Here is a 230,686-nt window from a genome sequence, read left to right on the forward strand (position 1 = left end):
CAGAAGGCTGCGATAATCGTCGTAATAGGCGATGCCGTGCTTGCTGATAACTTCCGCAACCCTTCCGCGTTCAGGGTCGGCGATGCCGATAATCTCCACCTCCGGAATGGAGAGCAGGGAGTTTAGGTAGGAGAAGGCATGTCCGTGCGCAAAACTAATCATGCCGATTTTTAATGGATTCATTGGTTGCGTCCTCCTTGCATGTAAACGACTTTGCCAGTTCGAATGCTCTCCTTGGCGGCGAGCGCCACTTCAAGCGCTTTGAGAGCGTCATCGGCCGTTACGATCGGGTTGCCGCCGTCACTGATACAGGAGAGGAAGTGCTCCAGCTGCAGCTCGTAAGGGCTGCGGAATCCCGGGCTGCCCGGAATGACGACGGAAGCGCTTGGATCGTTGGACGATCCTTGCTTCGCGATCTGCAAAGAGCTGCTCTTTAAACTATTGGCTCTAATGATGCCCTTGCTTCCCGCAATCTCCGCTTTTGTATGGAATGGCCCCGGATATCCCCAATTCGACTCAACGTTCGCGATAGTACCGTTATCGAAATGCAGCGTGACGAGCGCGTAATCCAAAGTATCCTTCTTGGCGTTCAGCGCATATACGCTGCTGACTTCGCCAAAGCATGACCGGAGGAAATCAAGATCATGAATCATGAGATCCAATATAACGCCGCCGCTGCGGGAGTCATCCGCGAACCAGCCGCCGGGATGCCCTCCGATCCGGCTGGCATGCGCAACGCCTGGTCTACCCAGCTTCCCGCTTTCCAGCGCCGCTTTCATATTGGCATAGTCCGGGAAGAAGCGGACTACATGGCCGACAAACAAACGTACCCCGTTATCCTCGCATACTGCGATCATCTCTTTGGCGTCCTCGGCAGTCAACGCGATCGGCTTCTCGCAAATAATATGCTTTTTTGCTTTTGCCGCTTTGATCGCAAATTCTTTGTGCAAATAGGTAGGGAGCGCAATACTGATTACATCAAAATCGGCGTCCTCCAGCATCCGGTCAAAGGAGCTGTAAGCTGTTGCTCCGGTACGAGCGGCCAACTTTTCGGCCTGCTCAATTCGCACGTCGCAAACACCGGTCAGGCGGACATTTTCGAGCTTTGTGTAAACATCGGCATGAACGCCTCCCATGCCCCCGCTGCCCAATACTGCTACTTTCATCCCATATCGTCCCTTCTGTGCTTAATTGATGAATTGTCCTAATCATACATGGATTAAAGTGGGGCGTATATGCGATAATTTAGTTAAAATGTATCCAAATTCAACATTAGTATCAATTGCATTGTGAGGCGACGACATGGAGATCTTTAAGGAACCGATTCACTATCAAAATCCGCAGCTTTGTTTGAAGGTGTGGACATTTACGCAACAGAAAAGCGAGTGGAAGCAGGCGGAATCGGCCATTCCACGCTGGCATTACCATAAGGAAGTAGAATTCATATTGGTTCTTGAAGGCGTTCACGAAATGCATACGGTTGACGAATCGTTTAGTCTAAAGCCTGGCGAGGTTATGGTTGTTGGCTCCAATCAGCTTCATCGCGGCTATTCGCATGTGGGCATGAATGTCTCCTATATCGTGCTTCATGTTGATTTCGAGCCTTATTTCGATCCCGCGACCATGCATTTTTCCAGCTCCTTTATCGAAGTGCTGCATCCGCTCGACGCGCTGAACGGGATGTTCCGCCGCAACTTGACCGCTAGCAACGAAGTTGGGAATGCCATCAGGCAAATCCATGATGAGGTGATGCAGCGAAGGCATGGTTACGAAATAGCGGTTAGCATGCAAATCAAAGCGTTAATGCTGGCGCTGATTCGGCATGACGAAGAGGGCATTCTAACTTCGCATGACAAGACGGACGCTCAGGTTCTTAGACCCGTCATCGCCCACGTTGACGAGAAGCTGGGCGAACGGATCAGCATGACGGAGGTTAGCCGTATAGCAGGGATGAGCTACGTTTATTTTTCTAAATTTTTTAAGGACAGAATGGGACTTTCCTTTACGGAATACGTGAACCGAAAACGAATCGCCAAAGCGTCCCGCATGCTTGCGATGAGCGACAGGAAAGCAACGGATATTGCCGCAGCGGTCGGTCTTGAAAATATGGCGCATTTTTACGAGATGTTCCGGCGCTTTAACGGCTGTACCCCCAAACAATTTAAAAGCAGAATGCGAGGGAACGTTCGGACGCGGTCAACCTGACTATGGATCATGAGCCTGCGACTGAAATGGGAAGTAGGCGCAGCGTAGGAAGGTTTGACGGTTGCTCCTAACATAACCCGAATTGCTCGTCTAGATTGCTGCCTGGACGAATATACTTCAAAAAGTGAGAACTTGTCGCGGATTGAAGGAGGGGCAGCGCGAATGGATGCACAGGCAACAGAAACGATAATGAACACGGACTCGAACTTGAAGGAGAATAAGATTGAAGCCTTAATTCGACTTTTCAAGGAAACGAATGAACGGCTCCAGCATGAACAGGATTTGTCTCCCGACAATGCAAAAGTATCTGAGATCATCGGCCGTCTCATGAGCCGCTTGCGTTCCCGCTACTTGCCGGAGGAGATTACGGCAGTGCTTGGCGACGATTATATTAGAAGCAACCAGCGAAAGCTGCAAGATAAGCTATCCGAAGCAGAATTCCTTGCGGAATTAAATGATGCCCGGCAGCTTGCACATGGCGACGTTTCTCCACTGGTCAAGCTTGCTGCGATGCCGATATGGAGGGTCTATAACGCTCTGGTAGGCGAAGAGCTATCCTTCTTGAGCGTGCTGCTGGACAAGCATGGCAAGACGGAGCAAGCGCCAATCGTATTCGTCGGAAGCGGCCCATTGCCTCTAAGTCCCGTCATGCTTCATTTGTTCGGGAAAACGGAAGTTGTCGCTCTGGAGAAGGATCGCGGTGCCTTCGAGGTATCTCGTACCTTGCTTAAGCGAATGGGCTTGGAGTCGAAGGTAATCGTCAAGCTGATGGAAGGAGCGGACTTCAATTATAGTGCCTATGATGTAATCTTCGTGGCCAGTCTTGTTCGCAACAAGAGGGAGGTGCTGGAGCAGATAAGCCGTACCACTCCTCAGGCACTAGTGGCAGTCCGCACCGCAGAGGGCATTCGTCAAATTATGTACGAAGCCATCGACGAGTCGCTGCTCTATCGTTTAGGCTGGGATATTATAGGCAGAACTTCCCCGGACGGGAGGCAGGTGATTAATTCGACTTTGTTTTTGGGCCGGAATGAATAAGGGAGTCAGCCCCTGCTCGATTATTGGGCACAGCAAAGGAAGCAAGTGAGGTAGCGATTTGGGGAGGTACGCCTTTTTCTACGCCTTAAGATGCTAGCCATAGCGAGGCTTTAGATTTATGAAATTGATTCAATTGTCTTGAATTTGTTGGAACAAAATACATGGAGAGAGGAAAGGTCTATATCTAGAAGCTTATTCGAGAGCATCGGAGATTTGAGGCCTGCTGGCAAGTAGGCGGAGAGTCTCTTTTTTTCTGTTTAAATTTAGGATAAAGATGGGAATGAAGACTCCATATCGATTGAATGAATGGACAATAAAACAAATCATTCATCATTTAGCTGATAATGATATGAATGCGAATGCGTATTTAAGATTTTCTGGAAATACTGAACAATCGATTCTACCATTTACTACTTGAACTGGATCACGCTGCAATGACGGGACTTTAAACATCACGGGCTTCAAGTAAGCCTATTTGATGGCAGAATTCCACGGGCATCGGCATTATCCCTCATTGAAATATTGATTCATGTATTCGAGGAAAAGATGGCAGGCAGTGGAGCGCGTTCTGTCATGACGCTCGATCCACACGAACTGCCGTTGCAATGTCGGGTGGGTTGGGATAATCGTAAGTTCTTGACCGAGCTCCCTCTCGGTCTTTTTCCACATCTGATAAGCGTTAATGGGGACTAGCCCAACGCCGAGCTCAGCGCGGACGAGTTCTTTGATCACATCGTATTGATGGACGACCAAGCGAACCTCAGGTTGGATGGCCAATTGCTTGAAAAGGGGGAGAATAAAGCTTTCGTACCAGCGGTTTAAGGTAGAAAGAATCAGCGGTTGCTGGTGAAGGTCTTCAAATGGGATGAAGTTCCTACTGGCCCAAGGATGACTTGTATGCATAAGCAATCCGAATTCTTCAACGAGCAGTGGAATTTGCTTTAATTGCGGGTGGGAGACAGGGGCCGTCACGATACCTGCTTCCATATGATGTCCAATGACCCAATCCATAATGGTTTCATTTAGCCCTTGTTCAATTTCGAAGTCAATACTTGCATTACTCTGAACAAAACCCGGTAGAAATTGCGGTAGAATATACCACATGAATGTCGGGTACATGGCTAGTCTGACGTATCCCCGTCCGGATAATCCTAAATCCTTGATGCTTTGAGCAGCCATCTCCCAATCTGCAAGAATCCGCTCGCTGTGAAAGAGCAGCCTGCTGCCTGCTTCAGTAAGCTTGATCCCTCTCCCAGTACGTACGAACAGCTCCGCACCCATTTCATTTTCTAATCTAGCCATTTGTTTACTAAGCGCAGGCTGTGTGATATGAAGCTCTAATGCTGCTTTGGTAAAGTTGCCTTGCCTTGCTATGCATTGAAAGTAGTGTAATAACTGTAGGTGCATACTTTACCACCATTCTGATTTAATTATTTCAGAAAATACGATATTCCATTTTGGTTATATCTATGATGAAGATTATATATTGGATATTAAAGTGCGTCAACTATAGTATCAAGGTACAAACCTGATTAATTAGCAGGGTCATTAAATCCCGGCAAGGAGGCAATTCAATATGTCCAATAGTGATAAAAATCGACTCGATCCCATTATGTTAGAAATATTATGGACCCGGCTGATTGCTATTGCGGATGAAACGGCAACTACACTGAAGCGGACATCTTTCTCACCAACAGTGCGGGAATCCAATGATTATTCCTGTGTATTGTTTGACGAGAACGGTGATACGGTTGCCGAGAATACAATCGGTATTCCTTCGTTTAATGGCGTGATGTCACGTGCGTTGAAACGTATTTTGGAGTTGTACCCCCAGCAGGTATGGGGGCAAGGCGATGTTGTCATTACCAATGATCCATGGATCGCATCGGGTCACCTTCTCGATATCACTTGCGTTATTCCGATTTTTTATCAAGATCGGCTGGTTGGATTCTCAGGCAGCATCGCGCACATGGCTGATATGGGCGGTAGTGGTTGGGCTTCCGATGGAAGAGAGGTGTATGAAGAGGGAATTTGTATTCCGCCACTCTTTCTCTACAAGGAAGGAAAGCCGAACGAGGACCTGATAAAGATTCTACGCGGGAATGTCCGTGTGCCAGATGAAGTGCTTGGCGATGTTCATGCGCAGATTGCTGCAGGCCGTGCGGGAGCTACACTATTAGTCGAACTGCTGGAGGAGAATGAAATTGATAACATATCTCCCCTATCCCGCGAAATCCAGGATAAAGCGGAGCAGGCAATGCGCCGGGCTGTTGCAGCCATTCCTGATGGTGTATATCAGCATGAGCTTAAGACAGATGGCTATAATGGCGAACCGATTTTATTAAAGGTAGCCGTTACTGTAGACGCAGATTCAATGGTCATCGATTTTACCGGGTCCTCACCGCAGATCGCTCATGCAATTAATGTTCCCTATAATTATACGCATGCCTATACATGTTTTCCGGTTAAATGCGCGATTGATCCGGTGACGCCACGAAATGAGGGCTCCTATAGGCCATTTACCGTCATCGCCCCTGTCGGCAGTATTCTCAATCCGTCGTTTCCTGCACCTGTGAACGGAAGACATCTGGTGGGACATTTTCTCTCCTGTGTAGTTTACGGTGCGCTTGCCAAAGCCATTCCGAATCAAATCATTGCCGATTCGGGAAGCTCACCCCAGCAATATACCATATTAAACGGAAGCTGGCAGGGCAGGCCGTTCTCGACGGTGCTCACGATATGCGGTGGTATGGGGGCGAGGCCGACAGATGATGGTCTAAGCTGCACAAGCTTTCCCTCTAATGTCAGCGTCGGTTCCATGGAAATTACAGAGGCTGTATCTCCGATGATTATATGGAAGAAGGAGCTGCTGCAGGATTCCGGAGGAGCAGGAGAATTCCGAGGAGGATTGGGCCAGGTCATTGAGCTGGAAATACGCGGTGACGGACCTGTTCAGATGTCTTTAATGTTTGACCGTGTTGAACATCCGGCACTCGGAACGGCTGGGGGAGAAGCAGGAGGCTCAGCGCATGCTGCAGTTAACGGGCAAGTGGCAGCTTCATTAAAGGGCAGGAATCAAGTGAAGCCTGGAGATCGAATCCGCTTGCAGTATTCAGGGGGCGGAGGTTTTGGAAGTCCGCATCAACGGGATAAACAAGCGATTGAGCATGATTTGCGCGATGAATTCATTTCTAAGGAGGCTGCAGTCCATGTCTATAAATACAAAGGGTAGCACCCGGAAGTGGATGGTTGGATCGGATGTCGGTGGAACGTTCACCGATATAACAATGCTTGATCGAGAGAGTGGAACCGTCCTGACAGGTAAAATTTTGACGACTCCGGATGATCCAAGCCGTGCCATATTCAATGGCCTGGAGGCTATGGCCGTGCAATATGGATTAGAACTTCATGATGTAGATACGTTCATTCATGGTACAACTTTAATCACGAATACAATGATTGAGCGCAAAGGTGCAGCAACGGGGCTGATTACAACGGAAGGCTACCGCGATGTGATCGAGATTGGCAATGAAATGCGTTTTGACGTTTTTGATCTTTTCCTGAAAAAGATAGATCCGCTGGTTCCGCGCTATCTGCGCAGGGAAGTAAGTGAACGTATAGATAGTAAAGGTAATGTGCTGTTACCGTTCGATGGAGAGGATGTGCGTAAGGCGGCGGCCTTGTTTAAGGAGCAAGGCATTACTTCCGTAGCAGTAGCCTTTATTAATAGTTACCGGAATCCAGAGCATGAGAAGCAGGCCGAGCAAATTCTCTATGAAGAGATTCCTGGGGTTTCGGTAACCCTCTCTTCGGACGTGGCTCCCGAAATTCGCGAGCTGGAACGCTTCTCTACAACGATTGCCAACGCGTATGTGAAGCCGTTGCTGCGAACCTATATTGCCAAGTTAGAGCAAGGCTTAGCGGGATATGGCACCGATGCCTCGTTGAATATTGTCATGTCTAACGGAGGCTTAACAGATGCGGAGACAGCAGCTGCGTATCCGATCCAATTAATTGAATCCGGTCCTGCGGCCGGCGTGATTGCCGCAGCGTTCCATGGCAGAATGGCTGGAGAAAACCAAATCATTGCCTTCGATATGGGGGGGACAACAGCTAAGATGTGTCTTGTCCGCGATGGCAACCCGAATAGGATCTATGAATTCGAAGCAGCTCGCCAACAACGGTTCAAAAAGGGTAGCGGCGTTCTGTTGCGTATACCTGTCATGGAGATGATTGAGATTGGCGCAGGTGGTGGAAGTATTGCGCATTTGGACAATATGAGCATGCTGAAGGTTGGGCCGGAGAGCGCAGGCTCCATTCCCGGACCTGCGTGTTATGGGCAAGGCGGTGACGAACCCGTGGTTACAGATGCGGATTTGGTTCTCGGATATCTAGACCCGGATTATTTTCTCGGCGGGGATATGAAGCTGAATATTGATTTGGCAACACGGGCTATTGAACATAAAGTAGCTATACCACTCGGAATTAGTGTCATTGAAGCTGCGGCAGGCATTCATGAGATTGTGAACCATAATATGGTGTCGGCAGCAAGAATTCATATTGCCGAAAAAGGAACGGACCCGCGGAAGTTCAGCTTGGTGGCGACAGGCGGAGCCGGACCTGTCCATGCTTATGGGATAGCCCGTTTGCTAGGTTTGAAGCGGATTATATGTCCCCCAGCCACTGGGGTGGCTTCGGCTGCTGGCATGCTTGTTGCTCCCCCTATGATTGAGCTCGGCCGCAGCTATGTGAGCAACCTGGACACCTTGGATTGGAGTTACCTGCGCCGAATTTTTGCCGAGATGCGATCTAAAGCAATAAACGGATTGAAAATGGTAGGCATACAAGAAGCGGAAATCGGGATGATTCATACAGCGGAAATGCGTTTTGCAGGTCAGGGATATGAAATTGCAGTCACATTTCCCGAATCTATGCTGATTCATGAAGACGCGACTGTCTTGAAACAAGCGTTTCTGAAGGAATATGAAGCCGCATTCGGACATTGCCCACAGAGTGTTTCACTTGAATGTATTAATTTCCGACTAAGAGCTGTCGCTCCAGAACAGGTGGACAAGCTGAATTTCAACCGTTATGAACCAGATGCAGATAAAGCACTGAAAGGACAAAGGCAGGTCTATTTTCCTGAATTAAAAGCTTATACGACAACTGCGGTTTACGACAGATATCGTCTTGAGCCTGGCGCCATCGTAGAGGGACCTGCTGTCATTGAAGAAAGGGAATCGACGGTAGTTGCCGGACCCCGTACGAAAATTAGGGTGGACAGTCATCTTAATTTATTGATTGATCTCTATTAAATGAGGTTAGCATAGGGAGGCAGTGGTGTGGAGATGAGTAGTCTCTTTATTGATTTAAGCACTGACGCTAGAACGATGCCAACGAATAAGATGTGGAAAGCCATGCAAGGCATAGAGCTAAGTTCTGTTCCCTTCAGAGGTCGAGAAGTTGTTGAGGCGTTAATGAATAAAGCGTGCGATCTGACGGGTCAAGCAGCAGCGCTGCTGCTCCCGTCTTGCACGATGGCCAATCTCATTGCCATCATGGCGCATGCCGATCGTGGAGACCAGGTTATTCTGGAAGAGGGCTCCCATATTGCATGGTCAGAAGGCTGGGGAATGGCATCCATCGCGGGAGTTCATCCTAGGATGATTAAAGGGCAGCGCGGTGTGATCCCTAATATAGATATAATCCGTGCTATTGAAGACGAAAGATTCTCGCACAAACCACGTACCAAACTCTTGTGTTTGGAGAATACCCATAATGCCAGTGGGGGAACGGTATTGTCTCAAGCCTATGCAGCAGTAATCTGTGCAGCGATGAGGGAACGCGGGATTGCTGTGCATCTGGATGGAGCCCGCATCTTTAACGCAGCCGTTGCGCTCAAGCTGCCGGTTCGTTCCATAACCCAGATGTACGATTCGGTGGTCTTTAATCTAAATAAATGCTTGAGTGCTCCGGAAGGGGCTGTATTATGTGGCTCAGCAGCGTTTGTTAAGAAAGCGGAACGTCTTGCATCAGCACTTGGCGGAGCAAGTCAGCATAAGGGGGATATCATGGCTGCAGCTGGATTGATTGCCATCGATGAGATGGTAGATGGTATTTCAGACGATCATCGCAGAGCCAGGCAGTTCGCCCAAAGCATACAAGATATCCCGGGCATTAAGATAGACTTGAATACCGTGCAGACCAATATCGTCATGGCGGATATTTCAGAATCGGGTCTCGATGCGGCACAATTGCTCAGGCGCTTGAAGCAACAAGGTGTTGCTGCCTATTTGTATAACCAAAAAATTGTGCGTTTTGTGTTTCACCGGCATATTGGAGACGAGGATGCAGCAAAAGCAGCTGCCAGTTTGGAAAAAGTGATTTCACTTGCATAAGTATTTCGTTGTGTTCTATTAACTTATAATTTCTTCATGTTTAGGGGATAGAACAATGAAGTAACATCCATGACAAAACATTACTCTTTGAACTCTACTACCCGCTATCTATAATGAGAATCAGCTTAGCTACTTCATAGTTAAGTATGATCTGGGGGGATGGGTTTGCAAATGTGTGGGAAGACCAGCGGTAACCGAGAAAATGTTTATATACAGAAAATAAGATTCTTCAGTGTTGTTGTAATGTATGCAGATGAAGGAGGGAATCGACGATGACGAATTTCATGGAAGGTCTGAAAAACAACAATTTGACGCAATTATCGATTGAACTTGGGTGTGGCGCGGCAGATATTACACCGCCTGAAGGCACGTTTCTAATGGGCACTATTCATTGTAAGCGGTCGGCAGTACTATTTAAGGATCCCCTATATGCAAAAGCTATGATTATCCAATCCAATCAGCGCAAAGTATTAATTGTATCACTGGATGTAACCTTTATCATCGAAAAATATATTCACATAATCCGCAATTGGGCTGTTGAGCGCTTCGGATTCGATTGGGAGTCCGTGATGGTACATGCTACCCAGAATCATGGAGCCCCAGCCATTGGTTATACCAAATTCAGTGACACTTTTCCTTTTCCAGAGGAATTCGAATGGGTGAGGGGACAGCAAGCCAGTTATCATAACTATGCCATGGAACGTATATTTGAAGCAATTGAACAAGCTGCTTCTGATATTAAGCTCGTCCAATATGGCGTAGCTAGTGGAATTGAAGGCAGGGCATCTTTCAATAGGCGAATGGTAATGAGGGATGGCTCGATTGGAATGCCGCGAGGGATACTTGCGAACAGCCTTTATCTGGAAGGCCCTATTGATGCAGAAGTCGGGGTCATGTGCTTTAAGAATGCGCAATCGGAGGTGGTTGCGGCCATATTGAATTATACCTGTCATCCTGTTCATGAGCTGGGTGCAGTGGGAATTGTGACAGCGGACTGGCCAGGCAAATGGTCATTACAGCTGGCGGATAAATTAGGCTTTAATTGTTTTTCCCTTGTTTTGAATGGGGCTTGCGGAAACATTAACCCTTGGGGCAATTACGATCCGGATTATATCGAGGACTCTGCCCGCATGGCAAAGTTGCTGACAACCGAGACAGAGAAAGTGATTTCTCGCATGGACTTTACAAATAAGGTTACACTCGATTGGGCTTTTAAAGTTTTGAAAATCCCGATTAGAGAGCCCGACCCGGACAAACTGGCGGCAGCAGAAGCGCTTCTCGTAAAACAACCTGCTCCATTTTGGGTAGATACTGTTAACGAAATTATAGATCACGACTGGGTACTGGCTGCTCAGGTCGTGGATGTCAATAATCAACGAAAGCAGCAAGCTTATTATGAATATGAGCTTCAAGTTTTGCGGATCGGTAATGCCGTATATGTTGGTTTGCCTGGAGAGTTATTCGTAGAGGGCGGTTTAAAAATTAAACAGCACTCCAAAGCTGATTTTACTTATATCGTACATGCTACCGGAAATGCAGGATATATTCCATTCAAAGAGGCGTTTTCGCGTGGGGGACATGAACTGAATTACTCGAATTGGTCAAAGCTGGTGCCTGATGCTTTTGAAATAATCGTTGAAGAGGCAATTACACTAATTAATAAAATGTTCAATACCTAGTTATTACCTAATATAGATATAAAATACTCCTAAACTTTACTTGTCATAATCAAAGCGAAAGGAATGAGTTTAACAATGAAAATTACAGATGCGGGTGTCAGGAAAATTGGCGAAGCCCTTGATAAACTAATGACGGTGGATATTTCAGCCAGAGGAAGTATTGCAGTATTATATGAAGCGGCCCGAGCTCAACAGGAGGATTCTCTTAGCTATTCATCAATCCAGTTGCTGAAGAAATCCATCAAGCCGGGGGATTATGTATTCATAGTAACCGGGTGGGCGGATCAATATTGGAATGTGCCGCATTTCGGTGAATCAGACGGTCCTCCGGGAGCAGTAGCTTTGGCAAGAAGCCTAAGAATCGCATTCCAAGCACTACCTATCATTGTGACAGACGACTATTTGGTTGAAGGGATGAAGAAAATCGTTAATGGGTCTGGCATGCATTGTTCTCCTCCCGATAATTTAGCGGCTTCTATTGATAGCTCCAGAGGATTCGCTTGCGTACCAACTGCAGCGGTTATTCCCTTTCCCCAGGATGCCCAAACAGGCGAACTTGAAGCTGCAAGATTAATCGAATTCTATAAGCCAGCAATGTGTATTTCCATTGAAAGAGGCGGAATGAACGAACAGGGCAGAATTCATGGTATGGGGGGATTTGATTATACCGATTCACAAGGCAAATTGGACTATCTCTTTCTCGAAGCAACCCGCAGGGGCATAACGACAATGGGCATTGGTGATGGAGGCAATGAAATTGGAATGGCCAATATTGCGGAAACCATCCGGGAGAAGGTAAACCATGGTGTAAAAATTGTACCTTCGACGAAGGTAGATCTGTTAGTGCCTGCAACGATTTCGAATTGGGGAGGTTATGCGATTTCTTGTCTACTGGCAGCAAGCACAGGCGAGCTTGATGCAATGGTAGCTGAGGATATTGAAGACAGAGTGCTTAAAGCATGTGCAGATGCTGATTTTCATGACACAATTGGAGCCACTAATATGCCAAGTGTAGATGGCTGCCGAGCTCCAATTCATCTTGCCTTGATTAAATTAATGAGAGAAAGTGTCATGCAGGGATTGAGAAGGCACAGTGTCGATTCGTGAGGCAGGATGAAAGAGGGGAGACAAAATGGAAATCAATCAATTAGCTCGTCCGACTTGGGTAGAAATTGATCTTGATGCTGTAACAAATAATGTACGCGAATATACACAAATGCTAGAGGGACGCGCAATCATCATTGGTGCAATTAAAGCTCACGGGTACGGACATGGTCTTGTGCCGTTAGCCCATCATTTAGTTAGTAATGGAATTCCAATTTTGGCTGTAGGAAGTGTAAAAGACGGCAGGAAGCTTAGAAAGAGTGGCATAACAGCTCCAATTCAAGTGTTTGGAAATTCATTTCCACAATCAGCACATCTCTATGCGGAGCATAATTTAATGCCTACCTTTTATAACGCAAATGACCCTCAATTGTACCAGGCTTATTTAAGAGAAGACGTTCCATTAAAGATTTGGATTAAGGTTGAAACCGGCTTGGGCAGGCTTGGTGTGCCGTTGGAAGAGGTGGAGACAATGGTTGCATTTATAAATAACCATACCCCCTACATTATTGATGGAATATATACTCATATTGGAGCGAGAGCAGCTCTAGGAGACCCGAGTGACCGGGCATTCGTAGACCAACAGTGGGAGAGGTTTGAAGGACTGGCAACGCGTTTGAAACAATCCGGATGTAATATTCCCTATTTTCAAGCCGCAAGCAGTCCTGCTGCTATTTCAATGCCGCAGACCTGGATGAACTGTATTTCCATAGGCGGGGGACTGTTTAGCGATCCAGAGCCTATGATTCGTAAAATAGACCTTCACCTACAGAATGCTTTTAAGGCGCTTCGATCCAAACTTATATCCGTGAAAAACTATAAAAAAGGCGAGCAGATTGGTGTTTACACTTTGACAAGGGATAGTGTGTTCGGAGTGGCGCCTATAGGCTTAGGAGATGGGCTGTCCGCTAAAAATAAAGATAATACCGTACTTGTTCGCGGACAAAGATGTTCGATAAGAGGTTCAGTAAGTCTTGAGCATATTCGCATTGATGTTACGGATGTGCCTGGGGTTTCGGTTGGCGATGAAGTAACTCTAATCGGTAAGCAGGGAGGAGAAGAAATCACGGTGAACGAAATATGCCAGCGATTAGACATTTCATCCGCACAATTGTGGACTTCTATCAATCCTTCTTCTGTGCCCTATATATTCTGGAGAGATGGGGAAATTTGGGAAATTGAGGAAAGCGAATAAAGGAAGATGCAGGAAGCTAAGGCCAACATATTAAATTCCAATATGATTGGAGGAAGAGAATGTGAATATGAATGAGGAAAACAAGCAGAAAACGGAAGCTTCGGGACACGAGGCGGCAAACGTGAAACCGGCGGGAATAAGCAGGCGAAAGATGATCGGGGCTCTTGGCGTTGCGACGGCGGCATTCTTGATATCGGGAAAATCGACTTTTGCCGCAACGACTTTAACAGACAACCTAAAGCTTAAACGGACGACTCCGATCGACGTGACTGACGTGAACGAAAATTTTACGCGGATCGATTCGGAATTTGGCAGCCGTGCCGTTTCGCCGGACTATTACAAAGTTGGGACCGGCTTCGATGATACCGACTGCGTTCAAGCCGCTTTTGACTCGGGAAGACCTGTCATATTCACGAGAAACTACAATGTTAAGTCAGTCAAAATGACGGGTAGCGATCAAAATATAGATTTTAACGGTTATTGGCTTTTCGGAATTTCTGAAAGCACGGATACGGAAGAGATGAGAGATTGCGTGCTGGCGATTTCCGGCTTGTATTTGAACCTGTACAACATCAGGGTCGGTGCGGGCTTTAAGCCTTACAAATGCGGCATACACTGGGTATCGATAAGTGCGTCGAGGCCTGCGGAGCATATTAAAGTTTATGGGCTGCAGGTCAACCGCTGCCTGGTAGGTATCCAGTATGGCGCATACCTGGACGATCCCAATCCGCTTGACGCTCCGCAGAGCGAGAATTTTATATACGGCATTCATTTCCGAGCTGTGCAGAACTGCCTCATTCTCAATCAGCCAAACGGCATACTGAAAATTATAGGCGGGTTGTTCGACTGTGGCCCAAGCGAATGGGATACCGTCCCCTCCAGTCCCTATTCGGCGGTGAATGCTTATTGCTTCTATGCGAAAGATAGTGCGTTATCCATTGATTCGTGCGAAATTCTTAAAGTTTCCAGCACGGAAGGTTACGGTTTCAAAGGCAATAACTTTATTCTCACCAATTGCTCGATCGAAATTGGGAGCACATGGGGATATATCGATGGCAAAGCCACAATAACGCAAGACGATGCGGGATATCAGGGCGGCATTAACAAAAATTTATTTGAAATCGCTCCCGGGGCCGAGGGCAGGTTAAACCTCAATACTTTTTTTGCCAAACGGGCCGCCGGTTTCGATTCTCCTGCCTATATTATAAATGGTTTGGCGGCAGCGCCCAAATTCCGCGTGAATATCGACAAGTCCTATTTCAGTGAATGGACCGCCAATAAAGTGACAAGTGCGCGCAGGGAAAATGTATATGTGCAAAACACGCGTTTTACGAAAGTCGTATCCGGAGTTACTTACGAATCCAATATTAACGATCAGGACCGCAATCTAAATATTGCTGCAAGCGTAGACACGACAGGTGAAAATATGTCTACGGCATCCGATACGGATCAGAAGTCAGACTGGAATATGTATGTCTATACGGGAACTGGAACAGTCTATTTTCGCAAAAATACGACAGACGTGCCGGCGGGCTTCCGCTCGTGCATTGAGGTAAAGGTAACCTCGGGAATATCCTACATCTATTCCTCCAAATTTCCGGTGTTCGGAGGCGCTTCGCTTGTGTTCAGCGGCTGGGCAAAATACACGACGGGGAATTTGGAACAGAAAGTATCTGTCGTATGGGTCGATGCAGCAAATAATGTTGTGGCGGAAGACTTGATCGTGCTCGCGGACCTCTCGACCACAGAGTGGAGACGCATCGTAAAATCGGTTACTGCTCCGGTATCGGCCGTACGAGCTAGTTTTCAAATCGTAGGAAGCGGGGGGTCCATACTGGTAACAGGACTAGGGTTGACCGCGGAAGGCGACACCGTTGAACGTGCGTCGTTTATTAATCAGATAAATGCGGCACTTGACGCACCGGGAGAAGGGTTCATTCTGAAATCTCCCAATAATACAAGCTATAAAATAACGGTAAGCGATGCAGGGATATTAACGGCAACGGCTTATCCTTGATCGTCGGCATGCGGAGGTAAGAGATGCAAATTGGAGCAATCATTGATAAGGGGCCAATGGATTGGCAAATTGTTCAGCAAACGAATGGATCGGCTAATATTAGCCTCTCAGGAAGCTGGACGGCCAAAGAAGACAATGCAATTGAGCCCAAGGTATTCGTCAGAATCGTCAACGAGGAAACCGGGGAAGTTATCATTCCCTGGAAGGGAAGCGCAAATCTTGGTAAAGCACAATGGGAAATTACGATTGCAGATGTTCCGGCTGGTGGACTATACCGGCTGGAAACGTGTCTCAGCTTGAATGCCGATCATTATAAAGCGATGGAGTGGGCCGTAAGGGGGGATATGATTCATCACATAGGGGTAGGAGATGTATTCGTCATAGCCGGCCAGAGCAATGCGGCTGGCTATGGCAAAGATCCAATCTATGATCCACCCGAGCTTGGACTGCATCTGCTGAGAAATAATGGCCATTGGGCGCTGGCTGCGCACCCGATGAATGAATCCACAGGCATTATTCATGAAGCGAACCGTGAAGTTTCGAATCCCGGCCACTCCCCTTATCTAAGCTTTGCTAGAAAGCTTAAGCGAGAGCTTGGTTATCCAATCGGCTTAATCCAGACGGCCTGTGGCAGTTCTCCGCTTAGTGCGTGGAACCCGGAAGAGGATGGATACTTATACCGCAATATGATGGATATCCTGCAATCACAGGGAGTCGGAACAATTAAAGGGGTACTGTGGTATCAGGGCTGTTCGGATACCGCGGTGGATGAATCTGCCACCTACCTTGATAGGTTCAAGCGTATAGTTGCCCGCCTCCGGGAAGACAGGAACGATGCTGAGCTTCCACTCCTAACCGTCCAATTAAATCGGTGGGTCCACCCTGTTCATGAGACTTCCAATCAGAACTGGGGACGGCTCAGAGAAGCCCAGAGGCAGGCCGCGAGGCAGATTGCCGGTGTCTATGTCGTGCCTGCGATTGACTGTAGCCTTTCGGATTCCGCTCATATCAGCGCCAGCTCCAATCTTGTCCTTGGAGAAAGATTAGCCCGTACCGCTCTTAAATATTTGTACGGTAAGCCCTTTATTTGCGATGCTCCAGATATAGAGGAAGCCATCAGAATAGGACCGGCGCAAATCAGGCTCACGTTTAAGCACATTTCAGATCGACTTTTCGTCTACGATGAGGGGGCGGATGGGCTGCCCTTCGTGGCTGAGGATGAGGAAGGATTTCTCCATGCCGTCGGCTATGAGCTTGAAGACCCGCATTCCATCGCCATTACGCTGGGCCGGGAGTGGATCGGGGAGTGTTGGGTGCATGGCGCGTCCGAACAAAATCCCAAGTCTTTTGTTCCGGTTGATTTCGCCTCCCATCTCCCTATGCTTTCTTTCTATGGGGTTAGGGTGACTGAACAGAAACCGGGAGGCGCTACACTATGACAACCGCTAATACACACATCAAGCAGCAGAGCATGGAGACGATTGTACTGGTGCAAGAGGAAGGCCATAAACTGCGGTACTCAGGCATTCTACCTGGTGTTTATGTCAGAAGCCATGCTTGTTCAACCGATGATGGCAATAGGGTTTACATGGAAAATGAGGACTACGTGGTCGATTACAAGGCTGGTGTGATTAGCAGAACGAGGCAGAGCCGGATTCCGGATTGGCGTGATCATCCCGTGTATGGCATGAAGGAATTTGATCATAGGGATTACCCGGATTATAGCAATCGCGGATATATGATCTATATAGATTACCATTATGAATCGGAACAAAGAATTGACGGTATGCCCCTGCATGCTCCAACGAACACATTAGAGCGCTTGATACGGAAGCTGGAAGGCAAGCAAGCTGTGCGCTACGTCGTATTCGGCGACAGCATTAGTACTGGCGGGGACGCCAGCAGAGACGAATTCGCTTACTATAGCTTGTTCGCCGAGGCTGTGAGAGCGCGTTATCCCGAAGCTGAATTAGAAGTCGTTAACAAAGCGCTGGGAGGCGAAGGAAGTACGGCCGCGCTAGAGAGATTGGAGCAGGACGTGATCGCGCTTAAGCCGGATTTGGTAAGCATCGGGTACGGTATGAACGATCAATGCACGATGGGACCGAATATCCGCAACGGCATTCCGCCGGGATTGTTCGAGGAAAATATAAGAGAAATGGTGCAGCAGATTGAGCAGAAGACAGATGCGGAAATCATCCTGATTACGCCTTGCATTTCGAATCCGCTCTGGAAGCACTCCAGCGGCGATCTGGCTATCTATGCGGACATTTTATTGCGGTTAAGCAGAGAGCTTGGGACTTGCGTTGCCGATGTGCACGCGCTATGGGTGCAGGAGCTTCAAGCGGGTAAATCCCATGAGAGCTTGCTTCTCAACAACGTCAATCATCCGAGCGATTATGGGCATGCGATTTATTTCAAAGCGTTCGGCAACTTAATTCCATAATAGCGGCGTGAATGCGTTGCGTGAAGATTCAGGGGCAAGCCAAAGTTATTTATTTGGCTGCCCCTTTTGAAAATATAGGAAAACATTCATTTGGTTATACCTTCTCTATATTTCTCCGGAATGTAACGCGCTGCGCCACCAGAGGACGTCGATAAACCGTTTCACCTTGCGATATGATAGGATATGAATGAGAGAGATGAGGGAAAAGGGGACGGATATATGAAACTATCGACATTTTTTCCATTCAGATATGGGATTTTACTGAAGCTGTTCACGGTTTTTCTCATTGTACTCATTCCGATCTACATTATCGTCTCATTAATGAGCAAGTCGGGCGTTAACATGATCAGACAGCAAATTTTAACGTTGATGGAACAGAAGTCGGATTATTTTATATCTGCGACAGACTCGGAATTGGAGCGCATAGCGAAGCTGCAGAAGGATCTGTCGGATGATCCGGATCTGCAAAGCATCAGCATCCGACCGGATACGCTGAGGGATTATGAACGAGCGAAGGCGATTAACGATCTGCAGTCCAAATTGCATACGCTCTCGGAATCAAGCAGATACATCAAGGAAGCGTTCGTTATGATTCCGAGCATTGAACGACGAATATCCTCGCTCACTGGCATGAAGGACATTAATCAAGATGAATTAAACCGGTTTCTTAACAATAAGGCATCAGCCTCGGGATTAACATCGATTGATCAACGTATTTTTTTCGTGCTGGGCGTTCCTTATATAACTAAGATTAATTATCTAATGGTCGTTGAGTTATCGCTTCCTAAAATCGGCGTCGATCTCGGCAGTTTGAATTCGAACGGTAACGGCACGGTTTTCATCTGGAGCAATGAAATGGACAAGCCCTCGATCATTCCGGCGGTTGGCGCAACGGACGAAATCATGCAGTTCAACCTGCACAGCGCGGCGCATGAAGGAACGGCTTTCCAAATTGGCAATAAAAACTATCTCCGCTTTACCAAAGCGTTCGAATTCCCCGATTGGTCGCTTGTAACGGTCGTCGAAGAGGATAAAATTCTGCTTCCCGTTCATTCCTTTAAGGAATGGCTGATGGTCTTGTCAGTCATTTCCATCATTGTGTTCATTATTGCGTCTTTCCTGCTGTATCGCTTTATTCATAAGCCGCTTCGGAAGATGATGCAAGCGTTCAAAAAGGTGGAGGTCGGCCAATTCGACACACATCTGGCTCATACGAACAAAGATGAATTTTTTTACCTGTTCCAGCAATTCAATCAGATGACCAGTCAACTTAAGATACTCGTTCAACAAATTTACGAACAAAAAATTCACAGCCAAAGATCAGAGCTTAAGCATTTGCAATCGCAGGTTAATCCGCACTTTATGTATAACAGTTTGTACACCGTTGCGCTGATGGCCAAAGAGGAAGATTACGAGGGGGTGACCACAATGTCCCAGCATTTGGGCGACTACTTCAAATTCATTACACAAAATAAAGCCGATCTCATCCCGCTCGAGAAGGAAGTGCAGCACGCGATAGTGTACACCTCTATACAGGAAGTCAGATTCGGCAGTCGGATACGGTTCGAATTTCAAGAAACGGGCGAAATGGCGATGTGGGAGGTTCCCCGTCTGATTATTCAGCCTATTTTGGAAAATGCGATCATGCACGGCTTGGAAGATGTGCGTCAAGGCGGACGGCTTTGCGTACGCGTTATCGCTAAACCGTTGAGCCTGATTATCGAAATCGAAGACAACGGCAAAGGGATGCCGCTGGATAAGCTCAAAAAGTGGCAGGAAGCGAGTATTAGTTCCCATGAATGGGAAGACCATGCGCTGTGGAACGTGCATCGCCGCTTGCGGCTGCGTTACGGGGACAAGAGCGGTATCAAGCTGCAGAATAACGTTGACGGCGGATTGACGGTTGCTTTGCTCATTCATTTGGAAGGGGACGAATAGGATGAATAACGTACTGGTAATCGACGACGAACCTATTATTCTGGAAGCGCTTTACAATACACTCCTGAGAATGGAGGAGCATGATCTTATCATTTGGAAAGCTTCTTCAGCCATTGAGGGCATAGAAATTATGAGAAGCAACCGCATCGATATTCTAATGACAGATGTTCGTATGCCGGGCATGTCCGGTCTGGAGTTGGTCGGACTCGTTCGCAAGCAATGGGAACGCTGCAAAATCATTATTCTGTCCGGGTATTCCGATTATGAATATTTGCAAAATGCCCTTCAACAACAAGTGTTCGACTATTTGTTGAAGCCGATTAACGAGGAGGTTATTGTCGAGACGATAAGCCGGGGCATAACGGAAATCGAGACGAATATGCAAGTGCAGGATCTCATGATCAAAGCGGAAAACCAGCTTCAGAAGGCGCAGTCATTGCTGCATAAAGATTTCTCGGAAAAATTGTTCTCTGGTGACCTGCTGACCCCGGAAATAATCGCTGAATCGGTCGAGATGCTGCAAATACCGGTTCGTTGCGATCAGGACGTTATTGTTGTCGTGGGCAGGACCGATCGTTGGCCACAAGGGTACTTGCTGAAGGAGAAGCTATTGATGCACTACGCAATCGACAATATCGTGAAGGAGTATCTGGGCAACACATGCAGAATTGTTCCCTTTCTCGAGAGTGGATACATGATTTGGTTAATTCAAGCTGCCAAGAGCGATGATGCTAACCCAGAAGATCAGGATCTGAATAAGCTGCACTGGTATATCGGCGAGGTTCTTGACAAAATACAGCAATCGATACGGCAATATCTTAGACTGTCTGTCTCCTTATTGTTATCCAAGCCTAATATCGCTTGGCTGTCGATCGCGCATACGTATAAGGAAATGTGCGCATGGCTGCAAAGGGGGATCGGACTTGAAGAGGAAATCATCTTCATAGAGCAAATCGATAACATGAACCCGAGCTATGAAGGCAGGGAGCAATCGCATCTCGATATCAAGAGGAGCATGAATCAGCTGCTCATTTTTCTTGAATCAGGCAATCTAGCCTCTTTTCAAAAAGAGCTCACCGAGTTTTTTCGTTCGATGCAAGGGGTCGTATTTTTGGAATATTCAATTCAACTGGAAATATATTCCTATTTATCAGGGATGTTCCTGTCCTACATCAATAACCGTAAAATCTCGCCGTTCATTGACGAAGAGCTGGAGATGCGGTATTTGTCCAATTACAGTCTGTTTGCTCAATGGTCCGATATGGAAGCCTACTTTCAACGGTTGGCTGCTCAATTGTTCTCACTGGCGCAGGGCGAGAATAGAAGCCAGAAAAAAGAAATCGTCGACAAGATCGATGTCTACATCGTCGAATCCTTCTCGTCCGAATACTTCTCGCTCACTCATCTAGCCAAGACGTTTAATCTCAGCACTTCTTATTTGTCCCGCTTATATCATTCGGAGAAAGGGATCTCTCTCACTGAACGAATGAAGCAGCTGCGAATGATGCGGGCCAAGGAGCTGCTGCTTGTCGAGTGCAAAAAAATCCAGGAAGTCGCGCTTGAACTCGGTTTCTACAACGTTCCCTATTTCTCTAAATTTTTCAAAAAGAACATCGGCATAACGCCTCAGGAATACAAGCAAAATCACGGGATTGCCACGGGGGAAGCCCGGCCGGGCATGGACAAAAAATGACGGGTGACATCAAGACATTACTCTTGTTGGCCATTGCCTCCTCCTTTACTATTAAATTAACAAACCGGTGAGTAACTCAATTAAAAGGGGGAATTTATTTGAACAAACGATTAGGCATACGAGGTATGGCCGGGCTTCTAGCGATGATCTTTATTCTATTGACTGCATGCAGCAACGGCAACGGAAATAGTGCGCCAGCCTCATCCGAATCACCAGCAAGCTCCAGCACGCCTACTGCAGAACCGACTTTGGCGGATGGACCTTTAACGAAGTTCGATCCCGCGATTGAAGTCAGAATTGGCAGAACCGGAGACGGATTAAAGTTCGAGCCCGGACAAGATATCGACAAAAACCTTGTTTCAGACTTTTATGAAAGCGAGCTTGGCGTAAAGATCATCAATGATTGGGTTGTGAACTGGGATCAATACGACAGTAAAGTGAATGTCTCGATTTCTTCCGGCAGCATTCCGGACTTGATCCAGGTAACCGGCAGTCAGTTGAAAACGCTCGTTGAAGCGGATATGATCGAGGACTTGACAGATGTATTTGCCAAGTATGTAAGTGAAGAAACGAAAAAAGTAATGACGGAAGACGGCGGATTTGCGATTAATGCCGCGACGATTGACGGCAAAATGTACGGGATTCCCAATACGATACCGGGATACGGCAAATCGTCGATGATATGGGTTCGCCAGGACTGGCTCGACCAGTTGGGGTTGCAGCCGCCCAAAACCGTGGAGGATGTCGTTAAGATCGCTGCCGCATTTAAGGAAAATAATCTTGGTGGCAATCAAGGCACTTACGGTCTAGGACTGAGCAAGGATTTAATGAAGGGGCAGCACCTGTTCGGATTTTTCAACAGCTATCATGCCTATCCGGGACAATGGTATCTGGATGCTAGCGGGAAGACGGTTTACGGCAGCATTCAACCCGAAATGAGAGAACCGCTGTTGAAGCTTGCCGAATTGTACAAGGCGGGACTGATAGACAAGGAGTTTGCGGTTAAAGATGATGCCAAAATGCAGGAGTCCATTATTGCCGGGAAGCTGGGCTTGTTCTATGGTGAATTCGCGATGGCATGGTACTTAAGAGACTTTATCGTCAACAATCCGGAAGCGGTATTAAACGCTTATCCGCTGCCATCCGCTGACGAAGCGCCCGCCAAAGCTTTCCTGGGGCCAACTGCCAATACGTTCTGGGTCGTCAAAAAAGGATTCAAGCATCCTGAAGTCGTCGTGAAGCTGGCCAATTTCTGGCAGGAGCATTGGTTTACGAATCCGAAGATTGAATATTCCACAAACCAAGAAACAGGTATAGCGTATTATCCATACGCAATAGTTACTTTTAGCTCCGTTATGGGAGCGATCGTAGAGAGTAACAATGTAAGAGCTTCAATTGAAGCTAATATTCAGCCGGACGATAAAACGATGACGGCCAACGAGTTCGGATACCTTCGGGGAATATACAAGTATAAAGCGGATCCGTTGAACACGAAAGATCCGGAAATCGCTACGGGTTGGATTTACCATACGACGGTAGGAACGCCGAACAGCGGTGCTGAAATATTAAGCCACTACCTTGAAAACGATTTGACCATCGGTACCGGATTAAAAGCATCCTCCACGCCGACAATGGCAGAGAAATGGGCAACCCTTACGAAAATGGAAGAAGTCATGATCACGAAGATCGTCATGGGAGAAGCAGGAATTGATGAGTTCGACAAGTTTGTGCAGGATTGGAACAAACAAGGTGGAGAGAAAATTACGCAGGAAGTTAATGAATAAAGAATTGTAGTAAGAGCGCGGGGTTGGGTTATTCGGACAACCCCTTCTTTAGTGATGGCTTTTTGCAGGTGAGGAGGTTGCTGACAGGATGAAGAAAAAATACGCCGTGAACTTGCCGCTTCATATCATGATGATTCCGGCCCTTGTTTTTTCGATTATGTTTGCCTACGTACCGATGACAGGCATTGTCATCGCATTCCAGAAGTTTATTCCGAATCGGGGGTTCTTCAATTCAATATGGGTAGGTTGGGACAATTTCGCTTTCATGCTGAACATGCCCGATTTCTCCCAGGTTATTTATAATACAATCTTCATCGCGGTTATGAAAATAATTGCCGGTATTATCGTACCGGTAGTGGTTGCTTTGTTGTTGAACGAAGCCAGAAGTAAATATTTCGCAAGATCAATCCAGACGATGATTTATCTTCCGCACTTTCTATCATGGGTTATTTTAGGCGGTATCTTAATCGATATTCTTTCCGTCGAGGGCGGAATCGTCAACAGGATTATTTCCGGAGTAGGATTTGAGCCCGTGTTTTTCCTAGGCAAAAATGAGTGGTTTCCCTTTACCCTCATATTGTCCGACGTGTGGAAGGAATTTGGATTCGCAACAATCGTCTACATGGCCGCTCTTACGTCAATCGATCCCACCTTATATGAAGCAGCGTACATCGATGGAGCGAACCGCTGGAAGCAAACTTTGCACGTAACGATTCCGGGCATGGTACCGATTATCGTTCTGCTGTCTGTTCTGAGTTTAAGTAACGTGCTCAACGCCGGATTCGAACAGGTTTTCATTTTATACAGTCCGTCCGTCTATCAATCCGGCGACATTATCGATACATTATTGTATCGGGTCGGATTCGTGGAAGCGCAATATGGCGTCTCGACAGCCGTTAGCTTGTTCAAATCGTTGATCGGCATGATTCTGATAGCGACGTCTTATGGGCTTGCTTACCGTTATGCCAATTACCGTATTTTCTAATTGAGGGTGATCACGTTTTGGTAAAGTCAAAAAACGTATGGGCTAGAGTAGTTTATGTCGCCATTCACTTGTTTTTGATCATGCTGGGGGTACTTTGTTTGTTGCCGTTCGTTCACGTGCTGGCTTTTTCCTTAAGCAATCCTGGTAAAGCAGGGGCTGGTTTAGTTACATTATGGCCGGTCGGCTTTAATCTCGATGCTTACACTTACATTTTGCGCGAGCCTAAATTTATAACTGCATTATGGATTTCGGTGCAGCGGGTTGTGCTGGGAACGAGTATCGGACTGTTGTTTACGGTGATTACAGCTTATCCGCTTTCGAAAGAATCGCAAAAATTTCGCATGAGGACATTTTACGTATGGTTTCTTGTTGTGACGATGCTTTTCAGCGGAGGACTCATTCCAACGTTTATCGTCGTCAAAAGCTACGGGCTGATCGATTCGCTGTGGGCGCTTGTGCTGCCGTCAGCGGTGAATGTATTTCTGATCACACTGATGCTTAACTTTTTTCGCAACCTGCCTAAAGAACTAGAGGAATCGGCATTCGTGGATGGCGCAGGCCATTGGGTCATACTATTCCGCATTTATTTACCGCTTTCCATGCCTTCCCTCGCTACCATCGCCTTATTTACGATGGTCAACCACTGGAACGCTTGGTTCGACGGCTTGATATATATGAACAAAACCGATCACTATCCGTTACAAACGTATTTGCAATCAATCGTGACGAAGCCCGACATGAGTAGAGTAGCCAATCTGAACGAACTGCTCAATGTTTCATCGCGAACTGTGAAGACAGCCCAGTTGTTTCTCGGGATGCTGCCTATTATTATCGTGTATCCCTTCTTGCAGCGGTTTTTCGTGAAAGGAATCGTGCTGGGAAGTGTAAAGGGATGAGTTAGTTTTGTGAGGGAAAGCGGCACAGAATAATGCAAAAGGAAGGGCGGCTATGCAATTCATGATGTCCAATATAGCAGTCATCGGTTACGGCTCCCAAGTTAAAAGGCTGATAGACATCTTGCTGGAACAGGATAAGAGCTGCCAGATCGCGGCTATCGCCGATCCGAAGCATGAAGAGATTAAGCGGCAGATGCAAGCCGAAGGCGCCGATACGAGCGGTATCCAATACTATGAAAGCGCTGACGAACTACTGGGGCAAAATAAGTATGATGGCGTATTGATCGGAACGAGATGTTCCTTGCATACGCCGATGGCGATTAAAGTGCTGAATAAAGGTTTTCCCCTTTATTTGGAGAAGCCCGTTTCGACATCGATGACCGATTTGATCGCGCTTCGGGAAGCATACAGAAGCTCCGTCAGTCCTGTAGTCGTCTCTTTCCCGTTGCGGGTGACCCACCATGTTAAGCTGGTGAAGGAAATTATCGATTCCGGCAAAATCGGCACGGTGGAGCATGTGCAGGCAGTCAACAACGTGGCATACGGCAGTGTCTATTATCATAATTGGTACCGCAACGAAGAAGAGACGCAAGGGCTGTTCCTGCAGAAGGCGACTCACGATTTTGATTATATTACCCATATACTGGGAATCAAGCCTGTCCGGGTATGCGCAATGACTTCGAAGCAAATTTTCAAAGGGACGAAACGGGCCGGCCTGACATGCGGCGAATGTTCAGAGCAGGAGAGTTGCCCGGAAAGTCCGCAAAATCTTCGCAAATCGGGCGAGCAGCCATTTGGAGACCATTGCTGCTTCGCGGAAGACACGGGTAATGAGGATTCCGGAAGTGCGCTAGTGGAATATGAAAGCGGCATGCATGTAAGCTATTCGCAAAACTTTTTCGTCAAGAAAAAAGCGGGGACAAGAGGCGCGCGATTTATGGGGTACAAGGGCACGGTCGAGTTCGATTGGGCGACCGATCAAGTGAAGGTGTTCATGCACCACACGCCGCGCGTGGAAACGTATCAGATTGATTCATCGGCAACAGCCGTGGGCCATGGAGGCGGAGACCACATATTGATGGACAACTTTGCTCAAATGATGAAGGATCATGGCACGAAATCGATTTCTCCGCTGGAAGCCGGCCTTGAGAGTGCGCTGTTATGTCTCAAAGCCAAAGCTTCCGCCCAGACGGGAAGTTTTCAGAAGATCGAATGGCCTGATGAAGAAGCGACATTGGAAAGAAGTGGCGAATAGAATGAAATCCTCTTACAGCATCTATGGTTTGCGTGTAAACGAGTTGGAGACGCCTTTAGGAATAGATGACGACAAGTTTTTCTTTTCTTGGAAAATCGACGATGCCGATCGCGGGGAGAAGCAATTGTTCTACAGAATTGTTGTTGCCTCCAGCGCTGAGTTGCTAACGGAGGGTATCGCGGACCAATGGGACAGCGGCAAGCAGGAGGGCGATCCACTGCGGGTTGCTTATGAAGGCGGAGCTTTGGGGGGAGGCTGCCGCTATTGGTGGAAGGTCGAAAGCTGGAATAAGCAGGGGAGCCTGTCGGCGTCTTCATTTGCCTATTTTGACACGGGACTTCGGCAACGCGATTGGAAAGCGTCATGGATATGGAAAGCAGCCGAAGCCCAACTAAACGATTTCGCTTATTTCCGCAAAGAAACGGAGCTGCATAAGCCGGTAACCCGCGCTAAAATCTTCGTATCCGCCCATAACAGCTATCAATTATTCGTGAACGGAACGAGAATCGGCGGTTGCGGCAGTCCGGCTCCTTCCCATCCACGGAAACGCAAATATTATCTTGCCTATGATGTTAGCGGGCTGCTGGTCGAAGGGCCCAACTGTCTGACTGCGATTGTTCACTATTTGGGCGGGGACGGACAAAACTATGTGAATGGTTTGCCCGGCTTTCTGCTGCAAATGGAGATTCTTTATGCAGATGGTACACGCGATTGTGAGGTAACGGATCCGTCATGGGAGACGCTGGATGTTATTCCCCATGCCATCGGCACGCCTTTCCAGCAATTTCGCAGGTTGTCTGCTATTGAAGACTACGATGCGACTAAATTGCCTGAACACTGGATGGATGCGGGATTTCCGCGCGGGTTCACATCCGGAGCGGTCATTGCGCCTGAACTGCAATCGCAGGCATGGCTATTAAAGTGGCAGCAGATACCCGAAGGGATTGAAGAAAGGTTGATCGTCCCTGTGGCGACAGGCATTCAGGAGGTTGGCTGCCAAGTTTTCGATGCCGGTCTAATCGTATCGGGATGGCCGCGTATCAGTCTGAGTGGTATCGCTGGTGTTTCCGTCCAATTGCGATATTCCGAGGACTTGGATGAAGCGGGGCACGTGAAGCACAACGTTACGAACGAGCCGTCGGAATTTTACTATGACCGCTATACAATGCGTGGAGCCGAGTTGGAAACGTGGGCGCCGGATTTCTCCTACAAGGCGTTCAGGTATGTGGAAATCACGGGTTATCCCGAGCGGTTGTCGGCAGACCAGTTGGTTATCGTTTCTGCTCATACAGCGATTGTTCATGAGGGCAGCTTCAACAGCTCCGATGAATTGCTTAACCGAATATACGATGCGTGCATTCAAACGCAGAAAAACAATACGTTAGGCCTATTGGCGGATTGTCCACATAGGGAACAGGCTCAGTTTCTGGCCGATGCCGATCTGCAGGCTGAGACCCTGCTTTATCAATTCGGCCAATCGTATCCGGTGTTAGAGAAGGTATTAAGCGATTTTTCCGACGGTCAACGGGAGAACGGAACGTTTCCCTGGGTATTCCCTTCGAGCTTTGACTATCCCGGCTTCAGCGGATGGATTCCGGAATGGGATTTGCACTATTGTTCGCTGCTGTGGAAGGTATATGAATGGAGTCATCATCTTCAATTGCTGCAAACGTATTATGTGCCTGCCAAGCGGATGCTCGATTTTTATCTGAATCTTGCAGATGCTGAATTAGGGCTTATTCCGAAGTCATCGCAAGCTTCGGACTGGCATATTAGCGATCATCCGTATCAGAACATCGACCAGAACGGCGATTTCCTGACCGTGCAGAATATTAAAATCAAGCATATCATCGATCTGGTAGGAAATATGGCGTTAGCGCTTGGCTACGAGAACGATGCCTCGTATATGAGAAGGCGTTCGCAGCAGTTGCAGGAAGCGATCCTAAAGCATTTATATCGTTCCGAACAAAAGCAGTTCGCGGATTGCTATATGTCACAACACAGCCATCAAGGCACGAATGTCGTTGCTTATCAATACGGTATTGTTCCCCCGGAGCATAGGGAGGAAGTGCTTGAATCAATCATAAGCGGAGGGCTTGATTGCCGTACTCTGCTTGCATTGAACTTGCTGAGGGTATTGTTCGATAACGGAGCTGAAGCGGAGGCGTATCGGCTAATCCATAAAACGGATCAGCCAGGCTGGGGCTACATGATCGAGCAAGGCTCGCGTACGATATGGGAAGGCTTTAACGATATGGAGTCCCATTGCCATGCCTGGAACGCCTATCCCGCAAGGCTGCTGGTCGAGTATTTGGTTGGCATTCAGATGGCGGCTCCCGGTTGGAACAGCATTCTGATTAAGCCCTTTATGCCCGAGGGGATCACGTTTATGGAAGGCTCCGTCGTCACAAGCAGAGGGCGCGTAACGGTCAGATGGGAGACATCCCCCGGAAGCTTGCTGCTGGATATTGATATTCCTCCTGGATCTACGGCTGATGTGGTATTGCCGCTGCGATCTGCCGGGAGCGAATGGGTTCTGACGGAATCCGGGCAGAACATTGGCTCAGATAGTGGTGTTGCGCATAATGGCGCAACGTTGATTGCAGTCGAGATTAATGAGGACTGCATTGTGATCGGGCTTGAATCGGGTAGCTATTGGTTTGAGATGCACTGGAAATAAACGTATTGGGAGGTGAATGAAACCATGGAAGCAAAAGCGGTTGTTTTTACGGATAAAATGAAGGTCGCTTTTCAAACCGTACAGGTGCCGGAGCTCGGCAGCGGACAGGTTGTCGTGGATGTAACGCATTCCTGGATCAGCATAGGCACTGAATCCTCATTTCTGCGTCAGGAGCGGGCGACTGGTGAAGCCATATACAAAGAAGGGGATCCTTCGCCTTTCCCGCATGTTCCCGGCTATCAGAAGGTTGGCATCGTAAGCGCGATAAGCCCGGATGTGGATAACTTATCGATCGGCGATGTTGTATTTGCGTCGGTAAGCGAAGTGTCGGGCATGCACTTCTCCTTCGCTGGGCATGTCAGTCCGGCCATAACATCCGCGGATCAAGTATGGAAGCTTCCGAAAGATGTTCATCCGCTCGCTTGCTCTGGGCTCGTGCTCGTCCAGGTCGGTTATAACTGCGGAATGAGAGCGCCGGTTAAACCGGGGGATGTAGCTGTTGTAATTGGTGACGGGCTGGTTGGGCAATGGGCAGCCCAGACGCTGCTGTATCGTGGGGCCGAGGTCGTTGTGCTGGGACGCCATCATGAGAGGCTGGAGCTTCTCACTCCCGGTATTCGAGGCATCAATGCAAAGGAGATTAGCATATCGGAGGCGCTGCAGCAATATGAAGGCGTCAATATCGTAGTCGATACCGTAGGCGCTATGGATACTTTTGCCGAACTGCAACCCTATATGAAGCATAACAGTCATCTTGTTTCTGCCGGATTTCTCGGCACCTCAGGCGTCGTGGATATTCAAACGTTGCGCGCCCAGGAAATTACCCTGCATTGCCCATCCGGCTGGAGCAAGGAAAGAATGGATGCTGCCTTAAAAGGGATTGAAGAGGGATGGTTGTCTACCGAGCCGTTAATTACTCATCAATATCCGGCCGATCAGGCGGAAGCGGCTTGGCAATTAATTATGGACAAAAGGCAGCCTTGTTTGGGCGTTGTCTTAAACTGGACATTGTTATGACTTGTATGACGAAGAAAAGAAGGAGGAACGATACGTGTCGGGTACAATGAGAGCCATGCAATTTAGCGGCGTGCAACAAGCGGAGATAATAACGGTGCCCATTCCTGAGCCAAGTCGGGGACAAGTACTGGTGAAAGTAAAGGCGGTAGCGACTTGTCCTCAATGGGATATGCATATTTATTACGGCAAACCGATGGTAGATAATCAGCCGCCTGTTCCTTATCCCTATACGCCCGGTCAGCCCGGCCATGAAATGACCGGTGTCATTATGCGGACCGGCGAAGGCTGTCATCTGCCTGTAGGCCAGACGGTCAGCGCCTGGCGGGATCAAGGGCACCATCGCTACGGCTGTTATGCGGAGTATGTGATCATGGACGAAGAGAATGTGCTCCCCGTTCCAGTAGATATGCCGTATGCGAAGGTCGTTTCCTTGGAACTCGCAATGTGCGTTGCCGCAAGTATTCTCAGGTTGAAGAATACAGTTGGCATTGCAGGCAAGAAATGCGGTGTGAATGGACTTGGACCTGCGGGATTGATCGCTGTACAAATGATGCTTGCGGAAGGCGCGGCGGAAGTCGTCGGCATCGATCCTAACGGTGAAAGAAGGGAAATGGCCGTATTGCTAGGCGCTTCTGCTGCTTTCGAGCCTGACGATGAGCGAGTTTTCCTTAGAGGTGAGCCAGGCTCCATTCAGGTATCGATCGACTGTGCGGGCTTCCCCCAAGCTGTCGCTTCGCTCATGGACCGCACCGATGAAGCCATTGTTCTGTTCGCGGTGAAAAAAGCAGATTATATTTTACGCCACTACACATTGACAGTCATCGGGTATCCCGGCCATTCAAGGGAAGCAGCGGAATACGCGATGCGATTGATTGAAGATCACAAGCTGGATATGAGTCCGTTGATCAGCCGTGAGCTGCCCTTTGAACGATATGAGGAAGCCGTCGGGCTTTTGCGCAGTCAAGCCGCGATAAAAATCTGCTTCTTGCCGGAGTTGGAGGAATAACGAGTGCCGAAATTAAATGCACTAATGCTTGGAAAAAGCCGTGTCGATATTACGCCTGACAAGGATACGATATTAGGTGGAGCCACGATCAGCGGTAAAATCCGCGTCGATTATATTAAAGACCCGCTCTTCGCCAATACGATCGTCGTTTGTCAAGCGGATCGCAAATTGGCCGTGATCACCCTGGATTTGCTCATGATTACGCGCAAATACGTTGAACTTATACGGAATGAGCTGCAAAAACGTTGGGGCTTCGATCCGGATGCCGTCATGATTCATGCCACGCAAAATCACAAGGCACCTTCGCTCGGTCATTTTAAAATCAGCGAAGATTACAGGGGCATACCGGAGGAACTGAGTTGGCTGAAAGGAGGAGATGAGCGGTATCATCCTTATGCGGTGGAGCGGATTATAACCTCGGTCGAAGCTGCCCTGAATTCGTTGGAGAAGGTAAGGATTGGCTACGGAAGCGGTGTTGAAGGACGGCTGGCGTTTAATCGTCGCATGGTCATGAAGGATGGCTCGATCAGCATGCCCAATTCCGCGGGGCCTGCAGATAAGATGAGCCGTTATGTCGAAGGACCTATGGACCCTGATCTCGGCGTTGTTGCTTTCCAAAGCGAGACGTCGCCGATTGCCGCGCTGCTGCTCCACTATACTTGTCATCCCGTTCATCAGCTTGGACAGTTTTTTATATCCTCCGATTGGCCCGGTGCATTGGCGAACGAAATGAAGAGAAGTCATGGGGAAGCTTGCGTTTCCGTCGTGCTCAATGGCGCTTGCGGCAATATTAACCCGTGGGATCCCTATGCTGACAAGCCTCAGGACGACGCAGTCGTAATGGGGAATCGTCTGGCCGTTTCGGTTAACAACGTCATTGAAGCGATAAGCTTCATGGACCAAGCGGAGCTGGATTGGAAAATCGTCCATATCGATATTCCGCTCCGTAAAGTGAATGAAGTGGATCTGGCGGCGGCCCGGCGTTACCTTGCGGATCATCCGAATCCCCGCTGGTTGAATGACGTCGTGCTTGACGATAAGTGGGTGTATGCCTCGGGAATGTTGGATTTGCATGAGCAATACGAGAGGAACCCACTGTATCGCTATGAAATTCAGGTGCTGCGCATCGGGAATGCTGCGCTCGTTGGTTTGCCAGGTGAGCCATTTTCCGAAGGGGGTCTGGCCATCAAGCTGGGATCCTCATCACCCTATACGTTGATTGCACATAATACGCAATTCGCAGGGTATATTCCAACGAAGGAAGCGTTTCTCCGTGGCGGGTACGAGACAACGACATCCAACTGGTCGAAATTCGTCCCCGATGCGCTGGACCAGATCGTGACGGCTTCGCTGAATACCTTAAAGGCGGTTTTTGAGCATTCATAATACAGGTTGATACTAGACTGTAATAATAAGGAGAGAATCCATATGGCCGGAATAGGTACTACAGGCATTATTCTATTGGTTCTTGTCGCTCTATTGTTGTTCGGCCCGAATAAACTTCCTGAACTCGGAAGAGCATTCGGCCGAACGTTACGCGAATTTAAGAGAGGTACAAACGATTTAATGGATGATTCCAAGGACAAACAACATTCGGAAGATCGTATGGGGAGCGCGTCCATAGCGTCCCATCAGGAAACAACTCGACAAGTGAAAGAATAATTCCTGTCATTTTTGGAGGAGGTCACCGAAATTGAAGGCAAATAACGGGTTGGAAGAAGATCACCAGCGGCAACCGTTGCTGGAGCATCTTCAAGAGCTGCGTAAACGAATCATTTGGTCCGTGATTGTCATCGCGGTCGGGTTAATTGGCAGTTTTTTTAGCGTTACTCCGTTGTTTCAATATCTCGTCTCGGTGGCCCCTGTAGAAAACCTTGAATTGAACGCACTGTCGCCTTTTGATGCTATCGGATTGTACATGAAGTTCGCATTGGTGATCTCGCTGGTTCTTGCACTGCCATTCATGCTTTTCCAGATATGGGCGTTTTTGAAACCTGCACTAACGCCGCTTGAACAACGAGAGACGCTACGGTGTGTGCCGGGTGTATTGATCATGTTTCTACTCGGAGTGGCTTTTGCTTATTATATCGTCTTTCCGATGGCTTTTTTATTTACGGAACGCGTTACGACAAGCATGGGTCTTAAGGAAACATACGGAGTCATACAATACTTCACTTTCCTTTTTAATATCGTTATGCCGGTTTCGTTGCTGTTCGAATTACCGCTGGTCATCCTGTTCTTGACCAAACTCGGCATCCTCAACCCGAGCATGTTGACGAAGATGCGAAAAGTGGCGTGGTTCGCCATGATTGTCATCGCAACGTTGGTTACTCCGCCTGATTTTATATCGGACATCCTCGTTTCGGTGCCGCTTATCGTACTTTATGAGTTTAGTGTTATGCTGTCCAGGCTTACTTACCGCAAAAATCTTGCAGCCTACGAGCTGAGAATGACGATGCAGGAATGAGTGGATCGAAATCCATTCCTCCAATATTATGCGCTTTATGGCGAGCGGGGATCCGGCTGAGGTCTATGCCACGGGGGGCAATTATTATGACCTGCGAGTGGCGGCTCCTGAAAAGCTTAATTCTCACTCTGTCAGCCAGGTTCAAAATGTAATAATGCATTCATTTTCATCCTTTCTAGCTCGGTTTGGCCTCCACAATGCAAAAATACATGTTCAAACCTCGGAATCCCCATTCTTCTTCCAATTACCGCCCTCTAGCCTGCACTTTTCAGTATGATCGCCTTCTAACTTGCTCACCGGTGACATTCTCCACTTCAAATCTCAAAAAAATCCTCAGTCCGACCAATCTTAACTAGCGATTCAACCAAGTCTTTCCTCACCCCCTCCCAGCGCGCGGGGAAGTGATTCCGAACGCGCATTTGCAGCGTCAGAAAGGCTCCTTTATCTGCTTTTCGATGTTCTGATAGAAACGAAGTGTTTGCGGTGAAAGGTTTTTGGCCTTGCAATCGAGAATAAAAGAATGAGTCTTTTTTATATAAAAGTTGAGCAAAGGACTTTTTGAAGACGGTAGGTGAAAGATCCCATAGTTGCAGTTCCAAAGCATTAAGATGCTGCTGGGGTTTTTCCAAGCCTTTGCGGTAACGGCGAATGCTCTCTTTACAGAAGTTCCTGATTTTGCAATCTAGAAGAAATAACTGTACAGCATCGATTTATCTGAGACATCTATTGATTTTGATCCTTATATATCCATCAAATGTACTGAATTTGATGAAGTATGGACTAAAGTAAACGATCCTTTCATGAATGATTACAAAGCAATAAGATCAAAATCAATTTAACTAAGAGGTGTATGCATGTTAGACTCATTCACAAAAAAGAGACTTGAAAAGTTAATGACAGATTATATAGAACAGAAAATCCCAAAGCACATTAGAAATCAAATCAGACTTAATTACAAAATCAGAGGAAATAACATTACTCTTATCGAAGAACGACCCGCTTTTATGAGTGATGAATGGGTGGAATTAGATGTAGCACAATTTCGATTAGATCAAAATAAATGGAAAGTATATTGGAGAGATAGTAAGAATAAGTGGCATTTTGTTGATGACATCGTCCCAGATGAAGATTTTGAAAAACAATTGAAAATCGTAGATACAGATAACAGAGGATTATTTTGGGGCTAATTCGACGACGCATCGGGTGAGTCATTTAAAATACACATTGCAATAAGGGTGGTGTCCATGAGTACAATCTTAAACAGGATTTTGAACCAAATAGGCGACCCGGAAATAGTAGATAAACTCCTCTCTCTGTCAAAGGCAGACTTAAACTCGCTGCTTTTAGAGCTGTTTAAAAAACAAACGGATGGGATTACCCCGGCGGATGTCCTTAAGACGTATCAATCCAACCGTTTCCCTATCCCAAGCGATGCTGACCCAGCTAAATTTCACGCTTTAGAAACACAGCTATTAACCGCTGCACAGAACATGGAGATCAAAACTGTACTGCTTTCACCATCCGCGCCTCTTGGCAGTTGCAGCGCTTTTGGATGCGTGGACCAATACAATGTAGTTAGCGCATTGCGTGGGACCGAAACTCTTTCTGACCCCTCTAATATGCTCGCTATTATTATCGCTGACAAATTAAAGAGCAGAACTGAGAGCAATATTATCCCCTTGCACTACGCTGCAACTGCAAGAGTTGTCCGGGCGCAGGCGTTTTCCGGAAAAGGCTTTTTCGCTCATTTCGGCCTTTATTGTATGGTATCTTCGGGCAAAGATAGTGGTTCGTATGCCTGTGAAAAAGATCTGTTGGAAAAGCATTTGATTTTTTATAAAGAGTTATTCCAAGAACAATACAACGCAAAACTATCTATCGTTCTGCGAAAAAGAGGCGGCTATACAGACGGCGACGGTTTTTTTGACAGAATGACCGAAGTTATACAAACTACGCTTCCCCATACGCCGCTTTCATTTGACTATGACGATGTGGATAACAAGTATTACCAAGGAGTCAATTTCAAGTTATATATGGAACGAAATGGCGAAAAAATAGAGTTTGGTGATGGCGGTTTTGTTGACTGGATCAATCAAATGCTCGGAAACAAAAAGGAACGATGTTTGATAAGCGGCATCGGACTAGATCGGTTTCTTCTACTGTAGCCTTGCTAAGCAGGGCTATTTTCTTTGTATATTTTCTAGTGGAAAACGGGTACGATTGTTCGTCTGAAAACGGAATCAGACTTATGGCGCGATCTATTAGTACTACTTATTGCGAAAATAGTATAGAAATATCATGAAATAGTGATTCTATCACTGGGATTTGATAGAATAGAATCAGAAAATAGTTCCACAGCAGGATAAAAAATCAATATGCTATTGGAGCGACCCTTAACCAGCCATCATGCTTTACGGGCATTGTTTTTGGGTAGCTTTGCAGTAGCGAAAAAAATGAAAAGCAGGTGGCTTTGTGTTGATTCGGAAATGGATTGCGGCATTAACAATGGCAGCGATGATTGGCGGTCTTATGCCAGGCATCGTTCAGGCAGAGGCGATCTCGTATCAAATCTCCCCCCAGTATGACTCCGGTTCGCCTTTTGTGGAAGGAATGGCATCAGTTAAAAAGGATGGCAAATCAGGGTATATTGATAGCGAAGGGAATCCGATTACGGCATTCAAATATGATTTTGCCCATAATTTCAAGGATGGGCTGGCTGTCGTAGGCGTGAAAAGCGGTTCGACCGCCAAATTCGGCATTATTAATCGCCAGGGCAAGGAATTAACCGAATTGATCTACGATGATGCGATTGCGGTCGGCAACGGGTACGGCGTCGTTCGGGTGCTGGGCAAGTCCGATAATGTATGGGTGGATGGCAAGGCCGGGCTTGTCGGTCCGAAAGGGATTATTGCCCCGCCCATCTACGAAGAAATCAATCCCCCCAGTGACGGTACCATCCTGGTCAAAAAGGATGGCAAATACGGCTATCTCGATGCCGCAGGCAAGAAACTGACCGATCTGATTTATAATCATGCCTACGTATTTTCGGACGGTTACGGCCTGGTATATACGGACAAGGAAATTGGATTTGTCGACACACAGGGTAAACTGGTGTATGCTCGCCCATCGGGAACTTCCTCGTATAGCGATTTTTCGGAAGGGCTGGCCAAAGTATCAGTCGATGGAAAATACGGTTATATAGATACATATGGGACGATGGTCATTGCCCCCAAATACGATGAAGCCTGGTTTTTCAATCAAGGCTTGTCCTATGTCACGCTTAACGGCAAATCCGGCTATATTGACCGTGCAGGGAAAGAGGTCGTGCCGCTGAAGTATGATGAAGTGAGTACCAGCTTCAGAAACGGACTTGCTCTTGTGGCAAACGGCGAAGATTATATCCCCCAATCCTCGGAAGGCGAATATTTCGGGAATGAAGGGAATAAGGATTATGTCGTGCTTTCGAATAAGAAGTTCGGCTTTGTCAATGGAGCGGGCAAAGAGGTAGTTTCCTTGCAGTATGACTATGCAGAGGAATTCGTCCGCGGCTACGCACGCGTGTCCAAAGGGGGCACCGGCGCGGGAAGCTATTATCACGGAGGGAAATTTGGCTACATTGATACTGCCGGCCGAGAGGTTGTTCCGTTACGGTATGATTATGTCGGTGGCGATATGTTCGATAGCTTCAGAGGCTTTACGGAAGGACTCTCGCCTGTGTCGAACGGCGGGACGGGGACCGTATTTGATTATAGTGGCGGCCTCTGGGGATATGTAAATGCGCAGGGCGTGGAAGTTACGCCGCTGAAATATACGTACGTCTGGTCGTTCAACGAAGGCATGGGGCGCGTGGAGCAGAACGGGAAGTATGGTTTTGTAAACGCTAGCGGCCAAGAAATAATTCCGCCGATTTATGATGATGCCGGCGATTTCTATAATGGGTTTGCCGAAGTATCCAAAGGCGGGAAGCGGGGATACGTGGATGTGCAGGGGAATGAAGTGACGGGGATGATATATTCAGATAGCAGGCGTTTCCTCGAAGGGACGGCGCTTGTCCAGGAAAGCTCATCCCGAAAACTGGGTTTTCTGCGTAATCCATTGCCTCAGGTTGAGCCCGTCGTTATCCGGGTTGCATCCCAGGGAGCCGGGAAGCCTTCCACCGTAACCTTGTCGAGCGGCACAGCGAATGCAGTCATCTATTATACGCTGAATGGCGGCGACCCGCTGTCCAACTTGTCCAATTCGGAAACCCAAGAATACACTGCGCCGTTTGCCGTAGGCAAATCCGTTAAGATACAAGCGATTGCTGTTGCCAAGGGCATGCAGATGAGCCCGCTCGCGGCGATGGACTATAAGCAAACCTATGTCAAGGGCAATGCTGCTGTTGCACCGGCCCCGGGTTCAGGTGGCAATGGCGAGTCACAATCGGGCGGAAATGGCAGCACGCCTTCGAATACGGGAGCCGGATTTACCGATACTCAGACACATTGGGCGAAACTGACGATTCAATGGGCAGTGGATCAAAAAATAGTCAGCGGCTACCCGGATGCAACCTTCCGCCCCAACAAGAGCGTAAGCGAGCCGGAATTTCTTAAAATGCTGCTCGGCGCATTTCCGGATATTAAAATTGAAGCAGCACAGAACGGAGCCGCTTGGCATACACCGTATTTTAAGGCGGCAGCCCAATACAACTGGCCTCTGCTGCAAGAAGCGGACGCAAAGGGCTTTAATCGAGGACAGGTTGCCCGCCTGCTTGCTGGGACACAAGGTTTCAGCTTTGAGCAGACGAAAGATGCCGTACAGTATGTACTGGACTTAAGCATTGCGGGCGGAAAAACGTCCCGAACAGTCGAGGGTTTCGCCGTCAACGACCCGCTTACCCGCGCGGAGGCGATCACGCTGATCCAGAATATGAAGGAACGCGCCTTCAAGCTGTCCAAAGCTGATAATGCTGTCAAGGCGGCTGCGGCCGAATTCCAGGTACGGGGACTCATTATTGGCGATACGGAACAGACGCTGTTGGCGAAGCTGGGGCAACCTGCGCGAAAGGACGTCAGCGAATATGGATTCCAGTGGTATATTTACAATCAGGATTACGCCAATTATGTGCAGGTTGGCATCCAGTCCGGCCGAATTGTCGGCTTCTACACCACGTCGGACAACTGGTCGTCGGCAAGAGGAATCAAGCTCGGCTCCGGACAGGAGGATGTGGCGAAGCGGTATGGCACAGGTACTAGCAGCATTTATAAGGAAGAGTATGGTTTGAGCGTGAATCTTGCCAAAATATACGAGCAAGACGAAAGCTACGTGACGCTGTTTATGGACAAGTTTAACAACAATAGGGTGACCTCGCTTCAAATTATCGCCAAGCCTGTAGAGGACGGAATGAAAGAATTGTATGCCCCTGAGACGGCGGCGCTCAAAAAGGCTTTTGCGCTGCAATCGCTCGATCTCGTCAATGCGACACGTACCCGGTACGGCCTGCCGGTCTTGCAATGGGACGAAGCAGCCGCCCGGGTTGCGGAGAAACATAGTGAGGATATGAGGGAGCAGAAGTATTTTGCACATATCAGTCCGCAGGGCCAGGAGCCGGATGGTCGATTTGATGACGCAGGTATAGCCTACGGTACCGTGGGTGAAAATATTGCCGCCGATCAACGCAGCATCATCTATGCCCATGAGGGCTGGATGAATTCCGAAGGCCACCGCAGAGCGATTCTCGGCCCTTGGGAGCGATTAGGCGTCGGAATTGCCTTTAACGCCGGAAATGCCATGCATCCTATGGATAAGGCGATGAATATGTATTATACGCAAAACTTCTACAGCCGGAAGGGCGTTGTCATTACCGATCAATATGAGGAGCTTCTGCAGAAGGATAAGGCCAGCCAAGCGGCAAAGGAGCTGGAAAAGCAGTATCCTTTTCATGATCAAATGTTCGAGTTGTACGTTCTCCGCAAAAGCCTGGATTCAAACGGGCAAAACGTAAACTATTACGGTGTAAGGAATATTGAGGCGTTTACTTTGCCTCCATACAGTGCCATCTATATAACAGCAGGCACGTCTATGGTCCGTTTCGAAGATGACTACTATAATTATCATTTTGGCGGAAAGCTGGTCGTTGCGAACCATTCCAGCCAGCCCCGGAAAATAAAGGCGGGAGAGCTCGACTATACGAATTTGGACCAAATCTACAGAAGCAGCATGGGAACCGTTACTGGAGCGGATGGCACCAGTACCACGCTGACGCCGACAGGTCCGTATGTTCGGTTGATCCAGTTCAGCGGCGACTTCGATGAAACAATCGATTACAAAACGTATGTGGAGCAAAAAGAAATCGTTTCGATCCGTCCGTGGGTAACCGTAAAGGGAAAATAAGCAGGTGAATAGAACAACCAATGAAACAAGATGCAGGCTATTAGCTTCCGGCATCTTGTTTTTTCGTCTGAGCGCATATGAGATGGAATAAAGTGATGGCTTGCAAAATTAATAAAATTATTACATAAAGAACATTTGAATTTTACAATGATGTCTCATTATTAAAGAAAACGAGTAGGGAGAAGTGAAAATGAAAAACAGGAAAAAAGTAATGAGTATGTTAAACATGTTTATTATTGGATCCATGGTAATATCTCCAATGCGGTATGTTGAGGCATCAGAAATAGAAAATACAGTTTTTATTAATGAAATTGAATCTAATGATACAGGGACAGATATCGATTGGATAGAAATAATGAATACTGGCAATGAAGATATAGATATCAGCGGATGGTTTGTTACAGATGACAAAGGTTTAGAACGTTTGGAAATAAACGAAGAAAATGGAAAAAGTGAAGAGTGGCGTATTGCGGGTGGGACTGTATTACAAGCTGGCGAAATTCTTGTTATTGAACAAGGTAATGATAATCTGGGGTTGGGAAAAGAAGATACAGTATCTTTGTATGATAGTAACAATACGTTGTTGGATTCGTATACTTATTCAGGTCATGCAGGTGGCACATATTCAAGGGTGCCAGACGGAACGGGAGAATTTGTTGATCTGAAACCAACCAAAGGCGAGTTAAATATTGTAGAAGAAGAAGAGTTGCCTAAACATAAATTACTAATAAATGAGATTAATTCTGCGCCGGATGATTGGGTAGAGTTTATTAATATAGGAACAGAAGAGATGGATCTTTCCGGCTATGAAATTCGAGACAATTCTAATGACCATCGTTGGAAATTTCCAGAAGGAACAAAGCTGCAAGCAGATGGATTGTTTGTAGTTGAGGCAAGTACGGTTGGTCAGGTATACGATGATCAGACAGGTGCTTATGGTGCAGGTGAATTCCAAGCAGCAATTGGTATCGGTTCAGGGGATTCTATTCGTTTATATGACGTAGAAGGGAATTTACTGGACGAATATTCATGGACCGTGCACGCTAGTTATGAAAATAACGATGCATTGGCGTCTTACGGAAGATATCCGGATGGGACGGGTTCGTTTGGATTAATGAAAGAAACAAAGGGACTAAACAACGAATGGTATAAACCTCAGATAGTAATCAATGAAGTAGAGTCCGACGGTGATGCTACGGATTGGGTTGAAATTTATAATGTAGGAACAACAGCCGTAGATCTATCCGGTTGGCATTTATACGATGATGATCCGGTAGGACATGCTGCAGATATAACACCCGTAGTAGAGGGAACCGTTCTTAATCCAGGCGGATTTTATGTTTTTGATCAAAATAAGGATTTTACATTTGGTTTAGGAAAGGCTGATAAAGTTACTATTTTTAATAAAGATGGTGTGTCCATTGCAGAATATTCGTGGGCATTACATGCAAATGGCGTATACGCACGCATTCCGGATGGAACAGGAGAATTAATAGAGTTTCCCACTTCGACTAAAGGAAAAGCAAATGTTGTAACAAATCCTGTTGCATTAAATGAAGTGCAGTCAAATGACTCGAATGGGGGACCTGATTGGATAGAACTTGCTAATCCAACAGGAGAAGTTATAGATATTTCGGGAATCGTCATTAAAGACAATGATGATACACATCAATATGTAATCCCTGAAGGCACAACCATTCCGGCATCTGGATTTTTGGTATTGTCGGAAGAAACATTTGGTTTTGGACTTGGAAAAAATGATTCTGTACGTTTGTTTGAAAATGAAAGGTTAATAGCCAGCACAACATGGGCAGATCATACAAATCCTACTTGGGGATTATATCCGGATGTTACCGGACGCGAGTATAGAAGTACAAAAGAAGCAACGCCTGGTGAAGCAAATAAATTTGAAGGTATCCCTGAAATGATTGCATGGCCAGGTAATAATGAAGTTGTCATTTTTGACACTAAAGAAACATTTTTAGAAGATTCATCAGGGTTGGATTTCTTTAATGGCCAATTATATGCTGTTGATAACGGTACAGGCAAGTTCTGGATTTTAGACGTTTCAAAAGACGGAAAGTTGAGTTTTGCAAAAGGTTTTGAAAACGGCAAACGTGTTCGATTCCAAAAGGATGCAGACAATGCAGGCGCAGCAGGTCCGGATGCAGAAGGAATTACAGTAGATAAAGATGGTTTTGTTTATATTGCTTCTGAACGTGATAATCATGTTAAAGGAGTTAACTTTAATATGATTTTGAAAGTTGATCCACGTAAAGAAGACAATGATTTGGTTGCATTACAGCAGTGGGATTTAACTGCTTCATTGCCACAGGTTTCTGCCAATATGGGTATTGAAGCTGTAGAATGGGTATCAAACGCAAATGTTGATGATAAGCTTTATGACCAAAATACGAATACCGTTTTTGATGCAACGAATTATCCAGATGCAATTTCAAACGGTGTGTTCTTTGTGGCATTAGAAGATAACGGTCATGTATACGCATATGTTTTAAATGAAGATGGGAGCTCTGTTCAAATTGCTGATATGGACGGAAAGATTGGCGGAGCAATGGCTCTTGACTACGATACTTATGAACATGTATTGTGGGTCGTTGCGGATGATGGATATGGTAACCGTGCAGCAAAAATAACACTCAATGGAGAGAGCAATCCAGAGGTTGTTCACATCATGCCTGCAAGTGGTGTCGACATTAGTGCCAATAATGAAGGATTTGCAATTGCAGAGGCAAGTTACACCAAAGATGGTCAAAGACCGGTGTATCGATTTAAAGATGGAGATAAATTGGGCTCTTTATCTATAGGTTCTATTGCATCTGATTATAAAGAAAGCGATGGAAGTACTGGCGGCCCAGGAGGCGGCAACAATGGAGCAGTAATCCCAACACCAGACGCGCCAACAGTGGAACAGAACAGAATCAGCGTTACTTCCAAATTAACGCAAACTGCTGAAGGCAGCATAGCTACAGCGGCTCTAACAGAACAAGCAATAGCAGATGCAATTGCTTCCGCGGAATCTGAGAACGGTACAGAAACCACTGTTGAAATCAATGTAGAAGCTGTTGCAAATGCCAAGACAGTAGAACTGATGATTCCAAACAAATCTATTGGAGCAATAGCCGAAGCCCAGGTAGAAGCACTTGTCATTGCATCGCCGATTGCAACCATCACTTTTGACGATGTAGCTCTAAAAAGAATTGCCGAAGCGGCTAAGGCAGATGTAAAGATATCAGCTAGTGTTGTTGATTCGAGCACACTTTCGGTGTCCGCAGTTACTAAAGAGCGGATTGCGAACAGACCGGTATTCGATTTTACTGTAAAAAGCGGTGATGAGGAGATAGCTGATTTCAATGGCGGTTTAGTGAGCGTATCCGTTCCGTACACTTTACAACAAGGCGAAAATCCAAACGCCATTGTCGTATATTATCTGGACAAGAACGGAAAGCTTGAACATGTCATGGGAATATATGATGTCGAGGCTGGTACGGTAAAGATGAGGGTTAACCACTTCTCCAGCTATGTGATTGGCTACAATAAAGTGGAGTTTGCAGATGTCTTAAGCACACAATGGTATGCAGACGCAGTAAACTTTGTAGCCGCTCGCCAGTTCTTTAATGGGGTAAGCGAGAATGAGTTTGCGCCGAATAAAGAAATGACAAGGGCTATGTTTGCAAAGGTTATTGCGAATATTGAGGGAGCAGACCTTTCTGGCTACAACACAACAGTATTTGTGGATGTAGATAAGGATGCTTGGTATGGCGCTGCAATTGCCTGGGCATCTGATAAAAAGATTGTGTCAGGTGTAGGGAATGAAAGATTTAATCCAGGTGCACCGATCACTCGCGAGCAAATGGCAGTGATGCTTCATAACTATATGGAGTTCAAGGGCATTAAATTAACAGGCACAAACAAGCCGGCCTTTGCAGATGCAAACGCAGTGAGCGATTGGGCGAAGGATGCAGTGACAACTATTCAAAGTTATGGCATTATAAGCGGAATTGGCGGAAACACCTTCGCGCCAAAGGCAACTGCAGACAGAGCGGCAGTGGCCACCGTATTCAAAAATTTAGTGACAGAGTTTATGAAGTAAATGAAATGGACAATCTCCCTTTGGAATTAACCGAAGGGAGATTTTTTGTGATGCGCCCAGAATGGATCAGGCTCAGTGCTTCAAGCCTTTCATTATTCTTTCATAAGGGTTTGTTAAGATGGTTCTATACAATCGTAAATGGAAAGGTGGAGGAAGATGTTACAGGAAGAAGGTAACAAATGGAGAGGTTATATTCGTAAAGCCGGGATGATTGGACTCATGCTGTTGCTCATTTTGCCGCATATGCTAATGAACCCAGTATCGGAAGTTTTTGCGGATGAGGCGGATTACGATATTTTGGATGTTGGTGGAACGATAACGATCGTAAAGTATTTGGGAACGGATACGGATGTGAATATTCCGGAACAGATTCAGGGAAAAGATGTTACAGCGATTGCAGATCAGGCATTTATGGGATTAAAGTTGGATAAAGTAACGATTCCCGGGACTGTCACGACCATAGGAATGGGGGCATTTATGGGATGTGAATTGGACGCTGTTATTTTAAATGAAGGGTTAATAGAAATAGGTTTGATGGCATTTGCAGGAAATGAAATGGAGAATGTTGATATCCCTGGTACAGTGACTACAATTGCTGAAGGAGCGTTTAGCCAGGGAAGTCTGAAGACGGTAACATTAAGAGAAGGTTTGAAAACAATAAAAGATAAAGCATTTTGGGATAATGAAATACGATCAGTACATATTCCGGAAGGCGTGGAGGTAATTGGCGAGGAGGCGTTTATTGATAACAAGCTGGAGGAAGCGACGCTGCCTGGTACAATTATTTCTATTGGAAAGAAGGCATTTATAGGTGAAGATGGTAAAAATAATATTCGCACGTTAACCTTGCAAGCAGGATTAAGCTCAATAGGAGAAAGTGCCTTTAAAGATAACTTGCTGGAGTCGGTTCGCATTCCTGGCAGCGTGTCTGTAATTGAAAAAGAAGCGTTCATGGGAAATGTGCTGGAAGCGGTTATCTTAGACGAAGGCGTGGAGGAAATTGGCGAGCACGCTTTTGCACAGAATAAACTGGAAGAAGTAGTGATCCCTAGTACTGTGAACCTTATCGCGACGAGTGCATTTTTTCAGAACGAGATTACTACATTAACGTTGCCCAATAGTGTGAGAACGATTGGCGATGCTTCATTTGCTTTTAATCCCTTAATAGAAATAAGGGTTTATAATGACGAACTGGTATTTGGGATGTTTCCTTTTTTTCAAGCTCCGCCTGCGACACCAGGGGATATAACGCTATTTGGTCATAGTGGATCGACAACAGAGCAATACGCGATAGCAATCGGCTACACGTTTCAAATATTGGAGGATAGTGGTTCAACGGATTGTGGGGAAAATACAGATTTTTCATGTGTAATTAATGAAAACGATACAATAACGATCACAGGTTATACTGGTTCGGACACGGATGTGCTCATTCCGGATACGATAGATGGTAAAGCTGTGACTATAATCGGGGAAGATGCCTTTACGGGGAAGCAATTAATAGCGGTTGAAATCCCATATGGTGTCACTAGCATTGAAAAACAAGCATTTTCAGCAAATGATTTAACTTCTGTAACGATCATAAGTTATAATGCCAGCATTGAAGGAAGCGCGTTTGAAGGAAATCAAACAAATCCAGCAGATCTAACGCTCTATGGTTGTTTCGGATCTGCTGCTGAAACACATGCCAACGATAAAGGTTATTCGTTCCAGGAATCATCCAAGGCAGAGTGTTTAGAGATGATCTTGACGCCAAGTGAAACAAATCCTACAAATCAAGATATTACGATTTCTGTAAGTGTGAATAAGCTGCAAGAAAGCATCCGGGAATTGAAGTGGGCAGAAGGAAGTAAAGACCTTGTCGATTTCCAGGCTGGAGACGGTGACGGTGTGACCGACAATCGATTTACTGTTTCGGAAAATGGAACATACACCGTATATGTAAAAGATAAGAAGGGGAATGAAAAAATCGAGAGGATAGGGATCAACAATATTGATAAATCCCTTTTAATCATTCAGGTGCAAATAGGAGATGGGGAGACAATTACCCTTCACGCATATGGCAGCGACTCTATTCAGCAGCTGAAACAAAAAATTCATGATACTGCGGGGATTGCAACGGAAAAGCAAAAAATATCTTTTGGAGGCAATGTGTTAGAGGATGGTCGCACTTTAGCAGACTATAATATTCTTAATCAAACTACACTGCAACTGGTCGTTTTATCAACTGATGCTAGTCCAGACCCGGTATGGGGAGTTTATATTCCTTCCAGTGACATAAGTTTGGACAGATTCGAGGCAATTGTTGATGGGGAAAATAGATTGCCTTTTGATCGGGCCCAATTTGAATATGATTTGGGCGATACGGAAGCAGAAACCGTAGAAATTATCGTGAAGACGCATCATCCCATGGCGAAAATCGCATTAGACGGCGAAGCGTTTGCAGATAAGAAAACATGGCATTTAAACGAAGGTAAAAACATGATCGATATCGTTATTTTCGCTGAAAACGGGGATGAAAAAACCTATTCCATCACAGTGAATCGATTGGCAAAGGTCCCATTCACCGATATTGCAGGTCATTGGGCAGAAAGCTATATCAAGAAGACCTATTGGGAGAGATTGTTTTATGGTTATTCAGATCAATCATTCCGACCGGATGAGCCGATAAGCCGTATGGAAGTAACAAGTCTGTTTGTACGATTATTGGAATTGGATGAACAAAAGCAGGTGCCATTTTCAGATGTTCAATCGATCGGGAAAGATTCAATGGAGGAACTTGAGAAGGCATATGCAATTGGTATGGTTAAAGGTTATCCAGACCAGACATTCAACCCCTTTGCCGATGTGTCACGTGCTCACCTTGCTTTAATTTTTTACCGTACCTATGACAAGGTAAACGGAACACCATACGAACCGAGACAGTTGGCATATTTCTCGGATACCGCAGGATATGATCAAGAAACACAAAACGCCATTGCGATGCTTGTTGAAATAAAAATTGCAGAGGGGTCCGACGGAAACTTTAGGCCTGACGATCAAGCAACAAGGGCGCAGGCAGCAAAAATGTTTGTAAAATTTAAAGAGGTGTTAGGCCGTCTGGAAAATAAGTAGTTGCTGAATTAATCGCCAGACTCAAGTTCGAGGTTGCACTGAGTATCGTAAAAGAAAGAGCCCAAACCATTGCGGTTTTGGCTCTTTTTGGCTCTCCAACTGCCCAATGATTTTTTACCGCTCTACACAAGTTCTTCAAAAGTGTGGGGTATATAAATTTAACTAGGGACTAGGAGAAAGTTGAATCAAGAGGGGATTTGAAAAGTGCATATGTTTCAATCGAGAGATAAGTTTGTTAAACGCAAGCGGTCGTTCTTCGTCGTACTTATTGCCATTTTTTTAACCGGATGTTCCATGCAAGGGAAGGAGAGCGATCCTGTTATACTGACTCACATTCACGGTTTAGGCTACACCTCCGACGGACAAAACATTTATATTCCGGCTCATGACGGATTAAGAAAGTTTTCTCAGGGAAAATGGGGTGAAGTTTCCGGATACAAACATGATTACATGGGTTTCTCGATGGTCGATGGCGGATTTTACAGCAGCGGGCATCCGTCCCTGGATTCGGATTTAAAAAATCCGCTTGGTATCGTTAAGAGTGCAGACAGTGGGAAAAGCTTGGAGCATCTAGATTTATACGGACAGATTGACTTCCATTTGTTAAGCGCTTCGTATACGGGCCAAACGATTTATGCATTCAACCCGGAACCGAATGCAAAGCTGAAAACGGTCGGTTTATATTATACACTGGATGAGACAAAAAATTGGCAGCAAAGTGAAATGATTGGCATAACGGAGGAAGTGGTTGCCATGTCCGCCCATCCGTATGAGGATGCGATTGTGGCGGTGGGGACGGAGAAGGCGTTATATGTGTCCACAGATTATGGCAACCGTTTTGAAAAATTAGCGAATATCCCAGTGACAGCCGTCGCGTATAGTTTGGAAGGCCAATTGTACGTCGGAGGTTATCAAGACAAAGGCGTTATGTTCAAGATGGGGGCTGAAAATACGCCTAATCAATTAACGCTTCCGGAATTAATCGACGATGCACCATCCTATATCGCCATCAATCCCGTTGATGAACGGGAGCTGGTGTTTACGACTGTTAATAAAGATGTTTACCTCTCCGACGATCAAGGGGTTACATGGATAAAGATAGCCAATCAAGGTGAAGCTTTAGATCGTTAAAAAGAGCAGTTGGACAACATCCAGCTGCTCTTTGCATTAATGATTATGATGAGCATGCGCATCGGGCAGACTTGCTTTAATGGTGCATAAAAGGTTGTCCTCATGCGTGTGATTTTCCGATTCCACTTGCAAGGTTACGTGGCGAATGTCTTTATGCTCCAGCATATGTTCGACTTTGTGCAATAAGGCTTCCGTTTCGTACACCGTCTTATTCCCATCCACTACAATATGGGCAGTCAGAGCATGCATATTGCTCGTAATCGACCAAATATGCAAATCATGTACACCTTTGACGCCGTCGACCTCCCTAATGGCTTGCGCGATGTCTTCTACCTTCATATTGCGCGGAGTTCCTTCCATTAATACATGCAAGGAAGACTTGCTCACGATATAGCCGCTGCGGAGTACGAGTACGGCGACGATGACGCTGGCCAACGGGTCGGCCCAGCCCCAGCCAAAGAACATCATGAGCAGAGCGGCCGCAATGGCGCCTACCGAACCCAGCATGTCGCTGATCACGTGCAAGAAAGCGCCGCGCATGTTCAAATTATGCTCCGTATCGCCGCCGCGCATCATAATCCAGGCAACCAGGATGTTAATCAGCAGCCCGATGGTACTGATGATAAGCATGCCAACCGTAGCGACTTCCGGCGGATTGGCAAAACGTTCGATCGCTTCATAAAAGATGTAAAGGGACACACCGATCAGAGTCAGTCCATTGAGCGTGGCAGCCAGTATTTCGAAACGTCTGTATCCGTATGTTTTTCCCGTACTGACCGCTTTTTCGCCGAATTTGAAGGCGAGTAAGGCAATCGCCAATGCCAAAGAGTCCGAAAGCATATGGCCCGCATCCGATAATAATGCCAAGCTGTTGGTCATAAATCCGCCCACTGCTTCGATGACCATATACGCCGTAATGATAATAAATGAAATCAATAAAATCTTTTTGTTGTTGTTGGTTTGCCCATGGTCATGGCCATGATCGTGGTGATGTCCCGCCATTAAAATCCCTCCACCATTAATATATGAACACTTGCTCATATGTTGTGTTGGTATTATTATAAGTGTATCAAAAATTACATGTCAAGAAAAATGTTAACTGAAAAACGTTAAATTGCTATTGTCAAGAATAAGCTCGTCAATCAAGGGGAATGTAAAAGAGACAAAAAAAGAGTTGACGTTTATAGGGTACGGGGGTATACTAAGTTTACGAAAGCGACAGTTTCCTATTTGAAAATAACCACTATCAATACTTGAAGGGACGGATGAAAATATGAAAAACATAACATTGAATGTACAAGGGATGAGCTGCCAGCATTGCGTGAACTCCATTGAAGGCGCGCTGAAAGAAATCGGCGCAAGCGGAAAAGTGAATTTAAAGGGCGAGTCGGTCGATGTGTCGTTCGACGAACAGAAGGTTTCTCTGGATCGGATCAAGGAAGTTATTGAAGAACAGGGCTATGACGTGGTCTGAGCTAAACGAAAAAGGAGTGAAACATAGTGGAAACGACAGCAACGAAGGCGAAACAGTCGTCATTTCAAATAACGGGCATGACCTGCGCCGCCTGCGCCAACAGGATTGAAAAAGGGCTTAATAAATTAGATGGCGTGGCCAATGCAAATGTCAACTTTGCACTGGAAAAAGCAAATGTCACCTACGATCCGGATAAAGTGGACGTAAAAAACCTGGAAGATACGATCAAGAAGCTCGGATACGGAACGGTGACGGAAGTGGCCCAGTTTAATCTGGAAGGCATGACCTGCGCCGCCTGCGCCAACAAAATTGAAAAAGGGCTTGGCAAACTGCCGGGCGTAACCAGCGCAACCGTAAACTTTGCAATGGAAACGGCCCGCGTCGAATATTCGGCTGGTGAAATCACGATCGAGGACATGCAGGAAAAAGTCAAAAAGCTGGGCTACAAAGCACTCGTCAAACAGGAAAATCAAAACGCGGCCGACCATCGCGTCCGCGAGATTCGCCAGCAGAAGCTGAAATTGCTCATCTCGGCCATTCTCTCTTTTCCGTTGTTGTGGACGATGGTGGGTCACTTCTCCTTTACGTCATGGATCTACATGCCCGATTTCCTGATGAATCCTTGGGTTCAGCTCTTGTTGGCTACACCGGTACAGTTTTATATCGGGAAGCAGTTTTATGTCGGCGCGTATAAGGCGCTGCGAAATCGCAGCGCAAACATGGATGTTCTAATTGCGCTTGGAACATCGGCCGCGTATTTTTACAGCCTGTATCTTACGATTGACTGGTTCGCCGCCGGGGATCAGATGCATCATGGCCCTGCGCTTTATTACGAAACCAGCGCGGTGCTGATCACACTGGTTATTATGGGTAAATTGTTCGAGTCGCTGGCAAAGGGACGCACTTCGGAAGCAATCAAGTCGCTGATGGGACTGCAAGCCAAAACGGCGTTGGTCATTCGGGATGGCCAGGAAATAACGATCCCGGTGGAAGACGTTATCGTAGGGGATGTCGTACTTGTTCGCCCTGGCGATAAAGTGCCGGTGGACGGCCAAGTGCTGGAAGGCGTGTCATCGGTGGATGAATCCATGCTGACAGGCGAAAGCCTGCCAGTCGAAAAGAAAGCTGGCGATTCCGTTATCGGGGCTACCATCAACAAAAACGGCATCCTGCGCATCAAAGCGACCAAAGTCGGCAAAGAAACGGCTCTTGCGCAAATCATTAAAGTCGTAGAAGAAGCGCAAGGCTCCAAAGCGCAGATTCAGCGGGTAGCCGATGTCATCTCTGGCATATTTGTTCCGATTGTCGTAGGGATTGCCATTGTAATGTTCCTGGTATGGTACTTTTTCATTACGCCAGGCGATTTTGCCCACGCACTTGAAATTGCCATTGCGATTCTCGTTATTGCTTGCCCTTGTGCTCTCGGTTTGGCAACGCCGACTTCGATTATGGCCGGTTCCGGCCGCTCGGCTGAGATGGGCATTCTGTTTAAGGGCGGCGAGCATCTGGAGCAGACTCACAAGATCAATGCGATCATTCTGGACAAAACCGGCACCGTTACAAAAGGCAAGCCGGAGCTGACCGATGTGATCACGCAAGACAACGAAGCGGAGTTTCTTCGACTTGTCGGCGCGGCCGAAAAAAATTCGGAGCATCCGCTGGCAGAAGCAATAGTGGCCGGTATTGTGGCCAAACAAATCGAGCTGCCGGGAACCGAATCGTTCGAAGCTATTCCAGGCTATGGCATCAAAGCCGTGGTAGACGGCCGGGAGCTGCTTGTCGGCACACGTCGCTTAATGGAGAAATACGATGTGGACGCTAAAGCTGCCTATGAGCCGATGTCCCGTCTGGAGGAAGCAGGCAAAACGGCCATGCTGGTCGCCATCGACAATCGTTACGCCGGTATGGTCGCGGTAGCCGATACGATCAAGGAAACGTCGAAAGCGGCGGTGAGCCGTCTTAAGCAAATGGGCATCGAGGTCATCATGATTACAGGCGACAACGAACGGACCGCCAAAGCGATTGCAGCTCAAGTCGGCATTGATCAAGTCCGGGCCGAGGTACTTCCAGAAGGCAAGGCCGAGGAAGTTAAGAAATTGCAGGCCCAAGGCAAAAAAGTGGCAATGGTTGGCGATGGCATTAATGATGCGCCAGCGCTGGCGACAGCGGACATCGGCATGGCCATTGGCACCGGGACGGATGTGGCGATGGAAGCAGCGGATGTGACGCTGATGCGCGGCGATCTGTCGAGCATTCCCGATGCGATCTATTTGAGCCGCAAGACAATGGCCAATATCAAACAAAACCTGTTCTGGGCGCTGGGCTATAACACGCTCGGCATCCCGATTGCCGCGATTGGCTTACTGGCTCCATGGGTGGCAGGCGCGGCAATGGCGTTAAGTTCGGTATCGGTTGTCCTTAATGCGCTTCGCTTGCAGCGTGTGAAAGTACGCCACTAATCAGGAAGTCAGAATGGAGAAGAGCCTAAAATGAAAAAAAGAATGATGCTCATTTTATCCGGAGTGTTGACTATTGGAATGTTGACCGCTTGCGGTACGCCAAAGGAGAGTGCCGATGGGCACGGCGGCTCCCATCAAAACGGAGCCGCAAACCCAGCCATAAACAGTAACGACTCTGGGTCACACGATGGTCACGATACAGATGAACATTCGGCAGACAACTATAAAGCTTCCTTTTCGTTTGCATCAGGAACGGCTAATGCATCCGAGAACACAAAGCTGAACGTTCAGGTGACCGACAGCAACGACCAGACCGTCCAGGACTTTGAATTGAACCATGAAAAACTGATGCACATCATCATCGTAAATAAGGATCTTTCTTACTTCAACCATATTCATCCCGAGTGGGACGGAAAGGGGACGTTTACGGTAGATACCTCATTTCCGAACGGAGGAGAATACAAAGTTTTTGCGGATTTTGTTCCAAAGGGCGGATCCGGCACAACGCTTAGCGAGTGGGTAACGGTAGACGGAGAAACCAAACCGCAGGAAAGCATCACAGCGGATGCGGAGCTGGTAAAAGTTGTTGATGGAAAAGAAGTCACACTGGCTCTTGGCAGCACAAAAGCAAAAGCTGAAGCCAAGCTGTCGTTTACCGTTAAGGACGATAAAACGAAAGAAGGCATCAGCAATCTGGAGCAATACCTCGGCGCTGTCGGACACGTCGTCATTCTTTCGGAGGATGCGGAGCAATACCTCCATGTACACCCTGTTGACGAAAAAGCATCCGGGCCGGAAGCGGAATTTATGACGGCTTTCCCGAATCCCGGCACGTATAAAATTTGGGGACAATTCCAGCATGAAGGCAACGTATTTACGGTCCCTTATGTCGTGGAAATTCAATAAAGCAAGGGGCGAATGGAAATGGGAGAGATCGTAAAAATTGCAATCAGCCCCGCTCTGCAGCTTGGCGGCAGCCTGTTTACATCCAAACAGCTCGGCATCATCGGTGATCTGATAGGACCGGATGCCAAACTGGAAATGACGCCCTTTAAACAGTTGTATGCGGATGTGGCGGTAGAGAAGCGCGATAGGATCCAGGCTGAGCTGGAGCAAAGCGGACTGGAAGTCAACCCGGCTGGTTTTGTCACCAAAAGCCTTATCGCCTGCAATTTTTGCAAGGGCGCGGAAGAAGCCGGGCTTGCGGTAGCCCAAACCTTAAACGGAGCGATTGCCGGCATTCCGACACCGATGCCGCTTAAAATCGGGTATGCCGGCTGTGCGTTAGGGACAAGCGAGCCGCTCATTAAAGACATTAGCGTGATTAAAATGCGAGATACGTTCGACCTATACGTGGGCGGCGAATCCAAAGGGCTAAAAACAACGTTTGCCAAGAAGCTGCATTCCGGATTAAAAGAAGAACGATTGATTCCGGCGGTTATGGCCATCATTGACTTCTATAAGGAACATGCCAAAAGCAAAGAGAAATTCAGCAAGTTTGTGGACCGAGTGACGTTAGAGCAGCTGCAAAAAATTACGGCATCCACGTAATATGGCGCCGTCGAAGACCACCCATTAAGGAGGAACGCAGATGGACGAAACAGTAAAAATCTATACGATTCCTACATGCAGCGATTGCAACTTTGCCAAACGCTATTTTAAGGAAAACGACATCCCGTATACCGATTACAACTGCGAAGAAGACCCAAAATATCCGGAAGAAGTTTGGAATCTTACGGGGAAGCAGGTCGTGCCGACGATTGTTATTGGCGACAAGGTGTTTGTCGGCTTTGCGGAAAACCTGAATGAAATAAGCGGCTTGCTGCAAAAATCGTAATGCTGTTCCAAAGCAGCCCGCCAAAAAGGGCTGCTTTGTTATTCCACTCGCCTTTTAGTGCCATGGGGTAGCTTTACTTTGGATGGGGGAGCATGATAAGGTAAGAATAATAAGGAGGGGATACACATCGATCACCATGTACAAGAGGATGCCTCGTGCAGCCATCAATCGTCTACCGAGCGAAAAAGCCATCATTCCGATAAAACGAAACAAAATTTAATTAGCCGACTCAACCGGATCGAAGGGCAGGTCCGCGGAGTCAAAGGGATGATCGAAAGGGATGTGTATTGCGATGATATCCTTCATCAAATCTCCTCGATTCAATCCGCCCTTAATGGAGTTGGCAAGCAGTTGTTGGAAGACCATCTAAAGAGCTGCGTGGTGGAGCGCATCGAAGAAGGCGATCGCGACGTATTGGATGAGTTGTTGACCACCGTCGCCAAATTAATGAAATAAAAAATGGGGAGAGGCGATCGTGGCCCTCCCGATTTCTGATAATCATCGCACCTTGTCGCTGGCAAGGTGCTTTTTACATTGGATGGTCCAATTAACCGTCAATTGGCTGGTTACATCTCAGCCAATCCCGCTTACGATAGATTCACAAGACATCAAACTCAATCAACTAAGGGGGAATCGTTCCATGTTAGTAACGAGCAGCTTTATTATTCTCAGTGCCGCATTCGTGGGGGCACCGTTGGTTCTATATTTCGCAGGTGTCCATATTATCCGAGAAGATGACCGGCAAGTTGCGGCAGCGATCGGCAAGGAGGAGGTCCAGTCATGAATGTTCCTACGAGCATTTGGATTGCTTCGGCGATTATTATAATCGTGTTGTCCTGGATGACCTTTTGGATTACGAACAAAGCCTACTCCAGAAGATGGGACGAGATCGAAGTTGACAAAAAGGATGAACTGCAATAGTCGCGACCCACGGCACAGCAGACATCCAATGTCCGGCTTAGATCAAGCTTCGTAGAGCCTGGGCGAAACCGGCAACGCCCGGAGCAATTTCTTCTTCCTTTGGCCTGGCGAATGTAAATCGCGCATAACCTTTGTCTGAACCGTAGACGCTGCCTGGGACGAACACGGTTCCGGCGGCGATGGACTCTTCCAGCAGCTTGCCTTCCGGGACCTCGGGAAGCAGCCTGCACCAGAGATGCAAGCCCCCGCTCGGAGCTTCGAATTCTACCAGGCCGCGCAGTTCTTTGTCCATGGCTTCGATGAGCAGATCTCTTTTAAATTGCAGCGATGTCCGAAGTCGGTCCAGATGGGGGGCGAAATGCTCCGAGCGCAAGAACTGCCCCGCCACCAGCTGAGGCAGAATGCTTAGGCCGAAATCCATCTGCTGTCTGGCGTCCGCCAGACGTTCGACGATGGTATGGGGGGCGACCATCCATCCGACTCGCAAGCCGGAAGCAGCGATCTTGGAAAAAGAGCCGATATAGAGGACGGTGCCCGCCTGGTCTATGGACTTAAGCGGACTCGGCGGCAGATCGCCGTATGAGGTCAGGCTAAACGGATCGTCCTCGATAATGGGGAGTCCAAGTTCGCCAGCCACCTCCAGCACCCGCTTTCGTCGTTCGTCGCTCAGTACCGTGCCCGTAGGATTCTGGTAATTGGGATTTAGAAATACAGCCTTAATCCGATGTTTCCGGTATAACTCCAGTATATCTTGGGGATTGACGCCGCCCTCGTCCACCGGCAGTCGAAATAGCCGGAGCCCCGCCGATTGGAACAAAGGCAGCGAATAACAATAGGACGGATCTTCTATCGCAACGGCTTCGCCCGGAGACAACAGACATTGCGTGATGAGATATAGGGATTGCTGCGAACCCGACGTTATCAGAATCGAAGATTCCGTTGTCCTAATGCCGCGGTGCCGCAACAAATATTCCGCTACGGCCTGACGAAGCGGGAGCGAACCTTGCGGGTTATCGTAGCCCAGATAGGCTGTATAATCGTGTTCCTTCAATAAAGCCGCGATCTCCTCGGTCGGGGCAAGATCTCCGGCCAACTCGCCGCTAGCCATATCGATCAGCCCCGGCCGTTCGGCTAATGCTTCCCGAATGCGTCTCATGAAAGGCAGATTCGGCAAAAATTGGCCTCCCTCGGCGTAACGGCTCCAGTTAGGCGTATGCCGCGGGGCAGCGCCCCATTTCATCATGCTGACCCGTGTGCCCCTCCCAACGTGGCTCTCGACGATTCCCATCGCGCGAAGCTCCCCGAATGCTGCAATGACGGTGCTTCGGTTGACCTGAAGCTGTACCGCCAACTTCCGTTCGGAAGGAAGAACGCTGCCTGGAGGGAAATCGCCGTAAGCGATTCTCTGCTCCAGATAATCGGCAATTTGTACGTAGAGCGGGCGGGCGTCATCTCGATCGGGCTTCCACACATCAGAGCCTCCTTAGAATCTATTATGCCCGGATAATCCGGTAGTAGGACCTGTCTGAGTATTATCATATCATGATCGGGCATCTTTAATCGGACCGACAATCGTAATCTTGGAATAATTTTGTGAACGCGGACGGTGTTAATTATGGCAAGGATAAAAGGAGGAACGGCGACAAGGGCGCAATGGCTGTTGACCGGCTGCGTGTCCGCTCTGCTGGCATGTACCGGAGGCGCCATCATGATCGTGCAAGCCGCAGGGGCGGCAGGACTCGGCAAGGCCGAGCTTATATCCTGGTTCACCTCGGCCTACGTTGCAGGCGGATTCTTGAACATTTTGTTAACCTTGCGTTACAAAATACCATTTGCCGGAGCGCATTCCATTACGGCTACTGCCTTCCTGGGAACGGCGGCTGTCGGCATGTCCTATCCGCAGCTGGCAGGCGCGTTTGTAATGTCAGGACTGCTTCTGATGCTTCTCGGTGTCACAGGCTGGTTTGGAAAGTTTTTGTCGCTGCTTCCCAAGCCATTAATTGATGCATTGTTAGCCGGGCTTTTGTTAACGTACGTCGTTGCAATGGTGCCGGCGACCGTGGAGTTGCGGATTGCCGGTTTGTTAGCGGGAGCCGGCTACTTTTTTGGACCTCGTTTGATCAAGTCGCTGCCACCCGCTTTGTGGGCCTTGTTGCTTGGGGGAGTGGGAGTTTGGCTGCAAAACGGTCTGCCGGACCTGCCTTCATCGACCTACATCGCTCCATTTATGGTCGTGCCGGTTTTTACATGGGAGGGACTGTTGTCGCTTGCTTTTCCGCTTGCCTTGTTGATCTTGACCAATGATATAGCGGTAGCGAGCACCTCGCTCCGAAGCCATGATTTTCGGCCTCCGGTCAATCGTATGATTACAGGATCGGGAGTCGCCAGCGTCGTCGCGGGTATGTTTGGCGGAAGCTCGGCGAATGTAGGGGGCTTGATGAGCGCTCTCTGCAGCAGCCCGGAGTCCGGAGCGCATGGCGAGCGGTATAAGGCGGCGCTAGTCTCTAGTCTGATCGTTGTTGGATTCGGCGCCGCAGCTTGGAAGGTTGTTGATGTCATCGGTGTCTTGCCCGAAGCGTTTGTCGTTATTTTGACGGGCTTTTCTTTGCTGGGGTTGTTTATAAGAGGCGTAAAGAACGCTTTTGTGGACAAAGAGCTGCGGATTCCGGCCTTCGTCACCTTTGTGATTGCCGTGCTCCATGTCCATGTTTTGGGGATTGCTACGCCGGTCTGGGCATTGCTAGGCGGGTTGGCCGCGATGTGGGTGATTAAGAAAATGAGGACCAGGGCACATATCCATATGAAATGACGTAGGAGCGCGAATCACTTATTCGCGCTCCTTAAACGTTATGGGTATCGTGATATATTCCGCGCCTATCACGTCGTATCCATTTTTGTTATAGCCGCCAATGCTGATGCCGATAGGGAAGGAATCGGGAATCGGCATATCGGGAACCGATACCATCTCGATCAGCACGGAGCCTTTGCCGCCGCGGGTGGAGTGATGACCGCGATCTCTTCCTATTTCGATAAACGTTTTGTACTTCTGCTCGTTATCTGTGGAAATCCAGGTTGCCGGCCAGCCGGCAATATCATCAAGCGTTCCATCCTCAGGGTAGCTGCTGGTCAATTGTTTGACGGTAAGATGACCCGGCATGCTAAAGGAAACGCCGCCCCAGTCCTCGGGATCGATCTCGAGCTGCGATACAATTCGGATAATGCAGCTGCCATCATCGGCAGCTTCTACGAAGACCGTGCCCGAGGCAAATGAATGCAAACCGACAGATTCAGCTGCGACTGCAAAAGGATGAATTTCGATGATTCCCTGATTTGCTATGGCGTGAGAGACGGTGCTTGTTCCTTTAAAAAGGTTGGAGTAGAAAAAGTAGTATGCCGCTACAGCCAGAAGAATCATAGCAACTAACATTAATCTTTTTCGTCTATTCATACAAATACCGGTTGATCTCGTCGACAATGATGTCGGGATCGGTGAAGTTGATCATATGACCGGAATGCAGAGCCTCAACCCAGCGACCATTATCCAGGGACTGAACGGTACGCTGATGGGCTGCAATAATGGCCGGCCTCATCTTGCGCTCGGCACGTGCGATAAAGGTTCCGGAGATCACGCTGACCGGCAGCGGTCCGAGCGTCGGCGGTTCCGTTCGCATTCGTGCTAAATCGTCGATAAAGGTAAGCGATTCCGCGTTGGACGCGCGCGCGGCATGCACCGTAAAGTCTTCGCGAAGATGATCCTCCACGACGTCGGCAGGCTGCACTTGGCCGACCTTGCCGCCCATCAGCTTGTATAATCCGATGCGGGCCATAAAAGGCAAAATGGCCCGCATGACGGCGAACGACTTTGCCGTGGACGGAGCGAAATAACTGCCGCAATTCTCGTCGGACGGATCGACAAGAACCAGCGCCCGGATACGCGAAGGGTCGCTTGAGGCAACGGTACGAATGACGGGGCCGCCCCAGCTGTGGCCGACGAGTATGAAGGGGCCTGGTCCGAGATGATCCAGCAAACTGCCAAGATCGCCCGCCAGCCGTGCTAATGTTCTCGGCTCGCGATCTTGCTGGCTCCTTCCCGCGCCCGCTCGGTCGTAGACGACCGCTCGGGTCTGTTCGCCGATTAAGGGCTGCACGAGACCCCATTGCGAGCGCGAGCAACCCATACCGGATTCGAAAACGACGGTGGGGGAGCCTGTTCCTTTTATCATGTAATGGAGCTTGCGGCCGTCTTGTAATGTTACGTATGAGCTAGTGCCGTAAGAATGGGACTGCGACATCATGTATTAATCCTCCAGTCATGGGATGATAACGGTTATCGCAGGGTTAGTGTAGCAGATGCGCCAAATTCGGGCAAGAGAGGAGGCGACTTTTAAAGCTGGGAAAGTATCTTTCTTAGAGAAGCCTATAACGAAGAAAAAACGTCAAAGCCGTATTGAGCGGCTTGACGTTTGTATCCTGCTTGGTGATAACAGCGGCAGAGATCCTATGGAAGGTGAAGTCTGTTAGTGACGCAACAATTCAAGCTTATCTATCCAACTCCGGGAAACACCAGGCGTAGGACTGAAAGTAGCCGCTGCTGGCATTGATGTGACTCGCGACGGGGCGATGCGGAGCAACGAATCTCTCGTAGGCGGGATCCCCGTATAGATGTGTTAAGCCCTCGTACATGTCAAGCGGCCAAGTATGGGCTGAGAGCGGCTTCGGCACATTCTGATCCATCTCGAAAGGCCACTCATCCGCGCGGCCGTCTATGTAATAGAGCAAAGTATCGAGCGCTTTTTTTAGACTTTTGCCAGAGGGGGAAACCCAGCGGAATAAATCCTCGCCTGTTTCTTCCAGCACGATTTTGGCGGCCGCCGTCAGCGGGGCAAGAGAGAAGTAATGATACCACATGCCGTTAATTCCTCGTACCGTCTCCTCCGGGATAAAACCCGACAAGTCCAGCGATTCATCGATATGCGCCTTGAGGTGGATGGCTTCCGAATGAATAGCATCGCTGTCATTGATAAAACGATAAGTGCATAACTGGGCGTACAAGCTCCAGCTCCACCAATTATTGCGTCCGGGGATCCCGTCCCAGGCGGGCAGACAGACGGTTGTTATCCATTGGTTGAAACGTCCTCTATGCTCTGCGCTCCAGCCCTCGTAATGTCGGATTCGTTGGGCTGCCAAAATGAGGCCGGTGCCAAGATAAGCCGATACGAGCGGGCCGTCGTTGTCGGCAAAACCTACATTGACGGATGACCAGCCGTCGATAAGCTCGGCTGCTTTGTCCGCGTAGACGGTTTCTCCGGTCAATCGGTAAGCCGTTGCCGTCGCAAAGGCGGCTTGAGCATCCGCTTCCATGAGCCGCTTGGCGGCTTGATGGCCTTCCTTGTCGTAGTAGAAACCTGGAATATGCCAGATTGCCACGGCGTGGCTGGATACGGATAGACTTTCGTTCGCAAGCTCGATCAGCCTTTCTGCCGCGGTAGAATTAGCCTTCATCGCAATGTCATCCTTTCGGAGAGCCCCCAAGGGATCGTCTTTATGTAAATCATAACGACTTTATTATAGTTCGAAGCGCTAATCTCCGGTTGCGATAAACTATCGCTGCATTGCGGTTATAGAAGCGGATGTATTCCGTTTTAACGATGATCGCGGTACGTATTCGGCTTCGTCGCCGATCGCAGCGCTTTTAGCTCCGCATCGTTTAATGGTTGGCAGGCCGCCGCGGTTACATTGAGGCGAAGCTGGTGGGCGCTGCTGGCGCCTGTCAGTGCGACAGCGACAGAGGGATCGGAGAGCGCATAACGAATCGCCGTTTGCCCCAGCGTTCTTTCTTCGTTGGTCAGTCCGAGCAGCGTTTCGCGAACCCCGGCCAATTCCTCCGGCGAATAGTCCAGATAGCCGCGCTCCGCCTTCGTGCTGCCATTGTCCGTGAGAATGCCGCTTGCAAGCGGGCCGCGCGCGATCAAGCTGATTCCTCTGTCCGCGAGCAGCGGCAGCGTCGTTTCCTCCGGACGTCGATCCAGCAGGCTATACTGGCTCATCAAGCTGACAATGCCGGAGCGCGAGGCATATTCTCTTATGACGTTAGGTCGTATGGATGAGATGCCATAATGGCGAATAAGGCCCGCTTGCTTCAACTCCTCGAACGCTTCGATCGTTTCGCCGATGGGATCGTCGATGGTCCCGCCATGAAGCTGATACAGATCGATATAGTCTGTGCCAAGTCTACGTAGACTGTCTTTGACCGCCGTGAGGATGTAGGCTTTGGAAGCATCCCAGGTCCAGCCGTCCTTGCCGGGCTCCCGGCGATTGCCGACTTTTGTTCCCACAATGACTTCCGAACGGCGGTTCTTGATCGCCTTTCCGACAATCTCTTCGTTTCTTCCGGAATCGTAGAGGTCGGCCGTGTCCAGGAAGTTGATGCCGAGCTCGATCGCCTCGTCTATAATAGCCGTTGCCTGCTTCTCGTCCGTTCCGAGAGACATGCAGCCAAGTCCGATCTCGCTGACCAACAGGTCCGATGACCCGAGTCGATTCTGTTTCATTGTTATCGTCCTCCTTGAGAGTTAGTTTTCACATGAAATACCTCGGTCGACATCGTCATCAGTTCCACGATCTGCTCCGCCATGTAGACCGGAGAGGAAGGGAAGTCGTCTTCGATCCACCGAATGATCAACCCCGCAATGCCATGAGCGCGATAGACGTATAGCCACTTGATGTCGACCCGGGTATCTTCGTCCAACTCATATTCGTATTCTTCAATAAACAATCGTTCGATCGCCTGAGCCATCCGATAGCGGAAATCCACCTGAATATGGTCGCTCAAGAGCAGCTTGTACAAGTCGGCATTGTCCTTCAAATAATTAAACAGCGTGATGTCGCCGGTGGGAAGCAACTTCATGTTGACTTTCTCGCTGGATTTATAGGGATGACGGATTTGAGAGATCATTTCGTCCAGCGTTTCCCGCAGCATCTCGTTCAGCAGATTTTCTTTGGTTTCGAAATTGGCATAGAAGGTTCCTCTATTGTAGCGGGCTTCCCTGACGAGCTCCGTAACCGCGATTTGATGGAAAGGCTTCTGCCGGAGCAACTGCAGAAACGTTTCCTTGAGCGCCTCCTTGGATCTAACGATCCGTTTGTCGATGGTGTCGGACACTTTGTATCACCTCTCCTACTAAGTATCGTAGAACGAAGAGGGCAATGCAACATCCGGTATACAAGTTCGTCCGATCTGTACATTAACGTACAACTCGCAGAATCTGCGGATTGAAGATGAATGGCTTTGTTAATAAAGTTGAATGATAAGCACATACATCTTAGACCTTGGAGGTTATGTATATGACATTTCCGGTATTGGAAGGCAAAGTAGCGATCGTAACAGGCGCGGCCATGGGGATGGGAGAAGCGACGGCGAGACTGTTCGCGGAAGCGAAAGCCAAAGTTGTCATCGCGGACTTTAATGAAGAGAAGGGACGCGCGGTTGCCGATTCAATCAAGTCATCTGGCGGGGAAGCTGCTTTCGTGAAGGTCGATATATCGAAAGGCGATCAAGTGAAAGCGATGGTGGCATTTGCGGTCGAAACTTACGGCAAGCTGGACGTTGCGGTGAACAATGCCGCGCTAACGCCTGACGACAAGCCGGCTGCGGAATTCGACGAAGCGTATTGGGATCGTCTCATCGCGGTCGATCTGACGGGAACGGCGCTTTGCATGAAATACGAGCTTCAGCAAATGTTAAAACAAGGAAACGGTGGCTCCATTATTAATATTTCGTCCGTCAGCGGCTTCCGCCCGCAGCCGAACAACATCGCTTATGTCGCGGCGAAGCACGGAGTCGTCGGCATGACGAAGGTAGCCGCGATGGAGAACGGCAAGTACAACATCCGCGTCAACAACGTCGCCCCGGGAGCTATTGACACGCCGATGCTGCGCGGGGCGCTGGAGCAATTCGGCTTCACCGAGGAAGAGTACGCGCCGCAGCTAAGCCTGCTGAACCGCTTCGGTCAGCCGACCGAGATCGCCCAAGCTAGCCTGTGGCTGGCTTCGGACGCTTCGTCGTACGTGACGGGCACCACGATTCACGCGGACGCGGGATATACTTCGCGCTAACTAGCGATTTTTACGCAAGCAGGCAAAAGCCTCCGGTTGGAGTTTCTCCAACTGGGGGCTTTTTCGCGTTTTTGAGGGGATTGAGACATAGGAGGAGTGGCGGATTATAGTGCTGCAACTGTAAGGAAGGGGCTTGTGCTGTGTTCTGTTGTGTTCTGTTGTACACTGTTGCGCTACGTTGTGCTCTGCTGTGTTCTGTTGTGCTGTGTGCCTAACGTAACGGACATCAGCGACGTTATTTGATCGTTTCGTTGATTTTCCGAACTCTAACGGACATCAGAGCCTCTAATTTGCCAAAAGGTCAGGGGAAACTGCTCCAGCGCTGCAAATAAAGTCGCTCATGTCCTTTAAAATACAAAAACGTTTAAAATTCTATAAATAGTGCTCCTGATGTCCGTTACAACTTCAGCGTTTGATTAGGCGGGTCAAGAAGAGATACCGACACATGCGAAAGCTCGTGCTTTTTTGTATGCATGGGAGGAATGGGGTGATATATTCATTTTAGAGATGATTGTTATTTGATCGGCGATAGGCGATTTATTAAAGGGCTTAAAAGGAGGCATTTTATTTTGATTCCAGCCACGCAAACACTCATCGATTTATTTGAAACGGTGAATCCAGATTCGAGTATTGTTTCTGCACACACCAACGTAATTTGTAAATATGGCGGACTAGCGGATGCCGTTAACCTTTTTGATTTATTTATGGAGGACCCCTTGGATTACAATAGAGTGTTGCTTTTACAACCGATCATGAAGCATGGGGATCAGCGTTTAGCACAACGTATATTTGATGACTGCTTTTATCAGGGGGAATTATTAGAAGACATGCCCAACGAGATTTTGCATGTTCTAGGATATCTCGGATACGAGAGCGTTACGGAGTCTCTGGTTTTGTATATGCATTCGGATAATTGGCATATAGCTAAGGACGCCTGTTTGGGATTGTTGCATTTGCCTTGTAATGATCACGAAACACAGACCAAGATCAAAGACCTAATCGAAAGTTCCTACAGTAAAAACCTGTTTCAGGAGTTCGTGCCGGCATTGAGTTTTAAAGTTTCAAGCAGCAGCATTGTTCGGAGTTTATTCGAATGGGGCAACACAAGCGCTTCAACTGACTGTAATGCTGGAATTATTTTAGGCATTGCATTGTTCGGCTCGGATCAGAAAGACATAATCAAAGACATTTTGTGGAATCCAAATTGGGAAGCGCACGGAACGGGAACGGGGACGCTCAAGTGGTCTTATGTTGCTATGCAACATGTTGAATTAACGTTCAGGGAACTTATTCAAGACGTCAAAATGAAACAAAGTGAAGTTTTTTCGAGAGATGAACTCAGATACCGTTTAGAAGTTTTAGCCGAATTGTTGGCATGCAAGCTGTCCAATCATCATCAGCAACAACCCATACGTTTTTCGATAAACAATAATGAAAAAACTGCTGACATTTATTTGGACCTATTCGGCTGGAGCAAGGACGATCATGACGACTCCGTAATAGGACTTATTTCGAATAACTTAGAGGATGAGGATGAATTGTTGAATCGATATTATCACTTAAAGGATCGGTTTGAAATGAAAATAGAACATCAAATCGAGTTAGATCATTTTACAAGGCAAACAGGGGAGTCTTGATTACATGAAGTATACTATTCAAATGTATATTGAGGGCGAGCATGTCCTTCTTAAAAGCGGTTTTCACCAGGAGAGATACGAAGCATCGCAATGGCACGGATTTGTTATGGGAGGAAGTCAAAAATGATTTTGATTTCTTTTATCCGCTAGAAACTACGCAATGGAATTCTGAATATGCCAAGACACTGCTCGCACTTTTTGTGCAGAAATTTTGTGTAGAGAGGCTTGGAATGAAGAATAGGAATATAATCTTCAAAAATCTTTTCCCATTTGTAGACAAAGTATACTGCGAAGTAGAGTTTGCAAATTCCAATCAAATCATGGTTAATGAAATGCGTAGATTTAAGCGGTTTTTCAGGATGAACGGCATAAAAATGGTGTCGATTACTGGACTACATCATACATCAGATTAAAGGAGGTAAAATATTGGGAGAACTTCTACCCATTCTGATTCTGGTGGCGATCATCATAATTGCCGGCCTGCTACTGGCCCGATTCGGAAATAGCAGGCATTATGAAATCGAACTGACCTTTAAACAGCTAATGGATTACTACTTGAAGAAACATTACTGCAAGTCATGCAACAATAGATTAAAAAGAATAGCAAAAGACGAGTATAAAGGCGAAGGATGGTCCAGCATCATGAATACTTCTACCCACGCCAAAAAATATAAAAGAACCTATGAAATGCATTGTTCAAATTGCGGCAGATCGTATCAATCCGAGCAACTGAATCAGTAATAAACGTTTGGTTCCCACATAAAAAGTACATAATACCGACCTCGCCAAATCAGTTTCAATTTATAGTGGAGAAATCCCCCATAAAGTCCCCCGCACAAGTCTGGAGCGATAATTATAGTGGAGAAATCCTCCATAAATTCCCTCCACAAGTCTGGAGCGATAATTATAGTAGAGAAATCCCCCATAAAGTCCCCGCGCAAGTCTGGAACGACAATTATAGCGGAGAAATCCACTATAATATGCCGCTCTAGATCATGATCCGCACAATTTATATCACTCGTCATCCAAATGTGCTTGCGGGACAAGCCCAGTATGTCTCAACCGAATACGGCGGACTATGTCGCACTATTTCCCCTTCGTTCCGACGCCTTCTCGTCTGCATCCCACGCTCGGAACGTTTAGAAATCGTCCCTTAGCCGCCCTCCGACCCCATATTGCAATTCAAGAGCCCGTTTGTCCCCCCTAACGCCCGTTACGCAACTCAAGACAACGATCGCAACTGATGACAATCGGGCGCGAAACCGCGCCAATTCAGCCTTTCTGACCCATTCGATCAATCCAGGACTATCGACTGCAACATGAATCCCCGCTTATGCTGGACTTGCGAATCCATCCCTGACGCCGACTCGAGGCAAGAAGGGAACGAAAGGAAGATCAAGTCATGCAGATCAAAATGGAACAGCATTCTCCCACCGCGAGCAGATCATGGGCTTCTGGCGCGAAGGGCAGGCTGCTGCGGAACCGGTGGCTCTATATGATGGTTCTCCCCGGGTTATTGTATTTTCTTATATTCAAGTATTGGCCCATGTACGGCATCTTCATTTCGTTTAAAGATTATCAACCGTTTCTGGGCTTCTGGGACAGTCCGTTCGTAGGTTTTAAGCACTTCGAGCGGCTGTTCGGCGATCCCAACTTTCTAGTGTTATTCCGCAATACGTTAATACTGGCGACGTACAACATCCTTTTTTTCTTTCCTCTGCCCATCATTATTGCGCTCATGCTCAACGAGCTCAAGCAAGAATTCGTGAAACGGACCGTGCAGACGCTCGTGTACATTCCCCACTTTATGTCCTGGGTCGTCGTCGTCGGCATCGCCTACATGTTCTTCACGACGGAAGGAGGAATCGTCAACGAGCTTATCGCCAGGTTCGGAGGAGAGAAGATCAACTTCCTGATCAGCAACGATTGGTTCCGTTTTATGGTGACAGCCGAGGTCATGTGGAAGGAAACGGGCTGGGGCACGATTATTTTTCTGGCCGCGCTGTCCGGCGTCGATCCTCAACTGTATGAAGCGGCGCGCATGGACGGAGCTAACCGTCTTCGCCAGATGTGGCATATTACGCTTCCGGCCATTCGCAGCACCATCGTCATTTTGCTCATTCTCCGTCTTGGACATTTTCTCGATACGGGCTTCGAGCAGATTTTCCTTATGCTGAATGCGATGAACCGGGAAGTGGGGGAAGTTTTCGATACCTATGTTTATTCCGTCGGAATCAGCCAAGGTCAGTACAGCTACAGTACCGCTGTCGGTCTGTTCAAGTCGATCGTAGGTTTGTTCCTGGTCGTCGCCGCCAATCGTCTTGCCAAAAAATTTGGAGAAGAAGGCATTTACTAAAAAAGGAGGAGCACATGCCATGCCGCTCAAACAAAGCTGGGGAAGCCGGCTTTTCGATGGAGTTAACGCCACGCTATTGCTGGGTTTTGCGTTAATTACCGTGCTGCCGTTCATTTACGTCCTTGCAGGATCGTTTGCGACGCAGAAGGAACTGCTGCTCAGAGGTTTTATTCTGTTCCCGACGGAATTCAGCCTGGATGCGTACAAATATATTTTTTCGACCCAGACCCTTGTCAGAAGTCTGTTCGTCACCGTGTTCATTACCGTCACAGGCACGTTGATCAATCTCCTGTTTACCTGCTTGATGGCCTATCCGTTAGCTCGTAAAGACATGGATTTTCGCAAGCCGATCCTGATGATGGTCGTGTTCACGATGCTGTTCAGCGGCGGGATGATTCCGACCTTCCTCGTTGTCAGAGATCTGGGCATGATCGACACGTACTGGTCGCTTTTGATTCCCGGCGCGATCAGCGCCTTTAACCTGATCATCATTCGTAATTTTTTTCAGCAGTTGCCTGACGGTCTGGAGGAATCCGCCAAAATTGACGGCTGCAACGATCTGGGCATTTTCCTGAGAATCGTGCTGCCGCTGTCGATGCCCGCTATTGCGACGTTTTCGCTTTTTTATGCGGTGGGGCATTGGAATACGTTTTTTAATGCCGTTCTCTACATTAACGACAATACAAAATGGCCGATTCAAGTGTTGTTAAGGCAGATCGTCATTTTGGCTTCCGGAGGCATCGGAGACTCTTCTGCCATGGAAGCCGATTATGTTGCTCCGCCGGACCAAGCTGTCAAGATGGCCGTCATCGTTGTCTCTACTCTGCCGATCCTGCTTGTTTACCCGTTTCTGCAAAAGCATTTCGCCAAAGGGGTACTATTGGGTTCGGTCAAGGGTTGAAGATATAATAAACGTATGGAAAAGGGAGGATTTCACATGAAGTTCAAAAAAACAAACTGGATTAAAGCGGGAGCGCTACTAACGGTCGTTGCTTTGATGGCGACTGCCTGCGCGGAGAAAGAAAGCAATGCGCCTCAGGGAGGTTCCGGCCAGGAAGCTAGCAAAGAACCGTTTCAGCTATCCATGATGCTGCCGACATACAATGCGGAGCAGATGCCCGCCGACAGCTCTGTCCTTAAGAAGCTGGAGGAGCTGACGGGCACGAAGCTGTCGGTTTCCTGGGTGCCGTCCTCAACGTACACGGATAAACTCAGCGCGACCGTCGCATCCGGCGAATTGCCTAAAACATTCGTCGCGCTGGAGCCTAAGGCATCTTTTATCGTCAATGCCGCGCGATCGGGCATGTTTTGGGAGCTGGGACCATATTTGAAGGACTACCCGAATTTAAGCAAAATGTCGGAGCTCGTACTCAACAATATTTCGATCGACGGCAAAGTTTACGGACTGTTCCGCGAACGGGATTTGGCTCGTTTCGGCCTTATGATCCGCAAAGATTGGCTCTCGAATGTGGGGAAAGAAGCTCCTAAGAGCTTAGATGAGCTGTATGCCGTTCTGAAAGCCTTTGCAACCGAAGATCCGGACAAAAACGGCAAAGCCGACACGATCGGTCTTGCGGTAGGCATGCAAGGAAATAATATCGCCGGCTTCAAGGACATTTTGACCTACATGGGCGGTCCTAACGAATGGGAGCTCCGGGACGGCAAGCTGGTACCTGCACATATGACGGAAGCTTATATGGAGACGATGAAGTTCTACAAGAAGCTGTACGACGAGAAGCTGATCAATCAGGATTTCGCCATCGTGCAAGACGGTCGGGCGGTCATGTATAAAGGGCAAGCGGGTCTGTGGATCGACAATATGCTGGACGGCAAGGGCATCGAGGATAATATTAAAAAGGTTGTACCGGGAGCGGAAATCGATTTGATCAATCGAATCGCTGGTCCGGAGGGAGAACGTACACGCGCCGGAGTAGGCTACCTGGGGATGTACATGATTCCGAAGACGAGCGTTAAGACGGAAGGGGAGCTTGCGCGAATTTTAACTTACTTCGACCGTGTATCCGAGGGAGATATCCAGAACATGATGAAATACGGCATCGAAGGCAAGCAGTTTACGATAGAAAACGAGTCCTACAAGGCGATCGAGGATCCTAAGGCCAGAGCGGAAATTACCGACGGCAACCAATTCATGATTTTGCAGGATCAAGTCGTTAACTACGGCTCCGAGCTGGAGCAGCTCAGCACGAAGCTGTTCCAGGACAACGCCACGATCGCCGTGCCGAACCCGGCCGCGCCGTTTATCTCCGATACGGAAGTGGAAAAGGGCAAGGAAATCTCGAAAATCATTGCCGATGCCACCGTTAAATTTATTATGGGCTCCTTCGGCGAGAGCGAATGGAACGCTGCCGTAGAGCAATGGTCGAAGAGCGGCGGCGCCAAGGTCATTGAGGAGATAAATGATCAATATGCGAAGCTGAACGGGTAAACAAGAGCGATTTGCCCTCCAAAGCATGGCGATATGTGCGGTTATCAGGTACACTTGAAGGACTTTGAGGGAACGTCGAACGGGAGGCACTATGAAGTTACGGTCATCATCATTCTTACTGAGGCTCTTGCTGCTAACCATCTTCATCGGCACGTTGCCTGTCATCTCGTTGGGCATTTTTGCTTACTACAATGCCTCGCAGACCGTGCAGGACAAGGTGAACGAAGGCAACAAGCAACTGTTGCAGCAAATGCAGATGCGGGCGGAGCAGACGCTTAAGACGATCGATAATTCGGCGACCCAACTGCTGCAGTCTTCCGTCGTTACCCGAGCCTTCGATAACGAGATCACGAACGCGGATTTTGAGTTGGTGCATGAATTGTATCAAGGCATCTCGCGCATACAGACTTACGAGCTGGGCATTCAAGACGTGTATCTGTACAGCTTGAAAAAGAAGTGGATCGTATCCAGCGACGGAGTTGGCGAATACAGCGTACCGGAGTTCAAGCCTCAACTGGAGGCTTTCTCCCAATACGAAGGGGGTTCCTTCTGGAGCAGGCAAACAGACGAGTCGCTAAGCGGTACGCGCGATGCGGTTTATTTCGTGAAAAAGTATCCCTTCAACTCCGTCAATCCCACCGGGATCATCTGCGTGGTGCTATCTACGGACACGATGAAGGATATGTTTTTGACGAGCCAGCACGGAGCTGCGTTCATCCTGGATCGAGAAGGCGCATCCATCGTGCATCGCGCAGACGATCCGGAGGAAGAGGGCATGCCAACCCGTTCTTACCTGGCAACATTCGCCGAATCGGAAGCGTTATCGGGACAGTACCCTGACAAGCGGAACGGCGAAGCCGTCACGGTTACCTTCCGCAGATCATCGTACAATGGCTGGAGCTACGTTTCCGTATCCTCGAATGAGGAGGCGAGTCGGCAGAACGCGATTATCGGCTGGATTACGTTGCTTGTAAGCTTGGGCATTCTACTGCTTACGCTGATCGTGGCCTGGTTTGGATCACGAAGAATGTACGGTCCGATCCGCAATCTGTATTCCGCGCTGACAAGTTTCCCTTCGCCTGACGTTAGTGCATCGCGAAGCGGCGAACTGCAAGTTATTGGAGAACGGGTAGATTATTTGATTCGCAATCAATCCTTGATTATGAATGAGCTTAAAGGGCAGCAATCTCAGTTGAAGGAATTTTTTGCGCAGAAGCTGTTCTCCGGTACAATCCATGCATCGGACTTCGAGGAGAAATTAAGCCTGTACGGACTCGAGAAGCCATGGCCTTCCATGTGCGTGTTCGCGATTCATATCGATACGTTGACGAATACAAGATATGAGGAGGGCAACCGCGATCTGCTGATGTTCGCGATCAACAATATCGTCGGCGAGCTTGTATTGGCGGAGCAGAGGCTGGAACCTCTTGTGCAAGGCGATTATCAAGTAACGCTATTGGGAGCCTGGCAGGAAGGCGCGGCATTTAAGGAGTGGGTGTTCAGTCTGTGCGACGAAATTCAGAAGGCGATCTCTCAATATCTGGATATTAAGGCGAGCATCGGCATCAGCCGCTCATTTGGAAGTTTTCGCGAAACTCCGCAGGCTCTTCACGATGCGATGGCTGCCTTAAAGTACAGGGTAGGACTCGGGGAAGAATCCATTCTGTTTATCGAGGACGTGCAGCCGCAGAAGAGCAGTCCGCATCTGTTCCCAAGCGCAGGCGAGATGGCGCTGCTGGATGCCATTCGTTCCGGTAACGAAGAACAGTCGCGGGCGGCGCTGATTATGTTTCTGGAGGAGCTTTTCCAGCCGCAATCCCAGCATAGAGACTATCAGCTCTCCTTGCTCAGGCTGCTCATCGATTTGCTGAAATTCGGACAGGAGCTCTCGATTCCGCCGGATCGAATCACGGAGAACGAAGCCTCCTTGATTCAGTCGTTGTTCAAGCTGCGGAACGTGGGGGAGATGGAGCAATGGTTCTGGTCGCTTTTCGTCTTTCCTTATCTGCAAGAGCTTAGCGAACGAAGGGATCATCAATTCAAGATGATCTCCGAAGCCGTCATCGACATGATCAAGCTGGAATATGATTCCGTTCTGACGTTGGAGGAATGCGCTTCGCGCATCAACTACCATCCGCACTACGTTAGCCGCGTGTTCCGGCAGGAGACAGGCATTAATTTCAGCGACTATCTTGCCCAGCACCGGATGGACATGGCACGGAAGTGGCTGAAGGAATCCGACATGAAGATCGCCGAGATCGCAGAGAGGCTGCAATACAACAACTCGGCCAACTTTATACGCTCCTTCCGGAAGTATGCGGGGATGACGCCGGGACAATACCGGGAGGAAGGCTAGCGCTGTATTCGTACCAATGCTGTCTAAGCTCATGCATTCGAATTTACCAATCACCAGCAGAAGTGATTGCGTTTATGTAAAACGAAAGAAGACATCGATCCGAAAATTCGAGGATCGATGTCTTCTTGGTAAAACTGCGGCAACAAACCGTCAATGCTTAATAAGGTGATTCAAAATCGCGCGAAGCTCGCCGTCGTGCGCGACGTCCTCGTGCTCTTGACCTTTGAGCTCAATCTTCGTTATGTCCAGCTTATACGGCTTGTCGCCGCCCAGCGAATGGAAGATCAATTCACGTTCGTTCTCCAGTTCAACCGTATAGCCGAGCTGCTTGAACGAGTGTATGAAGTCGGAGATGTCCGGCGTCTTGCCGTCGGGAACCATCGCGACGGTACGGTATTCTTTGGTTTGCCCATCCTGAATGAACTTAAAGTAAAACAAACATTCGCGCATGCGAAACCATCCTTTCCATCCTGTCCTGTTATCTAAGTATATATCTACTCTAGACCACTATAACACAAATTGCTGTGACGCATATCACAGGAGAATGAAATCCGCTTTAATTGGTCTCATCGTTGCCGCCGGCAAGCCGTTTGTCCGTCGAGTGTCGCTGGCGGTATTGCCCGGGCGTCAGTCCCGTTCGCGTTTTGAATATTTTGTTGAAATAGCTGACATTGGCATATCCGATCTCTCCGCAAATCTCTTCGATGGAGTGCTGTTGGCTCTCCAATAGCTCCGTAGCTCGTTTAATCCGAAGCTGGATCAGATAATCCCCGACGGTCATCCCCGTCGCTTCCTTAAAGACGCGGCTGAGATAGGAGGAGCTTCGCTGCACGTGTTCGGCCACAGTATCCACGGATATATTATTGTTATAATTGGCATCCATATATTTGGTGGCAAGCTGAAGCGTGACGTCCGACATGCGGGAGCGCTTCTCCTTATGATAGTCGATAATGCGCTGACACATATCAAGCAGGCAGGCTTCCATATCCGGGAGCGTCTCCGCGCGGGCGAGCGCATCCGCATATGCGGGCCGCTCTCCAAATACGGCCGCCATATCGCCCCGCGTCTGGATCAACGTCTTGACAAGCTCGCCGCTCATTTGAAAATATAATTGCTGAATGTTCGCCTTGCTCAGCTTTTTGTCGATCGCGGTGCGGGTAATCTGGCGAATCGCCTCGAAGCTGGCTGCTTTGTCCGTCTGAAGCAGTGACTGCTGCAGCTTCGCCTCCAACTCGTAAGGATAATAGTAGATTTCGTCCTTCGTCTTCCAATCCCCGACAATACTGTAAGGCAACACTTCGCCCTTGCCGATGTACATCTTTAGATGCAGCGCCTCCAATGTTTCCTCGTACGCGACTCGAGCCTCGGATTCGCCGGAGTATACCCGGCTGACGCCGATGGATACCGTTACGCCGAAGCTTTCTTGCAACGAACTCTTTAGTTTGTTCGCTTGTTCCACCGGATAAGTATCTCCGTCAGACGGAACGGACAGCAGAATGACCGTGCGCTTATCGTCTCTTGCAAATATTTCGCCGTCGATACTTGCGGCAAGCTCTTCCATCATGCCATAACGGAACAGGTGGAACTGGAAGAGGGCGTCAGGTCCGCTCAAATGAGGCGTTTCTTCCAACTCCAGCGTCAATACGGCGAAACGTCGCCAGTCCAGCCGGAGCCCTAGCAGCGCTGCAGCCTCGTCCGCCCCTCCTCCTTGAAGCAAATCGTTTAAATATTTCTCCTTAATAGCGGTCCGATTGTCCGTGAGCAGCGTATCGACTTGACGCTTCTCCGTCATGAGCGTCTCCCAGCTCCGAACAATCTGGTCGAACCGATGGCGGATGAAGCCGGCTTCATCGCGAGTATTTTGCTGACCGAAGCTCGCAAGCTGCTTCGAATCGGGCTCCGCGCTTCCAATATAGGAGATGACGCTTTGCAGAGGACGGTACAGACGTCGCGACATGTAGTAGGAAAGGGCGATTGCGGCCGTCAGGTAGACGATGGAGACAAAAAAGACGATGATTTTAATTCGATTCATGCCATGCAGCAGGGCCGACCGCTCGGTCATATCGACAAAGCGCCAGCCGGTCAGCTCCGAAGTTGTATACGAGACGATTCGGTCCGATTCTTTGTCGATATAGGAGTCGCTGCCTCTTGTTAACTGAGTCAGGTCGATACTGCGAAGCAGAGATTCCCCCGTATCGCCATCCGCATCGGAATACAATAGCTCGGAGTTCGGTCCCAGGACGAGCGTCGTGCCTTTTTTGTTATGGTAATGGCTCAAATAGTCGTCGAATAGCAGATCCAGCTTCAGATTGACGACGATCGCCCCGTTTACAGGGCCGATTAGCGGCATCTTCTGCAGCAAGCTGGAAGCGGGACTCTCGGCGTTAAAGCCGTTTTCGCGGCCCGACAGCCAAAGCGTTCGGTTTGCCGTAGGCTGCTTCCAAGCATCCAGCCAGGAACGATCCGCAAACGTGTCGATCGGCGATGTTTTGATCTCGTTACGCGAAGTAAGGACCAAGCTGATCGGATCGTAATAAAGATAAACGGAATCTACGTAAGGACTCATCGATTTCTGCTGTACGACAAAGCTGGACAGATCGATTAGCGATCCGACCGTCAGTTGATTATTCGTCTTTGTCTGGTACAGATAGGACTGGGTTGCGATCATCCCGGCTGCAGCGTATTTGATGGCGGTCAATTCCTTATGAATCAACTGCTGCTGCTGCGCCAGGATGGAGCTGTTGTAAGAGATGGCATTCTGCACGTTGTTGTCGACGGATATATGGTAGGTCACCGTGGAGATGAGCACGACAGTGACGACCGCTATGGCGGTCAAGGACAGCAGCAGCTTGACGAACATCGTATTATGTCTGAGAGAAACGTTCTTAAGCATCTTGAATGGCCCCCTTATCTATATGTTTGCGCTTACAAATTTAATTTGGCACCATGATATACTTAGTGATCAAAAGCGTACCCTATGGACAACCTTTAACGTTTTAAGGCAAGAATTCTCCCGCCTCTAAGCGAACGTACTCGCGATAGTGAGCGATTAGGCAGTGAGATGAATGGCCTGTCTTATACGAATGTAGTTCCCACCACTTTCTTTTTATGCGAACATATGTGTGGTAAAATGGAGTTGCGAGTAAATAGATAAGTTCGATGGAGGTGGTGCAATGATACTAGCTCAAATCGTACATTTTCAGGCATCCAAAAGGAATATGGACCGATTATTTGCATGCAACCGGGAATCGGCGCGAGTGTGGAACGAATGCTTGCAATTATCTAAGGAACATTACACGACACATGGGAAATGGATCACACGATCAGAACTCCAAAAGCAAACCAAGGGTAGATTTCACTTGCATAGTCAGTCGATCCAGTCGGTTTGCCATAAATACCTGTTTGCCCGGGATTCCGCTAATCAATCGGTACAGCGAGGAGTGAAAACGGCACGGTATCCGTATAAGAACAAGAAACATTACAATACAAAATGGGCGAAAGATGGATTCAAGGTAACCGAAAACGGAACCCTCTTCCTTTCTATGGGAAATCACCATGGAAAGAGAGAGGAGCCTATCGTGATCCATACGGCCGGGCTTCCTTATGGACAGATCAAAGAAATTGAGCTTTGTTATGACAACGAGTTATATCTGGCAGTTTCCTATGAAGACGGGTTCGAGAGCAAACATTACGAGAAGAAACAGATGGCCGGGGTTGATCCGGGTGAAATTCACACACTATCCGCTTTCTGCGAGGATGGGGAAAGCTTAATGATCACAGGACGCAAGGTGCGCTCTATTCATCGTTTACGCAACAAAAAGTTGGCGGACATTCAGCGGCTGCAGTCTAAATGCAAAAAGGGCTCACGGCAGTGGAGAAAGTACCAGAAAGCCAAACGATATATCCTCAGCAAGTCCGAAAAACAGCTGAGAGATGCCTTGCACAAGACCACGAAGCTATTTGTAGATTGGTGTGTCCAGCAGTCGGTCTCCGATGTCCATATGGGAAATGTCGAAGGCGTCCAGCGAAATACGCGCAAGAAAAACCGTGTCAACCGTAAACAAGCACAGCGATTGTCGAACTGGTCTTTCGGTAAAGTGAAACAGTATTTGACCTACAAGCTGGAGCAGCAAGGAATCCAGCTCCACAGCATAGACGAATCCTATACGAGTCAGACTTGTCCAGTCTGTACGAAGAGAAACAAAGTTTCTTCGAGAAATTACCGATGTGCCTGCGGGTACAAGGAGCATCGGGATATTCATGGAGCGAGGAATATTCTCAGTAAAGCTCTATATGACAAGATGGTCCATTTCGATGTGGACGCACAAGTCAAGTATCTACGGATTGCGTAAGCAAGAAGTAGTAGATGGGCTGTTCCGCCCCATGTGCAAAGAGCACATGTTGCTTACTTAGACCACTTTCGATGACACCCATACAAATGCTAGAAGGTATGGAGTAGGAGTGGTAAACCCGCTTCTACAGCGTTGTATCGAAGTTGTTGATGGTAAGAAGCCCCCACTTCAACCTGTAAGCGTATGTGGGGGAGGTTCATTAGAGGGATTATATCACAGAGGCGAGACGGGGCAAGGCATATAGCGAAAAACATACAAAAAATCGAATAACATAAACGGGCAAAATGAGGGCAAAAAGCCAAAAACATAAAAAGAATCGAAAGAGAGGATTGTGTCTTTTGCCGGAGAAGTCTATCGTAATTGTTGTAACCGCTCCCATAACCCGGCCGGGTGCCACAAGCAGGATGCGGGTCCACAACCGACATATGAAGGGGAGAATCTTCATGCTCATGAAACATAAGAAAGCAACCGCTGCCATTCTGGCGGCGACCGTGGCGGCTGGCTTGCTTGCCGGTTGCAGCGCTAATTCGAACAATACGAATACAAAAGCAAGCGAGAAACCGAACGCTAATGCAAGCGCAACTCCCAGCGAAACAGAGAAACCGGCGGAACCGATCGAGATTACATGGGGCATTCACTTCCAGGCGGCAGGCGTAGTTGAGAATACGAAGGTCGAGAAGTGGCTGGAAGAGAAATATAACGTCAAGATCAAGCCGGTCAAGGTGACCGACGCCAGCATCGCTTCCGGAGAAGTGCCTGACATCTTTATGTTGGGAGATCCCGCTAACGTGTCGGCCTACCAGAATCAAGGCGTGCTGTCGAGCATCGATCCTGCCATGCTTAAGGAGAAAATGCCGGAGTATTCGGCGGATATCGAAAAAAACGCCAAGCTGTTCCAGACGGTAACATTCGATGAGCAATTATGGGCCATTCCCATGTTCATTGATCTCAAGCCTTATGATCTGGCGATGTTATGGCGCAAAGATTGGCTGGACAAAGTCGGCATCACAAAGACGCCGGAGACGCTCGAGGAATTCGAGAAAGCCGTATACGCTTTTGCGCAAGACGATCCGGACGGCAACAACAAAAAGGATACGTATGGTCTGACAGGTACGGCAACATCCACCTGGTCATCCGGCTTCTATTCCCTCTTTGGCGCATTCGGCGTAGAACCGACGATGTGGCATGAGAAAAATGGCGAGATTATCAACGGCTCCGTTGCGCCCGAGACAAAGGAAGCGCTCGCGAAGCTGCGTCAATGGTTCGCGGACGGCGTTATCGACCCTGAATTTATTACCGATACGCAGGACTCTTATCGCAAGAAGCTTTATAACGGCCGAATCGGCGTCATCGAAGAACAGATTGCCAAAGGCGCGTTGCCGGAATCCGGCACGGTGACGGAGATGAAATCCCTGAATCCGGACTCGGAGCTTGTATTCGCCAAGAATCCCGTCGGTCCTGGCGGACACGGCTCCTGGGATTGGGGCGTAAAAAGTAACTTCATCGTCTTCGGCAACAAGGTGCAAGAGCAGCCGGAGAAGCTGGAGAAGCTGTTCGAAATTCTTCGCGACCAAAGCAGCGACGAAGAAACGATCAATATGACGACGCTCGGAGAAAAGGGCGTTCACTGGGACTTCGCGGCAGCCGGCGCGACCTCGGGAGCGACCAAATTTCTGACAGGCTTCGAGAAGCAGGAAGCGCGCGACCAAGACGGCGTCCGCCTGTTCTCGATGGGCAATATTACGACGCAGGCGTATCGCGAGAAGTATTCCAACCCGGCGCTTAACGAAGCTATTAAAACGTATTCCTCCGCGCCGAATCTGACGGATGCTCTGCTTTTCTCCGCGCTGCCGTCGGATGGTAAATATAAGGCCGATCTTACGTCACTTATGCAGAAGTATTTCGCCCAAATCATCAGCGGCGAAATTCCGCTGGAGGACTTTGACAAGTTCGTGGCGGAGTGGAAGGCGAGAGGCGGCGATGAGCTGACCAAAGAAGCAAACGAGATGTACAAGGCGCAATTCCAAAAATAAACCTGGATTTACGGCTCCGCAGCGAAAGCGCTTAAACAACCTCTATAGGTAAGTTCTGCGGAGCCGAAGGTCCGGCCATCAAGGAAGTGGAGCATGAAAACCATACGTAAACACGGCGAGCTGTTCGCGTTGTTTCTGTTCGCCTTCGCATTTTTTTTCGTATTCAAGTACGGCCCGCTCTACGGCGTGTTGATCGCTTTCAAGGATTTCCGCGTTGTGGAAGGCATATGGGGGAGCCCATGGGTAGGGTTTCATCACTTCGCCGAGCTGTTTCAGAACAGCGACTTCTATCGTCTGCTCAAAAATACGCTGCTGCTCAATTTGTATCTGCTTCTCTTTGCGTTTCCGGCGCCGATCGTGCTGGCGCTGATGTTAAACGAGGTGAGATCGCGCTACTTTCAGCGGTTCATCCAGACGACGATGTATTTGCCCCACTTCGTGTCGTGGGTCATTATGTCGGGGCTCGTCATTTATTTCTTGTCGCCGACCTCGGGCGTCGTTGCCGAGATCGCAAGCTGGTTCGGTCAAGAACCCGTCTTCTATATGGGCAAGAAGGAATATTTCCGCCCTATAGTCGTCGTTTCCGCCATCCTGAAGGATCTGGGCTGGGGCTCCATTATTTATTTCGCGGCGCTCGCGGGCATTAATCCCGAGCTGCAGGAGTCGGCCGTCATCGACGGCGCGAACCGCTGGCAGCGGATATGGAAGATCAACATTCCGTCCATCATGCCAACGATCGCGATTATGTTCATTTTAAGCCTCGGCGGCTTTCTGAGCGCGAACTTCGAGCAGATCATTAACTTGCTGAATCCTGTTGTGGTCGATACGGGCGACGTCATCGATACGTATGTCTATCGGGTCGGACTACAGCAATTCCAGTACAGCTATACGGCGGCAATCGGCTTGTTCAAGTCGCTGGTTGGATTGCTGCTTATTCTCGGCGCAAATCTGACTATTCGAAAGCTGAGCAAGGGGGAGAACGGATTATGGTAGAAGCGGGAGGTGCAGCATCATGATTTCATCCAAATGGCAGGACCGCATCGGTCCCATTCTCATCTATGCCGCGTTGTCCGCGCTTGCGCTGGTCGTCGTGTATCCCTTTATTCACGTGATCGCGGTATCCTTTAGCGGACGGGGCGAAGCGCTGCGCAGCGGCTTTCACTTCTATCCGCGCGACTTCGAATGGCGGGCTTACAAGGAATTGCTGGATTATCCCTTTATCTGGTCGGGCTACGGCAATACGTTGTTCCGGATGGCGGTTGGCACGTTACTGACGCTGCTCGTTACGATTTGCGCCGCCTATCCGCTGTCCCGTCCCGACTTTCCGATGAAGCGAATGCTCGTGTTGCTGCTGCTCTTTACGATGATTTTTGACGGCGGCATTGTGCCTAATTATCTGTTAATGAAAGAATTGCATCTATTGAATTCATTGTGGGTGTACGTACTGCCGTCGGCGGCCAGCGCCTTCCAGGTGCTCGTCATGCTGAGCTTCTTCCGCTCCATCCCGGATGCGCTGATCGAAGCGGCGAAGATCGACGGAGCGCGGGATATGCGTATTCTGTTCCGCATCGTGCTGCCGTTGTCCGCTCCCGTCATGGTGACGATCGGACTCTGGTCGCTCGTGCATCATATTAACGCGTTCATGGATAATCTGCTGTATGTCACCGATCAGACCAAGTTCGTGCTGCAGCAGGTCGTCAGGCAAATTTTGATCGAGAACAAGCTGGATCCGTTCACTACGGCAACGAATTTGACGCCGCCAGCTCCGGAAAGTTTAAAGATGGCGTCCGTTATCGTATGCTCCTTGCCGGTGCTCGTCCTTTATCCGTTCCTGTTGAAATACTTCGAAAAGGGGACGATGATCGGATCGGTAAAAGGCTAGAAACCGAGAGCGGGAGCCCCTGCGGTTCCCCTCGGATACGATTGATAGGGAGGCGTAATTAATGAGAAGAAAAACGATGCTGATTTTGCTGGCTATCTTTGTTATGGCGAGTTGTTTCCCGATGATGGCTGCCACGGCCAATGAGCTGGAAGAAACGGGAGCCGCCTTTTATGTATCGACAGATGGAAGCGATTTCAATGCGGGGACGGAGGCGGAGCCGTTCCTCACGTTGGAGAAGGCGAGGGACGCGATTCGGGCATTGAAGCAAGGCTCTGGACTGCCGGATGGCGGCGTGACCGTGTATTTGCGCGGAGGGAGCTACAATCGGACGGGCACGTTTCTGCTTGAGCAAGCAGATTCGGGGACTGCGGACAAACCGATTACGTACAAAGCTTACCCCGGGGAGTCGGTGCGCCTGACCGGTGGCAGTTCTTTGCAAAAGAGCTGGTTCACGCCGGTAACGAACGAAGAGGTGTTGGGACGCATCATCAGCACTGAAGCCAGGAGCAAGGTGCTGCAGGTGGATCTGTCGGCGCACGGCATTACGGACTACGGCCTAATGAGCCGGCACGGCTATTATCTGGCCAATGACGTTTGACGCCTCCCATGGAGCTGTACGTAGAAGGGGAGGGCATGACGCTGGCGAGATGGCCAAATGCCGGTACGGTGCAGATGGGCAATATCATTGATCCCGGACCGATGCGCCGCGACCCCGATCTCCAGACGAGAGGCGGCACGTTCCAATATACATACGAGCGGCCGGATCTGTGGACAGGGGCGGACGATATTTGGCTGGACGGCATCTTCGGCTATAGCTGGGAGTGGTCGTACAACCGAATTGCATCCATCGACGCGACAAACACAACGATTACGCTTGCTTACGGCGAGATGAGCGGTTTGTTCAAGAACTGGTACCCGGACTTCCACTTTGCTCAAAACCTGCTGGAAGAGATCGATATGCCCGGCGAATATTATATCGACCGAAGCACGGGCATTTTGTATTTTATGCCGACGGCGGCTTTCCAGGCCAAGACTTCGCCAGAGCTTACGGTAACGATGCTGAAAACGCCGATGATCAATACGGTTAACGCGTCGTACATCAACTTCGAGGATCTCATTTTGGAGAATGGCCGGGATTCCGCAGCGGTCATTATGGGCGGCAGCAACGTCCGGATCATCCATTGCGAGATTCGCAACTTTACCGAAGGCGGCGTCCGCATCAATACGCAAAGCCGCTGGCTGTACAACGACTTCGCGACAGCGACAGGCAAAAATCATGCCGTCGTGAATACGCACATCCGCCACGTCGGCGGCACGGGCGTCATATTAAACGGCGGCGACCGACTCACCCTGGAGCCAGGCAACAATGTCGTCGAAAACAGCCACATCCATGACTTCGCCTACTACCACAAAGCATACAACCCCGCGGTCATTCTGACCGGCGCCGGTAACCGCGTCTCCCACAGCGAGATCCACGACGCTCCTCATCCGGGCATTCTCATCTTCGGCAACGACCATACCGTGGAATACAACAATATATACGACGTGTGCAAAACGTTTTCCGATCTCGGGGCGATCTATATGAACCTGGGAGCCGCGCCGCAGGAGAGGGGGTCCGTCATTAGGCGGAATTACTTCCACCACATCGGGGAGGGCAAAGCCGGCGTGCAAGGCGTCTACCCGGACAACTTTACGATGGGCATTACGATCGAGGAAAATATTTTTTACCGGATGGGCAACTCCGCTATTCTTAACAACGGCGGCGCCCACATCAAGACGCAGAACAATCTCTTTATCGACGCCAAAGTGCCTTACGAATATGCCGATTTGTATCTCGGCGACGCGCCGGAGAAACAAATTCCGAAGAACTACATGGGGCCGTGGAACGCGTTGTTCGACCGGTACAACAACTTCGTCGACATGCCGCATTTGGCCAAATACCCCGAGCTTGCGGATTTCTTTACGGAGAATCGTTATTATCCCGACACGAATACATTCCAGAGCAACGTCATCTACAATCCGACGAAGACGAGGAGCAGCTTAACGAACGCGAACGGCGCGCACGACAACCTGAATCTCGTCCAATACGATAACAATTGGGTGACGACGCAGGATCCGGGCTTCGTCAATCTTGCCGGAGGAGATCTGAATCTGAAGGCAGACGCGGCCGTGTTCAGTCAGCTCCCGGGATTCCCGAACATTCCATTCGGGGAGATGGGCATCGTTGGCAAAGCCGGAACGTATCTGTCGCCTGACGATATACCGGTCGAGGATGTCGTACTGTACGACGACAGCGTGACGATCGGGATCGGCAAGTCGCATTCGTTGTATGGAGCCGTGCTTCCATGGAACGCTACCAATAGCGGGCTGATCTACGAATCCAGCGATCCGACCGTCGTAAAGGTGGATGCAGCCGGCAAGCTGAAGGGCGTCAATCTGGGCACCGCGACCGTGACGGCAACTTCGGCCGACAACCCGCTGCTGCTGGATACCGTTGTCGTTACGGTAGAAGTCGGCGATGGCATTATGGACTTCACGACCTTCGAGAACGGCAGGAACAGCTGGCCGAGCGATCCCAACAGGAGCATCGTGGAGACGGACGGCGGCAATCATATGTATAAGCTGCTGAAAGGCGCGACGGCGTTAAATGAAAACGACTACGGCAATTACGAGCTGACCTTCAAGCTCCAGACGCCGCCGGTCATTCCCGGGCTTGCCACCTTCTACGTGTTCGACCGGCTAAACAAAAGCGGCAGCGGCGGCCGGATCGGCTACCGGAAGTTCGCCGACGGGACATCCTCGTGGATCCTATATAACGGGGCATGGGGGACGGTGAAGCAGAACGTGCTTCCGACCGCCGATTTGCAGCCGAACACCGTCTACGAGATCAAGATTATCGTCAAAGGCGGGGAAATCAGCGTCTATCGGGACGGCGCGCTAAAGCTCAAAGCGACTGATGCGACCTTCAATGCTTCCGGCCAAGTGGGCTTCTACGCGGGGGGCTTCGATTATCTGTTGTTCGATGATATCAAGTTCAAGGTTGCGACGACGGACGTGGCCGGTATCCTTTTCGATCGAAGCAGCCTTAATATGGTTGTTGACGAAGAGTTGACGCTGCCTGTTGTGTTCGATCCTTCCGATGCGGCCGAACGCGGTCTGACATGGCAATCGTCGAACCCGGCCATTGCGGCAGTGGATGAAAATGGCAAGATAACTGCTTTGGCAAAGGGGGAGACGACCATTATCGCGACGTCAGTCGCCAACCCGGCGGCTTCGGCATCCATTCTGGTTATGGTATCGGACATTTTGCACTTCACGGATTTCGATTCCGGAGCGAATGGCTGGCCGGTTGACCCCAACCGAAGCGTTGTCACGGTGGATGGCAACAAAAAGTATCGTATTGTAAAAGGCGCGAACGCGCTCCATCCGAAGCTCTTCACATCCTACGATTTGACTTTCAAGCTTAAGATGCCGGTTTCGACGCCATCGAATGGAACATTTTATATTTATGATCGCTCCGCTTCCGGCACGTCCGGCAAAGTAGGATATCGCAAGCTAGCGGACGGCACGTCGCAATGGATACTGTACGATCCCGCCTGGAAGGTGCTTGGGACCAGCGATGTGCCGCATGAGGATCTGGAGCCAGGAAAGACGTATCAGGTTCGTATGATTGTTGACGGAGCCAGCATACGAGTATATGTCGACGGCGAGCTGAAGCTGAGCGGCAGCGATCCGAACCATCATCCGTCGGGAGTGGTAGGCTTCTACGTAGGCGGCTTCGACGAAATGTGGTTCGACGACGTAACGTTTACGCTGATCGACCGGATCGCTCCGGAAACATCGGCCGCATTGACGCCGGCCCAGCCTGATGGGGCGGAAGGCTGGTACAAGACGCCGGTGACGCTTGCGCTTCAAGCTGCCGATGCAAGCGCAGGGGTTGCGGCCACGGAATACAGTCTGGACGGCGGCACGACCTGGCAGCCTTATCAAGGCATGTTGACCTTCGATCAAGACGGGATATATTCTATCCTCTATCGGTCTATAGATGGGATGGGAAATCAAGAAGAAGCGGGAACCGTAACGTTTAAAGTAGATACTACGGCACCGTCTATTGCGGTAACGGGAGTAACCGGGCAGTCATACGGGAATGCGGGGACGCTTACGATATCCTGGTCTGCGGAAGATGCGGCGTCCGGCGTCGCGTTAGCAAATCTGTCTGCGTCGCTGAACGGCGAGCGGCTTCAGCAGAACGTATCAATTCCGCTCTACACGCTTCCGCTTGGGAGCCATACGCTTGTCGTGTCGGGAATCGACTTTGCCGGTCACGCGGCAGAGAGCATGATCACCTTCTCGACGACTACGGACCTGGAGCAGCTGGGATTGCTAGTCTCCTTGTTCCGCAGCATGGGGTGGGTCGATAATCACGGCATAGCGAACGCGTTATCTAAGAAGCTGGAGCATGGGCAACTGCAAGCTTTTATCAATCAAGTCGAAGCCCAGAGCGGCAATCACATCACGCCGGAAGCAGCCGCGTATCTGCTGCGGGATGCCAATGCAATTCTGCAGGAAATGCATTAGGCGCATAGAAGAGAGTGGATTAATCGAAGCAAATAGAAAAAAGAACCCCGCCGAATCCGGCGGGGTTTTTGCATTAATCGATGGTTAGAATGCGGGGCGACGTATCCCGGATGACTTTGGACGAAGCCCATGAGCCGAAAAAAGCCGCCGCGATGCTGATCATAGCTGCTCCGGCAATACTGCCTCCATTAAGAATGACCGGCAAACTCACGATGCCGTAGCCGGACAGTACCATCTCCAAGAGAACAGGGAGGACGAAGATGCCGAGTACGATGCCGGGGATCGTGCCGATGAACGCCAAAGCGACGATGCCAAGCGCGATCGCTCCGCGAATCCGACCGGAAGTCATGCCAATCGATTTGTAGATGCCGTAGGTTTTGCTGGCCAACCGAATGTTGATGCGGCAGGTGCTGTATATAATGAGGAAAGTCGCGAGCAGGAACAGCAGACCCATGAGACTCATGGGATAGACCAGTATGGCGGAAGCTTGATTGTATACGGAATCCAGCAGCGTACCTTGCGTGACGATGGAAGCCGTCTCCTTAAAGCGGCCGTTCAGATCGCTGACGACAGCATTTGCTTCCTTCGGATTAAAGACATTAATAAATGCGACGTCACGATTATTGAAGTCGGGATAAACCGCAAGCGCGCCTTCCATCGTTATACGCGCCGAGTTGGACATATTCGCAATGGCTTGATAGATGCCGGTTACGATCATCGTTACCCTTTGGCCGGCAATATACACGTCGATGGTGTCGCCCGGCTGCTTGTTCAGATTTCTTGCCACTTGAACGCCGATGGAGATCTCGTTCCGCAAAACAGGGTGATCCCCCTCCAGATTCGCGAAGCCCAGCTCCTCATAGCTGCCATCCAGAATACTGAGAGAGATGCTTGAAGCAGGGGCGGAAGCCGAGTTTTGTTGATCGCTCGCAAGGCTTCCGGACTGGGCGATTGCCGTCATGTTGCCTTGCCAGCCGAACCCCGAGATACGGGAGTCCGATGCGAGCGATTGCTCGAATTCGTCGAAAGGAAAAGAGGATTTGTTCACGACCATGGCGGCTGCGTCAGCCGAATCATATCCCCACTGCGCGGCCGTGCCCTGAATGCCGCCAATGCTGCTCAACACCACGGAACCTAACGTCAGTACGGAGGAGGCCAGCATCATCAGAATGAGCATAATAACGGTGCCCTTCCGGTTAATCAATAGGTTCCTAAGCCCGATGGCGGCGCTGACGGGAAGATGGCCGAACCTGATTCCGGTAGAGCCCGCCGCATTCGATCTGCTTAACAGACGTTTGCTGTCGCCCTCCGACATCCCGTAACGAATGGCCTGGGCCGGCATGACGGCACGCGCCCGCCTCGCATAGACGACGACGAAGAGCAGCACAAGCGCGAAAACCAAGATGGCCACGATGACCGCAGCTCCTATACCTTGAATGGCTGACCCGGAGCCAGGCGTACGCAGCGACGACGCGCTCAGATCGATGATCATCTTGGCAAGCACGGTACTTAACGCGAAAGCAGGCAGGATAGCTGCGGCCGATAATAAGCCGTATTGCATGAGATAAGGCAGGATCGTCGCGCGGGAAGTCATCCCGAGTGACTTATAGACGCCAATCGTCCTGTAGTTGGCCAAAATGCCATCGGAGATCGTAAAGCCAATCGTCAGTAAGGCAATGATAAGCATGACGGCGCCCAAAAAAATCATAATGAAACCAACGATCTGATTAATGATGAGATAGAAGGCGGATATTTCTTCGAACTCCATCTTGCTTTCCAGGAAAGGCGTGCCCATGGCGCTCGAGAAGGAATGCCAATAAGCAAGATTATCTTCGTAGTTGTCGAATCGAAGGCCCAGCAAATAGTTGCTGCCTCCGTCCAAGCCATCTATTCGGGTCTCATAGTCCTCGTGGTTCATCCAGACGCGGGCCGTGTTCGAGAAAGGAGCGCCGTACGGAACATCGACAACGATAGCGGATACCTGGAGCTCTAGCTTGGTCCCGTCTACGGGAATAGAGATTTCGTCTCCCAAAGAAATGCCGACCGGATAAGCCATCGAGGTGGGAATCCATATGGTGCCGGGCGCAGGCTCCACTCCCGTGTTTCCTTCGGTAACGATGAGTTGATCGACGGACGGGGAGCTCTTTGGTGTTTCCATCATAAACATATAGAGATTGGGAATATCTTTGCCTTTATGAACGATGCCGGACAGTGTATGGTATCGCATGAGATCCGAAGTTTGAACGCCTTGCTGAGATTGCCACCAATGTTGTACGGCCTCTGGATCGTGCAGCTTCTTCTCAAAAGTCAGAATTTGATGGGAACCGTTAGTACGCATGTGCATTTCGTCGAAGCGGTCGCCGGTATTGGATACGATAATGGTCGCAGTACATACAAGCAAAGCGGATAACAGAACGAGCAGGGCGACGAAAGCGTTTTGTACTTTGTTCTTAACGAGATACGATTTGCCAAGCTTCCAGATGGCCGTTATCATACTTTCACCTTCTGGGACACGAATGAGAAAATCAAAGCCTCCCGATCATGCGTATTCATGTCTCCTTGCATGCCGAATTCGAGAATGCCTCCGATCTTGCCGTCTCGGATGTAGATAAGCCGGTCGGCTCTGCATGCCGCTTTGATGTCATGGGTGACCATAACGACGGTCTGGCCGTCCTTATTCATCCGACTGAGCAAATCCAGCACGGCTACGCCTTGGTCGTAATTCAGGCTGCCGGTCGGTTCGTCCGCAAATAGGACGTCCGGCGAGTTAATAAGAGCTCTGGCGATGGCGGCTCGCTGCTGCTGTCCGCCGGATGTTTGCGATGGCAGACGGCCCAGTTGGCCTTCAATGCCCATCGTATGAGCGAGCTCTCGCGCTCGGGTGGCTATGGTTTCCTTCTTTTGTCCAGCGATGTAGCCTGGCAGCGTAATATTGTCCCATATCGTCAGATCGGGTACCAGATTAATGCTCTGATAGATGTAACCGATATTTTTTGCGCGGAAGTCCGAAAGTTCTCGCTCGCCAAATTGATCGATGCGCCGATCGCGAAAGTAAACCTCGCCGGCCGTTACATTATCCAGTCCGCTAAGCAGATAGAGCAAGCTGGACTTGCCGGAGCCCGAGTTGCCCATGATGACGGTAAATTCGCCTTCGTGGATGTCCAGGTCCACGTTTCGAACGGCATGATATTGTTCGTTGCCGGCGCTGTAGGTTTTGCAGAGGTTTCTTGCGGCTATAATTGCTTGTCTTTCCAACATGATCACTCCCTGTATCTATTATGTAAGCAACAGTATAGGGGCTCGATCTTGCAATCCGCTTATCAAATTATAAATAAATCCTTACAGGGATGTTCAAAAAGTCCGCTTTCCATAACGATGCATATCAGGAAGTGTACTCGACGTCGAAGCTTGAATTCAGCCGAAAACTTCCGGTGCTCACGTAGCTCTGCTACGCTCCGCTCCTCAGTTTCTAGCTTCATCCAATCTTCTCGGTTCTGAAAACCGAACTTTTTGAACTTTGATATTACAGGGATGTTCAAAAAGTCCGGTTTCCATAACGAAGGTTCAACAGAGAGGCAGAGTAAAATAAAACTCCGTTCCCTGGCCCTCCCGGCTCTTGAAGGAAATGACGCCGCCATGGGTTTCGACGATGTTTTTGCAGATGGATAAACCTAAGCCGTTGCCCTCGGTCGCAATAGCTTGGCCAGGCACGCTGGATTGTCCGCGATAATAGCGTTCGAACAGGAACGGCATATCCTGCGGCCGAATGCCTCTGCCCGTATCCGCAACCGTAAAAACAAGATGATTCTCTTCCAGATCAGCGGATATATGGATCGTATCGCCTGGCGACGTATGCTTAAGCGCGTTCGTTACGAGATTCGTCAGCACCTGCTCGATTCGCGCGGCATCGACAGGGAGCAGGACGTTCGGCATGTTCAACGATTCGCGATAAGCAATGCCTTGCGTTCGTGCATAATGACCTAAAGTGGACAAAATCGGAGGGAACACTTCCATGCTATAACGTTCCTTTGGCTCCACCGATATTTGACCGAGCTCTTCCATGGCGTGGAGGAACAGATCTTCCACCTGTCTGGACATCTTGTCCGTATGATTGCGCATAATGCCGACATACTCCAGCATCGTCTCGCGGTCGGAGCACACGCCTTCGAGTATGGCTTCCATATAGGCTTTGACGGTTGTAATCGGCGTTCGAATCTCATGCGAAATGTTGGTGATGAGCTCCTTCTGCGCTTTCTCCTGTCTGGCCCGCCGCTTGCGCTGCTCCTTTAGCTCCAGGGTAATCTGATCCATCATGGCATAAAGGCCGCCGAGCTCATCCAGGCGAGCATATTGTGTCCGGATGTGGGACGGTGGTTCATAGTTTCCTCTAAGAATGGCTTCGGCAAGACCTTGTAACGTCCGGATAGGGGAGAGAATACGGGAATGAAAACTTATTCGCATAACCACCAGCAGCCCGACGGATCCCAGGAAAAGAAGGCACGACACGATCATCATCGCTAGCGGAAATGCAGATGAGGAGTCGCTCCCGAGCCTCTCCTTGGCGACATGGAAAATCGCGTTAGCGACATGCGAGTCTGTAGCAGCATCCAGAACGGGAAAGGTAATACGATAACTTCCGTCGTTCTGCGTTGCTTCGTGCAAATCATAGTGAAGAGAGGACCGCAGATTGAGGCGATCCCCTTGCTTGTAAGGAGAAGTCGAGAATAAGAGTTCTCCGCTCAGCCCGGCGTAGGTAAGCGCCACGTTCTGCTTCTCCGTCAATGCTCGAAGCGTTGCTTGCACATGCTGGTCGCGGATGTTTTCGTAATGCTGCTCCATAAAGAGCAGGAGTGGATTTACCGCCAGTCGGACTTCGTTAATGACGTAATCCGACTCATGATTCCGTTCTTGGTTCGTCACGTAAAGGAACCAGCAGCCGCCTATTGCCGTCATCAGGAAAAAAAGCGCCATAAAGGCGCCGATCCAGCTTTTTAGCCAAACGTTCATATGGATCCGCCAACTCCGCTTCTCTGTTTAGTCCAAGTTGAATTTATAACCCACGCCCCATACCGTTTTGAGACAAACGGGCTTGGAAGGATCGACTTCGAGCTTTTCCCGCAGTCTGCGTATGTAGACCGTGACGGTATTCTCGTCGCCATAAGCGGCGTAGCCCCATACCGCATCGAGGAGTTGGGCTTTGGAGAACACCTGGTTCTTGTTTCTGGCCAGATAGTGGAGAAGCTCGAACTCCTTGGCGGAGAGGGAGACCTCCAAGCCGTTAGCCAAAACCTTGTGGCCCTTCTTGTCTATGACGAGATGTCCCAGGTTAAGCATGCCCTCGTTCTCCGGAATCTGTTTCCTGGCCGCATTCATGCCGTCGTATCGACGGAAGTGGGCGTTGATTCGGGCGAGCAGCTCCGTCAAGGAGAAAGGTTTTGTCATATAGTCGTCCGCGCCGAAGCCCAGTCCGACCACTTTGTCCGTATCGCTGCCTCGGGCGCTTAGAATCAGGATGGGAACGTCGCTGCTCTCGCGAATGGATCCGCAAAGCTGGATGCCGTCCATATCGGGCAGCGTGAGATCCAGCATGACAAAGTCGGGTTTCAGCAGTTCCATCATGCGCAAGGCGTCTTTTCCTGTGGAAGCGATAGCGGCTTCGTATCCGTTTTTGATCAAATAATCCCGCAGTACGCGGGCGATATCATATTCGTCTTCAATAATGAGTATCTTCTTTTGTAAGTTCATCTCGCGCTCACCATTCCGTGTCCCAATTTCCTTTAATTCTACTTCATCTTCCAATGGATTGATAGGTTTGGCATGCTGTGCGAGTTGGATGGAGGATTATAAATATCCCAAAAAGAGGGATGTGCGCAACGTTTGTCGAAATGGGGGGTTATGCGGTTAATCCCGCATGTTTAGGAGGGGACGAATTTTGAAAAGAAAACGAAGCCGTTTGGAGTGGTTGACGATAGGAGTCGTCGTTATCGTAAGCGTTATGTACGCGACGGTACCGTCCAGGGAAAGATTCGATACATTTATTGCAAAGAGGCATGGAATCGAATGTAAACCCGACTTTGAGTTAGGTCAAGTATGTTACGTAGATGAAAAAGTCATTCTTTCGAAATCCGGTCATTCCCAGAGATCATTTTTACATGCCTCCTCCGAAAGAGACTATAAATTTGAAAATGGCGAAATTATAACGACGCGAACGCTTGGTTTGTTTGGCCTATTATTTGAGATGCGCGACGGGTTCTGGTGGGAGCACGTTTTTAATTGATGCTCGAATACGGAGTTTCAGCAAAATAAGGGCTATGGTGTCCGATAGCGTCCCTTTGACCTAGCAATGCGATCTTGAGAAAAAAAGAGGTGATGATTTTGAAGCTGAGATTAGGATTTTTATTGCATGGATTATTCCTTACGTTTTTCTGGTTTGCTATAATATAGGTTTTTTTACGTTCATCATAACGAATGCCAAAGGACTCAATGAGATTAATAGAATAGGGATATTTGTATTCATGTGGTTTGTTTTCAGTCTCGTGCTGGTTTTCGGGGCCATTCGAATTATTCAGTGGTATAAACAAGGAAAGTTTCATACCTCGCATCCATCGCCAAATCGGGATACTGAATCTGCAGAGCCGAAAGATTCGGATAAAAGCTTGAGCCCTGTGCCTGAAGCCCCGTCTTGCTTAGGCTGCCGCCTTGCCAACGGATTGGAGGAAGCGCATGTCGTATTCGAAAACGATTATGTGACTTGCCTGCTGGATATCGACCCGCTTAATGAAGGACATACCTTGATTCTGCCCAAGCGGCATTTTGTAGAATTGTCGGACACGGATATAAGCGCCAGACATGCCATTATGAACGCTTCCGTACGAATCTCCAATGCCCTTAAAATGATTTATAAACCTGATGGAATATCCATTATGCAGAATGGCGGAAGCTTTAACGATTTGGGACATTACCACATGCATGTGTTCCCGAGATACAACAACGATGGTTTCGGCTGGAAGGAGCCGGCCGTTAAATCACGGCATTCTTTAGACCTGGTGAAACAACGGATAGCGGAGCAGCTAAAAGACGGTATGCCCCAATTGTGACCCTGACGTCAGGGAGATGAGCTTTTCTTCCTCTCCCGAATGGGGTACGATCAATAGCAGAATGGCTAGATTATTAAATATGGCAGCTTGCCATCGCGAAGGGAGAGGTCAACTTGGAAAACTTTGCATGCCTTTACGTCATACGAGGCGAACCATTTCCCTCAGGCACCTGCGTAAATTTGAACGAGGAAGAGACGATAGTGGGACGAGCATCCCATCAAGCGACGCCGGACGTGGCGTTTACGAACGCATTTGTATCCCGCCAGCATTTCTCCATTCGTCGGGAGCGGAATCAGGCGGTGTTGTATGATCTGGGCAGTCTTCACGGAACCGAAGTTAACGGAGAGCGGGTCAAGCCCAATCAGCCGTATGTTCTGAACAACTTCGATATCATCAAGCTGGCCAAAGGGATGACGGTGCTTCACTTTTCTTATCTGTCAGCGGATCAGACGCTGGATATTGAGCCGCTTAGCATAACCAAACGGCTGCAGGCCGTGCATCTGTCCTTAACCATCCATTGGGAGAAACGAGAATGCGTGGTGGACGGTAAAAGAATTCCGATGTCCGAGAAGGAATATTCCCTCATTCGACTGCTTCACGATAATGCGAACCGACTGGTGCCGCTGGATGTCATTAAGACCACGGTTTGGCCGGAACGCACGGTAGAAGGAGATGGCATACCCGACGTGTCTCTGGATGAGCTCAACACGCTTGTCTACCGGCTTCGGAAAAAATTCGGCAAAGACACGTTTATGATCAGCTCCGTGCGGGGCAGCGGCTACGTATTGGAATCCGAAGTGAAATCGTATTAACGAAAGGCGGAATTTCGCCATGAAAGTGATCCAAACGGAATATTCGGGGCCGTTGTACGGCTCTGTTCATATACCGGGGGCGAAAAACAGCGCCCTCGCCATTCTTGCGGCTGCTTGCTTGGCAGACGATATTGTAACGCTGGAGGGCATTCCTCCAATCGATGATGTGCGCGTCATTGCGACGATCGGCCGGGACATTGGCCTTAACCTCAAGCGGGTAGACGGCCGCATCGTTATCGATCCGCGCTGGATCCATAAAGCCGAGATCGATCCCGGCAAAGCTTCCAGCTATCGAGCCTCCTATTATTTTGCAGGCGCGCTGCTGGCCAAATTCGGCAAAGTGACGATCGGTTATCCAGGGGGCGACGATTTTGTATCCCGGCCGATCGACCAACATATCAAGATGTTCCGGGCGCTTGGAGCACAGGTAAATCTGCAGGACGATCATTACGTCGTGGAAGCTGCGGAATTAAAGGGAGCCCCCATTTATTTTGACACGATCACTTCGGGAGCTACAATAAACGCGATGCTTGCCGCCGTGCGGGCCCGTGGCCGGACATGGCTGCATAATGCGGCGAAGGATCCGGAGGTTGTGGATACGGCGGCTTTTCTTAACAGGCTTGGCGCCAGAATCTACGGAGCAGGCACGGAGCATATTCGAATCGAAGGGGTTCCTTATTTAAATGGAGGGAGCTATACGATCATTCCGGATCGGCTGCTTGCCGGCGCGTTTCTGATGTCGGCTGGACTTCGCGGTGGACAAGTGACGGTGCGAGACGTCATTCCCGAGCACCTGGGCGCTTGCCTGGCGAAGCTGGAGGAGATTGGCTTGCAGATCGAATGCGGAGACAATGAAATCACCGCGTATGGTACGGGAGCGCTTCGGGCGACACGCGTGCGTACCGGCATGTATCCCGGCTTCGCGACGGATCTGCAGCAGCCCATGACCGCGTTACTGCTTCAGGCGAGGGGCAAAAGCATCGTAACGGACCGCGTTTATCCGAAACGATTCGCTCATGTGCCACAGCTTCGCAGACTCGGCGCGGAGATTGAGCTCCGCAAGGAGAGTGCTTACATACGCGGAGGGGTCCAACTGCAAGGGGGTTGGGTTCACGCTACGGATGTTCGCGCCGGCACAAGTCTGATTCTGGCGGGACTTACGGCCGAAGGCAGCACCTACATTACGGGAGTCGAACATCTGGAACGCGGCTACGAAGATGTCATCGGCAGCTTCCGATCCATCGGAGCGAAGCTGGATATGCGTGAGATAGAGGCCGGCGAAGCCTCGGGACAATGGATGTTGCCGGGATAATGGAAGAAGGCTGCCTGGATTCGTTGAAGACGGGTGGTCGACGGCCGTATTTCGCAAAGCGTTCGAAACATCCCTTGGAGTTACGATCTTGTTGATCCTATTATATCCCGTTTTACTTGCTATGGAGACGAAGCGGAAGAAAACAACCAAACATGTCATTAGACATGTTAGATCGGAGAAGATTCATTGAGATTTTACATGCCGCCGACAGGTGAAGCTTACAAGCAGGTAATCGATTTGGCGATCCGAAATTCGGATTGTTTCGTGCTTAAACAAGCCTTGGAAATTCACCCCGTTTGGGATACAACCGGATATATGCTTGCATTGGAGGCGCTGCAGCGATACCTGATCCATACGCGTACGATTCCGGCGGGCAATTTGGAGGATGTCATCGAGGCGCGCGAAAGTTATAGAAGCAGCGCTTTTTATACGGCTGGCATCTACCGCTTCTATCGTTGCTGCGAGGAAAGCGGCAAGGTGCTGAAGGAGCTGGCTGTTGGTTTGTCCGATTGGAAATTTCCCAACCTTCCCGAGGATTTGTGTTTCTTGATGGAAGGGGGCGGCGATTATTTGTATTCCATCGTACACGAGAACATGTATGGTCTGGAGGTATCCGATGAAGAGGCGACCATGTTGATGGATCAAAATCCGGGTTTGTTTCTGGAGCTCGAGGACCATAACAATTTGGATCGTCTGCTGGAGGATGCCATCAAGCAAAAGGGAACCCGTCTCTCGATCAGCGGGCATGGATTGAAGTCGTTGCCCGATGACATTCGTTATTGCACGGAGCTGGTCGAACTGGATATATTCGAGCAGGATCTCTATGAGCTGCCCGAAGTTTTGTTCGAGCTGAGCAAGCTGGAGATTTTATCGATTATGACGGCCGATCTGGCTTGTATTCCTTCTTCCATTGGCAAACTTAAACATTTGCGGGAGCTGCGTATCGTATGCGCCAGTTCGGACCGGCCCGCACCAGGCTGGACTCCCAAGCCCCTCCATAAGATAAGCTTGAACCGCATACCGCCGGAAATCGGCGAGCTGCAGCGGCTAGAGGTGCTTGCGATTCAATATTCTTCCATAGACGATCTCCCCCAAGAGATAGAGAAGTTGAAGAATCTCCGTCATTTGATGATTGCTCCAAGCATGCTTCGCGCTAAACCCGACTTTCTCTCCCGCATGAAGGATCTGAGCTTTATCTACAATTAGAAATTGGAACAGCGACAGCCAAGGACAAGATAAAGTCCTGGGCCGTCGCTGTTTTTTTTGCTAACGATCTCCGTTGTCTAATTGGTCTATAAATTAATGATTTAAACCACCAATCAAAATCTTGAAGTCCATCGTGACTTGTTTCAGATTCATCTGCAGCACTTTTTCTATACGCTCGTTAGAAGCACCCCAGGATAATGGCGTCATGCCGAGCAAGGGTTCGATTAAGGATTCACCCAGGTTTACTTGATATCGAATGTTTTGAACATCCACTAACTTGATCTGCTCGTTAAAGTGGCTGGTGGTAAGGAAATTCGAATAAGCCTGTTTATCTGAACCGCTGTAAAAGATTTCTCTTAATTCCATCAGATAATCCTGATTAGGGACGACTTTTATGACCAAACCATGATCACTAATCAATCTCTGGAATTCCGAATAATTTGCCGGGGAAAGAATATTTAAAATGAATTTGAATTGCCGATTTGCAAATGGACAGTTTGCAATGTCCGCGACGCACCAGATCGCATCGGAATATTCGGATGCAGCCATACGAATGCCCTCTTTTGAAATATCGATTCCTACAGCCAATGTAGCGCTATTTTTATTCTGACTTATTTCTAATCGTATGTTATTTAAGTGAGACCCTTCTCCGCATCCCGCGTCCAGTATGCTTATAAGATCATTACTCGAGTGCTGATTCATTATAATTTGACTTACGGCGACATGTAAGGGATTAAACAAACCGCCTTTGCCGATTAATCTTCTGTGCTCGAATACCTGTTTATCATATTTAGTAAGATTACCTCGAGACAGTAGGTTTATATATCCATGTTTTGCTATATCAAAGCAGTGCCGATTGCTGCAAATCAAACTCTGCAAGTGGACCCCTCGCATCGATTTCTTGCATAACGGACATCTAAATAGCTCTTGATTCTTTTCGATTTTTTCAGCACTAATCCACTTTTTACTTTTTTGGAACACAAAAAAGCACCCTTTCATTCGTAGTAGGTGAATGAAAAAGGCACAGTCAAATAAACCCTGGCATTTCTGTTCAAAATGCGGGTTAAGTGATCTGCACCTTACATTACCTTAAACGAATGAATTTGATGATCATGAATGAGCTCTCCCTTTTGTAATACAGGATACAGGATTAAACACTCTTATATTAGCATGTTTCGCTTATAGGAGGAAATATCGCTCGACCGCATGCGGCCTTCGCATATACTACGCCCGTCCCTGCCTGGCGGAACGATATTGTCCCGGGGTTATGCCGGTTTCCTTGCGGAACAGCCGGATAAAATAGTTCGCGTTATCGATGCCGACTCTCTCGCCGACCTCTGCAACGGATAGGTCGGCATTTGCCAGCAGCGAACGCGCCTCCGATATTTGCAGGCCGTGTTTAAATTGCAGCGGGCTCTTGCCCGTGTACAATTTGAGACATCTAGCAATGTAGTCGAACCGGTAATGCAAGGCTTTCTCCATATGGTCGGCGCTGAACGGATCCGTTGCAGTGCGCTGCAAATATGCAATGGCGAGATCGCACAGCTTACGCGAACGGGGAGCATAACGCCTTTGCGCGGCTTCTTGCAGCTTCACCAACAAGGAGGCCAGTTCGGCTTGAAGCAACAGCGAGCCGGAGGCCGTCGCGCGATGATGCAGCTCCAACATGCGGTTCAAAACCGGCAGGAGATCAGGACCGTTGAAGTCGGCGAACTTGGGAAGGTACATCGTCTGTCTGTGAGGAGCCAGGTCGAGATCCGTGCCTTTGGCATAAGGGAATGACCAAGGAATACTGGCGCTGTCAAGCGTCCGGACAGGCGCATCGTGGACAAAATGAACCCAGTAGATCTCCGTTGCTTCGGAGCTTGCTTGATGGCCGATATGATGTTTGCCTGGCTCCAGCACTAGCATATTGCCTTCGGTAATTTCATAAGACTTATTGTCTTCGGTCATATATAGGACGCCATTGTTAACAAAGAGCATGTCATATACGTCGAAAACGCGGGAGAGATGCTTGATCCCGGGCGGCCAGACAGCATGTCCGATCGTGACCAGCTGAGGCAACGGGGGGATCGTAAGCTCGAGACAAATCATGGCGGGCCATCTCCTTTGCAAGAAGTACTGGTTGCCATTCATTGTAGCATGCTTCGTCATCGAAAGGTAGAAATCGTGCTATTACAAGTCGTTTCCGAATCTGTCCAATCCGCCCCGTGCTTCCTATACTTAAGTCATATGAACAGGAAGGGAAGAGTGAATCATGCGATTTCGTCAGGTCCATCTAGATTTCCACACTTCCGAGGCCATCACGCCTATCGGAGAAAAATTCGACAAAGGGCAATTTCAAGAGATGCTTCAATTAGGCAGCGTGGATTCCATTACGGTATTTTCCAAATGTCATCACGGCTGGGCTTACCATCCGTCCGAAGCCAACGAGATTCATCCCGGACTAAGCTTTGATCTGCTCGGCGCTCAAATCGAAGCCGCGCATGAAATCGGCGTCAAGACGCCGGTTTATTTGTCGGCGGGGCTCGACGAGAAACTGGCAATACGGCATCCCGAGTGGCTGATCCGCGACAGGGAAGATGCGACAAACTGGGTCAAAGGTTTTATGGATCCGGGCTATCATGTTATCTGCTTTAACACGCCGTATCTGGACATTTTGCTGTCGCAGATCGCGGAGACGTTGTCCCGCTACGATGCGGACGGGCTGTTCCTCGACATCGTCGGCGTCAAATCCTGTTATTGCCACAGCTGCGTGGCAACGGCTAGACGGGAAGGGATCGATCCCCGGAATGCCGAAGACATGCAGCCGCTATGGGAGAGAACCTATGCGAATTATACGGCCAAGGTCAAAGAGACCGTGGAGTCCGTAAAGCCGGGACTTCCGATCTTTCATAACGGCGGCCATATCAAGCGCGGGCGCCGGGACCTGGCATGGATGAACACGCATCTGGAGCTGGAATCGCTGCCTACTGGCGGCTGGGGCTACGACCACTTCCCATTATCGGCACGATATGCTCAGACCCTTGGCATGGAGTTTCTTGGCATGACTGGCAAGTTCCATACGACGTGGGGAGAATTCGGCGGCTATAAGCATCCCAATGCGCTCCGTTACGAAGCAGCGCTCAGCATTGCGAACGGGGCCAAATGCTCAATTGGCGATCAGTTGCCTCCGAACGGCCAAATGGACAAAGCGACCTATGCCTTGATCGGGGCTGCATATCGGGAGGTTGAGAGCAAGGAAGCGTGGTGTACGGGGACGACGAATGTTGCGGATGTCGCGATTCTGTCTCTGGAGGCGACGGGCGTACATCCAAAGGTTAAAGAGGAAGGCGTAAAGTCGGAATCCGATGTCGGCGCGATCCGCATGCTGCTGGAGGGCAATATCTTGTTCGACGTCATCGATTCGGAGCAGGATTTCTCGGCGTACCGAGTCTTGATTCTGCCGGATTACGTAGCAGTGGAGGGCTCCCTGCAAGAGAAGCTGGAGGCTTATCTGGAACAAGGCGGCAAGCTGCTTGCGACGGGCTGGTCCGGACTGGACGCCGAAGCGGAGAGCTTCGTCATCGACTTTGGCGCTAGATTGATTGGGCGCAATCCGTATCGTCCGGATTATTGCCGTCCGTTGTTTAAGCCGGGAAGCCTGGAGAAAGCGGCGTTTATTTTCTACTCGCAAGGGCAGAAGATCGAGCTGCAGGGCGGAACGGAGCTAGGACGTCGCGAGGATCCTTACTTTAATCGGGATGTTTACACATTCTGCTCCCATCAGCATACGCCTAACAGCGAGACCTACGGAGGGCCGGGCATCGTTAAGAACGAGAATGGCATTTATATAGCCTGGAACGTGTTCGACGAATATGCCGAAAAGGGCAGCCTGATCCTGAAGGAAACGGTCGTGCACGCGCTGAAGCAGCTTATTCCCGATATCACGCTCGATACCACTCTCCCGGCGCAAGGCGTCGTTACGCTGCAGGAACAGAAGGCCGAGAAACGTCTCGTTAACCATCTTTTGTACGCAACGCCGATCCGTCGCGGTAAAAGCATCGAGGTTATTGAGGACATCATCCCGCTTCATAACGTTGAGGTGTCCGTACGGACTGACGCTGACGTTAAGGGCGTATATCTGGCGCCTCAGCTCACTCCGCTTCCATATCATTTCGATAATGGCGTCGTTTCGTATACGGTACCCGAATTGGATTGCCACCAGATGGTCGTTATCGATTATAATGAATAGGTTGATAGATTAACGACTATTTTATAGTGAGAGAACAACCTCCTATAGCGAAAGGATGGCGAACCATGGACTTCAAACCATTAGCCTTATTCCTCGACCGTATTACCGCTTGGCGCATTCCGTGGGCGGAGGTGTTGGTCATGCATCGCAACGAGACCGTATTCCGCTATCGGAGCGGAATGCTGGATCTGGAGGCGGGAACGCCGATTGACGAAGACCGGATTATAAATATTTATTCCATGACGAAGATCATGACCTGCGTCGCGGCATTGCAGCTTGTCGAGCGGGGAGCGATGTTGCTTAATGACCCAATCTCCCTGTATTTGCCGGAATACGCGGAGATGAGCGTGAAGCAGCGGGGAGAAGACGGGGAAGTGACGCTGGCAAAGGCGGAGCGTCCTATTACGGTGCGGGATCTGTTTACGATGACGGCCGGCTTCTCGTACGATCTGTCCGTGCAGTCTATTCGCGAGGTGATCGAGACCACGGCAGGCAAGGTGCCTACCAGAGCGTTCGCAGAAGCGTTGGCGAAGGAACCGCTCCAGTTTGAACCCGGCACGCATTGGAATTACAGCCTCTGTCATGATGTGCTGGCCGCGCTGGTGGAAGTCGTAGACGGACGTCGCTTCGGCGTATACATCCAAGAGGAAATTACGGGCCCTCTGGGGATGAGCGATACCGGCTTCGACTTGTCGGCCGAACAGATCGGAAGAATGGCTCCGCAATATTTTTACGATGATGCGCTGGGCAGGGCAATAAGACAAGACCATAACGGCTTCCGGATTGGTACGGAATACGAAAGCGGCGGCGCCGGTCTCTTATCGACCGTTAGCGATTATGCATTGTTTCTTAACGCGCTAACGAACCGGGGAACGAGCCCGGCTGGCGTGCGAATTTTAGCTCCGGCAACGGTAGAGCTGATGCTTGCGGATCATCTCACTTCGGCTACGCGTCCCGATTTTAATTGGGAGCATATGAAGGGCTACGGCTACGGACTTGGCGTCAGAACCCATATTTCCAAGGCAGAGAGCGGTTCGTTAAGCCCCGTCGGCGAGTTCGGATGGGCAGGCGCAGCGGGCTGCATGGCCATTATCGACCCTGTGAACGAGCTTACGGTCATGTATGGCCAGCATTTGCTGAACAACCAAGAGCCATACGTGCATACACGTCTGAGAAATATCGTCTACGCTTGTATCTAAGCAGTCGGCGAATAACAAGAAAGAGCCGTCCCCGGCATGTACCGGGAACGGCTCTTGTTCTTGCGGCAACCAATTGCGTTTCTACAAGACTGGCTTTATCTGACCCGGAATACCGCGATCGCCTGTTGCAGCTCTTGGGCGAGCACGGCCAGGGACTGCGCCGTGGCGGCGGATTCTTCGCTCGCGGCCGCGGCTTCCTGCGTCGTGGCGGAGATGCTCTCTACCGCGGTCAATACCGTCGTCGTCTGGGCTGCCTGCTCCTCGCTGGCCGCCGCGATTTCAGACACCTTCATGCCCGCGTTGTTGACGAAGGACACAATGTGCTGGAACGATTCCGACGTCTTGTTGGACATGGCGACGCTTTGATGGACGGCCGTCGAGCTTTGTCTCGTATTTTCTTGCATGCCTTTAATAATGCCCGTAATTTGTTTCGTCGCTTCGCTGCTTCGTTCCGCCAATCGGCGAACCTCGTCGGCGACGACGGCGAATCCTCTGCCTTGTTCGCCGGCACGGGCGGCCTCGATCGCGGCATTTAAAGCAAGCAGGTTCGTCTGATCGGCAATATCTTCGATGACTTCGATAATATCGCCGATTCTGGAGGAATCCTCTTCGAGGCGCGACATGGAGCTCTGCAGAGAATGCATGCTTTCCATGGAAGATTGAACGACCTCGTTGCCTTGACCCGCCATCTCCATCGTTTTGTCCGACAGCTCGGACGCGATTTCCGTGTTTTCCGCGACGGAATGAATGGCGGACGAGAGCTCCTTGAACAGCTCGCTGATCATCTGAGCCGCTTCGGCCTGATTGGCATTGCCTCCGGCAAGCTCCTCGCTGCTGGCGGACAGCTGCTCGGCGGATGCGGCCACGTTTTGCGAATGCTCGGAGATCCGGCCAACAACAACTCTAAGCTTGTCGATCATGGCATTGATGCCGTCCCCGAGCTTGCCGATTTCATCGCGCGTACCGATCTCGACCTTCTCGCGCAAATCGCCATCCGCTACCTTTGCCAGCAAGGTCACAACCCTGTTCAAAGGTCCTGCGATAATGCGTGAGATAAAGTACCCGAATGCAATGCTTGCGATTACGGCAACGATCACCACGGCAATCGTAATATTGCGCGAGGATTTATACAAGGCAGCGCCATCGTCTCTGGCAACATCGGCTTCGTTCATATTAATGGCAATCAAGTCGTCTAGAGGAGCCGTCAGCTCATTGACCAGGCCAACATATTCTCCGTCAATAAAGGAAAGCAGCTCCTCAAGGTTGTTGCTGTCTTTGTATGTAACGGCACGGGCTACCGCTTCCTTGTACTTGGGCAATTGGGTATGAAATCGACTAAGCGCCGCTTCGGATTCCGCCGACAGCTGCGTCTGGCCGAAGGCTTGGACAGCGGTTTCCACTGCTTCCAACTGGGCATCCAATCTTGTTTTAGTCTCGTTGATCAAAGTCGAGGTTTGGGACATATACAATTTGCGGACAAGTATACGCATTTCGCCTAGTGCGATCTTGGTATTTTGCACCTCAACCAACGCCGTCAATTGATTATCGTACATATCGTCCAAGCTGCTGTTGATTTTGCCCAGATTGCTCAGGCCGTATACACCTATGAAAGTCATAATGATCGAGATAAGAAGGAACGCGGCAATCAGCTTAACCATCGTTTTGAGATTATAGAACCATTTCATGTTAGGTAACTCTCCTTGTCGCGTATGTAAGATTATCCGCAGGGCGGGGCTATTCGTTATTGCATAAGCACTTCTTTGAGCTTAAGAATACCAGTCAAATCGCCATCGGTAATGCCTATTCCGGCAAGCAGCGAGGAGGAGATACCGCCGAATCGATCAGGCGGAAGCTGAATATCCTTGAAGCGGAGCACCTTGTTCACTTTATCGACAATAATGCCGGCCGTCGTATCCCGATTGCGAACGACAATAATGCGAGTGGATTTGGATACAGTCTCCTCCGACATGCCGAGCAGAAGTCTAAGACTGAAGACGGGGACGATTTTTCCTCTCAGATTTACGACGCCTTTTACATACATGGGCGTATCCGGCATCCCCGTAATTTCGAGCATTTGAATAATTTCGTGTACTTCAGAAATAATGACGGCATATTTGTCCGTACCGATGTTGAATTCAACAAATTGCTCGGATAAATTGGGTTCCATGGTAATTTTCCTCCTGGGCTGGTGTAAAGCGCGGCATGGCGATAGGGTGCTCCTTGCTAACTGTCATTGGGGGCCATGGCGTTTGGCCAACCATACATGTACAGTGCGCCAGGCTTGCGAACCATTTTAATGAACGACTCCACGAGTCCAGGATCCAGTCGGTTGCCCGCCAATCGTCTCAATTCCTTTACGCCTCCTGCTATGGTTCTGTGGGAATAATGGCCTCCAGGCATTACCCAACCATCAAAAATATCGAGAATCGCACAGATTCTTGCATATTGCGGAATATGTTCCCCTATAAGCCCGTCTGGTGTGCCACCGCCATCCCAACGCTCATTTTGATGACGAACCGCGGCAAGAACGCGGGAATTCATGACCGGTTCCAGTAATCGGACTCCGATAGCCGGATGCCTCTCCAGTGCGCCCGGACGCGATCCGAAATACTTCCTCTCATGATCAAGAATCGAGTTGTCGATCAACAGCTTGCCAATGTCATGCATGAGACAGCTTTGAACTAACTCTCTCGATTCCCTTTTGTCCAATTCAAGTCCTGCCGCGAACTTCTCGGCTAACAATGAGGTTCGAATGCAATGATAGTACGTGTCGGGGTGCTTGCGCCGAAGCGCCTCCATGGCATCGTACAACGGATAGCCGCCGCCGTGTCCTTTTTCCGATAATGCGATCACTCTCACCGTCGCCCACCTCTTTTCGCAAGCTGCTTCTCCGGATAGTCAATTTGGTGCGGCAACTTGAGCCAAATTCGATAACGCTGTAATTCGACAACATTTCCTATGACGATTTAACTAGTTGAAGCGTTGTTCGAACGTAGTATAGTATGTTTATACTGTTTTTACAACCTTCATTTAAGTCCAAAGTCCCTAATGAAATATAAGAATAAAATGGAAAGAAATTAATAATAATAAATGTGCACTAAACAAAAAGCTGTTAATATGTGAGATAATAAGTGAAATAAATAATCGTAAGACTGAATTGATGAAATATTCATTAGATTCAAACGAATTTATTGAAAATAAATTCGAAACAAAATTTAAAATCAATTTATTTCCTTATGATAAAAATTTAATATTTTTAATAAGAATTTGTAGTTTTAAAATACATATTATTACTTATTTGAACTATTGTTTTTCCAAAATAGCTTAGGGGAATCTGTATGTTTTTGTCGAATGAGAGAGATAGGGCAACAGGTGAAACGGGAAGCTTGGAGTCGGTCGAACACGCCATGAAGCGAGTCAAGGATCGACGAATGTATGAACGGTACCAGGCGCTGTATTTGCACCTGAAAGGATATTCGCCGGAACACATTTCCGATATCCAGAACCGTCACGTCAAAACGATAAAGTCGCATATCAAAGCTTTTGAGGAAGGTGGGCTTGATGCCTTGAAGATGGATTTTTCGCCTGGCGCGCCGCCTAGATTGACGGAAGGCCAGCTGGAAACGCTGGTGCAAATTATTAACAACAGATCTCCGAAGCGCGGCGGGTATTCCAGTGGTGGGAAGTGGACGTTGCAGGCTATTGCGACCTGTATTGAACGGGAATTTGGATACCGATACTCTCTTAGAGGTGTATCGAAGCTCGTGGAACGGCATGCTATTCTTAAAGACTCCAGATCAAGCCGGAAAACGAAGTATTAGTCTGCTTTTTGAACAACCTCTAAAAGGAAAAACATTAGTTCAAGTACGGGTTTGTGTAGTTCGGGAGCATCAAATTAGGAAAAAGGAGGAAATCGCGATTGCCATTTATCCGAAATTGGAAAATTTTTCAGCCTACATTCATTCTTTGTCCGGCGAGAGACTGACTCGGGAGCAGTTGATTGTACCTGAGCTCCTGATGGCTGAAGAGCAAAGGATAAAAATGTATTATGTGCCCTACGATTACATAAATGTTGATGCAAAGCTGATGCTCGTAGGTATTACGCCAGGTTTTACCCAAATGGAAATAGCTATTCGGACAGCCCGAGATGCGTTGCACAGCAAGGTTCCGTTGCAAGACATCCACCGACGGGCAAAACTCGCCGCAAGCTTTGCCGGCACGATGAGAACGAATCTGATCGCCATGTTGGACGTAATAGGCATCCCGGCCCTTCTTGGCATAGCGGGAAGCGGAGAATTGTTTGGCGTTCGGCGCGAGCTCATTCATACGACCTCGGCTGTTCGTTATCCCGCATTCGTCGAAGGGCGCAATTATACAGGACACGCTCCTTCTATTATGCAGTCGCCTATGTTGTCCTCCTATGCTAGGTCGATCTTGCTGGAGGAGCTGGAGCAGGCTGGCAATGCTTTAGTTATTCCGCTTGGGAAAGCGGTGGCGGACGTGCTTCGTTTTTTTGTTCAGGAGGGGCAGCTGCGGGCGGAACGATGCCTGTTCGACTTCCCTCATCCTTCCGGCGCGAATGGCCATCGGTGGAAGCAGCTCGAGATGCATCGGGAGAAGCTGTCGGCGCAGGTTGCCAATTGGTTGAGTCGCGGGTAAACTGGACTCAAAGAGGCGGTATGCGTGGGAGACATAAAGATTACTAACTATCTCCCACTGTCTGTCTAGTCCGCAAGAAAGAGGTAGCTAACTTGACAGTTCCTCATCTCATTGTTATCAATGGTTTGCCTGGATCAGGCAAAACGACGTTATTCCGGCGTTTAGTTCAGGGATTGCAGATACCGGGCTTCGCAAGAGACGGAATTTATGAAACGCTGTTTGATGCCATGGATTGCGCTGAGAGCGGCAGTCCGCTAATGCTGGGTCATGGCGCATTCGGCATGATGTATTATTCGGCAGGCCAGTTGTTGTCAGTGGGACAACCAGTCATTCTGGAAGCGTTCTTCGGGCGGCCGGAGCTCCGAAGTGCCGAATTTCGCCAACTGCAGACACGGTATCCTTTTGAACCCATCCAACTGCTTTGCAAAGCCGATGGGAATGTGTTAGTGGAACGTTTCCTCGGGCGAATGACTTCGGAAGGACGGCATCTTGGACATCAAGATCAGGCATGGATAGAGGAAAATAGGAGGCGATTATTACAAGGGAAGCTAGAGCCGCTATCGATCGGTGGTACGCTCATCGAGGTCGATACGACCGCTTCAAAGCAGAAAGTCTACGATGAGTTAATCGTGCAAATTCTTTCTCTTCTGAATGTAAGAAAACCTGAAGGGAATAAGTGAAAACGAAAATTTCGATAAAAAAAGGAGGGTTCATTGTACTATGAGTCATGGGCAACGTATCGACAAAGCCTCTATTATGATCTCTGCTACGCAGCTTGAGGTATACGAGGCGTTCATTCATCCAAAGGCCTACGAGTCGTGGCTGCCGCCACAGGATATGACGGGGCAATTGCTGGAGTTCGACCCCCAACCGGGGGGCGCTTTCCGCATGAAGTTAACGTATAATGACCAGGGTTACGCACATGCAGGCAAGACGACCGAGGAAGCCGATATCGCGAAGGGATACTTTCGGGAGTTGAAGCCCCATGAACTTATTGTGCAGGCTATCACATTCGAATCCGACGATCAGCGGTTTGCGGGCGAGATGACGATGACATGGAAAATTTATCCCAATAACGGAGGCACTATGGTTTCCGTCGAATGCATAGGTGTTCCTGAAGGCATTGGCCAAGAGGATCATGAGATGGGTCTGAACGCCAGCCTTCGGAATTTGGAACTTTATTGCGAGATGCAAACAGGCCGAAGGGCTTAATACCGCAAAAATCGCCGATTCAATCCGGCTGCAAATCTTCTCGTGTATCAGATTCCGGCAGCCAAGGAACTGGACGGCGGCGATTCTATAATGGATATTGTCCGCTCGTTTATCACATGTTTAATATGGATCCCGTACTTCTTGAAGTCGGAACGGGTCAAAAATACGTTTATACGATAGTGCGGGAGTATTTCCGCTTATAGTGATAGAACATTTTCATGCATTCCCCCCGCCACAATCCCACAAAATGATGCATTTCGACACGAGCCGCTTCCCTAAAAACAAATGATGTTATAATGATAGCACTATAGATAAAGGGGGAGTGCGCCCATGCGTAAGCGGCTCGGAATGCTCGTTCCCCATAAGCTCAAATACCGGCTCTTTACCTTGTTCGTGCTTGTCATTCTGTTGCCGTTTGGCGCGCTGAATATCTACAATTACCAGCGAATCGAGACGTTGGTGCAGAACAAAATCAGCGAGCAGAGCCACGAGCAGCTCGATAATCTGCATCGTTCTTTGGAGGATCAGCTCAGCATCGCGTTTAAGACGCTGATTTTCCTGGAGAAGGATGCCGACGTGCGGGATATTTTGCAGCATCCGGATAAACGCAATATACTTGAAAACGCAAAGTTAATGGAAAGCAAGTTCAAAAATTTAAACAACAGCTTTTTCCTATATAACCCTTCGGTGTATTTCACTTTGCTGGACGATGATGGACACTTCTACACCTCATACTCGCCTCGCTACACGTTAAAATACGAGGATTTCGCCGACAATTCGTCCATTGTCGAGATGAGGGAAACGGGCGCTTCGTACTTTTGGGTGTCCGATGACCAAAATTACGTGTCGCCGGACATATCCAAGAGCCCGACGTTGTTATCTCTGTACGCCAGTCTCAAGGATAATCGAAACCGCGTATACGGCTGGGCCCGCATCAGCATCGACTTCTCCTTTTGGTTCCAATCGGTGCTGCAGAGATCGGAGAGCAATCAAGCTTATTTTATCGTCTCGCGGAAAGGCGAGATCATTTCCCGGTCGGCGCCGGAGTCCCTGCTCTCTGAAAAAGCCATTACGCAAGTGACTGCCCAGCCAGTCAACGGCTATTGGAAGGACGGGAAAAACAGCGCGCTTGTCAATTACAGCTATCTGCCTTCGCTGGATTGGTATTTGGTAAATCAAATTCCGCTAAGCGTCCTGTTCCAGGAGATCGAAAGCTTGAAAAAACAGTGTTTTGTTTCTTTCTTCATTATAACGGCCGCATTTATCGCGGTAGCTTTCATGATCGCGTATGCGTTTACAAGACCGTTATCCCATATGCAGGCCAAAATGAAGGATGCCGTACGCAAAGATCTCCGTATTCGGCTCCCCGAAAATAATTATAAGGGCGAGGTATTGGAACTGACGCGCACGTTCAATGAAATGATGGTGGACATGAACGCACTTATTCACCGTCTAAAGGCGGAGGAGCGGCAGCGGGACGCCGTTCACTTCCAAATGCTGCTTGCCCAGGTTAACCCTCATTTTTTGCTTAATACGCTTAACACGATGAAGTGGATCGGACTGAGAAGCCGCAATGAAGAGATTGTGGAGATTTGCCTGTCGCTCGGCAAGCTGCTGGAAACCAGCCTCAACTCCGACGTCGATCTTATTCATTTGCGGGAGGAAATCGAGCTTACGAAAGCGTTTATCTATATCCAGCAGGTTCGGTACAGCAACAGCTTCGAGGTGGAGTTCAGCTACGAGGAGGAGATTCAGTACGCGCTTGTACCCAAGCTGAGCCTGCAGCCGCTCGTGGACAACGCGATCAAACACGGGATTGCGAGCCTTGCGGGAGGCGGCAAAATCTATATCCGCATGGGTTTGTCAGAGAACGACGCGTCGAAGCTTGTCCTGGAAGTGGAGGACAACGGCATCGGCATGGAGAGGGCGCGGCTTAATCAGGAAGCGGGACGGAAGCGTCCCGGCATCGGCCTCGACAACGTGCGAGAACGGCTGCGCTTGTTATTTAAGGATAGCGCAACGCTTGCGCAGGTGCCGATTACGCAAGGCACAATGTTCCGGCTTATCGTGCCCTTCCTGTTGTCCGAGCCTTACGAGCTGCAGATGATCGCGCCGAATGACGGAGAAGAAAGGTAGGGATGGTCCATGTGGAAGGTAATGCTTGTAGAGGACGAAACGTTCGTGCGCGAATCCGTCAAGGAAATTATTAGATGGGAGGACATGGGCTTTACGCTGACCGGAGAGGCAAGCAACGGGGAGGAAGCTATGGAAATGATCCGCAAAGAGCCGCCCGACCTTGTTTTATGCGATATCGTGATGCCCAAGATGGACGGGCTTGCGCTGCTTAAGGAAACGAGACGAGCGGGCATCCCCTCCAAATTCGTCATGTTGACATGTATGGGCGACTTCGAATCCATGCGTCAAGCGATGGAGTATGGCGCGTCCAACTATATACTTAAGCTGTCGATGAGCGTCAAGGATCTTAGGGAGACGCTGGCGAAGATCAGCGCGGAGCTGTCTTCGTCCAGACCGTCGGGCGAGCATGCGAACACGGACGGAACGCCCGAATCGATGAGAAGAGGGCCGAAGCCCGCGAATCCCCTGGAAAAAATCACGCATCCCGAAGTCAAGAAGATCATTCAATTCATTGACAGACATTATGCGGAGGAAATTTCGCTGGCCTCGTTGTCCAAGTACGTCATGATGGGAGAGAACTACGTCAGCGCCTTGTTCAAAAAGAAGACGGGAGAGACGTTGATTCATTACCTGCATCGGATCCGCATCGAAAAAGCGATTGAGCTGCTGAGGACGACAGAACTCCCCGTTAACCAGATCGGGCAAAATGTAGGTTTCATGAATGACAACTATTTCATCAAAATTTTCAAACGAATGACCGGAACGACGCCAAGTCAATACCGACAGTTCCAATAGAACGATTTGGTTCGCAGGCTCAAAGAGAACGATTGCAAAGTACAAAGTTATGTTCCATCGGATTCGTGATTTTGTTACTTATAACGTTCCCTGCCGTCTTGCTATCCTTGATGTGCATCACCCAATACAAGACATTCAAGGAGGTCGAAAGCTTGTGACTAAAAAAACATGGTTCGCCGGCATGGCATCGCTCGTCATCGCTTCGGGCGTTCTGGCAGGTTGTTCGAGTAACGGAAACACCGTTAATACAAATACGGATACGGGGGTTTCTCCATCGGCGAGCATGCCTGCTGCAAACGGCGAGAAGGTCAAGCTGAAGATGTGGGGAGGCGTGCCGCCGGAATCGGGACCGCAAGCCGTGGTTGATGCCTGGAACAAAGAAAATCCGAATATACAGGTGGAATACGTGCGGTACGTAAACGACGACGAAGGCAACCTGAAGCTGGATACGGCAATGATGACGGGCCAAGATGTCGACTTGTTTGTCAACTATACGCTCTCTAACACCGCGAAACGCGTGGAGTCGGGCCTGGCGTTGGATTTGAGCGGCTTTACCGACTACAATATTGAAGAGAAGATGGGTCCGGATTCCGAGGGCTGGAAGATCGATGGGAAGTTCTACGGCGTGCCGACAACGAAAAGCGCGTTTTTTGTCGCCTTGAACAAGGACGCGTTGGATGCGGCCGGACTTGAAGTGCCGAAGGACTGGACTTGGAACGAGCTGCGCGAATATGCGACGAAGCTGAAGTCCGGCGATGGTTATGGCTTTATTCAGCATACGGAGCCATATGTCGACCCCATTGACTCCGTTCTGTCGCAAGACGGCTACACGAAGGCGGATGGCACCTCCAACCTGGATCATCCGCTTGTAAAGACTTGGCTGGAGACACTAAACGGCATGATGACGGCCGACGGGTCCACGCCTCCGCTCGGTGAACAGTTGACGTCCAAAATGCCTGTAGAGCAAGAATTTCTGAGCGGCAGCGTACCGATGCTTAACATTGGCGCATGGCTGCTTCGCAGCTCCAACAACTTTACAGACTTCCCGCGCGACTTCCAAATCGCATTTGCCCCGGTTCCGCGATTGACCGAGCAAGCGTCGGATTATACGACGCGCGGCGGATTGGGAGATTACATCTCCATTAATGCCAAGTCCAAAAATCAAGCCGCAGCTTGGGAATTTCTGAAGTGGTATGCAGATGGCGGAATGGCGCCGATGACTTCCGGAGGCAGACTCCCGGCTTCCAAGGATGCCGATCAAGCTGTGGCACTCGACAACCTGCTTGGCGACAAAGCCGACACCTACGATTTGGACTCGCTGATGTATGTGATGTTCGAGAACGAGGCGCCGACCTATGTCAGAAGCTTGCCGAAGGAAGTGATGGATATGCGGGCTCAGGAATACGAGAAATATTTCCTTGGCGCGCAATCGATTGACGACACTCTCGCCAAGATGGTAGAGCGTCATAACGAATACTTGAAACAAAACAAATAGAACAATTTGATGAACAGCGCAATCAAAGCCGCCCTCCAGGGCGGTTTTTTTGTATGAAATCGTGGGATCAATCCGGTAGATATGTTCATTACCGACAGGGTGAACGGTTGATAAACTTGACGTATTCCATGATGAAACGAGGATCAGACGCATGACTAATAACTGGATGAAAAAACAACGGATGCTCGGCTACCTTTTTATCGGGCCCAACATGCTCGGCGTGTTGCTGTTTTTCCTGATTCCGGCGGTGTTTTCGTTCGGACTCATGTTCACGAACTATAAGTTCATGAATCCGAAAGTCGATTTCGTGGGCTTCGATAATATTGCCAGACTAATGAAGGACCCCATGTTCTACCTGTCGCTTAAAAATACGGTTATCTTCCTGGCAGCCGTGCCGGTCTCCATCGGGCTTGGCTTCATCGTTGCGGTGGCGCTCAATCAAAAGATCTACTTGAAGAAGCTTCTGCGGGGCATGTACTTCATGCCGTACATTACGAGCGGCGTCGCCGTCGCGTTTGTCTGGATGCTGCTTTTCCATCCCAAGCAAGGTCCGATCAACGGCCTTCTTCGCAGCATCGGCATCGACAATCCGCCGGGCTGGCTGTCGACGACGACCTCCTCCATGTTTGCGATCGATATCATTTGGATTTGGTTCATGCTCGGCTACAACATGATCATCTATCTGGCTGCGCTCCAAGAGGTTTCGCAGGAGCTGCTGGAAGCCGCCAAGATCGACGGGGCGAAGCGGGGACAGATTGTGTGGAGGATCATATGGCCGCTCGTCAGTCCGACGACGTTCCTGCTGCTCATCACCGGTCTCATTATGACGATCAAGACATTCGGTATTATCCAGGCGATCACGCAGGGCGGTCCCGGCAACAGTACGACGATTCTCTCATTGTACGTGTATCAAAATGCCTTTCGTTACTACGATATGGGCTATGCTTCGACGCTCTCCTGGGCTTTGTTCGTTGTCATCTTGCTCATCACGCTCATCCAATGGATCGGGCAAAAGAGATGGGTTCACTACTAACTTCATTAGGGGGAGACAACATAGATGGAAACGTCCAAAAACTACCTGTCGTCCAGTGTGGTCAAACGCTGGGGCCTGACTGTCATTATGCTGTTCCTGGCCATCATTATGATCGTCCCGTTCCTATGGATGATCAGCACGTCGCTCAAGACGCCGGCTCAAGTATTCGAATATCCCATCAAGTGGATTCCTGCCGATCCTACCTGGGAACATCACGTCAAGGTATGGACGGGCGCCAAAAGCTTCGGCACCTATTACTGGAACTCGCTCAAAATCTCCATCATCGGCATGTTCGGCGCGACGTTCCTGTCCGCTTTCGCCGCTTATGGCTTCGCCCGGATCCAATTCAAAGGACGTGATCCGCTGTTTATGGTGTACCTGTCCATGATGATGGTGCCGCCTCAAGTGCTGTTCGTGCCCAAGTTCATCATGTTCGAATGGGCGGGCATTTATAACACGCATCTGGCGCTTATTCTGCCAGGGTTTTTCACGATTTTCGGGGTGTTTATGCTCCGCCAGTTTTTCCTCTCGATACCGAACGAAATTACGGAGTCCGCGTTCATCGACGGGGCAGGGCATCTCCGGATCTTCTTCCAGCTCATCCTGCCGCTTGCGAAGCCCGCGCTTGCGACGCTTGCCGTTATCGATTTCTCCTGGCATTGGAACGACTACGAGAACGCTCTCGTGTTCTTGATCGACGAAAGCTTGTATACGGTGCCGCTTGGACTCCAGAACTTCATTTTGGAAAACACGGTCGACTACAACGGCATGATGGCCGCCGCGTCGGCAGGCATTTTGCCCATGATCGCGGTATTCGTTATCGGTCAACGTTACATTATCCAAGGTTTAACCAATTCTGCGGTCAAAGGATGAAAGAAGATGCGTAACAAACTGCGGGGATAACGTTCAATAGCGGATTGGCGGAAGTGCCTTCTCTCCTTCAAATGTTCACCGAATGTTCACTTATGCGGAGGGGGATGCCCTCGCTATAATGACAAAGGTAAAGGGAGAGGATGAGGGAACGTGCCTGAAACAAAAAGAGAAGAACTGTATTTTGGACTCATGATGTGTACTGGAATGGTCGTGTTTATGACGTTCTACAATCTGGCGACGCACGGCTTGCTTGGTTCGGTGTCCGCGCTCGAAATTATCGTACAATTAGCTGCGGCGTTCGTCGTGGCCATACTGCTGGAAATGTTTGTCGTGGGTCCTTTGGCTCACAAAGCGCTTAGGGTTTTGCCGATTAACAAGTCAAAAAAAGCGGCTGTTATGATCTCGCTTGCTTGCATGATGGTGACCGGCATGGTCCTGTTGATGTCGCTGTTCGGCTGGCTGATGTCGCACGGAGCGGATCTCGCCGCAAGTCCGCCGTTTCTACCCGGTTACTTCCAGCTTGTGCTGCGCAACTTCGTATTCGCGCTTCCGCTTCAACTGCTCGTCGTAGGGCCGCTGGTGCGATATTTGTTCGGGACGATCAAAAGAAAGAGCTCATGAGCAAGGGAACCTGTGCGGTTGCCGTTTAATACATCTTCGGACGGCATTGTCCGTCATACGAATTAAAAAGGAATGGGAGAACGGATCAAACGTTCTTCCGTTCCTTTTTTCGTTACTACTTAGGTACCTGGCAAAATGGGAGTTCCGTGAAAGGCTTGGGATAGCGAAGAAAGAACGGGAAGGCGTTGCTTGATCAAAGTGGAGACCACGCCCCGCAAGCGAGCAAAGACCTTCGCCCCCTGCTCTGTGCGAAACGATCCCGACACCTTCTGCTTGAACTTGACCATACGCAAATCGCGTTCGGCCTGGTTGTTGTAAAACGGAATGCAGGGACGCCAAAGAAACGAGAGAATTGCCTCTTTGTGAAGCGACAGACGTTCTCCCAGATTGCTAGCTTTGCTTTTAATCGCACGCCCCTTGGTGCATGTCTCGGTTCGCACTTTGTCCTGCGTCCATTCGCGTTCACCGTCTTCGAGGATTGTACCGTAGCGCGTTCGCAGGGAGTTAATGACTTCCGGATCAAGTGGCATCTGCCTGTTACGGGAGGCGACCGCGAGCTGCCAACACTCTTTTAGCAGGTCGGCCATCTGCTGGGCCCACTTATGGCCATCATACTCCGCGTTTCCGATGCACTCCCGATGCATATGCGCGTTGCACAGAGCATGCTTAAAGGGATACCTTTCATTGAAGTACCCGCTCATACAGTCATGGACGACTGTCCCGGTATAACGGGGCAGGATGCCGATGGCATCGATGGCGACGCCTCCGCGTTTGGCATGCACATGGAGCCGCGTATACGCTTCATCGGAAATGACATGCATCCACTTTGTTGTTCCCTCTACGCGGCAGCCCGTCTCATCCACATGCACCTTGACTTGTTTCAGTAAACGTTCCTCGATCGTTTGCTCGACAGGGGCCAGCACATCGAAAGCGGTCTCTAAAAAGGAAAGCAAGGTTCCCTCTGGGACGGTACGTCGTCAGATCTTTCACGAGTTGGGCGATCCGATCCAGCGGCAGCATGTGATACGCATGCAAATAGACGGTCCACGCGGCAAGGCCGCTACCGTATTGCACCGGCGCCGTGACGCGTGCGGGGAACGCGGCGCGCTGCATTCGTTGGCAGTGGGCACAGTAGCGTTTTTCCGCGCGAAACTCCGTCGTTTCCATGCGGGGAAACGGAAGGTCGAACACTTGACGTTTCTCCATCCCTGCACTCACAACGCCCGCCAACGAACCTGAACAGTCGGGACATAACGTCTACTCGCAAACAATGATATGATCGGGATCTGCTACGAGATGCAGCGTCGTGCCTGGATGTCCTTTTGGCGCTCCTTTTTTCCCACCTGGCGTTCGCAGGCTCGTCGGCTTACGCAGACCATCGCTGGAGGGAGGATTGCTGCTGTTATGACTCTGCAGAGCGACTTGACGCTCCAACTCATGAACACGAGTCTCCAACTGTTGGATGCGTTCCGCTTGTTTTTCGTTCATATCTAGGAGCGATTGGACGAATGCCGCGATTTCCGGATCGCCTTTACAAATCGTGAGCACTTGTTCGGGCGATAGTTTCATTTAACCTTTTTTCTCGTACGGAACCGCAATAGAACGTTATTTTTCACACAAGAGAGAAGGACATTACAGCTATTTATTCGGATAAGATGATAGGGGAAGCGTCAATGAACCATATCGATGAACTGTTGTGCGGAGCGGGACAACGGCATATTGCGCATGGTCATTAGACCGACATGGGTCGGCGGGAGCTGCACGTCGAGCTTGATCTCGAAGAGGGATCCTTCCTGCAGCTCATTGGCGACAAATTCCTTGGTGACATAAGAGATGCCAAGCCCCTTGCGAGCGAACTCGATAAGCAGGTCAACGCTGCCGACCTCGATTTCGGGTTTAATGGTATAGCCATAATGCTGGAACAACTCGTTAATCGTCATCCGGGCCCGGCTGTTGCGCGAAAACAGAATGATGGGATGCTGAAGCAGCTGCTCCAGCGACATCACTTGATCCTTCAGCTCCGAATAACCGGCGCCTGCTACGAAGCAATCCTGAAGCCTGATGCTCTCGCGCACCTCCAGCTGAGAGTCGCCGATCGGCATGCGCACGACGCCAAGATCGATGCGGCCTTCCTTCAGGAACGTGATAACCTCGGGCGTCGTGCCATGGTTGAGATGGAGCTTGATCCCGGGATAGCGACGATGGAAGTCCTCCAGATACGGCAGCAAATAATGTTTGAACAACGAATCGCTGCCGCCTACGCGGAGCTCGCCGCTGTCGAGATTTTTGAGCGCGGCCATTTTCTCTTCGGCCAAAGTGATCAGAATTTGGGATTGCTCGATGTACGAATATAGGATGGAGCCTTCCTGGGTTAGCGTTACGCCCTTGGAGGTCCGGTAGAACAAGGCCATGCCGAACCGATCCTCCAGCTGCTTTACCGCATGGCTGACGCTGGGCTGGGTCAAATATAATGCGGCTGCGGCCTTCGACAGGCTGCCGGTTTTCGCTGCCCAGTAGAATACTTTATACAACTCGTGGTTGTTCGATATAGACATGGACGATGGCTCCCGTGACTTGTATTCACCATATTTATAAAGGTTACTAGCATTATATCGGAATGGTTCATGCGATTCAATTGCAGATTAACAGGAAGCTGAGGGATTAAAATATGCGCATGACATTCCGCTGGTTCGGAGAGGGCAATGATACGGTCCCTCTTCGTTATATTAAACAAATACCAGGCACGGACGGCGTCGTCTGGTCGCTTCATGATCTGGCGGCGGGGGAAGAATGGCCGATGGACCGCATTCTGGAGATGAAGTCGCTCGCGGAGAAGGAAGGGCTGCACATCGACGTGGTCGAGAGCGTAAATGTTCATGAGGATATCAAGCGGGGACTGCCTTCGCGCGATATCTACATCGAACGGTATATCAACACCGTTCGTAAGCTGGGACAGGTTGGCGTAAAGGTGATCTGCTATAATTTCATGCCGGTCTTTGACTGGCTGAGGACGGATCTGCACTGGCGAATGGAGGACGGCTCGACGGCGATGTTTTACGGGAAGTCCGTGATTGAAGGAGTTGATCCGCGGCAGCTGGCGGCCACGATCAACGCCAATCCGGCGTTTACCATGCCGGGCTGGGAGCCGGAGCGTTTGCTCCATATGGAGGGATTGATTCGGTCTTATCAAGACGTCTCGGAAGAACGGCTATGGGGGAATTTGGCTTACTTCCTGGAGGCGGTTGTTCCTATTGCGGCGGAGAATGGCATCCGGATGGCCATTCATCCCGATGATCCGCCATGGCCCGTCTTCGGGCTGCCGAGGCTGATGACCTCGCAGGCCAATTTGCGCAAACTGCTGAAGCTGTACGATCATCCCTCCAACGGCATTACGCTGTGCAGCGGATCGCTTGGCGCCAATCCCGACAACGATATCATCTCCATGATTCATGAATTCAGAGATCGAATTCCGTTCGCGCATATTCGCAACGTTCGCCGTTTCGGCAATGGCGACTTCGTCGAGAGCTCGCATCGGACCTCGGACGGATCCGTCGATATCGCGGGCATCGTCAAGGCGTATCATGATATCGGATACACGGGATACGTCCGTCCCGATCATGGGCGTCAAATCTGGGACGAATCATGCAGGCCGGGGTACGGCTTGTATGACAGGGCATTGGGCATTATGCATCTATTAGGGTTATGGGACGGCTACCAATATGCGAAGAGCACGGGGGGAGACAGAGGACATGACGATTAAATTGCAGCCCATTCACGAATCGTTACACGGCAAAGTTGCAGTTGTTACGGGAAGCGCGGGCGTTTTGTGCAGAGCGATGGCGATCGAGCTTGCCAGGCAAGGAGCTAAAGTTGCCATCTTTGGCCGGACGGCGGAGAAAAACGAAGCTGTCGTAAATGAGATTGCCGTTAACGGCGGAATCGCAATCGGCGTCGTTTGCGACGTGACGGATATCGACAGCGTGCGGGAAGCAGGACGGGTCGTCCTGGAAAAGCTGGGTCCCTGCGACATTCTCATTAATGGCGCGGGAGGCAATCATCACAGCGCGAATACGACAAACGAGACTTATGCGCCGGAGGATCGTACGGCCGAAGGCGTAACGAGCTTCTTCGATCTTAGCATTCCGGCCTTCAGGAACGTGCTCGATCTCAATTTCGTGGGCACGCTGATCCCGTCCCAGGTGTTCGCGGAGCAGATGCTGGACCGTCCAAGTCCGGTTATTATCAATATTTCGTCCATGAGCGCGCCGTCTCCGATGACGAAGGTGCCGGCCTACAGCGCGGCCAAAGCGGCTGTCGACAATTTTACGCAATGGCTGGCCGTCCATATGGCGGAAGCGGGCATTCGCGTCAATGCGATCGCGCCCGGTTTTTTCCTGACAGAGCAAAATCGCAAGCTGCTCGTGCAGGAGGACGGCTCCTTGACGCCTCGCTCCGGCAAGATCATTGCCCATACCCCGATGCGCCGCTTCGGCAAGCCGGAGGATCTGCTTGGCGTGCTGCTATGGCTCGTCGACGATACGACATCGGGCTTCGTTACCGGAACGACCATACCGGTAGACGGGGGATTTATGGCGTATTCAGGCGTATAGCCGATTTTGTTCGAATAACCTCTGCACGCGTTTATTCGCGGCAGGGGTATTTGGCGAGAACGGAAACCGGATATGAAGCTTTCATTTAGCTATAGATCATATGTATGGCTACTGTGAAATATATCAATTACTTGTATGGCGAGGAAACGTATTATAGTGGAATTACGAAATCGATTGGCAAGATTTATTTAAAGCGAGGGAACAGCCTCTCAAGGAAAGGAAGTACGAACAAAATATGACGATAACAAAAACGATTGAACAACTGGCAATCGACACGATCCGTACGCTGTCCATCGACGCGATCAACGCGGCGAATTCCGGACACCCGGGCCTGCCGATGGGAGCGGCGCCGATGGCGTACGCGCTGTGGGCTCAGAAGCTTAAGCATAATCCGGGCCACTCGAAGTGGTTCAACCGCGACCGCTTCGTGTTGTCCGCCGGCCACGGATCGGCGCTGTTGTACAGCTTGTTGCATCTGACCGGTTACGGGGTATCGCTCGACGACGTGAAAGGCTTCCGCAAGCTGAACAGCTTGACGCCGGGCCATCCCGAATTCGGCCATACGGACGGCGTTGACGCTACGACGGGGCCGCTGGGACAAGGCGTCGCGATGGCGGTAGGCATGGCGATGGCGGAAGCGCATCTGGCTGCCAAGTTCAACAAGGATGGTTTCCCGGTCGTTGAACACTATACGTATGCGCTTGTCGGCGACGGCTGCCTGATGGAGGGAATCTCCTACGAGGCGATGTCGATGGCTGGCCACATGAAGCTGGACAAATTAATCGTGTTGTATGATTCGAATGATATCTCGCTTGACGGAGAGCTGGCGCTTTCCTTCGGGGAAGGCATTCAGAAACGCGCGGAATCCGCTCACTGGCATTACATCCGGGTCGAAGACGGCAATGATATCGAAGCCATCGCCGGCGCGATCGAATCGGCCAAGAGCGCGGGCAAACCATCGTTGATCGAGGTTCGCACGGTAATCGGGTACGGCAGCAAAGTCGCCGGCACGAACAAGGCGCACGGCAACCCGCTCGGCATGGAAGAAGCGAAAGCAACCAAGAAGGTATATGGCTGGGAGTATGAGGAAGACTTCTATGTACCGGAGGAAGTGAAGGCGCATTTCGCGGCATTGAAGGAGCAAGGCGCAGCGGCGGAAGCGGAATGGAACGAGCTTGTCTCTAGTTACGGCAGCCAATATCCGGAGCTGGGTCAAGAGCTGGCGCTAGCCATCGAAGGCAAGGCGCTGATCGATGCTTCCGACATTCTGACGTTCGATACATCCAAGTCGATCTCGACTCGCGTGGCAAGCGGCGAAGCGATCAACCACTACGTGAAGCTGGTTCCTTCCATCTTCGGAGGAAGCGCCGACCTGTCCCACTCGACGATGACGGACATTAAAGGCGAAGGCAAATTCGCGGTTGATTCTTACGCGGGACGAAACGTCTACTTCGGCGTTCGGGAGCACGCGATGGGCGCTGCCGGCAACGGCATGGCGCTGCATGGCGGCGTGAAACCGTTCGTCAGCACGTTTTTCGTTTTCAGCGATTACCTGCGTCCTTCCATTCGTCTGGCGGCGCTGCAGAAGCTGCCTGTGACGTACGTATTCACGCATGATTCCATCGCCGTAGGCGAAGACGGCCCGACTCACGAGCCTGTCGAGCATCTGGCGGCACTGCGCACCATTCCTGGTCTGACGGTCATTCGTCCATCCGATGCGAACGAAACGGCTAGCGCTTGGGCATACTCACTAGTGCAGAATGACGGTCCTGTCGCGCTTATTCTGAGCCGTCAAAACCTGCCTATCTTCGAAGAGACGAAAGGCAACATCGAAAACGTGGCGAAAGGCGGCTATGTGCTGTCTCAAACCAACGATCAGCCGGACATCATTTTGATTGCCACGGGCTCCGAAGTATCCCTTGCGGCAAGCGCCAAGGCGGCTCTCGAGCAGGAAAATGTATCCGTCCGCGTCGTGGCGATGCCAAGCCGCGAGTTGTTCGACCGCGCGCCGCAGGAGTATAAGGAAAGCGTGCTTCCAAGCTCGGTGACCAAGCGCGTGGCGATCGAAGCCGGCATATCGCTTGGCTGGGACCGCTTTACGGGTCCGGCGGGCAAGGTCGTCTCCATCGATACGTTTGGCGCTTCCGGCCCTGGCGGCGAAGTGCTTGCCTATTTCGGGTTCTCGACCGATAACGTCGTGCGCGTGGCCAAAGAGCTTTTGTAGAAGTTGTTAAACACGAAGTTATAGTATACGCTACTATTGACATAACTAACCAAAAAACCATTTAGGGGAGGCAACAACAATGAAATTTTTTATCGATACGGCTAATGTGGAGCAAATCAAAAAAGCGTACAAAGTCGGCGTTTTGTCCGGCGTAACGACAAACCCTTCGCTCGTGGCGAAAGAAGGCGTAAAGTTCGAGGACCGCATCGCGGAAATTTTGCGCGAGGTGCCGGGCGTAGAATCCGTATCCGCTGAAGTAACGCCGGACGCCGAGACGGCGGAAGAGATGATTGCGCAAGCGAACGAGCTGATCAAGATCAACGACAACGATCCTAACATTACGATCAAACTCCCGATGACGCTTGCCGGCCTCGAAGCATGCCGCTATCTGGCGGACAAAGGCGTTAAAACAAACGTTACGCTGATCTTTACCGTTAACCAGGCTTTGCTGGCAGCTCGCGCTGGCGCAACCTACGTGTCGCCGTTCCTGGGACGTCTCGACGATATTTCCGAAGATGGCGTGCAATTGATCGTAAAGGTAGCCGAGCTGTTCCGCATTCACAACCTGGATGCTCAAATCATCGCGGCCTCCGTCCGTCATCCCGATCATGTGACGCGCGTTGCCATGGCAGGCGCTCATATCGCGACGATTCCGTTCTCCGTTATCGAGCAAATCTCCAAGCATCCGCTTACGGACCAAGGACTCGCGAAGTTTGCGGCTGACTGGAAGACTGTACTCGCATAAGAAAACCTCTATCGAGGCCTCTCGACGATGAGCGACCGCGTTTAAAGGTAGGTTTTATCGCCAATAAAAAAGCCGTTTTCGAAGACCGAAAACTTATACTTTCTTATGTGGTAAGAAACGCAGCTTTCTTTATAGAGAAGACGATTGGTATAGGAGGGAATAGACAATATGGCTATACGTTTTGATTATTCCAGCGCGCTATCGTTCATTGGCCAGCATGAGGTCGATTATTTCGCGCCGTTCGTGGGAGCCGCCCATGATATGCTGCACAAGGGTCAAGGACCCGGCTCCGATTATCTGGGCTGGGTGGATCTCCCGAACAGCTACGACCTTCAAGAATTCGCCCGGATCAAGGCTGCCGCGGAGCGCATCCGCGGAAATTCCCAAGCGCTTGTCGTCATCGGCATCGGCGGCTCATACTTGGGTGCCAGATCCGCAATCGAGTCGCTGTCCCATACGTTTCACAATCAGATGGCGGGGAATACGCAGGTTTATTTTGCCGGTCAAAATATCAGCTCCACTTACATGTCCCACTTGTTGGAGCTGCTAGAGGGCAAGGATGTCTCCGTCAACGTTATCTCCAAGTCGGGCACGACAACGGAGCCGGCAATCGCGTTCCGGATTTTGCGCGATTATCTGGAGAAGAAATACGGCAAGGAAGAGGCGCGGAGCCGCATATTCGCGACGACCGACGCTTCCAAGGGAGCGCTTAAGAAGCTGGCCGACGAAGAAGGCTACGAGACGTTCGTCATTCCGGACGATGTCGGCGGACGTTATTCCGTGCTGACTGCCGTAGGACTGCTGCCGATCGCCGTCGCCGGCCTCGACATCGACAAGATGATGGAAGGCGCCGCTGCGGCCGCGAAGAAATACGGCAATCCGAACCTGGCGGAGAACGAGGCCTACCAGTATGCCGCCGTGCGCAATGCTTTGTACCGCAAAGGCAAAAGCATTGAGCTGCTGGCAAACTTCGAGCCGTCGTTGCATTACGTGGCGGAATGGTGGAAGCAGCTGTTCGGCGAAAGCGAAGGCAAGGACGGGAAGGGCTTATATCCGGCTTCCGTCGACTTCACGACCGATCTGCATTCCATGGGCCAATACGTGCAGGAGGGCCGCCGCGATCTGATCGAGACGGTGCTGTCCGTTAAGAAGCCGCGAGTGGAATGGACGATTGAAGCGGATTCCGGCAATCTCGACGGACTCAACTTCCTCGCCGGCATGACCATGGACGAGGTCAACCGGAAAGCAGCCGACGGAACCCGGCTTGCGCATGTGGACGGCGGTGTGCCGAACCTCGTCGTGGAGCTGGACGAGCTGAACGAATACACATACGGCGAGATGGTCTACTTCTTCGAGAAGGCTTGCGGCATCAGCGGCCACTTGCTGGGCGTTAATCCATTCGACCAGCCGGGCGTAGAAGCTTACAAGACGAACATGTTCGCGCTTCTTGGCAAACCAGGCTTCGAGGCGCAAAAAGCCGAGCTGGAAGCTCGACTTGCCACAGAAAAAGATCGCGTTCACGCGTAATTCCGCTCAAAACGATAAAAAAGTCCAATGAACCGCCAAATGGCGGCTCATTGGGCTTTTTTCGTTGAATTTAAATGCAAAATAATAACGTTATTGATACGAGGCTGCCGTGGTCCCAGCTACAAAATATGCAAAGTGTTCAACGGAGACAAAAATAAGTGGAAATAGTCGATTTAATTTTATGCCATTCGTTGTTTCTTTATCTTTAGTGGGAAATGCCCATTAATTATCGATGAATTTGCGGGTATTGCCGAAATTTCATGAATTAGTGGGTGGATTCCCCTTTATTTTGCTGAAACGGACCAAGTTCATTGGATTAGAGGGAGGTTTCCTCTTAGATCATCCGAAATGTGATTCCGCTTGATGATTAGCGTACATGCAAGGCACGACCGCTGCTCTTCGTGTACAGGAACGAGCAGAGTATAGCGAGAAGAACGATCGTGGACAGTCCCCAATAGATGTTGCTGTAAGCATGAGTAAGCGAGAGCTGCTCTTGCCAGGATAATGCTGCAGCCGACATAGCTACCCCGAAGGCGCCGCTGAAAAACTGCAGCAACTGGTACAAGCCGAGACCGGACCCGATCTGTGCAGGTTCCAGAATACGCGATAGCTCGTTGGAAACGCTGCTCTGCAAGATCGTAAAGCTTATGCTTAGCAAGATGTAGATGAACAGCAGCGCCCAGAAGGAGATGCCTTCAAACAATGCGAACAGCACGACGGAAGCCAGCAGGAACAACGGAACGTATCGAATGATAGAGCTGTTGCCTTTCGTGTCAATGTATTGACCGACGCGTCTGGAGACGAGCATCGCCAGAATCGAGCCGGGGAAAATAATCAGACCGGCTTCGATAGCGCTGAGCTCGTATTGTTTCACTAATATTTGCGGCATAAGGAATAAGGTAGAAAAGCTGCATAAGTATCCGGCAATGCCAACCGCGCCTAAGATGAGGTAGGGGCGGTTGCGGAAGAGCGAAGGAAGGACAAACGGCTCCCTCGCCGTCCGGATGCGTATGGTGAACAATACCAGCGACAACACGCCGGCAGCCAATGCGAACCACGAGCCGCCCGTCAGGAACAGCAGCAATCCGGTCGTTCCGACGCCGATCAGCAGCGCTCCTAGCCCGTCGAATGAGCCCTCCTTCATGTTTTCTTTGGGCAAGTAGAGCGAGAATAAGGGAAGGAGCAGAACGGTTAACGCCGTCAGCGCGAAGAGGAAATGCCAGCCCATAAATTCCACTACCGCGCCGCCAACAACGGGGCCAAGTCCAAGTCCAAGCGACACGGAGGACATAATAAGCGCCATCGCTTTGCCGCGGCGCTCGACAGGAATGTATCTCGAGATGAATACGAGCGATAAGGAAGGGATCGCTCCCGCTCCGGAAGCTTGCACGATGCGAACGGCAAGCAGCATCAGGAAGCTGTTGCTGAACATTCCCGCGATAGCGGCGAAGCTGAGCGAGATTATGCCAATCACAAATAATCTGCGGATCGGAACGAAATCGGCCAGCCTGCTGTAAGTTATGGACGATATCGCGAATACGATGGAATACCCCGTGACGATCCAGGATGTCGAGGAGGGGGATAACGCGTACGCTTCGGCAACGTCGGGCAAAGCCAGGTTGAACATCATCGTATTCATGATGACAAGAACGATCGTTATGCCAAGCAAGCCGATGACGAGTCCTTCTTTTACGGCGGGAGTTTCCGCAAGGGGTTTATTCGTAGTAATGGATGATGCTTTGTTCAAGGGGATCCCCACCTTAAGTTCGTTATTTCGAATATTATCGAACAATAGGATAATAGCATATCATATGATATACTGCAATCATCAATCCTAGTCGATATGAAGGAGGATACCCAAGTGAAGGTGTTATTCCACCCTGATCGTGAAGATATAGATTTGTCATCCGTTTTATATGCGTTAAGCGATCCTCTGAGACTTGCGGTCGTATCTCAGCTTCATTGTACAGATGAAAGAAGCTGCGGCGAATTCGATGTGCCCATCGCCAAATCGACTTTGTCGCATCATGTACGCACGTTGAGGGAAGCGGGAGTTGTCAGAGTCAGAAGCGTGAGCACGCAACGACTTATTTCCTTGCGGTCGGAGGATTTGGAACAGCGGTTTCCTGGGGTGCTTGAGTCTGTGCTGAAGGCATATGAAGCTTCGGGGGAGAAGAAGGCAAGGGGAGCCGCGGACCCTGCCCATTAACAATGGGGGAGGGTTCGCGGAGGTGAAACAGCAGGGATCGCGTGGTGTACGAAACACGTTGCCTTCCACTATTTATGTCGGCGCTTACGTCATGCGGGCAACGACGTTCTTCCGATCGTATCCAGTCGCCGCTTCGCTTCGTCATACACGTCGGCCGGAAGCGGGCCCATCGCTGCATACCTTACGTTGTCGGCTAGATGGTCGACGTTCTTCGTGCCGACGATCGTCGTCGTCATGGAAGGATGGGACAAAGTAAATCGCAGCAGGAAGCCCGTTCGCTGTTCGCCATGTTCCAGAAGCTCGTCCAGCTTGGCTTCCTCCCAAGCGCTCCAGCGCTCCGAGGAACCGCGTCCGACGCCGGGTTCTCCTTGTCCTACGCCTCCGCGAACGATAATGCCGGCTCCGGTCTCCGCAGCCCGGTCTATCCAGTTCTCGTGCTCGCGCTCCAGCGCGGAGTAGGGGAGCTGGATCGAATCGAACGAACCCCATTCGACGAAAGCGGGGAGATGGGGCAAGTAGGACGATACGCCGATGTGCCTGACTTTGCCGCTAGCTTGTATCTCATTAAGTACTTCTACCAGCATGCCGTCTTCCGCTTGCTTAACGGTTGGGCCATGCAATTGCAAAATATCAATGTAGTCTGTACGTAATCTGGATAAGCTGGTGTCGATGTTTCGCATCAGATTATCTCTTGTCCACTCGTGCGAAACTTCATCGTGGTCGCCGCAATCGACGACTCTGCAGCCGCATTTGGTCGCTAATACGAATTCATGGCGGCGGTGGCCGAGGTATCTTCCAATCAGCTCTTCGCTTCGTCCATAATCAAAGGAGGTGTCGATCAGGTTGATGCCGGAATCGAGCACGGCCTCCAGCACGCGGGCCGCTTCCGAGTCTTCAATCGGCCGCCCGCTCCAGACGCGGGGACCGCGAATTTCCATTGCTCCATAGCTAAGCTTCGTCACTTCAATCCCCGTACGACCCAATATCGCCTTGTCCATTATTAGCAGCTCCTCTCCGGTACCGCCGCTTGATCCATCGTCAGCGGTTCGTATCTATTGTAACCGGATTCGGCCTGGGCAGGAATACTTTTACAGCGGTTAACCCGATTTATCTCGCGACGGGTTCGTCGATTTCCCCGCGCAGGAGACTAATTTCATGTTTGTACGGCGGATTGACATATTTCCGCTCGCCGATGGAAGGTGTCTCCAGCAGCTTCGGGATAGCTGCTAATTGAGGGTGGTTAACCACGTATCGCAGCGCCTCCAGTCCAATGCACCCATGACCGATATTCTCGTGGCGATCCTTGCGCGAGCCCCTGACATTTTTGGAATCGTTGATATGGATAACCTTAAGCCGTTCGATTCCGATTATGCGATGAAATTGCTCCAGCACCCCGTCGAAGTCGTGCCGGACATCGTATCCCGCATCATGTATATGGCAGGTGTCCATGCAGACGGACAGACGATCGTTGCGGTGCACGCCTTCCATAATGGAGGCTAGCTCTTCGAACGAGGAGCCGCATTCGCTTCCTTTGCCCGCCATGGTCTCAAGCGACACTTGCACGCGTCCATCCTCCGACAAAACCTCGTTAAGTCCCTCGATAATGCGGCGGATGCCTGCTTCCTTGCCTGCCCCCACATGAGAACCGGGATGAAGCACGATTTGCAAAGAGCCGAGCGCTTCCGTCCTTTTGATCTCAGACCTTAGAAACTCCGTGCCGTGCCCGAATACTTTAGAAGATATCGTGTTGCCGAGATTTATAATGAAAGGAGCGTGAACGACGATGTTCGAGATGCCATGCTCCTTCATATGCTCATGTCCTTCCCTTATCCGGAGCGACTCGATCGGCTTGCGAAGCGTGTTGTGCGGAGCGCCGGTATAAATCAAGAAGGTGTTCGCGCCGTAAGAGGCGGCTTCCCTGCTGGCACGCAAGAGCATATCCTTGCCGGACATGGATACATGAGATCCGATTAACGGCTCCATCCACGACCAGCCTCCCATTCGAGCTTGTATGCCTGCCGCTGGCAAGCTTAGCAATAGTGTTTCAATAATTACCGGTTATAATCGCCGGCATCGGAATAAATATAGCGATAAGAACGACAATCCGAGCGGGTTCGCAGATTGGAGTGGTCAGCATGAAGCTTGATCTTGGATGCGGGGAGCGCAAGCAGCCAGGCTTCCTTGGCCTCGATATTTCTCCGCTCGCGGGAGTGGATGTCGTGGTCGATATGAACGAAGGATTGCCGTTCCCCGACGACTCCGCCGAATATGTCATAGCCTCCCGGTCGCTTCCGTTCGTCCGGGATCTATTCGCCGTTCTCTCCGAAATTCATAGAGTGTGCATGCACAAGGCGGTCGTCTGCATTCTCGCCCCGTATGCCCATAGCTATCATCACAACTCCAATCCGCATTTACTTCATCGATTCGACGAGCATACTCCCCGATATTGGACATCGGCCTTCTTCCAGCCCCAGCTAGGTCCGGTCAGCCCGGAAGTATCGCATTATGCCGGCCCCAAACCTCCTTTTGACTTCCGGCTGCTTCGCATGGAGCATTTCTATCTGCCGCCGTATCGGTCTCCTATCTTCGAACAGGAGGAACTGGAAATTTTACAGCAGCTTCAGCTTAATGTCGTGGACGAAATTATGTACCATCTATTGGTCGTGAAAGAGGATATTGAAACGGAAGAACTCGACCGGCTGAGCCGGATGGCATACGAGGAGCCGGCGTGCGTGCAGGAACTGAGGTTGAGAGACCAAGGGGACATGGAAGAGGGATAGACAAGTAACCAAATTATTCGCATTCGCTGGAGTCGGGGACATGCATAATGAATAATGTCCACCATATAGATAGGTTGGGCGTGCCTGAAAGGAGGTGGAATGATATTCCGCTTATCGTAAGAGCTGCTTTTAACGCTACGGGTGCGATTACGTTCACGGGCAATACGCTGGGTCTCAGCCGTTCCGATGTATCCGGAGTGCCTGGCACGCAGGACAGCATCGGCGCGTTCACGACAACAAATACGGCAATCCGATATGGCTCTTATCCGTTCGGAACCACAGACAACTACTTGCTAAACTCCTCCGCAGCCCAGCTTGCGCTTCCGGCGGGAAGCACCGTGCTGTACGCCGAGCTTATTTGGGGCGGCAGTTATATTAACGGAACGGTCAATCTATCATCCGTTATTAACAATGCTGTCACCTTCGCGACGCCTACTGGTTCTTTTACGGTGTCGCCCGACGCGGCGACCAGCAACGACATCGATCTGGGCAACGGCATTCGCGCGTACGTGCGTTCGTCCAATGTAACCTCCCTTGTTCAAACGGGGGGAGCCGGCACTTACACGACTGGACGCGTTCCCGGGACCATCACGATCAACAACGATCCGACAGGCAATCATGCAGGCTGGACCCTTGGCGTGATCTATCAAAATGCTTCGCTGCCCTTCCGTAATATGTCGCTGCGCGCGGGCGCCGTCCTGATTCAGGCAGATTCTTCTGCCGTAACCACGACATTGACTGGTTTTTCTACTCCGGTGTCAGGCGTGTTGGGAGGACGAGCGCTGTTTAGCGCTCAGGAAGGAGATGCGAACCGTACAGGCGATCAGGCTTTGTTTGGACCCGCTGCGTCCAATCTCGTCGCGTTGTCCGGAACCAACAACTTCGCGAACAACTTTTTTGCCTCGCAGATCAACAACGACTCCGGGGCGCTTGACACGACGGGAACGTTCGGCACGCGTAACCAGACGAACGGGTCGCCTGGCTCGAACATTAGCGGAGGGCGGCAAGGCTGGGATATAACCAATGTTGACATCTCGCCAAGACTCGTGAACAACCAGACGACGGCCGTGCTTCGATTGACGACTTCCGGCGATGCTTATGTCCTGAACGCAAATGCGATTCAAGTCAACATCAACGCCCCTCTCGTCAGCGTGTCCAAGACGGCCAACGTCACGGGAGCGCTTGTCGGCGATACGATCCGGTATACCGTCACGGCGACCAATACGGGCACGGCGGATGCGACGAGCGCGATTCTGACCGACACGCTTCCGGCGGGCTTGGCGTTCGTCGCGGGAAGCGTGTCGGTCGGCGGCATCCCGAGGCCGACCAACGATATTGCCGCAGGCGTGCCGCTGGGGACGATCGCGCCGGGCGCATCCGTCGTCGTCGCCTACAGCGCGCGGGTCGTCTCCATGCCATCGGGACAACAGCTCGTTAACGTCGCCAATCTGTCTTTCTCCTTCCAGAGCGTAGCGGGCGGACCGATCACGAACGCGGTTATCCCTTCTAACGGCGTCACGATTCCCGTGTACTCCCCGCTATTAACGCTAACCAAGAGCGCCAACACGGCGAATGCGCTGGTGGGCACTATGGTCACCTATACGCTGTTGGCCGCGAACAACGGCAATATCGCAACTGCGGTAACCGTGTCGGATCCTATTCCGGCCGGATCGACCTTCGTGCCGAACAGCGTGACGGTGAACGGGACGACCGTCCCGGGCGGCAATATCGCCACCGGCATATCCGCAGGGACGATTCCCATAGGCGGGAGTTCCACGATCACGTTCCAAGTGCTTGTGCAGAGCGTGCCTTCGCCGCCGCAGTTGACTAATCAGGGCAGCGCCGTAGCAACGTTCCAAGTGCCCGACGGACGAACCTCCTCACAGTCCGTCGTCAGCAATCAGGTGCAAGTGCCCGTCGCGCTGCCCAATGTAACGGCTGCAAAGAGCGGCAGCTTGCCGGACGCAACCGTCGGCGACACCATTACGTATTCTGTCGTCGTCACCAACAGCAGCGCCGGTTCCGTAACCGATGTCGTCGTTCAAGACGCCTTGCCGGCCGGATCCCAATTCGTATCCGGCAGCGTGATCGTCCGCGGAACGCCGGTTCCAGCAGCCAATCCCGCAAGCGGCATCCCGGTCGGCACGCTTGCCGCCGGTACCGGCGCTACCGTAACATTTAACGTTATCGTCACTTCCGTTCCTTCGTCGGGCCGTCTCGCCAACCAATCCAACGTCGCGTTCCGCTCGGGCGCCTTCAACAGCATCGTGCTGACGAACATCGTCACTATTCCGGTCTATCAGCCTGTCATTAGCACGGCGAAAGCCGTGAATGCGACGATCGCGACCGTGGGCAGTACGCTAACCTATTCGATATCCGTCACGAATTCGGGCAATATCGCCGCGCAAGGCACGCTCACAGATCCCTTGCCGTCGGATGTTTCGTTTGTACCGGGCAGCGTATTCGTCAATACGGTCAATTTCCCCGGAGCTTCTCCGATTGCTGGCATCCCTCTCGGAATGATCGCGCCGGGCAGCACTGTGCCGGTATCGTTCCAGGTCGTGGTCAACGCCGTTCCTGCTTCATCCAGACTGGTAAACCGTTCTACGACGGGATATTCCTATCAGTTGCCAAGCGGCAGGTCCTTTACTGGACTGGTCTCCTTGTCCAATACAGTGGATATTCCGGTAACGGCTCCCCAAGTGTCGGTGACCAAAAGCGTGAACACGCCGGTCGCTATCTTGAATGATGTGCTTACATACACCTCAGTCGTAGCAAACAATGGCGTACAAGGCATTACAGGCGTCGTTTTCTCGGATGTCATCCCTTCCGGACTTGCTTTTGTTAACGGCAGCGTAACGATTAACGGCGCGTCCGCTCCCATTGCCAATCCGGCGACGGGCATATCGCTCGGCAGCATTGCCTCCGGAGCATCGGCAACGGTCGTGTTCCAGGCGCGCGTCGATTCGGTGCCGCTGACCATACCGGCGATTGTCTCCAACCGATCGAACGCAAGCTTTACTTCGGGAGCGTTCAACGGGACCGCATCGTCGCCACTGGTCAATACGCAGATTCTGCAGCCCGTCATCGGGATCGCGAAAGTCAGCAGCATACAGTCGATTACAGTGGGCGGAACGTTCAGTTATACGCTCACGGTTAACAATGCGGGCAACTACCCGGCAGACGTCACGCTGTTCGATATCATTCCGCCATCCATGTCGTTCGTACCGAACAGTGTCGTCATTAACGGATTCCCGAATCCGGGCGTCGACCCCTCGACGGGCATTCCTCTGGACACGGTCTCCGCCGGGGAATCCAACGTCGTCAGCTTCTCGGTGACGGTCGTCTCTCTGCCATCGCCGCAGCAGACCGAGAATCAGGCGCAAGCGGCATACCAATCCACGCTCCCTAACGGACGTGTGCTTACGGGCTCCGTGCTCTCAAATACGACGCAAGTGTCCGTGTTTGCGCCGGACGTGGAAGTCGTTAAGAGCGCAAGCGTGCCGACTGCCGTGAGGGGAGACAGTTTTGTCTATACGGTGTTCGTCACCAACGAAGGGACAGAAACGATCAACGGGGTCGTCTTGCTCGATTCGCTTCAGGCGGGATTGATGTTCGTTCCCGGCACCGCAAAGGTAAATGGCGCTTCTCGGCCTAACGCCAACCCGGCTGCCGGCATTCCAATCGGTTCGATAGCGTCAGGCGCATCGGTAACCGTAACATTTGAGGTGATGGTCAACATGGCGGATCCGACGCCGATTATTAACCAGTCGACGGTAAGCTTTACGTCGGGCGCGTTCGCGTCCTCGTCCTGGTCCAACGTGGTGGTGACGCCGGTCACTCAGCCCGTCATCACGCTCGCGAAGTCGGCGAGCACGAGCAATGCAACGTTAGGCGATTCCGTCGTATATTCCATCGTCGTATCCAACACGGGCAATGTAGCGGCTACCTTGACGCTGACTGACCCCATACCCGCGGGGACGGTCTTTACGCCGAACAGCGTTGTCGTAGGCGGCATTCCGCTGCCTGGCGCTGACCCGTCAGCGGGCATTGCGATAGGCAGCGTCGCTCCTGATTCATCGGTGACCGTGACGTTCGGCGTCGTGGTGGATTCGCTGCCTACTCCGCAGCAACTCACGAACCAAGCAACGGCTGCGTATTCCTTTGTTCCGCCGGACGGGAGGACGCTTAACGGAAGCGCCGAGTCCAATACGCTGGTCATCCCGGTATCCGCGCCGAACGTCTCGCTCGTCAAGAGCTCTACTACAACGAATACGACGATAGGAGACACGATTCCGTTCTCGGTAGTCGTGACGAACTCAGGCATCGAGGCCGTCAACAATGTCATTTTTGTAGATTCCGCACCTGCCGGAACGTCCTTTGTCACGGGATCCGTCGCCATTAACGATATACCTGCTCCGACTGCGGTTCCGTCTAACGGCATCAATCTAAGCAGCATTCCGGCCGGAGGTTCCGTAACGGTAACCTTCAACGTAACGGTAACGTCGGTGCCGAACGGCGGTTCTATTGCAAACCAGGCCTCCGCTAACTTCACATCGGGCGCGTTCTCCGGCATCTCCTTCTCCAATACGCTCGCGATTCTCGTGAATCAGCCGAACGTAACGGGCGTCAAGTCCTCGTCGGTGACTAGCGCGACCGTAGGCGATACGATCAACTATACGGTAGTCGCCGCCAATACGGGCAACTACCCGGGCACGGCGACCTTGTCGGATATCGTTCCCGCTGGAGCTTCGTTCGTCGAGAACAGCGTCGTTATCGGCGGCGTGCCGTTACCGGGCGCATCGCCGGTAACGGGCATTCCTCTCGGCTTAATACAGCCAGGCGCTTCGGTCACGACATCGTTCTCCGTTCTGATCGAATCGCTGCCGACGCCGCCGCAGCTGTCGAACCAAGCGACTCTCAGTACGTCCTACACGCTGCCTGACGGCCGGACATTCTCGAATCAGACGCTTACGAACACGGTCGTGGTGGCCGTACGCGCCCCGAACGTCACCGTCGGCAAGTCGACGACGACTACGGCAACCACGATCGGCGATACGATCGAATACAGGGTCACGGTTACGAACGACGGGATTACGTCCATTACGAATACGATTCTTACGGACCCGATTCCTGCGGGAACGACCTTTGTGCCGGGAAGCGTGACGGTCGGCGGAACGCCGGTATCTGGAGCCAATCCGGCCACGGGCGTAGCGCTTGAATCCATTGCGCCGGGCACGACCGTTCCGGTGACCTTCCAGGTTACGGTGGGCAGCGTGCCGAGCGGGCAACTGGTTAGCAACCAAGCGTTCGTCAGTTTCACGTCAGGCTCCCTGTCCGCTACTTCGTTTTCGCCGATTATTACGACACCTGTATACGTACCTGGCGTTGCGCTGGTCAAGTCTGCCAATACGCCTGGCGCCATCGTCGGCGATACAGTCGTCTATTCGACGGTTATCACGAATACGGGCAATATCGGAGCGAATACTACGTTCTCGGACGCCATCCCTGCGGGAGCCGTGCTCGTCCCGAACAGTGTTATCTTCAACGGAAGCTCGCTTGCGGGGGCCGATCCCGCAGCAGGCATTCCGCTCGGCGTTCTGGCGCCCGGCTCCTCCAACACGCTTACGTTCTCGATCGTCATTACTTCTCAACCGCCGACGAACCAGCTGAGCAACCAGTCGAACGCGTCTTTCGCCTATACGCTTCCGGACGGCCGTGCGTTCAACGGCAGCGCCGCGTCCAACGTCGTAGTTACGCCGGTCTCTTCGCCGGACGTCTCACTGGTCAAAAGCACAACGTTCACCGCTGCGACGGTCGGCGATGTGGTTCCTTACACCGTCGTCATCACGAACAGCGGCGCAGGCAGCGTCACGAACGTAACGTTCTTCGATCCGGTGCCGTCCTATACAACGTTCGTATCGGGCAGCGTCACCGTTAACGATACGGCGGTGCCAGGCGCGAATCCTGCTCTTGGCGTGGTGATCGGCACGATCGCTTCGGGCGCATCGGCTACCGTAACGTTTAACGTGACGGTCAATTCCTTGCCGCCGTCTGGCCAAATCGTCAACCAAAGCTCCGCAGCCTATACATCGGGGGCATTTACGGCTACTTCGTTCTCCAACCAGCTTTCGCTGCCGGCGTATCAAGCCCTCATCAACATCGTCAAAAGCGCGAACGTTACCGTGGCGACAGTTGGCGACACGATCACGTATTTGCTTAACGTTACCAATACGGGCGATATCGACGCGCTGGTCACGCTTAGCGATCCGATCCCGGATGGAGCGGAGTTCGTGCCTAACAGCGTCATTATCAACGGCGCGCCGCAGCCGGGCGTCAATCCGGAGACGGGTATTCCGCTCGGCGTCGTGCCGGCGGGAGGAATGTTGACCGTTGCGGTAACGCTGCAAGTGACGGTGGAAGCTCTGCCTTCGCCGCAACAGCTCTCGAATAAGGCGACGGCAAGCTACTCCTATACGCTTCCTGATGGCCGCACGATTACCGGCTCCGTCAATTCCAACACGTTGGTCATACCGGTGTCCGCACCGAACGTAACGGTCGTAAAGAGCACTCCGGCGATCGATGCCGTCTCGGGAGACATTATCGAATATACGGTCGTAGTGACGAACAGCGGCATTACGACGGTCAACAACGTAGTGCTGGTTGACCCAATACCGCCAGGCAGCACTTTTGTTGCGGGCAGCGTTACGCTTGACGACAATTCGCTGCCGCTTGCAAATCCCGCAAACGGCATAACGATCGGCAGCATAGCTGCCGGCGCCGACGCCACCGTAACGTTCAAGGTACAGGTCCTATGAGTTCGGAAGGCGACAAACCATCCAGGCTGGAGAATACGTCGCATATTTTGTACGATTCCGGCTCAAGCAGCTACACGACATATTCCAATACGGTCCGTATTCCTATCGTAGGTCCGTATATCGAGCTGGAAAAGAAGACGGATGCATGCGAGGCAGTGCCGGGCAAGCCGATCCAATACAGGGTCATCCTGCGAAACAAAGGGAATTACGCCGCAAAGGTCGTGTTATACGACGAACTGCCGAACGGCATGGCTTTCGTGCCGGGCAGTATTGTTAAAGACGGCGTCCCTTTGCCGGGAGTCGATCTCGACGAAGGTTTAAAGCTTGGAGCGGTTGATCCCGGCGAAAAGGTGAAAGTAGCCTTCCAGCTTGTGCTTAAGTTAGGCAGCGAAGAGTATTGCGGCAAAAAAGTTTGCAATCGGATGAAAGCGAGCGTTTCGTTCTATAGCTCAAACGGCAGGAAAGTGAAGGAAAACGTCTTTTCCAATACGATATGTCTCCCGGTGGCCAAGGCCGACAAAGCCGTTCCTTTTGCAAAGCTGACCGTAGATCCGGCCAAAGCGGCGCCGGGAGATCGACTTAGCTACAAGCTGATTGTCGGCAATCAGGGGCATGCGGCAGCCATGGTTACTCTGTTGTCTTTTTTGCCCAAAGGATTGCTGTACGCGCCTAATAGTTTGACCATCAATGGCAAATGGATAAGCGGAGGGGTTCCGGGCAATGCCGGGATCCCGCTGGGTCTCATCGAACCGGGGGAGAGCGTCACTGTGGCGTGGGAGGTCGTCGTTCCGGGCGTCACTATCGTATCGCCGGGCCAATGGATTGACAATCGAGCTATTCTGAGAGCTTCCTACCGTGACCCGGGTTGCGATGAACGAGTGTCGGAGGAATTTCATTCGAACAAAACGGTTGTCGAACTCTGTTTCCCTGTCATTACAGCGAAACTTAAGGCGAAGCCGGAAGTTTCTTTTCCGGATGGCCGCGTCAACTTCACGTTGCAGCTAGCCAATGCCGGCAATCGAGCCGCGATCTGCGGGTCCGACAAACTTTTGAGGGGACCCATATGCCTGGTTCCGGAAAGCATGACGGTTGACGGCGAAGGGAAGCAGGTAACAATCTCGGACAATCGGATCGTATTCGGCGAGCTGGCGCCATCTGGCGTTATGAGGATTCTATTTCAAGGGATCATCAGTCCGCTGGTCACCACGCGAACCTTACGCGGGCATATCGACGTGCAATATGAATATTTGCTGCATGACCAAGTGCATAAGGAAGCGGTATCCACCAATCCCTATACAATCGCGATTATGCACGATGATGAATAGCGGAGCATTTATACCAATTAAGACTTATTGAGATAGGACCATGCCGCGGGAGCGGAATGGTCCGTTTCTTTTTATAATTAACTATTTAGTTAACTTAATTGGGTTCAATTAACTTATGATTGACAAATAAGTTGACCTTCTTCATAATGAAACTGAATTTATTTAAATGATTTAATTAAACATTAATCATTTAGTTAATCTAAAGGAGGTCTTTTATTTATGTCAACGATATACCGATCCGAGCACCCGAGACCACAATTCATGAGGGACAGCTGGCTTAATTTGAACGGAGAATGGGAATTTGCGTTTGATGATGAAAATACGGGCACTACGGAAGGATGGCATAAGGGAGATCAGCCTTTGCCGCTTCGCATTCAAGTGCCGTTCGCTTTCCAAAGCAAACTTAGCGGCATTGCCGATCCAGCCGTTCACGATACGGTATGGTATCGTCGTCCGCTGGACATTCCTGCCGAATTTGCAGGCAAAAAAACGATTCTCCACTTCGGAGCTGTCGATTATTTAGCTTCGGTATGGGTAAACGGCGTGTTGGTAGCTACGCATGAAGGCGGACATACACCTTTCCAGGCGGATATTACGGAAGCGCTGCGCGAAGCCGATAATTGGCTCGTTGTAAAGGCGGTCGACTTTAGCCGGGACACAACGCTGCCGCGGGGCAAACAATTTTGGCTGGACGATTCCGCTTCTATCTTCTATACAAGAACGACGGGGATCTGGCAGACGGTATGGGTGGAAGCTGTCGCGACGGCATCTATCGACCGCGTGCGGATGATTCCGGACATTGACCGTAATGCAATTGAGCTGCATGCCTATTTCCGCGGGACAGCGGGACGCTCTCTCCAGCTGAAGATCGAAGTTACCTTCGAAGGCGAACCGGTGGTTGAAGAGACATACGGCATTACCGATGACCGGCTTAATCGAACGATCGGGCTCCGGGATTTATACGATCGCGGTGCATCCAGACATTGGAGCCCGAACCATCCTCGTTTATACGACATCGTGTTCTCTGTGATTGAAGGCGACGCGGTCATTGACCAGGCGACCTCTTATTTCGGCATGAGGAAGGTATCCATCGAGGGTGGCAAGCTTTGCCTGAACAATCGCCCATTCTTTAGCAAAATGGTGCTCGATCAAGGTTATTTCCCGGACGGCAATCTTACGCCGCCGAGCGACGAGGCGATTCGCAAGGACGTCGAGCTGACCAAAGAGATGGGCTTCAACGGAGCGCGCAAGCATCAGAAGCTGGAGGATCCGCGCTACTTGTACTGGTGCGACAAGCTGGGCCTTGTTGTCTGGAGCGAAGCGGCCAACGCTTATCAATTTACAGAAGAGTACGTGCGGAAGTTTACAAAGGAATGGATGGAATCCGTCGAACGGGACGCCAATCACCCTAGTATTATCGCCTGGGTTCCGCTCAATGAGAGCTGGGGCGTGCCGAATATCCAGGTCGACAAGCAGCAGCAGGATCATGCCATGGCGATGTATTATTTAACCAAGTCGCTGGATCCTACCAGACCGGTCATTTCCAATGACGGATGGGAGCTGGTCAAGACGGACCTGTTCAACATTCATGATTACGAATGGAGACGCGAAGTGCTGGAAGAGCGGTACAGCACAGTAGAGAACGCCATAGAAGCGATGCCGGCGAACCGGAGATTGGCGGTAGAAGGTTACCCTTATGCAGGCCAACCGATCCTGCTGACGGAATTCGGCGGTATCTCTTACAAGAAAAGCGATTGGGAGGGCTGGGGGTATTCCGGCGCGGACAATGACGAGGATTTCGAACAGCGCCTCCGCGCCGTCATCCAGCCGTTCCATGGGGCAGGCAGCGTCGTTCAAGGTTATTGTTATACGCAGCTTACGGACGTGGAGCAGGAGATCAACGGTCTGCTGACCTACGATCGCATCCCCAAAATTCCGCTGGAGCTGATCCGCGCGATCAACGAAGGCAAATAAGTTAGTCTTGCAGCGGAATATCGGTAAAATATAGCGGGGCAGCCCAAGTCAAAAAATATTGACTTGCGGCTGCCCCGTTTGTTGTTGGCGAGTACCATTTTCTAAATCCGTATCGCCCTAACAACTGATCGTCACCACGATGTCCTGATCGTAATTGCCAAAGCGTTTGCCGAATAGACTTACGCCTCCGGGGTGGACGGCATCCTCGGGCGATTCGATGCGGAACAGGATCTCTTCGCCTGCGCTCAGCGGCAGATCGCCCACGGTGACGTCCGACAGCTTGACTCCGTCCATGTAAGTCCCTTCCTGCGTAACATGAAGCGTCTTGAGCAAGCCGTGCTGAGTACTGTATTCTTCCCACCAATGCGGCGTGAGCTTGCCTGCAGACTTGCCGAAGTCGCCTGGCGACGTCCAACGGCATACCGGGATGCCGCCAATCGCAAACGTGATATCGGACAGCCAATTCTCATCATAACCTGGCGCCTCCGAGCAGATTTCCAGCGAGATGCGCAGGTTGCTGACGGGCTTGCGGCCGGTCAAATAATTCGGAATGCGGTATTCGACGAAACCGCTGGCGAACCAGAGATGCTGCGCCAGCACATGTTCGGGCTCGGCAAAATATCTGGGATCATCGCGCATGCCGATCAGCTTCGTATCCGAAGCCAGACCGCAGGTGGGCTTAACATGGTATGCGGAATATTGACCGATCGGGATGGAGCTCGTGTAATGGTTATAAGGCTGTTCCGTGTTTTCCTCGGGCGCTGGACCTTCCCTGAATAGAAGTGTTGCTTTGTCGAGCTTCAGCTTGCATATTTTTTGGGTGCCGCGTTTGCCGGCGGCTACTTCGGTCTCCAAAATGCCGGCTTCCTCCAACTGGCTGACATGTTTCGTCACGATCGCGGAGGAGATGCCGAGGCGAGCCGCGATTTCCTTCATATTTAATTGCTCTTGCTTAAGCAATTCTATCATTTGTATGCGTGTTTTTGATGCCAGCGCTTCGAATAGTGGCAAATTGCGTTGATTGACTTCCAGATTCATGGCGGACTCCTTCGAGCAGACGAGCTGCTGCCAGTTAATCGATTTTATACGATTATATAACTGTTTCATTAATGTAACAAGTAATCGGTTAACTTATAGTGTAATTCTCTATCGAGGTCTTCGTCGTAGTAAAATATGGCAGTCCCCCTCATATCTCGTTTCGTATACGAACCGTATAACGAAGAGGTGATTGCGATGTTGACTAAAAAACATTGTGTGTTCTGTACGGAGCTTGTTGGAATGGAACGCGACGGTGAATACGAACGATATTTCGGATGCATGTGCGCCCCGCAAGGGCATTACAAGGTAAAGAGCGATGCGATTGCCGCGTTGCAGTCGTTTCCTTACGAAAAGAAGCGGCGTGTTCTGCCCCTCCTATCGGCATATATTCGGGAGCTGGACGAGCATGGCGAACGGGCATCTCTGACGCTGGAGCAAGCAGAGGCTATTGTGTCATCTCCGGAAGTAGCTATAACAATGGAGCAGAAGGGCCGCCGGCTGCTGAGATACTTATATCGGAATTCGAATTCTGCAGGCGATTCCGTCAATCTGCACCCGCTGGCTCGTGCTTATAATGTCGCTTATGCTTCTAATTTGCAAGAACTGGTCTACTTGATCGAAAAAGCACGCGACACGGGATGGATTGATCGCGAAGGTGCCGTGCTTAAGCTGACGGAATCCGGCTGGGCTGAAGCGATGGCCGAATCCGGCGTTGGACGCCGCAAGGAGTGCTGCGTACTCGCAGGCAGCGAGCAGATCTATACGCAATGGTCCGCCATCCTTCCGAACGGCCTTGAACAATGCGGATATGGCGTTCGTATGTTCCATCCGAATAAGATCCGGGAAATCGCGCGCGAAGCGCTGCAAGAAGCTGCCGCCACAGGATCGGACGGACGAAGCGAAATGGTGGAGCGTCTGACATCATGCAAGCTGATCATTGTCGACGTGACGGAAGCCGATCCGGAAACGTATTTTGCCGCGGGGTTTGCCGCCCGTGCCGGCGTGCCGATTCTCTGGACCATCAAGCGGGAAGCGAGCGGCGATGCAGCCGGGCAGCCATCATGGCTGCGTCCGTTGCCATGGGACATGCCCGAACAATTAATTGAATTGCTGCAAGAGAGGGTCTAACGACGGCAAATGAGGGTTTTCTCATGATGATTTTTGTTTCAATCTGATTCCCGGCAGGTTAAGGAAGGGTAGGCGCAACAGTCGCACACCTTAAAAATAACTGAAACCGAGAGGAAGATGATTATGAAGAGAGAGTCTAATAATCCCGTTCGCAAAACAACCCGTACCAAGCTGCTGCTGACCGCCACGATGTGCGCGGTGCTGTTGCTGGGGGCTTCGGCCTGCAACAACGGCAACAATGTCAATACGAACTCCAATGGCATTAACGATGATGCCAACAATATGCCGACCGTCACGGATGAAACGGTTGTTCCAACCGCGACGGATGCGCCGGCAGCAGAATAAGCGAGAAATTCCGGCGACTCTGCCGTAAGTATAGGATGCCGATCGGCATCCTGAAACCTCCCGCCCCGTGGTCCCGATTTGGGAATCTGGGCGGGAGGTTTGTTTTGTAGAGTACCAACGGCAACGGTTCCGTCGCAATGGACCGCCTGCGCTCTTGCCAACAAGGCTGCCCCGAATCTCCGATTATCGGAACATTCGGGGCAGCCTTGTTGGCGTACAATCGATTCATTCGCATTAGAACATAGGGAACACATAACGGACAAGGAAGTATAGAAGTCCAAAGAAGATGAGGAGATAAGCCGCGTATTTAATCAAAGTAGCGAAAACGCGGCTGGAATCCGATCTGTGTTCGACATGTCTTTCTTCAATCTCGATATTTCGATTTGGCGGGTTCATGGCCATCGCCCCTTTCACTGGTTTGTAATTATTAAGTACCCGCCTGTCCGCTCTTCGAATCAAAAAGAAGAAGGGACCTCTTTACAATGTCTGAGTTGTAGTGTACTATTTAACTATAACACCTATACACAGGAGGAGCGGACGCTTAATGGTTGACATGAATAAAAGAAATTCTGCTGCTGAGGCCCGGTCGGATCGCAATGAAACGGTGCTTCAGTTGGATAACGTCTCGAAGATCATCGGAGGGAAAAAGCTGGTCAACGGACTCAGCTTCGAAGTAAAGAGCGGCGAGATCGTCGGTCTGCTTGGACCTAACGGCGCCGGCAAGACGACGACGATCCGGATGATCGTGGGACTCATCGGGATGTCGGAGGGCGATGTCCGGATTGGCGGGAGCAGCGTAAGCAAGAGCTTTGAAGCGGCAATAAGGCATATTGGCGCCATTATCGAGAATCCGGAATTTTACCCCTATATGACGGGATTAGATAATTTGAAGCAGTTCCAGCGTATGACCGAGGGCGTGTCAGAAGAACGGATACGCGAAGTAACAGCGCTTGTTGGCTTGCAGGATGCCATGAACAAAAAGGTAAAGGCATATTCGCTTGGTATGCGGCAACGTCTCGGCATCGCACAGGCATTGCTTCACAAGCCGAAGGTGCTCATACTGGACGAACCGACGAACGGGCTTGATCCTGCAGGCATTCGGGAGATGCGCGATTATCTCAAGCTGATTGCAGACAAGGAGAGGATCGGCATTCTCGTATCCAGCCACATGCTCAGCGAGATGGAGCTGATGTGCAGCCGCGTCGTCGTTATTCAAGAGGGTAAGCTAATTGCGGTCCGCTCAATCAAGCATACCGGGAGCGAAGAGAAAAGTTCCATGTCCCTCAGCCTGGAAGTAACCGACGTCGAGCTGGCATCCAGGACCCTGGCAGCATTAAATAAGGCGGAGCTGCTAAGCAAGGATGCAGACAGAGGCATGCTGGCCGTCAAGCTGAAGCACGAGGATATTCCGTCGCTGGTAAAGGCGCTGACGGAGACGGGAGTGGGACTCTACCGGTTAGAAGAGATTAAATCTTCGTTGGAAGATGAATTTATGAAATGGACGGGGGCGAATCGCAGTGCGTAGTTTTAGTAGGTTGGTGCTCAATGAATGGTTAAAGCTTTTTAAGCGAAGCTCGATCTTGGTCCCGTACGTTATTCTTGCGGCGTATGCCGCGATCTTCGGCTATGCGGTATTCAAGATGGGGAGTGAGTTCGGTTCCGGGGCGGAATTTGCCGCGCTGGCGATCGGCATGAGTTCTGCTGGACAGGTGCTTCCTCTGCTTGCTATCATTACGATGGCTGGCATGGTGTCCAAGGAATATCGGATGGGCACCATCAAGCTTCTGCTCATCCGTGCACACAGCCGCAACAAAATATTAGCTTCCAAATATACGGCATCGCTCCTGTTCATCATCTCTCTTATTTTGTTCACGGCCGCTGCCGTTCTCGTAACGGGCACCATCGTTTACGGATGGGGCGGAGAAGCGCCGCACTGGAACGAGATCGGCCGCTCGATGCTGTACATGTTTATTTATACGACCGTCTACGTAACGCTTACCTTCATGATTGACATCCTGACCAAGTCGAGCGGCGTTACCGTCGGCATTGCCTTGTTCTGCGTCATGATGGGAGGACTGGCGACCCTTCTTTTGTCGAAGTACTCTTTTGCCAAATTTATTTTGTTCGCAAACACGGATCTATCGCAATTTAACGAGGGCAACGAGCCCATGATTCCGGGCATGACGCTGCCGTTCTCCGTATCGGTGCTTATTGTGTATGTAGCGCTGTTCCTGCTTGCAAGCTTTGTCACGTTTAGAAAACGCGATGTCTCATAAGTCGGCCTGGAGCGGACTGGCATCGAGAAGGAGCATAGCCCACTGTGACGATAGAATTCGATAATAACATGCCGATCTATATCCAAATCATGACGCATGTAAAAAAGATGGTTATTACCGGCAAGCTCGGTCCCGGCGACAAAATTGATTCCGTGAGAGAGCTGGCCGCCGAGCTGCAGATTAACCCGAATACGATCCAACGTACGTTCCAAGAGCTGGAGCGCGAAGGAATCGTCGAGACGCGCCGCGGCATGGGGCGTTATGTGACTAGCGAGGAGTCGACCATTATGCGATTAAAGAAAGAGATGGCTGGAGATATGCTGGAACGGTTCGTGCTCGGCATGAAGGAGCTGGGCTTCGACGACAGCGACATATTGGCGCTGGTAAAGGATACGGTTCATCATCATTCCGAACGGGAAAGGGAGAGCTGATCGTCGATGGAGCCCATTCTTCAGTTAAAAGATGTAGTCAAACGCTACGGCACGAAGCCGGCGCTCTCCGGCGTGTCGTTCGAAGTGGGGCCGGGCAAAATTATCGGTCTGCTCGGGAGCAACGGAAGCGGTAAAACGACGATCATGAAGCTGGCGGCGGGACTTATGCAGCCGACATCGGGAAGCGTCGCCGTTTGCGGACTGCCAACGGGCAAGTACTCCAAAGCCTGCACGGCATTTATGCCCGATAAGCCGCTGACGGAGAGCTGGATGAAGGTGCGCGATGCCATCGCGTTTAGCCGAGACTTTTATCCAGACTTCGATGATGCCAAGGCGCGCGACATGCTGTCGTTTATGCAGCTCAACCCGGACGACAAAACAACGTCATTGTCCAAGGGGATGAACGAGAGGCTGCAGCTTACGCTCACTATATCGCGAAATGCGAAGCTTTACCTGCTGGACGAACCGATCGGCGGCGTCGATCCCGTGGCGCGCGATAAAATTTTGGATGCGATCGTTCAGTATTACAACGAAGAGAGCAGTCTGATCATATCCACGCATCTGGTCCGTGATATCGAGCGGATTTTCGACGAGGTCCTGTTTATCAAAGAAGGCAAGGTAGCGCTGCACGAGGCTGTCGACGACTTGCGAATGAAATACGGGAAAGGCGTGGATGAAATGTTCAAAGAGGTGTACGCGCAATGATCAAGCTGCTTAAATATGATTGGAAGCGCAATTCGAACAGTATCTTCGCTGCGACGGTTATTTTTATCCTTGCTCAGACTATATTGACGGTTGTAGGAGAGATCAAGGACTGGGCGCCGCTTACGACCTACATTGTTTCAATCGTCCTCTATGTGTTTGCAGGTTTTTTGGCCTTCTTAATGGTGTGTCAGACGTACAACGCCAACTTGAAGGCATACAGCCGTCGATTGCTTCCGTTACCTTCGCTTTACACGGTCGCATCGCCAATTCTGTTATTGCTCGTCAGCATGGCTTTCCTGCTCGTTCTATTCTTGCTTCATGAATTTACGTTCGTGACATTGCTCGGATTGGATGAGACGATTTTGTCGCCTATAAGGGAACAGTTGGAGCTGAAGCTCATATTGTCGTTTTTGATCGGATTTGTTTGGCTGACGGTTTCGGCTACCGTCTTCGTTTTTTTCTGCATCACCTTCGCCAGAACCTTCGAGGGCAAGATCGGCACATGGCTTGGCATTCTCATGTTTATCGGCTTGGCGGCGGTGCTAGGTTGGCTGGATGAGCTTGTGCATTCAAACTCCTCGAGCGGCAATGTGCCGTTTGGAATTACGGGATTCAGCATGGCGGACACGCCAAGCGGCGATGGCTTGACGGTGACCGTAACGGGGATCCAAGGCATCTCGATAATCTCCTTCCTGATCGAGATTGCAACCTGCGTTACTCTGCTCTTTGGCATTCGTTATATGATGAATCGCAAAATCAAGTTGTAATCTCCTTATCCGTCCGGCCAGCGAAGCTTTCCGCTTTGCTGGCCGGACGTTTTTCTTTGCGGTTATCCTCTCCCCATTTGGTCCAAGGTAGTCTATAATAGACAAATAACGACAATCAGTCAGGACAGAATGGAGGTGTAAGCGTTATGTCGGATAAGGAAGAGTTGGTACGATTCGGCGTATCGTTCCCTTCACAGCTGATTGGACAGTTCGACGCATTTATCGAAGAGCAAGGCTACAAAAACCGATCGGAAGCGATTCGCGATTTGGCGAGGAAGGTATTGCTGGAGCCTACGCGACTCGGAAGCGATGAGTTCGTGGCCGGAACGATAGTTGTCGTCTACGACCATCAAGTTCGAGAGCTGCCGATCGTCTTAATGGACATCCAACACGATTATCATCATGATATTGTCTCCAATATGCACGTGCATTTAAATCACGATCAATGCCTGGAGGTCATCGTCGTACGCGGCCAAATGGGTACGCTGAGGGAGCTGCATGAGCGCATTCAGATCCAGAAGGGCGTTTCGTACGCGGAGCTGTCCGTCACATTCGCCGAACCTCAAGGGACAGAAGCACATGCTCATGGCCATGGTCACAATCATGGTCACGGTCATCATCACGGTCATAGACATAGTCACAGTCGTCAGGCAGATGAACGATAGGATTAACATTGACATGAAGCTGTTTCTTTAAATGACGATTCATACATAGGGCGGAAAGGAGATAGAATAGATATGGCGCAAGGCCAAATGGCGGACAAAACAACCGGCGGAGCGCAGGCAGGGAAAGCCTCCTCGTCCTCCGGACTTAAAACATCAGCTTCAAACGCCTTCCCTCAGCGCGGCCAAGAAGCGGACAAGCTCAGATGGATGCAAGCATCCGTCGGCAATCAGGCGACGATGCAGATGATGGCGAGGCGCGGGGCGATTGCTCCGATTCAGAGACAGACCGGGGCGCCCCAGCAACAAGGACAGCCGACAAATACGCCGCCACCGTCCAAGCTCGGATTAATGCGGCTTAAGGTTGGTGAAGCCAAAACGGCAGGTAGTTTCGGACAAGCAGAGGCTTTTAGTGCTGAAAGCGGTGCTGTTGACAACATAGGCGACACGACCGAAATAACAGGTACGGGAGTCGGCGGTCAAACGGATGTATATTCGGACGCTTCTGACGAGTTGAAGAAGGCGATTAAGAAAGGCGAGACAAATGAACAGGACGTCTCCTCAGAAAAGGCTGAAAAGGCTAAGATCGACCGAGAGAATCAAAAGCTCGGCGTAGCATCTGGCTTGCTGGATGTAGGTTCGGGTTTTATCGGGCTTATTAACATGAAAAAGGCCATCTCGGAGTCGACAAAAAAGTCGGAAACGGCAGGCGCCCTTTATGGCGGTTTGGAAAGCGGTCAAAAAGCGTTTGCAGGCGTCGCTAAAGTCGTGGACAACGCCGCAAAGCTGGAGGGCAACGAAAACGGCGTCGGCTCTTCTGAAGCGGTTGCAGGTTACAGCGGCAGTGTGGGAGATGCTTTATCTGCGATCAAGAGTGCATTCTTTATGGTCAAGTCGATTTATGAATTGTTCAAGGAAGGCTTCTCTGCCGAAGGCGTGACCAAAAAAGAAGTCATTAAGGGCGGTCTGGAAGCCGTACAAAATGGTTTGGAGGCGGCTCAATCGGCCGTCAAGACCGTTAAGTCGATTCTGGAAATTCTGGAACAGGGCGTTGGCAAGCTGACAGAAGCAATACCTGGCATTGGCATCGCCATCAGCGGCATCAAGATCACAATTAAAGTTTTCAATATGATGCAATGGCATAGCTCCAAGCAGAAGATGACGACGATCAAGCGGGACTTCAAAACCAAGTACGCTACCAGCAGCATGGTTAAGACCAAAAATCGCACGATTTTCGGAAAGACGATCTATTCGTCAACGGGAACCGATAAGACGGCTCTCACAAATCGCCACGCAGAATTGATGAGAATTATCGATCCCGCGAATGCAACGGCGACGGCCGATGAAAAGAAGGAAGCGCAGATCGAACTCGACGATATCGAAAACTATGAGCTGGCTAAAGAGATGAAAAACATTAACAATAAGAAGTTGGTTCGCGGGGGTATCGAATCCGGGCTGGAGATGGCGAGCATCGCGGGGGACATTGCGACGCTCAGCGGAGCGGGTGCTGCGGTCGGAGTCAGTCTGAAGGCCGCGGCTAGCGGTACGAAGGTGGGCATGGGCTTATTCCGCCGGGTCAAGCAATATGGTCATAACAAAGCCGCGGAGAAAGGTCCTAACAGCGCGTGGTCGACTGTGTTCAACGCGGAGAAGTCATCCGACAAAAAACATGAAAAACGGGCTAAGGACGCCGACCTGATTCTTAATATGGTGGGCAAGCTTCCAGAAGACGAAACTTCGGCCGATGGACTCAAGCAATACCAGCGCGTACTGACTTTTATTGAAGCGACGGGCTGCAGCACGAAGGCATTGTTTAGATTAAACGGAAATATCGACAAGCAGCGTAAGCTGTTAATGGAATCTATGAAACAAAGGGACTAATGAATTCAAACATGTATGGGGACAGGAGGTTGGCCTATTATGGTATCTGAGATGGAACACGCAAAGCAACTGGCCGAACTTGGCGGCTTGCAAATCGCGTTTGAGAAGGAAGGGTTCCAGACCCAGCTTCTTGAGCGATCCGAGAGTATTCCCTTGCATGTCCTTGTGATGATGCTTGGCGAGGATGACCAAGGCAGAGATCGAATGATGAATTTGAATTTCCAGCCCTTGCCGGAGTCTGACATCGCGTGGATTCGCTTGCTTCAACTCCATACGGTCTTGCCTTTCCGGGTGGCGCCGGCGCAGAGAAGCGCTGTAGAGAGTATGCTGCTTGGGGCAAACGGGATGGTACCGCTGGGCGGGTTCGGCCTAAACGAAGATGGCGAAGTTTACGCCCGCTATGTTTACACCGTTTCGTCCTCGCAGACCGTTTCGCCCGACGAGCTGCTAGAGGTAATCTCGATCTTTCATTACATGTTAGTCCTGTTCGAGGAACGAATCGAGCAGGTAGCAGCGGGAGAGCTAACGCCAGAGGAAGCGCTGCGAGTACAGGAATAGGCTAGGCGAGGCTACTAGGCGAAAGGCATAACAACATACGGAAGTCGGCCAAAATATTTGGCCGGCTTTTTCCACATTCTAAAAAATTAAAATCATAAGTTTCCAACGTTGTAAAAAAGGGATGTCAAATTTTCTCACTCGTGTTACAATGTACTGAGATCGTGACACGATGTAGGGGAGAGAATGAGAAATGAAGAATGGGATTGAAATGAGATTCAATACTAGGTCTATAATGATGACGAGCGTGCTTCTGCTCCTTGTCATCTCATTGATAGCGGCCTGCTCGTCTCCGAAGACGACGGAGAGACAGTCGCCGGAACGTTCGGACAAGTTGGTCGTGGCGATTGGTTCCGAGCCTGAGGATGGTTTTGATCCGACGCTAGGGTGGGGCCGCTATGGCTCGCCGCTTTTCCAAAGCACGCTGCTCAAGAGAGATGACAAGCTCAATGTGACGAACGACTTGGCGGAGAGCTATGAGATTAGCGGAGATGGTCTGACATGGACGGTCAAGCTTCGCGAAGATATTCAATTCTCTGATGGTCAGCCGCTCACGCCAGACGACGTCAAATATACGTTCGAAACGACGGCGAACAGCGGATCCGCGATCGATTTGACCAATCTAAAGGCGGTTGAGCTGGACGGGAATAACATTCACTTTAAATTGGGCAAACCTCAATCGACGTTTCTAAACGAATTGACTACGCTTGGCATCGTTCCCAGTCACGCGCACGGCGCTGATTATGCCAGCAATCCTATTGGCTCCGGACCCTTCAAATTCGTGCAATGGGATCGCGGTCAGCAATTGCTGGTGGAGAGCAATCCGAGCTATTACGGCGACAAGCCGTCGTTCCATCATATCACGTTCCTGTTCCTTAACGAGGATGCGGCTTTAGCTGCAGCTAAAGCGGGCACAGTGGATATGGCATATATCCCTTCTTCTTTCAGCAAACAAGAAGTGGCGGGCATGCGTCTGGAGGCGCTGCAAACGGTAGATAATCGCGGCATAACATTCCCTTATGCAGAGCCAGGCGGCAAGACGGAAGAAGGTTATCCCATCGGCAATGCCGTAACTGCCGATCTTGCGATCCGGCAAGCCATTAACATGGCGATGGATCGGGACAAGCTCGTTGAAGGCATTCTGGAGGGCTACGGCACGCCGGCTTATACATCCGTTGACGGACTCCCATGGTGGAATGAAGCTACGGTCATTGCGGATGGGGACATCGAAGGGGCTAAAAAATTGTTGGCCGAAGCGGGTTGGAGCGATAGCGATGGAGACGGCGTACTCGAGAAAAATGGATTAATCGCGGAATTTCCGCTCATCTATCCATCCGGCGATACATTAAGACAATCGCTGGCGCTTGCCGCATCGGAGATGATGAAGGAGATCGGAATCCGTATGACTGCAGCGGGCAAGAGCTGGGAAGAGATCGAAAGGGAGATGCATGCCAGCGCGGTGTTGTTAGGGTGGGGCAGCCATGATCCTTCGGAGCTGTATGCCCTTTATGCATCCAAGTATGCCGGCGTCGATTATTACAATACCGGCTACTACAGCAACCAACAGGTAGACGGCTATATGGAAAAAGCAATGGCGGCGCTCACGTTAGAGGAGGCGATGGCCAATTGGAAGCAATCTCAGTGGGACGGGACGACGGGTTCAAGCGCCAAAGGCGATGCGCCATGGGCATGGCTCGTCAATATTAAGCACTTGTATCTGGTAGACGATGCCCTTGACATCGGCACGCCACGCATACAGCCGCATCGCCACGGCTGGCCGGTGACCGACAATATCGCAAGCTGGAAGTGGAAGGAGTAGCTGGGTTGGCGGGTTCGGTCAGTTTTCTGGAATGTCATCGGGGACGGGAGTTGGCACTATGTCGAATCTGCACGAGACGGTAACAGCGCAGGTCCAGGGGCAGTGGCGTGGCTGGATACGACTTGCGGGCGGACGGGTGCTGAGGCTGCTTTTGCTGCTTGCATTCGTATGTTTTGTTACGTTTCTCCTTGCCGAATTGTCGCCGATCGACCCGATCCAGGCATACATAGGAGCCGATATGATGCGCGTAGGACCGGAGCAGCGCGCCGAGATTGGAGCCTATTGGGGACTTGATCAACCGTTCGCGGAGCGCTTGTTGCGCTGGGCGGGAAACTTGCTGCAAGGCGACATGGGAACCTCGATGATCTATCGTGAGCCGGTCTCGGAAGTCATCGCGGATCGCTTTGCAAGCTCTGCCGCTTTGATGGCGACGGCTTGGCTGCTCTCGGGGATCATTGGATTTGCCCTCGGATCAATCGCGGCGATTCGTCGAGGAGGAATAACTGATCGTATTATTCAATCGGTCAGCTACACGATAGCTTCAACGCCGGCATTCTGGATAGCGCTGCTTGCGATGACGATTTTCGCCGTCTGGCTGGGATGGTTTCCGGTTGGACTCGGCGTTCCAGCGGGAGTGCTCGCCGGCGATGTGACGCTGCTTGACCGGCTGTATCATATGGCGCTTCCCGCGCTTACGTTGTCCGTAGCGGGTATCGCGCCTGTCGCACTGCATACAAGAGCGAAGTTAATTGAGGTGTACGACAGCGATTACGTCCTGTTCGCAAGAGCCAGGGGCGAGCGCGGGTGGAAGCTGTTCCTCAGGCATGGACTTCGTAATGCGGCATTGCCTGCCTTAATGCTGCAGTTCGCTTCCTTCAGCGAGTTGTTCGGCGGCGCCGTTCTTGCCGAACAGGTATTCTCGTATCCCGGGTTGGGGCAAGCGACGGTTGAGGCCGGACTTCGCGGCGATGTTCCGCTCTTGTTGGGACTTGTTATATGCAGCTCTTTGTTCGTGTTCACGGGCAATCTCCTTGCAGATTCGGTCCACTGGGCAATCGATCCGAAGAGAAGGCTCCTTCCGGAGGTGAAATCATGAGAGCAGCGCGAAGCCTGACAATTGAGGGCGGACGACGCTTGACCGGCAGAACGAGACTCCTGATTTCCGCGGCGACGACAGGACTGCTCTTGGTTGGAATCATACTGTGCTCTTTGTTCATCGGAGAGCAGGGATCAAGCGTCAAGCTGGAGCTTCGTGACTTGCCGCCGTCCTTGCAGCATCTATTCGGAACGGACTGGCTTGGACGTGACATGTTCTCGCGCACGGTGCAAGGTCTAACCTTAAGCGTCGCAGTTGGCCTTGCCGGGGCTGCCGGGAGTGCCGTTATCGCTATGATGATGGGGCTGGCGGCTGCATTTCTGGGCCGGACGGTTGACCGGGTCGTCACTTGGTTGATCGATGCGACGCTCAGCGTTCCGCATTTGGTCATGCTCATTTTGATTGCTTTTGTTAGCGGTGGCGGCATTCAAGGGATCATGATCGGCATTGTCTTTACTCACTGGCCCAGTTTGGCCCGCGTCATTCGCGCTGAAGCACTCAGTGTGGTAACCGCCGATTATGTAGCGGTAAGCCGAGGCTTCGGAAGAACCCGCTGGTGGATAATGAGACATCATCTGGTGCCGCATCTCCTTTCGCAGCTGTTTATCGGTTTCCTGCTCTTATTTCCTCATGCCGTGTTGCACGAAGCGGCTATTACGTTCCTGGGGCTGGGCTTTTCGCCCCATCAGCCGGCTATTGGCATTATTTTGTCCGAGTCGATGCGATACTTGTCTTCGGGCATGTGGTGGCTTGCTGTATTTCCCGGGCTTGCGCTGCTCGTGACGGTTCGGGCATTCGATATGCTAGGCCATTCGCTGCAGCGTTTGATCGATCCCAAGCATTCGCGGACTTGAGGGAGGCAGAAGAAGATATGAATATCCTGGATATCGAAGCTTTGTCGGTGTCGTTTCAGAGATATGGTCGGGGAACGGATAGAACAACTACCAAGGTCATTCATGGTCTTAATATGTCGATTGGCCGCGGCGAGATCGTCGCAGTCGTTGGGGCCAGCGGTTCTGGCAAAAGCCTGTTAGCGCATGCGATTATGGGTATTTTGCCACGAAACGCGGTGCGCACGGGCGAGATCAGGATGAACGGAAGGCTTCTCGATGAGAAGGAACTGCTTAAAGCGAGAGGGCGCACGTTAGCCTTGCTGCCGCAATCCGTCGGTTATCTAAACCCGCTGCTCTCCGTCGGCCGGCAATTGCAAGGACCATTTGATAATAAAAAGAGTATGGAAGCCAGGCGAGGTTTGTTGGCGCGTCTTGGTCTTGGTGAGAAAATAAATCGATTATTCCCATTCCAGTTATCTGGAGGTATGGCGCGCAAGCTGCTGCTCGCCATGTCGGCTCAACCGGAGACGGGCTTGATTATAGCCGATGAACCAACACCGGGAATGGGCTCGGAAGACGTGGCGGAGACGTTGCATTATTTCCGCGAGCTGGCGGCAGGGGGGACTGGCATCCTTATGATTACGCATGACCTGGAAGCTGCTGCAGGAACGGCGAACAGAGTGGTTGTGATGAGGGAAGGCGAAGTGGTGGAGATTGCTCAGGCTGGCAGTTTTGCGGGCGATGGCAGCCTCCTGCAGCACCCCTATAGCCGGGAGCTATGGCAGGCATTGCCCGGCAACGGATTTAGGCGGCCTGTTGCCAGGGAGGTTGAAACAATTGGACAGAGCTAGTTTGCAAGGATCACGATTAGGCTGGCGGTATGGCAGCAACGAATGGTTATTCCGGGAGTATTCCGTCGAGATCACGCCGGGTGAGGTGGTTGGTTTAATGGGGCCAAGCGGAACGGGCAAGTCGACACTAGGAAAGCTCCTGGCTGGTTATATGGTGCCAACGGAAGGAAAAGTGCTACTCGGCGACAGAAATCTGCCCGGTTCCGGTTACAGCCCTGTTCAATTGATTCACCAGCATCCCGAGCTGGCTGTCAATCCGCGTTGGACGATCGGGAAGATGCTTGCGGAAGGCTGGCAGCCGGATACAAGCATACTGAAGGCCTTCGGTATACAGGAAGCATGGCTGGAACGTTACCCGAACGAATTGTCAGGAGGGCAGCTTCAGCGATGTTGCATGGTGAGAGCGTTGGGGTCTCAGACGAAGTTTATTGTCGCAGACGAGATGTCCGCCATGCTGGATGCCGTAACCCAGGCTGAAATCTGGCATGCTTTGCTCGCGATCGCAAATGAGCGATCCATAGGCATATTGGCTATCAGTCATGATGCGGCATTGCTGGATGTAGTTGCAGATCGACTCATTGGTTTGACAAGCTCCGCATTTGTCATACCCTGCATAGAATGAATATATACGGGTAATGAAGATGCGGAAGGGGTGCAAAGGCATGAGCAGGCGCACGATCAGAATCGTCTCTCTCGTCTTGTATGTCATATTCGTAATCGTACTGACGTTCAGCTCAATTCAACATTGGAAGGGCTGAGCAATTCCCGGACAGGAGTGTCCACGAACAAAGGGCAATTCCACGGTCGCAACGGACGACATCGCGGAATTGCCCTGATTGTTGTGCCATCATACTCTCAAGTGCTTACTTGCGTTTTCGATATTCCTTGGGCACAACGCCCTTCGTTTCGCGGAAGACGCGCGAGAACGTATTGTAGGACCCGTACCCGACCTCCAGCGCAATTTCGGATACGCTCATCTCCGTCGATACGAGCAAGCTGCAGGCATGACGGATGCGAAGATCATGCAGGAAATAAAGAAAGTTTTGTCCGGTTGTTTCTTTTATGACTTCGCTGATTCGGGACAGACTCATATTAAAACGCGCAGCAAGATCGCCAAGAGTAAGATCGTCCTGATAATGCTGATGAATATAATGAATGATCGGCCAGACAGAAGAATGCCTTCCATATGCGCGCCGGTCCGATTGGATTCTGGCTTCGCTCTGACTATTCGCTGTCAGCAATCGGCGATGACGATCGAAACGGATAAGCAGCTCCTTAAGCCGAATTTGAAGCATGGTCTGCCGCCAAGGCTCGTTGCTCATATATTCGCTGTACATTCCCTCAATAAGCGATCCGATTCTTTCGCGATCTTCACCCTCCAACTGAGCGAATGGCGGTGCGCCAACAGCGTCGATTAATCCCAGAAGTCTTTCATTGGGAGAGGACTCCATAAGCAAATCCATACTAAACATACAATTGTAAAGGACAAGTCTGCTTCCCGGGTCCGTATAGATCTGATGCACTTGGTACGGGAGGACGAAGGTGAAGGTGCCTGGTTTCATGGGATGCAGCACCTCGTTGATGGATTCGGATCCGGAACCGTCCACTACATAAGAAAATTCCAGAAAGTCATGACGATGAGCGCGGAATCCCGAATGAAGCGTATTCAAGCTAATATGCAGAGGGCTGGAAGTATTCATATTTGGATAGTTTTTGAGATAATCCGGGAAGTAAGTCATGTCGGAATCGCAGCCTCCGAAGAAATGAGATATTTATCGAAATTCAGGGACGAAATTACCCTCTTGCTATCTTATCATAAAAGTCGTAGAGTTCGGTAAGCGTTTGCTGCTGGAATTACTGGAACGATGTGACGATCAGGAGGAATTATAGAGATGGCTAACGGTAAAATCAGAATCGGCATTATTGGCGCAGGCAACATTGGCGGCGTGCATGCCAGAGTATTTTCGGCTTTAACAGAGCAATGCGAAATTACAGCGATTACGGATGCTTATTTGCCGCTGGCGCAGGAGAAGGCTTCCGTGTATGGAATTCCTAATGTGGTAGAATCTCCGGAAGCCTTGATCGGTCTCAGCGATGTCGATGCTGTTATCGTCGGCGTGCCGAACCAGCATCACGCGCCGCTTGCCATTCGGGCTATCGAAGCCGGCAAACACGTTTTGCTCGAGAAGCCGATGGCAATCAACAGCGAGGAAGCCCGCCGCATTTATGATGCTAGCCGCAAGTCCAATGTTATCGTAATGATGGCCCATCAAATGCGTTTCGAAGCTGTGCCTATGCAGATCAAGGAGCAGGTGGAGCGCGGCGAGCTGGGACGTATTTACACGGCGAAGACGGGCTGGTTCAGACGCAAGGGCATTCCGGGCTGGGGCACCTGGTTTACGCGCATGGACCAATCCGGAGGGGGTCCGCTAATCGATATCGGCGTGCATATGCTGGATCTCGCCCTTTATCTTATGGGCAATCCGAAGCCAGTGTCTGTGTACGGGGCAACTTACGCAGAGTTTGGTCCCAACCGCAAAGGAATCGGTACTTGGGGCAAACCGAATTGGGATGGCATCTATGATGTGGAGGACCTTGCAACCGCGCTGATCAAAATGGAAGACGGCAGCACCTTGTCGCTCGAAGTCAGCTGGGCCGTTCATATGGATACGGACAATACGCCGTTTATCCATCTTATGGGCTCCGAAGGCGGCGCCAGCTACAAAGGCAGCTCCGGCAAGCTGCTGACGGAGAAGTTCGATCGTCCGATCGAAACGCCGCTTAGCAAGCCGGAGTCCGATGAAGGCGAGCGTACGCGCCTCAGCCGCCACTTCCTGGAGTGTATCCGCGAAGGCAAGCAGCCGATTACATCTGCGTTGTCCGGCTACACCAACAATCTGATTCTTGATGCGATCTACGAATCGTCCAGAACGGGCAATGAAGTGAAATTGAATTGGGATTAGGATATTATACGAATCCGGAGGAATGGACATGTTGAGAGGATTAACCGGCGCCGGACTTGGCGCTTTGGACAATCAGCGACAACTGATTGAACTGGCGGGACGTTACGGCTTCCAGGCAGTCGATACCGATGCTTTATCGCTTGTCAAAGAATATGGCGTCGATGGCGCCCGTGCGCTTCTCGCCGACAATGGCGTAGTTATTAGCTCCATCGGATTGCCGGTGGATTGGCGCGGTTCGGAAGAATCCTTCCTAAAGGATCTGGAAGGACTGGCCGCAGTTGTAGCCGCTGCCAAGACGCTTGGCTGTACGCGTTGCTGCACATACATCTTGCCGTCCACCGACGAAAAGGCAGCTCCGTTCATGGCTGCGGCGACACGTAGACTGCGACTTTGCGCGCAAGTGTTAGGCGCCTTCGGCATTTCGCTGGGCTTGGAGTTTGTCGGTCCGCATCATTTGCGCACTCGTTGGGCGAATCCGTTCATCTGGACGCTCCAGGAGACGCTGGATTGGATCGACGCGATTGGCGAGCCGAACGTAGGTCTTTTATTCGACGCCTACCATTGGTATACGAACGATTTGACGGTCGCCGATATCAAAGCTCTCCGCCCGGAGCAGATCGTTCATGTTCACATCAATGACGCGAAGGATGTGCCAGTAGAGGAAGTGCTGGACAACGACCGCGTCTACCCTGGCGAAGGCGTCATCGACCTTACTGGTTTCTTGCAAGGTTTGCAGGCAATCGGTTACACAGGAACTGTCTCGCAAGAAATACTGTCCGTCGAGCCGCCGACAGGCACGCCAGAAGAGCTCGCAGCTCGCTCCCAAGCTGCCTTCAACAAGGTTTTCGCCGCTGCAGGCTTGTAGATTCCCCTATGCACCACAACAGACTAGCATAACAGATTAGCTGGTTAATGATTCAGCCTTTAGGCTCCTGCCGTTCAAAACGGGGGAGCCTTTTTGCATTTACCGACAACATCAGTGAGTGATCATGCACTTGAGTCCAAGAAAGCAAAGTCAAAGAAAGTAAAATCAAAGAGAGCAAAATCAAAGAAAGCAACTAAAAGCAGAGACTATTTATTACTATCCCTTAAGCTCAGTGAACTACTTCATGACTTACAACTTTAGGCAATCATTGCCTTATGCTCATTCCCGCATGTATGAAGTTAGGACAAGCTCCACACATTGCTCGATATCCCCAACCTTCAGTTAATCGCGAGCGAAGTTAAGGGGGATATTCGTGTTGTGATTTAGTAATAGGAAGTATCGATGTGAATATCCCCAGCGTTCAGTTAATAGCGATCGAAGTTTAGGGGGGGATTTGTGTTGTGATTTAGTAATAGGAAGTATCGATGTGAATATTACCAACGTTCAGTTAATAGCGAGCGAAGTTTAGGGGATATTCGTGATGTGATTGAGTAATTGGATCTATCGAGGCGAATGTCACCAACGTTCAGTTAATAGCGATCGAAGTTTTAGGGAAGATATTCGTGTTGTGATTAAGTAATTGGAACTATCGAGGCGAATGTCACCAACGTTCAGTTAATAGCGAGCGAAGTTTAGGGGGGATATTCGTGTTGTGATTAAGTAAATGGGAATATCGAGGCGAATTCCAAATTGGGAAATGATATAAATTATTAGAATTACATGGAATTTCATGGTAATACCTAAATGAATCAAAGACTGTCCCTTGCATCAATATCCCTTTGGATCAGTTTAGCGATTTATTCGAGCTTTATAAAATTGATGCACTTGTGCAAATATAGGAAAGCGATTATCTCATACGTTCACGCAATTTTTCGGGATGAAGCACGCCGAGCCCCTGAAGGATGATAATGGCCGTGCACTGTGCTGCTTCTTAATTCATGGTTTTCACGTAGATGAGTCATTACCTTCCGAAGTGTGGGATGCGGAAATGTAATTTGAAATTACTGGAAGATAGTTTATGATCCGGTCATGGATGAGTTGGAAAAACCATTGACGCTCATCCGTTCCTGAGCGGCGGGGATGGCGATGAATAACTCATGTCGCTAGAGTAATTTTTAATCGCTGCTGCGGTAGTAACAATCCTCGAAACCACACATGCCCGTAATAGTTCGATAATAATTTATTTTTTTTGGTGGATTGTAAATCGGATACAGAAGTGGTAAAATAAAAACAGAACATACGTTCCTTTTTGAGAGGTGATTAATCTTGATAGACAAGGAAATTATCGATGGTTTTACAAAACAATTTCCCGATGAGGCGGATTGTATTGCGCTTGTTGAGAAACTGCGATGGCCAGGGGGCTATCGTTGTCCTTCTTGCGATCATAATGAGGCATACCGGATACAGACTCGGAAGTTGCCGCTTTTTGAATGCCGACAATGCGGTCAACAGACGTCTCTAACGGTGGGAACGTTCATGCATGGAAGCAAGACTCCGATTAGCAAATGGCTTCTTACCATATATTTAGTCGCAACACAAGCTAGAGGCATCAATGCAGTAAAACTTTCCGAAATTCTAGGTGTGACTTATAAAACAGCTTGGTTGATGCTTCATTTAATTAGACGTACTATAACCATGACGGATGGCCAGGAGCCATTGTCCGGACATGTCGAGGCTAAACATGAATTGTTTTTAGCTGATTTTTGGTTGGTTGAATCCCGTATGTCCAAGGAGAAATCGATGATTATTTCTCGCGAGATCGGGAAGCAACAATCACCCCGTTACAAGATTAAATTGATTGCGGAATCGAAAACAGCCAGAGAGCCTTTAACGGAAAAACATGCTATGGAGTTTGCTGCTCAGCAATGCGATGGCGGTCTTCGTTCGTTTGCAATAAATCCAAGGCATCAATTTAGCCGATACAAGACGGTGTTCGAGGATGAACGAAACGTTAATCGAACCAAGCTTATAATCTTACATGCCTCTCCAGCGATTTTCGAACAGCGGCAGCAACTCTGTTCTTTGGCGCCTTCCGAATCGCTTTCGGAAGTTGCGATGAGTGCTCGCGAATGGATGAGCCGAACCTTCAACGGAATAAGTGCGAAATATGCACAGCTTTATTTCGATGAGTTCTGCTTCAGATTAAGTCATGCAGACTGCGTGGAGGAAATTGTATTCGAAAAGTTAGTATCCTTGTCATTTGGCATTAACATGTGTAGGATGCGGAAATCCTCCTCTTACCTGCTATCCAATTTTTCATCGATTGGCAATAAATCAATGCAAATGGCGCAACAATCAGCTTAAAGTTTGCGAGAAGAGTTTCTGAACAGTCGGGATATTGATCAATGGTGCTTCGAGGTATTGGTAATTTAACCAAAGTCCGGTTCGGCGGGATAATTTGTGGCGGTTGATCAAATAATGAACGGGAAGGAAGGATTGGGATCGGTGTCAGATGTCGGCGGACATGACGGCTGCTGGCGATCGATCTTGAAGGAGGAGAGAGCATTGGCGTCCAAGGGGTCCATTTCTCAGGCAAGTTCCGAGTCAGGCAAAGGGGCGGCTGCTAATCGTTATCAGAAAATGTCAATGTCACCAAAAGAGTATCAAACGTTTGCCAAAGGGAAAGAACCGCCGCGTTCCGTGTTCGGCAATTGTGTGAAGGCGTTTCTGATAGGCGGGGCGATTTGCTGCTTTGGGCAAGTCATTATGGAGCTGTTCATGCATTTGATGAACATGACGCCCGAGCAAGCGAGCAATCCGACTGTAGCGGTACTCATTCTGCTCTCCGTCATTCTGACGAGTCTTGGCGTGTACGATAAGCTTGCTCAGTTCGCGGGCGCAGGCTCTGCGGTACCGGTGACGGGGTTCGCAAATTCGATGTGCTCCGCCGCGTTGGAGCATCGGAGCGAAGGGCTCGTACTCGGCGTAGGCGGAAATATGTTTAAGCTGGCGGGAGCCGTAATCGTCTATGGCACTGTTGCAGCATTTTTTGTAGGCATCGCTCACCTTATTCTTGGCACTGGGGGGCAATAGGATGCTCAAAGGCAAACAAACCTGGTGGTTCGAGAATAAGCCTGTGATCATCGGAGCGGCTACGGTGGTTGGCCCGGACGAGGGAGATGGACCGCTGGCAGCAGACTTCGATCTGGTCCATCCTGAGCTGGATATGCAGCAGAAAAGCTGGGAGAAGGCGGAGCGCTTGCTGCTGGAGCAAGCATCCGAATTCGCGATTCAGAAGGCCGGCTTGCAGCGCAGTGACGTGCAGTTCTATATCGGCGGGGATCTGATGAACCAGATCATCAGCAACAGCTTTGCGGCAAGATCGATTGGCGCGCCATATATTGGCGTATTCGGCGCTTGCTCGACTTCGATGGAGACGCTGGCCCTCGCGTCTCAGCTTGTCAACAGCGGTTCCGCGACCCAAGTGCTCGCCGGCACGTGCAGTCATAACTGTACAGCGGAGAAGCAATTCCGCTACCCGACGGAATACGGTTCGCAGAAGCCGCCGACGGCGCAATATACTGTCACCGGCGCTGGTGCAGCGCTCGTTGCAGCCACGGGCAACGGTCCCGTCGTTGAGTGCGCGACAATCGGCAAGGTTGTTGATCTTGGCATAACCGATCCGTTTAATATGGGCGCGGCAATGGCCCCGGCGGCGGTGGATACGATCCAGACGCATTTTGAGGATACGGGTCGTTCGCCAGGGGATTACGATTTGATCGTAACAGGAGATTTGGCCGGGGTCGGCCATCCCATCGCCAAGGAGCTGCTGATGCAGGACGGTGTTCCCATGGACCATACGGTATTCGGAGATTGCGGTCTAATGGTGTACGATGTCCAAAAACAGAAGGTGCAAGCGGGGGGGAGCGGCTGCGGCTGCTCGGCTGTAGTGACTTACGGTCATCTCTTGAAACGTATTGCCAAGGGGGAGCTTAAACGTATACTCGTCGTTGCGACGGGGGCGCTGCTGTCTCCGCTTTCCTTCCAGCAGGGCGAGAGCATTCCTGGAATCGCCCATGCGGTAGCGATTGCTGCTGCCGGAAAGGAGGCGCAGGCATGATATTTCTCTGGGCTTTTCTGGTCGGGGGGGCCATATGCGTGCTCGGACAGTTAATGTTCGATGTGCTTAAGCTGACTCCCGCCCATACGATGGCGACTTTGGTCGTTATCGGCGCCATCGTGGACGGCTTTGATTTGTACGAGCCGTTGGTCAAATTCGCCGGTGCGGGCGCGTCGGTGCCTATAACGAGCTTCGGTAACGCGCTCGTGCACGGGGCGTTGACCGAGCTGCATAATCAGGGCTGGATCGGCGTCATATCCGGCATATTCAAGGTTACAAGCGCAGGCATTTCGGCTGCGATCATATTTTCGTTCCTCGCGGCCCTCGTCATTCGGCCGAAGGGATGAATTCACCATGGAGAATCCTGTAGGATTCTCCAATTTTTTTTGGATGACTGCGATTTGTGCGGGTTGAGCTAGTACTGTAAAATAGTATTATTGGCGCACATTTTATACCCACATTAGTGCGAGTTACAAGATTTTGTTTTATATAACTTTATTTTCCGGGAGGTCATTTCATCGTGGATATTCGTACCGACGACATGCAATTATGCTCATCGATTCTGGCTAATCTCAACTCTTGCATCCTGGGAAAAAAAGAAGAAATTGAAAGATTGCTAGTCGCCGTGCTGGCAGGCGGCCACGTGTTGCTGGAGGACGTGCCCGGCACCGGCAAAACTCAGCTGGTGAAGGCGCTGGCCAAATCAATCGGCGGCCAATTCCGCCGTATTCAGTGCAATCCCGACCTTTTGCCTACCGATATTACCGGCGTTTCTATCTATCATCCCAAGCAGGAGACGTTTATGTTCCGTCCCGGCCCCGTGATGACCAACATATTGCTGGCCGATGAAATCAATCGAGCCACTACGAAGACACAATCCGCGCTTCTGGAGGCGATGGAGGAGGGGCATGTCACTGTAGACGGCGATACGTACGAGCTTCCGCAACCTTTTGTTCTGCTCGCGACACAAAATCCCATAGAGTTCGAAGGAACGTACACGCTTCCTGAAGCGCAGCTGGATCGATTTATGATGAAGCTGTCGCTGGGCTACCCAAGCGAAGAAGACGAGCAGGGCATGATTGCCGGCAATCGCGCCATTCAGCCTTCCAGCATGATCCAATCGGTGCTTCAAGCAAGCGACGTTGCGCATATTCAGCAGCAAGTGCTGCAGGTGCATGTGGATGATGCCGTCGGCAAATATTTGGTCGGCCTTATTCGCGGCACGCGCGAGCATCCGCAAGTGGTGCTCGGGGCGAGCCCTCGCGCGACGATCGCGCTGGCTAGGGCCGCCAAGGCGGCTGCTTATCTTAACGGACGCAAATATGTAACCCCGGACGATATAAAAGCGCTTGCGCCATACGTGCTGTCGCATCGCCTGCTGCTACGCACGGAGGCTCGCATGAACGGACTAAAGGCGGACAACGTCGTTGATCAAGTGCTTCAGTCGACCAAAGTGCCTGTCCGGCTTGAGAGATAACGTATGAACGAGAAGAAGAAGCAGCGCTTCCGCAAGTCGTTCATCGCGGCCGTCTACGTCAGCAGCTTGTTCTACTTCTTGTTCCAGGGGGGCAAGACGTCCCTCATGCTCTTCATTATTCTCAATTTGCTGCTGTTGTATTTGCTGCTGGGACGCTACAGCGGCATTGCCAAGGTAAAGGGCAGCAGAATGCATGTTCTTCAAGGCTCGGGCTCGCAGCCGGATACATTAACAGCGGGGAGCTCGCTCGACGTGAACGTAGAGGTTCGTATTCCGGGCTACTATCCGCTTCCTTATGTCATTGTCCGCGACGGATTTGTCCGGCACGACGGAAGGGTATTCCAATTCGAGACGTCGTTTGTGCCGAACTGGAAGCGGACGGGTTCCATCAGCTATCGAACGCCTCCGCTTCCCCGGGGAGAATATCGCTTCGCGGAGACGGAATGTCTCGCTTACGACGTATTCGGCCTGTTCGAGCATTCCGGCAGCTTTGCGACGGAATCGGCCTTCAGCGTGCTCCCGCAGACTGTTCCGCTTCGCCAATGGAGCGGATTTCAACGGGGAATTCGCGGACCGTATTCCCACGCGGCCGCGTCTCGCTCGGCGAAGGAGACCACGCAAATTAACGGCGTTCGCGAGTATCACTACGGCGATCGTTTGTCACGCGTGCATTGGAACGCTACGGCCAAAACAGGAGAATGGAAGTCCAAAGCGTTTGAGCGAGAATCGCTTCCCCGCACGCTGCTTATTCTAGACAGGCATGCGGATTCCTATGGGGACTCTCAAGACCGCTTTGAGCTGGCCGTCTCCGTAACGGCATCGTTCATCGAGCACGGCCTAAAGGATGATACGGCGATGGGTCTTCTCTCCGCAGGCTTGAAAGTCACGATGCTTCCCCCGCGCTCCGGCGTGGAGCAGCGGAGCCTGGCCATGAAGCATTTGACCAGCGTGAGTCCGGATGCACCCTATCGGATCTATGATTCCCTCACACGCTCGGAATATATGATTGAGCCCGGCTGCTTCGTACTGCTTGTTACGGCCGATATCGGCAGCGGCATGATACGAAGCATGGAATGGCTGTCCCGCAAAGGCGTGACGCCTTGTCTCATTCATATTGGCGATCCGGACGACAAGCTGAGCGGCAATATCGCCTGGAAAGGTCTTATTCGCAGCAGAGGTTGGCAGTTGTACGAAGTGAAGCATCTTCAGGATCTGCCTTCCGCCTTGGAAGGGAGCGTGACCGCATGAAGAAGGTATTATCCTGGGTCGGCGCTTATATGGCTGCCGGCTGGTATGAACGATTCGTTTCCTTATTCGTTGGCGTCATTCTGATGGCTTGCGTTGCGGTATTCGACGGATACTGGTGGCACGAAAGCTACACGATCGCATATGCGACGCTTGTAGCGGCTATTATAGTGGACGCGCTTCTGCCGCAGAAGCTTAGATGGGTTCGCTGGACTTTCCAACTGATTGCCGCCATCTGGGTGACTTACCGCTTCGCGCGCAAGGAATGGTATATTGCCGCGCCGGCGGACAGCAGCGAATGGGGCTGGTGGATGGAGCAGCAGCTTGCTCAGCTCCATCCGTTTATATGGATTAGCTTGGCATTGCTTGGTTTGCATATGCTGTTCGCCGCCTGGGCTACTACGCGGACGCGCTTGTTCGGCATCGTCGGCGCTGCTCTGCTGGTCTTGACTATAGCAGATTCATTTACGCCAATCTGGTTGTGGGATGATGTGGCAATCGTCGTATTTACGGGCCTCTTATGGCTGGTCGTCCATCATCTGAGGAAGCTCCAATTGACGCATCCCGATAGCTGGAGGACGTTGTTCGAATATCCTGTCGGCCTAATAACGCCGACTTTTATCGTACTCGCGCTGCTAGTCTTGATCGGCGTGAATGTGCCGTCTACCGCACCTTTGCTGCAGGATCCTTACACCCTTTGGAAAAATGCCAGGGGCGAGCAGGTCCGCGTGTTCCTGGGAGACAAGGCCGTACCGGCGAACAATACGCCTCAAAGTACAGCGAATGCCAGCTCCGGCTACAGCCGGGAAGATGGCTCGCTCGGCGGCGGATTCGACTATGATTACTCGCCGATGATGACCGTTTCCACCTCCCAACGGAGCTATTGGCGAGGGGAGTCCAAAGCCATCTACACGGGCACCGGATGGGTAGATGCGGACAATCGGACGATCGATACTACCGCAAGGGTGAACCAGGAGCAAGCTCTGCTAGCCGCAGAGGACCGTTCGCTTGCGGAGACGGTGGAAGTGAGCCAGATAATCTCGATGATCAGGGAAGATACTTATCCCGTTCTGTTCGGAGCGGCTCCCGTATCCAGCGTGAATTGGATCAACGAGGAAAGCGGGAATTTCTCTCCTAATCTCATGAGATGGAAGCCGTATGAGTGGGAGCTGCGATGGGGGGATCCCGATTCGTACCCCAAGTCTTATTCGCTTACGTCAACCATCACGCTGTTGGATGAAGAAGGGCTCAAGGAAGCGGATGCGTCCTTCGCCGAGCAAAATCTGCAGCAGGTTTATACGAGCCTGCCGGCGTCGTTGCCGCAACGGGTTCGCGATCTTGCGGTGCAAATATCCGCAGACGGCGCAAACGACTACGAAAAAGCTCGTCTGATCGAGAATTATTTGCGCAGCAACTTTGTCTATAATAACAAACCTGACTTGTCCAAGTTATCGGGAACAAGCGAAGACTTCGTCGATCAGTTTCTTTTTGAGCTGATGGAAGGGTATTGCGACTACTTCTCTTCGGCGATGGCTGTGCTTGCCCGGAGTCTCGACATGCCGGCTCGTTGGGTAAAAGGATTTGCGCCGGGCGTGTTGCCTGCCGATCTTTACGGTCCGGGAGAGATGCTGGACGGTGAAGACTTCAACCCATCAGGCGCGGGGATGTACACCGTTCGCAACTCGGATGCCCACTCTTGGGTAGAAATTTACTTTGAGGGATATGGCTGGATTTCGTTCGAGGCTACCGCGGGCTTCTCCTTCCCTTATATGGTAGCGGAAGGCGAAGAAACGCCTCTGCCTACAGTAGCGCCTTCTGTTGATGAGCCGGCTGTCAATGCCGAGGTGCCAACAGAATCGAAGGGAACTGCTGTATGGATGATCGTTGTAGTATCCGCTCTTGTTGCCGGAGCTGCTCTGTGGCTCGTGCTGCGTCGCCGCGATATTCCGGTCTTGTGGAACAAGCTGGTAGGCCGGGACTACTCGTCGAACGAACTGATTGTCGTCGAGACGAACAGGCTGCTGCGCCAGTGTCATAAGCGAGGCATGCGCCGCGAGGAACATGAGACGCTGCGGGAAGCGATTCTGAGATGGTCGAAACAGCAGAAGAGGCTTACGGATGACTTCCGTTATGTGCTTGACAGCTTCGAGCATGCCAAATACGGTCAGGCTGCCGTCTCACGAGAAGAAGCCGAGCGGTTTGCAGGCAAAATCCGTTATTTGATCGGTGAATTGAAATAACCTTGAAATTATTCCTACTATAATAATATATACCGCTTGCCGGTACGCCGGCGGCGGCTTTTTTTTGCAACAAATTCGGATTGTATGGTATAGTTTCGTAAGATAGCAGGCAGAAAGAGAGAGGGATCACAGAATGTTCGAAAGGCTTCTTCCGAATATGAGGGTGGGTTCGGTATACGAGATCGATCTAGATGTTCTCGCCGCCCAAGGGGTCCGGGGAATCATCACGGATCTGGACAATACGCTGGTCGGCGCCAAGGAACCGCTGGCAACCCCTGAACTTGTACTTTGGCTGGACAAGGTGCGGGATGCGGGGTTCAGTGTCGTTATCGTGTCCAATAATAATGAAACAAGAGTTGGCAGCTTCGCGGCTCCGCTCCAAATTCCGTTCGTTCACGCAGCGCGAAAGCCGACCCAAGGAGCATTTCGCAAAGCTCTTGCGATGCTGGGACTTAAAGCGAATGAAACCGTCATGATCGGCGATCAAATGATGACGGATGTTCTTGGCGGCAATCGAATGGGATTATATACGATTCTGGTCGCGCCGATTTCCCCGGCGGATGAGGGCTTTATGACGCTGTTCAACCGCCGGATCGAACGAATTGCATTGGCCAGACTGCGCAAGCGCGGATTGTGGTACGAGGAGGAAACGAAGTGAAAGACCAGCAACTAAGAGAACAGACGCCTTCCTGTGCGGGATGCGGCGTAACGCTGCAAACGGAAAACTCCGAGAAGCCGGGATTCCTGCCGGAGGCTTCGCTGCAGCGTGATCCGGTCATCTGTCAACGATGTTTCCGCATCAAACATTATAACGAGGCGTCTTCGGTTGCTCTTGATCAGGACGACTTTTTGCGGCTGCTCGGCAGCATCGGGACGACGAACAGCCTTGTTGTTCACATCGTCGATTTGTACGATTTTGAGGGCAGTCTGATCTCGGGCCTGCAACGGTTCGTCGGCAATAACCCGGTGCTGCTCGTCGTCAACAAGATTGACTTGCTGCCGAAGGGGATGAACGTGAACCGGATTCGCAATTGGGTGCAGCGCGCAGCCAAGGCGCAGGGCCTTCGCACGGTGGATGTCATTATGTGCAGCGCGAAGCGGAACATGGGCTTCGAACATGTCATCGAAGCGCTTGAGCAGCATCGAGGCGACCGCGACATCTATGTGGTCGGAGCGACAAACGTCGGCAAATCGACGCTGATTAACCGTCTTATCCGCGATTACAGCAATATGGAGCGGGAATTGACTACTTCCCGTTACCCAGGCACGACGCTGGATGCGGTATACATACCGCTGGATGACGGCAAGTCGATCATCGATACGCCGGGAATTGTCTACTCCAGCCGAATGACGGAGGTCGTGCCGCGCAGCTTCCTGGGCTCGCTGCTGCCGGACAAGCCGATCAAACCGCTGGTATACCAGCTGAACGAGCAGCAGACGCTGTTTATCGGCAGTCTTGCCAGATTCGACTTTGTCGAGGGCGAACGCCAGTCGTTCACGCTGTACATCTCGAACGCGCTGCATGTGCATCGTACGAAGATGGAGCGGGCGGACGAGCTGTACGAGGAGCACAAGGGCGAGTTGCTGGGCGCTCCTTCGCGTGATGAGTTGGCTTCGATTCCGGAGTGGACGCGGCATTCCTTGCGCGTTAAGCCAGGCGAGAAGCAGGATGTCTTTATCGCTGGACTGGGCTGGATTCAGGTCAATGGCCTCCGCGGGGCGTTGATTGACGTTTATGCGCCGAAGGGCGTCAAGGTTCTGCTTCGCGATTCGATGATTTGATCCGTCCTGAGTGGACTTTCGTACAAGCGGTTAGAAAGTAGGGGAGCGGTTGTGACTGAGCATATTAAACGGGAGACCATAGACAGCCATACGGTATTGTATGGCGTCATCGGCGATCCCATCCGGCATTCCAAGTCGCCGATTATGCTAAATCGGGCATTTCGCGAAAGCGGCATTAACGGCGTATATACGGCGTTCCATATCACCTCGGAGTCGCTTCCGGGATTCATAACCGGCGTGCGGGCGATGGGGATTCGCGGCGTTAACGTGACGATTCCGCACAAGCTGCAAGTGATGGAGCTGATCGACGAGATCGATCCGGGAGCTCGGGCTATCGGTGCCGTTAATACGATCGTCAATGATAACGGCAAACTGATCGGTTACAATACCGACGGCATCGGCTATGTAAGATCTTTGAAGGAAGAAGCGGAGCCGAACCTTGCCGGCAAGCGGATCGTCGTAATCGGCGCAGGCGGCGCCTCGCGGGGCATCGTGTACGCGTTGCTTCAAGAAAAGCCGGAGTCCGTCGCGATCGCTAACCGGACGGTAGAGCGCGCGGAAGAACTCGCGGAATCGCTTGGCGGCGCTTCGGCGGGTGTTCACGCCATCTCCAATGATGAGCTGCAGCGCTGGTGCGGCGATGCGGATATCGTCATTAACACGACTTCGGTCGGCATGTATCCGAACGTAGGTCAATCGCCGATCGAAGCGGGGTGGATGAAGCCCGGCGCGGTCGCAAGCGATCTCATCTATAATCCGCTGAGGACGGAGTTCCTGCTGCAAGCGGAAGCGGGCGGCTGCAGGACGCATGGCGGGCTCGGCATGTTCATCTATCAAGGAGCATACGCGTTCGAATATTGGACGGGGAAGGTTGCGCCTGTTGCGGCTATGCGCGAGACGGTGCTGGAGGCGCTCCAAGCAGGGCAATAATATAATAAGCAATCTAGGTTTTTGGCGTGGCAAGCGCTGGCGCCGCCGCGTATTCGTATACGAAAGAAGGAACGGTATTCTATGTTAACAGGCAAACAAAAAAGACATCTGCGCTCTTTGGCGCATCATCTTCAGCCGATCTTTCAGGTCGGCAAGGGAGGCACGAACGATCATCTTGTCCGTCATATTTCCGAAGCGATCGAGACACGCGAGCTGATCAAAGTGTCCGTCCTTAACAATTGTATGGACGATCCTCGCGAGATCGGGGCGGAAGTAGCCGCGGCAGCCGGCGCCGAGCTGGTGCAGGTTATCGGCAAGACGATCGTGCTCTACAAGGAATCCAAGGATCACAAAAATATCGAACTGCCGTAAAGGAAGTTCAAAAAGTCCGCTTCCCATCACGAAGTAACTCAGGTAGCGTACTCGACATCGAATATTGAATGCAGGCGAACCTAAGCGGATGCTTTCGAAGAATGTTTCCTACGGAAACATTGCAGGTGCTCACGTAGCTTCCACTACGCTCCGCTCCTCAGTTTCTACCTGCATCCAATCTTCTCGGTGCTGAAAACCGGACTTTTTGAACTCTTATTTAAATTACTACAACGGTACCTGGAGGTGATCGGTGTGATCAAAGTTGGCATAATGGGCGGCACTTTCGATCCCATCCATATTGGTCATCTCATCGCAGCCGAATCGGCGATGGCAGAGTGCGGGCTGGATGAAGTGTGGTTTATTCCTACTTCATCTCCGCCGCTCAAATCGGGCGCGCCAGGCGCATCCGAGAATGACCGCTACGAGATGGTAGCCGCGGCCATCGCTACCCAGGATCGGTTCCGCGTGCTGGATATCGAGCTGCGTCGGGGAGGCACAAGCTATTCCATCGACACGGTGCGATCGCTCAGGGAGCAACATCCCGATCACTCCTTTGCTTATATTATCGGATCCGACCGCATCAACGACTTGGCCAAGTGGCATAGAATCGAAGAACTTGCCGAGCTCGTGACGTTTATCGGCCTCTCCCGGCCGGAGACGACGGCAACGCCGGAGCTGCTGCCGGAGGAACTTCGCTGCCGCATAACTTTTGCGGAAATGCCGGCGATCGGCATATCGTCGACCGTGCTTCGCGAACGGCTGGCGGTAGGGAAGTCGATCCGTTATCGAGTGCCGGACGCGGTATACGCAATGATTAGGAGGCATGGTTGGTATGGATCGACAAGAGATGATCGATAGAGTGCGTGCGGAGATGCCGGAGAAACGGTGGCTGCATACGGAGGGCGTTATGGCGACAGCCATCGTGTTGGCGGAGCGGTACGGCGAGGATCCTCAGCGGGCCGAGCTGGCAGCGATTCTGCATGATGTGGCCAAGTTCTGGCCCGTCGACCGTCAAGCGGCCATCATTCGCGATAACGCTCTGTCATCCGACGTACTGGACTATGACAAGGAATTGTGGCATGCTTTGGCAGGCGCATGGGTTGCGCAGCGGGAATACGGCGTAACGGATCCGGAGGTATTGGATGCGATCAACTATCATACGTCCGGCCGCCGAGGTATGACGAAGCTGGAGAAGGTGGTCTGGCTTGCCGATTACATCGAGCCGGGGAGAAATTTTCCCGGCGTGGACGATATCCGCGCGCTCGCCGAGCAAAGTCTGGATCGGGCCGTTCTTGCGGGGCTGGACGGCACGATCGGCGTGTTGATCGCCAGAGGCAAGCGGATCTATCCGTTAACGGTAGAGGCGCGTAATGGATTGATCGAGGAATTGTCGGGCAAATCATAATAGAACGTATTACAATCAAACAAAACGATGACGCGTTTGCTTGGCGAACGCCAAAGGAGGCTCGTGAATGACCGTACATTCCGATGAATTGATGAAAATCGCGGTAGATGCAGCAGAAGATAAAAAAGCCGTGGACGTCATTGCGCTTAATCTTAAGGAAGTGTCGCTGGTGGCGGATTATTTCGTTATCTGCAGCGGCAACTCCGATACGCAGGTGCAGGCGATCGCGACGGAGATTCGCAAGCAAGCCGAGAAAAACGGGGCAAGGGTACGCGGTCTCGAAGGCATGGATACGGCAAGATGGGTGCTGATCGATCTCGGCGATGTGATCGTCCACGTCTTCCACCGCGAAGAACGCGAATATTACAGCCTGGAGCGGCTGTGGTCGGACGCGAAGGTCGTGGAATTCGCATGACGCTGACCGCTGGCACGAGACAGACCCTGCGCGTCGCAAGAGAAGTATCGCCTTACGGCTTCTTTCTGAGCGACGGCGAGTCGGAGGTGCTGCTGCACTATACGGAGCTGATTGGCTCCAAGCCGCATATCGACGATTCCGTCGACGTGTTCATCTATTACGATTCCGAGGACCGCATCGCCGCGACAATGAAGCAGTCGCTGCTTCATCTTGGAGAGCTGGCGCGGCTTCGGGTGGTGGACGTGCATCCCAGGCTGGGCTGCTTCCTGGAGATGGGTCTTAGCCGTCACCTGCTGCTGCCGCTCTCGGAGCTGCCGGAGAGCATCCCGTATCGCCCGCTTCCCGGCGATGAAGTATACGTCACGATGCGCCATGACAAGATCGGCAGGCTTGTCGCCAAGACGGCCTTCGAGGAAGAGTTGTCGCCGCTCGTTTTCCCTGCTCCCGCAACGTGGAAAAATAGCTGGGTGGAGGGCTGGGTGACGAAATCGCTTCAGATGGGCTCCTTTGTCATCGTGGACGGCGGAGTCGTCGGCTTCGGCGTGTACGGGCTTATTCCGAGCCCGGAACGAACGAAGGCGCTTCGTCTCGGCGAACGCGTACGAGCCCGCGTCACCTTTATTCGGGAAGATGGCAGAGTCAATTTGTCGATGACGGAGCGCAAGGAAGTTGGCCGCGTCGAGGATGCTGACCGTATTTTAGCGTTCCTTAAGGAACGCCCTGGCGGAGCTATGCCATACTCCGACGAGACCGAGGCGGAGCTTATCAAGAAACGTTTCGGGATTAGCAAGTCCGCCTTCAAGCGGGCGCTTGGCAAGCTGATGCGGGAAGGTATCGTGACGCAAAAAGGGAGCTGGACCCATCTGGCCGCCGAGCAGGAGGAGTCCGGTGCAGCCGGCGGTGCAACTCGCGAAGAAGGGACTGAAGGCAAGTGATCATGGGGCAATCCTACGGACAATTCGCGCTCGTTTATGATCAACTGATGGAGGATATGCCCTACGTAGATTGGCTCGGGTTCGCCCGCGAGAGCTGGTCGCGTTACGGCATGCCCTCCTCTGTTGTGGATCTGGGCTGCGGAACGGGGAGCTTGTCCATCCCGCTTGCGCGTTCGGGCTTCCATGTCTACGGCATCGATCTGTCTTCGGACATGTTATCCGTCGCCAGGAGCAAGTGGGACGAAACGCCCGAGCAGGCTGTACGGCCTCGTGCCGGCACGATTCGTTGGCTGCAGCAGGATATGCGGGACTGGGGGATCGGAGAGCCCGTAGACTCCGTCTTGTCGTTCTGCGATTGTCTAAATTACTTGACGGAGGAAGCCGACATAGAAGCTGCATTCCGGGCGACTTACCGGGCGCTTAAGGACGGAGGATCCTTTCTGTTCGACATGCACCCTCCGTCCCAACTGATCCGATACGCAGCGGAGCAGCCGTTTGTCCTTGACGAGCGGGATATCGCCTACATATGGACATGCGACTTCGAAGAGCAGCGCTGCCAGATCGAGCATAACTTGACGATCTTCGCGCGCGAGAAGGACGCCCGGTTCTACCGCTTCGAGGAAACCCACCATCAGCGGGCTTATGACCCCCAGTGGGTCGTTGCGGCTCTGCGCCGCGCGGGGTTCCGTACGGTGGATGAATACGCGGATTTTGAGTTTAAGCCGCGGAACGCCGGCTCGGAGCGTCTATTTTTTGCCGCGATCAAATAATCGCAATGTTTCGCTCAGAATCAACAACGAGCCTCTATCAGCGCTTTTTTTAGGCGCGGGCAGGGGCTTTGTCGCTGTTCGCGAACCTCCACTTGCGACGATAGTTCGAACGTCCTGTTTTTTGGATGCTATTCATATCTGGTGTCGAAATGTCGATATTGGTAAGCATGTGCCAAATTGCAGAGCGAGGTTCCCGCGTGGTGGATCATTCCCTCAATGCATCCATAAGTCGACTGTTCATCGGCGACCCCGATGCCGGCTTGCGGGATGCGGAACGGCGTAATTTTCGCAGCTCCTCTTCCAGCCTGGATGCCTTGGATTCCAGTTCTTTTATATAGGCAAACACGTCCGTTGCGTCCATGCCGGACGCTCTCTGCATGTCCTTAAGCGCCGACAACACCTCTTCGGATGTCAATTTTCTCATAATTTCAACCCCCATTATACCTATAAAATGTCACTATCCCATCATAGTCTTATCTGTTAAAATAGTCGAGCATGTCAAAAAAAATAGATTAATAAGATCTCCATAATTTTCATTGACTATACCTATATCTTGATGTAAAATCAGAAACATCAACTACATATTGATGGTTTAAGGGCTTATGAGATCTACCAATGGTATATCGCAACGAGGCGCAGCTGCCCGCTGTAAAGGGGTAGAAGCGCTTTTTCATTGCTAAAAATCAGTAGGGGAGCTGGCATGCGATGTTAGTTGTCTATGACTCGAAGACGGGAAACGTGAAGCGGTTCATCAACAAGCTGAATATGCGATCGGTGCAGATCGACGAAAATACGGAGATCAACGAACCGTTCGTGCTCGTCACTTATACGACGGGATTCGGTCAGGTGCCGGAGAAAGTAAACACGTTCCTGCGGAACAATCATGGACTGCTTCGCGGCGTATCGGCAAGCGGCAATCGGAATTGGGGGAGCGGCTTCGCCAAGAGCGCGGATACGATCTCCACGCTGTACGATGTGCCGGTCATACTGAAGTTTGAGTTGTCGGGAACGAATCGGGATATGCAATATTTTGTCGAAAGGGTGCGTGCCATTGAAGCTATTTGACGAACTAAGCACAGATACGAAAGCGATGGGAGCGACGGCGACCCTAGCCGAAGCCAAGGCCGAAGTGAAAAGCGATACGAAGCAAACAGACATGAAACATATCGAATTGAACAATCAGTTGATGCAACGCGGAGCCGACGGGTTCTACCAGTTAGAGAAAGACAAGGAAGCGGTCGAAGCATTTATGGCCGAAGTGGAGCAGAAGAGCATGAAGTTCGGCTCGCTGCGCGAGAAGCTGGACTACCTCATAACGAACGACTATTACGATGATGTATTCGTTAAATATACATTCGAGCAAGTGGAGGCCGTCTTCAACTTAACGGCAAATAGCGGTTTCCAATTCCAGTCGTACATGGCAGCTTCGAAGTTCTACAAGGATTACGCGATGAAGACAAACAACAAGGCGCATTACCTGGAGCAATATCCGGACCGCGTCGCGATTGTAGCCTTGCATTTGGGCGAAGGAGATGCCGACCGCGCGCTTCGCATCGCGGAAGCGATGATCGAGCAGCGCCTGCAGCCGGCGACGCCGACGTTCCTGAACGCGGGCAAGAGCCGCCGCGGCGAGATGGTATCCTGCTTCCTGCTGGAGATGGACGATTCTCTCAACTCTATCAACTACGTGCTGGGCACTTGCATGCAGTTGTCCAAGATTGGCGGGGGCGTGGCGGTAAATCTCTCCAAGCTTCGCGGGCGCGGCGAGCCGATCAAAGGCGTGGAAGGCGCGGCCAAAGGCATCATGCCGGTGCTCAAGCTGATGGAGGACGCTTTCTCCTATGCGGACCAGATGGGCCAGCGCAAAGGCTCCGGCGCGGGTTATTATAATATTTTCGGCTGGGACATTATTGAGTTCCTGGATTGCAAAAAAATTAATGCAGACGAAAAATCGCGTATCAAGACGCTGTCGATCGGACTCATTATCCCGAACAAATTTTACGAGCTGGCTGCCCAGAACAAGCCGCTGGTCGTATTCGGTCCCCATTCCGTGCATAAGGCTTACGGCCAGCATCTGGATGACATGGACATGGACGAGATGTACGATGAGCTTCTCGCCAACGACAAAGTAACGAAAAAAACCGTGATGAACGCTCGCGACATGCTGACAAAGATTGCGTCCATTCAGCTGGAATCCGGTTACCCGTACATCATGAACAAGTCCAACGCCAACCGCGTACATGCGCTTAAAGATATCGGCAGCGTGAAGATGTCCAACCTGTGTACGGAAATCTTCCAGCTGCAAGAGACATCGGAAATCAACGATTACGGCGTGGAGGACTTCATCCGCCGCGACATCAGCTGCAACCTGGCTTCCCTTAACATCGTGAACGTCATGGAACGCGGCAAAATCAAAGATTCCGTTCATGTCGGCATTGAAGCCCTTACGACGGTCAGCGACCTGTCGAAGATCGACAACGCGCCGGGCGTGCGCAAGGCAAACGACGAGCTGCATTCCGTCGGTCTCGGCGCGATGAACCTGAACGGTTACCTGGCGAAGAACAAAATCGCTTACGAAAGCGACGAAGCGAAGGAATTCGCGAACGCGTTCTTTATGATGATGAACTTCTACTCCCTGGAAAAAAGCATGGAGATCGCGAAGGAACGCGGCGTCACGTTTAAGGACTTCGACCGTTCCGAGTACGCGAAAGGCACTTACTTCACTCGTTACATGGAGACGGACTACCATCCGCAATCCGACCGCGTGAAGGAATTGTTCCAGGGCATGGAGATTCCGTCCCCGCAAGATTGGGCGGAGCTCAAGGAGAAAGTGCAGCGTCACGGCTTGTACCATGCATACCGTCTGGCGATTGCGCCAACGCAAAGCATCTCCTATATCCAAAATGCGACATCGAGCGTTATGCCGATCGTCGAGCATATCGAGACTCGAACCTATGCGAACTCGACAACGTATTATCCGATGCCGTACCTGTCGCAGGATAACTTCTTCTATTACAAGTCGGCGTATAACATCAACCAATTCAAGCTGATCGACCTGATCGCCGAGATTGGCCAACATATCGACCAAGGCATCTCCACCGTTCTTCACGTTAACAGCAACGTGACGACCCGCGAGCTGGCGCGCTTCTACGTCTACGCCGCTCAGAAGGGCCTGAAGTCGCTGTACTATACAAGAACGAAGCGCCTGTCTGTCGAAGAATGCACAAGCTGCGCCGTTTAAGAGGTCGTCAAAAAGTTGTGCTGAGAACCGAACTTTTTGAACAGGAACTTTAAAGCGCAGCTTCACCCTGCGGGTGGACGAACCCGCGACTATGTTAGCGAAGAAGGAGCATGCCTACTTATGAAAGCCGTTAACTGGAACCGCCCGGACGATGATTTTACACTGACCTTCTGGCAGCAGAACGTCATGCAATTCTGGACGGACGAAGAAATTCCGTTATCTGACGATAAGATGGATTGGATGGCGATGACCGACGAAGAGCGTACGCTCTACAAGAACGTGCTGGGCGGACTGACGCTGCTCGATACGATTCAAGGCGGCGTCGGCATGCCTAAGATACTTGAACATGTGGACGGTCTGCAGCGCAAAGCGGTATTGTCCTTCATGTCGATGATGGAACAAATCCATGCCAAGTCGTACAGCAGCATCTTCACGACGCTGGCTTCCGGCGAAGAGATCGATGCGATCTTCCGTTGGGTGGAGGAGAACCCTCAACTGCAAAAGAAAGCGAATATGATCGCTACCTGGTATTCCAACATAACGACCCCGCAAGAGCTGTATAAGGCAATGGCTGCTTCCGTATTCCTGGAGAGCTACCTGTTCTATAGCGGCTTCTTCTACCCGCTTTATCTGGCGGGCCAAGGCAAGATGACGAGCAGCGGCGAGATTATCGACCTGATCCTTCGGGACGAAAGCATCCACGGCTTGTACGTCGGCGTACTGGCTCAGGAGTTGTTCGCGACGTTCACGCCAGAGGAGCAGGCTACGCTGCAAGCGCAAGTTCTTGCGCTGCTGCACGAGCTGTACGAGAACGAGGTTATCTATACGGACGACCTGTACGGTCCGGTTGGCTTGGAGGACGAAGTAAAAACCTACGTTCGTTACAACGCGAACAAAGCGCTTATGAATCTTGGCATGGAGCCGTACTTCCCGGAAGAGCCGGTCAATCCGATCGTCTTTAACGGCATCAGCACACATACGAAGCAACATGACTTCTTCTCGAAGAAGGGCAACGGCTATGTGCGGACGATTCACGTCGAACCGCTGAATGACGACGATTTTGTATTCAATTTCTAACTACATTCATATACTCATTCATGTCATCGCTCTCGAATAAGCCTTTCGGCTATGCGAGGGCGATTGTTGCTAAAAAGGCTTGCGAGCCACCTCAAAAAGTTCGAGTGAACTACCTTGTAAAGTTCGAGTGAACTACCTCTAGAAAGGAGCTTGGAGAATGAAGTCTATTGCCGTTCTACAATTGGCACAGCGGTTCAAGCTGGAGGTGCTTGCAGGCGCCGAACGATTGGACCGCAGGATCGCGAAGTCCCGCGCTTATCGGCCGGGCCTTGAGTTCACCGGGTATTTCGACTTTTTCCCGCAGGCGCATGTTCAGGTGCTGGGGAGGAAGGAGATTACATACCTGCACAGCCGGACGGAGGAGGAACGAAACCACCATATCGGCAATATCGTCAAATATCATCCGCCCTGTTTCGTCGTGACGGCAGGCCAGGAAGGACTCAAGTATTTGACCAAATATTGCGAGCAAGAAGGCATTCCGCTTTTACGGACGAAGGATGCGACGGCGTCCTTCCTAGGCATGCTCGAAGCGTATCTCGTCAAGGAGCTGGCGCAGGAAATCGCGGTGCACGGCGTCTGCCTGAACGTATCGGGCATCGGCATTTTGCTGCGGGGCAAGTCGGGCGTGGGCAAAAGCGAAACGGCCCATACGCTGATCCGGCGCGGCCATCGCCTTGTCGCCGACGACATCGTCGTGCTCAAGAAGCTGAGCCCGCAGACGCTGCTCGGCAGCCATAACGAGAAGTCCAAGGAGTTTCTCGCGCTTCGCAGCGTCGGGCTCGTCAATGTCGTCCGGCTGTACGGACGCAAGGCGTTCCAGGACGAGACGCGGATCGCGCTGGACATCGAGCTTACCAAGTGGCGCGACAACGAGCTCAACAACGATCTGGAGCTGGAGCCCAAATTCGTGGATTACATGGGCGTCAGCGTGCCGCACTTCGAGATTCAGCTGCAGCCCGGCCGGGATGTGGCAGGACTCATCGAAGCCGCGGCGAACAACTGGTATTTGAAGCAACAGGGCTACAGCGCGATGGAGGACTTCATGCAGCGGCTGCAGCAGCAGGACGATTAAGGCGCCTGACAGACCAACCGGCATAGACTGGCGTCGCCAGGCAGATCGAGCAACCGGTGCAGACTGGTGTAAGCGGATCGTACGACGAACGAACCTGGCGGCGGTCTCATCGAATGCATCCCGGAGGATAGTCCGACTATCCATCGGTCTTGAGACATGTTACACTAAGGGAGTCAGCCCATTTTCCATCTGTCACAAGTTCACCCGAGTCAAAGGCGTTCATCCGCCTGGCTGGTCAAGTTTTGCTCGACAAAACGTGAAGGAGGAAACAACGTGGAAAATTGCTCAATCGTCACAAAGCCTGCCCTCAATGTGGTGGGCATCAGTTACAGCGGCCCGTATTCGTCCTTCCCGGATGATGCCATCAGGCTGCAGACGGAGATTCTGTCGCGCAAGCACGAATTAAACGAAGCCATCAAGGGGACTGTCATTTATTGCCCTTATTATGGTAACGAAGCATTCGCGACGTATTGGGCTTGTTATGAGGTGCAGCATCTGGAGGAAGTGCCTCCCGGCATGGTGCAATGGACGATTCCGGCCAGACGGTATGCCATGGTAGCCAGCTCCAATAAGCGAGTCGGAGAAGGTTACGAGCAGCTAAATACCTGGATGGCTGAGCAGAAGCTGGAGAAAGAAGAACGCGCCGTATCACTGGAGCTGTTCTATATCGACGAGCAGCATTGGGAAGAGGAGCCGGTCGAGCTGCTAATTCCGCTGCGGGAAGAAGATCATTAAATGATTATAAAGAGCTTGCAGAAGCAGGTTCTTTTTTTCTGCGATTATAGTTGGTTGGAGAAGGAGTTGCGACAAATTGAGCAGGCCGATCTATGTAGTAGATGCATTTACCCGGACTCGATACGGGGGCAATCCAGCGGCGGTATGCATCGTAGATGACCCCATAACGGACTTGGAGATGGCCGCGATTGCAGCGGAGATGAATTTGTCCGAAACGGCGTTTGTGCAGCAGCAGGATGACAGAGTATACAGTCTTAGATGGTTTACGCCGCAGGCGGAAGTGGAGTTGTGCGGCCATGCGACCCTTGCCGCCGCGCATGTGCTGTGGGAGAGCGGACGGTTGGATGTGGCAAAGGAGGCGGCGTTCGACACGCTTAGCGGGAGATTAACCGCCATACGCAATGGAGAAGATGGCACCATTGCCATGGACTTCCCCGCCGAGCCGCCGCTGCCGGTGCAAGCGCCGCAGGAGCTGCTGGAAGGTCTCGGACTTATTCCCCGTTATGTCGGGCGCAACCGGATGGATTATATTGTGGAGATCGACGGAGAGGGGACCGTACGGACGCTGAGACCGGACTTTGGCATGCTGAAGCGGCTGGATGCTCGAGGGGTCGTGGTAACCAGTCGAGCAGACTCATCGGCAGAAGCAGAAGGTGTGCGTTACGACTTCGTATCGCGGGCTTTCTACCCAATACTCGGCGTCGACGAGGATCCTGTGACGGGCTCTGCCCATTGCGGTCTTGCGCCGTATTGGGCCAAACGGCTGCGCCGGACGGAGCTTGCCGGCTATCAAGCTTCGGCGCGCGGAGGACTGGTTGGCATGTCGATGAGGGAGGAGCGCGTGCTGCTCTCCGGTCATGCCGTCACCGTGCTGAGAGGTGCGATTGAGAGTTAAAAGATATCAGCGGCAAAAAAAAGAAACCTCCGATACCGCGAACAGAGCGGTGAACCGGAGGTTTCTTCCGTTCAATTATAGGAAAGTCTATCCCCATACTTAACCTATCATCCCCGGAATGAACGCGCTTCGAAGCTATACAACAGCGACAGACATTTCACGTTGCAACGTTTGGCGAATCGGCACCAGGCAAGCGCCATACATGCGTTATCCCAAGTTTTTCGCAGAGGCGGGAAGCGACTTGAAGCTGGAAACGCGGTTCTTTCCGTTCATCTTGGAATAATACATCGCCTCGTCCGCCTGCTTGACCATCTCCTGTACGGAACCGCTCTCCTTGGATGTGCTGAAGCCGACGCTGACGGTAACGATCGTCTCGCTCTCGATGCGCTTGCGAATGCTCTCCGCAACGACATCCGGCTTCACGCGTTCCGTGCTGATGCAAGCCAGCAGCTCTTCGCCGCCGTATCGCCCGGCAGAGCCGATGCTGCTGGCCTCCTCCTTAATAATCTCGGCTACCCGCTTAAGCACGATGTCCGCCTTGAGATGGCCCTGCGTATCGTTAAGGCGCTTGAAGTTGTCGATATCGCAGAAGATGATCGCCATAGACTTGCTGCCCTTAAGCAATGCATCCGCCTTGCTGCTGAAATGGCGGCGATTGTACAGGCCCGTAAGTCCGTCGACAATGGACGACTGGTAGGTTGACATCAGCCGATCAATGACCCACTCGAACAGCAGCATGAACATTAAGCTGAAGTACGCAATGGGGAGCAGGAGGCCCAGCAGAAGCAGCCAAGGCTGCCCGCCGTGGAAGACGTAAGCGTCGGCCATGCGTGCCAGCTCTCCGATGAAGTACACAATCAACCCTGTATAATATTTTGGACTGAGGTCCGCCACTCGCGTCGCCAGCAATATAATAAGAGTAACGACGATCATGTAGACGTCCAGCAGCGGGAACGATACGATCAGCCCCTCTCCGGATGCGCCCGAGCCGGAAGGAGCGACCGCGTATTGGGCTGCGGCGAGCGCGACGGTCGCGCCCGCCATGATCAGGAAGGGCAAGCTTCGCAGTTGGGCGGTGCGATAAGTATATAATTTCATGAATACAAAGTTTATAATGATAAAAGAAACGATCCCCAGCAAGCTGGATGCCAAATAAATCCAAGGCGACAATGACTGCCTGGAGAAAGCGAGACCAATCAGGACGGCCTGCTTCGCCATCATTAACGAAATTGCGGCAATCAGCCATCTGTAGGTTACTTTGTTGCGATAGCTTGCATATAGTTTGATTGACATAAACAGCATCAGAATGAGGACGACGATGACGGACGTGGAAGAGAAGAGTACGCCGTTCGGTCCCGTGAGCCATTGCATCATTGTCATAGGTTAAACCACCGTTATGTAGGAATGTCTGGAGGAAGCCAGCGACTTTAGGTCGTGTCTGAAAACCCGCTCAGGGGCATCTTTCACCGCCTTTCCGCCCCCTGCTTCGTCACTTTTGCTTGACGTAGCCTTAGGTAACGCCTTCACAAAAGTTCCTTGCATGGAACGAAAATTCGGCAAAATCTGCTCCCCTCGGAGTATTCAGACACGCCCTAGACTTTTTGAACACGAACTTTACAGAAACATATGTTCTAATATATCATATTCCAGTAGTTTCGTAACCATGAATCTGGCACTATTTTCGAAGCGGAGTTACGCTTTAGACTTTTTATCGGGAGTTGGCTCATGAATATTTTGCAGGCATTGTTTTTCCCGCCGGAGCAGCCGGGCGGCGTATCGTCGATGGTGCCTTATATACAGGAACGGTTCATCAAGATGGGATGGGGAATGGAGCTGTTCTCGCTGCCCAAGCGCGTTAGAAACAAAGGACAGGAGGAAGTGAGCTTCGAAACCTTCGAGCATCGCGACTTCGAAGATAATCCTCTGGTCGCCAAATATATACAGACATACAAGGATTACGTGTGGTGGACCAAGTTGAGATTGCAAAAGTCTTACGATATTATTCATGCCCATCATCCGATCGCGGCGCTTGTCATGAAGCAGCTCTATCCCGACACGCCGCTTATTATGACGATCCACTCCAGCTATGAGCGCGAGCTGATGCTCAACGGCAGGATCCAAGAGGGCGGGACGGAGCACCGCTTCCTGACATCGATTTATCGGGAGCTGGAGGCGAAGGCGGATCTACTGACAACCGTGTCGGTGTCATTTCGCTCGTATATCGCGCCTTACGTGGAGCAGCCGGAGGCCATCAAGGTCATTCCCAACGGCTACGACGAGAAGCGGTTCAAGCCGATCGCGCATGATAATGCCGTTACGCAGTTGATTACCGTCTGCCGGCTCGTGCCGGCCAAGGGACTGGACATTCTGCTCCGGGCTTGCGCCGAATTGAAGGCGCGCGGCTGTCCGTTCGTGCTGCACATCATCGGTGACGGCCCTATGCGCAAGGAGCTGGAGGCGCTCGCGCAGGAGCTTAATTTGTACGACGACATCATCTTCTACGGCTATATGCTTCATCCCGAGGAATTTATGCCGTTCTTCGACGTGTTTGTCCTGCCTTCGCGCGCGGAGGCGTTCGGCTCCGTATTCGCGGAGGCGGCGCTGTGCTGGCTGGCGCTGGTGGGCACGAATGTGGGCGGCATCGGAGAGCAGATCGAGGATGGCGTTAACGGACTGCTCGTAGAGCCGGAAAATCATCTGGCGCTGGCCGAGGCGCTGGAGAAGGTCGTATCGGATCCCATCTACCGTCATAACCTGGCGAGAGCGGGTTGGAACAAGGCGAAGAAGGAGTATTCGCTGCAAAGGGTCATCACGCAGTTCAAAAAGGTCTATCTCGGACTGAAGCCGGAGGGACCGGCAACGTAAAATGGCGGCCTTCCTCAGAAGAAGGTCCGTCTAACTCGGGAAGAAGGGAGCTGAGTCGAAAGTGGGTGTGTCTTTCCGATTTATTCATGCCGCGGATCTGCATCTCGACAGTCCGTTTCGCGGACTCGTCAAGGCGCCGGACGCCGTTCGGACGGCGCTCTCTGCCGCCACGTTCGCGGCGCTGAGACGATTAACGGATGCGGCGATCGAACATGAAGTCGACTTCGTTGTCGTGGCCGGCGATCTGTTCGACGAGGCGGACCGCTCCCTGAGAGCCCAGTTCGCGCTGATGAAGGAGTGGGAGCGTCTCGCCGGGCATGGCATTGCCGTGTATGCCATTCATGGCAATCACGATCATCTGGGCGGCAGGCGAGCTAGGCTAAAACTGCCGGATGGCGTACATATTTTCGGAGCCAATCGGGTACAATCCGCGCCTGCCTATACGAGAGGCGGCGAGCTGGCGGCCAACGTCTACGGCGTATCCTACGGCGAGCGGGCGGTGACCGAAAACCTGGCCTTGAGTTATGCCGCGGATGCCGATGCTCCCTATCATATCGCATTGTTGCATGGCAATGTGGGAGGTGACCCCTCTCACGACAGTTATGCGCCATGTTCCTTGGAGCAGTTGACCGGCGGCGGCTTTCACTATTGGGCGCTTGGCCATATTCATAAGCGCGAAGTGCTGCATCAGTATCCCCATGTCGTCTACTCCGGCAATTCGCAAGGCCGCAATCCGCGAGAAATCGGGGCCAAAGGCTGCTATCTTGTCGATGTGTCCGCCTCGGGAGCGACCGATCTGACATTCCTTCCGCTGGATGCCGTCAGATGGCAAGAGATGATCGTGCCCATCGAAGGCGCTGCGACCGAGCAGGAGCTGCTGAGCAGACTTCAGGCGGCGGCAGGCAGTGCCTCTGAAGAGGGCGAAGGGCGGCCCGTTATGTTAAGGCTTAAGCTTGCGGGGAGCGGTCCTCTACATGCGCGTCTTAAGGATGGGTCGTTGACAGCGGCTCTGCTGGAGCAGCTTCAGGAGGAGCTCTGGCGAGAGGGCTCTGCATGGGTGTACGTCCACAGCCTGGAAGCTTCGACCTTCGCGCAGATGGACTGGGCCGCGCTTGCCATGGATGATGGCTTTACAGGCGAGCTGTATCGGCTTGGAGAGAGGCTGCGCGAGAATTCCGAGGCTTGGAGAATGTTCGCAAGGGCTGCGATCTCGGACATCGACAGCCATGCCAAGTTGGGCAAGCTGTGCCGGCGGAGCTGGGACGAGCTGCCGATGGATTGGCTGGAGGAGGCGCGCCTGCTTGCCATCGAAGCCATCGCGGAGGAAGGGGAAAAGGAATGAGGCTGATCGAAGCGCGTATTGACGGATACGGCGAGTTGAATGATCGGAGCATCGGACTGGATGCTCCGGTCATTGTCGTCTACGGGCCTAACGAAGCAGGCAAGAGCACGTTGTTCGGCTACCTGCGAACGATGTTGTATGGTTTCCCGAGACGATCTTCCCCCGGAGAACGCCATGAGCCTGCTGGAGGCGGCAGACATGGAGGGAGGCTTGTTTTCGCCGATGCGCAAGGACGCGGGTTTCTTCTGGAGCGTTACGCGGCAATTGCAGGCGGAAAGCCCAAGGTAAAGCAGTGGCAGCGCGACAACGGCGAAAAAAGGCTTAATGACACGGAATTCGGAACGGAGCGGGTACTGGAGCAGGCCGCATGGGAGGGGCAGTTTCTCGGCGGCGTGCAGGAGCGGCTCTATCGGCAGCTCTTCGCGATCACGTTGTCGGAGCTGATGGAAGTCGGTACATTGTCCGGCGGCGAGCTAGGCCGTTATCTCTATCAGGCCGGCTGGGAGGAGGGGCGCGCCGTTGCGGCAGCCGAAAAGCGTATACAAGCCGAGATGGACGAGCTGTTCAAGCCAAAGGGGACGAACCAGAGTCTGATCGGCTATGCGCGAACGATCGAATCTCTCGATGCGGAACTCCGAGGTCTGGAGGACGGCATCGATCGGTTCAATGAACTTACGCGAGAAGGAGAGACGACAGAGCGGGAGCTTGCGGCGCTGGAGGGAGCGGTACCGGCTGCTGAAGAGCGTGTTCGGCTGCTGCGCAAAGCCGTGAAAGCCAGGCCGATCTGGCTGCGCGGCATTCAACTGCGCGCCGAGATGGAGCGGCTCTCGGGTGCCGGACATCTGGCTGCGGATGCTTCTTCAGTGTGGGATGATTTGCAGGGTAGACGAGAGTTGCTGAAGAAGGAGGCCGCTCGACTTCGCAAGGAGCTGGAGCAGGCAGAGGGCGGAAGGCGGTCGCTTTCGTATGACGATACGCTGCTCGCGCGGGGCGACGAGCTCGAAGCGACGCTGCAAGGGGCGGAGCGAATCCGCGGCCTGTCTATGCAAGTTTCGGAATGGCGGGTCGAGCTGGAGTCGCTGGACGAAGTTATCGCCAAGCTGGTTACAGCTATATCGCCCGAATGGACGGAACGTCAGCTTCGTGAATTAATGGTAACGGTAGCAGATAAGGAAGATGTCCGGGACGTTCGCGAGCGGATGCTGGTCATGCATCGCAAGGAAGAGAAGTTGGAAGCCGAATGCGAAAGTATGCAAGCCCGGCATCTCGAAGCGCAAGCGCTCCTTGAGGAGACTGAAACCGCGCTTCGGCTGGAGCGGCTGCCCGAGAGCGCTGCAGGAGGCGATGGCATATACTCGCTGCTGGAGCTGACTCCGACCGGCCTGGCTCAAGCCTGGTCATCGGTTGATGAAGCGCTTCGCGCATGGGAGCTGGAGCGGGCTCGTCAGCAATCCGCAAGCCCGTCCGCAGGCGCCGTGACGAAGGAGGAGGTCATCGAGTCCAGCGTGGCCAGGACAAGCTGGCTGCCGTGGGGCATAAGCGGGCTTGGCGCTGCCTCCTTGCTCGCAGCCGGCTCGCTGGCCGGACTGCTGGGCGATCTATCCGACGGTGCTTTAGCCGCAGCGCTTCTGATTGGCGGTGCATCCGCCGCGCTTTTGGTCGCAGGCCGACTGTCCGCGGACAGAGGTGCAGACAGGGCAAAAACGAGAGGGAAATCCCATCGAGGAAGCCGTTTGGCTGGACGCTCCGGCAAAAGCGGCAACAACAGGGGCTGGAGCGCTGCAACAGGCGGCATCCCTGACTCTGCGGAGACGGCCAGTGCAGCCGAGGAGCGGATAGTGAGGGCGCTTGGGCTGCTCGTGAAGGATCCGTCAGCGGTTTTGGGCGCGTTAATTGACCGCTCCGCGGGAAGAACGCAGCCAGAAGCGAAATCAGCGCTGCTAACTATAGTCGGGGCAACCGGCGACCATCTGGCCCGCAAGGAGAGATTAGCCTCCCGTATGGACGAGCATGAGGCGAGACTGAGCCGGATTCGCGCCATGCTGGACGAGCGCGAAGCTGCTTTGGCGATAGCCGTGGCCGAGATACGCCAAGCAGCGGCGGAATGGCGGAGCTGGCTGGCCGCGCGAGCCTTGCCCGAGAGCCTGTCGCCGACAGCCGCGCTGGAGACGTTCGAGCTTGCAGAAGGCGCAATGGATCGTCTGCGCCAGTACGACCGGCTCTCCGCAAAAATAGCGGCAGCCGACCGCGAGCGGTCGGATTACGTCCGGCATGCGGTTGCCCTCTGCGAAGGTTACGCCGAATGGCGGCGCCAAGCTGCGCAGGATCCCGTGCTCGCGTTGACGCTGCTGCAAGGAGAGTATCGCAGACAAGCTGCCTCCCGTTCGGAGGAGTTGTCGCTTGCCGCTCAAGTAGCCAAGACGACCGAACAATTGTCGCATGCGGAATCCGCTCTTTCGATTATGGGCACGGAGATTGGCGGCCTGCTCGAAGCGGCAGGCGCAGCAACCGAAGAGCAATACGAGACTGCCTTGCATAATCGGGTGCGGCTTGGAGAATGGGAGGGGGAATACAGTCTGGTGCAAATCGAGCTGACCGCCGGACAATCCCCCGAGCGCTTGGCGCAGCTTGAAGCATTATGGACAACCTGCGACGAGCTGGTGCTGGAGCAGTCCCTTCGCGAGGCCGAACTCGAAGCTGCCCGACTATCGGAGCTGCAGCAGTCTTGGCTGGAGCGCAGAGGACGCGTCAAGCAGGCGATGGAGCACTTGACCAGCGCGGAAAAGCGCGGCGAGCTGCTGTCGAAGCGCTCCATGGCTGTCTCTGCTCTGGAGGCGGATTCCAGCCGCTACGCCGTATTGTCCGTTAGCCGAGCGCTCATTCGAGCGACGCGCAAGAAGTTCGAGGAGGAACGGCAGCCTTCCGTGCTCCGCCATGCTTCGGCCTATATGCGGCTTTTGTCGGAGGGGAGGTATGTGCGCGTTCTTGCCGGCGGTCCCGAGGCGGGCATAGGCATAGAGCGGAAGGACGGCATCGCCAAGGACAGCGGCCTGCTTAGCAGGGGAACGGCGGAGCAGCTGTATTTGTCGATGAGGCTTGCGCTTGCCCGGGAAGCGACGGGACCCGTCAAGCTGCCCATGCTGCTCGACGATCTGTTCGTCAATTTCGATCGCGCGAGATTGCATGCTGCCTCCGCGCTGATGAACGAAATCGCTTCGGAACGTCAGATCATCTTGTTTACCTGCCACGAGCATGTGCGGGATGCACTGCTTGCCGGCTGCAGAGATGCCGTGACCGTCGATATGACTCCGCAGCTAGCGACGACATTCCTTTCAGTCAGGAATTCCGGAACGTTACCCGACGGCGGATCATAAGAATGAGCCAGCCGAGACTGATAAGACCGAAGAGCGGATACAGCGTGGAGAGCAGCGGCCCGAACCCGATCTGACTGGCCAAATAACAAACCAGCAGCACCGCGACCGTCAGCCATTCTCTTGACAAGTTCGTGCGCTCCTTAAGCTGCAAGGTCAGGCCGTAGATGTTGGCGATAAGCGTCGTGAAAATTTCCGCAAAAATCAGGAACATGTAGATAAACTGAATGTACTGTCCCAGCTGTCTGGCGATGCCGCCCATGGGAATGGCAAATTGCTGGATGCCCGGCATATGCACGGAGAGAGCAATATGACCGGCGAGCAGCATAAAGCCGATGCCGATGCCGCCCAGCCACGACCCCATGACGATCGTTTGGCGATCGCGAATTTCCGCGCCTAGCGGAACGAGAACGGCTTGGGCAAGCGATAGATTGAAGGCGGTATACAGAAAAGGGGACGCCAGGGCGGCCCATGGGGAGTAGTCGGTGGACAACGTCAGAAATTTGGCGGAGCCCGGCGTGTGGAATGTGTGGATCATAACGAAAACAGTGAAAAGAAGCATGGTCGGAACGACGATGGCATTGACGGCAAGAATGGACTTCATTCCTTTGCGCAGCAGCAGAAAGCTGCCCGCCATCGTGATCAACAGTCCGGCCTGATACGCTATATTCCAATGCTCATAGAAGATGGTGCCTGCCCCGGCCAGCATGACTGCGGTCACGCCGAGCAAGATGACAAGCATAAAGAGGCTGATCAGCCGCCCGTATTTGTCGCCGAACAGCGCTTTGTTAAGATCTTCGTAGGAATTGGCGCGAATTTCGCTGGCGATAATCATCATTTTGGTGCCGAGCCAGATAAACAGAACAGTTGCGAACGCGATTGTGATCGTACCCCAATAACCGAATCTTGTGAAAAACTGCAAAATTTCCTGTCCCGTCGCAAAACCCGCCCCAACGATCGTACCCATATAAGTTGACGCAATTTGCAGCACCTTGCTTGTCCTCTTCTGCACCGGCGACCCTCCGATCCAACAGCATTCTCTTAACAGGGTATGTCCGATGAAGAGGCTAAATGACTGCCTGATGGGATTTTCCTCCAAATTACGTTCCGGACAACAAAAAAAGCCGATCGCTTAACTTGCAGCGATCAGCTTCATGGATACAATTTCATTTCTGCCGGGGTCAATATCCAGCTTCAGTCTTGCTTTTTTTGCTTCGTATGTCAGGTGATATTCGGACTGCACTTCCGGCTGGCCCAGCTTTTTGATCGCTTGCTCGGGTTTGTCGCCGATCTTAAGTCCGTTCAATCCGGAAGCAGCGTCCAATCCGAACACCTCGACGAAATGGACGGCTCCTTTGCCGCTGAAACCGACAGAAACGCCTTCATATTCGTGGACATGAATTTGGCTGCTCTCTTCCTCCAGCAAGTAGCTGTCGAGCTCCTTGCCCAGCAGCGTTGTTACGGCCGAGACGCCGTCGCCAATTGCGATGCCATGCAGCGCAGGAACACTTTTGTTCCATTTGGTCTCATCTTGCTGGCCCGAGCCCGGATCACCCGTTCCGCCGCCCTTTTTGGCGGAAGAGGTCTCGGCGGACGAACCGTCGTCCGTACCTGCGAGACTGCCGCTCGGAGCGTCGCTGCCGACCGTTTTCGGATCAGCGTCTTCCAGGTAGGACTTCTGAGGGCCATCCGATGTAACTTCCTCCGCTATCACAACGTTGTCGTCGTTGCCGTTCTGCTGGTCCGGCTTAGCGGATTGGCAGCCTGCAAGGAGCAGCATAAAAGCCGTCGCGCAAATCATGAGCTCCTTGCGCCAAGGCTTGTCCATCGTATTCCTTCTCTTCATGTTTCCTACCACCGCCGTTCGTTAATGTCTATCTATTGTAACGTATTACAGGACTGGAAGGTTGCTGTTTTCTACAAAAAAAGGTTTGTAAATGATTCATGTATGACGCCGCCAACTCCAAGCCGGGCTTCTATTTGACAAGATGTTAGGTTGCGCGACGCGCCAATCCTATGGTACGTTATCGAAAAGGGAAAAAAAGCGGAGGTAATGGATGATGGAGAAGCTTAAGACACGCATATTGCAAGAATCGTCGGTAGTGTCGAGCGACGTGCTGCGGATGGACGCGATCATTAATCATATGGTAGACCCGGAGCTTACGATGGAGATGGGCCGCGAATTCGCAGCGCGGTTTGCAGAGCAGTCGATTACGAAGGTCGTTACGGTGGAGTCATCCGGCATTCCGGCCGCTTTTACAACGGCGTACGTCCTTGGCGTGCCGCTCGTGTTCGCCAGGCGCAAGAAGACGCTCATCGCGGATCCGGACGCTTATTGCGAGCGGGTCCCATCGTTCACCAAGGGAATGGTTACCGATATTATGGTATCCAAGCAGTTTCTAACGAGCGACGATCGGGTATTATTTATCGATGATATTATCGCTAATGGCGATGCGGCCAGAGGGTTGATCAAAATAATCGAACGTTCCGGAGCGGCCTTGGTCGGCATGGGAGTCGTAGTCGAGAAATCCTTCCAGGCCGGCGGCCGCACGCTTCGCGAAAGCGGCATTCGCGTAGAATCGCTCGTGCGTATTGCTTCGCTGGAGGGCGGAGAGATTACTTTTGAGTAAGATGTTCCAGCATGTTCGCTCTTTCCCAGCAGAATGATATGGCTTATAATAAACGTAAGTGATCGAGGGGAGGCACACTATCATGGAAAATCTATCTGCCGAGTTTATGAACGTGAAGTTAAATGACGCCAAGATCCATTTCGAGAGAGCGCTAGATTGCAAGCATACCGAATTCGATGATCTATATCCTTATATGATTGAGCATCCGCAATTTTTTTGGTACAAACGTTACGTCGCATGGTCCGAGCTATTGACGATCGTCAAGCTGTGCGACGAGTTGTCCATCGAGTGGAAGGACCAATTTACCGAGAAGCAAGCGGAGTATATCGGCAAGAGAGTCATGTCCTCCCGCGTGCTGGACGAATGGTACGAGACCAACGATTCCAAGGAGCATGTAGGCTAACAGCCAGGTTAAACTCATAAATGCACCATGGATGGAGTAGACCTCAATGATTTGCGCAAGCTGTCATTGGGGTCTTCGTCCGATTAACGAGCGATAGAATGCCGTCAAGCGGGAACTATACATAGGAGGTGTAGAGCAGCGATGATCTCGGAGGAACAACTGGATGCGTTTCGGCATTCGGGAGAGACAGTCAGAATTGTGCGGGACGATCTGGAGAGCAATGATGTGTCGGGCATTGTCGTCGCCTGGGATGACGTCTCCGTCATGATCCGCAAACCAAGCAGAAGAGTGGTCAAGCTGAGCAGAGGTTATCTGTACCAGCCTGCATCCGAGGAGCGAAGATCTCCGCTGGAATAATAGAAAATCACCACAAACTATGAGGAGTGATTCCATGAATTGTCCAGTATGCGATGATGTGCGAATGAAGGAAGTGCAGAAGGAGGATGTGCTCATCGACGTCTGTCCGGCTTGCAAAGGCGTATGGCTGGATCGCGGTGAGCTGGAGAAGCTGCTACAGGGCGTCCGCGAGGTGCGTGACGATTACGAACGGATGGAGCAAGAAATCCAGAACACGGGTTTTGGCGGCGTTCAGGCTCCGCCAAATGTAGATCAGGGTCAAGCCGGCTCGTTCGGCAACAGTCCTGGCGGACAAGCCGGTTATAGCGGCGCGCCTGCTCCTGGCGCAGGCGGGACGAGTCCGGGCTACGGGTCGGCTCCGGGTTACGATGGGACGGGGCGAGGCGGCTACCAGCCGCCGCCTTCGCAAGGCGGCAATCCCGGTTATCAGCAGCCTCATTCGCAAGGCGGCAATCCAGGCTACCAACAGCCTCCGGGCCAATACGGCCAGCCTGGTTACGGTCAGCCGGGCTATGGCTCTGCTCCTGGACAGGGTTATGGATACGGACAAGGGAACAGCAAGTACGGCTACGATAAGTACGGTCGTCCGTACAAGAAGAAAAAAACGATGCTGGACGTATTCGGCGATTTGTTCGACTAATTGAGCTGAAGCAGCACAGGGGCAGATTAGAGGGTAATCCTCAAGTTTGTATGCCATTTTCCGAAATCAAAAAACCTCTTCTATCCGTGTAAGCGGGTATAAGAGGTTTTTTTGGCGGTTGCCGGCCGAGCAGGAATGGCTGCAACTTTTGGTGCTGCACCCGAAAAAATCGGGTTACTTTGACACAAAAAAAGTTCGAAAATTGCTCCAAGAGCCAATTCGCGAACTTGTTGATATAGAGGTTGGTGCGGTCGAGAGGACTCGAACCTCCACGGCTGTTACACCACTAGAACCTGAATCTAGCGCGTCTGCCAATTCCGCCACGACCGCATATGTTGAATGCGCCAACAGAAGATAATATATCACATGACCCGATATAAGGTCAAGTTTTTGTTTCATTATTCCCCCAATCTTTCCTCGACCTAAAAAAAACACAAGCTCCGCAAAGCCATTCCATTGTCCGATGAACGTCATCTCCGTAGGATTAAGGTATGCCGGTGAACCAACAAATCAGCTTGCAACTTTACTATCGAAACGGAGGGCTCAACTTGCCGCATATTTCAATCCGCATGTACGAAGGGCGTACGGACGATCAAAAGGAAGAGATCGTCCAAGTGTTCACGAAGGAGCTGTCGCGCATCATCGAGAGAGAACCAGCATTTATAACGATCGAGTTTAACGAAATCCCGATCGACGACAATGCGCCTGCCAATCTGAGAATCAAGAGGTGAGAAAGGATGGCCAGTAAGCTGGAACCAAGAGGAGCGGGAGCAGCGCCATCCCCTCGTATAAGATCGGGCGGAGGCCAAGTGCTTCTGGGCTATATGTGGAAGTACAAAGCGTTGTATTTCATATCATTGCCGGGTTTGTTTTATTTCCTGTTATTCAAGTACGTACCGCTCATGGGCTCCGTTATAGCCTTCCAGGACTTCAATCTGTTTAGCGGCATAACGGGCAGCAAGTGGGTGGGGCTCAAGCACTTCGAGCGGATGTTCTCGCATTACGACTTCCTCAACATTTTAAAGAATACGCTGCTGTTGGGCATCTACGACATTCTGTTCGCGTTCACCGCGCCGATCATCCTCGCGCTGCTGCTGAACGAGGTAAGGCTCATGCTTTACAAAAAAATCATCCAAACGATTATGTACGCGCCGCATTTCTTGTCCTGGGTAATTGTAAGCGGTATCTTCGTCGGCATCCTGTCGCCGGAATCCGGTGTTCTAAATGTTATGATAGGCTGGTTCGGCATCGATCCCATCTACTTCCTTGGAGACGACTCCTACATTCGGAGCGTACTCGTAGGCTCGGGATTATGGCGAGATGTCGGCTGGGGTACGATCATCTATCTGGCGGCGCTCGCGGGCATCAATCCCGATCTGTACGAAGCGGCGGAGATTGATGGCGCCGGACGCTGGAAGCAGACGCTCAGCATTACGATCCCGGCACTGCTGCCGGTCATTACGATTCTGTTCCTGCTCAAGATCGGCGACTTCCTGGATTACGGCTTCGAGCGTGTGTTCGTCTTCCAGAATCCGCTTAACATCCGCAATAGCGAAATATTGGACACGTATATTTACAAAGCCGGCCTCAAGCAGCTGCAATTCAGCTACGCAACGGCGATTGGCGTGTTTAAATCCGTAGTCGGCCTGTTCCTGCTGCTCATCGCGAACACGCTCAGCAAGAAAGCGACCGGAGAATCACTGTACTAACGAAGGGGTGACCACGAGGTGAGACACGCAAGCGTAAGCAGGAAGATATTCCTGATCGCCAATTACTTGTTTCTGACGATGCTCGGCTTGACGATGTTCCTGCCGTTTATGAACGTCATCGCGCAATCGCTCAGCAGCGGAGGAGCAATTGACCGCGGCGAGGTCATGTTCTGGCCTGTCGAATTTACGACGCATTATTACAAATATGTTTTCGAGGATGTGTCCATCTGGCGAGCTTTCGCCATCTCCGTTTATATTACGGTAGTGGGTACGACCATTAACCTGGCGGCAACATCCACGCTGGCATATCCGCTCTCGCGGCAGGAATACGTTGGACGCCGTCTGCTTCTCATTCTGATTCTGTTGACCATGATCTTTAGCGCGCCGCTTATTCCGCAGTTCATCCTGATGCGCGAGCTTCATTTGACGAATACGTTATGGGCGCTTATGCTGCCGACGGCGATCAGCGCGTTCAACCTGTTCGTGCTTCGTTCCTTTTTCGCGCAGCTGCCGACGGAAATTATCGATGCAGCGCGAATCGACGGATGCGGCGAGACCAGAACGCTGTGGAGCATCGTGCTGCCGCTGTCCAAACCCGCTTTGGCGACGGTCGGCATCTTCTATTCGGTGACGAACTGGAACAAGTATATGGATGCGCTGTATTATATTAATGACCGGAGCTTGTACCCGCTTCAGGTAAAGCTGCGTGAGCTGCTCATTACGGACGATCTTGCCGATACCGGCAATCTGGCGTTCGAAGTGACGTCGCAATCCGTGCAAGGCGTGCAGATGGCCGTCATTCTGGTTGCTACGCTGCCCATTATTATGCTTTATCCGTTCCTGCAAAGGTTTTTTATCAGCGGCATGCTGATCGGTTCGATAAAGTCCTAAAAAAACGACAAGCCGACACAAAGACAGTCCATTGTGACGCCCGAAGCGAACCCAATATACTGGTAATGAGTTTGGAAGCGCTTTAGCGCAAAACCAACAACTTTAAGAAAAGAGGGGTAAACAATGACCAAATTCATGACTCGCGCCGGTATCCTGCTGACGACATTCGCCATGCTGGTCGCATGCTCCGGCAACAACGGAGGGAGCTCCAACACGGGCACAAGCACGGAAAAGCCGTCCTCCACGAACGCCGGCGCGGAAAAGCCCAAGGAGCCCGTTAAATTTTCGATTTCCATGAGAACGCTAAACGTAGCGTATGTCGAAAAACATCCCAACATCAACGATGACAAGTACGTTAAAAAGCTGGAGGAGATGACGAATGCCGATCTGGACATCCGCCTCATCCCGCATAACGAATATCAAGACAAGATGGTCCAGATGTTCGCGACAAACGATATTCCGGACGTCGTGCAAGGCAGCGGCGGCATCAGCGGCCCGGAGCTGGCCGGCGCGGTAGAGAACGGCGTGTTCCTTCCGCTTAACGATCTGCTTAAAGAGCATGGCCAGGATCTGCTGAACTTTATTCCGCAAGAAGCATGGGACCGGATGACGGATTCCAAGTCAGGCAATATTTACGGCATTCCCGAAGTACTTTCGAACCCGTCCCGCCGCGCAACCTGGATCCGAACAGACCTGCTCAAGAAAGTCGGCAAAGAAATTCCGACCACGGTCGAAGAGACGCTCGATGTGCTTCGCGCCTTTAAGGCTGCCGGCGTCGAGCAGCCGTTCGCAGGACGTCAGAACTTCAAGTACGCTGATACATTTTTCGGCTCTTACGACGTATTCGGTTATTTGAACCAATTCAAGCTATTCCCGGACGGACAAGTAAAACCAAGCTTCTTCGATACCGAGAACATGAAAAAAGCGATCGAGACCTACAAAACGATGTACGACGAAGGTCTCATCAGCAAGGAATTCGCTACGATTGAAAGCACCGACTTCCGCAGCAACGTCACAAGCGGCAAAGCCGGCATGTGGTCGATGAATGCCAACGAACTGCCGATCTGGGGCGCTCAGCTCAAGAACAACGTGCCCGATGCAGAGGTTGCTCTTATCCCGTCTCCCGTAGGAACGGATGGCAAAGGCGGATATGCCCACTACAACCCGGTCACTCGTTCGTTCTACATCAACGCGGCGGCCAAAGACAAAGCGGCGGACATCGTGAAGTTTTTCAACTGGATGGTAAGCGAGCAAGCGGAGCTGTTCTTCAGCTTCGGCATCGAAGGCGATGACTACAAAGTAGAAGGCGGAGAGCCCAAGTTCGAAGTGCCGACGGATACGGAAGGCACCGACAAGCTCCGGTATTTAAACGGTTGGCTGTGGATGATTCAGGATACAACGTATAATAAACGCGTATCCTCGCTCTCCGAATCCGGCAAACAAATGATCGACGCTTTCGACAACATGTTGTCCAAGGAAGGGCGCAGCGCCATCGAGTTCGACCCGCGTCTGGAAGCGCTCGTTCAAAACCCGGATCTAAATCCGAAATCCGACGAAATGCCGCCGCTCATCCTGGAACAAGTTCTTCGCATCGTCTACGGCAAGGACAGCATCGACTCCTACGACAAAGTGCTGGAGGAGTATCTATCCAAAGGCGGAGCGGATATTATCAAAGAAGCGACGGAGCGTTACAATAACAAAGAGAACGCGTTCGAATAGGAGGAAGGGGTAACCCGCTACCGCCAGCCAGAAGGCTCTCCAGCCCGGCACCGTGCCGAGCTGGAGGGCGTCTTGCCATCCTCCGCCCGTTCGCGAAAGCATACTAAGCAGAGAAGAGGGGATGTTCCATGTATCGTATCCTGGTTGTGGACGACGAGCCCATGATTCGCAAAGGATTGGAGAAGCTTATCTCCCAGACCGCCCGAGCAGAGGTTATCGTGGAAACGGCGGAGAACGGAGCCGACGCGCTCGATCGAATCCAGGCGAACAGACCGGATTTTGTCTTTACCGATATACGGATGCCCCGAATGGACGGGTTGGAGCTGTGCAAGCATATACGCGAAAATGACAGTTCAATCGACGTAGTCGTCGTCTCGGGCTACAGCGACTTCGAATACGCGCAGAAATGCGTCTCGTACGGCGTGAAGGAATATATTTTGAAGCCGGTTACGCGCCACGGCGTGGCTGAGACGATCGGCAAGCTTATTGCCGGGATGGCCGCCAAACGCTCCGTCGGCTTTATCCCGATGGCGGAGCAGGAAGCATGGATTGAACAGTTGGAGGAAGCGGTATGGCATCTGGACGAGCCGGCCCGATCGGTCGCCGCAGGGCGCATAAGGCAATATTGCGAGGAGCAGTCCATCTCGGCCGTTCAACTGCGCGACATGCTGTATGAAGTCATGCTCAAGCTGGTCAAAAACCTGAACAAACGCGATGTGTACAACTTCCCGGAGCCGACTGGGCCGGATGAAGCGGAGCCCGGACTGGATTCCAGCTTCCGCTGGATGGGGGCAGAGCTGGACGATGTGATGAAGCTGATTCGCGGCAAGCGCCGCGGCAACGTGAAGGATCCCGTCGAGGAAGTGAAACAATACATTGAGCAGAATTTGTCCAAGGAGCTGACGCTGGAGGACGTAGCGGATCGTCTGGGCCTCAATCCATCCTACTTCAGCCAGTTGTTTAAGCAGATGACCGACGAGACATTTGTACAATACCGGATCAAGCGAAGGATGGAACGGGCCAAGAAGCTGCTGGCGCTGCCTCATTACAAGATTACGGACATCTCGCACGAGGTCGGATATGCGGATCACCCCCATTTTACAAAGACGTTTAAGAGGATGACGGGTTGCACGCCATCCGAATACCGCGACATGCTGGGGATCGACTGATGCGCAAAAGTTTATCGAAGCAGCTGTTTTTTTATTTTTTTGTGCTTATTCTGTTCTCCATGTCCATGGTGGGCATCTTCTCGTACGTGGAATCGTCCAGGGCGATCGACGAGCAGGTGGAGAAATATTTGACGACGGTCATTAACAGCGCGTCCATGCAGACGGACAATCAGCTGCAGACGTTCGAGCGCGTGACGGATTCCATTTTGTCGCAGCAGCAAGTGAAGAAGTTTCTGGATATGACGCCAGGGGACAGCTACGCGTATTACGAGTTCACGAACGAGATTCGAAAAGATATTTTTAACAAAATTCATATTACGTACCCGACCCAAATCAATATGATTTATATTTTGGGGTATCACGGGCGTTCCATCTTCGATGGCAATCAAGGTTTTTCGTCCCATAGCGTCGATACGTCGGAGCGGCTGAAGGAGCTGAACGGGAAGACGGAGGATAACGGCCGAATCTCGATTTTAAGCACGAGTCTGCTGGAGAAGGATTCCGGGAAGGTCATTACGGTGACCCGCAAAATTAGAGGGTATTCCTCCTACAATATTAAAGGCGTGCTCGCCATCGAATTCCACGAGGAGCAGTTGACTCAGTTATGGAAGCAGATGGATCTCGGCGAAAACGGGTTCTTCTTTATTCTGGACAGCCAGGGCGAGGTCGTCTACGCGCCGGATACGGAGCCGATGAAACAATTGCTGGCGACGGCCACTCCCGGACGGATCGTAAACGGCGGAGAAGAGAGATTTATAGCGGACGTGGGCGGAGAGGAGAAAATGATCGTCTCCCGAAGGTCGGACTACTCCGGCTGGAGTCTGGCGATAGCTATGCCTTTAAAGGAGCTGCGCGCGCCGATCTCGGCGATTCGCACGACAACGATCGGAGTCGGCCTGCTGACATTGGCGATCGCGTTATTTCTCGCGCTGCGTTTCGGTCGGTCTATCGTAAAGCCCATACGCACGCTTATGAACGGCATGCGCGAGACGGAGAAGGGCAATTGGCAGACGGTGCAGGTAAAGCGTCGGGAAGATGAAGTCGGCGGCCTCGTCCATAGCTTTAATCTGATGGTCGGCCGCCTCTCGGAGATGATCGAGCGGGTGTATGACGCGGAGCTAAAGGGACAGAAGGCGCAGCTGGAGCTTCAGGATATCCAGCTGGAGCGCCAGAAGGCTGAATTCCAGGCGCTGCAGCTGCAGATTAATCCGCACTTCCTGTACAACACGCTGGAGACGATCAATTGTTACGCGATCGTACAGGATTCCGACGATATATCGGAGATCGTAGAGGCGATGGCGTTTATGCTGCGTTATTCCGTCCAGACGAATCTGGAGGAGAGCACCATTGTCAACGAGCTCAATCATGTCAGAAATTATTTGATTATACTCAAGCATCGAATCGGAAGAGAATTCGAGCTGGAGGTTGCGCTGGAGCCATCGCTGCTTCTCGAGAGAATGGTGCGTCTGACGCTGCAGCCTGTCGTGGAAAACGTGTTTCAGCATGCTTTCCCGAACGGAATCGAGCCTCAGCATGCCATCCGCATCGATGCGCGACTGGAGTCCGATCGATTGCTTGTAACGGTAGAGGATAACGGGGAAGGGATGACCGAGAAACGGCTGGCGAAGCTGCGGCAGCGGCTGAAGGAAAATCGGTTGGCTGACGATGAAGAGCCGCTGCAGACCAGAAGACGCGGCGGCATCGGCATACTGAACGTACATCGCAGAATCCAGATGGTTTATGGAGACGATTATGGCATTGAGATCGACAGCACGTTAGGTCAAGGCACCGTCATTACGATGGTGATGCCTCGCGAGCTTAACAACGGGAGATAACGGGAGGAGAATGGAACATGAACATGGATTTGACAGGCAAGATTGCATTGGTAACCGGGGCAAGCGGCGGAATCGGCAGAGGCGTGGCCGTGGAGCTGGCCAAACACGGAGCGAAGGTAGCCGTCAATTACTTGAGCAGCGAACAGGGAGCGGCAGAGACGGTAGCAGAAATCGAGGCGCTTGGCGGGAAGGCGCGTGCATTCCAGGCCGACGTGACGGATGTTGCGGCTATCGGCCGGTTGGTGTCCGAGATCGAGAACGCATTCGGAGGTTCCATTGACATTTTGGTCAACAATGCCGGCCATCTCGTGCAGCGGCTGGCCAATGCCGAGATGACGGAGGAGCTGTACGGCAAAGTGATGGACGTCAATCTTAAGAGCACCGTATTCGTCAGCAAAGCCGTTCTTCCCGGTATGAAGGCGAAAGGCGAAGGCAGAATCGTCAATATGACATCCGTTGCCGCCCATAACGGCGGCGGTCCCGGCGCGTCCATCTACGCGGCGAGCAAAGCGGCAGTGCTGTCCTACACGAAGGGACTTGCGAAGGAAACGGCGGGCGACGGCATTCTTGTCAACGCGATTTCGCCCGGCTTTATTGGAGGAACGGCCTTCCACGCAACGTTTACGCCGGATGCCGCGAGACAAGCGACGGTGCAGGGCATACCGCTGCGCAGGGAAGGAACGCCGGGCGACGTCGCCGGCGCCGTGTTGTATCTCGTCTCCGAGCTGTCCTCTTACGTAACAGGCGAGACGATCGAGATCAACGGCGGAATGTTTATGCGATGAGCGCGCCGAAGATGTCTCTGCGAGAAGGGAAAGATGACACGCTGGGTCGGCTTGTCTCCGAGCTGGATGCCATTATGGCGGCGAATCCGGAAATTCCGACAGAACCTGGCGGCTGGTGGCATCAATATGTCTGTCCGGAGCATCATACGGAGCTGCTGTTTGATGAGCTCAAGGAAGACGATGGACGATATGAATGTCCTCATGGCTGCGTGATGGAGGGGGAGCCTTACCATGGGGCGTGGCTCGTCTTCCGGCATCAGGCGATGGCAAGGTTCGCTTTGAAAGCCTCTGCCGTATTTGCGGCAACGGGCGAACGCCGGTACGGCGAGTACGGCAAGGGAATCATTGCCGCATATGCGAAACAGTTCCCGCTGTATCCCGTCCATCCGGACGCTCAGCCCTGGATGCTCAAGGGACGCGCCTTCCATCAGGCGCTGACGGAAGCGATCTGGGCAACGACGCTGCTGCGAGCCTATGTGCTGCTCAAAGACAATGGCCTGGATGTGGAGACGGCGCAAGATGATTTTAACAAATTTCTGGATATGCTCGGGAGCAGCATGGAGCAATACCATCATATTTTGACCGTGGAAAGAAATCAGCCGGAAAATAACTATACGGCCTGGTTAAATGCGGCTTTATGTTGCGTGTACGCCTCAAGCGGCGACGAGGTAAAGCTGCGTTCGCTGCTGGAGCGGAAGGGCGGTCTGCTCCACCATCTGGAGATTGCCATCCAGGCCGACGGGCTGGAGTTCGAAGGCAGCGTCTATTATCATGTGTTCGTGTTGCGAGCGTATATGATAGCCGCGGAGATGGCGACCAGATTCGGTATCGATCTCTATGCGATTCGCGGACAAGGCGCGCGGAGCATGGAAGGGATGCTGGATGTCCTGACGAAGCTTGCCGACGAACGGGGGTGGCTGCCTGCTCTGCATGACGGGCCGTACGGGAGAGCTCCATATAGCCGCGAAATCGTCGAAATTTTCGAAATCGGATATACGAAATATCGCAAGCCGGACTACAAACGAATTCTTGCCTTCTATTATAAGGAGTTAAATCCCGGGAGCGGACAACGAGACGGGCTTGAATACATGCTTTACGGATATCCTTGGGATCCTTCTGCTCCCCCAAATAAAGCTGAGGTTTATGAAGCGGGAGGACGTTCCTGCCTGCTGCCGGATAGCGGCTTCGCCGTATTGAGGCATCCCGATAATCAGCTGAGCGCACTCGTCGATTATGGACCGCATGGCGGTTCCCACGGGCATTATGACAAACTTAATCTAATGCTAAGCTTGGCGGGTTTGCCGCTGTCTCCCGACCCTGGAACCGTTCCGTACGGCTCCGAGCTGAAAAAGGGCTGGTATCCATCCACGCCATGCCATAATACCGTCAGCGTGAATCGGAGATCGCAGAACGAAACTGCGGGCCGCTGTCTGAGCTACAGCGCCCATGACAGCGTAGGCACATTTATAAGTATGGTCGCGGACGACGCCTATGAAGGCGCGGAGTTGAAGCGTCATGTAGCGGTCGTCTCGGATTATGTGATTGATTGGATGCAGGTGAGACTGCAAGAAGAGGGGGAGTTGGACTGGTGGTTTCACTTTCTTGGGGAGCCGGAGGCTGCGGGGGAAGAGAGCCTTTGGGAGCGAATGGAGCAGTCCGTCTCCTTAGGCGATAGAGACGGTTACCAGTATATAAAAGGGATCGGCAAGCTTCGTTCAGAAGCGGCAAGCGGAATCGACGAATACAAATACGCTTCATTCCGCATACGATCAACCGGTGACAGCATGGATGCCGAGATGAGCGAAGATTATCGCGCGAGAAAGCAAATAGATCGTACGGCTTCCATCTCGCTGATGTTTCCTTCGGGATCAACGTTGTGGCAAGTGGAGTCGCCCGGCACTGCGACGGATCCCAGCATGCCCATGAACGGTGTTATGGTACGTCATGTTGGCATAGCCATAGACTTGGTGGCCGTGTATCGGGCCGGCGCCGAACGGGCTGCGATTCGGTGGAGCAGCAACAACGACAACGGCTCCGACAGCGGAAATCGTGTGCTTGTCGTAACTACGGAAGCGGGTTGCCGGACGTATGAGCTGACGGAAAATGGATTAAAGGAAGGGGAGACGGACCTTTGAACCTGATCAAGCTGTTCGAGCCGCAGAGCGGCGTATTGTCGGTGCCGTATTCGCCGCAAGAAGGAACGAAGCTGCTGGAGAATCCGCCTCGTTTCACCTGGATGCCGGCTCTTGCGGAAGGCGGAACGTACATCCTCCAGCTGTCCTCTTCGCCTGAATTCGCGGACCGCGAGACGAACCAATTTCATCAAATTCCATACAACTTGTTCACGCCGGATGCGCCGTTGTCTCCCGGCACTTATTATTGGCGTTACGCACTGGCGCAAGCCTCCGATGGAGGCGAGAGAGCGAGCAGTTGGAGCAAAGTCCGATCGTTTGCAGTGGAATCCGGCCTGCCGGAAACGCCGTTGCCTGCACGATCGGTCAGATACGCGCATACTGGAGGTGCGCATCCAAGATTATGGCTGAGTCCGGACGGCGTCGCCGCTCTTCGGTCCCGTATCGCAAAGGATGCCGAATATTGCGGCTGGCATACGTTTTACGAAGGATCAGTAAAGCCATGGCTTTTGCGGGACCTTATCCCCGAACCCTCTCCCTATCCCGACAACAAACGTGTCGCGCATCTGTGGCGCAAGATGTACATCGAATGTCAGGAAATATTTTACGCCATACGCCATCTTAGCGTTGCCGGAGTGATCTTGCAGGATGATGTTCTATTGGCCCGCGCAAAGCAGTGGCTGCTCCATGCCGCATTGTGGGATGCCGAAGGGACGACGTCGCGGGATTACAATGACGAAGCGGCGTTTCGCATGGCAGGGGCTTTGGCCTGGGGTTATGACTGGCTGTACGACGAGATGACGGAGGAAGAGAGGCGGCTTGTTCGGGAGAAACTGCTTGCGCGCACGCGTCAGGTCGCCTTCCATGTGATCGACAGGTCGAAGATTCATCAGGTGCCGTTCGACAGCCATGCGGTCCGGTCCTTGTCCTCCGTGCTTGTCCCCGCCTGCATCGCGTTGCTACACGAAGCGCCGGAAGCGGCGGAGTGGCTGGATTACGCCCTGGACTATTTCTCTTGCCTCTACTCCCCATGGGGGGGAGAGGATGGAGGCTGGGCGGAGGGTCCGATGTATTGGACGACCGGCATGGCATTCGTGACGGATGCGCTTAATCTCATTAAAAGCTACAGCGGCATAGATCTGTACAAACGTCCTTTCTTTGCGCGGACGGGTGACTTCCCGCTTTATTGCGCCAGTCCGGATACCGTGCGGGCAAGCTTTGGCGATCAGTCATCGCTGGGCGAACCTCCGATTTTGAAGACGGGGTACAATATCCGGCAATTCGCCGGAGTGACGGGCAATGGTCTGTATCAATGGTTTTATGAGCAAACCAAACATAATGATCCCGATCCCGATTCGAAATTTTACAACTACGGCTGGTGGGACTTCCGATTCGACAATCTACAGTATCTGCACGACTATCCTGCCGTGGAGCCCATCCTTCCGGAAAATGGCGTTATTGAACCCGTGAAGTGGTTCCGGGATATCGGCTGGGTCGCGATGCATGATCGGATGGACGATCCCTCGGAGCATCTTATGCTGCTGACGAAGAGCAGCGGCTACGGCTCCATCAGCCATAGCCATGGCGATCAGAACGCCTTCTTGCTGCATGCGTACGGAGAGCCGCTGGCCATCGAGAGCGGTTATTATGTCGCCTTCGGCAGCACGATGCATAAGCATTGGCGGCGGCAGACCAGATCGACGAACAGTATACTAATCGATGGTCAGGGTCAATACGCCGGCGACAACAAAGCGATCTGCAAAGCGGCGTCAGGCGTCGTGGAGGAGGTCCGTTCCAACGCGGATTACGGCTACAGCCGATGCGACGCCACGGCAGCTTACAAGGAGAATGTCCCCTATCTGAAGCGATTCGTTCGAGAGATTTATTGGTTCGACCAATCGTATATCGTTATTGTCGATTATGTCGATCTGGAGCGAAAGGGGAAGATAGAGTGGCTGATGCATACTCTCTATGAGATGGAGCTGTCGAGTGCTTCATTTCTTGTGAGGGGAAAGAAGGCGGATATGGATGTCCGGTTCGTCTATTGCTCCTCGGGTCATCCGGTGCTCACGCAGCATGACGAGTTCACGGACGTGGATCCGTCCGAATACGAAGGGCAGCCGAAGCAGTGGCATCTGCATGCCGAGACCCCGGAAGCGGAGAGCCATCGGCTCGTTACGCTGCTCGTACCGAGAAAAAAAGGCGACACCAATTTCGTTTCGAGCTTTATGGATGACCAGGGCCATGGCGTGCATCTCTACTTCACTGGCGAGACCGGCAATACTCGAATGATCGAGGTTGCCAAAGGATATTGACGGTGATCTCACTTCTCACTTCGTATGAAACGCAAACAAGGTTCAAGCTTCCAGGCTTGGACCTTGTTTGCGTCTAACGCCTCTCCGCTATTGGACAAGAGATGTTTTTGTTGAATTTACGGCTGAAATAAGCGAATATAAGGATATTAAACTTTGCAAGCGTTTATCATTTCGACTGCAAGGAATTCAAGGCGGTCGTATTCGGAATTAATTTAATGACTAAATTATAAGGGCGGAAAAGCGGGGAAATCCGTCTTGCGGAGGGAGCGGGAAGAGTGAACGGAATTCGGACGCACGGGCTCGCTTTCACCAATAAGTTGTTTATAAAGATTTTATTATGTTTTCTTTCGCTGTTAGTGCCGATTGTCATTATCGGCTCCTTTGTTTACAACGACGTCAAGGGACTTGCCGAAAGGGATGTGTCCCAGAAGCTGGCGAACAATTTGGTTTCGTCGATACAAACGATCGATCTGCATTTGGGCATGGCTCATTCTACGATTAACAATTTGCTGATCGGGGACATTATCCAACAGCATTTGCGGCCTTACTCGGAACTGGGCGATACCGGCAAGATGAATATGCAATTGATTGTCCGGGCGGTTGGCGCGCACCAGAATACGTACAGCTCGTTTATCGAAAGCATATTTCTGTATATTGACAAGGATAAGGTATACACTGGCGACGGAGTCATCGACTTCCCGATATTTTTCGAAAAGTTTTATCGCAGCAGCGAATACGACATGGGATATTGGTCGGAACAATTGGAGAAAAGCGACTTCTTCAAGCTATTGCCGGCTACCGTCATGAAAAATTACGGGAATACGGGGAAGCGGGTCATTCCCAGCGTGACGACGCGCTACATAAACGGCGAATTGGCGACGATGGTGACGAGCTTGTCGCTCAGGGCGGTTGAGCAAAATTTGCGCAGTCATTCCATCTATGACTCGACGGGTTATCTGGTGCTCGATCAATATAAGGATTCGATCATCAACGATCGTGTTGACGACGCTTCCATCGACCTTATCCGGCAGGAGGTTACGGAGCCCGGGCAAGCGGAATTTCTAACTGTGAACGGTAAACGTTCGCTGGTGATCCTGACAGGCTCGGAGGACCTCGGCTGGGACTATTATTCCATTACGCCGGTTGCTTCGTTTAGTCATGAATCGCAACGAATTCTTGATTTGCTTATTTGGATATGCATCAGCCTGATGATCATCGGCATATTTTTTTCGTTCGTCTTCAGCGTGCATTTATATAATCCGATACGGAATATCCACAATATTTTGACCCGCAACGAGCTTCGCGATAAGGCTGTTTACGAACGCCGCTCCAATGACGAATTAAAGATGATCGGCAATCGAATCTATCAGCTTATGAACCAAAACAATGAAGCGGTCAATCAGTTGAATCAATATTCCAACGAGCTGCTGGATCATTTTTTTATTACGCTGATTAACGGAAATCCGGCGGCTCAACTGGGGACGACCAGACAGATGCTGGACAAAATCGGCTTCCAGGGAGGAAGATACTTGTGCTGTTGCTTTATGTTCCAATACAAAGAGCGCTTTAACAGCGAAATTAAAAAGCCGGAAAGGGCGCTTATCCAGGATAAACTTAAAAACGTGCTTTGGGGGATCATGCGTCAATATGTGACCTGTTATACGGTTAAGCATGAACAGAACTTTTACGTTTGTCTGATCCAGCTTCAATCGCAGGAAGACCGTGCGCAGCTTAACAGGGCGCTCGACAATATTAAAAACACGTTCGCCTACGACATGGTTTATTGCGAGCTGACAATCGGACTTGGCAAGGTGTACGATTCCGTGCATGATCTGGGCAAATCCTATAACGACGCGCTTACCGTCATTAACCGGATCGACGGGGATTCATCCATTCAGATCGTGGACGCGGTTGATATCAGGATCGAAGGCACCTATTACTACTCGTTCCCCGACCAGAAAAAAATAGTCAATGTGCTTCGCGCGGGCAACCGGGAGCAACTGGAGGCGGAAGTACGGGACTTGATCGAAATGAACGTGAGCCGCAATGTCGCTTATAAGTATATGGGCATGCTGCTTGTAGAGCTGATGAATACCGGCATCCGGTATTTGAACGAAAAGCAGATGAACCGTCAGAAGCTGCTCTCGCTCAGCGAAGAAACGGTGCTCGGCGGTCCTTTGCTTAACAATGAGCTGGAGGAGCGGGTAGGCCTCCTTCTTGATTTTTATATGCGAATTATCGACGAGTCCGAAGCAGGGAAAATAGAAAATCGTAAGACCGAAGCGGTTGTCGCCTCGATCACGCAATATATTGAACTGCACTTTGCCAAAGATATCTACCTGGAGACGATCGCGGATGAAATCGGGCTTTCGGCAAAATATATATCGCGTTTGTTCAAGGAATCGACGGGCGTCACGATTTCCGATTATATCAATGGCTTTCGCATGGACAAGGCGAAGCAACTGCTGGTCAACACCGATATGAAAATCACGGATATAGCGGAGCAAGTCGGAATCAACAGCCGTACGACATTTCTCCGCGTCTTTAAAAAACATGAAGGTTTATCGCCAACGGATTACAGAAATGTCCGTCCTGCCGGGCAAAAACACGATTAGTGGCCTTTTTGGTCACGTGGAAAAATGAATCGTCAACGACAAGGAGCCGAAATGGAGCATAATGCTCCCTTTTGGCTCTTTCGGCATAGAGGCATCCCGGCTTACACTAGGCTCGTAAACCAAACCAACAAAAACGGAGGTCGAAACATGAATTTCAATGCGACAGGATTGAAAAGGAACAAAAGCCGGGTATTGCTCGCAATGTGCGTCATTTTGACGATGGGACTCACGGCGGCTTGCTCCGGCGGAAATGCCGGCTCAAACGAGCCATCGGCAAAACCTCAGGAAACGGGCGGCGCGTCGAACGATTCCGGAAAAGGCGCCGAGCCCGAGCCGTTAACGCTTACCTGGATGCGTTATGAGCATCCGAATCAGGCGCTCCCGGAAGACGCCACGATTATTAAAGAGATTGCGCGTCTTACGAATGTAACCATCTCGCTGCAGAGTGTTCCGCAAAGTAATTACGAAGACAAGAAAAAAACGTTGATCGCAACAAATAATGCACCGGATATTATGTTGGTAAAGCAGGACGATTTGTCCAACTTTGCCGATTCGGGCATCTTCCTGGATCTTACACCTTATTTGGATCGAATGCCTAATTTCAGCAAGGTGCTTGAAGAGAAACCCGAGATCAACAAAAATAAAATCGACGGCAAGCTGTACGGCTTCCCGCTTGTACAAAAGCTGGCTGCTTCGCAATCCGGTCAAGTGCCTGTCATTCGGGTTGATCTGCTGGAAAAACATAATCTGGAGGTACCTGCAACCTATGAGGAGCTGTACGAAGTGTTAAAAGCGCTGAAAAGCGAATATCCGTCCTCCTACCCTTTTGCCAGCCGCGCGGCAAACGGCTTGAGCGGTACGGAAAACTTGATTAATCCCATCGCCTTTGGTTTTGGCAGCGGTTATACCAACGTAAACGGCGCCAAGGTTTATTACGATCCTCACGCGGGAGAATATCGATTCGGGCCTTTCTCGGAAGCGTTTAAAGAGGCCATTGCCTACTTGCGCAAGCTGTACGAGAACAACTTGCTTGATCCGGACTACACGACGGCAACCTCGCAAATTTGGCAGGAGAAGCTGAGCTCGGGACAATCCTTTTATTATCAGGACAACACCGGCTTTGGCGTTAATTTCAACAAGGCGCTTCAGGAGAAGGATCCGGACGCCAGATTTGATTTGCTGCCGATGCTGGAAGGCGGAGACGGCAACGGCGTCAAGCGGGGCGAGCTGTACCAGTTGGATCATTTGTCCGAATCGTATGCAATCAGCGCCGATGTTAAGGATCCGGAGAGAGTCGTCGAGTTTATGGATTGGCTGTACTCCGATGAAGGCGTCAAGCTGACTTCATGGGGAATCGAATCCGAGCACTACACGATGGAGAACGGCGAATTTAAGATCAACGATGCATTTTTCAGCAAGTTCCTCGATGCTCCAAATCCATATCTGGCAAAGGATAGCGAGCTGGGTACCGGTTATTTGGGATTGTCCCTGCATAACGACGCAACGTACGACTTGAACAGCCAGCCGGAATTGATGCAGGAATGGACGCGCAAAAACATTCAGGCGGTTGAAGACGGCCTGGCGTTTAGAATGCCTTACGACCCTTCCTTTACGCAAGAAGAGCGCGAAGAACTGAAAAAGCTGAGAACGAAGCTTGATGCGTACTTGACGCAAACCATGGATAAATTCATTATGACCAAAAACGGTCTGGACGAGTGGGACAGCTTCCTGGAGCAGTGCCGCAGCAATGGCGCCGAAAGAATCGTGGAAATTTACAACGCCGCGCTGGCTAGAGCGAAGTAAAAGTTTGGAGGTCGATCCGAATGTCATCAGAGCGCGCTTCGAGGAGCGGTTGGCTGCAGGTCAGCAGAAAGCTGAACAAAAGCAAGTTTCTGTACGCCATGCTGGTATTGCCGATTTCGTATTTTCTCGTTTTTCATTATGCTCCGATGCTGGGCAATCTGATGGCTTTCCAGGATTTTTCGATCAGAAAGGGGCTGCTCGCCAGCCCCTGGGCCGGCTTCAAATATTTTGAACAGTTTCTGTTTGAGCCGTATTTCTGGAAGGTCGTTAGAAACACCTTGCTGTTGAATCTGTATTCGCTTATTTTTTATTTTCCTGCTCCGATTATATTTGCCATATTGGTTAATGAGCTCATTGGCAGCAAGTTCAAACGCGTCATCCAGACCGTTGCTTACGTGCCTCACTTTTTGTCTACCGTCGTTGTCGCGGGCATGCTGGTCAACTTCTTGTCCGTATCGGGACTGATCAATGAAATCATTACCTGGTTCGGCGGCTCCGCGCAAACGTTTCTGTCCCAGGCGGATTGGTTCCGTACCATTTTTATCGGCTCCGAAATTTGGCAAGGTTTGGGCTGGAGCTCCATCGTTTATTTGGCAGCCTTGACTGCCATCGACCCCGGTCTTTATGAAGCGGCGACGATCGACGGCGCGAACCGCTGGCACAAGATCAGGCACATTACGCTTCCCGGCATCTCCGCCGTAGCGACGATAATGCTGCTATTGTCCATTGGACAAATGCTATCGGTGGGCTTCGAGAAAATATTGCTGCTTTACAGCGGTCCAACCTACGAAACGGCTGACGTGATTCAAACCTACGTGTACCGCAGGGGACTGATCGACGCCGACCTTAGCTTTGCGGCGGCGGTAGGCATATTCCAGTCCGTCATCTCGTTGGTTCTGATCGTTTCTGCCAATCAACTCTCCAAAAAAATTAACGGAACAAGATTATTTTAAGAGATAGTTCAAAAGGTCCATAACGGAGGGACGACATGCTGAAACGGAAAATGGGATGGTTCGATTACTTAAACGTCCTGCTGATGCTGCTTATAATAGTTGTTATCTTTTATCCGATCTATTACATGGGAATTGTTTCGGTCAGCTCCGGTCTGGCCGTTCAGCGTGGAGAGGTGTATCTGTTTCCCGTGGATTTGACCTGGAAGGCCTATGAAATCGTATTAAACGACCCCATGATTTTACGCTCTTACGCAAACACGCTGTTGTATACCTCTCTCGGCGTTCTCATTAATTTGACGCTGACGATCATGTGCGCCTATCCGCTCTCGCGGAAGCACTTGTACGGCAAGGGGATCATTGCCTTTTTTGTGATCTTTACGATGTTTTTTGACGGAGGTTTGATTCCAAGATATATGGTGGTCCATTCGCTTAACATGGTCAACACCATATGGGCGATCGTTTTGCCGACAGCCATTAGCGTTTTTAATCTGATTTTAATGAGAACCTTTTTCGAAAATATTCCGGATGAGCTTCATGAATCGGCGATTGTGGACGGCGCCGGGGAGGCGCGCACGCTCCTGCAAATTATTTTGCCTTTGTCCATGCCGGTCATAGCGACGATCTTTATTTTTTATACGGTAGCCCATTGGAACAGCTTTTTCCCGGCGCTCATCTACCTGAACGAAAAAAGTCTGTACCCGCTGCAAATTATTGTGCGGAATATCGTCATTCAGGGCGAGCTCGCCGCTCAGGTTACGGAGATGGGAACCAGCGAAGGCATGTCCGTGATGGCGCTTAACGTGAAATACGCGGTCGTATTTATTGCCATATTGCCCGTATTGGCCGTCTATCCGTTCGTGCAGCGCTTTTTCGTACAGGGTGCGATGCTTGGCGCCGTAAAGGGATGACCGCTTCCGTGCTCCCCGTAGACAATAAAGCGGCCCATCTGCTATAATCCAGTTAACTTAATGAATAAGTTATAATATGATTATTCATGAAAATACCTGATCAAAATTAACGGGGGGACGGGTTTGATGAGTCATTATGCATTAATCCAATTAATAAGAAAATATCCTGAATTGGCGGAATGCGAGGCGGATATCGCCGCTGCCGCCGACACTATCGCGGCAAGCTACAGGGCAGGAGGCAAGCTTCTGCTGTGCGGCAATGGAGGCAGCGCATCCGATTGCGATCATATCGTCGGTGAGCTTATGAAGGGATTTATGTCGAAACGACCTTTGCCGGAAAAAGTACGGTCGGCGTTCTCGGCGCAATTTCCGGAGAACGGCGACTATTTGAGCGATCATTTGCAAGGCGCCTTGCCCGCCATTTCTCTAAACGGATCTTCCGCCTTGGCTAGCGCCTATGCTAATGATGTGGCCGCCGATATGGTATATGCCCAGCAGGTATACGGATACGGGCAGCCGGGAGACGTATTGCTGGGCATCAGTACTTCGGGCAATTCCGCCAATGTCATTCGGGCGCTGCAAACGGCCAAAGTCCGTAAGCTGACAACGGTCGGATTAACGGGACGAAGCGGAGGCAAGATGTCCGACCTGTGCGATATTGCCATTAAGGTGCCATGGGACATAACGCCGGACGTGCAGGAACGGCATTTGCCTATTTATCATACGCTTTGCATAATGCTGGAAGATTATTTTTTTCTTCAGGATTGAACAATTAAAAACGTCAGGGGGATGGAGATGGATAAAACAGTAAAATGGGGAATTCTCGGCCCGGGTAAAATTTCGGACACATTTGCCGGGGAACTAAGATTTGCGCCTGAAGCCCGTATCGTTGCGGTCGGTTCGCGCTCGCTAATGCGAGCGGAGGCGTTTGCGGCGAAGCACGGAATCGAACGCGCCTACGGCAGCTATGAGGAACTGGCCCGCGACCCGGAAGTGGACATTGTGTATATCGGGACGCCCCATCCGATGCACAAGGAGGACGCGTTGTCCTGTCTGCGGGCGGGCAAGGCGGTTCTTTGCGAAAAAGCGATTGCGATGAACGCGGCAGAGCTGCAAGAGATGATCGATGTGGCCCGGGCTAACGGAGTGTTTTTGATGGAGGCGATGTGGACGCGGTATTTGCCGGCGATTGCCAAAGTGAGAGAGTGGCTGGCGAGCGGAGTGATCGGGGATATCGGCTTGGTCGATCTCCGCTTCGGCAATATGTCGGCATGGGATCCTTCCAGCAGACTGTTCGATCCGGCACTGGGCGGCGGCACGCTTCTTGACGTAGGCGTATATTGCGTTTCCTTTGCATCGATGGTGCTGGGACGAGAGCCCGATACTATACAAAGTCTGGTCAAGATCGGTACAACTAGGGTAGACGAAGTCTTTACGGCGTTGTTCGGGTACGACAATGGGCAAATGGCCTCCATTATGGCCGGTCACCGCTTGAAATCGAAACACGAGGCGGTCATTCTGGGCTCCGAAGGCGAAATACGTATTCCCGACTTTTGGAGGGCCAAGTCTGCGACTTTGACCCTGCATGGACGCAGCGTGGAAAATTTCGTCGATACCTTGGAGCTGAGAGGCTCCTTGCACGAGGCGAACGAAGCAATGCGCTGCGTCAAGGCTGGCAAGCTGGAGAGCGACATTATGCCGCTTGCGGAATCTCTTGCGATTATGCGGACGATGGATCGCCTGCGGGCCGATTGGGGCTTGCAATATCCTTCCGACGCCTTGGCGGGAGGGATTAGAGCTGACTAAAGGAACGCTGCATATGATAGGCAATGCGCATATCGACCCGGTTTGGTTATGGGCCTGGCAGGAAGGCTTTCAGGAAGTGAAGGCTTCGTTTCGCTCCGCGCTGGATCGGATGAAGGAATACGAATTTTTTGTATTTACTTGCAGCTCGGCGGCGATGTACGAATGGGTGGAACGCAATGAGCCCGTCATGTTCGAGGAAATTCGGCAGCGGGTCGCCGAAGGACGATGGGTCATCGTTGGCGGATGGTGGATACAACCGGACTGCAATATTCCCGGCGGCGAATCGTTTGTGCGGCAGGGCTTGCTGGGCCAGCGATATTTTATGGAGAAGTTCGGCAAAACGGCCAGCGTCGGATACAATGTCGACAGTTTCGGGCACGCCGGCATGCTGCCGCAAATTTTGCGAAAAAGCGGCTTGGACGCTTATGTGTTCATGAGGCCGATGCCGCATGAGAAGTCGTTGCCCGGTCCCCTGTTCTGGTGGGAATCGGACGACGGCTCTCGCGTTATGGCATTCCGGATTATTCATAAATACGAAAGCTGGGGAAAAGAGCTTGAGCAGGGAGTTGCGCGAACGGCGGAGCAACTGATCGGGCCTCTTAGCGACCTGATGATGTTTTACGGTGTCGGCAATCACGGGGGAGGCCCTACGATCGCCAATATCGAAAGCATTGCGGAGATGAATGAACGGACGGATTTGCCTGAGCTTGCGTTCAGCTCGCCGGACCGTTTCTTCGAAACGATCAGGGAAAGAGGCGATGTTTTGCCGGTTGTGCATGATGATCTGCAGCATCACGCGGTAGGCTGTTACGCGGCCCATTCCGGCATCAAAATGTGGAATCGGCGGGCGGAAAATCGGCTGTCGGCAGCAGAACTGTTCGCCGTCGTTGCCGAGAAGGAGACGGGGCTGCCGTATCCGGAAGATTACAGGCGCGCTTGGAAAAACGTGCTGTTCAACCAGTTTCACGATATATTGGCCGGAACGAGCATACGCGAGGCCTACGATGACGCCAGCGACGAATTCGGAGAAGCGCTGGCGATCGCGGGCCGCGGCCTAAACGGCGCGTTGCAGTCGTTGTCGTGGAATATCGGAATTGACAAAGAAGAAGGCATGAAGCCCGTCGTCGTGTTCAACGGCCATTCGTGGTCGGCAACGATGCCCGTCAAGCTGGAGCTTGGGGCGATGGGAAGCAATCCGCTTGTGTTGGATGAAAGCGGGCGAATCATCGAGGTGCAGGTCGGACAGGCCAGTTCGACAACCGCCGACCCGAACGGCCGTTTTAGCTATGTCTTTGTCGATGACCTGCCTGCCATGGGATACCGGGTGTACAGGGTGTACGCAGATCCCGCCAACGCGAAACCGGCAGCGGCAGCCCGTCCGGGAGGCATGTTGCTTGCGGAGCCGCATGCTCTGGAGAACGGGAAGTTCCGCCTGGCATTCGATCCGGAGACGGGCTGGATCAGCTCTTTATACGACAAGAAGCTGCAATCGGAGCTATTCGCGGGAGCGGCAGCGCGGCCCGCGGTTCTGGAGGATTTCTCCGACACATGGAGTCACGGCGTTTTCCGATACGATAAGGAGGTCGGCCAATTTAAAGCGGCGGATATTAGAGTGCTCGAAGCCGGCCCGGTAAAAGCGACGATTAGAGTCGTCAGTTTGTACGGGCAATCCAAGCTCGTTCAGGACTTTAGCATGTATCGCGATTTGGACCAAATCGAGGTTAAGGTGAAAGTGGACTGGCGGGAGCGGTTCAAGATGCTCAAGCTAATGTTTCCCGTGGCGCTTGCAGGCGTAAAACCGACCTATGAAACGCCATACGGTCATATCGTGCGCGAGTCGAACGGCGATGAAGAGCCGATGCACGGCTGGGTCGATTATTCCGGCTATCTGCTGAAGGACGGACCGGCGTACGGCATCAGCTTGATGAACGACGGCAAACACAGCTGCAGCATGAACAACGAGACGATCGGGCTCACCGTGCTGCGAAGCCCGATCTATGCCCATCACGTTCCGGCACAACCGGATCCGGAGCAGGAATACGAATTTATGGACCAGGGCATACAGCGGTTTGCTTACGCCTTGCTGCCCCACCCCGGCAGCTGGGAACGGGCAGGCACCGTTCAGCGGGCGCTTGAACTCAATCAGCCGCCGCTAACCGTCGTGGAATCGTACCATGACGGGCGGCTTCCCCAGCGAAACTCGTTTATCGACGTCGATCAGTCCACTATCGTGGCATGCGCATTAAAGAAAGCGGAGGATGGCGGCGGTTATATACTAAGATGCCGCGAAACCATTAAGAAGTCGACGGTCGCGCTAATCAAGCTGCCGCACTGGGGACGGGAGATCCGATCCTCTTTTGGACCTTGCGAGATCAAAACCTTTTACATCCCCGCGGACGGCGACCGCCCCGTCGTGGAAACGGATTTGATCGAGAGGCCGCTTGGCGGATAGGCAAAGCCGGAACAAAGGACGTGAGATACGATGAAACTGCTGGCCGGACTCGATATCGGCGGTACCAAATGCGCGGCAAGCATCGGAGCGGCTTCGGACGGGACGATTGAGTTGCTGGACAAAAAACAGTTTCCGACGCCTTCGACGCCGGAGGAAACGATTATACGCCTGGGAGATACGTTAATCGAGCTGCTTGCCTTGCAGGGGTCCGATGCCGTCCCTGCAGGCATAGGCATTAGCTGCGGCGGACCGCTGGACAGCCGGACGGGACTCGTGTTGTCGCCGCCCAACTTGCCCGGCTGGGACACCATCGACGTTGTGTCCCCCGTTCGGGAACGTTTTGGCGTCTCTACGCTGCTGCAAAATGACGCCAACGCATGCGCGCTGGCCGAATGGCAGTGGGGAGCCGGCAAGGGGCTGGACCAGATGATATTTTTGACTTTCGGCACGGGCATGGGAGCGGGACTTGTTCTTAATGGCAAGCTGTATGCCGGGACCAACGACATGGCGGGCGAAATCGGACATATTCGGATGGCCGACGACGGGCCGGGCGGATACGGGAAAACAGGATCGTTCGAAGGCTTCTGCAGCGGCGGAGGCATTGCGCATCTGGCTCAACTGGAGGCGCTAAAGCGGCTGCAGAGGGGAGAACGCCCCCCGCTTTGTCCGACCCTGGAGCAGCTCCCTTTTCTTGACGCCCGAATGGTGGGGAAGGCAGCCGAGCGCGGCGACGAGCTGGCATTGGCCGTCATGCGTCAAACGGGAGAAAAGCTGGGTGCAGGGCTAGCGCTGCTGGTCGACCTGTTAAATCCGCAATGCATCGTAATCGGCAGCATATACGGCAGGCAGCAATCGCTGCTGGAGCCTTATGCCATGGCCAAGCTGAAGAAGGAGGCGCATCCTAGGGCCCTTGCCGCCTGCCGGATTGTGCCTGCCTTCTTCGGAGAGCAGATCGGCGACTATGCAAGTCTTTCGGTAGCCTTGTACGCATCGGCTGACAATAACTGAAAAAATTCGGATGAAAGGCGGGCGGGCCCATGTGCCCGCCTTTCGTCCGTTTAATAGAGGGGAAAAATAAAGTGGAAAAAGTGAGGAATAAGATTACAGGCGTCGGCCAATGATTATCCCCGTTCCAACTGGCCTTTTTGCAGCAAGGACAGCGACTTAGTTGGCAGATGATTATAGACTGCACCATGGACACGGAGCTACATTGTGGAGGACAGCTGATCAAATTTAGTTTAATCATTAAGAATTTATGCGGACGGAGGTGAATGCAATGTTGCGGCGAATCTCGATACGGAACGGCTGGTTGTACGCCATGCTGGTACCCGGGCTGCTGTTTTTCCTTCTGTTCAAATACTTGCCGATGTGGTGGGTTTTGATCGCTTTCCAGAATTACCAGCCCGCGCTGGGATTTGCCGGTAGCGAATGGGTAGGTTTTAGTCATTTTATCCGTTTTTTTAACGAGCCGACGTTTTGGATGTTGTTCCGCAATACGGTTATTTTGGCGGTTTACAACATCGGATTGTTTTTCCCGCTGCCGATCATAATCGCGCTGCTGCTAAACGAATTGAGGCGTCAATGGTTCAAAAAGCTTGTACAGACCTTTATCTATATCCCCCATTTCTTTTCCATCGTTGTCGTTGTCGCCATTTCTTATGTGCTCTTTACGACGGAAGGCGGCTTAGTCAATGAATCCATCGTGAGGATGGGCGGGGAAAAGGTCGCGTTTCTGACGGCGCCGGAATGGTTTCGGCCGATGGTGACGTTGCAGGTGATTTGGAAGGAGACCGGCTTTGGCACCATCATCTTTTTGGCGGCTCTGGCGGGTGTCGATCCTCAATTGTACGAAGCCTCTAAAATCGACGGGGCAAATCGCTGGCACCAGCTCTGGCACATTACGGTACCGGCAATTAAAAGCACGATTATCATTTTGCTGATTTTGAGACTGGGCAATTTTCTCGACACCGGCTTTGAGCAGATGCTGCTGATGATAAACGCGCTTAATCGCGACGTCGGCGAAGTGTTCGACACTTATGTCTATACCAACGGCATTATTCAGGGGCAATTCAGCTATTCCACGACGGTAGGATTGTTTAAGTCGGTTGTAGGATTGCTGCTGGTTGTCGGGGCGAACTATATGGCGCGCAAGCTGGGCGAGGAAGGGGTGTATTAACAACCATGCTGCGACGAACATCCGTATCGGGTCTTATTTTCGATATTGGCAATTATTTGTTTCTGGCGGCCATGGCGCTTGTGACGCTCCTGCCGTTCGTTCATATTGCAGCCGGATCGTTTGCGACGGCGGAGGAGGTGCTTGGCAGCAAATTTCTGCTTTTTCCGAAAACGTTTTCTTTGGAAGCGTACCGTTTCATTTTCTCCGAGCCTACATTGTTGCGAAGCATAGGCGCCACTGCCTGGATTACGATCGCTGGAACGGCTATTAATATGGCGATGACGGCTTTGATGGCGTATCCCTTGTCCAGAAACATTAAAGGGAAACGGCCCATCATGGCGCTTATCGTGTTCACTCTATTGTTCAGCGGAGGTATGATTCCAAGCTTTTTCGTTGTAAAGGGATTGGGACTGCTGAACATGTATTGGGCGCTATGGCTGCCAGTAGCCATCAATCCGTTTTATTTAATCATCTTGATCAATTTTTTCCGCCAGCTGCCGATCGATTACGAAGAATCGGCCAAAATGGACGGAGGCAGCGATCCCTATATATTGTGGAAAATCATTATACCGTTGTCTTTGCCTGCCATGGCCACTTTTTCGCTGTTTTATGCGGTGACGCATTGGAATACGTTTTTTAACGCCATTATTTATATTAACGATTCGGCAAAGTGGCCTATCCAGGTACTGCTGAGACAGATCGTTATCATGTCGTCCGGGGGCATTGGCGACGTCAGCTACAGCACCGAAGCGCAATACGTGGTGCCGCCGCAAACGATCAAGATGGCTGTTATTGTAGTAGCGACCTTACCCATTATTGCGGTATATCCGTTTCTGCAAAAGTATTTTGCGCAAGGCATGCTGCTAGGCTCCGTGAAGGGGTAAGGTCGATATCCGGCACGGGGATTTCATCGACCCGGATTTATGTATACAATAAAATGAGGAAGGCGGGTTATATATATGAAAAAGAGGTCGGGGTTTGTTCGAGCAAATTGGTTTGTCGTATGGCTAGTGGCGTTAGCCATGGTCGCGGGGTGCGCCGGCGGAAACAACGGTCAATCGGGAGGAAACGAGACGGATAAACCAACATCCTCGGTCAAGCCGAGCGCATCCGAGGGAGAAGGAGCTCCCGGCGAACCGCTGCGCATCAGCGTCATTGCAACTTATTATACGCCGCAGCCGCCGGATACGACGAATTCGGCCTGGGTCAAGCTGCAGGAATTGACCAATACGAAGTTGGACATGACCTGGGTGCCGCGTTCCGCTTATGACGACAAGATCAGCATATCGCTGGCTTCCAACGATTTGCCGCAGGCGATGCTGGCGCTAAATTATACGGCGGCTCCGCTGGTGAATGCCATTAAGTCAGGCGCTTTTTGGGAGATCGGTCCGTACTTGTCCGAATTCCCTAATCTCAGCCAAATGAATGAGATGCAATTCAACTTTACGAAGGTCGAGGGCAAAACGTACGGATTGTACCGTCCAAGATCGATTGCCCGCCATGGCGTTACGTTCCGCAGAGACTGGCTGGAGCGGTTAGGCTTGCAAGAGCCTACGAATCCGGAGGAATTGTACGAGGTTCTGCGCGCGTTTACGAAAGACGATCCTGACAACAACGGGCAGGACGATACGTTGGGATTGGGCGAATACAAAGATATAGAAGCGTACTTGCTGCCGCACGTCTCGTCATGGTTCGGAGCGCCGAACAAGTGGAGCGTGGAGAACGGACAATTCCAGGCGGAATTTATGACACCGGAATATTTGGAGGCGCTTAACTATATTAAGAGGCTTTACGAAGAAGGGCTCATCAACCGCGATTTTGTCGTGACGGAGGAGCTGCAGCGGACCACGATGTTTTCGCAAGGGAAAACGGGCGTGCTGCTTGGCAACAATGACGGCGCGGCCACTTTGAAAAACGAAACGCTGAAATACAATGCGGACGCCGTTGTCGATTTGATGGGTAATATTGCGGGACCGAAGGGCGAACGCGTATTTGCGCAGCAAGGTTATACCGGCGTCTATCTGTTCCCGAAATCGTCCGTGAAAACGGAAGAGAATCTGAAGCAAATTCTCGGTTTTTTTGACCGGCTGCTGGAATCGGACGCGATCAACGTGATGGCTTGGGGAGTGGAAGACGAACATTATCGCATCGTGGACGGCCAAGCCGAGCAATTGATCAAGCAAGAGGAGAAGTCGCTGCTTACCGACGGGCTGAACGAGCTGAGCATCGACGACAAATCCTTGCGTCTGGTAGCCAAAGGAGCAGACGAATTGCTGCTCAAGGGGGAGAAGCGCATACAGGACAATGCCGCCATCGCCGTTCCGAATCCTGCGCTGGGACTGGAATCGGCGACATGGACGCAAAGTAAAGGCGAATTGGACAAAATCATCAATGACGCCAAAATCAAATTCATTACAGGCCAGCTGGACGAAGCCGGATGGGAGTCGGCAATCGCTGCCTGGCTGAAGGCCGGCGGACAGAAAGTATTGGCGGAATTCGCCGATAGCTTGGCTAAATCGCAGTAGAAAACCAGTGGCCGGGAGTTGGATAACTCCCGGTCCAATCCGGCAAATGCGGAGGTGAGAAGGGATGGCAAAGTTTCGGGTCGGTTACTTTCGGAAACTGTTTTTATTTTGTTTTTGCATCGGGGTCGTGCCGGTTGTCGCGCTCGGATGCTTTGCCTATTTCAAGACATCCGAGCAATTGCTGGAGAAGGCTGAGAGCCGCAATGCGGATATGGTGGAACAAACGTTGCTGCGCATAGAGCAGCGACTCAAGACGGTAGACAATACGCAGACCCAATTCGTAAATTCGCCGCTTGTCGTCAAAGCGATGGGGCAGCCGCTGGACGCCGGCAATTACTTGCTCTACGAGGAATTGATTCAGTCGCTGCACAGGTTGCAAACGTACGAATTTGGACTAAGCGACGTGTTTCTGATCAACTTCGGGCAGGATTGGATACTGGGCAGCGGCGGGAAAAACGCGTATAAGGAAAGCGCTTATGCGCCTGTTTTCGATTCTTATTCGGATATGACCCGATTCTCTTATTGGGCGAACGAGCAGATGCCTATGCTGAACAACGTCTATCATACGGTGCTTGTCAAAAAGGTGTTGTTCAGCAATTTGCAGCTTATGGGATTGGTCGTGGCGTTATTGCCGTCCGAGGAGCTTAGCCGAATGATTCCGGTGACGGACGAATACGGCGAGATGTTCGTGCTCGACGAACATTATCGGATCATAGCGGCGGGCAATCGCTCCTGGATCGGCACGGATCAATCCGGCAACGTTTCTCTTGCGAGGCTGCAGTCGTCGCCAGAAGAGGCCGGACAATATAAGGTTGACGCTAACGACGACAAACCTCATGTCATTACCTATCTTAAGTCGGGATATAACGGGTGGATCTATGTTTCCAAAGTGTATATTTCCGAAGTAACCCGAGAGTCCCAGGCGATCGGATGGGTGACGCTGGCTATTTGCTCGGGACTCATCCTGCTCGTATGCCTGCTGGCGCTGCAGGTTTCGCGAAGTTTGTACCGGCCGGTGGACCGCCTGTACGGTTTGGCGCTGCAGTCGGCAACCCCGGGCGGGGGATCGGGCAAAAGGGACGAGTTTTATTGGATCGAATCGACTTTGCATGGTTTGCTGGGCAATCAGCGTCATATGAGCGGGCAACTAAGGGAATATTTCACCCACAAAATGCTGCAGGGCGCGGTCGGCACGGAAGAGATGTCAAAGCGAATGAGTCGGCAAGAAATGCCCGATTGGCGCTGGATGCGCGTCATTTGCCTGGAAATCGATACGTTAGAGGGCTCGAGGTACAATGAACAGGACAAAGATTTGCTTATGTTCGCCATCAACAATATCGCCGGGGAAATTATTCCGGCCGCTTCGCGACTGTCGCCCGTCCTGACGGGCGCGATGCAGGTGACGGTTGTAGGCGGAGGTATGCTGCCGGAAGAAGAAAACAAGCGGCTGACGAGCGAGCTGGCGCACGCCTTGCAACAAGCGGTGGAAACGTATTTGCAGCTGAAGACCAATCTGGGAGTCAGCTACGCCGTCGAGGAGCCGCTGTCACTTCCCGAAGCCTACCGGGAGGCAAAAGAAGCGATGTCGTACGGCATCAGGCTGGGACGGATGTCGGTCATCTTTCTGGAGGACGTCTACCAAGAGCTTGCGGTGTCGCCAACAGCGTTCCCTCAACATATCGCTTCGGCGCTGCTGGAGCAGATCAGGCTTTTGGACGCCGGGCAAGCGGTGACGCTGCTGAACGAGTTTTTGGTTTTTGTCGCAGGAAAGCCGATCAGCCATCAGGAACTGCAGCTTTATTTGATGCGGCTGCAAGGGGAGATGCTGCGCCTGCACCAGGACAGCGGCGGAACGATGCAGGAGCTGCTGACGGATGATAAAAGGATGTTGCCGGAGCTGCTTGCGCTAAAAACAACGGAGGAAATCGGCCATTGGTTCGCGGATGAGATGATTAAGCCGATCGTCGCGGCAATGGAGCGGCGCAGAAATAAACAAGCGGCCTCCATTTCCGAACAAGTGCTGGACATTATCCACCGGGAGATCGAAACGCCGTTGACGCTGGAGGCATTAGGTTCCCGGTTGAACTATCATCCCGAATATATCGGGCGCGTCTTCCGCAAGGAAACGGGCACGGCGTTTGGCGATTACGTGGCGAGACAGCGCCTGCAATTGGCCAAACGATACTTGAACGAAACGACGATGACCGTAACGAGCATCTCCGAAAAACTGTTGTACAACAAACCGCAAAATTTCATTCGCTATTTCCGCAAAATGGAGGGCATCACTCCCGGCCAATACCGGGATCGCCATCAAGGCGGGAGCAACGAAACGAAGGGGGAGGGCGAAGAAGAGACATGAAATTCAATCGCAAGAAAATGCGGGACGTCGAGACGGGCAGAGCGTACACCGTATTCGCTCAGCGAGGCTTTGATACCGGCTTGATGTATTTTACATCCATGTCGTGGTTGTCTGACAATCGCCATCTCGTGTTATGCGCAAGGATTAATGGAAACCGGCAATGCAGTTACGTCAAGATGGACACCGCGACAGGGCAAGCCGAAACGATCGCGGACAATCGTTCATGGGCCGGCGGCGTCGTATCGGCCGACGACAAGCTGTATGTCGTTCGCGACCGTCTCGTGGAGGTTTATGATTTGGTAACCGGAGAGAGCCGGACCGTATGCGAATTGCCGCAAGGCTGCGCCTTCCATGGGCCGCCATCCATTACGGCCGACAACCGTACGCTGGGACTGTATTGGTTCGACGGAGCGGACTGGGTAATCGGCATCTGCGAGCTTGAAACGGGGCAAGTGGAACCTGCGGCCACGCCGCGTTTTTCCGCGCCCTATCCTGTGGCCAACCATGCCATGATCAATCCGCGCAATCCGAATTTGGTGTTTTACGCGCATGAAGGCAAGACGGAGCATATTCCCGATCGCATGTGGGCGGTGGACAGGACGACCGGACAATCTCGCAATTTGTATCGGCATCGTACAGTAGGGGACGGCGGCGAGCTTGGCGAATATATCGGCCACGAGATGTGGGCGCCCCAAGGCAACGAGCTGTATTACGTCAAATACGTGCATAGTCCGCTCAAGCCTACCGGCGTGTTTGCCGTGAACGTGCGGGACGGGGAGTCGAGGCATCTGAACGGGGATTATTCGTATTGGCATGCCGCCCCCAGCCCCGACGGAAGATGGGTCGTCGCGGATACGTTCCAGCATCCCAGTCGAATCGTCTGTATTTGCACGACAACGGGGCACTCGGAATTGCTTTGCACCGTGCGGAGATGGAACGATCATCCCGGACATCCGCATCCGTCCTTCAGTCCGGACAGCCGCCGCATCGGCTTTACTTTGGCAGGGGCGAACAAACGGCTTCAAGTGGGCGTTATGACGTTATTTTAGAGAGAGGGAGGAACAGGCGTGAACAGAATGGAAGAACAGCGAGGCAAGGCCCGACCGACGGTGCATATGATCGGCAATGCGCATCTTGATCCGGTATGGCTGTGGCAATGGCAAGAAGGGTTTGCGGAAACCAAAGCGACGTTTCGCTCTGCGCTTGACCGGATGAAAGAGTTTCCGGAGTTTATTTTCACTTGCGCGGGCGCCGCTTCCTATAAGTGGATCGAAGACAATGATCCCGCCATGTTCGCGGAAATTACCAATCGGGTCGCGGAGGGCAGATGGGTCATCGCAGGCGGATGGTGGGTCCAGCCGGACTGCAACCTTCCCTCCGGCGAATCGTTCGCCAGACATTCCTTGTACGGACAAAGGTATTTCCTGGAGAAATTCGGGAAGGCGGCGAAGGTTGGCTATAATGTCGATTCGTTCGGCCATCATGCAATGATGCCGCAACTGTTGAAGTTAAGCGGCATGGAGCATTACGTTTTTATGCGGCCCGACAAGCGGGAGAAGGAGCTTCCGGCGGATTTGTTTCTGTGGGAAGGGGCGGATGGCAGCCGCGTTACCGCGTATCGCATTCCGGGCGGCTACAACACCCATCAGTCGCAGCCTGCAAGTCCCAAAATCGCGGAGGCGCTGGAGCAAGCCGGCCATACGGGAACAGACGCGATGTGCTTTTACGGCGTGGGCAATCATGGCGGAGGGCCGACGATTGCCAATATTCACGAAATCAGAGCTATGCAGCACGAGCATGGCAAGGATGCCATCACGTTCAGCTCGCCCGACGCTTTTTTTGACAAGGCGTTGCCTGGTCGGCATGAGCTGCCGGTCGTGACGGGCGACATGCAACATCACGCCAGCGGCTGTTATTCGGCGCATTCCGAAACAAAGTTGCTTAATCGCAAGGCGGAGCAGCGCCTGCTCACGGCAGAGAAACTTTCCGTCGCGGCGCATTGTTTGTTAGGTCATCGTTACGAGACGGATTTCTTGCGTCAAGCCTGGGAAACGATTATGTTCAACCAGTTTCACGATATTATGGGCGGCTGCTGTATCAGGGAGGCTTATGAGGATGCCCGCGAAGGTTACGGTCACGCCTTGTATCTCGGTGGGGTGGTGCAGAACGGAGCGCTGCAGCGTATCTCCTGGGCCGTGGATACGATGCGCGAAGGCATCGGCTATTTGGACAAAAATCAGGAGAGAACCTTGTGGGAGCAGCATGATCTAGGCGTGCCGGTCGTCGTGTTTAACCCGCATTCGTGGTCAGTGACCGCACCCGTCGTTGTGACCCAGCAGATGAAAGGGGCAACCGACGAGTCGGGGAAGGCGCTGTCCATTCAGCATGTACGCGCGTCGCGTACCAACGGCGGCGACAAGTACGATACTTTGTTCATGGCTGAAGTACCGGCCTATGGCTATCGTTTGTACTGGATTTACCGGAACAAAAGCCATGAGGCTGCGACGGTCGATCAGGTAGCCGCAACGGAGACTTCGTTGGAGAACGAGCTTGTGCATCTGGCATTCGACAAGCGAAGCGGGGGGATTTCCAGGTTGCTCGACAAGCGGTCCGGCGTGGACTTGATAAACGGCATCGGCGGGCATCCGATCGTGATCGACGAAAGCGAATGCGATACATGGGGACACAATATGTTGAGCTTCCGCAAGGAGACGGGCCGTTTTGGCGAAGCGAGGCTGTCAGTCGCGGAGTCCGGTCCGCTGCGCGCGACGCTTCGGACGACGAGCGTATACGGTCAATCGACGATGCGTCAGGATTTTACCATCTATGCGGGAAGTCCGGTCGTTCATGTGAAGGTGAAGCTGGATTGGCGCGAGAAGCATAACATGCTGAAGTTGGCTTTTCCGCTGGCGCTTGAGCAGCCTGCGGCCACGTATGAGATCCCTTACGGTTATTTGGAGCGTCCAGTCAACGGGGAAGAAGAGCCGGCACAGCGGTGGGTCGACGTATCGGGTTTGACGGAGCAGGGAAAGCGCGCGGGTTTGGCGTTGCTGAACGACGGCAAATACGCCTTCGACGTGCTGGATAGCGAATTGAGAATGACGGCGGCGCGAGGAGCGATATACGCCGATCATTACGGAGAGAGGGACGAATGGTGCGAGTATATGGATCAAGGCGTGCAGGAGTTCCGTTATGCGCTTGTTCCGCATGAGGGCGACTGGCGCGCGGCCGGCGTCGTTCGCGAGGCGGCTGTACTCAATCAACCGCTGCTGCATGTAGTGGAGACGTACCATAAGGGAAGCTTGCCACCCGTTCTGGAAGGCGTTCGGGTGTCGGTATCCAATGTGGCGGTGGAGGCTGTTAAATTGGGGGAGGACGAAGACGGCTACATGGTTCGTTGCCGGGAGACGGACGGGAGGGCTGCGGAAGCGACGATCGAATGCCATTGGCTGAACCGGACGTGGACCGCGAAATTCGGATGCAGCGAAATCAAGACGTTTAAACTGCCGTTCGATCTGGAGCTAGAAGTGTCGGAAGTCAATTTGCTGGAATTGCAATAATCTATGCGCTGCAAATTTATCTTTACAAGCGGGTTGTTAGTCTAGTATGATTAAAGCGCATTAACTTAATGATAAAGATAATAATGAAGTTAAAAACAATACGCACGAAGCCGGCCAGACCGATGAAACGGGGGTATAACCATGTGCGCATCTCAAGATCGTTTTATAGACAACCGTTTGCTGCTGCAGACTAATGTGGATGACATGAATCCCGAATTTTGTCCCTATGTGATCGATAAGCTGCTGGCAGCTGGCGCGAGCGACGCTTATTGGATCCCTGTTATTATGAAGAAAGGCCGGCCCGGGCTGATGCTTAATGTCATGTGCGGCCCTCAAGCGGTGGACGCCGTGGAGGAAGTGATCTTTACAGAGACCACGACGCTTGGCATTCGCCATGTGCCGGCCCGGACGCATTGCTTGGGCAAAGAGTTGAAAACAGTGCGCACGCGCTTTGGGGAACTAAGGGTCAAGGCGGGTTATTATAAGGGGCGCTTGGTTCAGTTTTCTCCGGAATATGCGGATTGCGAGGCGGCGGCAGCCGCTTATAAAGTACCGTTGAAGACGGTTTTTGACGAAGCGAGGATCTGCTTTGCGTTGCAGGAGGGGCAGCTGCCGAATTGAGGGGGAAGACGGATGCAAGGCATCGTTTCGCCCAATAAACTTAATGAATAAGTAATAAAACGGAGAGAAGGAGAGACCATGAGTACGGTTAAGGCGGTAATATTTGATTTCGACGGTACCATTTCCACGCTGCGCGCCGGCTGGGAGGAAGTCATGATTCCATTTATGCAAGAAAGCATCGCGGGCGGCCGCGCTTTGACGGAGGCGGAGGAAGCGCGGCTGAGGGCAGAGGTGGAGAGCTACGTAGATCAGTCGACCGGCATTCAGACCGTGTTTCAGATGCAGTGGCTGGCGGAGACGGTTCGGCGTTACGGCTGGAACAACGAGGTTATGGATCAGTGGCAGTACAAGGCCGAATACAATCGGCTTCTGATGGAGAAAGTGGAACGGCGCTTGCAGCTTCTCGAGAGCGGCGAGCTGGAGAGAGAAAATTTCTTGATCAAAGGATCGGAGCAATTGCTGGATCGGCTGCGCCAGGCGGATATTGCGCTTTACGTAGCCAGCGGAACGGATCACCCCGATGTAGAGCGCGAAGCGAAGGCACTTGGCGTTTATCGTTACTTTGCCGGGATACATGGCGCGCCGCTTCGCCAGGCGGAATGTCCGAAGGAGAAGATCATCTCGGATTTGCTCGGCTCCGGCGCGACGGCTGCGGAACAAATGGCGGTTATCGGAGACGGCAAAGTGGAGATTACGCTGGCCAAGGCCAGCGGTGCGGCGGCGTACGGGCTGGCAAGCGACGAGTTGCGGCGTGAAGGCATCAATCCGGTTAAAGAGGCCAGGTTGCTGGCTGCCGGGGCGGACTGGATTGCCGGGGATTTCCTGAACTTGGAGGAATGGCTCGGCAGGCTTGGCTTGATCGATTTGTGAGAGGAGAGTGATCGTAATGGCCGATGTATTGCCGTTCCAGAGATTGTCGCTTGCCAAGGTATCAACCAATTCCGTGCATGATCGGCACAATCTTGTGACCATTCGCAATATGGCCCGTCCCTATGAAGACCAACGGCCGGCCTGGAGAGAGGCGACTTCGCCTCAATGGAAGGATCTCATCGATCGGATCGTAGAGGCCCGTTGCGCAGGGAAACCGGTCATCTGGTCCATGGGCGCTCATGTCATTAAAAACGGATTGTCCAGATACGTTATCGAACTGGTTCGAAACGGCGTCATCACGCATGTGTCCGGCAACGGGGCAACAAGCATCCACGACTTCGAACTGGCCTTTCTTGGCGAAACGTCTGAGGATGTGGCCCAATCGATCGAGGACGGATCGTTCGGGATGTGGGAGGAAACAGGCAGATACATGAATGAAGCGATTAGGCAAGGCAGCGCGACTGGCCTTGGGTATGGCGAAAGCTTGCATCGTTACTTGTCGACCCATCCGGAACGTTTCCCCTATTATGATGATTGCGTCTTTGTTCAGTGCCAACAGTTCGGCGTGCCGTATACTTGCCATATTTCGATCGGAACAGACATCATTCATCAGCATCCTATCGCGGATTATGAAGCGCTTGGGCAAGCAAGCGGCCGTGATTTTCGCACTATGTGCCAGTCCATCGCAGGTTTAAACGAAGGCGGCGTTTTTCTTAATTTCGGCTCGGCCATTTCGGGTCCCGAGATATTTTTGAAAGCGGTCAGCATGGCTCGCAACACCGGGTTGGGCATGAAGGGCATCACCGCCGCGAATTTCGATATCGTACCGGCTGACGCCAGCGGGAAACCGCCAGAGACGGCGTCCGACTATTATTATCGTCCGAGGCGCAATTTCGTAGATCGGCTGGGGCAGATTGACGGTACCGGCTACCTGTTTCAGGGATTGCATCAGGAGACCATCCCTGCCTTGTTCCATACGGTGCTGGATCGGATAAAGGAACAATCCTTGACTTTTCGGCCTGTAGACCGCGAGGCGGCGCCGAAGCTTGAGCGGGAACGCATGCAGCTATTCCCGATCGCGGAGAGGAACAGTAAATTCAGGCTGGGGTCGACAGTATCCGAGCATCGGCAATTGTCGGAGGACTATGACCCGCCTCGATTCGCTGAAATGGCGGAGCGGCTAAGAGAAAGCAAAAAAAACGGCAAGCCCCTCCTGGTTTCGTTAGGCGGCAATGTGCCGGGCAGCGGAACGACAGCGGCCATGGGCGAGTTGGTAAGGCAAGGCATGATCGATCATGTGGCGGTAAACGGCGCTTGCGCTTTTCAGGATTTGGAATTGGCTGCTTTTGGTCATACGGATGAGGATAGCAGCGGAGCGTTGAGCAACGGCAGGCTTGGCATGTGGCGGGAACCGTCGGAGATCGTTAACGAAGCGCTTGCTGCCGGTTATCCGCTCGGGCTGGGCTACGGTGAAAGTTTGATCGCTTATGTACAGCAGCATGCCGAAAAGTTCCCGTTTCTCGCCCATAGCCTGATCGGCAGTTGCATAGACGGCGGCATTCCTTATACGGTGCATATTACGATCGGCACGGATGCGGTGCAGCAGCATCCTGATGCTGATTTTCGACAGCAGGGAGGAGCGAGCGGCCGGGATTTTCTGATCTATTGCTCGACGGTTTCACGGCTGGAGGGCGGAGCTTTTCTGAATTTCGGCTCCACGGTCATCGGCCCGGAGGTTTTTCTCAAGGCTTTGTCGATCGTACGCAATTTGCAGCATACGGTCAAAAATATTACAACGGCTAATTTTGATATTGTCAAGCTTGGCAACTACCATATGAAAGTTGGCTATGAGGACTGGGACTATTACTATCGACCAAGAAAAAACATTATTCATCGGCCGACGAGCCTTGGCGGCAAAGGGTATCATTTCGAAGGGATGCACCAGGAGACAATTCCGGCGCTTGCCAAGCAATTGCTGAGAGATGTCAACGCCAGAGAGGAACACGTATAGATGGAGAACAAACATTTGATAGCTTCGGGGCATCTGCATGTTTATGAAGGAATGTCCAAGGAGCGCGTGGAGGAAGTTGTCGAACGGATCGGCAATTTGCGGGCGGCGGTAATCGGGGATGGCTGTCTGGATGTCTATTGGGATGCCGATATGTCGTTGAGCACGCTATCCCGGGAAACGCCGCATTATTCGTTGCCGATCATCGGAGAGCGGGTGTCTCCAGGAGCCGGCGGCAATGTGGCTATGAACTTGCGGGCGCTTGGCTGCCGGGAAGTGTCGTTTTGCACGGCAACGGCGGATGATTGGCGAGGAAATTTGCTGCATCGATGTTTGGAGGATAACGGGATTAACGATAGCTACAGTCTGAGTCTCAAGCAGTGGGTGACGCCGGCATATTGCAAGCCTATACGCCATGGGCTGCAGGGAGTCAGTCAAGAAGACCCGCGTCTGGACTTTATTAATCGGCGTGCTTTGAGTGCGGATGAGGAAAAAAAAATGATAGCGGCGCTTGATGAAATGATGCAAACGGCGGATATAGTGGCCGTTACCGACCAGTTGCCGCTAGGGATCATAACGGAAGCAGTGCGCGTCAGATTGCAGTTCTGGTCGGCTCGGGGAAAACAAATCGTGGTGGACAGCCGCGATCGAATCGGCAAATTTAACGGCGTCTGCATCAAGCCAAACGAAATCGAATCGCTGCAGGCACTGGGCCTGGATCCTCGCGAAGGCGAGATTTCTTGGGAACGGCTTCTGGATGCGGGTAAACAGCTTCAGAACAATAATGAAGCTCCGTGCTGTATGACGATCGGCTCCCGTGGAGCCTTGTGGTTCGACGGCGGAACGCCGGTCTGGGTTCCGGGTCATCCGGTGAAACCTCCATTGGATATTGTCGGAGCCGGAGATCATTTCGCATCCGCGTTTCTTTGTGCAAGAGGTGCGGGGTGCAGCGGTCCCGAATCCATGTTTTTTGCGCAGCTTGGCGCCGCGGTAGTCATACGTAAATTAGGTATGACGGGGACAGCCGACAGACAGGAAATTCTGGCGAGGTATGATGAAATCATGAATGGGAAAACGGAAAATAAACATCAGTAATTGGCCTCGCGACCAGGCAGGATGACAGGGATTTCGCTTGTGTTTGCCGGAGCGGAAGATTAGAATGAATAGCAAGCGAGATTGCAGGTTTGCAATTTATTATTTTTTCGCATAAGGGAGCTATGGAGATGGCGGAATCAAAGGTGTTATATCTGCAAAAGGTCAAAAATCAAAATGTGTCGCATATCCTTCATAAAATTTGGGAGCATGAAGCGATATCAAGAATCGAGCTTGTACAAATGACGCACTTGACTTCGGGCACGATTACAAATTTGACGCAGGAGCTCATATCACACCGCCTGATTAAAGAATCGGAATCGATTTCGGATTCGGTTGGCCGCAAGCGCGTGAATTTGAGATTTGACAACAGCTACTATTATATTATCGGAATTGATATTGGCAGAACTTCCGTCAGTGTCGTATTAAGCGAGCTGACCGGCAATATTGTTGATACGGTGGAATACGGTACGGAAGGGATTACCAACCCGGAAGAAGTGCTGGCGCTAATCGAGCCGTACGTACATAAATTGCTGGGTCAGGCGGAATCCCGAAAACGTAAAGTGATTGGCATTGGCGTTAGCATACCGGGGCCAATGGATCAGCGCACCGGCAAATTGATCAATCCGCCGGGATTTCCCGGATGGGCAGGATATCCGATTCGCCCAACGCTGGAGGAGCGCTTTAAGACAAAAGTTTTTATCGAAGATGACGCGCGGACTTCGGCACTGGCAGAACGTTGGTACGGAATAGGACGAGATGGACGCGATTTGGTATTCGTAACGATGGGAATGGGTATTGGCGGCGGAATCGTTCAGAATGGCCGAGTGCTGCATGGTACGAACGGTTTGTACGGCCAAATCGGGCAAATGAGCCTGATGACGCATGGCGGCGCCGGAGCTGCTATTAGTTATGACTGCTGGGAAAATCTCGGATCAATCCCCGGCATCCTGAAACGATGGTCAGGCAATGGGGACTTTCGCGATTTTATTGTTCAGGTTCGGGCTCAGGAACCGCATGCGGTAAAGGTCATGGAGGATACGCTTCGTATGTTGGAGGCCTCGCTTACTTCGTTAATCAACTTGTATGATCCTGATGTCATTGTGTTGGGCGGCAAACTTTATCCTTATCTTTCTCCGCATATGGAGGCCATTGTTGAAAATGTTCGTTCTCGCGTCTTTGATTTTGTGCAGGAACGCGTCATAATCGAAAAGGCTTTTTATGGGCAAATGCAAAGCTTGATGGGAGCCGTTGCGCTTGTTTTTGGTCATGTGCAGGAAAATCCTCTGCTCGTTCTTGGAGCCGACTAACTTGCCGATAGAACCAGAGCATGCCGGAAACGGCGCTTGACCGGTAATTAACTTAATCTATAAATTATATACCGATGATAATGGAGGTTGTTCGGATGTTGCTAACGGTTGAAAAGCTCGAGAGACGGGTAAAGGAATTATCGCCGTTCCGTTATACGAATAGGCAGGAGATTGGCCAGTTCTTATTTTGGAAAGACGAGGCTGCGGAAGTTGCGGCAATGCCGCCGCAAGATGCGGAGTGGACTGAAGTAGGTCTTGGATATCGATGGGGAGATCGTGACGTAACGGCTTGGCTCCGAACGGAAGTCACGCTGCCAGCGCATCAGGGGCGCAACATTGTGGGTCTGTTCAATTTCGGCAAAACGGGGCCTGGACATACTTCCGGCTTCGAGTCTCTATTATTTATTAACGGCACGCCTTTTCAAGGAGTTGGCACATTTCATCAGGAAGTTTTTTTTCCGGAAGAATTGGCTGGTCGGAAGATTGAGCTTCTGTTCAAAGTATGGAGCGGGCTTCCCGGGTTCGGGCCGATGTCCGAACTTCGCCATGTCCTTCAGCAAGCCGAGATAACGCAGCTTCAGCAACAAACGGACGATTTGTACTTCACCTCCAGTGCGACGATGGAGACGATTAAGGTGCTGGAATCTAATAGTTGGGAACGCCATG

At 51.5% G+C, this 230,686-nt stretch carries 185 protein-coding genes, 1 tRNA gene and 3 pseudogenes (2 of these 189 only partly in view); 154 read left to right on the forward strand and 35 right to left on the reverse strand.

What is annotated here, in order from left to right:
• Window positions 1-183 carry the 5' end (the start) of a Gfo/Idh/MocA family protein gene (locus H7F31_RS16420; protein ID WP_187105075.1) on the reverse strand. Its footprint begins 810 nt before the window's first position, so only the first 183 of its 993 coding nucleotides appear in the window; it begins with the start codon at window positions 181-183; the stop codon falls past the left edge of the window.
• Entirely contained in the window at window positions 180-1,166 is a 987-nt protein-coding gene (locus H7F31_RS16425; RefSeq protein ID WP_187105076.1) for a Gfo/Idh/MocA family protein, read from the reverse strand. The genes H7F31_RS16420 and H7F31_RS16425 overlap by 4 nt, the downstream gene beginning before the upstream one ends.
• A 136-nt stretch (window positions 1,167-1,302) precedes the next feature.
• Here H7F31_RS16425 and H7F31_RS16430 point away from each other — a divergent pair, with 136 nt between their 5' ends.
• Window positions 1,303-2,205, forward strand: coding sequence for a helix-turn-helix domain-containing protein (locus H7F31_RS16430; protein WP_187105077.1), 903 nt, complete (start codon window positions 1,303-1,305; stop codon window positions 2,203-2,205).
• Window positions 2,206-2,367: 162 nt separating this feature from the next.
• Window positions 2,368-3,243 carry a nicotianamine synthase family protein gene (locus H7F31_RS16435; protein WP_187105078.1) on the forward strand — a complete coding sequence of 292 codons (876 nt, stop codon included), beginning with the start codon at window positions 2,368-2,370 and terminating at the stop codon, window positions 3,241-3,243.
• A gap of 504 nt (window positions 3,244-3,747) precedes the next feature.
• On the opposite strand, the gene H7F31_RS16440 is transcribed toward H7F31_RS16435, so the two are convergent.
• Window positions 3,748-4,650, reverse strand: a complete 903-nt coding sequence (locus tag H7F31_RS16440; RefSeq protein ID WP_187105079.1) for a LysR family transcriptional regulator — start codon at window positions 4,648-4,650, stop codon at window positions 3,748-3,750.
• 169 nt (window positions 4,651-4,819) lie between these two features.
• On the opposite strand from H7F31_RS16440, the gene H7F31_RS16445 reads away from it, so the two are divergent.
• The 27 genes from H7F31_RS16445 to H7F31_RS16575 all read left to right on the forward strand — a co-directional run bounded on the left by H7F31_RS16445 (window position 4,820) and on the right by H7F31_RS16575 (window position 48,531).
• Window positions 4,820-6,475 carry a hydantoinase B/oxoprolinase family protein gene (locus H7F31_RS16445; RefSeq protein WP_187105080.1) on the forward strand — a complete coding sequence of 552 codons (1,656 nt, stop codon included), beginning with the start codon at window positions 4,820-4,822 and terminating at the stop codon, window positions 6,473-6,475.
• The gene (locus H7F31_RS16450) at window positions 6,453-8,558 is read left to right on the forward strand and encodes a hydantoinase/oxoprolinase family protein (protein WP_187105081.1); all 2,106 of its coding nucleotides are present in this window, start codon (window positions 6,453-6,455) and stop codon (window positions 8,556-8,558) included. The genes H7F31_RS16445 and H7F31_RS16450 overlap by 23 nt, the downstream gene beginning before the upstream one ends.
• A 33-nt stretch (window positions 8,559-8,591) precedes the next feature.
• A complete protein-coding gene (locus H7F31_RS16455; RefSeq protein ID WP_261800524.1) occupies window positions 8,592-9,641 on the forward strand; it encodes a GntG family PLP-dependent aldolase in 1,050 nt (349 codons plus the stop codon).
• A gap of 272 nt (window positions 9,642-9,913) precedes the next feature.
• Window positions 9,914-11,320, forward strand: coding sequence for a hypothetical protein (locus H7F31_RS16460; RefSeq protein ID WP_187105083.1), 1,407 nt, complete (start codon window positions 9,914-9,916; stop codon window positions 11,318-11,320).
• A gap of 75 nt (window positions 11,321-11,395) precedes the next feature.
• The gene (locus H7F31_RS16465; protein WP_187105084.1) at window positions 11,396-12,427 is read left to right on the forward strand and encodes a glutamate cyclase domain-containing protein; all 1,032 of its coding nucleotides are present in this window, start codon (window positions 11,396-11,398) and stop codon (window positions 12,425-12,427) included.
• A 25-nt stretch (window positions 12,428-12,452) separates the two neighbouring features.
• Entirely contained in the window at window positions 12,453-13,619 is a 1,167-nt protein-coding gene (gene alr, locus H7F31_RS16470) for an alanine racemase (protein ID WP_187105085.1), read from the forward strand.
• Between the two features lie 61 nt (window positions 13,620-13,680).
• On the forward strand, window positions 13,681-15,636 hold the full coding sequence (locus tag H7F31_RS16475) for a hypothetical protein (RefSeq protein ID WP_187105086.1): 1,956 nt from the start codon (window positions 13,681-13,683) through the stop codon (window positions 15,634-15,636).
• Window positions 15,637-15,659: 23 nt separating this feature from the next.
• Window positions 15,660-17,075: a sialate O-acetylesterase gene (locus H7F31_RS16480; protein ID WP_187105087.1), complete on the forward strand. Its 1,416-nt coding sequence runs from the start codon at window positions 15,660-15,662 to the stop codon at window positions 17,073-17,075.
• Window positions 17,072-18,082 carry an SGNH/GDSL hydrolase family protein gene (locus H7F31_RS16485; protein ID WP_187105088.1) on the forward strand — a complete coding sequence of 337 codons (1,011 nt, stop codon included), beginning with the start codon at window positions 17,072-17,074 and terminating at the stop codon, window positions 18,080-18,082. Before H7F31_RS16480 ends, H7F31_RS16485 begins: the two co-directional genes overlap by 4 nt.
• 219 nt (window positions 18,083-18,301) lie before the next feature.
• On the forward strand, window positions 18,302-20,020 hold the full coding sequence (locus tag H7F31_RS16490; protein ID WP_187105089.1) for a sensor histidine kinase: 1,719 nt from the start codon (window positions 18,302-18,304) through the stop codon (window positions 20,018-20,020).
• A gap of 1 nt (window position 20,021) precedes the next feature.
• Window positions 20,022-21,713 (forward strand): response regulator transcription factor, encoded by a 1,692-nt coding sequence (locus H7F31_RS16495; protein WP_187105090.1) that lies wholly within the window; start codon window positions 20,022-20,024, stop codon window positions 21,711-21,713.
• A 98-nt stretch (window positions 21,714-21,811) separates the two neighbouring features.
• Complete coding sequence (locus tag H7F31_RS16500; RefSeq protein ID WP_187105091.1) at window positions 21,812-23,497, forward strand: extracellular solute-binding protein; 1,686 nt, start codon at window positions 21,812-21,814, stop codon at window positions 23,495-23,497.
• 88 nt (window positions 23,498-23,585) lie between these two features.
• On the forward strand, window positions 23,586-24,482 hold the full coding sequence (locus H7F31_RS16505) for an ABC transporter permease (RefSeq protein WP_187105092.1): 897 nt from the start codon (window positions 23,586-23,588) through the stop codon (window positions 24,480-24,482).
• A 17-nt stretch (window positions 24,483-24,499) separates the two neighbouring features.
• The gene (locus H7F31_RS16510; protein ID WP_261800449.1) at window positions 24,500-25,378 is read left to right on the forward strand and encodes a carbohydrate ABC transporter permease; all 879 of its coding nucleotides are present in this window, start codon (window positions 24,500-24,502) and stop codon (window positions 25,376-25,378) included.
• Between the two features lie 52 nt (window positions 25,379-25,430).
• On the forward strand, window positions 25,431-26,633 hold the full coding sequence (locus H7F31_RS16515) for a Gfo/Idh/MocA family protein (RefSeq protein ID WP_261800450.1): 1,203 nt from the start codon (window positions 25,431-25,433) through the stop codon (window positions 26,631-26,633).
• A 1-nt stretch (window position 26,634) separates the two neighbouring features.
• Window positions 26,635-29,313, forward strand: coding sequence for an alpha-L-rhamnosidase (locus H7F31_RS16520; protein ID WP_187105093.1), 2,679 nt, complete (start codon window positions 26,635-26,637; stop codon window positions 29,311-29,313).
• A gap of 24 nt (window positions 29,314-29,337) precedes the next feature.
• Window positions 29,338-30,330, forward strand: a complete 993-nt coding sequence (locus tag H7F31_RS16525; protein ID WP_187105094.1) for a zinc-binding dehydrogenase — start codon at window positions 29,338-29,340, stop codon at window positions 30,328-30,330.
• Window positions 30,331-30,364: 34 nt separating this feature from the next.
• Window positions 30,365-31,336, forward strand: a complete 972-nt coding sequence (locus H7F31_RS16530; RefSeq protein ID WP_187105095.1) for a zinc-dependent alcohol dehydrogenase — start codon at window positions 30,365-30,367, stop codon at window positions 31,334-31,336.
• Window positions 31,337-31,339: 3 nt separating this feature from the next.
• The gene (locus tag H7F31_RS16535; protein ID WP_187105096.1) at window positions 31,340-32,722 is read left to right on the forward strand and encodes a hypothetical protein; all 1,383 of its coding nucleotides are present in this window, start codon (window positions 31,340-31,342) and stop codon (window positions 32,720-32,722) included.
• Window positions 32,723-32,764: 42 nt separating this feature from the next.
• Entirely contained in the window at window positions 32,765-32,998 is a 234-nt protein-coding gene (locus H7F31_RS16540) for a twin-arginine translocase TatA/TatE family subunit (protein ID WP_187105097.1), read from the forward strand.
• A gap of 31 nt (window positions 32,999-33,029) precedes the next feature.
• Window positions 33,030-33,803, forward strand: coding sequence for a twin-arginine translocase subunit TatC (gene tatC, locus H7F31_RS16545; protein ID WP_261800451.1), 774 nt, complete (start codon window positions 33,030-33,032; stop codon window positions 33,801-33,803).
• A gap of 854 nt (window positions 33,804-34,657) precedes the next feature.
• Window positions 34,658-34,990: a DUF3024 domain-containing protein gene (locus H7F31_RS16550; protein ID WP_087568774.1), complete on the forward strand. Its 333-nt coding sequence runs from the start codon at window positions 34,658-34,660 to the stop codon at window positions 34,988-34,990.
• A 57-nt stretch (window positions 34,991-35,047) separates the two neighbouring features.
• On the forward strand, window positions 35,048-35,968 hold the full coding sequence (locus tag H7F31_RS16555; protein WP_187105098.1) for a hypothetical protein: 921 nt from the start codon (window positions 35,048-35,050) through the stop codon (window positions 35,966-35,968).
• A gap of 310 nt (window positions 35,969-36,278) precedes the next feature.
• On the forward strand, window positions 36,279-40,175 hold the full coding sequence (locus H7F31_RS16560) for a WG repeat-containing protein (RefSeq protein WP_187105099.1): 3,897 nt from the start codon (window positions 36,279-36,281) through the stop codon (window positions 40,173-40,175).
• Window positions 40,176-40,365: 190 nt separating this feature from the next.
• On the forward strand, window positions 40,366-44,286 hold the full coding sequence (locus tag H7F31_RS16565) for a lamin tail domain-containing protein (protein ID WP_187105100.1): 3,921 nt from the start codon (window positions 40,366-40,368) through the stop codon (window positions 44,284-44,286).
• A gap of 156 nt (window positions 44,287-44,442) precedes the next feature.
• Window positions 44,443-47,400 (forward strand): leucine-rich repeat protein, encoded by a 2,958-nt coding sequence (locus H7F31_RS16570; protein WP_187105101.1) that lies wholly within the window; start codon window positions 44,443-44,445, stop codon window positions 47,398-47,400.
• A gap of 210 nt (window positions 47,401-47,610) precedes the next feature.
• Complete coding sequence (locus tag H7F31_RS16575) at window positions 47,611-48,531, forward strand: F510_1955 family glycosylhydrolase (protein ID WP_397374707.1); 921 nt, start codon at window positions 47,611-47,613, stop codon at window positions 48,529-48,531.
• A gap of 36 nt (window positions 48,532-48,567) precedes the next feature.
• Here the strand turns inward: H7F31_RS16575 and H7F31_RS16580 are convergent, their stop codons facing one another.
• The gene (locus H7F31_RS16580) at window positions 48,568-49,533 is read right to left on the reverse strand and encodes a cation diffusion facilitator family transporter (protein ID WP_187105103.1); all 966 of its coding nucleotides are present in this window, start codon (window positions 49,531-49,533) and stop codon (window positions 48,568-48,570) included.
• A gap of 271 nt (window positions 49,534-49,804) precedes the next feature.
• Here H7F31_RS16580 and H7F31_RS16585 point away from each other — a divergent pair, with 271 nt between their 5' ends.
• The 8 genes from H7F31_RS16585 (at window position 49,805) to H7F31_RS16620 (ending at window position 55,222) form a co-directional block, all read left to right on the forward strand.
• On the forward strand, window positions 49,805-50,005 hold the full coding sequence (locus H7F31_RS16585; protein WP_108991398.1) for a copper ion binding protein: 201 nt from the start codon (window positions 49,805-49,807) through the stop codon (window positions 50,003-50,005).
• Window positions 50,006-50,031: 26 nt separating this feature from the next.
• Complete coding sequence (locus H7F31_RS16590) at window positions 50,032-52,464, forward strand: heavy metal translocating P-type ATPase (RefSeq protein ID WP_187105104.1); 2,433 nt, start codon at window positions 50,032-50,034, stop codon at window positions 52,462-52,464.
• A gap of 30 nt (window positions 52,465-52,494) precedes the next feature.
• Entirely contained in the window at window positions 52,495-53,370 is an 876-nt protein-coding gene (locus H7F31_RS16595) for a hypothetical protein (RefSeq protein WP_187105105.1), read from the forward strand.
• Between the two features lie 18 nt (window positions 53,371-53,388).
• On the forward strand, window positions 53,389-54,015 hold the full coding sequence (locus H7F31_RS16600) for an NAD(P)/FAD-dependent oxidoreductase (RefSeq protein ID WP_187105106.1): 627 nt from the start codon (window positions 53,389-53,391) through the stop codon (window positions 54,013-54,015).
• Between the two features lie 40 nt (window positions 54,016-54,055).
• Entirely contained in the window at window positions 54,056-54,301 is a 246-nt protein-coding gene (locus H7F31_RS16605; RefSeq protein ID WP_187105107.1) for a glutaredoxin family protein, read from the forward strand.
• Between the two features lie 120 nt (window positions 54,302-54,421).
• Window positions 54,422-54,757: a metal-sensitive transcriptional regulator gene (locus H7F31_RS16610; RefSeq protein WP_187105394.1), complete on the forward strand. Its 336-nt coding sequence runs from the start codon at window positions 54,422-54,424 to the stop codon at window positions 54,755-54,757.
• A 184-nt stretch (window positions 54,758-54,941) separates the two neighbouring features.
• On the forward strand, window positions 54,942-55,085 hold the full coding sequence (locus tag H7F31_RS16615) for a hypothetical protein (RefSeq protein WP_187105108.1): 144 nt from the start codon (window positions 54,942-54,944) through the stop codon (window positions 55,083-55,085).
• Window positions 55,082-55,222 (forward strand): hypothetical protein, encoded by a 141-nt coding sequence (locus H7F31_RS16620; protein ID WP_187105109.1) that lies wholly within the window; start codon window positions 55,082-55,084, stop codon window positions 55,220-55,222. Before H7F31_RS16615 ends, H7F31_RS16620 begins: the two co-directional genes overlap by 4 nt.
• 37 nt (window positions 55,223-55,259) lie before the next feature.
• On the opposite strand, the gene H7F31_RS16625 is transcribed toward H7F31_RS16620, so the two are convergent.
• The gene (locus H7F31_RS16625) at window positions 55,260-56,693 is read right to left on the reverse strand and encodes a MocR-like pyridoxine biosynthesis transcription factor PdxR (protein ID WP_187105110.1); all 1,434 of its coding nucleotides are present in this window, start codon (window positions 56,691-56,693) and stop codon (window positions 55,260-55,262) included.
• Window positions 56,694-56,837: 144 nt separating this feature from the next.
• Here H7F31_RS16625 and H7F31_RS16630 point away from each other — a divergent pair, with 144 nt between their 5' ends.
• Window positions 56,838-58,031, forward strand: a complete 1,194-nt coding sequence (locus H7F31_RS16630) for a benzoate/H(+) symporter BenE family transporter (protein WP_187105111.1) — start codon at window positions 56,838-56,840, stop codon at window positions 58,029-58,031.
• Window positions 58,032-58,049: 18 nt separating this feature from the next.
• On the opposite strand, the gene H7F31_RS16635 is transcribed toward H7F31_RS16630, so the two are convergent.
• The 5 genes from H7F31_RS16635 to H7F31_RS16655 form a co-directional block, all read right to left on the reverse strand.
• On the reverse strand, window positions 58,050-58,649 hold the full coding sequence (locus H7F31_RS16635) for a hypothetical protein (RefSeq protein ID WP_187105112.1): 600 nt from the start codon (window positions 58,647-58,649) through the stop codon (window positions 58,050-58,052).
• A gap of 13 nt (window positions 58,650-58,662) precedes the next feature.
• Window positions 58,663-59,517, reverse strand: coding sequence for an alpha/beta fold hydrolase (locus H7F31_RS16640; RefSeq protein ID WP_187105113.1), 855 nt, complete (start codon window positions 59,515-59,517; stop codon window positions 58,663-58,665).
• A 244-nt stretch (window positions 59,518-59,761) separates the two neighbouring features.
• Window positions 59,762-60,724, reverse strand: a complete 963-nt coding sequence (locus H7F31_RS16645; protein ID WP_187105114.1) for an alginate lyase family protein — start codon at window positions 60,722-60,724, stop codon at window positions 59,762-59,764.
• Window positions 60,725-60,864: 140 nt separating this feature from the next.
• On the reverse strand, window positions 60,865-61,773 hold the full coding sequence (locus tag H7F31_RS16650; RefSeq protein WP_187105115.1) for an aldo/keto reductase: 909 nt from the start codon (window positions 61,771-61,773) through the stop codon (window positions 60,865-60,867).
• 2 nt (window positions 61,774-61,775) lie between these two features.
• The gene (locus H7F31_RS16655; protein WP_187105116.1) at window positions 61,776-62,384 is read right to left on the reverse strand and encodes a TetR/AcrR family transcriptional regulator; all 609 of its coding nucleotides are present in this window, start codon (window positions 62,382-62,384) and stop codon (window positions 61,776-61,778) included.
• Between the two features lie 182 nt (window positions 62,385-62,566).
• Here H7F31_RS16655 and H7F31_RS16660 point away from each other — a divergent pair, with 182 nt between their 5' ends.
• From H7F31_RS16660 to H7F31_RS16690, 7 genes are all read left to right on the forward strand, one after another.
• Window positions 62,567-63,337 (forward strand): SDR family NAD(P)-dependent oxidoreductase, encoded by a 771-nt coding sequence (locus H7F31_RS16660; protein WP_187105117.1) that lies wholly within the window; start codon window positions 62,567-62,569, stop codon window positions 63,335-63,337.
• A 569-nt stretch (window positions 63,338-63,906) separates the two neighbouring features.
• Window positions 63,907-64,974, forward strand: coding sequence for a hypothetical protein (locus H7F31_RS16665; protein WP_187105118.1), 1,068 nt, complete (start codon window positions 63,907-63,909; stop codon window positions 64,972-64,974).
• 426 nt (window positions 64,975-65,400) lie between these two features.
• Complete coding sequence (locus H7F31_RS16670) at window positions 65,401-65,715, forward strand: hypothetical protein (RefSeq protein ID WP_187105119.1); 315 nt, start codon at window positions 65,401-65,403, stop codon at window positions 65,713-65,715.
• 673 nt (window positions 65,716-66,388) lie between these two features.
• Window positions 66,389-67,330: an ABC transporter permease gene (locus H7F31_RS16675; RefSeq protein WP_261800525.1), complete on the forward strand. Its 942-nt coding sequence runs from the start codon at window positions 66,389-66,391 to the stop codon at window positions 67,328-67,330.
• Window positions 67,331-67,349: 19 nt separating this feature from the next.
• Window positions 67,350-68,231 (forward strand): carbohydrate ABC transporter permease, encoded by an 882-nt coding sequence (locus tag H7F31_RS16680; protein WP_087568752.1) that lies wholly within the window; start codon window positions 67,350-67,352, stop codon window positions 68,229-68,231.
• Window positions 68,232-68,267: 36 nt separating this feature from the next.
• On the forward strand, window positions 68,268-69,776 hold the full coding sequence (locus H7F31_RS16685) for an extracellular solute-binding protein (protein ID WP_187105121.1): 1,509 nt from the start codon (window positions 68,268-68,270) through the stop codon (window positions 69,774-69,776).
• Window positions 69,777-69,867: 91 nt separating this feature from the next.
• A complete protein-coding gene (locus H7F31_RS16690) occupies window positions 69,868-72,132 on the forward strand; it encodes a helix-turn-helix domain-containing protein (RefSeq protein WP_187105122.1) in 2,265 nt (754 codons plus the stop codon).
• Between the two features lie 150 nt (window positions 72,133-72,282).
• Here the strand turns inward: H7F31_RS16690 and H7F31_RS16695 are convergent, their stop codons facing one another.
• On the reverse strand, window positions 72,283-72,582 hold the full coding sequence (locus tag H7F31_RS16695) for a hypothetical protein (protein ID WP_087568749.1): 300 nt from the start codon (window positions 72,580-72,582) through the stop codon (window positions 72,283-72,285).
• A gap of 106 nt (window positions 72,583-72,688) precedes the next feature.
• Window positions 72,689-75,025, reverse strand: a complete 2,337-nt coding sequence (locus H7F31_RS16700; protein WP_187105123.1) for a helix-turn-helix domain-containing protein — start codon at window positions 75,023-75,025, stop codon at window positions 72,689-72,691.
• 325 nt (window positions 75,026-75,350) lie between these two features.
• Between H7F31_RS16700 and H7F31_RS16705 the strand changes: the two genes are divergently transcribed.
• The 6 genes from H7F31_RS16705 (at window position 75,351) to H7F31_RS16725 (ending at window position 84,977) form a co-directional block, all read left to right on the forward strand.
• On the forward strand, window positions 75,351-76,484 hold the full coding sequence (locus tag H7F31_RS16705; protein ID WP_261800526.1) for an RNA-guided endonuclease InsQ/TnpB family protein: 1,134 nt from the start codon (window positions 75,351-75,353) through the stop codon (window positions 76,482-76,484).
• Between the two features lie 449 nt (window positions 76,485-76,933).
• The gene (locus H7F31_RS16710) at window positions 76,934-78,517 is read left to right on the forward strand and encodes an extracellular solute-binding protein (protein ID WP_187105125.1); all 1,584 of its coding nucleotides are present in this window, start codon (window positions 76,934-76,936) and stop codon (window positions 78,515-78,517) included.
• Between the two features lie 93 nt (window positions 78,518-78,610).
• Window positions 78,611-79,510, forward strand: coding sequence for an ABC transporter permease (locus tag H7F31_RS16715; RefSeq protein WP_187105126.1), 900 nt, complete (start codon window positions 78,611-78,613; stop codon window positions 79,508-79,510).
• 19 nt (window positions 79,511-79,529) lie between these two features.
• Window positions 79,530-80,399 (forward strand): carbohydrate ABC transporter permease, encoded by an 870-nt coding sequence (locus H7F31_RS16720; protein WP_187105127.1) that lies wholly within the window; start codon window positions 79,530-79,532, stop codon window positions 80,397-80,399.
• Window positions 80,400-80,460: 61 nt separating this feature from the next.
• On the forward strand, window positions 80,461-80,997 hold the full coding sequence (locus tag H7F31_RS34205) for a hypothetical protein (RefSeq protein ID WP_261800452.1): 537 nt from the start codon (window positions 80,461-80,463) through the stop codon (window positions 80,995-80,997).
• A 35-nt stretch (window positions 80,998-81,032) separates the two neighbouring features.
• Window positions 81,033-84,977 (forward strand): OmpL47-type beta-barrel domain-containing protein, encoded by a 3,945-nt coding sequence (locus tag H7F31_RS16725; protein ID WP_261800453.1) that lies wholly within the window; start codon window positions 81,033-81,035, stop codon window positions 84,975-84,977.
• A gap of 73 nt (window positions 84,978-85,050) precedes the next feature.
• Here H7F31_RS16725 and H7F31_RS16730 read toward each other — a convergent pair whose 3' ends face one another.
• The 4 genes from H7F31_RS16730 to H7F31_RS16745 all read right to left on the reverse strand — a co-directional run bounded on the left by H7F31_RS16730 (window position 85,051) and on the right by H7F31_RS16745 (window position 90,722).
• Window positions 85,051-87,471, reverse strand: a complete 2,421-nt coding sequence (locus H7F31_RS16730) for an FtsX-like permease family protein (RefSeq protein ID WP_261800454.1) — start codon at window positions 87,469-87,471, stop codon at window positions 85,051-85,053.
• Complete coding sequence (locus tag H7F31_RS16735; protein WP_187105128.1) at window positions 87,468-88,235, reverse strand: ABC transporter ATP-binding protein; 768 nt, start codon at window positions 88,233-88,235, stop codon at window positions 87,468-87,470. The genes H7F31_RS16730 and H7F31_RS16735 overlap by 4 nt, the downstream gene beginning before the upstream one ends.
• A gap of 306 nt (window positions 88,236-88,541) precedes the next feature.
• On the reverse strand, window positions 88,542-89,984 hold the full coding sequence (locus H7F31_RS16740; protein WP_187105129.1) for a sensor histidine kinase: 1,443 nt from the start codon (window positions 89,982-89,984) through the stop codon (window positions 88,542-88,544).
• Between the two features lie 27 nt (window positions 89,985-90,011).
• A complete protein-coding gene (locus H7F31_RS16745) occupies window positions 90,012-90,722 on the reverse strand; it encodes a response regulator transcription factor (RefSeq protein WP_187105130.1) in 711 nt (236 codons plus the stop codon).
• A gap of 187 nt (window positions 90,723-90,909) precedes the next feature.
• Between H7F31_RS16745 and H7F31_RS16750 the strand changes: the two genes are divergently transcribed.
• The 5 genes from H7F31_RS16750 (at window position 90,910) to H7F31_RS16770 (ending at window position 95,404) form a co-directional block, all read left to right on the forward strand.
• The gene (locus H7F31_RS16750; protein WP_187105131.1) at window positions 90,910-91,254 is read left to right on the forward strand and encodes a hypothetical protein; all 345 of its coding nucleotides are present in this window, start codon (window positions 90,910-90,912) and stop codon (window positions 91,252-91,254) included.
• A 238-nt stretch (window positions 91,255-91,492) separates the two neighbouring features.
• On the forward strand, window positions 91,493-92,074 hold the full coding sequence (locus H7F31_RS16755; RefSeq protein ID WP_187105132.1) for an HIT family protein: 582 nt from the start codon (window positions 91,493-91,495) through the stop codon (window positions 92,072-92,074).
• 200 nt (window positions 92,075-92,274) lie between these two features.
• Window positions 92,275-92,886 (forward strand): FHA domain-containing protein, encoded by a 612-nt coding sequence (locus H7F31_RS16760; RefSeq protein WP_246608596.1) that lies wholly within the window; start codon window positions 92,275-92,277, stop codon window positions 92,884-92,886.
• A 19-nt stretch (window positions 92,887-92,905) separates the two neighbouring features.
• Window positions 92,906-94,198 carry a UDP-N-acetylglucosamine 1-carboxyvinyltransferase gene (gene murA / locus H7F31_RS16765; protein ID WP_187105133.1) on the forward strand — a complete coding sequence of 431 codons (1,293 nt, stop codon included), beginning with the start codon at window positions 92,906-92,908 and terminating at the stop codon, window positions 94,196-94,198.
• A 186-nt stretch (window positions 94,199-94,384) separates the two neighbouring features.
• Complete coding sequence (locus tag H7F31_RS16770; RefSeq protein WP_187105134.1) at window positions 94,385-95,404, forward strand: leucine-rich repeat domain-containing protein; 1,020 nt, start codon at window positions 94,385-94,387, stop codon at window positions 95,402-95,404.
• 93 nt (window positions 95,405-95,497) lie between these two features.
• Here the strand turns inward: H7F31_RS16770 and H7F31_RS16775 are convergent, their stop codons facing one another.
• Together H7F31_RS16775 and H7F31_RS16780 are read right to left on the reverse strand one after the other, a co-directional pair.
• Window positions 95,498-96,403, reverse strand: coding sequence for a putative RNA methyltransferase (locus tag H7F31_RS16775; RefSeq protein ID WP_187105135.1), 906 nt, complete (start codon window positions 96,401-96,403; stop codon window positions 95,498-95,500).
• 225 nt (window positions 96,404-96,628) lie between these two features.
• Window positions 96,629-97,498 carry an AraC family transcriptional regulator gene (locus tag H7F31_RS16780; protein WP_187105136.1) on the reverse strand — a complete coding sequence of 290 codons (870 nt, stop codon included), beginning with the start codon at window positions 97,496-97,498 and terminating at the stop codon, window positions 96,629-96,631.
• A gap of 163 nt (window positions 97,499-97,661) precedes the next feature.
• Between H7F31_RS16780 and H7F31_RS16785 the strand changes: the two genes are divergently transcribed.
• Together H7F31_RS16785 and H7F31_RS16790 are read left to right on the forward strand one after the other, a co-directional pair.
• Entirely contained in the window at window positions 97,662-99,638 is a 1,977-nt protein-coding gene (locus H7F31_RS16785; protein WP_187105137.1) for an alpha-amylase family protein, read from the forward strand.
• Between the two features lie 65 nt (window positions 99,639-99,703).
• Entirely contained in the window at window positions 99,704-100,837 is a 1,134-nt protein-coding gene (locus H7F31_RS16790; protein WP_187105138.1) for a serine hydrolase domain-containing protein, read from the forward strand.
• 95 nt (window positions 100,838-100,932) lie between these two features.
• On the opposite strand, the gene H7F31_RS16795 is transcribed toward H7F31_RS16790, so the two are convergent.
• From H7F31_RS16795 to H7F31_RS16805, 3 genes are read right to left on the reverse strand one after another with little or no spacing between them, the layout of a single operon-like run.
• On the reverse strand, window positions 100,933-102,522 hold the full coding sequence (locus H7F31_RS16795) for a methyl-accepting chemotaxis protein (RefSeq protein ID WP_187099713.1): 1,590 nt from the start codon (window positions 102,520-102,522) through the stop codon (window positions 100,933-100,935).
• A 56-nt stretch (window positions 102,523-102,578) separates the two neighbouring features.
• Window positions 102,579-103,004: a chemotaxis protein CheW gene (locus tag H7F31_RS16800; protein WP_187099714.1), complete on the reverse strand. Its 426-nt coding sequence runs from the start codon at window positions 103,002-103,004 to the stop codon at window positions 102,579-102,581.
• Window positions 103,005-103,060: 56 nt separating this feature from the next.
• Window positions 103,061-103,696 (reverse strand): HD-GYP domain-containing protein, encoded by a 636-nt coding sequence (locus tag H7F31_RS16805; protein WP_187099715.1) that lies wholly within the window; start codon window positions 103,694-103,696, stop codon window positions 103,061-103,063.
• 479 nt (window positions 103,697-104,175) lie between these two features.
• Between H7F31_RS16805 and H7F31_RS16810 the strand changes: the two genes are divergently transcribed.
• From H7F31_RS16810 to H7F31_RS16860, 11 genes are all read left to right on the forward strand, one after another.
• Window positions 104,176-104,658, forward strand: a complete 483-nt coding sequence (locus tag H7F31_RS16810) for a helix-turn-helix domain-containing protein (protein WP_187099716.1) — start codon at window positions 104,176-104,178, stop codon at window positions 104,656-104,658.
• A 220-nt stretch (window positions 104,659-104,878) separates the two neighbouring features.
• Window positions 104,879-105,496, forward strand: a complete 618-nt coding sequence (locus H7F31_RS16815; protein ID WP_187099717.1) for a uracil-DNA glycosylase family protein — start codon at window positions 104,879-104,881, stop codon at window positions 105,494-105,496.
• A gap of 92 nt (window positions 105,497-105,588) precedes the next feature.
• The gene (locus tag H7F31_RS16820; protein ID WP_187099718.1) at window positions 105,589-106,176 is read left to right on the forward strand and encodes a P-loop nucleotide/nucleoside kinase family protein; all 588 of its coding nucleotides are present in this window, start codon (window positions 105,589-105,591) and stop codon (window positions 106,174-106,176) included.
• Between the two features lie 40 nt (window positions 106,177-106,216).
• A complete protein-coding gene (locus H7F31_RS16825) occupies window positions 106,217-106,708 on the forward strand; it encodes an SRPBCC domain-containing protein (protein WP_187099719.1) in 492 nt (163 codons plus the stop codon).
• A gap of 90 nt (window positions 106,709-106,798) precedes the next feature.
• Window positions 106,799-106,888, forward strand: a complete 90-nt coding sequence (locus H7F31_RS34590) for a DUF2569 family protein (protein WP_187105396.1) — start codon at window positions 106,799-106,801, stop codon at window positions 106,886-106,888.
• 150 nt (window positions 106,889-107,038) lie between these two features.
• Window positions 107,039-108,844, forward strand: coding sequence for a sensor histidine kinase (locus H7F31_RS16835; RefSeq protein WP_187099720.1), 1,806 nt, complete (start codon window positions 107,039-107,041; stop codon window positions 108,842-108,844).
• Between the two features lie 9 nt (window positions 108,845-108,853).
• The gene (locus H7F31_RS16840) at window positions 108,854-109,639 is read left to right on the forward strand and encodes a response regulator (RefSeq protein ID WP_187099721.1); all 786 of its coding nucleotides are present in this window, start codon (window positions 108,854-108,856) and stop codon (window positions 109,637-109,639) included.
• 154 nt (window positions 109,640-109,793) lie between these two features.
• Window positions 109,794-111,134, forward strand: coding sequence for an ABC transporter substrate-binding protein (locus H7F31_RS16845; RefSeq protein WP_261800020.1), 1,341 nt, complete (start codon window positions 109,794-109,796; stop codon window positions 111,132-111,134).
• A gap of 151 nt (window positions 111,135-111,285) precedes the next feature.
• Window positions 111,286-112,167 (forward strand): carbohydrate ABC transporter permease, encoded by an 882-nt coding sequence (locus H7F31_RS16850; protein ID WP_187099722.1) that lies wholly within the window; start codon window positions 111,286-111,288, stop codon window positions 112,165-112,167.
• 24 nt (window positions 112,168-112,191) lie between these two features.
• On the forward strand, window positions 112,192-113,040 hold the full coding sequence (locus tag H7F31_RS16855; RefSeq protein ID WP_187099723.1) for a carbohydrate ABC transporter permease: 849 nt from the start codon (window positions 112,192-112,194) through the stop codon (window positions 113,038-113,040).
• Between the two features lie 150 nt (window positions 113,041-113,190).
• On the forward strand, window positions 113,191-113,661 hold the full coding sequence (locus tag H7F31_RS16860; RefSeq protein ID WP_187099724.1) for a DUF2798 domain-containing protein: 471 nt from the start codon (window positions 113,191-113,193) through the stop codon (window positions 113,659-113,661).
• Window positions 113,662-113,780: 119 nt separating this feature from the next.
• Here H7F31_RS16860 and tnpC read toward each other — a convergent pair.
• From tnpC to H7F31_RS16880, 4 genes and pseudogenes are all read right to left on the reverse strand, one after another.
• A pseudogene (tnpC, locus tag H7F31_RS16865) lies at window positions 113,781-114,620 on the reverse strand (IS66 family transposase); the annotation flags it as partial.
• A pseudogene (locus tag H7F31_RS34595) lies at window positions 114,517-114,903 on the reverse strand (hypothetical protein); the annotation flags it as partial. The pseudogenes H7F31_RS34595 and tnpC, both read right to left, overlap by 104 nt.
• A gap of 15 nt (window positions 114,904-114,918) precedes the next feature.
• Window positions 114,919-115,230 (reverse strand): DUF6444 domain-containing protein, encoded by a 312-nt coding sequence (locus H7F31_RS16875; protein WP_187099727.1) that lies wholly within the window; start codon window positions 115,228-115,230, stop codon window positions 114,919-114,921.
• Window positions 115,231-115,331: 101 nt separating this feature from the next.
• On the reverse strand, window positions 115,332-116,210 hold the full coding sequence (locus H7F31_RS16880) for a LysR family transcriptional regulator (RefSeq protein ID WP_087571073.1): 879 nt from the start codon (window positions 116,208-116,210) through the stop codon (window positions 115,332-115,334).
• A gap of 119 nt (window positions 116,211-116,329) precedes the next feature.
• On the opposite strand from H7F31_RS16880, the gene uxuA reads away from it, so the two are divergent.
• The 5 genes from uxuA to H7F31_RS16905 all read left to right on the forward strand — a co-directional run bounded on the left by uxuA (window position 116,330) and on the right by H7F31_RS16905 (window position 122,767).
• Window positions 116,330-117,421 carry a mannonate dehydratase gene (gene uxuA / locus H7F31_RS16885; RefSeq protein ID WP_187099728.1) on the forward strand — a complete coding sequence of 364 codons (1,092 nt, stop codon included), beginning with the start codon at window positions 116,330-116,332 and terminating at the stop codon, window positions 117,419-117,421.
• Window positions 117,411-118,271: an SDR family oxidoreductase gene (locus tag H7F31_RS16890; protein WP_397372488.1), complete on the forward strand. Its 861-nt coding sequence runs from the start codon at window positions 117,411-117,413 to the stop codon at window positions 118,269-118,271. The genes uxuA and H7F31_RS16890 overlap by 11 nt, the downstream gene beginning before the upstream one ends.
• A gap of 241 nt (window positions 118,272-118,512) precedes the next feature.
• Window positions 118,513-120,495, forward strand: a complete 1,983-nt coding sequence (tkt, locus tag H7F31_RS16895; protein ID WP_187105399.1) for a transketolase — start codon at window positions 118,513-118,515, stop codon at window positions 120,493-120,495.
• Between the two features lie 79 nt (window positions 120,496-120,574).
• The gene (gene fsa, locus H7F31_RS16900) at window positions 120,575-121,240 is read left to right on the forward strand and encodes a fructose-6-phosphate aldolase (protein ID WP_187099729.1); all 666 of its coding nucleotides are present in this window, start codon (window positions 120,575-120,577) and stop codon (window positions 121,238-121,240) included.
• 168 nt (window positions 121,241-121,408) lie between these two features.
• Window positions 121,409-122,767, forward strand: coding sequence for a glucose-6-phosphate isomerase (locus H7F31_RS16905; protein ID WP_187099730.1), 1,359 nt, complete (start codon window positions 121,409-121,411; stop codon window positions 122,765-122,767).
• A 367-nt stretch (window positions 122,768-123,134) separates the two neighbouring features.
• Here H7F31_RS16905 and H7F31_RS16910 read toward each other — a convergent pair whose 3' ends face one another.
• Window positions 123,135-124,514, reverse strand: a complete 1,380-nt coding sequence (locus H7F31_RS16910; RefSeq protein ID WP_261800021.1) for an MFS transporter — start codon at window positions 124,512-124,514, stop codon at window positions 123,135-123,137.
• Between the two features lie 114 nt (window positions 124,515-124,628).
• Between H7F31_RS16910 and H7F31_RS16915 the strand changes: the two genes are divergently transcribed.
• Window positions 124,629-124,976, forward strand: coding sequence for an ArsR/SmtB family transcription factor (locus H7F31_RS16915; protein WP_187099731.1), 348 nt, complete (start codon window positions 124,629-124,631; stop codon window positions 124,974-124,976).
• Window positions 124,977-125,065: 89 nt separating this feature from the next.
• Here H7F31_RS16915 and H7F31_RS16920 read toward each other — a convergent pair whose 3' ends face one another.
• Together H7F31_RS16920 and H7F31_RS16925 are read right to left on the reverse strand one after the other, a co-directional pair.
• On the reverse strand, window positions 125,066-125,974 hold the full coding sequence (locus H7F31_RS16920) for an aldo/keto reductase (RefSeq protein ID WP_187099732.1): 909 nt from the start codon (window positions 125,972-125,974) through the stop codon (window positions 125,066-125,068).
• A 109-nt stretch (window positions 125,975-126,083) separates the two neighbouring features.
• A complete protein-coding gene (locus tag H7F31_RS16925; protein ID WP_187099733.1) occupies window positions 126,084-126,959 on the reverse strand; it encodes a deoxyribonuclease IV in 876 nt (291 codons plus the stop codon).
• Window positions 126,960-127,111: 152 nt separating this feature from the next.
• On the opposite strand from H7F31_RS16925, the gene H7F31_RS16930 reads away from it, so the two are divergent.
• The 4 genes from H7F31_RS16930 to H7F31_RS16945 all read left to right on the forward strand — a co-directional run bounded on the left by H7F31_RS16930 (window position 127,112) and on the right by H7F31_RS16945 (window position 137,873).
• Entirely contained in the window at window positions 127,112-127,756 is a 645-nt protein-coding gene (locus tag H7F31_RS16930) for a methyltransferase domain-containing protein (protein ID WP_187099734.1), read from the forward strand.
• 47 nt (window positions 127,757-127,803) lie between these two features.
• On the forward strand, window positions 127,804-134,574 hold the full coding sequence (locus H7F31_RS16935; RefSeq protein ID WP_187099735.1) for a DUF11 domain-containing protein: 6,771 nt from the start codon (window positions 127,804-127,806) through the stop codon (window positions 134,572-134,574).
• Window positions 134,571-135,899, forward strand: coding sequence for a DUF11 domain-containing protein (locus tag H7F31_RS16940; protein ID WP_187099736.1), 1,329 nt, complete (start codon window positions 134,571-134,573; stop codon window positions 135,897-135,899). The genes H7F31_RS16935 and H7F31_RS16940 overlap by 4 nt, the downstream gene beginning before the upstream one ends.
• 219 nt (window positions 135,900-136,118) lie before the next feature.
• Window positions 136,119-137,873: a glycoside hydrolase family 2 protein gene (locus H7F31_RS16945; protein WP_187099737.1), complete on the forward strand. Its 1,755-nt coding sequence runs from the start codon at window positions 136,119-136,121 to the stop codon at window positions 137,871-137,873.
• Between the two features lie 117 nt (window positions 137,874-137,990).
• Here H7F31_RS16945 and H7F31_RS16950 read toward each other — a convergent pair whose 3' ends face one another.
• The gene (locus H7F31_RS16950; RefSeq protein ID WP_187099738.1) at window positions 137,991-138,911 is read right to left on the reverse strand and encodes an ArsR/SmtB family transcription factor; all 921 of its coding nucleotides are present in this window, start codon (window positions 138,909-138,911) and stop codon (window positions 137,991-137,993) included.
• 195 nt (window positions 138,912-139,106) lie between these two features.
• On the opposite strand from H7F31_RS16950, the gene H7F31_RS16955 reads away from it, so the two are divergent.
• From H7F31_RS16955 to H7F31_RS17025, 15 genes are all read left to right on the forward strand, one after another.
• The gene (locus H7F31_RS16955; protein ID WP_187099739.1) at window positions 139,107-140,039 is read left to right on the forward strand and encodes a hypothetical protein; all 933 of its coding nucleotides are present in this window, start codon (window positions 139,107-139,109) and stop codon (window positions 140,037-140,039) included.
• 123 nt (window positions 140,040-140,162) lie between these two features.
• Window positions 140,163-140,384, forward strand: a complete 222-nt coding sequence (locus H7F31_RS16960) for a hypothetical protein (RefSeq protein ID WP_087571026.1) — start codon at window positions 140,163-140,165, stop codon at window positions 140,382-140,384.
• A gap of 544 nt (window positions 140,385-140,928) precedes the next feature.
• Window positions 140,929-141,909 carry an ABC transporter ATP-binding protein gene (locus H7F31_RS16965; RefSeq protein WP_261800022.1) on the forward strand — a complete coding sequence of 327 codons (981 nt, stop codon included), beginning with the start codon at window positions 140,929-140,931 and terminating at the stop codon, window positions 141,907-141,909.
• Entirely contained in the window at window positions 141,902-142,660 is a 759-nt protein-coding gene (locus H7F31_RS16970; RefSeq protein ID WP_187099740.1) for an ABC transporter permease, read from the forward strand. Before H7F31_RS16965 ends, H7F31_RS16970 begins: the two co-directional genes overlap by 8 nt.
• Window positions 142,661-142,704: 44 nt before the next feature.
• On the forward strand, window positions 142,705-143,091 hold the full coding sequence (locus tag H7F31_RS16975) for a GntR family transcriptional regulator (protein WP_087571028.1): 387 nt from the start codon (window positions 142,705-142,707) through the stop codon (window positions 143,089-143,091).
• A gap of 6 nt (window positions 143,092-143,097) precedes the next feature.
• Window positions 143,098-143,796, forward strand: coding sequence for an ABC transporter ATP-binding protein (locus tag H7F31_RS16980; RefSeq protein WP_187099741.1), 699 nt, complete (start codon window positions 143,098-143,100; stop codon window positions 143,794-143,796).
• On the forward strand, window positions 143,793-144,563 hold the full coding sequence (locus tag H7F31_RS16985) for a hypothetical protein (RefSeq protein ID WP_187099742.1): 771 nt from the start codon (window positions 143,793-143,795) through the stop codon (window positions 144,561-144,563). Before H7F31_RS16980 ends, H7F31_RS16985 begins: the two co-directional genes overlap by 4 nt.
• Window positions 144,564-144,709: 146 nt before the next feature.
• Window positions 144,710-145,228, forward strand: a complete 519-nt coding sequence (nikR, locus tag H7F31_RS16990; protein WP_187099743.1) for a nickel-responsive transcriptional regulator NikR — start codon at window positions 144,710-144,712, stop codon at window positions 145,226-145,228.
• 72 nt (window positions 145,229-145,300) lie between these two features.
• Window positions 145,301-147,106, forward strand: coding sequence for a hypothetical protein (locus tag H7F31_RS16995; protein ID WP_187099744.1), 1,806 nt, complete (start codon window positions 145,301-145,303; stop codon window positions 147,104-147,106).
• Window positions 147,107-147,145: 39 nt separating this feature from the next.
• Complete coding sequence (locus H7F31_RS17000; RefSeq protein WP_187099745.1) at window positions 147,146-147,664, forward strand: YbjN domain-containing protein; 519 nt, start codon at window positions 147,146-147,148, stop codon at window positions 147,662-147,664.
• Between the two features lie 190 nt (window positions 147,665-147,854).
• Window positions 147,855-149,480, forward strand: a complete 1,626-nt coding sequence (locus H7F31_RS17005) for an ABC transporter substrate-binding protein (protein ID WP_261800023.1) — start codon at window positions 147,855-147,857, stop codon at window positions 149,478-149,480.
• A 58-nt stretch (window positions 149,481-149,538) separates the two neighbouring features.
• On the forward strand, window positions 149,539-150,576 hold the full coding sequence (locus H7F31_RS17010) for an ABC transporter permease (RefSeq protein ID WP_187099746.1): 1,038 nt from the start codon (window positions 149,539-149,541) through the stop codon (window positions 150,574-150,576).
• Window positions 150,573-151,430: an ABC transporter permease gene (locus H7F31_RS17015; protein WP_187099747.1), complete on the forward strand. Its 858-nt coding sequence runs from the start codon at window positions 150,573-150,575 to the stop codon at window positions 151,428-151,430. Before H7F31_RS17010 ends, H7F31_RS17015 begins: the two co-directional genes overlap by 4 nt.
• A gap of 17 nt (window positions 151,431-151,447) precedes the next feature.
• The gene (locus tag H7F31_RS17020) at window positions 151,448-152,260 is read left to right on the forward strand and encodes an ATP-binding cassette domain-containing protein (protein WP_187099748.1); all 813 of its coding nucleotides are present in this window, start codon (window positions 151,448-151,450) and stop codon (window positions 152,258-152,260) included.
• Window positions 152,247-152,882 (forward strand): ABC transporter ATP-binding protein, encoded by a 636-nt coding sequence (locus H7F31_RS17025; protein ID WP_261800024.1) that lies wholly within the window; start codon window positions 152,247-152,249, stop codon window positions 152,880-152,882. Before H7F31_RS17020 ends, H7F31_RS17025 begins: the two co-directional genes overlap by 14 nt.
• 241 nt (window positions 152,883-153,123) lie before the next feature.
• Here the strand turns inward: H7F31_RS17025 and H7F31_RS17030 are convergent, their stop codons facing one another.
• Window positions 153,124-153,999 carry an AraC family transcriptional regulator gene (locus tag H7F31_RS17030; RefSeq protein ID WP_187099750.1) on the reverse strand — a complete coding sequence of 292 codons (876 nt, stop codon included), beginning with the start codon at window positions 153,997-153,999 and terminating at the stop codon, window positions 153,124-153,126.
• A 153-nt stretch (window positions 154,000-154,152) separates the two neighbouring features.
• On the opposite strand from H7F31_RS17030, the gene H7F31_RS17035 reads away from it, so the two are divergent.
• The 18 genes from H7F31_RS17035 (at window position 154,153) to H7F31_RS17120 (ending at window position 171,779) form a co-directional block, all read left to right on the forward strand.
• Window positions 154,153-155,223: a Gfo/Idh/MocA family protein gene (locus H7F31_RS17035; RefSeq protein WP_187099751.1), complete on the forward strand. Its 1,071-nt coding sequence runs from the start codon at window positions 154,153-154,155 to the stop codon at window positions 155,221-155,223.
• Window positions 155,224-155,251: 28 nt separating this feature from the next.
• A complete protein-coding gene (locus tag H7F31_RS17040; protein ID WP_187099752.1) occupies window positions 155,252-156,088 on the forward strand; it encodes a sugar phosphate isomerase/epimerase family protein in 837 nt (278 codons plus the stop codon).
• Window positions 156,089-157,414: 1,326 nt separating this feature from the next.
• Window positions 157,415-158,452, forward strand: coding sequence for a transposase (locus H7F31_RS17045; protein ID WP_187099753.1), 1,038 nt, complete (start codon window positions 157,415-157,417; stop codon window positions 158,450-158,452).
• Window positions 158,453-158,728: 276 nt separating this feature from the next.
• The gene (gene spoVAC / locus H7F31_RS17050) at window positions 158,729-159,181 is read left to right on the forward strand and encodes a stage V sporulation protein AC (protein WP_087571082.1); all 453 of its coding nucleotides are present in this window, start codon (window positions 158,729-158,731) and stop codon (window positions 159,179-159,181) included.
• 1 nt (window position 159,182) lies between these two features.
• Window positions 159,183-160,208: a stage V sporulation protein AD gene (gene spoVAD, locus H7F31_RS17055; protein ID WP_187099754.1), complete on the forward strand. Its 1,026-nt coding sequence runs from the start codon at window positions 159,183-159,185 to the stop codon at window positions 160,206-160,208.
• On the forward strand, window positions 160,205-160,555 hold the full coding sequence (spoVAE, locus tag H7F31_RS17060; RefSeq protein ID WP_087571044.1) for a stage V sporulation protein AE: 351 nt from the start codon (window positions 160,205-160,207) through the stop codon (window positions 160,553-160,555). Before spoVAD ends, spoVAE begins: the two co-directional genes overlap by 4 nt.
• A gap of 194 nt (window positions 160,556-160,749) precedes the next feature.
• A complete protein-coding gene (locus H7F31_RS17065) occupies window positions 160,750-161,685 on the forward strand; it encodes an AAA family ATPase (RefSeq protein ID WP_397374711.1) in 936 nt (311 codons plus the stop codon).
• Between the two features lie 3 nt (window positions 161,686-161,688).
• Window positions 161,689-162,933: a DUF58 domain-containing protein gene (locus H7F31_RS17070; protein ID WP_187099756.1), complete on the forward strand. Its 1,245-nt coding sequence runs from the start codon at window positions 161,689-161,691 to the stop codon at window positions 162,931-162,933.
• Window positions 162,930-165,170: a DUF4129 domain-containing transglutaminase family protein gene (locus H7F31_RS17075; protein ID WP_187099757.1), complete on the forward strand. Its 2,241-nt coding sequence runs from the start codon at window positions 162,930-162,932 to the stop codon at window positions 165,168-165,170. The genes H7F31_RS17070 and H7F31_RS17075 overlap by 4 nt, the downstream gene beginning before the upstream one ends.
• A gap of 133 nt (window positions 165,171-165,303) precedes the next feature.
• Window positions 165,304-165,828, forward strand: coding sequence for a YqeG family HAD IIIA-type phosphatase (locus tag H7F31_RS17080; RefSeq protein ID WP_087571047.1), 525 nt, complete (start codon window positions 165,304-165,306; stop codon window positions 165,826-165,828).
• A complete protein-coding gene (gene yqeH / locus H7F31_RS17085; RefSeq protein WP_187099758.1) occupies window positions 165,825-166,952 on the forward strand; it encodes a ribosome biogenesis GTPase YqeH in 1,128 nt (375 codons plus the stop codon). The genes H7F31_RS17080 and yqeH overlap by 4 nt, the downstream gene beginning before the upstream one ends.
• A 51-nt stretch (window positions 166,953-167,003) precedes the next feature.
• A complete protein-coding gene (gene aroE, locus H7F31_RS17090) occupies window positions 167,004-167,882 on the forward strand; it encodes a shikimate dehydrogenase (protein ID WP_261800025.1) in 879 nt (292 codons plus the stop codon).
• Between the two features lie 81 nt (window positions 167,883-167,963).
• Window positions 167,964-168,254, forward strand: coding sequence for a ribosome assembly RNA-binding protein YhbY (gene yhbY / locus H7F31_RS17095; protein WP_087571049.1), 291 nt, complete (start codon window positions 167,964-167,966; stop codon window positions 168,252-168,254).
• A gap of 255 nt (window positions 168,255-168,509) precedes the next feature.
• Window positions 168,510-169,112 (forward strand): nicotinate-nucleotide adenylyltransferase, encoded by a 603-nt coding sequence (gene nadD / locus H7F31_RS17100; protein ID WP_187105404.1) that lies wholly within the window; start codon window positions 168,510-168,512, stop codon window positions 169,110-169,112.
• A complete protein-coding gene (gene yqeK, locus H7F31_RS17105; protein ID WP_187099759.1) occupies window positions 169,087-169,659 on the forward strand; it encodes a bis(5'-nucleosyl)-tetraphosphatase (symmetrical) YqeK in 573 nt (190 codons plus the stop codon). Before nadD ends, yqeK begins: the two co-directional genes overlap by 26 nt.
• 67 nt (window positions 169,660-169,726) lie before the next feature.
• A complete protein-coding gene (gene rsfS / locus H7F31_RS17110; RefSeq protein WP_108991458.1) occupies window positions 169,727-170,074 on the forward strand; it encodes a ribosome silencing factor in 348 nt (115 codons plus the stop codon).
• Window positions 170,071-171,009, forward strand: a complete 939-nt coding sequence (locus tag H7F31_RS17115; RefSeq protein WP_187099760.1) for a CvfB family protein — start codon at window positions 170,071-170,073, stop codon at window positions 171,007-171,009. Before rsfS ends, H7F31_RS17115 begins: the two co-directional genes overlap by 4 nt.
• A 2-nt stretch (window positions 171,010-171,011) precedes the next feature.
• Entirely contained in the window at window positions 171,012-171,779 is a 768-nt protein-coding gene (locus tag H7F31_RS17120) for a class I SAM-dependent DNA methyltransferase (RefSeq protein ID WP_087571053.1), read from the forward strand.
• A gap of 205 nt (window positions 171,780-171,984) precedes the next feature.
• Here H7F31_RS17120 and H7F31_RS17125 read toward each other — a convergent pair whose 3' ends face one another.
• Window positions 171,985-172,203, reverse strand: coding sequence for a hypothetical protein (locus H7F31_RS17125; protein ID WP_087571054.1), 219 nt, complete (start codon window positions 172,201-172,203; stop codon window positions 171,985-171,987).
• Window positions 172,204-172,484: 281 nt separating this feature from the next.
• Between H7F31_RS17125 and nrdI the strand changes: the two genes are divergently transcribed.
• The 6 genes from nrdI (at window position 172,485) to H7F31_RS17155 (ending at window position 178,799) form a co-directional block, all read left to right on the forward strand.
• Window positions 172,485-172,844 carry a class Ib ribonucleoside-diphosphate reductase assembly flavoprotein NrdI gene (gene nrdI / locus H7F31_RS17130; RefSeq protein WP_187099761.1) on the forward strand — a complete coding sequence of 120 codons (360 nt, stop codon included), beginning with the start codon at window positions 172,485-172,487 and terminating at the stop codon, window positions 172,842-172,844.
• A 91-nt stretch (window positions 172,845-172,935) separates the two neighbouring features.
• The gene (gene nrdE / locus H7F31_RS17135; protein ID WP_187105405.1) at window positions 172,936-175,020 is read left to right on the forward strand and encodes a class 1b ribonucleoside-diphosphate reductase subunit alpha; all 2,085 of its coding nucleotides are present in this window, start codon (window positions 172,936-172,938) and stop codon (window positions 175,018-175,020) included.
• Between the two features lie 120 nt (window positions 175,021-175,140).
• The gene (gene nrdF, locus H7F31_RS17140) at window positions 175,141-176,097 is read left to right on the forward strand and encodes a class 1b ribonucleoside-diphosphate reductase subunit beta (RefSeq protein ID WP_087571056.1); all 957 of its coding nucleotides are present in this window, start codon (window positions 175,141-175,143) and stop codon (window positions 176,095-176,097) included.
• A gap of 157 nt (window positions 176,098-176,254) precedes the next feature.
• A complete protein-coding gene (gene hprK / locus H7F31_RS17145) occupies window positions 176,255-177,169 on the forward strand; it encodes an HPr(Ser) kinase/phosphatase (protein WP_087571057.1) in 915 nt (304 codons plus the stop codon).
• A 273-nt stretch (window positions 177,170-177,442) separates the two neighbouring features.
• Window positions 177,443-177,904 (forward strand): GyrI-like domain-containing protein, encoded by a 462-nt coding sequence (locus H7F31_RS17150; protein WP_187099762.1) that lies wholly within the window; start codon window positions 177,443-177,445, stop codon window positions 177,902-177,904.
• 76 nt (window positions 177,905-177,980) lie between these two features.
• Entirely contained in the window at window positions 177,981-178,799 is an 819-nt protein-coding gene (locus H7F31_RS17155; protein WP_187099763.1) for a PhzF family phenazine biosynthesis protein, read from the forward strand.
• Between the two features lie 207 nt (window positions 178,800-179,006).
• Here H7F31_RS17155 and H7F31_RS17160 read toward each other — a convergent pair whose 3' ends face one another.
• Entirely contained in the window at window positions 179,007-180,179 is a 1,173-nt protein-coding gene (locus H7F31_RS17160; RefSeq protein WP_187099764.1) for a GGDEF domain-containing protein, read from the reverse strand.
• A gap of 345 nt (window positions 180,180-180,524) precedes the next feature.
• Between H7F31_RS17160 and H7F31_RS17165 the strand changes: the two genes are divergently transcribed.
• The 3 genes from H7F31_RS17165 to H7F31_RS17175 all read left to right on the forward strand — a co-directional run bounded on the left by H7F31_RS17165 (window position 180,525) and on the right by H7F31_RS17175 (window position 186,380).
• Window positions 180,525-181,664 (forward strand): glycosyltransferase family 4 protein, encoded by a 1,140-nt coding sequence (locus tag H7F31_RS17165; RefSeq protein WP_187099765.1) that lies wholly within the window; start codon window positions 180,525-180,527, stop codon window positions 181,662-181,664.
• A 61-nt stretch (window positions 181,665-181,725) separates the two neighbouring features.
• On the forward strand, window positions 181,726-183,006 hold the full coding sequence (locus tag H7F31_RS17170; protein ID WP_187099766.1) for a metallophosphoesterase family protein: 1,281 nt from the start codon (window positions 181,726-181,728) through the stop codon (window positions 183,004-183,006).
• On the forward strand, window positions 183,003-186,380 hold the full coding sequence (locus H7F31_RS17175) for an AAA family ATPase (RefSeq protein ID WP_187099767.1): 3,378 nt from the start codon (window positions 183,003-183,005) through the stop codon (window positions 186,378-186,380). The genes H7F31_RS17170 and H7F31_RS17175 overlap by 4 nt, the downstream gene beginning before the upstream one ends.
• On the opposite strand, the gene H7F31_RS17180 is transcribed toward H7F31_RS17175, so the two are convergent.
• Together H7F31_RS17180 and H7F31_RS17185 are read right to left on the reverse strand one after the other, a co-directional pair.
• Window positions 186,343-187,389: a YkvI family membrane protein gene (locus H7F31_RS17180; protein ID WP_261800026.1), complete on the reverse strand. Its 1,047-nt coding sequence runs from the start codon at window positions 187,387-187,389 to the stop codon at window positions 186,343-186,345. The two genes, H7F31_RS17175 and H7F31_RS17180, sit on opposite strands and share 38 nt — an antisense overlap.
• A gap of 120 nt (window positions 187,390-187,509) precedes the next feature.
• Window positions 187,510-188,223, reverse strand: a complete 714-nt coding sequence (locus H7F31_RS17185; RefSeq protein ID WP_187099768.1) for a hypothetical protein — start codon at window positions 188,221-188,223, stop codon at window positions 187,510-187,512.
• Between the two features lie 214 nt (window positions 188,224-188,437).
• Between H7F31_RS17185 and H7F31_RS17190 the strand changes: the two genes are divergently transcribed.
• The 4 genes and pseudogenes from H7F31_RS17190 to H7F31_RS17205 form a co-directional block, all read left to right on the forward strand.
• Complete coding sequence (locus H7F31_RS17190; RefSeq protein ID WP_087571065.1) at window positions 188,438-189,007, forward strand: xanthine phosphoribosyltransferase; 570 nt, start codon at window positions 188,438-188,440, stop codon at window positions 189,005-189,007.
• Window positions 189,008-189,089: 82 nt separating this feature from the next.
• Window positions 189,090-189,410 carry a hypothetical protein gene (locus H7F31_RS17195; RefSeq protein WP_187099769.1) on the forward strand — a complete coding sequence of 107 codons (321 nt, stop codon included), beginning with the start codon at window positions 189,090-189,092 and terminating at the stop codon, window positions 189,408-189,410.
• A 141-nt stretch (window positions 189,411-189,551) separates the two neighbouring features.
• Window positions 189,552-189,767 (forward strand): hypothetical protein, encoded by a 216-nt coding sequence (locus H7F31_RS17200; protein ID WP_187099770.1) that lies wholly within the window; start codon window positions 189,552-189,554, stop codon window positions 189,765-189,767.
• A 34-nt stretch (window positions 189,768-189,801) separates the two neighbouring features.
• Window positions 189,802-189,972: pseudogene (locus tag H7F31_RS17205) on the forward strand (zf-TFIIB domain-containing protein); the annotation flags it as partial.
• Between the two features lie 678 nt (window positions 189,973-190,650).
• Here H7F31_RS17205 and H7F31_RS17210 read toward each other — a convergent pair.
• Window positions 190,651-190,737 (reverse strand) — tRNA-Leu (locus tag H7F31_RS17210).
• Window positions 190,738-190,955: 218 nt separating this feature from the next.
• Here H7F31_RS17210 and H7F31_RS17215 point away from each other — a divergent pair.
• The 29 genes from H7F31_RS17215 to H7F31_RS17355 all read left to right on the forward strand — a co-directional run.
• Complete coding sequence (locus H7F31_RS17215) at window positions 190,956-191,138, forward strand: tautomerase family protein (RefSeq protein WP_187099771.1); 183 nt, start codon at window positions 190,956-190,958, stop codon at window positions 191,136-191,138.
• 6 nt (window positions 191,139-191,144) lie between these two features.
• Entirely contained in the window at window positions 191,145-192,116 is a 972-nt protein-coding gene (locus H7F31_RS17220) for an ABC transporter permease (RefSeq protein WP_187099772.1), read from the forward strand.
• A 78-nt stretch (window positions 192,117-192,194) separates the two neighbouring features.
• Entirely contained in the window at window positions 192,195-193,007 is an 813-nt protein-coding gene (locus H7F31_RS17225; protein ID WP_397374714.1) for a carbohydrate ABC transporter permease, read from the forward strand.
• A gap of 123 nt (window positions 193,008-193,130) precedes the next feature.
• The gene (locus tag H7F31_RS17230; RefSeq protein WP_187099774.1) at window positions 193,131-194,726 is read left to right on the forward strand and encodes an extracellular solute-binding protein; all 1,596 of its coding nucleotides are present in this window, start codon (window positions 193,131-193,133) and stop codon (window positions 194,724-194,726) included.
• A gap of 128 nt (window positions 194,727-194,854) precedes the next feature.
• The gene (locus H7F31_RS17235; protein ID WP_187099775.1) at window positions 194,855-195,895 is read left to right on the forward strand and encodes a response regulator transcription factor; all 1,041 of its coding nucleotides are present in this window, start codon (window positions 194,855-194,857) and stop codon (window positions 195,893-195,895) included.
• Window positions 195,895-197,730: a sensor histidine kinase gene (locus tag H7F31_RS17240; RefSeq protein WP_187099776.1), complete on the forward strand. Its 1,836-nt coding sequence runs from the start codon at window positions 195,895-195,897 to the stop codon at window positions 197,728-197,730. The genes H7F31_RS17235 and H7F31_RS17240 overlap by 1 nt, the downstream gene beginning before the upstream one ends.
• 17 nt (window positions 197,731-197,747) lie before the next feature.
• Window positions 197,748-198,515: an SDR family NAD(P)-dependent oxidoreductase gene (locus H7F31_RS17245; RefSeq protein ID WP_187099777.1), complete on the forward strand. Its 768-nt coding sequence runs from the start codon at window positions 197,748-197,750 to the stop codon at window positions 198,513-198,515.
• Complete coding sequence (locus H7F31_RS17250; protein WP_187099778.1) at window positions 198,512-200,650, forward strand: heparinase II/III domain-containing protein; 2,139 nt, start codon at window positions 198,512-198,514, stop codon at window positions 200,648-200,650. The genes H7F31_RS17245 and H7F31_RS17250 overlap by 4 nt, the downstream gene beginning before the upstream one ends.
• Before the next feature lie 2 nt (window positions 200,651-200,652).
• On the forward strand, window positions 200,653-202,962 hold the full coding sequence (locus tag H7F31_RS17255; protein ID WP_187105407.1) for a DUF4962 domain-containing protein: 2,310 nt from the start codon (window positions 200,653-200,655) through the stop codon (window positions 202,960-202,962).
• 275 nt (window positions 202,963-203,237) lie between these two features.
• A complete protein-coding gene (locus H7F31_RS17260; protein ID WP_187099779.1) occupies window positions 203,238-205,577 on the forward strand; it encodes a helix-turn-helix domain-containing protein in 2,340 nt (779 codons plus the stop codon).
• A gap of 147 nt (window positions 205,578-205,724) precedes the next feature.
• Complete coding sequence (locus tag H7F31_RS17265) at window positions 205,725-207,380, forward strand: extracellular solute-binding protein (RefSeq protein ID WP_187099780.1); 1,656 nt, start codon at window positions 205,725-205,727, stop codon at window positions 207,378-207,380.
• A gap of 20 nt (window positions 207,381-207,400) precedes the next feature.
• Window positions 207,401-208,333: an ABC transporter permease gene (locus H7F31_RS17270; protein ID WP_187099781.1), complete on the forward strand. Its 933-nt coding sequence runs from the start codon at window positions 207,401-207,403 to the stop codon at window positions 208,331-208,333.
• 35 nt (window positions 208,334-208,368) lie between these two features.
• Entirely contained in the window at window positions 208,369-209,241 is an 873-nt protein-coding gene (locus H7F31_RS17275) for a carbohydrate ABC transporter permease (RefSeq protein ID WP_087567614.1), read from the forward strand.
• A 126-nt stretch (window positions 209,242-209,367) separates the two neighbouring features.
• Entirely contained in the window at window positions 209,368-210,009 is a 642-nt protein-coding gene (locus H7F31_RS17280) for a D-sedoheptulose-7-phosphate isomerase (protein ID WP_187099782.1), read from the forward strand.
• A 27-nt stretch (window positions 210,010-210,036) separates the two neighbouring features.
• A complete protein-coding gene (locus H7F31_RS17285; protein ID WP_315970496.1) occupies window positions 210,037-211,047 on the forward strand; it encodes a Gfo/Idh/MocA family protein in 1,011 nt (336 codons plus the stop codon).
• 13 nt (window positions 211,048-211,060) lie between these two features.
• Window positions 211,061-213,499, forward strand: coding sequence for an alpha-mannosidase (locus tag H7F31_RS17290; protein WP_187099784.1), 2,439 nt, complete (start codon window positions 211,061-211,063; stop codon window positions 213,497-213,499).
• 30 nt (window positions 213,500-213,529) lie between these two features.
• Window positions 213,530-214,507, forward strand: coding sequence for an ROK family protein (locus H7F31_RS17295; RefSeq protein ID WP_187099785.1), 978 nt, complete (start codon window positions 213,530-213,532; stop codon window positions 214,505-214,507).
• A 247-nt stretch (window positions 214,508-214,754) separates the two neighbouring features.
• Window positions 214,755-215,675: an ABC transporter permease gene (locus H7F31_RS17300; protein WP_261800027.1), complete on the forward strand. Its 921-nt coding sequence runs from the start codon at window positions 214,755-214,757 to the stop codon at window positions 215,673-215,675.
• 5 nt (window positions 215,676-215,680) lie between these two features.
• On the forward strand, window positions 215,681-216,559 hold the full coding sequence (locus H7F31_RS17305) for a carbohydrate ABC transporter permease (RefSeq protein WP_187099786.1): 879 nt from the start codon (window positions 215,681-215,683) through the stop codon (window positions 216,557-216,559).
• A gap of 75 nt (window positions 216,560-216,634) precedes the next feature.
• Window positions 216,635-218,200 (forward strand): extracellular solute-binding protein, encoded by a 1,566-nt coding sequence (locus H7F31_RS17310; protein WP_187099787.1) that lies wholly within the window; start codon window positions 216,635-216,637, stop codon window positions 218,198-218,200.
• Between the two features lie 64 nt (window positions 218,201-218,264).
• A complete protein-coding gene (locus H7F31_RS17315; protein WP_187099788.1) occupies window positions 218,265-220,559 on the forward strand; it encodes a helix-turn-helix domain-containing protein in 2,295 nt (764 codons plus the stop codon).
• A complete protein-coding gene (locus H7F31_RS17320; protein WP_187099789.1) occupies window positions 220,556-221,608 on the forward strand; it encodes a hypothetical protein in 1,053 nt (350 codons plus the stop codon). The genes H7F31_RS17315 and H7F31_RS17320 overlap by 4 nt, the downstream gene beginning before the upstream one ends.
• A gap of 27 nt (window positions 221,609-221,635) precedes the next feature.
• Entirely contained in the window at window positions 221,636-224,119 is a 2,484-nt protein-coding gene (locus H7F31_RS17325; RefSeq protein ID WP_261800528.1) for an alpha-mannosidase, read from the forward strand.
• Between the two features lie 141 nt (window positions 224,120-224,260).
• Complete coding sequence (gene larC / locus H7F31_RS17330) at window positions 224,261-224,740, forward strand: nickel pincer cofactor biosynthesis protein LarC2 (protein ID WP_187099791.1); 480 nt, start codon at window positions 224,261-224,263, stop codon at window positions 224,738-224,740.
• A gap of 78 nt (window positions 224,741-224,818) precedes the next feature.
• Window positions 224,819-225,610 carry an HAD family hydrolase gene (locus H7F31_RS17335; protein WP_187099792.1) on the forward strand — a complete coding sequence of 264 codons (792 nt, stop codon included), beginning with the start codon at window positions 224,819-224,821 and terminating at the stop codon, window positions 225,608-225,610.
• 16 nt (window positions 225,611-225,626) lie between these two features.
• Window positions 225,627-227,621 (forward strand): GSU2086 family protein, encoded by a 1,995-nt coding sequence (locus H7F31_RS17340; protein WP_187099793.1) that lies wholly within the window; start codon window positions 225,627-225,629, stop codon window positions 227,619-227,621.
• Window positions 227,622-228,713 carry a bifunctional heptose 7-phosphate kinase/heptose 1-phosphate adenyltransferase gene (locus H7F31_RS17345; protein WP_187099794.1) on the forward strand — a complete coding sequence of 364 codons (1,092 nt, stop codon included), beginning with the start codon at window positions 227,622-227,624 and terminating at the stop codon, window positions 228,711-228,713.
• A 128-nt stretch (window positions 228,714-228,841) separates the two neighbouring features.
• Window positions 228,842-230,020, forward strand: coding sequence for an ROK family transcriptional regulator (locus H7F31_RS17350; protein WP_187099795.1), 1,179 nt, complete (start codon window positions 228,842-228,844; stop codon window positions 230,018-230,020).
• 95 nt (window positions 230,021-230,115) lie between these two features.
• Window positions 230,116-230,686 carry the beginning of an alpha-mannosidase gene (locus H7F31_RS17355; RefSeq protein WP_187099796.1) on the forward strand. It continues 2,630 nt past the right edge of the window, so the window shows 571 of its 3,201 coding nt (coding positions 1-571); the start codon lies at window positions 230,116-230,118; the stop codon falls past the right edge of the window.

The organism is Paenibacillus sp. PAMC21692 (assembly GCF_014303795.1).
GTDB lineage: Bacteria > Bacillota > Bacilli > Paenibacillales > Paenibacillaceae > Pristimantibacillus > Pristimantibacillus agaridevorans.

Bases quoted from the DNA above. Each gene is read 5' to 3' on its own strand.
- H7F31_RS16425 (WP_187105076.1), bottom strand. From the start codon at position 1,166: ATGAAAGTAGCAGTATTGGGCAGCGGGGGCATGGGAGGCGTTCATGCC.
- H7F31_RS16430 (WP_187105077.1), top strand. From the start codon at position 1,303: ATGGAGATCTTTAAGGAACCGATTCACTATCAAAATCCGCAGCTTTGT.
- H7F31_RS16435 (WP_187105078.1), top strand. From the start codon at position 2,368: ATGGATGCACAGGCAACAGAAACGATAATGAACACGGACTCGAACTTG.
- H7F31_RS16440 (WP_187105079.1), bottom strand. From the start codon at position 4,650: ATGCACCTACAGTTATTACACTACTTTCAATGCATAGCAAGGCAAGGC.
- H7F31_RS16445 (WP_187105080.1), top strand. From the start codon at position 4,820: ATGTCCAATAGTGATAAAAATCGACTCGATCCCATTATGTTAGAAATA.
- H7F31_RS16450 (WP_187105081.1), top strand. From the start codon at position 6,453: ATGTCTATAAATACAAAGGGTAGCACCCGGAAGTGGATGGTTGGATCG.
- H7F31_RS16455 (WP_261800524.1), top strand. From the start codon at position 8,592: ATGAGTAGTCTCTTTATTGATTTAAGCACTGACGCTAGAACGATGCCA.
- H7F31_RS16460 (WP_187105083.1), top strand. From the start codon at position 9,914: ATGACGAATTTCATGGAAGGTCTGAAAAACAACAATTTGACGCAATTA.
- H7F31_RS16465 (WP_187105084.1), top strand. From the start codon at position 11,396: ATGAAAATTACAGATGCGGGTGTCAGGAAAATTGGCGAAGCCCTTGAT.
- alr (WP_187105085.1), top strand. From the start codon at position 12,453: ATGGAAATCAATCAATTAGCTCGTCCGACTTGGGTAGAAATTGATCTT.
- H7F31_RS16480 (WP_187105087.1), top strand. From the start codon at position 15,660: ATGCAAATTGGAGCAATCATTGATAAGGGGCCAATGGATTGGCAAATT.
- H7F31_RS16485 (WP_187105088.1), top strand. From the start codon at position 17,072: ATGACAACCGCTAATACACACATCAAGCAGCAGAGCATGGAGACGATT.
- H7F31_RS16490 (WP_187105089.1), top strand. From the start codon at position 18,302: ATGAAACTATCGACATTTTTTCCATTCAGATATGGGATTTTACTGAAG.
- H7F31_RS16495 (WP_187105090.1), top strand. From the start codon at position 20,022: ATGAATAACGTACTGGTAATCGACGACGAACCTATTATTCTGGAAGCG.
- H7F31_RS16505 (WP_187105092.1), top strand. From the start codon at position 23,586: ATGAAGAAAAAATACGCCGTGAACTTGCCGCTTCATATCATGATGATT.
- H7F31_RS16515 (WP_261800450.1), top strand. From the start codon at position 25,431: ATGCAATTCATGATGTCCAATATAGCAGTCATCGGTTACGGCTCCCAA.
- H7F31_RS16520 (WP_187105093.1), top strand. From the start codon at position 26,635: ATGAAATCCTCTTACAGCATCTATGGTTTGCGTGTAAACGAGTTGGAG.
- H7F31_RS16525 (WP_187105094.1), top strand. From the start codon at position 29,338: ATGGAAGCAAAAGCGGTTGTTTTTACGGATAAAATGAAGGTCGCTTTT.
- H7F31_RS16540 (WP_187105097.1), top strand. From the start codon at position 32,765: ATGGCCGGAATAGGTACTACAGGCATTATTCTATTGGTTCTTGTCGCT.
- H7F31_RS16550 (WP_087568774.1), top strand. From the start codon at position 34,658: ATGTTAGACTCATTCACAAAAAAGAGACTTGAAAAGTTAATGACAGAT.
- H7F31_RS16555 (WP_187105098.1), top strand. From the start codon at position 35,048: ATGAGTACAATCTTAAACAGGATTTTGAACCAAATAGGCGACCCGGAA.
- H7F31_RS16565 (WP_187105100.1), top strand. From the start codon at position 40,366: ATGAAAAACAGGAAAAAAGTAATGAGTATGTTAAACATGTTTATTATT.
- H7F31_RS16570 (WP_187105101.1), top strand. From the start codon at position 44,443: ATGTTACAGGAAGAAGGTAACAAATGGAGAGGTTATATTCGTAAAGCC.
- H7F31_RS16575 (WP_397374707.1), top strand. From the start codon at position 47,611: ATGTTTCAATCGAGAGATAAGTTTGTTAAACGCAAGCGGTCGTTCTTC.
- H7F31_RS16580 (WP_187105103.1), bottom strand. From the start codon at position 49,533: ATGGCGGGACATCACCACGATCATGGCCATGACCATGGGCAAACCAAC.
- H7F31_RS16585 (WP_108991398.1), top strand. From the start codon at position 49,805: ATGAAAAACATAACATTGAATGTACAAGGGATGAGCTGCCAGCATTGC.
- H7F31_RS16595 (WP_187105105.1), top strand. From the start codon at position 52,495: ATGAAAAAAAGAATGATGCTCATTTTATCCGGAGTGTTGACTATTGGA.
- H7F31_RS16600 (WP_187105106.1), top strand. From the start codon at position 53,389: ATGGGAGAGATCGTAAAAATTGCAATCAGCCCCGCTCTGCAGCTTGGC.
- H7F31_RS16605 (WP_187105107.1), top strand. From the start codon at position 54,056: ATGGACGAAACAGTAAAAATCTATACGATTCCTACATGCAGCGATTGC.
- H7F31_RS16615 (WP_187105108.1), top strand. From the start codon at position 54,942: ATGTTAGTAACGAGCAGCTTTATTATTCTCAGTGCCGCATTCGTGGGG.
- H7F31_RS16620 (WP_187105109.1), top strand. From the start codon at position 55,082: ATGAATGTTCCTACGAGCATTTGGATTGCTTCGGCGATTATTATAATC.
- H7F31_RS16630 (WP_187105111.1), top strand. From the start codon at position 56,838: ATGGCAAGGATAAAAGGAGGAACGGCGACAAGGGCGCAATGGCTGTTG.
- H7F31_RS16635 (WP_187105112.1), bottom strand. From the start codon at position 58,649: ATGTTAGTTGCTATGATTCTTCTGGCTGTAGCGGCATACTACTTTTTC.
- H7F31_RS16640 (WP_187105113.1), bottom strand. From the start codon at position 59,517: ATGATGTCGCAGTCCCATTCTTACGGCACTAGCTCATACGTAACATTA.
- H7F31_RS16645 (WP_187105114.1), bottom strand. From the start codon at position 60,724: ATGAAGGCTAATTCTACCGCGGCAGAAAGGCTGATCGAGCTTGCGAAC.
- H7F31_RS16650 (WP_187105115.1), bottom strand. From the start codon at position 61,773: ATGAAACAGAATCGACTCGGGTCATCGGACCTGTTGGTCAGCGAGATC.
- H7F31_RS16660 (WP_187105117.1), top strand. From the start codon at position 62,567: ATGACATTTCCGGTATTGGAAGGCAAAGTAGCGATCGTAACAGGCGCG.
- H7F31_RS16675 (WP_261800525.1), top strand. From the start codon at position 66,389: ATGGAACAGCATTCTCCCACCGCGAGCAGATCATGGGCTTCTGGCGCG.
- H7F31_RS16680 (WP_087568752.1), top strand. From the start codon at position 67,350: ATGCCGCTCAAACAAAGCTGGGGAAGCCGGCTTTTCGATGGAGTTAAC.
- H7F31_RS16685 (WP_187105121.1), top strand. From the start codon at position 68,268: ATGAAGTTCAAAAAAACAAACTGGATTAAAGCGGGAGCGCTACTAACG.
- H7F31_RS16690 (WP_187105122.1), top strand. From the start codon at position 69,868: ATGAAGTTACGGTCATCATCATTCTTACTGAGGCTCTTGCTGCTAACC.
- H7F31_RS16695 (WP_087568749.1), bottom strand. From the start codon at position 72,582: ATGCGCGAATGTTTGTTTTACTTTAAGTTCATTCAGGATGGGCAAACC.
- H7F31_RS16700 (WP_187105123.1), bottom strand. From the start codon at position 75,025: ATGCTTAAGAACGTTTCTCTCAGACATAATACGATGTTCGTCAAGCTG.
- H7F31_RS16705 (WP_261800526.1), top strand. From the start codon at position 75,351: ATGGACCGATTATTTGCATGCAACCGGGAATCGGCGCGAGTGTGGAAC.
- H7F31_RS16710 (WP_187105125.1), top strand. From the start codon at position 76,934: ATGAAACATAAGAAAGCAACCGCTGCCATTCTGGCGGCGACCGTGGCG.
- H7F31_RS16715 (WP_187105126.1), top strand. From the start codon at position 78,611: ATGAAAACCATACGTAAACACGGCGAGCTGTTCGCGTTGTTTCTGTTC.
- H7F31_RS16720 (WP_187105127.1), top strand. From the start codon at position 79,530: ATGATTTCATCCAAATGGCAGGACCGCATCGGTCCCATTCTCATCTAT.
- H7F31_RS34205 (WP_261800452.1), top strand. From the start codon at position 80,461: ATGAGAAGAAAAACGATGCTGATTTTGCTGGCTATCTTTGTTATGGCG.
- H7F31_RS16725 (WP_261800453.1), top strand. From the start codon at position 81,033: ATGACGCTGGCGAGATGGCCAAATGCCGGTACGGTGCAGATGGGCAAT.
- H7F31_RS16730 (WP_261800454.1), bottom strand. From the start codon at position 87,471: ATGATAACGGCCATCTGGAAGCTTGGCAAATCGTATCTCGTTAAGAAC.
- H7F31_RS16735 (WP_187105128.1), bottom strand. From the start codon at position 88,235: ATGTTGGAAAGACAAGCAATTATAGCCGCAAGAAACCTCTGCAAAACC.
- H7F31_RS16740 (WP_187105129.1), bottom strand. From the start codon at position 89,984: ATGAACGTTTGGCTAAAAAGCTGGATCGGCGCCTTTATGGCGCTTTTT.
- H7F31_RS16745 (WP_187105130.1), bottom strand. From the start codon at position 90,722: ATGAACTTACAAAAGAAGATACTCATTATTGAAGACGAATATGATATC.
- H7F31_RS16755 (WP_187105132.1), top strand. From the start codon at position 91,493: ATGTGGTTTGTTTTCAGTCTCGTGCTGGTTTTCGGGGCCATTCGAATT.
- murA (WP_187105133.1), top strand. From the start codon at position 92,906: ATGAAAGTGATCCAAACGGAATATTCGGGGCCGTTGTACGGCTCTGTT.
- H7F31_RS16775 (WP_187105135.1), bottom strand. From the start codon at position 96,403: ATGAAAGGGTGCTTTTTTGTGTTCCAAAAAAGTAAAAAGTGGATTAGT.
- H7F31_RS16780 (WP_187105136.1), bottom strand. From the start codon at position 97,498: ATGATTTGTCTCGAGCTTACGATCCCCCCGTTGCCTCAGCTGGTCACG.
- H7F31_RS16785 (WP_187105137.1), top strand. From the start codon at position 97,662: ATGCGATTTCGTCAGGTCCATCTAGATTTCCACACTTCCGAGGCCATC.
- H7F31_RS16790 (WP_187105138.1), top strand. From the start codon at position 99,704: ATGGACTTCAAACCATTAGCCTTATTCCTCGACCGTATTACCGCTTGG.
- H7F31_RS16795 (WP_187099713.1), bottom strand. From the start codon at position 102,522: ATGAAATGGTTCTATAATCTCAAAACGATGGTTAAGCTGATTGCCGCG.
- H7F31_RS16800 (WP_187099714.1), bottom strand. From the start codon at position 103,004: ATGGAACCCAATTTATCCGAGCAATTTGTTGAATTCAACATCGGTACG.
- H7F31_RS16810 (WP_187099716.1), top strand. From the start codon at position 104,176: ATGTTTTTGTCGAATGAGAGAGATAGGGCAACAGGTGAAACGGGAAGC.
- H7F31_RS16815 (WP_187099717.1), top strand. From the start codon at position 104,879: ATGTATTATGTGCCCTACGATTACATAAATGTTGATGCAAAGCTGATG.
- H7F31_RS16825 (WP_187099719.1), top strand. From the start codon at position 106,217: ATGAGTCATGGGCAACGTATCGACAAAGCCTCTATTATGATCTCTGCT.
- H7F31_RS34590 (WP_187105396.1), top strand. From the start codon at position 106,799: ATGGATATTGTCCGCTCGTTTATCACATGTTTAATATGGATCCCGTAC.
- H7F31_RS16835 (WP_187099720.1), top strand. From the start codon at position 107,039: ATGCGTAAGCGGCTCGGAATGCTCGTTCCCCATAAGCTCAAATACCGG.
- H7F31_RS16840 (WP_187099721.1), top strand. From the start codon at position 108,854: ATGTGGAAGGTAATGCTTGTAGAGGACGAAACGTTCGTGCGCGAATCC.
- H7F31_RS16850 (WP_187099722.1), top strand. From the start codon at position 111,286: ATGACTAATAACTGGATGAAAAAACAACGGATGCTCGGCTACCTTTTT.
- H7F31_RS16855 (WP_187099723.1), top strand. From the start codon at position 112,192: ATGGAAACGTCCAAAAACTACCTGTCGTCCAGTGTGGTCAAACGCTGG.
- H7F31_RS16875 (WP_187099727.1), bottom strand. From the start codon at position 115,230: ATGAAACTATCGCCCGAACAAGTGCTCACGATTTGTAAAGGCGATCCG.
- uxuA (WP_187099728.1), top strand. From the start codon at position 116,330: ATGCGCATGACATTCCGCTGGTTCGGAGAGGGCAATGATACGGTCCCT.
- H7F31_RS16890 (WP_397372488.1), top strand. From the start codon at position 117,411: ATGACGATTAAATTGCAGCCCATTCACGAATCGTTACACGGCAAAGTT.
- fsa (WP_187099729.1), top strand. From the start codon at position 120,575: ATGAAATTTTTTATCGATACGGCTAATGTGGAGCAAATCAAAAAAGCG.
- H7F31_RS16905 (WP_187099730.1), top strand. From the start codon at position 121,409: ATGGCTATACGTTTTGATTATTCCAGCGCGCTATCGTTCATTGGCCAG.
- H7F31_RS16920 (WP_187099732.1), bottom strand. From the start codon at position 125,974: ATGGACAAGGCGATATTGGGTCGTACGGGGATTGAAGTGACGAAGCTT.
- H7F31_RS16925 (WP_187099733.1), bottom strand. From the start codon at position 126,959: ATGGAGCCGTTAATCGGATCTCATGTATCCATGTCCGGCAAGGATATG.
- H7F31_RS16930 (WP_187099734.1), top strand. From the start codon at position 127,112: ATGAAGCTTGATCTTGGATGCGGGGAGCGCAAGCAGCCAGGCTTCCTT.
- H7F31_RS16935 (WP_187099735.1), top strand. From the start codon at position 127,804: ATGAATAATGTCCACCATATAGATAGGTTGGGCGTGCCTGAAAGGAGG.
- H7F31_RS16940 (WP_187099736.1), top strand. From the start codon at position 134,571: ATGAGTTCGGAAGGCGACAAACCATCCAGGCTGGAGAATACGTCGCAT.
- H7F31_RS16945 (WP_187099737.1), top strand. From the start codon at position 136,119: ATGTCAACGATATACCGATCCGAGCACCCGAGACCACAATTCATGAGG.
- H7F31_RS16950 (WP_187099738.1), bottom strand. From the start codon at position 138,911: ATGAATCTGGAAGTCAATCAACGCAATTTGCCACTATTCGAAGCGCTG.
- H7F31_RS16955 (WP_187099739.1), top strand. From the start codon at position 139,107: ATGTTGACTAAAAAACATTGTGTGTTCTGTACGGAGCTTGTTGGAATG.
- H7F31_RS16960 (WP_087571026.1), top strand. From the start codon at position 140,163: ATGAAGAGAGAGTCTAATAATCCCGTTCGCAAAACAACCCGTACCAAG.
- H7F31_RS16965 (WP_261800022.1), top strand. From the start codon at position 140,929: ATGGTTGACATGAATAAAAGAAATTCTGCTGCTGAGGCCCGGTCGGAT.
- H7F31_RS16980 (WP_187099741.1), top strand. From the start codon at position 143,098: ATGGAGCCCATTCTTCAGTTAAAAGATGTAGTCAAACGCTACGGCACG.
- H7F31_RS16985 (WP_187099742.1), top strand. From the start codon at position 143,793: ATGATCAAGCTGCTTAAATATGATTGGAAGCGCAATTCGAACAGTATC.
- nikR (WP_187099743.1), top strand. From the start codon at position 144,710: ATGTCGGATAAGGAAGAGTTGGTACGATTCGGCGTATCGTTCCCTTCA.
- H7F31_RS16995 (WP_187099744.1), top strand. From the start codon at position 145,301: ATGGCGCAAGGCCAAATGGCGGACAAAACAACCGGCGGAGCGCAGGCA.
- H7F31_RS17000 (WP_187099745.1), top strand. From the start codon at position 147,146: ATGGTATCTGAGATGGAACACGCAAAGCAACTGGCCGAACTTGGCGGC.
- H7F31_RS17005 (WP_261800023.1), top strand. From the start codon at position 147,855: ATGAAGAATGGGATTGAAATGAGATTCAATACTAGGTCTATAATGATG.
- H7F31_RS17010 (WP_187099746.1), top strand. From the start codon at position 149,539: ATGTCGAATCTGCACGAGACGGTAACAGCGCAGGTCCAGGGGCAGTGG.
- H7F31_RS17015 (WP_187099747.1), top strand. From the start codon at position 150,573: ATGAGAGCAGCGCGAAGCCTGACAATTGAGGGCGGACGACGCTTGACC.
- H7F31_RS17020 (WP_187099748.1), top strand. From the start codon at position 151,448: ATGAATATCCTGGATATCGAAGCTTTGTCGGTGTCGTTTCAGAGATAT.
- H7F31_RS17030 (WP_187099750.1), bottom strand. From the start codon at position 153,999: ATGACTTACTTCCCGGATTATCTCAAAAACTATCCAAATATGAATACT.
- H7F31_RS17035 (WP_187099751.1), top strand. From the start codon at position 154,153: ATGGCTAACGGTAAAATCAGAATCGGCATTATTGGCGCAGGCAACATT.
- H7F31_RS17040 (WP_187099752.1), top strand. From the start codon at position 155,252: ATGTTGAGAGGATTAACCGGCGCCGGACTTGGCGCTTTGGACAATCAG.
- spoVAC (WP_087571082.1), top strand. From the start codon at position 158,729: ATGTCAATGTCACCAAAAGAGTATCAAACGTTTGCCAAAGGGAAAGAA.
- spoVAD (WP_187099754.1), top strand. From the start codon at position 159,183: ATGCTCAAAGGCAAACAAACCTGGTGGTTCGAGAATAAGCCTGTGATC.
- spoVAE (WP_087571044.1), top strand. From the start codon at position 160,205: ATGATATTTCTCTGGGCTTTTCTGGTCGGGGGGGCCATATGCGTGCTC.
- H7F31_RS17065 (WP_397374711.1), top strand. From the start codon at position 160,750: ATGCAATTATGCTCATCGATTCTGGCTAATCTCAACTCTTGCATCCTG.
- H7F31_RS17070 (WP_187099756.1), top strand. From the start codon at position 161,689: ATGAACGAGAAGAAGAAGCAGCGCTTCCGCAAGTCGTTCATCGCGGCC.
- H7F31_RS17075 (WP_187099757.1), top strand. From the start codon at position 162,930: ATGAAGAAGGTATTATCCTGGGTCGGCGCTTATATGGCTGCCGGCTGG.
- H7F31_RS17080 (WP_087571047.1), top strand. From the start codon at position 165,304: ATGTTCGAAAGGCTTCTTCCGAATATGAGGGTGGGTTCGGTATACGAG.
- yhbY (WP_087571049.1), top strand. From the start codon at position 167,964: ATGTTAACAGGCAAACAAAAAAGACATCTGCGCTCTTTGGCGCATCAT.
- yqeK (WP_187099759.1), top strand. From the start codon at position 169,087: ATGGATCGACAAGAGATGATCGATAGAGTGCGTGCGGAGATGCCGGAG.
- rsfS (WP_108991458.1), top strand. From the start codon at position 169,727: ATGACCGTACATTCCGATGAATTGATGAAAATCGCGGTAGATGCAGCA.
- H7F31_RS17115 (WP_187099760.1), top strand. From the start codon at position 170,071: ATGACGCTGACCGCTGGCACGAGACAGACCCTGCGCGTCGCAAGAGAA.
- H7F31_RS17120 (WP_087571053.1), top strand. From the start codon at position 171,012: ATGGGGCAATCCTACGGACAATTCGCGCTCGTTTATGATCAACTGATG.
- H7F31_RS17125 (WP_087571054.1), bottom strand. From the start codon at position 172,203: ATGAGAAAATTGACATCCGAAGAGGTGTTGTCGGCGCTTAAGGACATG.
- nrdI (WP_187099761.1), top strand. From the start codon at position 172,485: ATGTTAGTTGTCTATGACTCGAAGACGGGAAACGTGAAGCGGTTCATC.
- nrdE (WP_187105405.1), top strand. From the start codon at position 172,936: ATGAAACATATCGAATTGAACAATCAGTTGATGCAACGCGGAGCCGAC.
- nrdF (WP_087571056.1), top strand. From the start codon at position 175,141: ATGAAAGCCGTTAACTGGAACCGCCCGGACGATGATTTTACACTGACC.
- hprK (WP_087571057.1), top strand. From the start codon at position 176,255: ATGAAGTCTATTGCCGTTCTACAATTGGCACAGCGGTTCAAGCTGGAG.
- H7F31_RS17160 (WP_187099764.1), bottom strand. From the start codon at position 180,179: ATGACAATGATGCAATGGCTCACGGGACCGAACGGCGTACTCTTCTCT.
- H7F31_RS17165 (WP_187099765.1), top strand. From the start codon at position 180,525: ATGAATATTTTGCAGGCATTGTTTTTCCCGCCGGAGCAGCCGGGCGGC.
- H7F31_RS17175 (WP_187099767.1), top strand. From the start codon at position 183,003: ATGAGGCTGATCGAAGCGCGTATTGACGGATACGGCGAGTTGAATGAT.
- H7F31_RS17185 (WP_187099768.1), bottom strand. From the start codon at position 188,223: ATGAAGAGAAGGAATACGATGGACAAGCCTTGGCGCAAGGAGCTCATG.
- H7F31_RS17190 (WP_087571065.1), top strand. From the start codon at position 188,438: ATGGAGAAGCTTAAGACACGCATATTGCAAGAATCGTCGGTAGTGTCG.
- H7F31_RS17195 (WP_187099769.1), top strand. From the start codon at position 189,090: ATGGAAAATCTATCTGCCGAGTTTATGAACGTGAAGTTAAATGACGCC.
- H7F31_RS17200 (WP_187099770.1), top strand. From the start codon at position 189,552: ATGATCTCGGAGGAACAACTGGATGCGTTTCGGCATTCGGGAGAGACA.
- H7F31_RS17220 (WP_187099772.1), top strand. From the start codon at position 191,145: ATGGCCAGTAAGCTGGAACCAAGAGGAGCGGGAGCAGCGCCATCCCCT.
- H7F31_RS17225 (WP_397374714.1), top strand. From the start codon at position 192,195: ATGCTCGGCTTGACGATGTTCCTGCCGTTTATGAACGTCATCGCGCAA.
- H7F31_RS17230 (WP_187099774.1), top strand. From the start codon at position 193,131: ATGACCAAATTCATGACTCGCGCCGGTATCCTGCTGACGACATTCGCC.
- H7F31_RS17235 (WP_187099775.1), top strand. From the start codon at position 194,855: ATGTATCGTATCCTGGTTGTGGACGACGAGCCCATGATTCGCAAAGGA.
- H7F31_RS17240 (WP_187099776.1), top strand. From the start codon at position 195,895: ATGCGCAAAAGTTTATCGAAGCAGCTGTTTTTTTATTTTTTTGTGCTT.
- H7F31_RS17245 (WP_187099777.1), top strand. From the start codon at position 197,748: ATGAACATGGATTTGACAGGCAAGATTGCATTGGTAACCGGGGCAAGC.
- H7F31_RS17250 (WP_187099778.1), top strand. From the start codon at position 198,512: ATGAGCGCGCCGAAGATGTCTCTGCGAGAAGGGAAAGATGACACGCTG.
- H7F31_RS17265 (WP_187099780.1), top strand. From the start codon at position 205,725: ATGAATTTCAATGCGACAGGATTGAAAAGGAACAAAAGCCGGGTATTG.
- H7F31_RS17270 (WP_187099781.1), top strand. From the start codon at position 207,401: ATGTCATCAGAGCGCGCTTCGAGGAGCGGTTGGCTGCAGGTCAGCAGA.
- H7F31_RS17275 (WP_087567614.1), top strand. From the start codon at position 208,369: ATGCTGAAACGGAAAATGGGATGGTTCGATTACTTAAACGTCCTGCTG.
- H7F31_RS17280 (WP_187099782.1), top strand. From the start codon at position 209,368: ATGAGTCATTATGCATTAATCCAATTAATAAGAAAATATCCTGAATTG.
- H7F31_RS17285 (WP_315970496.1), top strand. From the start codon at position 210,037: ATGGATAAAACAGTAAAATGGGGAATTCTCGGCCCGGGTAAAATTTCG.
- H7F31_RS17290 (WP_187099784.1), top strand. From the start codon at position 211,061: ATGATAGGCAATGCGCATATCGACCCGGTTTGGTTATGGGCCTGGCAG.
- H7F31_RS17295 (WP_187099785.1), top strand. From the start codon at position 213,530: ATGAAACTGCTGGCCGGACTCGATATCGGCGGTACCAAATGCGCGGCA.
- H7F31_RS17300 (WP_261800027.1), top strand. From the start codon at position 214,755: ATGCGGACGGAGGTGAATGCAATGTTGCGGCGAATCTCGATACGGAAC.
- H7F31_RS17305 (WP_187099786.1), top strand. From the start codon at position 215,681: ATGCTGCGACGAACATCCGTATCGGGTCTTATTTTCGATATTGGCAAT.
- H7F31_RS17310 (WP_187099787.1), top strand. From the start codon at position 216,635: ATGAAAAAGAGGTCGGGGTTTGTTCGAGCAAATTGGTTTGTCGTATGG.
- H7F31_RS17315 (WP_187099788.1), top strand. From the start codon at position 218,265: ATGGCAAAGTTTCGGGTCGGTTACTTTCGGAAACTGTTTTTATTTTGT.
- H7F31_RS17320 (WP_187099789.1), top strand. From the start codon at position 220,556: ATGAAATTCAATCGCAAGAAAATGCGGGACGTCGAGACGGGCAGAGCG.
- H7F31_RS17325 (WP_261800528.1), top strand. From the start codon at position 221,636: ATGGAAGAACAGCGAGGCAAGGCCCGACCGACGGTGCATATGATCGGC.
- larC (WP_187099791.1), top strand. From the start codon at position 224,261: ATGTGCGCATCTCAAGATCGTTTTATAGACAACCGTTTGCTGCTGCAG.
- H7F31_RS17335 (WP_187099792.1), top strand. From the start codon at position 224,819: ATGAGTACGGTTAAGGCGGTAATATTTGATTTCGACGGTACCATTTCC.
- H7F31_RS17340 (WP_187099793.1), top strand. From the start codon at position 225,627: ATGGCCGATGTATTGCCGTTCCAGAGATTGTCGCTTGCCAAGGTATCA.
- H7F31_RS17345 (WP_187099794.1), top strand. From the start codon at position 227,622: ATGGAGAACAAACATTTGATAGCTTCGGGGCATCTGCATGTTTATGAA.
- H7F31_RS17350 (WP_187099795.1), top strand. From the start codon at position 228,842: ATGGCGGAATCAAAGGTGTTATATCTGCAAAAGGTCAAAAATCAAAAT.